Below are 193,692 nucleotides of genomic sequence, written 5' to 3' on the forward strand. Positions count from 1 at the left end.
CCCGCCCGCTCCGCGTCCCGAACGTGTTTGAGCAATCGCAGCCCGAAGTTGTAGAAGGACATGTTCCGCAGATGCGCCCCCGCGTCGGAGAACCCGATCTGCACCCCCGGGCAGCGCGCGAGCTTCCGCAACACCTCCGGCCGATGGTTGGAAATCGTTGTGCGCCAGCGTAATTTCTCGCCGTACTCGACGACCAGATCGAGGAACGCGTCCACCGGATGCAGCCCGCCCCGCTCGTCGGCGACCCGCCCGAACGACTTGCCGATCACCGACGTGTCGGGACATTCCACGATCTCGGCGTCGTAGAAGTCGCGATGCCAGACCCGCGGCCCGCGCCTGTCCTCGTAGTCGGCGCGGAAGCGGCGACGATAGTCGGGATCGGTCATCAGCGCGTTGCGCTCGATCTCGTCGGCGAGATGCAGCGCCGCCGCGCCCGAGCCGAACTCCTCGAACACCACCAGCGAGATGCCGTCGGCGTAGACCTCGAACGGCACCGGCAGATGCTGCCAGCGGAAGTCGCCGCCGAGCGCGTTGACCACACCCGCCAGCGGCGCCATCAGCGAGATCACGGCCGGATTGGACTTGATGTCGGCGGCCGAGAGCAGACTGGTCTTGAGCCGCCGCCGCCCGATGCCGAGCGACCCGAACACCTGCGAACCCACCGACAGTGGGTTGGAGATGTCCGGCCCGGTCTGCAACACCCGGCGCCGCCGCCGCAGAATCGCGTTGAGCCGCCGCTTCTCTCGCGCCGGGGCGTAGGTGGAGGGCAGCGTCCGCGAACGGCAGACCTCGCCGTCGATCTTGTCGAAGAGCAACTGCTGCGACGACATCCCCAGAAAGCCCGCGTCGAGCGCGTCCTCGAGCATGCGCTCCATCCGAAGTTGTTGCGCCCGAGTCGGTTTCACATCCGGCCGGGTGGCGCGCTCCAACCCGAGCACCGCGGCGCGCAGATCGGAATGCCCGATGAGGGCCGCGATATTGGGACCCAGCGGCCGATCCTCCAGCGCCCGCGCGTATTCGGCCGGGCCCGTCCAGGACCGGGCCGAATCCACCGCCGCCACGACGTGTTCGCGCGGAATCGCCTCCACCCGCCCGAACAGGTCGCCCGCGTCGGCCCCGTCGACGTACACCGTCGACAGCGAGCACGACCCGATGAGCACCGTGGTCACCCCGTGCCGCAACGACTCCGACAGCGACGGCCGCACCAGCGCCTCGATGTCGTAGTGGGTGTGGATGTCCACCATCCCCGGCAGCACCCACTGCCCGGCGGCGTCCACGACCTCCCGCGCGTCGGTCAGCGGCACCGCGCTCAGCGCCGCGACCCGCCCGTCCCGGATCCCGACGCTCCGCGCCACGGGCGGCGCACCCGTTCCGTCGTACAGCGTCCCGTTGTTGATGACGACATCGAACCCCGTGGCCATCTCGCCGCCCTTCCGTCCTACCGCACTTCGCACAGTAGGAAGAAACCGCCCGGGGCGGCGGGAATTCGGTGGATCCGCACCACTGACCGGAACAGACCCTGGCGCCCGGCGTCTCAGGCGTGTTCGGCGGCGGCGCGCAGGTCCGCGAGCCACGCCTCCAGTCCGGCCCCGAGGAACGCCGTGGAGGTCGGCACATCGGCCTCGACCTGCGCGCCGGTCCAGTTCTCCTCGGTCCGGACCAGGACGCCCTCGGCGGTCGGGGTGAAGGTCCAGACGTGGATGCCGCCGTCGATGTTCAGGCCGTCGCCGGTGGCGGGGCCGGACCAGCGCAGGCAGCGCCGCGGCTCGAGCTGCTGGACGGTGGAGGTGATGGACAGCGTGGTCGCCGGGGTGGTGGCGGTCGCCGGGGCCGGGGTGGTCCAGCGGAATCGCGAACCCGGTTGCAGCGCACCGGATTCCAGCCGCTGGGCGCTCGTGACGGGACGCTGCCAGGTCGGCCAGCGGTCGACGTCGGTTTGCAGATTCCAGATGACGTCGAGCGGGGCGTCGATCACGGCCTCGGTGCGGTAGTGGATGGGGGCGGCGGGGTCGATGCCTCGGCCCGCGCAGGTCACCGGTTGCGCCGCCGGGCCGCCCGCGGTGGCGGGGGCGGCGGTGAGAACCGTTGCGGCGAGGGCGATTCCGGCGAGGGCGAGGCGTTTCATCGGGACTCCTTGTTAGTGGCTGTTGCTTCAGTTAGAGGCTATAACTCTCGCTCGTTAGAGTCAATAGGAACAGTGATAACCTCTAACCAACAGGGAGAGGACAGGCCGATGACGACCGCGAGGACACCCCGCGAGCGCTACCGCGAGCAGATGCGCGCGGAGATCAAACAGCACGCACGGGATCAGATCGCGTCGTCGGGCGCGACGTCGTTGTCGCTCAACGCGATCGCCAAGCGGGTGGGCATGAGCGGGCCCGCCCTCTACCGCTACTTCGCCAGCCGGGACGAACTGATCACCGAGCTCGTGCGTGACGCGTATCGCGGCCTCGCGGACGCGGTGCGCGCGGCCTTCGATTCCGGCGCGGACGTGGCCGGTCTCGCCCACACCGTCCGCGATTGGGCGCTGCGCGACCCGCACCGCTACTTCCTGATCTACGGCACGCCCGTCCCCGGCTATCACGCTCCGCCGGACACCACCGCCATCTCCGACGAGATCATGACGGTTCTGCTCGCGGCCTACGAGCGGTTGCCCGTTCGGGCGGTCACCCCGTTCGCCGAACACCTCGGGGGCGCACCGGAATCGGCCGTCGTCCGGCACCGGGCCCTGTCGTTCTGGACGCGGGTCCACGGCGTCCTGTCCCTGGAGTTGGCGGGGCACTTCGCCGGGATGGACTTCGATCCGGCCCTGCTGTTCGACGCGGAGGTGCGGACGCTGATCGGCGAGGGGTGACCGTCAGCGCGCGGGGAAGCGGAGGACGCGGTCGTCGCCCGGCCGCGGGTCGCCGCGCCCGTCGATGTTGGATGTCGTCACCCAGAGCGCTCCGTCGGGTGCTACGGCGACCGTGCGGAGCCGACCACGGTCGCGCAGCCGCGCCTCGGGGGTGCCGAGCGTGCCGTCCCGCAGCGGGACGATCCACAGTCGTTCGCCGCGTAATGCGGCCATGTACAAGGTGTTTCCGGCGATGGCGATTCCGGACGGCGACGCCTCCCGCGTGGTCCAGGTCAGCAGCGGATCGCGGTAACCCATTCCCTGGCCGCCCGTACCCTCGACGGTAGGCCAGCCGTAGTTGCCGCCCGGCTCGATCAGGTTGATCTCGTCGAACCGGTTCTGTCCGAACTCGGCGGCGTACAGCCGACCGGCCGCGTCCCACGCCAGTCCCTGCACATTCCGGTGCCCGAGTGAGTACACCGGCGACCCCGGGGTCGGATTTCCGGGCGCGGGTTGGCCCTCGGGCGTCAATCGCAGAATCTTCCCGTTCGGACTCGCCGGATCCTGCGCCCGCGCCGACTCCCCCGCATCCCCCGTCCCCACGTACAACATCCCATCGGGCCCGAAGGCGATCCGGCCGCCATTGTGGTTGTCGCCCTTGGCGATTCCCGCGAACACGACCTCCGGCGACCCACCGTCGCGGAACCGCACGATCCGATTGTCCCCCTCGGCGGTGAGATACGCGTACACCCACCGATCCTCGGCATACGTCGGCGACACCGCCAACCCCAGCAACCCGCCCTCACCCCGCGCCACCACGCCCGGCACCTGGTAGAACCGCTCGCTCGGCGCGCCCGGCGAAAGACGAAGCACCACACCGGAATTCCGCTCTGCCACCAGCACCGGCCCGTCCGGCACGAACGCCAACCCCCACGGCACCCGAATATCGCGCGCCCGTTCCTCGACCGCCCCGAGATCCGAATCGCTTTGCGCCGTCGTCCCGACCGCCGACGGTCCGCCACCCCGCTCCCCGCCGCACGCCGCCGCCCCGATCAGCAGCAGCGCGACCGACAGCCGGATCCACCGGCTCCTCAACCCGAGGCGCATGCCCATGCCCACCATCCTGCGTCCCACGCCCCGCTCCCGTCCGGGAAACCACCCGCGTCTCGAGAGCCCCCTGGGAAACCTCGTCGTAGGAATGAGAGCCCCCTGCCCGGGAACCGCCCGCACCTTGAGAGTTCCCTGCCCGAGAGACCCCGCCGCAGGAATACGAGCCCCCTGCCCGGGAACCTCGCCGGAGGAATACGACCCCTTGCCCGGGAACCTCGCCGGAGGGATACGAGCCCCTGCCCGGGAACCTCGCCGGAGGGATACGAGCCCCTGCCCGGGAACCTCGCCGGAGGGATTCGCCCCCCTGCCCGGGAAACCCTCGCCGCAGGAATTGGGGGCGGTCTCGACTGGTCACAATCGGCGATTCGGCTGCGATGATCGGGGCATGATCATCAGGAATATCACCGCGGCCGGAATGCTCTGTGCCGCATCCCTTCTCGTCGCCGCACCGATGGCCCACGCCGACTCGGGCAGTTCCTCGCTCAGCGGCCCCTATTCACTGAGCGGGCAGATCAATGTGGGTTGCATCGTCGCACAGTTGGAGACGCTGTCGGGCGCCCCGTCGCCGGGTGCGGGCTGTATTCCGGCGACCATCCCGACGAACCGCGCTGACGACGGCGTGGGCGAGCTGGCGCTGCCCTGATCGGGCCGGTCAGGCGTTACCGCGTGCGGCGCTGATGTCGGCGAGCGCGGAGCCGGAGTCCTTCTCGATGGCCGCGTCACCGATCGAGAGGACCCCGACCGCGCGGCCGCCGTCCACGACCGGAATGCGTCGCACGGAGTTCTTCCGCATCCGCGCGACCACGCTGTCGACATCCTCATCGGGCGCGGCGGTGACCAGCTCCCCGCTGCACACGTCCCGCAACGACGTATCCGACAGATCGTCATGCTCGGCCAGACCACGCACCACGAGATCACGATCGGTCACGATCCCCCGCACCGCATGACCGTCCACAACGAGCACCGCCCCGATATCCCGCTCCCGCATCGCCCGCGCCGCCTGCCGCACGGGCGTATCCGACGCCAAGGTCACGGGGTCGGCCGCCATGAGATCACGCACGTACTGAACCATGGGAATCCTCCTGTTTCGAGTCGCTTACCCATGGCGGCTACCCGCGAGCGAGGGCGGTACTCGCGGCGAGATCGATCGACTCCAGCAGCTCCCCCAGCCCGTCCAGTTCTACCCCGGACCCACGCCCCAGAATCCGCTGCAACCCCGAATTCAGTGGGGCCGCAACACCATTCAGCCGAGCCAGGAGGGCGATCTCGCCGTTGAGGTAGTCGACCTCGTGTCCGGCGCCGCGGGCGAAGCTCTGCCAGGTCGAGGATTGGCCCGCGGTCACTCCTGCTCGGTCGCTCAGATGCTGTTGGGTGGGGTCGAGGATGAGGGACTTGCGGTCCAAATACGCGAGACCGGCGGCGTCGAGAACCGTGCGGGCCTCGGAGATCAAAGCGGCGCTCAGGGTTTGCTTGTCGGTCGTCGGTCCGGCGAGGACGGCTACGCCGTTGGTGACGCTGATGAGGAGTTTGGTCGCCTTGTAGGGGGCGATGTCGGGGACCTCTCGTACGAGGAGGTCGAGGGCGCGCAGGTCGGCGGCGACGGGTTCGGCCAGGGATGGCGCGCGGTCGCCGGAGGCGGGGCCGATGATGACGCTGCCGAGGTGGGGGTGGCCGCCTACCCGGACCTCGCCGAGATCGGTGTAGCGGGCCGAGATCAGGAAGACCGCGCCGAGGACCGTGGCGAACCAGCGGGCGGCGGAGCGTTCGGCGTCCAGGCCGTTCTGGACGGTGACGAGCGGGATCAGGTCGGCCGCCACGCCGGCCTCGGCGCCCCGCTCGTCCCGGACGGGCTGCCAGGCCAGTGCCGGGAGCACGCCGTGCAGGTCCTGGGTCTTGACCGTGACCACGAGGACGTCCCCGACCCGCAGACCGAGGTCCCCGGACAGCGCCGCCACGGGGACCCGGATCGCGCGCGAGGCGGTGTGCGTGTGATACCACAACGGTTGGCGCGCAAGGTGTTCCAGCGCCGCGCCGCGGGCCAGCAGCAGCGCGTCCTCGCCGCGTTCGGTGAGCTCCGCGGCCAGGGTCGCGCCGATCGCCCCGGCGCCCACGATCACGTACCGGGTCATCGATGCGACTCCGTCCCACGGCGCGGCCGGGTCTCGCCCGCCCGGATGGGCACGGTCAGGCGGTTGCCCGGCGGGGGCAGCGGGCACAGGTAGTGGTCGCTGAACGCGCACGGCGGCAGGTGGGCGCGATTGAAGTCGAGCTCGACATTGCCGTCCGCGTCGGGCGGGGCGACGGTCAGGAACCGGAAGCGGTCGGTCTCGACGCCGTTGGTGACGTCGGCGAAGGTGATCTGCGCCCCGCCGTCCGGGGTCCGCGCGCCCGCCAGCACGACCGTGTCCCCGCCGAGCGAAACCCGCACGCGCGCAGCCGAATTCTCGCTCACGAACCCGTCGATGTGCGTCAGCCGCAGCGTCTCCGGATCGGTCTCGAACGTCCCCGTCAGCACCCACGCCGGGTCGGGATCGAAGGCGTCGATGCCGAGCAGACCGGTCCGGGTCGGCGCCTGCGGATCGAACACCCGCACCGCCACCCGGCCGTCGCGAATCAGCGCCCGCAGCAACAACTCTCGGTGCGGATGCGCCTCCCCGGGCGCGAGTTCGACGTGGAATCCCGGCCCGTCGCCGACGGCCCGGCCCGCGCGGGCGACCCACGTCCCGGGAACGCCGTCGACGGCCACCGGGGTGTCGTCGAGCCAGTGCGTTCCGGTGAGTGCGGCCGTCCCGTGCCTGCCGGTCGCCAGTGCGACGCGCTCGGCGTGCCAGCGCTGCCAGTCGGTCAGCCAGGTTTCGACGGAGGCGGTCATGTCAGGGCCCTTTCGGTTCGGTGCGCGCGGGTGCGACGGCCGGGGACGGCCGCCAGCAGCCGCCGCGTGTGGTCGGCCGCGGGTGCGCGGAAAATGGTTGCGGTGGCGCCGGATTCGACGATTCTGCCGTGCTCGAAGACCGAGACGCTGTGCGCGATCCGGGCCACCACCGCCAGATCGTGCGAGACGAACAGATACGCCAGCCCGAGCCGCTGCTGGAGGTCGGTGAGCAGGTCCAGGATCTGGTCCTGCACCGACACGTCCAGCGCCGACACCGGTTCGTCGAGCAGCACCACCTCCGGTCGCGGGGCCAGCGCGCGGGCGATGGCCACCCGCTGCCGCTGCCCGCCGGACAGTTCGGCGGGCAACCGGTCCAGGAACGTGCGCGGCAACGCCACCTGGTCGAGCAGTTCCGCCGCGCGCGCCCGGCGCTCGGCGCGGTCGCCGATCCCGAACGACACCAGCGGCTCGATGACGCTCTCCCGCACCGTGAATCGCGGATCCAGCGCCGCGAACGGATTCTGGTGCACCAGCTGGAACCGCCGCCGCAACGGCCGCACCCGCCGCCAGGACAACCCGGTGATGTCGGTGCCGTCGAACCGCACGGTCCCACTGGTCGGCGGGGTGAGACCCATGGCGATCCGCAACGCGGTCGTCTTCCCCGAGCCGGACTCCCCGACCACGGCGTGGGTACGGCCCGGCGCGACCCGCAGGGACACCCGATCCACCGCCGTCACCCGTTCACCGCGCCGCCCCCGGGAGCGGAATTCCTTTGTCACGCAATCGAGTTCGAGGATCGGCCGGACCTCCTCCCCGGCATCGGGCGGTGGCTCGAAACGCGGCCGGAGCACGCCGCCGTGCGCGAGCGCGGGGGCGGCGGCGATCAGCCGCCGGGTGTAGGCGTTGTCCGAATCCGCGAGAATCTCGGTGGGCGTGCCGGATTCGACGACGCGCCCCTGCCGCATCACCACGACCCGGTCGGCGCGGTCGGCGGCGACGGCGAGATCGTGGGTGATGATGAGCAGCGCGGTCCCGGTCTCGCGCACCAGCGATTCGAGGTGATCGAGAATGCGGGCCTGCACGGTCACGTCCAGCGCGCTGGTGGGTTCGTCGGCGATGAGCAGATCCGGCTTCCCGGCCAGCGCGATCGCGATCAGCACCCGTTGGCGTTGCCCGCCCGACAGTTCGTGCGGGTACCGGTGCACGCGATGTTCCGGATCGTCGAGCCCGGCCGCGCGCAGGATGTCGAGCGTCTCCCGCGCCACGTCGGGCCCGCGCACCCCGCGCAGCCGCACCGCCTCGGCCACCTGCGCGCCGATCCGCTGCGTCGGATTCAACCCGACCATCGGATCCTGCGGGATCAATCCCACCCGCGAGCCGCGCAGCGAACGCACGAGTTTCTCGGGCGCGCCGACGATCTCGGTGCCGCCGACCCGGATCGAACCGCCCGTGACGCGCCCGCTCTCGGGCAGCAGCCCGATGATCGCGTGCGCGGTGGTGGACTTGCCCGACCCGGATTCGCCGACCAGCGCGACGATCTCGCCCGCCCGCACCCGCAGATCCACGTCGGTGATCGCCGGAACGACTTTGCCGTCGCGCAGGTAGCCGGCGGTCAGCCCGGTGATCTCCACGAGGGTCATCGCCGCACCTCCTGCACGGTCTTGGCGATGTGGTTGAGCGACAACACCGTCAGCACCACCACCGCGCCGGGCAGCAGCGACACCCACGGCGCGGTCACCAGATAGTTGCGCCCGCCCGCCACCAGCGACCCCCATTCCGCGCGCGGCGGCGCGGCCCCGAAGCCGAGGAAGCTGAGCGCGGCCACCGAGATGATCGCGGTCCCGAAGTCGAGCACCGCCAGACTCAGCACCGGCCCCCACGAATTCGGCAGGATGTGCCGCACGAGCACCCGCGGCCACGACGCGCCCCCGGCCCGCGCGGCCTCCACGTACGGCAGCGTCTTGATCCGCAGCACCTCCGCGCGGGTGGTGCGCGCGAACCCCGGGATCGTCGCGATACCGACGGCGATGGCGACCGGCACCGTGCCGAATCCGAGCGCGGTGACGATCGCCAGCGCCAGCAGCAGCCCCGGAATCGCCAGCTGCACATCGATGCCGCGCATGACGACGGCATCCACGCCGCCACCGAAGAATCCGGACACCACCCCGAACACCAGCCCCGCGCACAACGCGATGCCGATGGCCACGAGCGCGGCCTTCACCGTCAGATCCGAACCGTACAGGGTCCGCGCCCACAGATCGCGGCCCACCTCGTCGGTGCCGAAAAGGTGTGCGGCACTGGGCTTCCGGAGCCGTTCGGCGGGCGCGGTGGCATACGGGTCGCGCCCGGTGAACACCGTCGGCGCGAACGCCGCCACGATGACGAACGCCACGAACGCGCTCGCCAGCACGAAACCCGGCCGCCGCGCGAGCCGCGCCGCCCGCGTCCCGAACCGCCGTCGCCGCACCGGCGTGTCCTCCGGCACGGCCACCACGGTCTCGGCCGCGGTCACGGTCTGCACCATCTCAGTCCCCCTTCGCCGACGCGGTGTGGGTGATGCGCGGATCCAGCAGCGGATACAGCAGATCGATGACGAGATTGACCAGCACGAATCCGGCGGCGGCGAGGACCACGATCCCCTGCACCACCGGAACGTCCTTGGCCAGCACCGATTCCTGCGCCAATCGGCCGATCCCGTTGCGGTTGAACACCGTCTCCACCACGATCGCGCTGGTGACGGTGATCCCGACGAGCAGCCCGACAATGGTCAGCGCGGGCAGCGCGGCATTGCGGAACGCGTGCCGCAGCTGCACCTGCCCGCGGGAGAGCCCCTTGGCGCGGGCGGTCACGATGTACTGCTCCCCCAGCGTCTGCGCGAAACTGCGCCCGAGCACCTGGGCGAGCTGCGCGGCGGCGGGCAACGCCATCGTGATCACCGGCAGCACCAGGAACCGCCAGCCGCCCGCGCCCGCCGACGGCAGCCAACCCACCTCGAACGAGAAGTACTGGATCAACGCCAGTCCCACCAGGAAGCTCGGCACCGCGACCCCGAGCGCGGGCAGCCGGTCCAGCAGCAGCCGCAGCGGACGCACCCGGACGTAGGCCGCGAGATACGCCAGCCCCGTGCCCAGCACCACGGCCAGCAGTCCGGCGAGCGCGGACAGCGTCAGCGTGCCGCCGATCCGGTCCCCGATCAGCCGCGCGACCGGAACGTGCTTGGCGATGGAGGTGCCGAAGTCGCCGTGCAGCGCCCCGGTCAACGACGTCCAGTACTGGTCGAGTACGGGCCGGTCCAGCCCGTACTGCGCCTTGGCCGCCGCGAGCTGTTGCGGTGTGAGGGAATCGGTTTCGATACCCGCCGCGCCGAGCTGGATGGCGACCGGATCGCTGGGCAGCAGGTACAGCACCACGAAGGTGACGGTGAACGCCGCCCACAGCACCACCACCGCCTGCGCGATCCGGCCCGCGACATAGCCGATCACGGCTGGATCCAGACGCCGTGCAGATCGAGGAAGCTCTCGGAGGTGAACCGGAAACCGTTGACCTGATTGCGGATTCCCGCGTACTGCACCCGCTCGAACAGCGGAAAGGTGACACCCTCGTCGATCAGCGTGTTCTGCAAGCGGGCGTAGGCGTCCTGGCGCTGCGCCGGATCGGTGGCCCGCACCGCGCGGGTGAACAGCTCCGCCACCCGCGCCGCGGTCTCCGGCTGTTGCGCGTTGCGGGCCAGCGCCTTGGAGTTCGCGAGGGACTCCACCAGAATGTATTGCAGCGCACCGGGATCGGCGCGGGTGAAGTAGGTGCCGACGAGATCGTACTGGCCGCTGGCGATGACGCCCGCGCGCTCGGCCTGGGTGACGACCTTCAACCGCACCTCGACCCCGGCCTTGCGCAACTGATCCTGGAACAGTTCCGCGCCGACGCTGCTGGGCTCCACGATCAGGGTCAGCGTCAGCCGTTTGCCGTCCTTGGACCGGTACTGCTCGCCCGGCGCGAGCCGCCAGCCCGCCGTGTCCAGGATGCGCCCGGCCTCGGCCGGATCGTGGTTCAGCTTCGCCCGCTGCGACGCGTAGTACGGGGTGGTGCTGTCGAACGCGCCGCCGACGGTCGGATAGTCCGAGCCGAAAACCGTTGCGCCGAGCGAATTCACGTCCAGCGCGTGATACAGCGCCTGCCGCACCTGCCCGTCGGCGAGCGGCCTGCCGTCGGCGACGTTCGGGTAGAGGGTGTAGGAGACGCCGGGCAGCGACCGCGACCGCAGGTACGCGCCGGAGCGGGCGATCAGCGCGCGGTCCTCGACGGTGAACGGGTTACGTGGCCAGGCGATATCGATCTGCCCGCTGACCAGGTTGCCGGTCCGCACGCTGTCCTCGGCGACATAGCTGACCTGGATCTTGTCCAGGTAGGCGTCGCCGGTGTTCTTGTCCAGCGGCGACGGCCAGCGGTAGCCGGGGCGGCGGCTGAGCGTCACGCCCTGGCCCGGGGTGTAGTTGTCGAGGGTGAACGGGCCCGCCCCGGCGAGGCCGCCGAGGCAGCGCTGTTGCGGGGTGCGTTGCAGCGAGGCCGGTGAGAGCAGCGCCAGATTGGTGGTCGAGGTGGCTTGCAGGAACGACGAATTCGGTTGCGCGAAGCGGAATCTCACCGTCTTCGCGTCGATCACGTCGGCGCCTTGCAGACCCTGGATGTAGCTGGCGCCGTACGCGGTGCCGCCCGAGGCGCTCGCCAGGTCCAGGAACGCGTCGAAGTTCGCCTTGACCGCGGCGGCGTCCAGCGGCGCGCCGTCGGCGAAGGTGACGCCGTCGCGCAGGGTGAAGGTGTAGTCGCGGCCGTCGGGCCCGATCTGCCAGCCCGACGCCAGCCACGGCACGATCTCGCCGGTGTCCGGGTTCTGATCGGTGAGCGAGGCGGCGAAGTTGCGGATCAGCGTGCGGTGTTCGATCCAGTAGGTCTGGAACGGGTCGATGCAGGCGAAGGCCGCGTTGTCGGGGAAGAACGCCAGCCGCAGCGTACCGCCGGGGACCGGATCCTTACCCTCCCCGGTGGGGCCGCTGGCCTGATCGGATCCGCCGCAGGCCGCGGCCAGCAGGGTGAGCGCGGCAGCGAGGGCGGTGGCGGCGCGCCGCCGGAAACGGGTGGTGCTCGGCATGTTCGGGGTGATTCCTCTGTGGTGATGCGATGGGAGAGCCGGGTTATCCGAGGACCGCGCGGCCTGCGGCCAGCAGGGCGGAGTCCTCCTGCGGGGGATGCACCCGCACGCACAGCACGTCGCGCAGGTGTCGCTCCAGCGGGTGGTGCCGGGTCAGGGCGGCGTTGCCGAGGGCGGCCACGGCGGTCTCGACGGCGGCGATCACCGAGCGCGCGATGAGCGTCTTCACCAGCGAGAGCCGTTGCGCCCCGATGTCTTCGCCCGATTCCAGCCGGAGCAGGGTGCCGTGCAGGAGGGTTTCGGCCTGCACGATCTGCGCGTCGATCTCCCCGGCCACCGACCGGATGCGGTCGGTCTCGGCGATCGGGCGGCCCAGGGCGCTCGGCACGCGGGTGCGGGCGAACTCGGTGAAGGCGCGCCGGGCCGCCCGCGCCACGCCGACATAGAGGGCGACGTGCCCGAACGAGGTCGGTCCGCTGGCGGCGGCCGGGTCGCGGTAGACACCGTCCTGGAACGGGATCTCCAGGAAGTTCTCGTGCGGCACAACGACATTCGAGTACGTGACGTCGTGGGTGTTGGAGGCGCGCAGGCCGAGATGGTCCCAGGTGTCGTGCCAGGTGATGCCGTCGGCGTCGGCGGGCACGATGAGATGCCCGACCCGCGCGGGGGTCTCGTCGGTCATCGCCCACACCAGATGGAAGGCCAGGGCCGTGCCGCCGGTGGCGAAGCTCTTGCGGCCGTCGAGCACGAATCCGGTGGCGGTGCGGCGGGCCACGGTGGCGGGCAGGCCGCCGCGGGCGGGCGCGCCCAGTTCCGGTTCGGCGCGCACGACATTGAGCAGCGTCGGCCGTTCCGCCGAGCGGCGCAGCACCTCGGCGTACAGGTCCGCGGGCCAGTGCCCGGCGGCGGTCTGGGCCTGATGCGAGGCCAGGGTGTTGGCGGCGAGCAGCGCCACCGACGGATCGCCCTCGCCGAGCGCGGACAGGATCCGCGCCACCGCGCGGTGCGGCAGTTCGGGTCCGCCGTGGCGGGCGGCCACGGTCGCGGTCAGGTAGCCGCCGCGGTGCGCGGCCCACAGCCCGGCCTCCGGAATCGCCCCGCTGCGATCGTATTCCGCGGCGGTGGCGGCCACCTCGGCGGTGAGCCGGGTGAGGGCGTCGTCGGACAGGTCGGGGACGGTCGGCGGCCGCCCGGTCGTGGCGGTCACGCGCGGCCCGCCGCGACCAGGGCGCCGGGATGGTCGGCCTGGAGCGTGCCGCGGCGGCCGGTGGCCTTGCGGTGGGCCAGCTCCTGACGCACCAGCGGCAGCACGTACCGGCCGTAGTCGACGACGTCGTTGAGGGTGTCGTAGCCGCGGATCGAGACCAGGCTCGCGCCGAGGTCGATGTAGTCGACGATGGCCGCGGCCACCGTCTCGGGGCTGCCGACCAGCGCGGTCGACGCGCCCTGGGCGTTGGTGGCGGCGGCGGTGCGGGTCCACAGGGCACGGTCGTAAACCTCGCGGCGGCGAGCGAATTCCAGCGCGCGCTGGGAGCCGACGTTCTCGGGGACGTTCTTGTCGCGGCGGCGGTGCGCGCCGGATTCGAAGGTGCGGGCGATCCGCTCGACGTAGTCGCGGGCCTTCGCCCACGCCAGCTCGTCGGTGCGATCGATGATGGGGCGGAAGGTGACCCAGATGCGCGGCCGGTCCGCGCGCCCGGCCGCCGCCGCGATGCCGTGCACGCGGTCGATCTGAGATCTGATGTCCGCCAACGGTTCTCCCCAGAACGAGAAGATGTCGGCCCGCGCGCCGCCGATCTCGAAGGCCGCGTCGGACTGGCCGCCGATGGAGATGGGGATGGGTCCGGCGTGCGGCGGGAAGCCGGGACCGAAATCGTCGAAGCGGTAATGGGTTCCGGCGTGCGAGAACGGCGCGGTCTCGGTCCACGAGCGGCGCAGGATGTCGATGAATTCGCTGGTGCGCGAATATCTTTCGGCCTTGGTGAGGTAGTCGCCCTGGCGGGCCTGTTCGGCGTCGCTGCCGCCGGAGATCAGATGCACCACCGCGCGGCCCTCGGTCAGCTGATCCAGGGTGGCCAGCTGCTGGGCGGCGACGGTCGGGAACACCGTGTTCGGCCGGACGGCGACGATCGGCTTGAGCCGGTCGCTGAGCTGGCCGACGGCCGTGGCGAGCACGAACGAGTCGGGGGTGTTGGAGCCGTACGGGAGCAGCGTCAGATCGTAGCCGCCGTCCTCGAGGGCCCGCACGTAGCGGCGCAGGAACGGCAGATCGATGCCGCGGGTGGGGATCGGCTCGAGTTCGGTGGAGGCGTTGGTGTGAGTGAGGCTGATGAACTCGACATCCGCGGCGGCGGTCGTGGGCACCGTATCCGGTTCGGAATCGACGGCCATGGGGTTCCTCTCGGGCGGTGGGTCGCGGTTGGGTCGAATGGTAGGAAGACCACCGCACCTAAACCAGAGTTCGATTCAGCGTTTTCGATTCGTATCGCCGATAGCAACCGATCGCCGAATTGATCTGCACGCATTGCGATCTGGCAGATTCAAAGGGTATTTCGCGCGCGGGAAACATTGTTGACTCGCGTCATGGCGGATCCGCTGGACCTGACGCATCTCCGCACGCTGGTGGCGATCGCCGACACCGGCGGATTCCGGCGCGCCGCCGACGCGTTGCACGTGAGCCAGCCGACCATCAGTCAGCACATCCGGTTGCTCGAACGGCGGCTGAAACTGCCGCTGGTGGAAAAGGACGGGCGGAGTTCGCGTTTCACGGCCGATGGGGAACGGCTGGTGGTCGAGGCCCGGAAATTGCTCGCCGCGCACGATGAAATGCTCGCGCGATTCGCGCCGTCGGGGCCGCGGCGGATCACGGTGGGTTCCACCGAGCACGCGGCCGACGGGCTGCTGCCGGAACTGCTCGGCGTGCTGCGGGCGGCGTATCCGGACGCGTATCTGCATTTCCGGATCGACCGCTCCACCACATTGTCCGAGGCCGTCGGAAAGGGCGCCCTCGATCTCGCGGTCGTGCTGGGCGGCAACGGCGATCCCACGGGCGCGGAGGTCGGCGAACTCGACCTGCGCTGGGTGGCCGGGCCCGGCTGGCACCTCCCGCTGGTCCCCGGCCCCATCTCCCTGGTGGCCTTCGAGGAGCCCTGCGGCCTGCGCCGACGCGCCGTCCACCGCCTCACCGACCTCGGCTACGAGGTCGCGGTGACCGCCGAATCGGGCAACCTCGACGGCGTCCTCGCCGCCGCCAAGGCGGGCCTGGGCATCGCCCTGCTCCCCTTCCACACCGACATCCCCACGGGCATAACCGAAGTCCGCCCCCTCCCCACCATGGGCGCGATCGACGTCCGCCTCATCGCCCGCCGCGGCCTCACCCCCGCCATCGAATCCACCGCCGTCACCACCATCACGGCCTACTACCGCACCGTCACGGGCCGCCGGTTGCGCGGCGTGGCTTAGCCCCCGGCCCCGCGCGGCGTAACCGCCTACTGCCCCAAGGCTTTTCCGGGGTTGAACAATCCGGTGGGGTCCAGGGCGCGGCGGAGGGACAGTTGAACATCGAGGGCGTCGGGGCCGAGTTCGCGGGAGAGCCAGGCGCGCTTGAGGATTCCGATGCCGTGTTCGCCGGTGATGGTGCCGCCGAGGGCGAGGGCGGTGGCGAAGATCTCGTCGGCGGCGGTGGTGGCTCGGGTGTAGGCGGCGGGGTCGTCGGGGGGGACGACGATGATGGGGTGGAGGTTGCCGTCGCCCGCGTGGCCGAAGGTGTGGATGCGGGTGCTGTGGCGGGTGGCGATCTCGGTGATGCGGCGGACGGCCTCGGCGATGCGGGAGCGCGGGACCGCGATGTCCTCGATGAGGGTGCGGCCGTGTCGTTCCAGTGCGGGCAGGGCGGCGCGGCGCACGGCCAGCAGGGCGTCGGCGGCGGCCGGATCGGTGCCGACCTCGAGCCGGGAGGTCCAGTGCCGGAACGTGTCCGCGACAACCTCGGCCTCCGCGCGGGCGCCGTAACCGTCGGTCTGCGCGACAAGGAACGCGCCCGCCGCGCTCGCGGGCAGGCCGAGCAGATCCCGCGCCTCCCGCAGCGACGACTCGTCCAGGAGTTCCAGCATGGCCGGACGCACCCGCGCGGCGAGCACCCCGGCGGCTGCGGCGGCGGCCTGTTCGACATCGTCGAACCAGGCGGCCACCGTGACGGTATCGATCGGGATCGGCTGCAAACGGACGGTCGCCGCCACGATCACCCCGAGCGTGCCCTCGGACCCGGTGAACAGCCGCGTGATATCCAGCCCCGCAACGCCTTTCACGGTCCGGCGGCCGGTGTGCACCAGCCGCCCGTCCGCGAGCACGACACTCAACCCGAGCACCGCGTCCCCGGTCACCCCGTATTTCACGCATCGCAACCCGCCCGCGTTGGTCGCGATATTGCCGCCGATGGTGGAGATGGCGACGCTGGCGGGATCGGGGGTGTAGCGCAGGCCGTGCCGGGCGGCCTCGGCGTCGAGCACCGCGCCGCTGACCCCGGCCTCCACCACGGCCAGCTCGTCGGCGGGCGAGATCTCCAGAATCCGTTGCAGCCCGGACACATCCAGCACGAGCGTGCCCGCCCCCGCCGCAGCGCCCCCGGCGAGACCGCTGCCCGCGCCCCGCACCACCACCGACCAGCCCGCCCGCGCCGCCACCCGCACCGCGCGCCGCACATCCTCGACATCGGCCGCGCGCACCAACGCCTCCGGCGCGCCGACGGGCACGTACCCGGACCGGTCGATCCGCGCCGCCGCCGGAATGTCGCGGCCGAGCAGCACGGTCCCGGTGAACGCGCCGATCTCGGCCACCGACAGGGTCATCGGCCCATGGTCGCCCGAACCGGGCCGCCAGACCCGCATTGCGATCTCGGCGATTGCAACGATCCATTCCGGGCGGCGGATGTAGTTGCGTTCTTGCGGAGGAGAGGAGTCGCGAATGGCGTTCCGAGCAGACGCGTTCCGCGCGGACACCCTGATCACCGCCGAGGAGCTGGCCGCGCGGATCGCCGCCGCCGAACCGGTGACGATCGTGGACGTCCGCTGGCGGCTCGACCGGCCCGACGGCCGCGCCGATTACGCGGACGGGCACATCCCGGGCGCGGTCTACGCCGATCTGGACGGTGAGCTGTCCGACCACACGCGCGACGGCGAGGGCCGTCATCCGCTGCCGACCGGATCGGCGGTGCGGGCCGCCGCGCGCCGCTGGGGCGCGCGGACGGGCGTGCCGATCGTGGTGTACGACAACTGGAATCGCGCGGGTTCGGCCCGCGCCTGGTGGGTGCTGCGCGCCGCCGGAATCCGCGATGTGCGCATCCTCGACGGCGGCCTGACCGCCTGGACCGCCGCCGGATACGACCTGGCCACCGGCACGGAGACACCCGAACCCGGCGATATCGAGGTCACCGCCGAGGACCTGCACCACGGCGAACTGCCCACCCTGACCGCCGCCGAGGCGGCCGCGGTCCCCGAGCGCGGCGTCCTCGTCGACGCCCGCGCGCCGGAACGGTTCCGCGGCGAGGAAGAACCGGTCGACCCCGTCGCCGGGCACATTCCCGGCGCACGCAACGTCCCCAGCGGCGCGGTGCTCGACGACCACGGATTCTTCCGTCCCGCAACGGAATTGGAGGCGGTCTTCGCGCACGCCGGAATTCGCGACGCGCCGACCGTCGGCGTCTACTGCGGGTCCGGTGTCACCGCGGCCATCGATATCGCCGCGCTCACCGTGCTCGGCGTCGAGGCGGTCCTGTATCCGGGGTCGTGGTCGCAGTGGAGTTCGGATCCCGCCCGGCCGGTGGCGACGGGAGACGAGCGATGAGCGCCGAATTCCTCTGGTACATCCCGAATCAGGCCACCCCCGGCCATCGCGGCGACACCGTCACCGCCGATCACAACAGCCTCGACACGCTCACCGCGCAGGCGCGGGCGCTCGAGGAGTACGGCTGGAAGGGGGCGCTGCTCGGCACCGGATGGGGCCGCCCGGACACCTTCACCGTGGCGACGGCGCTGGCCGCGCGCACCACCACGTTCGAACCGTTGATCGCGATCCGCCCGGGCTACTGGCAGCCCGCCCAATTCGCCTCGGCGGCGGCCACTCTCGATCATCTCTCCGGCGGGCGGGTGCGGATCAATATCGTCTCCGGCAAGGACGACCTCGCCGCCTACGGCGCGGCCGAGGAGGACCAGGCCGACCGCTACGGGCGCACCGAGGAATTCCTACGGCTGGTGCGCAGGCTGTGGACCGAGCGGCACGTCACCCACCACGGAAATCATTACCGGATCGAGGATTCCACCGTGGTTCCCCGCGTCGTCGCCCGTCCGGGCCGTCCGCATCCCACGCTCTACTTCGGTGGGGCGTCCGCCGCCGCCGAACGGGTCGCGGCCGCGGTGGCGGATGTGCAGTTGTTCTGGGGTGAACCGCTCGCCGATGTCGCGGAGCGCATCTCGCGGCTGCGCGGACTGAGCGACCGGGTCGGGCGTGAGCTGCCCCCGCTGGAGTTCGGGCTGCGGGTCACCACGGTCGTGCGCGACACCGCCGACGAGGCGTGGGCGGTCGCCCGCGCCAAGGTCGCGGAGATGGCGAAAACCGCTGTGCGGCCGAGCGATCCGCATCATCGCGGCGCGGTCGGGCAACAGCGGCTCGAGGCGTTGAGCGAGCGCGGCGAGGTGCTCGACGACAATCTGTACACCGCGCCGGGCCGGTTCGGCGGGGGCGGGGCGGGGACGACGTGGCTGGTCGGGTCCGCCGAGGAGGTCGCGGCGTCGCTGCGCAAGTACGAGGATCTCGGGATCACGCATTTCGTATTGTCCGATACGCCGTATCTGGAGGAGCTGCGGCGGCAGGGCGAGCGGCTGCTGCCCTTGTTCGGGGTGGCGGTATGAGACTCGTCTTTGCTGGTATCGTCTGCGGCGCAACGCTTTTCGGGATGCCGATGGCGCACGCCGAACCGTTGACGCCCGATTACGCGCAGGCGCCGAACGGGACCGGCGCGGCCGCGGCGGTGACGCCCGCGTGGTCGCCGATCCAGCTCCCGCCCACCGAGGAGGAGACGCTGGACGGGACGACGACGATCGTCGCTCATCCGTATCTGTCGCCGTGGGTGCACGATCTCGTTCCGCTGCCCGCCGACGCGGGTGTGGAGGTCCTCGGCGCGGCACGGGTCTCGCTGCCGCTCGGGTCCGGTCGGACGTTGGTCGTGAATCCCAACGGCCACTGCGTCTTCGGTGCGCCCGCCACGCAAGCCCTGCCGCCGTTGCGGGTGGGCACCGGCGCGTTCGAACTCGTCATCGAGCCGAGTATCCGGCACTGACCCAGGAGTGGATATGACCGAAACACGACAGCTGGGCACGGATGTGCTCGTCGTCGGCGGCGGACCGGCCGCCTGCTGGGCGGCGCTGCACGCGCGCGAGGCCGGGGCCGATGTGGTGCTCGTGGACAAGGGGTACTGCGGGACCAGCGGCGCGACCGCCCCGGCGGGCACCGGGGTCTGGTACGTCGCGCCCGATCCGGCGGCGCGGGCCGCGGCCAAGGCGAGCCGCGAGGCGCTGGGCGGATATCTGGCCGACCACCACTGGATGGATCGGGTGCTCGAGCAGACCTACACGAATATGGATCGGCTCGCGGTGGAGGGGCGCTATCCCTTCCCGGTCGATCCCGCCACGGGACGTCCGTTGCGGACCGGGGTGCAGGGGCCGGAGTACATGCGGCGGATGCGGGCGTGGATCAGGCGGCTCGGGGTGCGGATCATCGATCACGCGCCGGTGCTGGAACTGCTGGTCGACGCCGACGGGGTGGTGCGCGGCGCGGTCGGGCACGAGGTGCGGTCCGGCGTGGACCTTCGGATCGCGGCGGGCGCGGTGGTGTTGGCGACAGGTGGGTGCGCGTTCCTGTCCGGCGCGCTCGGCACGAATGTCGACACCGGGGACGGCGCGCTGATGGCGGCCGAGGTCGGGGCGCGGTTCTCCGGGATGGAGTTCTCCAATGCCTACGGCATCGCGGCGAAGGGGTCGACCATCACCAAGACTGCCTACTACGCGTACGCGACGTTCTTCCACGAGGACGGGCGGGTGCTCGAGGGCGCGGGGTCGGCGACGGGGCGGTCGGTGATCGCGCGAACGTTGTTGCGGGAGAAGGTGTTCGCGCAGCTCGATCGCGCCGATGCGGGGGTGCGGGAGCAGATGCGGCTCGGGCAGCCGAACTTCTTCCTCCAGTTCGATCGGCGGGGGATCGATCCGTTCACCCAGCGGTTCGAGGTGGATCTGCTCGCGGAGGGGACGGTGCGCGGGACGGGTGGGATCGATGTGGTCGGGGATGATTGCGCCACAACGGTTCCCGGGCTGTACGCGGCGGGTGACGCCGCGACCCGGGAGCGGATCTGCGGCGGGTTCACCGGAGGCGGCAGCCACAATGCGGCCTGGGCCATGTCGTCGGGGACCTGGGCGGGTCGGGGCGCGGCCGCGTTCGCGCGCCGGTCGCCGCGTCCGGGGGTGGACGGGTTGCGCGGGGCGGGGCGGACCGGGTTGTGTCCCACCGGGTCCGCGCGGGTGACGGCCGAGGAGGTGCTGAGATCCGCTCGCGCGCAACTGCTTCCGATCGAGGTCAATTATCTGCGTGACGGCGACGGTTTGGGCGCGGCGCTCGGGGAACTGGACGGCGTGTGGTCCGAGGCCGCCCGTGGGCTGCGTGCCTCCGGGACCGAGCGGGTGCGTGCCCGGCAGGCCGCCGCCGTCACCGCGGTGGGGCGGCTCATGTATCGATCGGCCCTGTCGCGCACCGAGTCCCGGGGTATGAGCAAGCGCGCCGACCACCCCGAGCTCGATCCTGCGCAGCACCATCACATCGTCGGCGGCGGCCTCGACGAGATCTGGCTCGGCACGGCTCCCATCCGCACCCCGGCGGCGGTGGCGTCGTGATCGAACTCGTCCTCGCCGACGCGTGCATCGCCTGCGACAAATGCGTCGAGGTCTGCCCCACCGACGTCTTCGACCGCGGCCCCGACGGAATCCCCGTCCTGGCCCGCCGCTCCGACTGCCAAACCTGCTTCATGTGCGAGGCATACTGCCCCACCGACGCCCTCTACGTCGACCCCCAATCCACCCCCCGCGACACCACCCCACCCCCCGACCACATCGGCCACTACCGCCGCGCCCTCGGCTGGGGCCACGGCCGCCGCCCCGGCAGCCAACTCGCCATCGGCCCCACCCTCCCCACTACACCCCCACCCCGCCTCCCCTGAGGCGCCCTCAGGTCAGGAGCGGACGAGTTCGGTGGTGCAGAAGGCGCAGCGGCGGGCGTCGGCGGGGATGGAGCTCAGGCATTCGGGGCAGTCGCGTTTGGGGGTGGCGGGGTCGGCTTGGGGTTTGAAGCGGGCGGTGAGGGCGTTGACGGGGACTATGACGAAGTAGTAGACGGCCAGGGCGACCAGGACGAAGGTGACCACGGCGGTGAAGAAGACGCCGACGGGGAACTCCACCTTGCCGATTCGGAAGCCCTGGCCGCTGAAGTCGCCGGACGCGCCGACGGCGAGGCCGACGAGCGGGGTCAGGAACGCGCGGACGAAACCCTCGACGACGGCGGTGAACGCCGCGCCCACCACGATTCCGACGGCCAGGTCGACGACATTGCCGCGCAACAGGAATGTACGGAAGCCTTTCACATTTCTCTCCTTCGGCGGCGGCTCGGATCCGCCGATCCGCCCGTACCGGAACATCTCTGCGAGGCATTCCCCGCCGAGCGCCGCACAACCCTCGCGCGGTACGGTCGCGACACCCGAATCCGCCTGCGGGCGTGCGCGTCCTCTGCGTGAACCGAGGTGAGGGCGATGCGCGTGCGGCGAGGGAAGGCTTCGAAATGAAAGACTCGCTTTACCTACGGCACTCCGATTTCCTTGCCGCTCACTAATTTTCAGTACAAACCAGAAGGTACTGTACTTTCATTTGCATACGCAGATGCGATTGCACGAAGACGGTCACGGGCGTAGCGTGGGCATTCCGTACTCGACGAGGACTCGATTCACCGATGGAGCTTGTCAGCATCGCCGTCACCACGGCCGTCGCGGTGGCCTGTACGGCTGTGGGTAAAGCGGTGGTATGCATTTACGCATTGAAGGGCACGCCCGCGCGGGATCGGCCGGAAATCATTCGGGCGCTCGCTCGATTGTTCGGACGGCAGGAGCCGCCCGGCGAACCGCGGGAGCCGGACGGCGATCCTTGACCGATAACGCTATCGGAGCACCGGGCATTCGTCCGGAGCCGGTTCGCCGCGCAGGCGGGCGTCGATCCAATCGACCGCTCCCGCATTGCCGTTGAGCATGGCGGTGACGTGTTCGCCCGGAACGGTACGGAATTGCGCGGGAACGCCAAGGGCGCACTGGCGGGCGTAGAGGTCGCGCGGGCCCTGGATCGGAATCCAGAAGTCGTTGGCGCCGTGATAGATGTACAACGGGGTGGCCGCGCGGCGATCGGTGAGATCCATCAATCGCACGATCCGGTCGGCGATATCGCTTTCCAAGGGGTGATCCACGGTGGCGGCGACATCGATGGGGATGCCGACCGCGCCGAGCGGCCCGTCGGCGTCGCCGCAGATGTCACGCAGGGGTGAGGTGGCGGCCCACTGGGCGAGATTGTTCATGTAGCGCAACATCTCCGGATGTTCCCGCGACAGCGCCAGCGAGACCGACAGCAGGATGCCCGAGGCGCTGCGGCCGTTGAACACGTGCGCGACCGCGGCGTAATCGGTGACCAGACCGCCGATGGCCGCGCCCACCAGGACGCCGTCCAACTCGGGCGCGTATTCGGGCAGCAGCATGGTCGTCGCGTAGGCCGCGATCGAGCCGCCCGAGTAACCGGTGGCCGCGAATCGACTGTCCCCGAACTCGTCCGGGAACACCGCGCGGACCGCGCGGATCGAGTCGAGGGTCGTCCGCCCGGCGACGAGGGGTTCGGCGTAGGACATCCACGGGCCCTCGTGATCGGGCAGCAGCGCCGCGTGCCCCTTGTTCAGCGTCGCCGCGACGCCGGGCAGGAACACATTGATGTCGTGATTGGTGCGGACCTCGTGCGCGATCGTGTACCCGGGGGTGCAGTGCCGCCCGAGCGCGTTGATCGGCAGCGTGTCCACCTCCACCGGACGCGCGCCGGGACCGGTCCACGCGACGGCGGGAACGAGCAGCGTCGCCGTCCCGAACGACGGCGCGCCCGTCGCGGAGGTGGACCGGAACTTCAGCAACACCGCCCGCGCGAGGGGGGCGCCGATCAACGCGGCCGCCGCGGCCGTCACGTCCCGAGACTCGATCAGCTCGCCCGGTCGCCGCGCGGCGAGGCCGTCGGGCCACGCGTCGAACGCGGAATCGCCTGTCGGCGAGGGCAATACGGCCCGCCACAGCGCCGAACCCGCGCCGTCCTCCGGCTCGCCCGGGGCCTCGGGCACCGGCGGCGCGGGCAGCGTGTCATCGATCCAGGTCTGCAACGACGACGGCGCGGGGTCGTCGGCGCGGGCAGCGGGCACGGTCGCGAGAACACACCCCGCGACCACGGCGGCCGCGAGGGCAAGCAACGATTTCAAGACTCTTCTCCCGAGTGGAAGGGGCCGAATCAGCGTGGGGCGGGCGGACATTCGTTCGGCGGCGCCTCGTCGCGCAGCCGTCCGTCCAGCCACGCGTCCAGGCCCGGATAACCGGTGACGTAGCCGATCAGATGTTCGCCGGGCACGATCCGGAAGATCCCCGGCACACCTTTCCCGCACTGCTGGGCGTACATGCGCTGGGCGTCCTCGAGCGGTATCCAGGGATCGTGCAGACCGTGGTAGATGTACAGCGGCACAGCCGATTTCCGGGTGGTGAGGTCGAGCAGCCGGTACATCTGCTCGGCGATCGGGCTGTCCAGCGGATGGTCGATTCTCGCCGCGGCCTCCATCGGCAGCCCCACCGCGCCGAGCGGGCCGTCCGCGTCGCCGCAGATGTCGCGGAGCCCGGAGGTCGCCAGCCACTGCGCGACATGATTGGTGTAGGGCAGCAGCTCCGGATGCTCGCGCGCGATCGCGAGCGTCACCGACAGCATGATGCCCGAGGCGATATTGCCGTTGAACCGGTGCGCCACATCGCGATAGTCGGTGACCAGTCCGCCCGCCGCCGCCCCGGTCAGCACGCCCGCCAGCTCCGGGGCGTACTCGTCGAGCAGCATCGCCGCGGCGTAGGAGGCGATCGCGCCGCCGGAGTAGCCGATGGCCACGAAGCGACTGTCGGCGAACTCGCCGGACGGCTGATTCCGCACGGCGCGAACGGAATCCAGCATCACATGCCCGGCGATGTTCGGTTCCGCGTAGGCCATGAGCGGACCCTCGTGGTCGGGCACGAGGACCGCGTGCCCCTTACCGAGCGCCGACCAGATCGACGGCATGAACACGGCCAGCTGGGTGTTGGGCTGATCCAGGATGCCGTGCGAGAACTGGTATCCCGGCGTGCAGTGCAGCCCGAGGGAGTTGATCGGCAGCGCGTTGACCTCCACCGGCCGCGCGCCCGGCCCGCTCCACTCCCCCGCCGGGACGATCAGCGTCGCGGTGCCGAAGGTCGGTGTGCCCTCCGCCGAGGTGGAACGGAACTTCACCAGCGTCGCGCCGCGGAGCGGGGTCGGCATGATCGCGGCGGTCGTCGCGGTCACGTCGCGGACCTCGATGATCTGCCCGGGTCGTAAGGCGTCCAGGTCGGTGGGCCGGGCGTCGAAGATCGGATCCCCGGTGGGCGTGGACAGCACCTGCTGCCACAGCGGCGCGGTCAGCGTCGGGGCCGGAACCGTGTCGTCGATCCACTGCTGGAAGGGCGCGGGCGCGCCGTTCGAATCCGCCGGTTCGGCCCCGGCGGGCGGCCCGGTCACCAACGAACAGCCGAGCAGTCCGGTAACGGCAACCGCGAGAAGCGCTTTCACAAACCTCATCCCCAATTCGTCCCTGGATTCGAATATCTCACCACGGGAACAGGTTTCCGGGCGAACCGGCCGGAGCCGAACACAAAGAGCCCCAGTTCGATCTTGTGACAGTTACCAGCGAGCGATTGGAAGTGACAAAGAGAGAACAACAATCAAGTCTTTTCATCTGGTTGCGCCTCGGGATTCCGCGGCGGCAGCCAGGCGAAGGTGAGGCTGCCGCCGAGCAGGGCCGCGAGCGTGCCGATCAGCAGGCCGCCGAGATTGGAGTAGGCGAACGCGGCCAACGCCAGCAGCACGGTCGCGATCCCGAGCAGGCCGTGCCGGTCGGGCCGGAACCAGATCGCGGGGCCGAGCAGCGAAAGCAGCCCGCCCAGTAGGAGATTGGCGACCCCGCCGGTGCCGGGCAGCCGGGGTTCGGCCGCGACGAGGGTGGTGGGCAGGGCGAGCACGACCAGACCGCCGCACGAGGTCAGCACCCCGCCGAGGAACGGCCGCTCCCGCCGCCAGCGCGCGAAGTCGCCGCGCCGCATCAGAAGCATTCCGTCACATCGTGACCCATGTCCATATCGACCCCCGACTGGTCCACGCCCCGCAGCGACACCCATCGAATGGTGGCGTGGATACGCACCTTCAGATCGTGGACCTCGATCGGCAACCGGCCCGGCCGTTGGTCGAGCACCACGATTCCGTCGGGGGTGGTCGACAGCCCGTCTATCGCGAAGCTTCCGCTCAGCATCCGCACATCGGCGAAGGAGTCCATCGCCAGCGAGACCTCGGCGATCGCGAGCACATGGCCCGGCCTGCTCGTGATGCGCAGCACCTGCGTACCGAACACGCTGTCGACCGCCCCGGACACGCAGACCTCCTCGGCGCGGGTGTCGTGCAGGTCCACCGCGAGCACGATCTGCCGGTCGCCCGCCCGGGTCTGGGTGAGTTGCGGGAAGACGCCGCCCGTGGAGGTCGTCAATTGCCGGATCGAAACCTCCACGGTGACGTCTCCGACGAGTTCCGCCGAGACCGGAACGATTCCGAGCAACATGCCCGCGATCATCATCACCAGGGCGAGCAGACCCGAGAGGAATGCGGCGGCGAAACGGCCCTTGTGAATTCGCGAACCCCTATTCCACCGACGTGCGCGCGACACCGCTCCGGACCATCGTGACATCGGATCCTCTTTCGATCGAAAGAACATCGCGCCGCGCCGCGCGACGGGCGCGACGGCGGTTACAGAATATCCGAACCCTCTTCTCCCGGACGCCGATCCGTGCGATGATGGATATCTCATCCTCCCGTACGAGGACGACTTCTCGATTGCTGTACGCGCGTGCGACTGTTCGAGCGAATACGAGCTTGACGAGGTTGGCATGGAGTTGCCGGACGAGGAAGAATTGGTCATCGGGGACGATCCCGCGACCACCGCGAGCGGATCACCCCGCGATGTGGCGTTGTTACAGGATATAGCGGCGCGAATGCTGCTCGAGCGCGATCACATGCTCGGTTTCCCGGTGAATTTGGATTTCGATTACCGCGACTTCGCGCTATTTCTCGGAATTCACGCGAACAATGCGGGCAGCCCCTATGACGAAGGGCTGTATCACCTGCATACGAAACCCTTCGAGCGCGCGGTGGTGACATTCTTCGCGCGGCTGGCCGGACTCCCGGAGGCGTTCGGATACCTTACGAGCGGAGGCACGGAGAGCAATCTGTTCGGCTGTCTCGTTGCGCGCGAACATTTTCCGGACGCCGTGCTGTACCACTCCGAGTCGGCCCACTCCTCGATTCGCAAGATCGGGCGCATCCTGCGGATGGACGCCTGTCCCGTTCCCGTGCGCGCCGACGGGGTGATGGATCCCGACCGGCTGGCCGAGACCTACCGCCGCCGGGGTCCGGAGCGCGCGGCCCTGGTCGTGGCCACCGTCGGCACCACGACCGGCGGCGCCTACGACGATCTCGTCGCCCTCCGGCACGCCCTCGCCGAGGCCGGGGCCGACCGCGTGCACGTGCACTCCGACGCGGCGTTCGGCGGCCTGCTCGCCGCCCTCGCGCCGACGCCGCGCCCGTGGGCCTTCGAATCCGGCGCCGACAGCGTGGCGATCAGCGGGCACAAGATGATCGGCGGCCCGATCCCCTGCGGGATCGTGCTCGCCCGCGACGAGGACGCGGCCCGGCTGCGTTCGGGCGGCGCGGAGGTGGGCACCGACGACGACACCGTGACCGGCTCGCGCAACGCGCTGTCGACGGTGTTGCTGTGGTATGAGTTGCGGCGGCTCGGCGTGTCCGGGCTGCGTCGCCGGGTGCGGCGGTGCCTGGCGGTCGCCGACTACGCCGAACGGCGGCTGCGCGAGGAGGGTATGCGTCCCGAACGTCCCGCGGGCGGCAACACCGTTCTGTTCGACGCCCCGGAGAAGGACGTCTGCCGCCGCTGGAACCTGATCCCCCTCGACGATCGGGTCCATCTCATCACCATGCCGCATGTGACCGGCGAGCACATCGACCGACTGTGCGCGGATCTGCGCACCTGACGACGCGAGGGGGACGAGGATGTCGCACACCGTCACGGTGATCGCCGACAGGTGCTGGGACCCGAAGGCTTCCGCGCCGAGCGGTCCCACCGCGGTGACGGTGACCGACGGCACCATCACCGCCGTCGGCCCGCCGCGGGCCCGTGCCGACCGCGCCCGGACGATCCACCTGGGCGACCGGATGCTGCTGCCCGGGCTCATCGACTGCCACGTCCACCTCGTCGACGAGAATCTGGACCTGGAACCCGTTGCCTACCAAGCCCTCAGCGCCGCGCCCCACCTGCGCACCCTGTTGGCCCACGGCTTCACCACCGTGCGCGATCTGGGCTGCTCCCGCGACGCGGTGAACGTCGCCCTGCGCGACGCCGTCGCCTCCGGCGCGCTGGCCGGACCGCGAATGCTGGTGGCCCCCAACATCTTGTCGCCGCCCGGCGGCCACGGCGACAAGAAGCCCGCCCTGGCCCAGCGCTACGGGGTGGATGTCGGGGTCCTCGCCGCCGACGCGGACGAGCTGCGCCGCCAGGTCCGCGAACAGGCCCGGCTGGGCGCGGACTGGATCAAATTCGCCGCGAGCGGCGGTTTCAGCTCGACCACCGACCGCGCCGACCAGACCTGGTACACCCTCGAGGAGATGACCACCCTCGTCCGCACCGCCACCGACCTCGGATTGCCCTGCGCGGCACACGCTTTCAACGACGAATCGGTGCGGCGCGCGCTGCGGGCCGGGGTGCGCAGCATCGAACACGCCGGGCTGGTGTCCGCCGAGGTGCTCGCCGAGATCGTCGAGCGCGGCGCGTATCTCGTCCCGACGCTGTACGCCGAGCACTACTTCTTCGGCCGACTCGACGACGACGAATTCTGGGTCGATCGCCCGCCCGGTCTGCGCGATCACCTGCGCGCCCACGCCCCCCGCGCGCACGCCGCCGCCCACCGCCTCGCCGACAGCGAGGTGCGCCTCGTGTTCGGCACCGACGCGGGCATGTTCCCCTACGCCGACACCTGGCGCGAATTCCTCATCATGAACGACCTCGGCATCTCCCCCCTGCGCGCGCTCCGAGCCGCCACAACGGTCGCCGCCGACCTGCTCGCCCGCCCCGACCTGGGCCGCATCACCCCCGGCGCCACCGCGGATCTCATTGCCGTGGACGGCGATCCGTTCCACGACATCGAGGCGATGGGACGGGTGACGTTCGTCATGCGCGACGGCGTGATCCACCACGCCCCCGACCTCGCGGCGCGGACACCGCTGTCGGCTCGAGTGGTGTTCCGATGACTCAGTACGCCGCCACGGCCCCGTCGACCGCCGCCTGGAGTTCCTCGCGTACGACCCGGGTGATCTCGGCGGGCTTGGTCGGGAGGTCGGGGACCGGGACGCCGAAATAGAAACTGGCGGAACGGACTTCGGCCTTGGTGGGTTCGGCGGTGGGGTCGGGGCGGGGGCCGTAGCTCAGGCCGAGGCTGACCAGGGCGGGGGCGGCGCCGAGTTTCTTGGCGCGGAAGGCGATGTGGCCGATGCCGGTTCCGAGGGGTTGGAGCCGGGTGGGGTCGACGGTGTTGCAGGTGCCTTCGGGGAAGACCGCGACGCCGTCGCCGCGGGACATGCGCTCGGCGCAGATGTCGATCATGCGTTGGCCCGCGGCGTTGACGGCGCGCACGCCGTGGTCCTTGCCGCGGAAGACGGGGATGCCGCCCATCATCTCGATGCGGGAGCGCAGGTCGGGGTCGGTGAACAGTTCGTCCTTGGCGAGGACGCGGGTGCGGCCGATGACCGGGCGCAGGCTGCTGCGCCAGGCGGTGGCGGCGACGGTGTAGGGGTCGAGCTGGGAGAGGTGGTTGATGGCGATGAGCAGGGGACGGCCCTGGGCGATGAGTTCGCGCAGGCGCTTTCGCGCGCCGGGGGCGAAGGACACCCGGGGACGGTAGCGGCGGCCGAGCAGCCAGTACGCCGCCCACGCCTGCGCGCGATTCTGCTGGTGATCACGGTAGAAGTCGTAGACAGCGTCGCTGTTCTCGAGCAGCACCTCGGGACGTCGCATGGGCGTCACTGTAGTTCGGTGCCCGGACAGCGGAAAACCCGCACTCTTCGTGCGGGTTTCCGGGGGTGTCGGCTACCTAGATGGCGCGGACGTTCTGGGCCTGCGGGCCCTTCTGGCCCTGACCGATCTCGAACTCGACCCGCTGGCCCTCGTCGAGGGACTTGTAGCCGGTGCCGGAAATCTCGGAGTAATGGACGAAGACGTCGGGACCACCCGCGTCCTGGGCGATGAATCCGAAGCCCTTTTCGCCGTTAAACCACTTCACACTGCCTTGTGACATGTACTTTCTGTAACTTCCTGTAGTGAGCCGGGCGATCACTTACAACAACCCGTGCCCCCTCCACCATGCCACATCAGCCGCCGGGCCGTCGAACCGTGACCTCGGGTGCACCCGGGACGGGCCGCGAGGTCGGGTGTTCCGTGGGGTCGGTGCGGGATGGCTCCCGAGACGATTGCCATGGCATTGCCGAAGATCACAATCTCGAATACTCCGCACCTCTTCAGCGGGTTCTCACCGGCTTCGACTACCGCTGATGATCTACTCGCAGCCGCGTATGCCATCTGTTAGCTGAAGATCGGAGAGGGGATCAGATGTCGCTGGCGGTGCCCGGAGTCGCCGATCGCGTTCGCCGGCGTGTGCGCGAGTTCCACACCGAGCGGATCGCCGGTGCCTGGGGTGGCCGCCACCTGCTGCACGGCCGTACCCCGGGGCCGGGTGACGTCCTGGTCAACAGCAACGACTATCTGGCGCTGGCCCGGGATCCGCGCATCGTGGAGGCCATGTGCGCGGCGCTGTCCGGGTCGGGGGCGGGATGGCTGGCCTCGGGGGTGTTCCAGCACGGGGATCATCCGCAGCTCGCGCTCGAGCGGGCGCTCGCCGGGCAGATGGGGGCGGCGGCCGGGGTGCTGTGCCAGTCGGGGTGGAGCGCCAATGTCGGTGTGTTGCAGGCGATCACGGACGCGCGGACGCCCGTCTACATCGATCACCTCGCGCACATGTCGTTGTGGCACGGCGCGAAAGTGGCCGGGGCGCCGATCCATCCGTTCCGGCACAACGCCGTCGCGCATCTGCGGGAGCGGATCGCCGCGCACGGACCGGGCGTCATCGCGGTCGATTCGATCTACAGCACCAACGGCAGTCGCTGCCCGCTGCGCGAGATGTGCGCGCTGGCCGAGGAGACCGGCAGCCTGCTGCTGGTCGACGAGTCGCACGCGGTCGGCGTCGACGGGCCGGACGGCGCGGGCACGGTGGCGGCGCTCGGGCTCGTCGAGCGGGTGCCGTTCCGGGTCGCGAGCCTGTCCAAGGCGTTCGCCGGGCGCGCCGGATTCGTCGCCGTGCGCGATCCGGAGTTCGTCGACTACTTCAAGATGGAGTCCGAGCCCGCGGTGTTCTCCTCGGCGCTGCTGCCGCACGACATCGCCGGTCTGGCAACGGCGTCGGCGGTCGTGCGCGTGGAGGAGGGGCGGCGGCGCCGGTTGCGCGAGGTGTCGGCGCGGGTGCGGGCGGCCATGGCCGGTCTCGGTTTCGATCTCGAGGATTCCGCCAGTCAGATCGTCGCGCTCCAGACCGGCCCGGACCGGCGGGCGCTGGCGATCCGGGACTTCCTCGAGCAGCGGGGCGTGTTCGGGTCGATGTTCTGCCCGCCCGCCACCTCCGCGAACCGCACCCTCGTCCGCTTCTCGCTGCACGCCGCGCTCACCGATGCCGAGGTCGACCGGATCATCGACGCGTGCGCCGAGGTGTGCTCCTACTTCGGGGCGACACCCTCGGCGTGGCTGGAAACCGTAAGCACCGCAACCGATTCCGCACCGGCGGGCGAGACGATCCGGTGAGACGGCTCACCGCGGGCGCGGGCGCGGCCCGATCTGGTCGAGCAGGTCGTTGACCTCGTCGGGGAATCCGTTGGTGACCGGTTGGGCGGTCTTGTGCGGGAAGCGGCGGGTGACGTGCTCCTCGGCGGCCGAGCCGGACAGGACGTAGACCGGTTCGGACTTGTTCTGCAACGGGCGCACCACCTCGTCGAGATGCTCGCGGCGGTTGTCGAGGTAGGCGCCGATCACGTCCTCGCCCGCCGGGCACACCGCCATGCAATACCCGGCCTTGTAGTTCGGTTTGAACGACAGGCTCTGCCACATCGAGAACGATTCGCCCGTGCTCACCCGCTCGCGGTAGTCGGCGCGATCGGCGCTGTCGGCGACGGTTTCGGCCCAGTCGGTGAAGCCGCCCATGAACTCCCGGTAGTTGTGGGTGTAGCACGCCTGGAAGTCGAATCCGCCGTCGTCGGCGATCGCGCCGACCGGGCACGCCGACACGCACAGCTTGCACTCCAGGCACGGATTGAAATCCAGTGCGGCACTGGGCTCGTCGACCTCCGCGTCGGTGACCACGGTGCCGAGCAGGATGAAGTTGCCGAATTTCGGGTGGATCACATTGCGGTGGATGCCCATCACGCCCAGCCCGGCGGCCTCGGCCACCACCTTGTGCGCGATCACCCAGATGCGGTCGGGGAAGCGGTCGACCTCCATCGGGTAGCCCGGCGCGGGGTACACCGCGCGGTAGCCGGCGTCCTGCAATGCCCGGGTGATGCGGCGGGACACCTCGTTGGTCTCGTCGTCGGCGTGATTGAACTCGGTGTTGGCGAGGCTGCGCATCGGGCTGCGCAGATTGTCGCGATTCATCCGCACGCAGAACGAGACGAAAGTCCGTGCGGCGGGCAGGATTCCGCGCGCGTGCTCGAGTTCGGCGGCGACCCGCGGATCGTCCACGGGCACGAATCCGACATCGTCGGCGCCGGCGTCCAGGCAGATCTCCCGCAGCCGGGCGGCGGTCACCGGCGCCGGGCGCGACCGCTCCCGCTCGGCCATCCGCCGCACGGTCGGATGGTCGGCCAGCCGCCGCGATGTGGTGGGTTCGGATTCCATGATCGGGGCCCTCCTCGCATTTCCCCGAGACCGACACGGCCTCACCGATACAGACTCCGCGGCGGCCCGGAATTCATCGCTTCGGGACGCGCCGATCGACGTGCACCGGAGCCGGGGCACGGACGTGTCAGGCTGTGCGAGGCGCTCGACGCGCGGAAATCGGAAGCCGTCGCACGATGGGCGGCCGGGCATCTCGAGGAGTGATCGACGTGAAGACGCTCGTGCGGATGGGAACGGCGGCCGTCGTGGCGACGCTGGCGCTGGCCCCGGCCGCCGCGAACCCGCTCGACGAGACGCTCGATCCCCCGCACGAACTCGCGTCGGTGCTGCCGACGCCGCTGCCCGACCCGTTCTACGTGCCGCCTCCGGGATTCGAGACGCGTTCGCCCGGAACGGTTCTCGCATCCCGCGCGGTGGAGCTGCCCTCGCCCGTGCCGGTGCGCTCGATCGAGATGCTGATCCGTTCCACCGACGCCCGGGACGAGGCGGTTCCGGTGGTCGCCACGCTGATGGTGCCGGAGCACCCGTGGCGCGACGACGGGCCCCGGCCGCTGGTGTCGTACAACATTCCGGTCGATTCGCTCGGCAACACGTGCAGCCCGTCGCAGCAGTTGCGCAACGGGGTCAACGCCGATCAGCTGTCGATCGGGGTGCTGCTGACGCGCGGCTACGCGGTGATCGTGCCCGACCATCAGGGTCCGCGCCAGGCGTACGCGGCCGGGCGCATGGGCGGGCACGCCGTGCTCGACTCCGTGCGCGCCGCCGTGCACTCGGGCATCGCCGCGCTGCGGCCGGATTCGCCGATCGTCCTGAGCGGCTACTCCGGCGGCGCCATCGCCACCGGCTGGGCGGCGCAACTCGCCCCGGCCTACGCGCCGGAGTTGTCGCTGACCGGCGCCCTGCTCGGCGGGGTGCCCGCCGACTACGCCGCGCTGCGGCCCAGCATGGACGGGAAGTTCGGGGCGGCGGGCATCTTCCTCGCCGCCGCGCTCGGCCTGGCCCGCCAGTACCCCGAACTGCTGACCCTGCTCGACGACAACGGCTGGCGGGTGGCGCACGCGTTCCGGGACCTGTGCGTGCTCGGCGTGGCGGCGCTGGGCATCCTGGCCTCGCTCCGGGTCGAGGACCTCACCACCGTCCCCGACCCCACGGCGCTGCCGCTGGTGCGAAAGATCCTGGCGGACAACCGGCTCGGCGAAACCGCGCCCGCCGCACCGATATTCGTCTATCACGGCGTCGACGAGGTGTATGTCCCCTACGCCCAGGCCCGCGCCCTGTACACCGACTGGTGCGGGCACGGGGCGAACGTCGCGCTGCGGCCCCTGCCGGGCGAGCACATCGCCGTCGGCGCGCTGGCCATTCCCGCGTCCGCCGAATGGATCGACGCCATGTTTGCCGGAACCCTCGTGCCGCCGGGCTGTTCGATCGCCGATCATTGACGCGGCGGGATGCTTCAAATGCGGTGAACGATGGCCGATCACCGAGGCAGCGGGATGCCTCGAGCGCCGGTGAACGATCGCCGGTCACCGAGGCAGCGGGACGCTTCGAGCGCGGTGAACGATCGCCGATCGCTGAGGCGGCCGGATGCGTCAAGCGCGGTGAATCGGCGATGACCCGCGCCCGCCGAACGTGTCACAATCAGGGAGTTTCACAGGTGACGCCGCGGGTGCGGCCGGGTTTTCCGGGAACGGTGATCGATCGAAAAGGGCGAGGTCGCGTCGTGGAACCATCGCAGCCGGAGCGGCTTTTCCACGGGGTGGGCAAGGATGTGCTGCCGGTCCCGGTCGAATTCGCCTATCACGCCGATCGTTTGGTGCGACACCTGTTCGAGGCCGGGCTCGATCTGCACCGGCTGAAGGTCGAGCTGACCCACGACGGCGACGGCAACCCCGTCCCGCCGGCGGCGAGCGCGCGGCTCAGCGCGGTGCTGGACGGGCTGGACCGGGTGATCTACGACGCCGCCCTCACCATGCTCGCCCTCGTGGACGGCCCCGAGGACCGGGACGAGGACGACCGCTGATCAGTGCCGGTCCCGCACGCCGAGCAGCACCCGGATGTCCTGCTCGAAGCCCTCGATGTCGTCGAGGCCGAAGGCGGCGTGTTGCAGGACGAAGCCGTGCAGCAGCGCCATCACCACGCGGGCGCCGCGGTCCGGATCCAGTTCGGCCGGAACGGTTTTCGCGCGTTGTCCGGCGCGGAGGGCGGCGGCGACGCGGTCGCGGACGTGGTCGAAGCCCGCGAGGGCGTGCTGTCGCAGCCCGTCGTGGCGCAGGAGTTCGCCCCACGCCTGGACGGCGCAGCGGAGCAGTTCGCGGTCGCCGCGCACGGGTTCGATGGCGGCCGAGACCAATTCGGCCATGGTGACGTCGGCGGTGTCGGCGAGGCGCTCGACGGGGGCGAACATCGTGCGGAATGCCTCGCCCGCGATCTCGACGATGATCTCCTCCTTCCCGGCGAAGTACCGGTAGGGGGCGCCCACCGAGAGGCCGGCCTCGGCGGCGATATCGGGCATGGAGGTCCGGTGGAAGCCGTCGCGGGCGAAGCAGCGGCGGGCCGCCGCGACGATCTGCGCGCGGTTCGCCTCCCGATGTTCGGGGGTGATGCGGGGCACCGGCACCGTCCTCTCGAAAAATGAATGCTCGTTCGCCTTGACCAAGGATAGCCCGTCTCGGCATGCTGAAAAGTGAAAGGTCGTTCACGGATACGGCCGCCGCGGAGAGAGGGCCACCGTCATGTCCGATACCGAGCTGAGCCTGGGCGTCTACCGCTACGAGCACACCGAGCCGCTGTTCGACGGGCGGGTCACCATCGCGGGAGCCGATGTCGCCCTGCACACCTCGCCGCTGATCTCGGACGTGTTCGAGCGCATGGCGAAGGGGGAACTGGATGTCGCCGAGTTCGGGCTGACGTACTTCCTGCGCACGTTCGATCTGCCCGAGTCGCCGTTCCTGGCGCTGCCGATCTTCCCGAACCGCAACTTCCGGCATTCGGCGCTGTTCGTGAACGTGGACAGCGGAATCGAGCGGCCCGAGGACCTCGCGGGCAAGACCGTCGGCGAATTCGCCTTGTGGGGCAGCGATCCGGGCGTGTGGATGAAGGGCGTGCTGGCCGAGGAGTACGGGGTCACGCCGGAGGAGGTGCGCTGGGTGATCGGCGGGACCGACCATCCCATCCCGGAGTTCGACTGGATCCCGCGCCCGGTGCCGGAGGGGGTCGAGGTCCGCCACACCGAGGGAGCGCAGACCTTGGCCGCGATGTTGGAGGCGGGTGAGATCGACGCGCTGTTGTCGGTCGACGTGCCCGCCGCCCTGCTCGACGGGTCGACGCGGAAGATCCGCCGGTTGTTCGTCGACTACGAGTCGGTCGAGCGGGACTACTTCCGCCGCACCGGGATTCACCCGATGATGCACGTCGTCGCCATCCGCCGGGAGCTGGCCGCACGGCCGGGTCTGGCGCGCTCGATCTACCGCGCGTTCGACGAGGCGAAAACCCTTGTGCAGCAGCGCTATCGGGACGACGCCCGCAAACAGCACATGTCGGTGGTCACCCCGTGGTTCAGCGCGTTGTTCGCGGAGAACCGCGCGCTGCTCGGCGAGGACTGGTGGCCCTACGGCCTCGCGGCCAACCGCCGGGCGGTCGAGACGTTCCTGCGCTACCACCACGAGCAGGGATTGTCGGCGCGCCGCCTGACCTGCGCGGAGGTGTTCGTGCCGGAGCTGCTCGATACCTGACGCGGCCCGCGGCCGGTTCCGCCCGGGCGGCTACCGTGACAGCGGTGTCGGGCGAGAGGCGAAGTGGGTTGGTGGCGAGGGTGATTCGGGGTGTGGTCGGCGTGCTGGCCGCGGTGACCCTGCTGGCGGTGCCGGGGGCGGGGATCGGGGCGCGGATCCACGCGCCGGATTGGTACTACCACCAGCGGTTGTCGTGGGGAGCCTGCGGCAGTGCGGAACTCGACGCGACGGGGACGCGGTGCGCGAGCGTGCGGGTGCCGCTGGATTACGCGCGCCCGTTCGGGCGCACCCTCACGGTGGCCGTCTCGCGGGTTCCGGCGACCGATCCGGGCCGTCGCCGCGGCGTGCTGATGTCCAATCCCGGCGGTCCCGGTGCGGCCGGGCTGGATTCGGTGGGCCTGCTCGGCGACGTGCTCAGCGCGGAGGTACGGGCGCGGTACGACTTGATCGGCATGGATCCGCGCGGGGTGGGCCGTTCCGCGGGCGGGCGGCGCTGCGGGTGGCCCGTGGGCGAGATGGTCCATTCCGCCGGAACGGATCTGGCGGGGTTCCTGCGCGAGACCGGGCAGGCGGCCGCGATGGCCATGGGCTGTGTCAGCGGGGATCCCGATGCCGCGCGGCAGCTCACGACGCGCAACGCCGCGCGCGATATTGATGTGATCCGCGCGGCGCTGGGCGAGCCGTCGCTCAGCTACTTCGGCGTCTCCTACGGCACCTACCTCGGCGCGGTGTACACGCAGCTGTTCCCGGAGCGCGGCGATCGCATGGTGTTCGACAGCGCCGTCGACCCGGACCGGTATTGGACGGGGCTGGTTCAGGATTGGGGCCCGGCGGACGAGGCGGCGCTCGACGACTGGGCCGGGTGGGCCGCCGCGCACGACGCCGAGTACCGGCTCGGCGACACCGCACCGCGGGTGCGCGCGACCGTCGAGCACCTGATGGCGACCGCGGCCCGGACGCCGATCGTGCTCGACGGTTTCCGCCTCGACGACCACTGGCTGCCGTTCGTTCTGCACAACTCGCTCAACAACTTTCGCAACGACGAGGCCCTGGCCGCCACCGTGCGCGAGATCGCCGACGCCGCGGGCGGCCCGCCCACCGCGACCCGCACCCCGCGCCTGACGGCGGTGCTGTCCGCGCTGCGCGAGGAGGAGAATTCGGAACTGGCGTTCATCGCGTGCGGCGACACCGCCGCCCCGACCGACCCGGCCTGGTACTGGGACGCCATCGAAACCGCCCGCCCCACCCAGCCCGTCTTCGGTCCGATGGCCGCCGCGATCCAACCCTGCGCGTTCTGGCCCCGCCCGGCCGAACCCCCCACCTCGATCCGCAACAGTGTCCCGGCGCTGATCCTGCAAGCCACGGGCGACCCGCGCACCCCCTATCGCCACGGTGTCCGCCTCCACGAGGACCTCCCGGACTCCCGACTGGTCACCTTGCGAAATGTGCGCATACACATGACATTTCGCCCCGATCTGAGCACGTGCGTGAACGATGCGGTGAACCGTTACTACGTCACCGGGGAGCTTCCGCCCACGGACCTGATGTGCGAGGCCGACCACTTCGAGTAGTGCACTACGCATGCCATCCCCCGCCCGAATCCGGAGACTTCCACCTGAAAGCAATTCGGCAGGGTCTCGGCGGAGGGAAGTGGTCAGGCATGAGCAATATCAGCGGGGATTCCGCGGCCACGGGTGTTGCGGCGGTGGCCGGTACGCACAGCGGGACGGCGCGGGTGTGCTCGGGACGAGCGCGACCGGGTGGGGTGTGCGTGGGCAGAGCGGTGGCGCGAACGGGGCGGTGGTCGGCGTGAACGACGCGCCCGCGCCCGGCGGCAACGGGGGCTGGTTCGAGAGCGCCGAGGGTGAGGGCGTGCGGGGGTGGTCGAAGAACCCGAACCACGGCGGTGTCGTGGGGGTCAACAGCGCGAACGGGGATGCCGGATTCTTCGACGGGCATGTGCACGTGACGCGGAATCTGGTCGTGGACGGGGATGTCGTGCTCACCGGCGCGGACTACGCGGAGGCGTTGAGCACGGCCGATCCGGCGGTCGAACCCGGCACGGTGGTGGTGCTCGACGAGGAGGGGCGGGTCCGGCCGTGCGCGGGCGACTACGACAGCGCGGTCGCGGGGATCGTGTCCGGCGCGGGCGGGGTGAAACCGGCCCTCGTGCTGGATCGGCACGACGGCAGTGCCGAGATCGCGTTGATGGGCAAGGTGTGGTGCCTCGCCGACGCCGAGGACGCGCCCATCCGGCCCGGCGATCTGCTGACCACCTCGGCGACCGTCGGCCATTGCCGCCGCGTCACCGATCGGTCCCGTGCCTTCGGCGCTGTCGTCGGCAAGGCCCTCACACCGCTGCCGGCGGGGCGGGGACTCGTCCGCGTCCTCGTCAGCCCCCGGTGAGGTGAGGGCGATGATCGCGATCCGCGACGCGGCGAGGAAGTTCGTGCCCGTGGGCGCCCGGCTGTCGCTGCGCGAGCTCGCCGGGAGACTGGGCACCGGGCCATCGGCGGGGAGGCTCGCCCGGCAGCTGGAACCGCAAGCGCGACTGATCAATTCGGGGATGCTCGGCCCGTCGACCACGGACGGCTTCTTCGAGCTGGTGCTGTTCTCCGACGGGTACTGGACCTTCAAGGGCCACGCCCACGAGTCCGGATTGGTAGGCCACGACTACACCGCCGCGCTGGTGCTCACCTACGTCGATCCCGAGAACCACGTCTACGCGTGGAGCAACACCGGAACCATCCACGGCACCACCGATATCGGCTCCCGCGACGACGATTGGCAACAGGACGGCTGGGATCCGCGGATCTCCCGGCACTGGGACGAGCTGCGGACCTGCGAGTGGCGGGCCGAGTTGCACGTGTCGACGAATCCGTGGGCCGTCGTCGAGGCCATCGCGGCGGGGATCGGGGTGGCCGGTGCGGCGGTCGCGGCGACCCTGTTCGTGTCCGATCCCGAAACCCATTGCCAGTGGGCCACATTCCCGCACGACGACGGCACCATCGGGGTCGGGGTGCAGTGCGGGCGGGTGAATCAGGAATGAGGCGGCGGCGCGGCGGGCGCGGAGGGGACGCTCGCCGCGCCGGTCCGGGTCAGCGGGTCAGGGTGAAGCCCGCGTAGTGGTCGGCGGCGACCTGGTCGCACTTCGCGCGGTAGGCGCCCACGCCGCCGATGTAGGCGTACATCACCCGGGGCTTGCCGGGGACGTTCGATCCGACGTACCAGGAGTCGACCTTCGGGTAGAGGGTCATATCGCCGACCTCGCCGACGTGCCGGGTCCATTCCTGTTCCGCGTCCGGCTCGGCCTCGATGGTGGTGACGCCCTCGGCGCGCAGCGTGGCGATGGCGTCGGCGATCCAGTCGACGTGCTGTTCGATCGACACCATCATGTTCGACAGGACCGCGGGGCTGCCGGGGCCGGTGATGGTGAACAGGTTCGGGAAGCCCGCGACGGCGAGGCCGAGGTAGGTCACGGGTCCGGCGGCCCACTTCTCCCGCAGGGACACGTCGTCGCGGCCGCGGATGTCGATCGCGGTCAGCGCGCCGGTCATCGCGTCGAATCCGGTGGCGTAGATGATGTCGTCGAATTCGAAGCGCTCCGCCGTCGTGGTGAGTCCGGTCTCGGTGATCGCGGTGATCGGGGTGGCGCGCACGTCCACGAGCCGGACGTTGGGGCGGTTGAACGTCTCGTAGTAGCCGGTGCCCAGGACCGGGCGCTTGACCCCGAACAGTCCCTCGGGCTGGAGTAACCGGGCGACGGCCGGATCCGTCACGATCTCGGCGATGCGCTCGCGAATGAATTGCGCGGCGGTCTCGTTGGCGGCCTCGTCGGCGAGCAGGTCGGTGAAACCGACCAGCATGCTGACCAATTCGCTCTCCTCGTCCTCCCACACCTTGCGGTAGAAGGCGTTTCGCTCCTCCTCGCTCACCTCGAGCGCGCCCCGGGTGGCCTCGGGTTGCCAGATGCCGAAGGCCGATTCCCGATTCGCCTTGCGCACCTCGCGATAGCGCGCCTTGATGCCGCGCTGGTAGTCGGGGTCGATCGGGTGATTGCCCGCGGGCAGTACGTAATTCGCGGTCCGCTGGAAGACGGTGAGCGTCTCGGCCGCCTCGGCGACGAGCGGAATGACCTGCACCCCGGTGGAACCGGTGCCGATCACCGCGACCCGGCGGCCGGTGAAGTCGACCTCCGCCGCGGGCCATTCGATGGTGTGGAAGCTCCGGCCCCGGAACGTCTCGATGCCCGGGACCTCCACCAACTTCGGCGCCGACAGGCAGCCGGTCGCCATGATCGCGTACCGTGCCGCGACGACCTCGCCCCGATCGGTCGTGATCCGCCATCGCGCGGCGGCCTCGTCGTAGATCGCGGCGGTGACGCGGGTTTCGAGCCGCACGTCCTTACGCAGATCGAACCGGTCCGCGACGTGGTTGATGTAGCGGAGCAATTCCGGTTGCGGGGGCAGTTTCTCGGTCCACTCCCACTCCTGTTCGAGGTCCGGGTCGAAGGAGTAGTTGTAGTACATGCTCTTCACGTCGACGCGCGCGCCCGGATAGCGGTTGCGATACCACGTACCGCCGATTCCGTCGCTCGCCTCGTACACCCGCACCGAGAGTCCGAGGCCGCGCAGTTTGTGGAGCATGTGGAGACCGGCGAATCCGGCTCCGACGACGACCGCGTCGATCTCGCGAACTTCCGGCGTGGTCGAGATCGCGGAGTGCTCCGAGGTCATTGTCATCGTGGGACCTGTCTTTCGAGGAGTCGCAAGGGGTGCCCAACGAGTGTGCGGCCGCATGGCGTTGTCGCGCAACGAGTTCCGCGCACGCGGCCGCCTCGTTCAGGCCAGCCGCATCGGCGGGCACGGCGGGAACAGCACCGGCAGCGTCGCGAGGGCGCGGTGGAACTGTCCGGGCCGCCATTCCAGTTGCGGCGCGGGGCCTTCCGGATGGATGTCCGGCAGGGCGTCGAGCAGCAGATCGATCGCCTGGGAGGCGATGGTCAGGCCGAGGGACTGCGCCGGACAGGCGTGCGGCCCGGCGCCCCACGCCAGATGCGACCGGTTGCCCCGGCGGTCGCCGCCCACCGCGGGGTCGTTGTTGCACGCGGCGAGGCTGATGACCACGGGTTGATCGGCGGCCAGCCACATCTCGCCGACGAGTTGCGGCTGCCGGGGGTAACTCACCGACCAGTTCGCCAGCGGCGGATCCTCGAACAGCACGGCGTCGATGGCGTCCCGGGTGGCCATGGCGCCGCTGAGGACCTCGCCGCCGTACTGCTCGTCGGTCATCATCTTCAGCAGCGCGTTGAGGATGAGGTTGCAGGTCGGCTCGGTGCCCATCGAGAACAGCAGCGCCGCCTGGTTCACCATCTCCATGAGATCGAGCCCGTCGGGGTGCCGCAGCAGCGCCGAGGTCAGATCGTCACCGGGCTGGGCCTGCTTCTGCTGGACCACCCCGACGAGGGCGTCGACGAACCGTTGCTGCCCCTCCTCGGCGCCCACCCCCTCGAGCATCGCGGCCATGCCCTCGTACGCCTCGGCCGCGGCCTGCTCGGGGAAGCCCATCATCTCGCTGAGGACCCGGAAGGTCAGCGGATAGGCGTATTCCATCCGCAGATCGGCCGTGCCGCGTTCGCAGAAGGCGTTGATCAGCGACTCGGCGGCCCGCGCGACCGTGACGTGCACCCGGTGCAGATCGACGGTCTCCAGCGCGGCCATGATGGTCCGCCGATACCGCTCGTGTTCGGCCCCCGCGGTCCGCATCGCGTTCTGGCGATACCCCAGCATCGGGACCAGCGGACAGCCCGGCCCGACGTTCTTCTCCCAGCGGCGGGAATCGGCCGGAAAGTGCGTCTCGTCGTTGAGGATCTGCACGGCCACCTGATACCCGATCACGAGCGTCGCGGGCACCTCCGCGGCGAGCTCGACCGGCACCAGCGGACCGTGCCGCCGCATCTCCGCGTACACCCGGTGCGGATCGGCGGCGAACGACGGATCGTCCAGCCGGACACGGGAATCCGCGGCCACCGGAATCCCGAACGGAATGGCCGGTCCGTTCCACTCCCCGCTCACCGCGGATCTCCCCCGTTCGGTATCGCGTGGTCTCCCCTGCTGGCTGCTACGGGACGGGCTGGCGTTCGTAGTGTGCGCACGGGCGGGGACCTTACCGGAAAGTGTTGCGGTCCAACACTTTAACGAAACCCAGCGCGGTAGCTTGTTACCCGGGTATTACTCAGGCGTCCAGGAACAGGTCGAGTTGGAGGTCACCGTCGGGCGCGACTCGGTAGGGGTCGAAGTCGGTGGTGCCGACGGTTGTCAGGACCTGCTCGTCGAGGAAGAAGTTGCCGGTGGTGTCGGAGGCCGGGGAGGTGAGGATGGCGTAGGCGGCGTCGGCGCAGATCTCGGGAGTGCGGGAGCGGGTGAGGGTTTCGTGGCCGCCGAGGACGTTCTCGACGGCGGCGCTGGCGATGGTGGTGCGGGGCCAGAGGGAGTTGACGGCGATGCCGTCGGGGCGTAATTCGTGGGCGAGGCCCAGGGTGGTCAGGGACATGCCGTATTTGGCGATCGTGTAGCCGAGATGCGCTCCGGCCCAGCGCGGGTTCAGGTTGATCGGGGGTGAGAGGGTGAGGATGTGCGGATTGCGATGCGCGGCGGCGGATTTCCGCAGGGCGGGCAGGCAGGTTCGGGCGAGCAGGTAGGCGCCGCGGCAGTTGATGTCCTGCATCAGGTCGTACTTCTTCATGGTGAGTTCGGCGGTCGGGGACAGGTCGATCGCCGACGCGTTGTTGACCACGATGTCGATGCCGCCGAAGCGGTCCACCGTCTGTCGTACCGCCGCCTCGACCTGGTCGTCGAAACGGATATCGCCGACGAAGCTCAGCACCCGGCCCCCGGCGCGCTCCAGCTCGGCCGCGGCGGTGTGGATGGTGCCGGGCAACTTCGGGTGCGGGACGGCGGTTTTCGCGATGAGCGTGATGTTCGCGCCGTCGGCGGCGGCGCGCCGGGCGATGGCCAGGCCGATGCCCCGGCTGCCGCCGGACATGATCATGGTTCGACCGGCGAGCGGCTTGGTCTCGGTCACGGGATTCTCCTGGTCGTCGAGGTGATGTCGCGGCGCGCGAGCGGTCCGCCCAGGCGGCGCAGCGCCCGTTGCGCGGCATTGACCCCGCACATGCCGTGCGCGCCCGGGCCGGGCGGGGTGGCGGCCGAGCACAGATAGTGGCCGGGGACGCCGATGTCGTAGGGCCACAGGGTTTTTCGAGGGCCGAACAACAGTTGGGTAAGGTCTTTCGCGCCGGTCATGATGTTGCCGCCGACGAAATTGGGGTTGTCGACGGCGAATTCGGCGGGCGAGCGACACGACAGACCGATCACCCGCTCCCGGAAGCCCGGCGCGAACCGCTCGATCTGCGCGATCACCGCCTCGGTCACATCGCCGGAATAGCCGTGGGGCACATGGGCATAGGCCCACACCGGGTGCACCGAGCCCACCGAACGCCCCGGATCGGCCAGATACTGCTGACCCACCAGCACGAACGGCCGTCGGGGCAGTCGGCCCGCGTGGACCTCTCGTTCCCCGGCGGCGATCTCGGCGAACGAGCCGCCCAGGTGCACGGTGCCCGCGCGGCGGGCCGCCGGATTCGTCCACGGGACGCCGTCCGCCACCGCGAAGTCGACCTTGAACGCGCCCGGTCCGTAGCGAAAACGCCGGTAGGCGGCGGCGATTCGGGGCGGCAGGCGATCGCCGAGGATCTCCGCGAGCGCGGTCGGCGCCACATCCCACAGGGTGAGGTCCGCGGGCGGCAGCTCCGACACCGAGCGCACCCGCACCCCCGTCTCGATCGTGCCGCCGTGATCGACGAGCGCCGCCGCCAGGGCGTCGGCGATCCGCTGCGAGCCGCCGACCGCGACCGCCCAGCCGTACCGGTGTCCGGCGGTCAGGATGCCCAGCCCGATACTCGCGCTGAACGGCCGGTCCAGCGGATGGAACGCGTGCGCGGCGACACCGCCGAACAAGGCCCGTCCCCGCTCGGTGCGGAAGGCGCGCGCCAGCGCGGTGGCGGGCGCGGCCGCGGGAATCCCGAAGCGCGCCAAGCGGATCGGATGCCGCGGAATCCGCGCCAGGGGCCGCATGATGTCGGCGCTCAGTGCGTCGTAGCCGAGCACCGGCCCCTCGAACAGCCGACGCCACAATCGTTCGTCCTCGCCGAGTCCGACGGCGGTGTCGGCGACCGAGCGACGCAGCACCCCGGCGCCGCCGTCGTCGAGCGGGTGGACGCAGTCGAATTCGGGCCGCGCCCAGCGCAATCCGTAGCGTTCCAGGTCGACCTGGCGGAACAGCGGCGACCCCACGCCCATCGGGTGGATGGCCGAGCAGTGGTCGTGCAGCAGTCCGGGGACGATCGCCTCGTGCGAGCGGGTGCCGCCGCCGATCGTGGCGGCGCCCTCGAGCACCGTCACGTCGAGTCCGGCGCGGGCCAGGGTGAGGGCGGCGGCGAGTCCGTTGGGGCCGCTGCCGACCACGGTCGCCGTCGTCATCGGCTCGTCGCGGGCACGTCGTCGCGCCGCCAGGTCACCGTGTGCGGGATGGGTCCGTCGGGCAGCCAGGGCAGGGCGTCGACCGCGTCGCCGACCGCCCACGTGCCGCGTTCGATCACCCCGAGCGCCGCGTCGATCACCTGGTAGCACTGGACGTTTCGATGGATCGGCTGGGACTCCACCCACACCACGATCCACTCCCCCGGCGCGAATCCCACCCGGGCCTGCACGGCGGCGATGAGATCGAGATTGTGCAGGTGGCCGTCACCGAAGTTGAAGCCGATCAAGGAGTTGCAGGCGAACTCCGCCTCCCGCACGGTCCACGCGTCGAGATCGGGAATGTGCTTGTACAGCATCGAGAACAGCCCGCGGCCCTGGCTGTGCATGGATCGCCAGGCGATGGTCTGCTGCATCGTGATCTCGGCGATCTCCGGGGGGTAGCCCATGGCCAGCAGTTGATCGATCTGGTTGAGCGAGGGCCGGTGCGCGATCGTGTTCAGCTTCGCCTCCGCGCCGGGGGCGAAGGCCCACAGCGCCGAGGCCCAGTTCCCCGCGTACTGGCGCATCGAGGGCAGGAACGACACCAGATCGGGACGCAGATTCCCCAGCACCGGGAAGAAGGCGAGGGCGGCCACGATGGCCACGGTCAGCCACGGCGAGGACATGTCGAACACCCCGTACCTGGCCGAGTTGGGGAAACCGAGGAACAGGAACACCGTCAGATAGGCGAACAGGATGTTCCATTCCAGCGGCACCGCCAGCGGGAACGTGGAGGTGATGAACAGGTGGAAGATCACCATGATCGTCACCCCGGCCAGGGTCAGCCAGCGGTCGGTCGAGAACAGCAGCACGACGGGGGTGATCACCTCGACGGTGGTGCCGCCGACGTGGGCCATGAACGCGGCCAGGCCCGAGGGCCGGATATCGCGGGGGAAGTCGCGGTAGTGCGCGCGTTTGATCGATCGGAACGGCATGGTCGGGCTGTTGGAGATCATCGGCGGCACCACATTGGTGAAGTGCTTGCCGAATTTGGAGATGCCCGCCCCGAGCCACACCAGCACGATCAGCAGCTTGGCCGCGATGATCATGTCGGTGAACGGCAACACCGCGAAGAACACCAGCGCCGGTAGGTACTGTTCGCCGCGCGCGGCCAGGAAGATCGTCTTGTCGCGCAGCCCGCACAGCACGTACAGCACGATCGGCGCGACCAGCAGGGCGGGCCGCACCAGCCCGGAGGTGTTGTGCGGCAAGGCTTCCAGCAGCGACGCCGTGGTGTGACCGGGCGCGAGCAGCGCCACCGCCAGCGCGGCCAGGAAGCCGACGTAGAGGAGCACGTCGACGGGTGTGCGGGTGTCGCCGTCGGTCATCGGCACCCGGCGCCAGGGCCGCAGCCGGATGGTGCCCGGTCGCGCGAAATACCGTGCGCCACCGGTCATGGGCTTGAACTTGCCCGCCAGCGGACCCCACGACCCGGCGACGCCGACCGCCTCGAGCAGCACCGTCCACAGCACCAGTTTCTGGTAGACGATCGGCTGGTTCCACCACTGGTCGATGTGCCAGAACGGTCCCGCGCCCGAGGTGGCGGTGGCGACCACCACGCCGCCGATCATGTAGAGCACCAGCACCTTCAGCAGATAGATGGTGTGGATCATTTTCGGTGTGCCGAAACCGTATTCGGCCCAGTGCAGTGCCAGTGTCCGGACGCGTTCGCGCAGCGGTAGATCCAGAAACGTCTCCGTGTCCACCGGCGGGAAGTCTCCCGTCTTGAATCCCATGATTCGATCCCTTTCTTGGTGTCTCCGGGCGCGCGCGATCGCGACCGAAAGTCGTCTTTCGTTCGAATGGTGTGCGGGACAGCGCTTTTCAGCCCTGGACGGCCAGCGCCCGCAGTCGTTTCTTGTCGATCTTGCCGACCGGGTTGCGCGGCAGCTCCGCGGTGCGGACGATCGCGGCGGGCACCTTGAACGGCGCGAGCACCTCCCGGCAGTGCCGGATCAGCTCGTCCTCGGTGACCACGGCCTCCGGCGCGATCACCACGTGGGCCACGGGCACCTCGCCCAGCACCGGGTCGGGCACCCCGACCACCGCGGCCTCGTGGACCGCCGGGTGCCGGTAGAGGGCGTTCTCGATCTCCTTGGGGTAGAGGTTCTCGCCGCCGCGGATGATCATGTCCTTGATCCGGTCCACCAGGATCAGATAGCCGTCCTCGTCGAACCGGCCGACGTCGCCGGTGTGCAGCCAGCCGTCCACGATGGTCCGCGCGGTCGCCTCCGGGTTGCCGAGGTAGCCGCGCATGACGTTGGGGCCGCGGACCACGACCTCACCGGATTCGCCCGCGCCCAACAGGTTTCCGTCGGGATCCATGATCGCGACGGTCTGGCCGGGCAGCGGCGGACCGACGGTGCCCGGCTTGCGCGGTCCCGCCACGGGGTTGAGCGTGGACGCGCAGGTGCCCTCCGAGAGGCCGTAACCCTCCACGATCGGCACGCCGAAGCGGTCCTCGAACCGCCGGATGAGTTCGGCGGGCATCGGGGCCGCGCCGCAGATCACCCGGCGCAGCGAGGACAGGTCCGGTCGGCGCGTCTCGGGCTGGGCCACCAGCATGGCGTAGATGGCGGGCACCGCGGAGAAGTAGGTCGGGCGGATCCGCTCGACGGCGGCGAGGAACGTGGTCGCGGAGAACTTCGCCGCGATCGTGGTGCGCCCGCCCGCCAGCAGTGGCGAAAGGACGCTCACCACAATGCCGTTCACGTGGAACAGCGGCAGCACGAGCAGACTGTGATCGGTCTCGTCCAGGCCGAGCGCCTCGATGATCATGGCGCACATGGCGGTGAGGTTGGCGTGCTCGAGCACCACGCCCTTCGGGCGGCCGGTGGTGCCGCTGGTGTAGATGATCAGCGCCGGACCGTCGGCCGGGGCGGCGGCGACCGGTTCGGTCGGCCGCGCGAGGTCCGCGACGTCGAGGGTCACCCCGGTCCCACCCGGCTCGCCCACCACCACGGTCGCCCCGGAATCGGCGATCTGGTAACGGATTTCGTCGCCGACGAGGCCGGGGTTCACCGGGGTGACGGCCGCGCCGAGCCGCCAGGCGGCGAACAGCGCGACCACCAGCTCCACCCGATTGGGCAGCACGACGGCGACGACATCCCCGGCGCGCACCCCGGCCCGATGCAGCGCCCCGGCGGCGAGCCGCACCCGCGCCCGGAACTCCGCGGCCGTCAGGACGGTCGCGTCGTCGGCGAGGATCGGTGCCCCCGGCGCGAAATCCGCTCTGGCATCGGGCAATTCGGCGATGTGGCGCATGATTCCTCACCGGTTTCGACTGTGACATGGGTTACATATCAGAAGGTAGGCCGGGGAGCGGGGCGTGGACTACGGGCCCGTGGCCCAGCGTTGTCCGGCCGCCTTGTGCCCTCGGCACAATGGGCCACGACCACGGGTGCCGCCTTGTGTCGACGGACAATGGGGCCACTATCGCGGGTGCCGCCTTGCGTCGACGGACAATGGGGCCACTATCGCGGGTGCCGCCTTGCGTCGACGGACAATGGGCCACTACCACGGCAGGGGCGGGGGTACTGTCAGCGGCCATGGCCCATGACAGCGATCTTCTCGTGCGCGAGGTGGCGGGTCGGATCAAGGCCGACCTGGAGCGGCTCACGCCGACCATGACGTCGATGTTCGTCGAGGTCATCCCCGAGTTCCGGCACGATGACGAGATTCGCAGGCTGATGGTGGCCAGCACCGAGTCCAACCTCGCGGCCATGCTGGACATGCTCACCCTGGCCATCGGCCTCGACGACCTCGCGGTGCCGCCGGCCGCCGCCGAGTACGCCCGTCGCTTCGCCCAACACGACCTGTCGCTGGAGGCGTTGTTGCGCGCCTACCGGCTCGGCGAGCACATGTTCGGGCAGTGGGTCCTGACCGCGCTGGGCGAGGTGAACCCGCCGACCGACATCGCCCTCGCCACCGCCGCCCGCGTCGCGGAAACGGTCAACGGATACATCGATCGGGTGATCGAGGGTCTGATCGACATCTACGCGAGCGAACGCCAGCGGTGGGACGCGCGCACCGAGGCCACCCGCGCGGCGCAGGTGCGGGCGGTGCTCGAGACCGAGGATCTGGATCTGGCCTCGGCCGAGCAGATGCTGTCGGCCTCGCTGCGGGGGTGGCATCAGTTCGCCGTGTTGTGGGCCGCGCCCGGGACGCGCGATCCCGCCGCGCTACTCCGCACGGGGACCGCGCTGGTGGCCGCGGCGACCGGCAGGACGCCGATGACCGTCGAGGTCGACGACCACACCCGATGGGTGTGGATCGCCTCGGCGGGACGCCCGCCCTGGGACATCCCGCGCTTGGACCGGGAGCTGGCCGCGCACCCGAATCTGGCTGTGGCCGTGGGTGATCCGGCCCCCGGGCTGGAGGGCTTCCGGCGGACCTTCCGCGACGCCCAGGCCGCCCGATCCGTCGCGCTGGCCGCGCGCGGGGGCGGGGTGACGGTCTACTCGGACGTGGCGCTCGCCGCGTTGTTCGCCGACCATCTTCCCGAGGTGGAGGCGTGGGCCGGGCGCGTCCTGGGCGCGCTGATGGGCGGCGACGAATCCGTCGCCCGGCTGCGCGAGACCGTCCGGGCGTTCCTCGACACCCGGGGCAGCTACACCGACGCCGCCGCGCGCCTGCACGTACACAAGAACACCGTGCACTATCGGGTGCGCAAAGTCGAAGAGCTGCTTGGGCATTCGCTCAGCGAACGGCGGCTCGACCTCGAGGTGGCGTTGCTGGCCTGCGCGCGGTTGGGACTGCCCAGATCCCGACGGGAATGAACGGCGCGACGGTCGCGCGGAGCGGAATCGGCTAGAGCCGGGTCGCGGTGCGGACGAGGTCGGCGACGGCGTGGGATCTGCTGTGCGGCGGCCAGGCGATGACGGTGGTGACCGCGGGCGCGTCCGGCACCGGCACGACGGCGTGCTGGTCGCCCAGGTGGGTGCGGACGGACTCCGGCATGACCGCGCAGGTCCGCCCGAGTGCGATCAGCTGGGTCAGCTGGGTGTGATCGCGAACCTGCGGGCCGGGGCCGTCCGGATAGCCGCCGTCGGGTAGCGGCCAGCGCGGCAGCGGCAGGTCGGTCAGCTCGGCGATCTCGGCCGACGAGATGTGGGTGCGGGTCGCGAGGGGGTGGCCCGCGGGCAGGACCAGGACCTGCTGTTCGGTGTGCAGGTCCTCGCTGTCGAAGCCGACCGTCGAGTCGAAGGGCCGGTGCAGCAGGGCGACGTCGGCGCGACCGTCGCGCAGGAGTCGTTCCTGTTCGCCGGGGCCGCACAGCGTCACCTCGACCGGGACGGCGCCCGGTTCGGCGGCGTAGGCATCGAGCAGCTTCGACAGCAGTTCGCTGGACGCTCCGGCCTTGGTGGCCAGCACCACGCCGGGCCGATCGGCCGCGGCGCGGCGGGTGCGGCGCTCGGCGGCGTCGACCGCGTCGAGGGCGGCCCGCGCCTCGCGCAGCAACACCGCCCCCGCCTCGGTCAGGGCGATTCCGCGCGAATTCCGGTGCAGCAACACCACTCCGAGCCGCCGCTCGAGTTGCTGGATGGCCCGCGACAGGGGCGGTTGCGCCATCGCGAGTCGCCGCGCCGCCCGGCCGAAGTGCAACTCCTCGGCGACGGCGACGAAGTAGCGCAACTCCCGCGTCTCCACCATGACATCGTATCCGGCCCTGACCGCGACCGATACCCGCCCGGTATCGCCGCGCACCCAGTCGGTCTTGGACGCGCCGCCCGCGGCCGAACAGGATCGACGGTATGAGTACACAGACGATCGCGCTGGTGACCGGCGCCAACAAGGGAATCGGATACGAGATCGCCGCGGGCCTCGGCGCCCTCGGCTGGAAAGTCGGTGTGGGCGCGCGGGATTCGCGCCGCCGCGACACCGCGGTGGAGAAGCTGCGCGCGGCCGGAGTCGACGCGTTCGGCGTCCCGCTCGACGTCACCGACGACGCGAGCGTGGCCGCCGCGGCCGATCTGCTCGCCGACCGCGTCGGCGGCCTCGACGTTCTGGTCAACAACGCCGCCATCACCGGCGGTATGCCGCAGGAGCCCACCGCGGTCGATCCCGCGACCGTGCGAGATGTCGTGGAGACCAACGTGATCGGCGTCCTGCGCGTCACCAACGCCATGCTGCCCCTGCTGCGCGCCTCGGCCGCGCCGCGCATCGTGAACATGTCCAGCACCGTCGGCTCCCTCACCCGGCAAACCACGCCCGGCGCCGAGACCGGTCCCATCTCGGCCGCTTACTCGGCGTCGAAGACCTTCCTCAACGCCGTCACCATCCAGTACGCGAAGGAACTGCGCGACACCGGCATCCTGATCAACTGCGGCTGCCCCGGCTTCACGGCCACCGACCTCAACGGCTTCCGCGGCCACCGCACCCCCGAACAGGGTGCGGCCATCGCGATTCGCCTCGCGACGCTCCCGGACGACGGTCCGACCGGCGGCTTCTTCGACGACGCGGGAACCGTGCCCTGGTGAACGGTTTCCTCACCTCCCCTGATCGGCGCTCCGGCGGACCAGATACTGCCAGCCCGCGTCGAGTTGGGTCGGATTCCAGACCTGGTCTCGTTTGAATCGGGTCTCGGGTTCGTCGGACCAGATGCTCGGGCCGCCCGCTGCGGCGGCGAGAAGTTGTGTGCGGCAGGCTCTTTCGAGGAGTACCGCGTACATGACGGCGGTGCCGATATCGGGTCCCGCGGTGACGGCGCCGTGGTTGGGGATGAGGACGGCGTGGGCGTCGCCGAGCGTGTGGGCCAAGGAGCGGCCCAGTTCGGGGGTGGCGACGAGGGCGCCGGTCTCGGTGAATCGCGGGAGTTGGGGGTGGGTGAACGGGACCGCGTCGTGGGAGATCGGGAGCAGGTCGCGGTCGAGGCTCGCGAAGGCCGCCAGGGCGGGGGCGTGGGTGTGGACGACGGCGCCGACATCGTCGCGGCGGGCCATGATCTCGGTGTGGATCGGGTATTCGAGGTGTCGTCTGCCGGTGCCGTCCAGGACCGCACCGGCCGGGGAGACGAGCACGACGGTATCCGCCTCGACCTCCTCGAACCCCCAGCCGGACGCCTTCATCCACACGCCGCGGCCGTCGGGGTCGCGCACCGAGGCGTGGCCCCAGACCATGTCACCGAGACCGGCCGAGGCCAGCGCATGGCTGGCCCGCACCACCGATCGTCGGAGGGAATCCATGCGCGTCCTCTCAGAGTTCTTGCGGCACAGCGTGTTCGAGCACCTCGACCGTGGTGCCCGCCGGGGCCAGGGTGCGCAGCAGGTGGTGGTGCATCCCCTGGTGCACGGCGGCCAGACCGGCCTGGTGGATCGGCACGGCGACGCGGGGCGCGACGGTGCGCAGGTAGTCGATGCCCTCCCCGACCTTCATCCACGGACCGCCCGCCGGAACCAGCAGGACATCGGGCCGCACCGGCGGCACGTCGAAGGCGTCGCCGGGGTGGAAGACCTGCTCGCCCAGCAGGTATCCGTTGTTGTCGGAGGCGGGGAGGTCGGGGTGGATGCACGCGTGCGCGCCGCCGGTGACCCGGATCCCGACCCCGCCGATCGTCGTGTCGTCGCCGGGGCGGACCAGCCGGGCCCGGTCGCCGAACTCCCGCAACGGCTCCGCCGCGCCGGGACCGTGGACGACGGGCGCGTCCGGATTGGCGGCGAGCAGCTGCCGGAGCCGGTCGACGTCGAGATGGTCGGGATGCGCGTGGGTGATCAGCACCGCGTCCAGGTCGCGCAGCTCCTCGAAATCGCCGGAGTACGTGCCGGGGTCGAGCAGGAGCCGGACGTCCTTGTCGGCGCCGGGCAGTTCGGCCAGCACACAGGCGTGGCCGAAATGGGTGAGTCGCATTGCCGATTCCTTCCAGGGTGCCGGATCAGGGGTTGACGACGGTCATCCACATGGGCCGGTCGCGCTGTTGCATCGCGTGCACGGCCGCCACGGTGTCGGCGAGCGGAAACCGTTGGGTGACAAGCTCATCGGCTCGGAGCGCGCCGGTGCCCAGCAGGGTGAGCACATCCTTCGCGTCGTTGCGGGTGCAGGCCCGGGTGCCGATCAGACGCCAGCAGTTCACCATCATGGTGGCGGCCGAAATCCCCAGGGGCGCATAGTTTCCGCCCATGTGCGCGAGCGTGCCGCCGGTCGCCAGCGCGCCCATCGCCTGGGCGGTCGTCGGTCCGGTCGGCAGGTAGTCGATGACCGCGTCGGCGCCCTCCGGGACCAACTCGCGCAGCCGACGGGTGAGACCGTCGCCGGATTCCCAGTCGGCGGGAAGTTCCTCGAGCGCGACGGTCTCGACGGGGAGATCGCCCGCGAGCGGGACGACGCCCGCGAGGCGCTCGGCGCTGCGCCCGACCAGGATGAGCCGGGACGCGCCGAAGTGCTCGGCCAGCTTGATGGTCGCGGTGCCCATGGTGCCGGTCGCGGCCGTCACGATCAGGGTGGCGCCGATCCCCAGCTCGACCAGTTTGAGGATCCGCACCGCGTTGGCGAGGTCGTGGACCTTGGCCGCGATGTCGAAGCCGACGGTGTCGGGCAGGGTGTCGACGAGCCAGTGCGGCACGCGCACGTATTCGGCGAGGCCGCCGTCGTGATACCGCTCGTACAACGGCAGCGGCGCCTTGCTGAACGCGGCGTGGCCGATCATGGCCTGCTGGGCGCACATCATGTCGCGATCGCTGCGGCAGTGAACACAGTTGCGGCAGTTCAGGTTCGGGTGCACGCGCACCCTGTCGCCGACGGCGACGCCGGTGACATTGGGGCCGACCTCGACGATGGTTCCGGCGGCCTCGTGGCCCAGGGTGGTGGGGAGGTGTTTGAACGCGCCCTGCGCCAGCAGCGTCATCATCCCCGGGGCCAGCCCCGCCGAGGCCACCTTTACCAGCACCTCGTCCGGTCCCAGCTCGGGCACCGGAATCTGTTCCATGACAAGCGATTTCGCGGCGCTGTGGGCGCGGGCGGCGAGCATGGTCATCGGGCGTCTCCTACGGTGAGGTCGGCCAGCAGGCCGGGAGAATAGGGGTCGGCGGTGCGGGTGGTCTCCGCGATCCGCGGCAGCTCCCGGTGCGAGAGCAGGCTGATGTGGGTGGCCGGTTCGTCGACGACACCGGCGTGGGCGACGCCCAGGGGGATGCGCACGAAATCGCCGGGCCGCAGGGTGACGAGACCGCGCTGGGTGAGCAGGGTGCGGGTGCCGTTGATCTGGTACTGGATCTCGTCGGCGTCGAGCGTGCGCCGATAGCGGCGCGGCCCGGGGACCACGGTGGTGGTGCCGAGCCGCAGCTCGTCGGTGCCGTACAGCGGTGTGTCCCCGCCGGTTCCGGCGGCGAGCACGGTCATCCGTTCGGCCTCGGCGTGAATCCTGTTCAGCAGCAACGTCTCGTCGGCGGGGAACACCGCGATGTCGTGGCCCGGGGTGCCCATGCACTGGGTGACCGCCTCGTTGACCGCACCGGGTTGCCAGCCGGGGAACGGCGGCATCGTCGGCTGCGAAGTGCGGATCGGAGCGGACAGCTCGGCCACGGGGGCGGGCATGTAGAACAGCAGGTGGCTCTCGCCGCGGCCGTAGTTGTCGTGCGCCACGCCGCGGGGGATGCGGGAGAACTCTCCGGCCCGGTGCTCGATGACGCCCAGTTCGGTCATGAGCGTGCGTTCCCCGGCGATCTGATAGGAGATCTCGTCCACATCGCAGTTGCGGTGGTAGAACGGCTGCCGATTGTCCATGGTCTGCCACTCGACGCGGATCCGGTCGTTCTCGTACACCCCGCGCGGCGGCGCGAACGGCTGGGCCCGGTACTGCTGCGAATAGTGCACCACCTCGAGCGGCGGATGGTCGTGCCACAGTTTGATCGGCAGGTCGCTGGGGTGCGGCGGCGCGAGCAGCAGGTGCTCGTCGCGCTCGACGCTGCGCAGCGGGGTGTCCGATGCGAGGACCATGATGTCTTCGATGACGGTCACGGCGGACTCCTTGTCGTTTCGTCAGTCGGCCGGCAGCGCGGCGTAGTAGGCGGCGGCGCCCGGATGCAGCGGAATCGGTGCGCGCCCCATGGTCTTCGGGTCCAGCGGATAGGTGATCGGGCTGCGCTCGGGCGGGATGTGGGCGTACTGGGCCTCGATCAGGTGCCGGGTCTCCCCCAGAACCCAGGCAACCGCGTAGGCGACGTCATCGGAGAGGTCACTGCGGGTGAGCACCAGGAAATCGGAGAAGTCCAGGGTCCGGAAGCCATCGGCGCCCGGGAAGAAGCCCTCGGCGACGGTGGCGGCGGGCCACCCGAAATCGGTTTCCAGCCCGGCCAAGACCTCCGGTTCCACCGGCAGGAACCGGTAGTCGCCGCCGAACCGCTGCCAGTGCGGGAGCATCACGGCCTCGTGGACCACCGCGTTCGCCCGCCCGGCCAGTACGTGGTCGAAGGTTTCGAACGGCCGCTCGTCCTCGAGAAGGGTTCCGCCCCAACCGATCACGTCCACCCCGGACCGGGTGAGCAACTCGTGCGCCGCCAGCCCGACCCCGTTCACCCCGTCGTGCACCGACGTCGCGAGGGTCAATCGTGGCTTCAGATCCCGTAATTCGGCGAAACTGCTCACCCCCACGTCGCGGTGGATCGCGCAGACCAGCCGATCGCGCTGGGGAACCACGGCCAGCGCCCGCAACTGCGGGTAGGGCTCGTCGGCGAAAATGCCGCGCCCGTCGAGGGCGGCGGCGCTGAACGCCGCGGGCGTGGTCAGCGCGATGTCGACCTCGCCGCGGCCGACGGCGCGGACATTGTCGGAGAAGCCGCGCCCGTTCCAGATCGCGACCCGGGTGTGCGGTCCGGCGCGGTCGGTGAGCTCCTGGCAGATCCATCCGCAGACGCGGTGCAGGTTGACCATGCCCCAGTCGCCCTTGAGGTGCAGCGTCAGGGAGCGGTCGATATGTGGTTCGGTGGGACGCTCGCTCATGCCGTTGCCTCCTCGGTCCCGCGAATTCGATTGCGGATCGCGCCGATTCCGTCCACCTCGACGACGACCTCGTCCCCGTCGCGGAGTAGGCGCTGCGGGTCGCGTCGATAACCGACCCCACCGGGCGTGCCGGTCAGGATCACATCGCCCGGCGACAGGGCGGTGAACGTCGAGATCGTCGCGATCAGGGTGGGGATCGAGAAGATGAGCATCGACAGGTCCGATTCCTGCACCTTCTCCCCGTTCAGCAGGGTGCGGATGCCGCCCGGCTCGGCGTCGCCGGGCGGAATCAGGTACGGGCCCAGCGGCGTGCTGGCGTCCCATGCCTTGCCCTGCATCCATTGATGGGTCTCGTACTGGAAGTCGCGCATCGTGACGTCATTGGCGACGGCGTAGCCCAGAATGTGGTGTGCCGCATCGGTTTCGGCGATCCGACGCCCGGGACGGCCGATGATCACCGCGAGTTCGCCCTCGTAGTCGACCGCCGCCGATTCGGGCGGCAGGACGATGTCGTCGTGCGCGCCTAGCAGGCTGTCGGCGTATTTCGGGAACAGCACCGGATAGGTCGGCAGGTCACGCTTGGTCTCGGTGACGTGGTCGCGGTAGTTGAGCCCGACGCAGAAGATCTTCGCCGGGCGCGGCACCACCGGCAGCAGCCGGACCCGTTCCACCAGCACGGCCGCCGACTCGTCCCGCGCCGCGGCGGCCAGCACCTCCGGCGTGGTTGCAGCGCCCAGTTCGGTGATGCCTTGCAGCGGAACCACATTCGAGCCGTCCAGCACACCGGCGTGTCGTTCGCCCGCGTACTCGTAGGTCGCGTAAGCCATGAGGTCGTTCACTTTCCTTCGCTGGTGTGCCGCCAGGTGGGGAGCTGGCCGCCCCAGAGGTTGACGCTGTTGGGGATCGGCTGCCACCGCCGCGGGACGTAGGTGACCCGGTCGTCGTGGAACTTCTCCATCTCCGCCGACAGCTCGATGTGGTTACCGGCCGGATCGTCGAAGAACACGAACAGGTTGTTGCCGGGACCGTGCCGTCCGGGACCCCAGGTGACGTCGACGCCCTCGTCGGTGAGCCGGTCGCACCACGCCTTGAAGTCCGCCCACTCCGACAGGTCGTAGGAGTAGTGGTCGATATCGCCGCCGCGGCCGACGTTCACCACCGCCAGGGTGTGGTGATCGCGGTCGCTGCGCAGCCACGCGAACCGGCCGTCGGCGAGCTGGTCGGAGATCCGGAATCCCACGACATCGACGAAGAAGCCGGTCATCTTCTCGACATCGTCGGTGCCCAGGGTGATGTGCTGGTACTTGATCGGGCGGCGGCCGGGGTCGGCGGCGGACTCGCCCTGACGCCATACGGCGGTGTGGAAACGCACCTCGGTGCCGTGCGGATCGGCGACCGAAATACCTTGGGGCGCACCGACCGCCGCGTCGATATGAGCGGGGTCGAGCTCGGAGACGGTGTGCCCAGCCGCGGCCAGCCGTTCGGCGATGCCCTCGACACCGTCGGCGTCGCGGACCTCGAAACCGTAGTGCCGCAATCCCTTCTCGCCCGGAAGCAGGTCCAGCACGTGGTGTCCGGCGCCCCAGCCCAGGCTCAGGCCGCCGCCGGGCAGCTCGTCGTGCACCACCAGGCCGAGCACCCGACCGTAGAACCGCGCGGCGGCGGCCGGGTCCGGCATCGAGAAACCGATGTGCGACACCGCGGTTCGAGTGAGCGTTCCGGCGGCGTCGCGCTCCTGTAGCACGACGCGCTGTGGCTTATCCATGAACGTGCGCCCTTTCTTCTGATGACGGGATGGGGAGGGCCCGCTCGGCGCTCGCGGTCGCCGGACGCGGGAGCCAGGACCGGATGTGGTCGACCACGCGGGCCGTATGCTCCGGCCGCCACCCCGCGGCCACGAAACGATCGGGCCGCAGCAACACGAATCTGCCCGTGTACGAGGCGAATTCGCGGACCAGGCCACCGTCGACGTCGATCAGGACGCGGCGGGCCGTGCGGGGGAGCCGCTCGCCGGTGACCACCAGCGCCTCCGTGGCCGCCAGCGACTCGGTGAGCGAATCCACGGCGGCCCAGTCGGATTCGTCGACGTCGACGCCGAGCAGCGCCCAGCCGTTGCCGAGGATCGCGTCCAGGCGGCGGACGGCGTGGTCGGCGGTGTCGAAGGCCAGCGGCTGCCCGATCGGCACGCCCACCGCGTCGTCGCCGGGGACGACCAGCCCGGCGTCGTAGCGCTGGGTCGGCCGGTACCGCATCTCCTCCAGATAGGCGCGTCCGTGCGCGGTGGCCAGTGCGGCCCGGGCGAATTCGTCGCGCCGGGCGGCCACATACGGCGAGGTGGTCATCACGACCCGGCCCAGGCGCTCCGACATCCGCACGGTCGCGACGGCGTGCGGCTCGCGCTCGAGCTGGTAGCTGGTGAGCACGGCCGGATCCAGGCGCCCGGCGAGGACGTCGGCGATCTTCCAGGTGAGGTTGGCGGCGTCGCGAATGCCGGAGTTGAGGCCCTGACCGGCGAACGGGGGCATCATGTGCGCGGCGTCGCCGAGCAGGAACGAGCGCCCGATCATCCAGTCGTCGGCCACCACCGCGTTGAACCGGTAGTTGACCGCGCGCTCGATCTGCTCGGGGGTGATCTCGCGATACCGCGACACCAGCCCCCGGATCAGATCGAACGCCGGGGGTTCCCCGGCCGCGCCCTCGCCCGGGAAGAGCCGGAACTCGTAGCGGCAGCGGCCGTTCAGGCCGGGCACCACGACGTGCGGGCGGTCCGGGTCGGCGTGATGCATGGCGAAGCGTTCGGTGTGGTGGTCGTCGAGGGTGTCCACCACCAGCCACACGTCGGCGTGGCTGCGCCCGCTCATCTCCACCCCCTGCGACAGGCGGGTCGCCGAGCGCCCGCCGTCGCAGCCCAGGACGTAGGCGGCCTCGACGCTCCCCTCCACTCCCCCGCGCGTCACGCGCACCCGCACCCGATCCGGATGTTGTTCGAAACCGAGGACCTCGGTGCCGAAACACAGTTCCACCGTGGGCATTTCGGCCAGCGCGCCCGCCAGGGCGCGTTCCAGATCGGGCTGGGCGAACGGATTCTTGAACGGGAATCCGAGCCGGAACGGATGTGGCCCCCGCGCGTGGAACAGCGGCTCGCCGTGGCGGTCGTAGTATCGAGTTCCGGTGCCGGGCACCACGATCGGCAGAATCGCGTCGACGATGCCCGCCTGCTGATACACCCGCAGCGACTCGTCGTCGATGCTGATCGCCTTCGGTTCGTCGCTGGTGGACTCGTTCCGCTCCAACACCACGACATCGACGCCCCGGGCGGCCAGCAGCGCGGCCGCCGTGAGGCCCACCGGCCCCGCACCACACACAGCGACATCGAAGATGTTCCGCGACCGCGTCGTCGTCATTGACCCATCTCTCCGATCTCCTCGCTCGATGCCCGTCACACTATGCGCGTGTCCTGAATGGCGAAAGCGATGTCCTGCAAAGCAGGAATACGAGGAGCGGCGGCCTCGGAAGCCGGGCGATTGCCGGATAGGTCTAGACCTAGAGCTAATATGCGGTATGCCCTCCACCCCCGACGACGACCTGCCCGCGGCGGTGGCTCGCGCGACCTGGACGCTGCATCGCGCCCTGCGAGCCCGGCAGGGCTCGCCCACCGGGCAGGTCGCCCGTCCCCCCGCGCAGGTCGAGGTGCTGCGGCTGGTGGACGCCGAACCGGGGATCAGCGTCCGCGACCTCGCCGACAAGCTGCACATGCACGCGAACAACGTCAGCACGCTGGTCACCGGGCTCGTCCGGGACGGATTCCTCGAGCGTCGCCGACACCCCCACGACGCCCGGCAGGTGCAGCTGTTCCCGACCGACCAGATGCGGGCCGCCAGCCTGGAACTGTCGACGCGGGTGAACTCCGGACTCGCGGCCGCGCTCGGACAACTCGACTCCCCGGCCCGGGCCCGCATCGCCGCGGCCCTGCCCGACCTGCACGAACTGGCACGGCTACTCGGTCCCGAGGGGTAGCTTCCGGTCGCACACAGGAGAACGTGCCGCACGAAATACATCTACCACAATAGCTATATCGGTAGAGTGTTTTCGGTGATGTTCGTACCGGTCCCGTCAGGCGCTGCGCAGCTCCAGCTGCCGGGAGATCGCGGCGGCGGCGTCACGGACCGCGGTCTCGACCGCGGGCAACTCCGCGTAGGGAATCCGCACGGCCAGCGCGGCGATGCTGATCGCGGCGCAGACCGCACCCGTGGCGTCCCGAATCGGCGCGGCGACACCGAGGATGTGGTCGTCGAGTTCCCCTTGGGACACGGCCACACCGCGCTTGCGGATGTGCGCCAGCCGCGCCCGCAACGCCTCGGGATCGACGAGCGTCTTGGCGGTGAACCGTTCCAGCGGCGCCTGCCCGAGCACCCGCATCACCTCGGCCGGATCCGCCCAGGCCAACAGGACCTCCGCCGCCGCACCGGCATTGATGGGCAGCACATGACCCCGTTCGTAGGTCAACCGCACCACATGGGGCGCCTCCACCAGGTCCAGGCACACCACCGAGCGGCCCGACCGGCGGGTGAGCAGGACCGTCTCGCCCACCGCGGCGACCAGCGAGCGCATCACCGGCAGCGCCACCTCCGACAGCCCGATACCGGCCCGGGCCAGCCGGGCGAGCTCGAATATCCGGGGGCCGAGGCGGAAACCGCCCGAGGTCTCCTCGATGAACCCGGTGCCCACGAGGCTCTGCAGATAGCGATAGCCGGTCGAGCGCGCAACCCCCAGCTCCGCCGCGATTTCCCCGGCAGTCCACACCGGCTTGCCCGCCGAGAACAGCAGCAGGATGTCCAATGCCCGGTCGGCCGTGGAATTGCGTTCCTGGTACGCGCTCGCCGCGCTTTCGTGTGCCATCGCGTCACTTTCCTGGAGCCGGTCGAAGTCCTGCTATCGAGAACGAACGCCCTGATATACAGGACACCTTAGCGCGGAGTCAGGAGGCGGCTCGGTCGGCCGCCAAACCCCTGAGCAGGGCGCGCGCCAGCGCGGCGGCCTGGGCACGACCGGCCTCGGCGTCGTCGGCCTCGGCGATGGTCAGCGACATCTCCGTGAGCGCGCCGTAGAAGGCGCTGGCGAGCAGTTCGGGCGGATGTGGTTGCAGCGCACCGGATTCCAGCAGATTGCGCGCCTCCTCGACGACGAGTCCGCTCTGGATCTGACCACTCATCCCACCCACACCGCCGGTCGGCTGTTGTTACGGGGCCTTCGCCACACCGGGCACCCTCACCCGTTTCGGACACGCCCTACGCCCGGCCATCGGCCCCCTGCACTGGGCCGGAACCGAAACCGCCACGCGCTGGGCGGGTTACATCGACGGGGCCGCCGAATCGGGACACCGCGTCGCCCGGGAGATTCAAATCGCCAGCGGCACGGCGTGATTCACAGTCGGGCGACGGCGAAGTCCGCCGCCTCACCGGCCTTGGGGGTGTAGCTGGTGACGTGGACGTTCCAGTTCTTGCCGTTCGGGTCGCAGACCGGGTCGTCGGCGGAGCAGGTGTCGTAGGTGCGGTCCGCGTAGGGACCGGTGACGCTGCGGCCGATGCCGCGAATCGGGTTGCCGAACAACAGGATCGCGGCGATGCGCGGTTCCACCGAGGGCGGCAGGGTGGCGGCGATCGGGCCGCCGACCTTCGCGCCGACGCTGCTGACGCCGATCGAATTGTCGACGACGTTCGCGCCCTGCGAGTAGCCGACCAGGATGAAGCGCTGGTTCGGGCACGCTTTCGCCGCACCGGTCACATGGTCGACGAGGTCGCGATTGCCCTGCTGCACCGAGAACGGCTCGGCGAGGCTGGCCGGGTATTCGACGCGATAGGGGCTGTGCGAGACCGACAAGCGTTGGGCGAGCGCGTGATAGACCGGGTTGCCGACGACCGCGCCGAGTCCGGGATCGGCGCCGAGCAATTCGCCCGTGCCGCGCGCGACGACGACATCGACATCGGTACACGTCGCGGGCTGCGCCGCCGCCGGTGTGGCCGCCGCGATTCCGGCGGCGGCGAGGGCGGCTGTGATCGACGCGACCGCGGCCGTCTGGCGGAGGTGGTGCGGCGCTTTCCTATCGAACAGTGCCATGAAAGACTTCTCCTCTGTCGAAAACGCTTGTCTCAGTGTGTATTCGGTTGGAAGCTGTCGATGACGAGCGCGGACCGCAGGTACCACTGGTCCGGATAGCGGTGCGGGTGCAGGCCGGTGAGTTCGGCGATGCGCCGCAGCCGGTAGTCGACGGTGTTGGGATGCACGTGCAGGGCCTTGCCGGTGCGCAGCCGGTTGAGGTCGGCGGCGATGTGGCAGCGCAATGTCTCTCGCAGTTCGGGATGCCCGTCGAGCGGCACGAGCAGGCCCCTCAGGTGTGCCAGCGCCGGGCCGGGGCGGGTGAGCTGGTATTCGAGGGCGAGGTCGGCGAACCCGTACACTCCGGCGGGCAAACCCAGCCGCTGCGCGAGGTCGAGCAGTTCGTGGGCCCGCTCGATGGCGGCGGCGAGGTCGGGGGTGGCCGCGTCGACCACCGTGGCGGTCAAGGAAACCCGCGCCGCCCGCCCGACGTCGGCGACCAGGCGCTCGAGGTCGGCCGCCTCGGTCGTCGGGATCAGAACCGTGCCGCCGGACGCCGACACCTTCGCCAGGGTCGCGTCGCCGGTCCGCTCGCCCAGGGCGTGTCGCAGCCGTCGGGAGAGGAATTCCTCGTCGGAAGGCTCGTCCGGGTGGGCCATCAGCGCGAGCACCCGGTAGTGGTCGGCGATCACGACGCCGTAGCGGGCTCGCACCTCCGACGCGGGCACGCCGCGCCGCAACGCGAACAGCGCGCCCTCGTGGGTCTCGTGGCGGTGGTCGTCGGCGCGGTCCAGCTGCCGCAGACAGGCGCCGATGATCGCGGGGCTCATGGTCTCGATGAGATGGCGGACCAGTTCGACGGCGGCGACGACGACATCGTGGTCCTGGCGGACCGGCGCCGAATTCCCGTGGCCGATCCGGTTCAGCACCTCGCGCAGCGCGGCGTACAGGGCGTTCACCACGTCGAGCGAGACGCCCTCGTGGGCCCATTGCCGCGCGGCGGCGGCGAGGCGCGCGGCGCGGTCGCGGGCCGAGGACGTGTGCACGATCTCGATGGCGAGCCGCAGGCAGTCCCGGTCGGGGTCGCCGGGCCGCGACGTCTCCGCCGCGACGCGGGCGAGGAGTTCGCCGACCAGCGTCCGGGCCACATCCTGGGCGTCCCCGGACACGGCCGGAACCGGGCGCTCCGCGACGGCGACGGCGCCTCGCGGCGATCGGTCGAGGTGATCGGTGGTGGAGTCGAACATGGGCTGGCTCCCATCTGCCGGGGGTTGCCAGCGTGCACGGCGGGCGCGGGCCGCCGCATCGGTGAAACGACGTATATCCGCCTATCGGTGCGCGCGGGCGGCCATCCACGCCGCGATCTGCGCGCGTTTGCCGAAACCGAGCTTGGTCAGGATGTGCCGGACATGGGTGTCGGCGGTGCGCGGCGCGATGACCAGACGCACGGCGATCTCGCGATTGGTCAGGCCCTGCGCGACCAGTTCGGCGACCTCCAATTCCCGGGCCGAGAGCGGTGACCGGCGATCGCGCACCTCGTCGGCGTCCTCGCGCAGCGCGTAGCGACGCGCCCGCTCCCGGGACAGGGCGCGCCCGGCGGCATGGGCCTCGCCGAAGCCGTGGGCGCCCAGCGCGGTCGTGGCCAGCTCCCGGAATCTCCCGTGCGGGCGCGGCATGATCGCCGCCGGGTCGGCGCCCAACAGATCCCACGCCGTCGCCGCCGCGCCGAACAGAGTCGCCGCCCGCTCGGATTCGCCGCGCCGGGCCGCGCACCACGCCAGCGTCTCGAGATGGTAGGCGTCGCCGAACCGACTGTCCCGCAAGCGAGTCGAGGCCAGGGCGGTCCGGGCCGCGGCTTCGGCGGCGTCCAGACTGCCGGCCATCACCTCGATCATGGCGATCCCGAACAGGGCCATGTCCCGGTAGTAGGTGTCACCCAATTCGTCGCTGCGCGCGGTCATCTCCCGCAGCAGCCGCAGGCCCGTCGCGGGCGAATCGGCGGTGTTGGCGATCCCCTGATGCAACCGGGCGCGCAGCTCGTTGCGCCGATCGCCGTGGGCGTGGAAGATCCGCACCGCCGCACCGGCCAGTTCGGCCGAGAGACCGTCCTCGAGGCGGATCTTCGCCACCTGCGCGCGCACCACATCGGCGAAGGCGGCCGCCACCCGGTCGCCGCGGGCGGCGGCGAGCTTGTCGGCCTCGTCCAGCCGGGTGAGCGTGCCCGGGATGTCCGACAGCCAGATCGAGTACTGGGCGCTGGTCGCCAGCCCGTAGGCGCGGGCGGGGTGGTCGGGCGAGGTGGCCGCCAGGGCACGGTCCAGGCGGGTGCGCGCCTCGCGGTTCGCGCCCCGCAACGTCCAGTACTCGACGATCCGCTGCGCCATCGACAGCGCGGTATCGGCCTCGCCGGGCTCGGTGAGCGACCACTCCAGTGCCGCACGCAGATTCGCGTGGTCGGCCCGCAACCGCCACACCCACGACGATTGCGCGGGACCGATCCACTCGGCGTCCGCTCGCGCGGTCAGCCGGTCGAACCAGTCGCGGTGGCGGCGGGCGACGCGGGTATCGTCGGCGGCCGCGTGGAGTCGCTCCTGTCCGAACTCCCGGAGGGTCTCCAGCATCCGGTACCGCGCGTCCTCGGTGCCGTCGCGTTCCAGCACGGACTTGTCGACCAGCGCGTCGATCACGTCGATCACGTCGGCGGGGTCCACACCGCGCCCGCCGCAGACGAATTCGGCGGCCTCGAGATCGAACGATCCGGTGAACACCGACGCCCGCGACCACACGAGTCGCTCTGCGGGCGAACACAACTCGTAACTCCAGACGATGGTGGCGCGCAAGGTCTGCTGCCGTTCGGGGGAGATCGGCGAACCGGTCGTCAGCAATGCCAGCGCCCGGTCCAGCCGTCGGCAGATCTCCGGCAGGGGCAGCGAACGCATTCGCGCCGCGGCCAATTCGATCGCCAGCGGCACCCCGTCCAGGCGGCGGCACAGTCGCGCCACGTCCGCGGCGTTGCCCGAGGTGATGTCGAAGCCGGTGCGCGCCGCCGCGGCCCGGTCGGCGAACAGGCGGATGCTGTCGTAGCGCAGCAGCTCCGCCGGTTCGGTGGTGTCCGGCGGCACCGGCATCGGCGGCACCCGGAACGTCCGTTCCCCGGGGACGGCCAGCGACTGCCTGCTCGTCGTCAGGACCGTGACCCTCGCGCAATGGGTGAGCAGCGCGGCGACGAATTCCGCGCAGGCGCCGAGGACGTGCTCACAGTTGTCCAGGACCAGCAGGACCTCGCGCTCGCGCAGATACGCCAGCACCCGGTCGAGCGCGGACTGTTCCGACCGGAGCTGAAGGTCGAGCCGTTCGGCGACGAGATCGGCCAGCAGGACCTCGGCACGCAATTCGGCCAGTTCGACGAGGTACACGCCGTCGCCGTACGCGCGCGCGAGGTCCGCGGCGACCCGCGACGCCAGCCGCGTCTTGCCCACCCCGCCCGGACCGGTCAGCGACACCAGCCGCGCCGAACCGAGCAACCGGCGGACATCCGCGGATTCGCTGCGCCGGCCGACATAACTGGTCAGCTCCGCCACCAGCCCCGTGGGCATCATCCGGTCGTCCGCTCCGTCCGCACACCCGCGGGCACCGGCAGATCGGCCCACGGAATTGCCAGGTCTCGGCAATCCTACTGAGCACCTTTGTGATCGCGCCCAGATTCGCGGGCTCGCCTGGTATCCCGCACAACTCGATCCTTCGGCGGCCGGAACCGGCGCTCCCGGGCGCTCAGGTCTCGGCCGGGCGCGGATCGGACTCGGAAACCCGTTGTGGCTCAGCCGAACTCACCGTGAACCCGCGCGGGGTCAACAGCACGACGAGCACGGTCGCGACCACGGCCAGGCCCGCGCCGATGAACGCGGTGGTGGTGAGGGCGGAATCGAACGCGGTGCGGGCGTGCGCCATGAGCGCGGCCCCGGCGTCCCCGCCCAGCCGGGTCGCCACGGCCACCACGCCGCCGACCGAGCGGGCGGCGTCGGCGTCGGGTCCCGACACCGGCAGATCGGTCATGCGGGCGGCGAAGATCGCGCCGTGGATCGAGCCGAGCAGCGCCACCCCCAGACCCTGGCCGAGGTCGTAGCTGGTTTCGGAGACGGCACCGGCCTGTCCGGCGCGTTCGGCGGGGACGGCGGCCACGAGCATCGACGACGCGATGGTCGTCACCACACCCGCGCCCAGCCCCATCGTCACCTGCACCGCCGCGATCGAGCCGTAGGAGATGGGCTGCGGCGCCCACCCCAGATACAGCAGACCACCCGCCACCACCAGCAGGCTCACCCCCAGGGTGGTGCGCACCTCGACCCGATCGAGCAGCTGCGGCGCGATCAGCGAACCGACCAGCGACGCCACGGCGATCGGCAGGCTGCGCAGACCGGCCTGCGCGGGGTCGTAGCCGTGCATGCTCTGCAACCACAGCGTGATCAACAGCAGCATCGCCCCGAGCACGATCTGCGGCACGAACATCGCGACGGCCGCGGCGGTGAACGGCCCGCGCCGGAACAGCCGCACATCCAGCAACGGGTCGTCGCTGCGCAATTGGCGACGGGCGAACAGCGCCAGCAACACCGCCCCGACCAGCAGGATCGCCACATCCGCACCGGTCAGCCCGCCGGTCGCGGTGTGCTTGATCCCCCACGCCAACGCCATGATGCCGAACACCGACAGCGCCGCGCCGAACCAGTCCAGCCCGCCGCCACGGTGGGGCGCGCGGTATTCGGGCAGCAGGGGCACCGCGGCGACGATGACCACGACCGCGACGGGCACGTTGAGCCAGAACGCCGCCCGCCACCCGAAGCTCTGCACCAGCACCCCGCCGACCAGCGGCCCGGCCGCCGCGCCGAGTCCCGCGACCGCCGACCAGATCGCGATGGCCCGCATCCGTTCGCGGTCGTCGGTGAAGATCGATCGGATCATCGACAGCGTCGGCGGCATCAGCATGGCCGCGCCGATCGCGCACAACGCGCGGCCGATCACCACCTGCCACGAGTGCGCGGCGGTGGCCGCGACCACCGAGGCGACCGCGAACACCACGAACCCGGCGACGAACATCAGCTTGCGCCCGACCCGATCGCCGAGCGCGCCGCTGAGGATCAGCAGCCCGCCCAGCAGCAGACTGTAGATGTCGACGATCCACAGCTGGGTCAGCGGACTGGGCCGCACGTCGGCGATGAGCGCGGGCAGGGCGACATTGAGGACGGTCACGTCCATCATCACCACGAACACGCTCACGCACAGCACGGCGAGCATCGCCCAGCGGGCCCTCGGTCCGGGCATCGGATGTCCTCCTCGGGTCGGTCGGGCGGTCGTCAGTCGGCGCGCAGCAGCGGTTGGGTGGAGCAGCGGAACGCGCCACCGAACAGCCGCGACACCGCGAAGTCGAGATATTCGACGGTGACGCCGCGCGCCTCGAGTTCCTTGCCGACGCGCTCGAATTCGACGTCGATGACGTAGGTGTCGGGATCGATGGGCAGGCCGTTGGTCGCCATGGCCGCCGCCTCGTCCTCGCCGACCTCGATGCGATCCCAGTCGCGCAGGGGTTCGGGCAGGCCGCCGGGCAGGCGTTGCGGGCACGCGATGAGCAGCCCGTCGCGGACCAGACCGATCGCGCAGTCCAGGTGCAGCACATGCTCGGGCAGCGGGACCGGCGTCACGGTGAAGCCGAAGGGCCGCAGGTATTTCGCGAGCCAGCGCACGCCGAGGTCGTTGGTGGCCATGCCCGACGAACCGACGAACACGTGCTTCCCGAGCACCAGCACGTCACCGCCCTCGAGGAACGGACCGGACCCCGGGTGGCCCAGCGGGGAGACCTCCGGTTGCGGCAGCGAGACGTAGTGCGCCTCGGCCGGGAGCACGCGGTCGAGCAGCAGATCCCGGCTCGGCAGCACCTCCATGCGGCGGTGCGGGAATTGGAGCACGCCCTCGATGACGTGATCGCCGACGGTGAACCAGGGGTCGCGGACGAAGAAGTTCGCGCATCCCGTCTCCCCGGCCGCGTCCTTCTCCACCTCGGTGAACAGCCGCGGGCGCAACACCTCCACGCCGTGACGGCGCAACAGGTCGGCCAACTCCTCGCGTTCGGCCTCCCAGCGTTTCTGCCGATCGGGGAAGACGTCCCCGAAGTCCTTGCCCCACACCGCGTTCAGGATCTCCACGGCGCTGTCCTCCACGGGCATCGAGTGCCCGAGGATCTCCGCGCGCGCCGGGGCGTGGAATTCGCTGCGGGAGACCACGACCGTGCGCAGGGGCGCGAACTCGCTCTCTACCCGCACTGGCGAACTGTTGGCAATCATTCGGCGATGATAGGAAGGGTTATGCGAGCCGTCCAGCGCTGCTATTTCGCCGCGAAACCGCTCGCCACCTAGCCTTCTGCGGCCGGATCGACCGGGCGCGAGACGAGATCGCTATCAGCCCGCAACACGTTCGTGCGCCGGATCGTTACCCGCGCGCGCTCGACGTTGCGGGTCACGCCCTGCCGAGCAGTGCCGCGAGCACGCGCCGCAGCGCGTCCTCCGGCGCGGCGGGCAGGGTGGGTGAGCGCCACGCCACGATGTGGTCGGGACGCACGAGCAGCGCCCCGTCCGGTTCGATGCCCGCCATCTCGGTGAACGCCGCGCTGTCGCCGTCGAATTGGTCGGCGGTCAGCTGCCGCACCCACACCATCGAGTCGGCGGCCTTCTCCACCGCGTGCCAGGCGTCGCCGCGGGGGCCGGTCAGCAGCGTCCACCCGAACCCCACGAGATCGAGGGTGGACAGCCGTCGGCCCTCGACCGTGAGCCACCGGTGCGGGAGACGGCGACCCACCACGACACGATCGTCGAGGACGTCGGCATCGGGTTCGTCGTCCGCGACCACCGCGCCGCCGGTGTACCGGTAGCACAGCATGCCGCGCAGGTAGTCGGCGGCGAGGCGGGCGTAGAGCGCGGTGGTGTCCCGCCGCGCCTGATAGCCGTGGTGCAGCCGTTCGGACACGGCGAGGGACGCCTCGGCGGCGGCCCGGCGTTCGGGTTCGTAACTGTCCAGCAGCGTGTCGCGGGCCTGTCCGTGCAGGACCGCGGCGAGTTTCCAGGCGAGATTGTGGCCGTCCTGGATTCCGGTGTTCATGCCGAGTCCGCCCGCGGAGCTCTGGGTGTGCGCGGCGTCCCCGGCGAGGAACACCCGGCCCGCGCGGAAGGTGGACGCGAGGCCGAACGCGGCCTCCCACGCGTTGCATTCGATCAACTCGATGGGGACCGAGTCGTCGCCGATCGCCGCGTGCAGCAATCCGATCGTCCGCTCCGGCGTCAAGGTGGTGAGCTCGGCGGGTTTGCCCGGGTAGTCCAGGATGTGCGAGGACCAGCGGGTGCCGTCGGCGCCCTTGGCGAACAGCGTGCAGTACACCCGTTCGTTGCGGATGAAGCAGGAATGCGAGGCCGACTCCGGCAGCAGCCGCCCGAGGTCGGCGCGGAAGAAGGCGGTGTTCGGCCGGGCCGCGACCCGCCGGTCCGGCATCCCGACGCCGAGCAACCGCCGCACGAGACTCCGGGCGCCGTCGGCCCCGATCAGATAGGCACAGCTCAGCCGCTCCCGCGTGCCGGTCTCGGTATCGGACACCGTGGCCCGCACCCCGGTCTCGGTGACGTCCAGGGCTGTCAGTTCGACACCGAAGCGCACTCGGCCGCCGCCGCGGCGCAACGCGTCCATGACCACCCGCTGCACCTCGTACTGGGTGACCGCGCGGCGGATGCTCACCGGACTGCACGTCGCCAGCCGCCGCGCGTACCGGGCCGGGGGCGCGGCCGTGTACAGCACCGAGCCGACCGCGCTGTCCTTGAACACCGAACACAGCGGCGCGGGACCGTCCCAGCCCACCCGATCGAGCGCGGGTCCCAGCCCGATCGAACGGAACAACTCCAGGGTGCGCACCGAGGTGCTGGCCCGGGGCGGCGCGTTCATCGGATCGCGCTTGTCCACGACCGCGACCCGCACGCCCTGCTCCGCCAGGAACAAGGCGGTCGACAACCCCACCGGGCCCGCGCCCACCACCACTACCTCGTACCGCTGCCGCATGCCGTCCTCCTCGGTGCTTCCGTTCGGATTCACCGTGCACGCTCAAGTGCACTGGAGCGCAAGGCTGCGACGATGGTCCGATGGATCACACGATCAGCGAGGTCGCCCGCGCGTTCGGCATCCGGGTCTCGGCGCTGCGCTACTACGACGAACTCGGCCTGCTGCGCCCGGCGGGCCGGCGCGCGACCGTGCGCACCTACGGCCGCGACGAACTGCGCCGACTCGCGCTCATCCAACTGCTCCACCGCGACGGCCTGATGAGCTTGTCCGACACCGCCGCGGTGCTCGCCGATCCGCCCCCGCACGATCGAACGCTCGGTCGGCGGGTTCTCGCCGAATCCCTGCACGCCATGCGGGAGCAGATGAACCGGCTGGCCGAGGCGCAACGCGTCCTCGACCATGTCCTCACCTGCCCCCGCGACGACCCGGCCCGGGACTGCCCCGTTCTGCGCGAGAACCTGGAGAACGCGGTCGATGCCGCGCTCGGGTCCCGGGCGGAATCTCGCGTGTCGTCCGAGGCCCCCGAGAGCCGATGACGTCCGTGGCTCACCCGCGATGACGATCGACCAAGGGGAGGAAGATGTCGTCGACGAGTTGGTCCAGCGTGGGCGTCTGCTCATCGGCCGGGGCGTGGGCCAGCAGATCGACCGGCACCCGGATGACGTGCCGGCCGACGGTCGCCGCGTCGCATCCGTACGCGGTCACGGCATCGGTCAGCAGTGCGACCGCCTCGTCGCCCGCGGCCCGCCGAAGTCGTTGGGCCAGAACCGGATCGGCGTCATCCATCAGGCACAGCCCCCGGAGGGTGGCGGACAGTTGGTCCAGGACGGCGAGCGCGTCGCGGCGCAGTTCGCCGGTGATCTCCACCCGGCCCAGGCGGGGTACCCGGTCCCGCACGACCGCGTGCACGACGGCGGCCTTGTCGGGCCACCGGCGATACACCACCGACTTCGCGGCCCCGGCCCGTGCGGCGACACCGGCCATGGTCATGGCGTGAAAGCCGTTCTCGCGCAATTCCTCCCATGCCGCGTCCAGCAGTGCCCGCTTGAGCACCGCACCTCGTCTCCTCGTCTCGGCCACTCTCTTAAGCTACCTCGAGTTGCTTATCCCCGGGTGCGTTCCTATGCTCATAAGCAACTCTGAGTAGCTCGAGGAGTGTGCGGTGAGAACGCTCATGGTCGATGTCCCCGGCGGTAGCCTCTTCTGCGAGATTCGCGGTCGCGGACCGGTATTGCTCCTGCTCCCCGGCGGCGACGGCGACGCCGACACCTACGATCGCCTCGCCGACCACCTCGCCTCGACATTCATCGTGGTCACCTACGACCGCCGCGGCCTGTCCCGAAGCGGCACCGCCCCAACGGAAGTGACGGTCGCCACCCACGCCGACGACGCCGCGGCGGTCCTCGCCGCCACGACCGACACACCCGCCCTCGTCTTCGGCAGCAGCATCGGCGCGGTCATCGCCCTGCAACTGACCCTCGCCCACCCCGACCTCGTCCGCCACGCCATGCTCCACGAACCACCCCTCGCGGCCGTCCTCGACGAACCGGCACGCACCGAACTGCGCCAGGCCCAACACGACGTCGAAACCGCCTATGCCAGCACCGGTATCGAGGCGGCAATGGCCCGATTCCTCCGCCTGATCGATTTCGACCCCACCGACCGCGAACCCGACATCGAACTCACCCCACCGAACCCCCAACGCCTCGCCAACCTCACCGTCTTCCTCACCCACGACGCCCCCGCCGTCCGCCGCTACGAACCCGACTTGACCGCCCTGCACACCCACGCCCCCGCCCTCACCCCCGCCATCGGAGCCACCACCACGGGCCTACTCCACCAATGCACCACCACCCTCGCCGCCCTCCTCGGCACCGAAACCCACACGCTCCCAAGCGGTCACATCGCCCCGACCCTCCGCCCGCGCGCCATGGCCGATGCCCTGCGCGCCTTCTTCACCGAGGACACCCCGGGCGCTCAGCGGGAGGAATGAACCACGGCCGGTCCGTTCGGCGCCCGAGCGTGACCCCGTCAGGGTCGCAGCGGTTCAGCTCTCGATCGGCAGCCCGGCCTCCGTCCAATCCTGAATTCCCTCACGGTATTTGCGGACATTGGTGTAGCCGAGGGCCTCCAGTTTGGTGGCCACCTGTTGGCTGTTGCCGCAGGCCGCGTTCGAGCAGTAGGTGACGATCGGCGCCGATTTGTTCGGGAGGAGTTGGGGCGCCGCGGTTTCCACGTCGGATTCGACCAGGTTCAACGCGCCGGGCAGATGCGCCTTGGCGTAGTACTCGGCGCCGAGCGCGTCGATCACGGTGACCGAGCCGGCTTCGATCTCCCGGGCGAGTTCGTCGCGGGTGATGAGTGCGGTCATGGCGAGCCTTTCTCGAAATTTATGTGCGTGTGCACGCTACTATATATGTGCGGGCGCACGCAACCGGATAGGATCGGGCGATGCCCCAGTCCGCGAACCGAACTCGACCGGCGGCCGCCGCCTGGTCGGCGCTGTTGCGGGTCCACGCCCAATTGGTGCCCGAGTTGGACGCCGCGCTGCGCCGTGCCACCGGAATGCCCTTGAGCTGGTACGACGTCCTGCTGGAACTCGATGGGCCACAACGACTCCGGATGAGCGACCTGGGCGAACGCGTGGTCCTCAGCCGCACCCGGGTGAGCCGTTTGATCACCGAATTGGCCAGCGAGGGCCTGGTCCGCCGGGAAGCCAACCCCGACGACGGCCGCTCGGCGTTCGTGAGCATCACCGACGCGGGCCGCGAGCGCCTGCGCGAGGCCGCCCCGCACTACCTGTCGGGTATCGAAACACGTTTCGGCGCAGTGCCGATCGAGGATCTGAACGCCCTGACGGAGACGCTGCACAAGGTGCTGGGCCGGACCGACCTGCCCGATCCGGCCGGTTCCGCCTAGCGGCCGACGAAGCGCGCGCTACGGGGTCCAACTCGCCCGCCTCGGCGGCGCGCACGTCGTCGCGTCGACCGGCGCTCCCGACGCGCACGGTGCGAGTCTGCGCGCACTCGGCGCGACCGAGGTCGTCTCCGGTCCCGCCGACCTGCGCGAACCGGTCGACGGCGTGATCGATCTGGTGGGCGGCCCGCAACTGGTCGAGGCGTATCGGTGCCTGTCCGAGGGCGGCACGATCGGTCCATCGCGACGTTCTTCCTGCTCGCGTGCACCGGCCTCGGCCCGGACCTGACCTGGCTGGCGGCCCGGGTGGCCGACGGCACCCTGGATCCGAGCATCGCCTGGCGGGGCGATTGGACGCGGGTCGGGACGGCGGCCGACGCCCTGCTGTCCCGCCGCCTGCAGGGCAAGGCGGTGCTGGAGCTGTCCTGAACGGGCGCATAGGAATTCCCTATATCGCTCGCTGAGTATTCGTCTTTGCCTCGCGCGGTCGCCCGCCATACCGTGAAAACAGCTCGGCGAGCCGCACATCGCGAATTTCCGCACCCCCGCGGCACATCCGTCTTTTCGTCGAGCACAGGGAATTCGAGAGGACTGCGCGAAGCATGACTATGATCGAAACCGGTTCGGCCACAAGGGAACTCGCTGGGCAGCGTGCCGTGGTGACGGGTGGCACGCGCGGAATCGGCGCGGCCGTGGTACGCCGACTCCTCGCGGCGGGCGCCACGGTGCTCACCACCGCGCGGTCGGCGGAGAGCACCGCGCCGGAGGGAGCCGCCTTCGTCACCGCCGACGTGCGGACGCCGACGGGAGCGCAAACGCTCGCCGCGGCCGCGGGGGACGTGCTCGGCGGGGTGGACATCCTGATCCACAACGCGGGCGGGGCCAGCCCGTATCCCGGCGCCCTGGCCATTCCGGACGAGATATGGCGGGACGCCTTGGATTTGAACTTCTTGGCGGCGGTGCGGCTGGACGCGTTGCTGGCACCGGAGATGCGGGAACGGCGTTCGGGAACGATCGTGCACATCTCCTCGGCCGCGGTGCCCACGGCCGCCCCGCCGTTCCTGCACTACACGACGGCGAAGGCGGCGCTGGAGAACTACAGCCGCGGACTCGCCGCGGAGCTGGCCCCGTTCGGAATCCGGGTCAACACCGTCTCACCCGGCCGCACCGCCACCCCCGGCGGCGAGGCCACCCGGGAGCAGTGGGCGCGCCTGGACGCGGGCCCCGGGGCGGCCACCACCACTCCCCCACTGGGCCGCGACGGGCAACCCGACGACATCGCGGACGCCGTGCTGTTCCTGGTGTCCCCGCGCGCGAGCTGGCTCACCGGCAGCGCCCTCGTCGTCGACGGCGGCGAATTCCCCCGAGGCTGAACACCTTTCGAGAGAGGACGGCACTCGGCAAGGGACGCGCACACCGCCAGGAACGCCGTCATCACCGACGGGCCACCTACGCGGTGGACACCGAGTTGGTCGTGGACGGCGGTGTCACCCAGCTCTGAGCGGGTTGGTGCCAGCGTTGCTCACGCAGGAGTTCGAGCAGCGCGGACTCCCCCGGACCCGGCTGCGCCCGCAGCACGGCGACGACGGGCTGGGACACCGCCGGGACCACCGGGCGCGCCAGGTGCGCGTCACCGCGGGGCACGGCGGAGGCGGGGACGAGGGTGACGCCCAGGCCGTGGGCGGCCCAGCGGACGGCGGTGGCGGTCTGGGAGACGCGGGCGGCGGTGGTCGAGGTCAGGCCGTTGTCGCGGAGCACGCCGGTCAGCACGCCGTCGAGGGCGCTGTCGCGGTCGAAGCGCACCCACGATTCCCCGTCCAGATCGGCCAGTTCGACCCGGTCCGCGTCGAGGAGCCGGTGTCCGGCGCCCAGCACCACGACGAACTCCTCGTAGCCGAGGTGATGGGCGGCCGCCGGACCCCGCTCGCAGGCCGCCATGAGGGCGAGGTCCAGCACGCCCTGACGGCAGAGTCGTTCCAGCTCGGCCGAACTCGGCTCCTCGAAGACGGTGACCTCGAGCCCGGGAAAGCGGTGGCGCAGGGCGCCGAGCACGCCCGGGAGCTGCCGGGTGCCGAAACCCATCTGCGCCGCGACCACCAACTCACCCACGAGTTCCTCGGCCCCGGCCCGCGCCGTCGCCCGCGCCCGCCGCGACGCGCTCACCGCGACCTCCGCCTCCCGTAGGAACGCCCGCCCCACCACGGTCGGCGTCAGCCCGGTCGGCGTGCGGGCGAACAGTGTCACGCCCAGCTCCCGTTCCAGATTGCGGATCTGCTGCGACATCGACGGCTGCGCGACACGCATCAGCTCCGCCGCCGCCGTCACCGACCCCGCCTCGGCCACCGCCAGCGCGTACTCGAACTGACGCAGATTCATCGACTCCCGTCCCTTCCTGCGCGGACCGCCGCCGCGACACCTCGAGCGCGACAACGCACACGGCGGCGCGTTTACTCCGGACCGGCACGGCGACCCGCCGCGGTCACGGGCGCAAGGGGGCGATGAACCTGTCGATGGCGGTCCACATCCGCGGGTCGAGCTGGGTGTGGGAGCCGGTGCCGACCACGGTGTCGTAGGCGACTCCATGGGCGGCGAACTGCGCCGCCAGCGTCGCGTGCAACGGCGAGGGCACCACGAGGTCGGCGGTATTGAACAGCAACAGGATCGGCGCGTCGTAGCCGTCGGTGGGCACGGCCAGGTAGTCGGCGACCGTGCGGCGGAACCGCTCGTCGCTCAGCGGTTTCGACAGCAGGTCGCCGATCGCCATGCCGCGCAGCCGCGCGCCGATCTGCGGGAGGCATTGCGTCGCAATGGTTTCCAGTATGTCCCGGCCCAGCGGGGTGAGGTAGCCGTCGATGTCGAGTTCGGGGTGGGCGGCACGCAGGCCGACGAGCATCATGGCGACCAGGGCGGTTTCGCCGCCACCGGCCGCGGCCAGCGCGGGGATCCCCGGCCCGGCCAGCGGCAGCAGATCCTCGGCGTCGGATTCGGGGTCGACGGCGATGACGCCGCGGAAGTCGAGGTCCGGCGCGAGGATTCGCTGACGCTGCGCGGTGCCGAGCGCGGCCTGACCGCCCTGGGATCCGCCGATCACCGCCCAGGTACGGGACAGCTCCGGATGCGCGGCCCGAGCCGCCCGCACCAGGTCGATGGTGGCGCTCGCCTCCGTATCCACCTCGAGGTACGGGTGCGGTCCGGTCGCGAACCGGCCGAGGCCGAGGTAGTCCGGCGCGACCACCGCCATGCCCTGGTCCAGAAGGTGTTGCAGCAGAACGCTTTCGCTGAAACCCCCCGCCCTCGGCAGGGCGGTCCCCTCCGGTTGGCTCCCTGGTGTCACCGGGTCGGACTGATGCCCGCACCCCTGCCCGAGCCCGGAGGTGCCGTGATCGTAGGCCATGATCGGCCAGCCGCCCGGCGGCGGTGGACCGGACGGAAGGAACAGCGCGCCGCTCGCGGGCCGCGCAGCGCCGTCCGATCCGGTCATCCAGTACTCGACGATCGACCCGCCGGACAGGTGATGCCACCCGTCGTCCTGCGGCAGCACCGCGATCAGCGACCCCGGCCGCCCCGATGCCGCATCGTCCGGCGCGGCCGTCGCGACACCCGGCACGCACACCGCCAGCAGCGCGACGACCACGGCTCGGCACATCGTTCTCATAACGCCGTCCCCGCCTCGCTCCTGGCCATCCGTTCAGGATCGTACAAGGCCGGGGCCGCCCTCCTCGGCACTTCGAGAGGTGTTCGCCTCGTCGGCGGCCGAATCACGCGCAGCTGCAACGGTTTTCCGATATCAGCCCTCGGCGACCACCGCCACGTACATGCGGGCCGCGCCGTAGAGCCGCTCGCTGCCCTCCTCGGTGGTGATGATGTCGAAGGCGTAGATGTCGCCGGGGCGTTCGTTCTCGGCGGGGGCGACGGTGATGGTGAGCCACCGGCGTTCGCCCGGTTTCAGGAAGATGCCGACCTCGTGGCTGGGATCGCCGTTGTCGTCGATGCCGACATTGTCCAAGGGGTCGGTCGGGCAGTGGTGCCGCTCGAGTCCGACCGCGGCGGCCACCCGCCGCGCGTCTCCACCGTCCGTCTGCAAGGCGACCGGGCGCAGGGCTACCTCGGCCTCGAGCGGGCAGCGGTCGGTGGCGGGCACCTCGACGAGGACCTGACGAACCAGCGTGGCGTTCACCGACTTCGGGGTGATCATGATGTTGCGCTGGCCGTGATGGGTGTCGCCGACCACGTTCAACTGGGTGGTGATGGGCCGGGCCAGCATCTTCTTCCCGTCCGCCGGGTAGGTGGCGTCCGCCTGCGCCACATGGATCACCCCGCCCCCGCCGCCGATGACGTCACCGCCCGCGGAGAAGACGTTCACGCCGACGCACACGTGCCCGCCGTTGTAGTGGTTGATATCGCCCGCTTGCGGACGCCAGAAACCGTCGCTGGCCACCACGGTCTGCGCGTTCGGCTCCAGCACCACGTTCCGGATACCGCTGAACGCGGTGTCGCCGTTGATGTCCGGATTCGGCGGAGGGTCGATCTGGCTGGCCGGTCCGATGTAGCCCGCGGTGAAGTCGGACACCCAACCCTCCATCGAGATGCCGTGCAGCGGCATCGGGACGTCGTGGGGTTCGGTGGAGAAATCACCGCGATTGAAGACCCGGACGAGCAGATAGTATTTGGTGTCGACGAATACCTTGCCGTCCCAGGCGGCTTCCGGACGGTCCCAATAGGCGGGATCGAGGAGCGCGTCCTTCTCGCCCTCGGTGGCCAAGCGGATGTTCGGGCTGGCCCAGACGGCGGTGCCCTGCGGCAGCGGGCGGCCGGTGCCTTGGTCGCCGCCCACGTAGGAAACGACCAGGCGGCCGTTGGGATTGAGATTGGGCATGTGAATTTCCTTTTCTCTCAGTGGTTTTCCCCCGAGCGCGGCTCAACTGGTGACACAGACGATCTGGAAGCCGAACAGCCCCACCGCGTCCGCGGCCGCCGCGCCGGTCAGTCGCGCGGAGATGCAGTAGGAGTACTTCGGGTCGAGGCCCTCGGTGCCCGCGACGGGCGGCAGGGTGCGATCGAACGTCTCCCCGGGACCGGTCTTGGGCGCCGAGATCAGGGCGACCGAGGACTGGTCCGAGGTGAGGAACTCCTGGCGGAACAGTTCGAGCCGCAGATCGCCGTCGCCGGACTTCTGGCCCAGCGCGCGAAAGGATTTGATCGTCCCGGTCGGGGGCAGCACCACCGGTTGGATGCCGTACGCGGCCGTCGCGGTGCCCCCCTTGCTCGCGACGCCGAGGTCGTGAACCCAGCCGTTGGGGCCCACCTGGGTCAGGCTGGGTACGAGGTTGATCGTCACCTGCCGCGACAGACCCGACGCGACCGTATTGAACGCCGCGCTGATGTTGTCCAGATCGACCTCGAGGGCCTGGAATCGGACGTTGAAGCCGTTGTCACCGCCCGCGGTGACGCGGTCGACGGCGTCGACCCATTTCTTGTGGCTGAAGGTGCGGGTGAAAAGCGCCATGGCTCAGTCCTTTCGGAGGGGACGCGCGAGCCGCTGCCCGCGCAATCGGTAGGTGGGATAGGTGTAGGCGGGGAAGGCCGTGAGATCGCCGGACCGCAGTTCGGGGACGCGCGCGCGGATCCGGTCGGTCCGGAACTCCACTCCGATCGGATGTAATTCGTTGAGCACGTTCATGAGTCGCTCGTACTGGCCGCGCCGGATCCGGATCGTCGTCCCCGCCGCCTCGAGGTCGAGCAGCGGCTGGATCAGATCCACCCGCCCCACGTAGGACGCGTTGCCCGTCTCCGGTTCGCGGACCCGCACCTGCGCCGCGCCCGCGCTGGACGCGGTGAGCCGCGTCAGTTCCCCGGTCGATCCGTCCAGTGCGGCGGCGGCCTCGTCGGCGGTGACCAGCGACCACACCAGGCGGACGCCGCCCGCGGCGGCGAGCGGCCACTGCGCGGTCACCGGCAGGGTGGGGCCGGGTCCGGCCACGGTGACGACGGCATCGCCGCGCTCGTTCCCCAGATCACCGCTCACGACCGCGAGGATCGGCCCGCCGAACGGCAGCAGCGCCACGGGCGTGCCCGGCGTCGTGCAGGTGGCGAGTTCGAAACTGCCGCCGCCCAACGGTTTCAGACGGAAGACGCGATCGGTCTCCCAGCCGCCGACATACACACAGCCCGCGCGGTCGTCGGCCCACGCCCGCGACGGGAAGGCGTCGGGCACGGAGTAGGTCGCGATCGGCGCCCCCGTCTTCGCGTCGAAGGCCCACACCGTCCCGGTCCCGGTCACGTACACGGCCGTACCGCTCGCCGTGACGGCCAGCGGAACGCCGGGCAGTGTCACCGGGGATCGCCATGTGCCCGAGGCGATGTCGACGCCGCGCAGCGTCTTGTCGTCGCAGACGATCCAGGCCGTGCCGCCCACCGGATCGAGCGCCAGGGCCCGGCCCTGCACCGATCCGGGTATCGGCCACTGCCCGACGAGGGCGAGGCTGTCGGCGTCGACGGTCACCACCCAGCTCGACGCCAGCACCACCAGCAACGGCCGGGTCGGATGCCCCACGATCGCCACGGGCGCCGACGGGAGGAAGGTGCGCGGCGTGGTGGCGCGCACCGCGCGATCGGGCACGGAAATGGCGGTGAGGGACAGGTTGCCCGCGCTGGCGGTGTAGACGGTGCGGCCGTCCGGGCTCGCCGCGATCCCGACCGGCAGCGGGTCGACCGCGATATGGTCGCCCACCAGCGTGCCGGTCGTCGAATCCAGCAGCGCCACAGCGGCATTGCCCTGGTTCACCACGCACACCGTGCTCCCGGCGAGCACCGCGCCGACCGGATTGTCGTGGCGCAGCACGCCGAGGGACGCGGTCGTGCCCACCTCGACCTCGCTCGGACCGCTCACAGCGAGGTGCCGCCCGCCGCGGTGGGCGATGCGCACGGCCGTGCCGGTGTTGCGGACGTAGTCGAAGCCCACCCCCTGAGCGATCGCCGCCAGACTGACCGGGCTCAGCCCCCGGTCGCCGCCGTCGAGGGTGAATGCCCGTCCCACACCGTCGAGCCCGGCGCCGCCCGCGCTCCACCCGGAGACCAGGCGGATCGGGTCGAGCACATTCGGCGTGACCCGGCTCATCCGGCGAATGACGGTCAGCAGCCGCCCCAGGCGCACCGCGACCGACCCCTGGAACCGGTTGCTGCCCGGCACGGCGACGGTGAGCGCCGGATCCGACACGGCGACAAGGTGTTCCGGCGAATAGGCGCTGTCGTCGGGGCTGCCCGCGACGGATTCGGGGACACCGTAGGTTCCGTCGGAGCCGATCGACACCCCCTCCCCGACCGTGTCGGTGCCGACGGTGATCCGCCGGGTCGCGCTGTAGACCGAACCGCCCAGGCGGACTTCGGCTTTCACGGTGATCTCACCGGGAGCGAGCGTGGTGAGCTCGACGGTGTCCGCGGCCGGGTCGATGTCGAGCCAGGCGCGGCCGGGTCCCGCCTGGAGGACCGACCAGCGGACCTCGCTCTCCTTGGGCGGTGCGGGCGCCAGCGACAGCGGGTAGCTCCGGCCCGCCGCGGTGTCCTTGCCGTACCAGGCTCCGGCGGGCCCGAGGATCCGCACCGCCGACCGATCCGCCACCGACGCGTAGATCTCGCCGGTGTCGGCGCGATGCCACACCCAGGAGAATCCGGAGCGATGGGCCAAGGCGCCCAACCGGTTCCGATATCCGGGCGGGCACCGGAAGATCACCGCTCGCCCGACCGCGCGCAGGGTGTCGGCGCTCGGATCGAACGCGGCGAGGTGCACATCCGCGAACGCCACGCCGCCGTCGTCGAGCAGCAGCTGGATCAACGCGTCGAGGGGGCCGCGCAGCGATTCGCGCACACGCCCGTCCCCGTCGATGGTGATCGTCACCGAGGGCCGATACGGGACCAGCCATCGCGGGTCGAAGCGGTCGTCGGCGACGGTGCCGCACACCTGGGCCTCGGTGGTGGTGGCGCGGCCGCGGGCATCGACGGTCGCCCCGGGCGGCAGGGACACCGGCCGGATCGTGACCGAGTGCAGACCCGTCGCAACGCGATCGAAGCTGTCCGACACCGTGATCGGGTCCGGATACCCCTCGATCTCGCCGACCACCTCGTTCACCCGGGCGGTGATCTGCGCCGGGGTCGGCAGATTCCAGCGCTGGAACACCGCCAGCCGCCGCCGGTAGCTCTCGTCGTCCTCGCCGAGGACCGGCGCGAAGGCGGCGAGCGCCGCCCGCGAGATCCGGACCTCGTCGATCGTGCCGGAGAACGGCCCGCTCACCGCCGCGCCGCCCGCGTAACCGATCCGCAGCGGCGAGACATTGGTCAGCGCACCGAGTTTCGCGGCCGCCGACGCCCGCCGCACGCCGTCCACGTACAGCCGCGCCTCCGCGCGCTCGCGATCGAGGACCGCGGCCAGGTGATGGAACCGGTCGGTGTCGAGGGAGACATCGGCGTACAGCGACAGCGTTCCCGCGCTCGTGCCGTCCGAAAGGGTCAGCAGCACATTGCGTTCGATGCCCCGGAACGCGCCGACGTGCAGGCTCCAGCCGGGCGCGGCGGGATCGAGGTCGCCGTGTTTGGACAGCACGGACCCGGTGGGCGCGCCCGCCACCGGCCGCACGAAACATTCGGCGGTGAGGCTCGCCGTGTCGGGCAGCGCGAAATCGGTGTGGTCGTCGACGCGGATATCGCCCGAGCCGTCGAAGCGCATACCGGATCCGAACCGGCCGTCCACGCCGGTGACCACCGATGGCGCGCGCTGACCGGGGTGCGTGGCGTCTGTGTAGAGCGCGGTCGCGTCCGCCACCACCGTGGGCGCACCGCTGTCGTCGAGGTGATAGAGCGCGATCGTGTCCTCGGTGACGCCGTACGGCAGCGGCGGGAACCGCGGAATGCTCAGGTCGGAGCCGATCAGGTCCAGCGACAGCCCGGTCGCCGCGGCGACGGTGCGCTGCTGGCGGACCCGGCGCAGCTCCGCGGCGAGTTCGTCGCGCGCGCCGCCGAGCACCCACAGCAGGGCGGCGAGATCGCCGAGCAGGGCGGTGAACTCGAAGGTCCCCTTCACCGTGGGCGTCGTCTCCGCCGACGGACCGGTGACGGCCGCGGATCGCAGCACCGCCGTCGCGGCGTCGGCTCCCAATGGGACCAGCAGCGACGCGCCGATCGCGGTATCGGTTGGAATGTCCAGTGTGACAACGCTGTTCGCGGTGCCGCCCGTGGTGTAGGTGATCCGCAGCGACAGGTCGTCGGCGACCGGTCCGATGATCCGCACGAGATAGCGGACGCGCGGTTCGGTCCCGAAGCGCGCGCGATGTTCGGCGAAATCGTACGGGGCGAAGGTCGCACTGGTCGTGGCCTCGCCGCCGCGGTAGCGCAACGGCAGGCAGTCGGCGCCCGCCGCGAACGGCGTGGTGAGGGTGCCCGCCATCCGATCGACGGCGGCCGGATACAACTCCGCGGCGGTCATCGTCCCACCACCTGCATGTCGATGAGCCCGCTGTCCTGGCGGAACAGCGCGATCTCGGTGGGCGCGAGCGCGAGGTTCTCCCCCACGCCGGCCTCGATCGGGTCGGCGGCGAACAGCTCACCGCCGAAGGTGATCCGCCCCAGCGCGGGCGGGAACCGCCGCAGCCGTAGGTCGTTCACGTCCACCACGCCCGGCTGCTCGGCGAGTACGCACATCACCTGCGAATACAGCACGTCCGCGCCGAGCCGCAGCACGCCGAGGCTGCGCGAGAGGCGATCGAGCAGGGCGGCGCGCAGGGAGGCGGGATCCTGTCCGCGCTCGAGGACGACCGTGGCGCGCAGCCCGATCTCGATGTGGTCGGCCTCGATGATGTTGGGGTGGATGCCCACCGGGCGCACCCGGTCCACCTCGGCGCTCACCTGTTCGTAGATGCCGGTCACCGAACCCGTTGTGCGCCACGGACGCACGAATTCATGGGCGACGACCACATCGAAGAAGTACGGCTCCCCGAAGGCGCGCTCCGCGCTGAAGGCGCGATCGCCGAAGACGAACTGGTCGAAGAAGCTCTGCGTGACATCGACCCCGCCGAGCGAATCCGACAGCAGCACATCGAGCACGCCCCGCACCCCGAGCGCGGCCGAGCGCACGCTCTGCGGGGTCCACATGTCGCGGGGGAAGCCGAGCTGGCGGGCTCGGTAGGAGGTGTCGTCCTCCTGGTCCTCGCCGCCGGTGAAGGCGGCCGGGTTGTCCGCGGCGACCGTCACGGTGTCGGGGAAATTCAGTTGCGCCCGAAGGTGATCCGGATCGACCTGCGCCAGCGTGTGCGCCGGGATGTCGGCCTGCCAGCCCGGCTCGAAGGCGCGCACGAGGACGGTGGCCTTGGGCGCCTGCGCGGTCAAATCGATCGGCGCGGTGGTGTAGTAGGCGTTCACGGGGTCCGACCGGTCGAGCACCACCGTGCCCGCGGGCAGGGTGTAGGTGCGGCCCGCTTCGCCGCCACTGAGGGTCAGTTCCGCCGCGCCCGTGGCGAACAGGTAGTTCCGCTCGAGGCCGATGTCCTGGCCGAGCAGGTTCAGGTCGACGCCGGAGGCGGTGGAGGCGAACTGGCTGTAGTAGACGTCCTCGAGCCGCTGCCACAGCATGGCGTCCTCGTCGCACGTCGCCTGCAAGAGTTTGGCCAGCACGCTGGGGGTGGACAGATCGATGTCGGGGCCGAACGCGTCGAGGGCGCGCCGGCGTGCGGCGTCGAGTATCTCGGTGAAGCCCTTGGGGACGAAGCCGTCCTCGGTCACGCCGTATCGGGTCATGCCGGTGCTCCTACGGTGGTGGTCAGCACGGCCGGGACGCCGCCGCTGGTGATGATCGACACCAGGACCTGCCAGACGCGGTGATGCGGGTCGGTGTGCGCGTCGGTGACCTGGATGTCGCGGATCTCCTGGACCCGGGAGTCGCCGCCGAGGGTGCGGACGATATTGAGGCGCAACAGGTCTCGCATCTCGTGCGCGTTCGCCGGGGTGGTGAACACCGCCGCGTAATCCAGTCCGTACCGGGTGTCGTAGCGGTCGTCGCCGAGCGGGGTCAGCAGCCGCAGCCGCAGATCCTGGGCCAGGTTCGGCAGTCCGGTGAGGGTGGCGAGGCCGCGGTTCTCGAGGACGAGATCGCCCTCGTCCAAACGGATTCCGGTGTTGTTCGGTGTGGTCATGGGGTGCCTACTTCGCGACGAGGACGGTTTGGCCCGGGGCGGTGATGATCAGGGAGCCGTTGGGCAGGGTCTTGGCGGTGGTGGTGGTCAGCAGTACGCGCTGCCCGCGGACGGTCAGCACGGTCGACAGACCCTCGAAGGGCCCGAAGGCGGTGCACGGGGTGGACAGCGAGCATTTGAAGGCCGCCTGACTCCTGGCGTCGTCCGCGAGCAACACCGGTTGGCCCGCGACCGTCAGGATCGCGTTCGATTTCACCGTGATGGGACCGTGGCCGCAGCTCAGCACCGCGCCCACGACGAGAACCGGCGCCATCAGCCCACCTCCACGGCGGAGGCGGCGAGTTTCACCGTGTCGGCGGTCAGGGTGATGGTGCCCCCGCTCAGCGTGATCGAGGATCGGCCGTTGCCGAGGGTCACCTCCTTGCCGTCGGTGCGCACATCGACCGAGCCGTCCTCGGCGATGGTCACCGTGGTGCCCCGGGCGTGCCGGATGGTCAGCGTCTCCGTTGCCGGAGGCCGCGGGCGCGCGCCGACCTCGGGCAAGGTCGCGGCGCCGACCTCGATGTCGAGGCCCATCGCCTGGATCACCCGGTGGCCGGAGGCGTCGGTCAGATCGTTGACGCCCTTCCCGGTGGGCCGTCCGTCGGCGACGCCGGTGGGCAGGCACAGCCAGTAGTCGCCGGGCTCGTTGGCGGGCGGGCGGTGCCCGGCGGGGCGCGACCACAGGAAACCGCTGGCGACGGCGTCGTCGACCGCGCCGCCGTTGTGCAGCACCGTGGCCCGCATGCCCGGATACACCGGGACCACCAAACCCGTTCGGTCCCAGGCGAAGACGGAGGCGATCGGCTTGTCGTGCAGCACGAGCCGGTCGTCCACGGGATCGTCGACGGTCGAATCCGGGTGCGTCCGACCGTAGTTCAGCGTGGTCCGGTGGCCGCCGTTGTCGCCCGCGCCCGCCTTGGTGTAGGCGCTCACGTCGCCGACGTCCACGGCCGGGTGATCGGTGAGCAGGGAGCGGGTCAGGAAGCGGAGGTCGTCGGCGACCGCGTGCGCGCCGTCGACCGCGTCGGGCCGGTTCGCCCGGTCGACGTCGAGCAGGGTTATCTCGCTGGTGTATCCGCCGCGCAGGCTGAACCGGTGCGCCACCGACTCGACGCACAGATCGTGGGATTCGTAGTGCTCCAACAGGACTCGCGCGCCGAGCTGGAGGGCGGGGTCGCCCAGGACCGTCACCTCGTGGCGGGTCGTGGTGCCCGGTGCGGCTTGGAGATCCGGCGAACCGCTGTCCCAGCGGCGTCGGGTGACGATATTGTCCGCGGCGGTGAAGCGCGCGCCCGGTGGCTGATTCGCCAGTGTGCCCAGTCGCGCGGTCCCCGCGCGGACCGCCAGCGGCACCCGCGCCCGCGCGGCCAGTTCGCCCAGCGCGCCGAGCGCGGTGCCCGCGGCGATGGTGAGGTCGCGCGCGGATCCGGTCACACCCCGGCGGTCGATCGCGACACCGCTCGCGCGCTCCAGGTCGGCGAGGATCTCCTCGAAGGTCGACTCCCCGGGCTTGTGGTACCGGTAGTCGCGGCGGCGCAGGAGATAGCCCGCGCGTTCGAGGCCCGTGATCCGGGTGAGCAGGCTGCCGTCGGCGGCCACCTCGTTGCGGGTCTCGGTGACCGCGCCGAGCATCACCGTCGCGCTCCGCGTCGGGAGCCGATCGAAGTAGCCGAGCTCGATCTCCACCAGAACCGGTGTGTCCGAACCGGATCGGGTGCGGGTGCGTTCGGCGAGATCCTCGGCGGCGTCCAGCGGCAGATCCCACAGGGTGATGTCGAAGCGACCCGGATGCGGGCCGAGGGTCGCCGTCGTGTCGACCGCGGCGTCGATCAGCGCGCCGCCGTCGAGCACGTCGTTGGACGCCCGCAGGAACGGCGGCGCGCCGGGTGCGGTGCGGAACCGCAGCTGGTACCGGATCATGATGCCCATCGCAGCGCCACCCCTCCCACCACGGACGAGCCGTACGCGCCCGAGCCGTTGACATTGCGCGGATGCACCGACACCTCGGTGAACAGCAGGGCCAGCTCCCCCGCCGCGTATTCCAGGTCGGGAACGACCTTGCGGCGGAACAGGATCCGGGCTCCGTCGGTCTCCTCGGCCGAGATCTCCACCGCCAGGAACGCGCCCGGCCGCGGCAGCGGCAGCGGCGCCGTCGCCGACAGCAGGGTCTCGTCGGTCACGTTCACCCGGGCCGAGAGCACGTAGACGCGCTGTCCCAGCGACAGCCGCAGGGCCTGCGGGAAGCCGCGATCGGCGTCGATCGGGATGCGCAGATAGGGATAGGTCGTGGTCATGACGCCTGCCTCACAACGGGTTCGACGGGACGACGGGCACGGCGGACGGCGTGGCGGCACCGGCGAAGACGGCGGTGCCCGCGGCGAGCGCCAGATCGGCGATCTCGCCCACCCCGGCACTCACGGTTCCGCGCGGGACGTGCTCGAGGCTGACCGACACATCGATCGCGTCGCGCTTCTGCACGCTCTGGGTGAATCGCAGATCGGTGATCTGCATATCGAGGCTGATGGTCAGCCCGCACACCACCGGAATGCCGGTCGCGGCCGGGCCGCTCGCCGCGACCAGCAGCCGCGAGCTCAGCGCCAGCACCTCGAGCGCCTTCTTCAGCACGAGCCGCTCCGGCCCCAGCAGCATCGCCTCGATCGCGATCGCCTTGCGGGTCGGCGCGATCGCCTGGGAGAACTTGCTGTCGGCGATGCGCTGGATCTGATAACCCTCGGTCATCCCGATGCTCTGCACGTACAGCAGCGGAACGGGACCGATCAGTACTGGTTGCGCCGTCACTTGTCCGGCTCCTTCCGCAGGCGAAGCGGGGCGTGGGGCTCCTCGATCGGCCCCTCGACCGAGGGCGGGGGTGTCGTCTCGGTGTCGACACGGAATCGTGTTGCGGGCTCGCCGGTTTCGATGCGGAATCGGGTCGCGGGCTCGTCGGTGGCGACGCGGACTCGCGGCGCCTCGGTCGTCTCGGCGACCGAGGCGGCCACCGGCTCCTCGGAGACCGGCCGGTAGCGCACCCGGCGGGCGCGGTCGAACTCCAGGGGGTCGAGCTTTCCCATCGACACCCAGTCGACGGCGGTCTCGGGATCGACGGGGATGCCGCGGAATTCCAATGCCGTCTCGATGCTCATGAATCCGCCCCGGGACGGATGTTCGATGATGCTGCTGGCGAGCCGGTTTCGATAGGTCGACATCACCACCAACTGATCGCCGCCCGCGCCGCCCAGCGCTTTCGCACTGGTCAGATGCCCGGCCTCGGTGATGAGCGGGTTCTCCAGCCAATGCCGGAAACCGCCCGTCGCCGGGTACGGGGAACCGTGCTCGTTCAACAGGAATCGCAGGGGGTGGCTCGGGTCGTCGCGCAGGATCCGCACCCACGCACGACGGAAGCCCTCCTTGCTCGAGATCGTGCCGATCTCGCCCAGCGCCGATGCCGGAATCGTCGGCCGCGCGGTCGAACTCAGCCCTCTCTCGATCGACCCGGTGATCTCCGACAGCCAGTCGGAATCGTCGAACCCCTCGAACCGGCCCGCCGCCAGCCGTTCGGCCAGTTCGTGGAATTCCTGCGCGCCCATGCGTCGACGCGCCGCGCGCACGCGGGCCAGGAAGTGCTCGTAGCGGCTCTGATTGGTGCCGAACTCCCGGGCGGTCGAAGCGAGCGCGTCCGGACCCGCCTCGACCAGGAACTCCAGCGCGCCGCGCGCTCGGACCACCCGCGCGAAGTCGGCGGGCGCGAAGGCGGCGCACTGCTCGACGGTGAGCCGTCGCGCGACGCGCAGCAGATCCGGCAGTTCGGTGGCGGGGACATGCCGGAGCACGGCCTCGGCCTCGCCCGCCCAGCGGGGCGCGGACGCCATGGTTTCGACGATTCGGTGCGCCCCCTCCAGCAGGTCCTTGGTGAATCGGGTTGCCGGACCGAGGGTTTCCTCGAGGGTGCGGGCCAGCCGCAGCGCGGTGACCAGTCGCTCACCCGACTGTTCGGCGTCGGCGCTGACGCCCAGGTACCCCGCCAGGGTCCGGGCGCGCTTGGGGGCCTTCGCGAGCAGCCGCAGCACGTCGTCGGCCGCGGACTCGGGCAGCAGCAGCATCAGCCTGCCGACCTCGCCCGCCTCCTGCATTTTCATCGACGCCGCCAGCGCCTCGAACAAACGGGCCTGTGCCGCAACGCCTTCGGCGATCTCGGCCGCCTTCGTCGCGGGCGCGCCGGTTACGAACGCTGCCAGGACCTCGAGCAGCACCACGCGTGCGCAGCGGCGGGCCAGCGCGCTGCCGATCGCCCCCGCCTCACCCGCCAGGGCCTCGAGGAATTTCAGCCCGGCCAGCGCCGTGCGCCCGGTCGTGCCCGCGCTCGCCAGCAGCGCGCGCAGTTCGGCCATGGCCTCGGGATCGGCCGCTCCGGAGACCACGACGACACCGGGAACCACGATCGGCACGACTCCCGTTGCGCGGCAGACCAATTTGTAGAGTTCATAGAGTTTGGGCAGGCTGCCGCCGAGTTCCACCGGCAGCAGCGGCAGGTCGGCGAGCGCGCTCACCGACCCGCGCAGCCAGTCGTACGCGGTGCCCGCGAACTCGATGACATCCATCAGCGACATCGGATGTCGCAGCTGGTACACGAGCATGTCCATCAGCTCCGAGGCGTCCACCGGCGCCGGCTCGAGGTGCTGACCGATCGCGAGCAGCAGGCGGAAGGTGGGCTTGTCGAACTGGGTGAACACCTTCGCCAGCGAGCCGTCCGCGGCCAGCGGTTCCAGCAACGCCCGCAGCTCCGACACCGACCGGCACGAGGCGATCAGCTCGACCATGGCCGTCGCGAGCTGTTCGCCGTCGATCCCGCCCGCCAACCGCTCCGCCATTCGCACCAGCGCGAGTAGATAGCGCCTGCGATCGGCGAGCGCCATCGTCGCGAACAGCGAATGATCCAGCGCCACAAGCACCTGCGCGATACTCGCGTCGTCGGCGAACTCGGCGGTGACCGCTTCCAGCAGGGTCCGCACGTCCGCGGGATCCAGCGCACCCCGATGTCCCGGCCGGGTCAGGCCCCGTTCGATGTTCTCCCCGGACCAATCCTCCGGGGACTGCGCGGACGCGTGCCGGTACAGCCGAATCCGGTCGGCGGTCGCGACGAGCAGCGGTTGCAGACTCGGGTCGGTGAGGAGCGTCGCACCGCTGGCCGGTGTGCTGTCCGCGGCCCCCTCGCGACCGTGTTCGTGGCTCACCGCGGGGACGAATCCCCCGAAATCCTTGGCGCGCAGGGACGTCGTGAGCGCTCGCACCGACAGTCGCCCGGGTCGATCCGCGGAGGTCAGCACTGCGTACCCGCGCTCGCCGAACAGCAGCTCCCCCCACCGCGCGGCCCGCACGGGATCGCTCGTCTCGACCTCGAGATGGCCGCCCGCCCTCACCCACCGCGGAATGTCGCGCCCGAGACTCAGCACCGGGCTCTCGGCGACCGGTCCGATCCGCAGGATGTCGCCGCCCAGCACCGACATCTCGCGCTCGCGCGGCAGCGGGCTCTCGGCCGCGAGTTCCGCCAGGGTCGCGGGCGGGCGCACGCGCGACATCCCCTCGTCCTGGGAGGACACCACCTCCGCCCGCTGAATCGACTGACGCAGCGCGGTTTCCACCGCGCGCTGGTTCCCGAGCGTCGCGGCGCCGGAGATCGTGAGCGAGATCGACGCCATCACGCCCCGCCGATCTTCAGCATGATCGAGATGTCGAGATCGCTGACGGCGGGATCGAGGATTCGATCGAGATCGGGCGCGGTGAAGCCCTCGGGCGCGTCATCGACGGATTCGACGACCCACCGGGCGTCCGGGCTCTTGCGGTATCGCACGAGGACATCGATGGTGTGGTCGTCGGGCCGGGACCGGTCGCGGGTCTGCCAGGTGAAGGACAGCGTCTCGCCGATCTTCTTGGCGGCCGCCTGCCGCCGGACGTGCTCCCGCCAAACCGGGAGGTCGACGGAATCGGGTGAGCGCACACTCGATTCGAACCAGTCACCGCGGAAGAAGCCGCCGAGCCGTTCGTACCAGGGAGAATCCGCGAAGGCGGCCGAGCCGACCGGTGCGTACCCCTGTGTTTCGCGTTGGCGCTCGCGCCGCGACTCCCGCCCGATCGCGCCCGCCACGCCGAGCGCGAGCCCGGCGACGCCCGGCACCGCCGGCGACGGCGGCTCGGCCGCGTGGTAGGTGAACTCGATTCCATTGAGCGCGCACGTCTCTCGCACGGACTCCAGCTCGGCCGCCTGCGCGGGCGAGGGCACGCTGTCGAGTTCGACGTGCAGGATCCGGCGGTCGACGGCACCGCTGTGCTCGACGTGATAGACCGACTCGCCGCGCGCCTCGTTCAACGACGTCGCCCGGTCGAAGTTGACGATGTCCTCGACGGCCTTGCCGAGGGTGCGCGTGATGCTGCCGGGAGCCTGATAGCCCGCGGTGCTGTTCTCCAGGGTCTTGATCTGGACGACCGTGCCGCCCTCGACCCGGAAGCTGTCCGCGGTCATCGGCCACGACGAGCCCCGGAACCGCGTCGCACCGGTCAGCGGTGTCCGCGTGCCGCCCTCGACGAGATCGATGCCCTTGTAGTTCCGCGGCAGGGCGGTGGCCTCCGGGTAGTACCGGCCGTGGACCAGGCGCTCGCCGCTCAGCCCGCGTTCGGTGCTGCCCGCGAACCAGTTGATCGGCAGTTCCGGGGTCGGCCGCAGGCCCGCCGCCTGCTCGGCCAGCAGCTGCGCCGCGGCCAGTTCGCCGGAGATCCGGCGTTCGGCGGCGGCCAGCTCCGCCCACACCCGCTCCGAACGCACCCCGATACCGGTTTGCTGTTGCGCCCGAACGTCTTTCAACCGGTCCGTGAGGACGGTCGTGAGCGCGTCGAGCACCCGGCCGCGCTCGGCCTCGAGGTCGGCGAGGACGGCCGGGGCGCGCACCCCGATTCCCGTCGAGAGGGCGTCGTCGACCTCCGCGAGGCGGCGGCGGAGGTCCTGTTCGGTATCGGCTCGGCGCGTGGCCTCCCGCGCCGCGGCGGTGCGGAGACGCGTGGTGACCGCCCGGGACACCGTGGCCTCGAGTGTGGCGAGGTGCGCGGCGGTCGGTGTACCGGTGATGCGCACCTTGACGGGAATCACGGTGCGGCCCTTGGTCTCCGGGGGCATGGTCGTCCTCCTCTCGGTGTCGGAAGGGGTTCAGCCGCGGCCGCGCAGCGTGGTGTGCAGTTGCTCGAAGACGTACTTCGCGACCTGGCGGAGCTGGTCCTCGCCCAGTTCGCCGACGACCTCCACCTCGACCGGGAAGTGGTGGGCGGCGTCGGGGGCGGAAGTGCCGGTGTCCCAGCGGGATTCGTCGGGCATGGCTACTCCACTCCCGGTTGCAGGCACATGCAGGTGAAGGTGGCCTGGGGGACGCCGTCGATGACGACATTGCTGGGATTGGCGGAGGTGACGATGCAGCGGCTGAACTTCAGCGCCTTGAAAGACCAGTCGGTGCCGGTCTTCTCGGCGACGGCGATCTCGAACTCCTTGCCCTGCACGGCGAGTTGGGTGAGATCGGCGACGACCGAGGCGAACGCCTGCACGGTCATGGTGAAGGTGAAGGTCTGCGGCTGGCGGACGTAGCCGAGGTTGTCGTCCTCGACGCTGTGCACCACTGTGTGCGGCACGTTGAAGGTGGGCGTGAACTGCGAGATCGGGCTGACCACCGTGCTGCCGAGCCGAACCTCGAGCCGGGTGTTCCAGTTGGGCATGGTCGTGTCCTAATGTCGTGGGGCGGTGGTCAGTTGAATTTCAGGTTGATGTTGATGCGGTGCATGGCGCCCGCGTACTCGACGCTGACCAGGACCTGCGCGATGCGACTGGAGTGCGCGTCCTGCACCGCCCGCAGCTGCGTCTGCGACAGCGTCGCGGGGTCGGCGTCGAGCAGGTTCAGCACCGGGATGGTGACCTCGTACCCCTCGAGGACGCCCCCGGCGACGAGCGGCTCGAGCACCGCCTCCATCTGAACGATCAAGGCGCGCAAGCCCGATCGGCTGATCCGCAGATTGCCGATCGACCCGATCAGCCGGGCCTTCAGCCGGAAGCTGACATCGTCGATCGTGCGCTGCACGTCGATGAACTTCAGGCCGTCGACCTTCCCGGTGTAGCCCTCGCCGAGATAGACCCCGCCGCCGGGGATGAGGGCGGGCTTGGTCAGCCAGACCACGCCGCGACCCGCGATGCCCGGCGGGATCGGATTCTTCTCGTCCTCACCGCCGTTGAGCTTGTCGATCTGGGCGGCGGTGAACGGCGCGCTGGAGATCGCGACCTGTTTGAGCACCATCGAGGTGTAGGGCGGATAGCCCGCGATGGTGCCCGCGACCGCGGCGGCCGCGTCCTCGTCGCTCTGATGGGCGACGTAGACCATGCGGTCGACGGCGAGGGTGCCCGCGACGAGGGCGGGATCGTCGACGCCCTTGGCCAGCATGGCCACGCCCATGCGCTCCTTGCCGTCCACCGCCTCGGACACGGTGACGACGTGGTCGCGCAAGGCCGCGACCGCGCCGCCGGCCCCGGCCGACTCGGCGGTCAGCGGGGTCGCGGCGAGGACGACGAACTGCACGTCGAGCGCCTCGGCGGCCGCGAGCGCCTTGGTGATGTCGGTGTCTTGCCGGATGCCCCAGAACTGGGTCGCGCTCGGTGTCTGGCGCATCGCCGTGGCCAGCGACGCCGACAGCGGCGAGGCCGTCGGGGAATCCTTCGGGGTGAAGGTCGCGAGCGCCTCGGCGGGCGTGCTGACCTGGTGGGGAACGTTTACATCGGCGGCCGTGGCGGCGCCGATGACGACCATGTTGCCGGTCGGGCGGACCGAGGGCGCGACGTAGTCGAACGAGGGAAAGACACGCACATAGCGGAGTGTCATGAGGGTGTTCTCCTAGCTGGGAGGGAAGGGGACGGCGGGCGGCGGAGCCGTCACGGCTCGTGGTAGCGGGCCCGCAGCTTCGCGCGGTACGCCTCGATTTCGATGTCCGACAGGGCATTTCCCGATTCGGGTGGGGGCGTCGGCTGCGGGGGCGGTTCGCGGTCGGGATCCGGTGCCGCCTGCGGGGTTTTCGGCATGTGCTGCTCCTTCGGAGAGGTGTCGTGCGCTGATCAGACGAAGACGGCGAGAATCCGCTCGGCGGCGAAGAACGCGATGATCTGGTCCTGGGTGAATCCGCTGCCCGCCACCGCGGACGCCGGGAAGACCACGAGAAACGCTGTGCCCGAGACGGTTTCGGCGAAGTCGCCGTCGTGGTGCTCGTCCACGACGGCGGGCTGCGCGGCGAGCAGGTGTCGCACGTCGCGCAGCGCGGCGGTGAGGTCGAGGGACTCCCGGATGAGGATTCCGGTCCGCAGGGTGAGCCTGCGGCTGGCCGCCGGGTCGGCCGGATCGAAGGCCGGGGCGGGTTTGACCTTCACCTCGGCGAGCAGGTGACGGAACGCCCGCCGCAGATCCTCCACGGTGGTGAGCCCGTTCTCCCGCATGTACGCGTCGAGGTCGAGGTAGCGGAACTTCGCCCGGAATTCGTCGAGCGTGGCGAAGTCCCCGATCGGGCCGAGGCGCAGCGACTCGAGTTCGCCCGGGTCGACCTCGAGCACCACGGTCGCCGCGAGGTCGGCCACGACATCGATCCACGCCGGATCGGCGCCGTCGCTGCCGGCGAGATCGACATCGGTGCGGATGTGCCCCGGCATGGTTCGGGTCCAGTTGCCGGTGCGCCGGATCACCGGATACACCGGCCGCGCGCATTCGGTGGCGAGCACCTCGACGCCCGTCACGTCGTGCAGCACCGCGTCGGGCAGCTCGTACACGGCCGCGAGCAGGGTCCGCATCCGCGTGCGGCCGGTGTCCGAGTCCGGGAACACGAGGTCGCGAATCCCGGACGCGGTCGCCAGACGCAGCAGGACGGTATCGATGGCCTGGCCCACGGCTCCTCCTCAGCGTGTTCGGTGACTGAGAAGAAGTGTTGGGGCGGAGAGTTTCACCGACGTCTCACGGACGTCTCACGGGTGCGGACCGCGTCAGTGGTCCGCGGCCGCGGCGAAGCGCGCGGCGATGTCGGCGGCGGTGACCTTGGCGAGTTCGACCAGGAACGGGACGCGTTCGGGGATCATCAGGGTGGTGGGGCCGCGCAGGCCGAGGGCGAAGCGGCAGCGGCCGGCCGGGTCGAGGACGGGGACGCCGATGGTGCGGAAGCCGGGGTCGAGTTCCTCGTCGTTGTAGGCGTAGCCGCGCTCGCGGGTGACGGTGAGTTCCCGGCGCAGTTCGTCCGGGCCGGACACCGACCGCGCGGTGCCCTCGTCGTAGGGCAGCGCCCGCAGTTCGGTGTCGGTGACGTCGGACCACGCCAGCAGCGCCTTGCCGAGTGCGCTGGCGTGCAAGGGAAGTCGCACCCCCTGGAGGCGATGGCCGTCGGTCTCGCGCCAGCGGCTGGTGCCGAGCAGGACGGCGTGGATGCTGTGCCGGATGGCGACCGAGGCGCTGGCGCCGGTGGTGTTGGCCAGCTGTTCCAGACACGGTTCGGCGAGATAGATGCGGTGCTGCCGATAGGCGATCTGCCCGTATTCGGCCAGGGCTCCGCCCATCCGGTAGCGGCTGGACTCCTCGTTCTTCTCCAGGAATCCGGCGGATACCAGTGCGGTGAGCAGCCGGTGGGTGGTGCTGACGGCCAGGCCCTGTTGCCGGGCGATCTCCGAGACCCCGCGCTCCTCGCCGCCGCGGAAGCATTCGAGCACCGACAGGGCACGGGCGACGGTCTGCACACCGGAGGCTTCCACGCTGCGACGGTAACACAGCCGCGGCCCGGCGAACCGGGCCTCATTCCGATATTCGGAAACTGTCGGACAAGGCAATTCGCCTCACCCTGCGCGAAACCCTGTCTACCACCGGCTCTTTCGGCAGGCAGAACCGGAATACGAGCGGCATATCGGTTCTCACCGACTTTTGTCAAGCCTTCCAATCCTCGGAAAGGATTATCTCGCCGCCACGTCCCCGGATGCCTACTGTCCCAGAGCACCGATCGGCATCGCGATCGGTTCTCGACCCGGAAGAGGTGCCCCACGATGTTCCGCACGCGCCGACCACACCGGTGGCGTCTCGCCCTCGCGTTGGCCCCGATCATCGCTCTCGTCGCCGCGTGCGGTCCCGGGTCCGGCACCGGCGCGCCGCATTCGGAAGTGGTGCTGAAGGTGGTCGATCCGGGCAACTCCGGGCCGATCGCGGTCGGCAAGCGCGACGGCGACTTCGACAGGGCGCTCGCCCCGCTGGGCGCGCGCATCGAATGGGTCACCACCACACCGGGTTTCAGCTCCATGCTGAAACTGTTCAACACCGGCCAACTCGACGTCTCCGGCGCGGCGTTCAGCCCCGTGGTGGGCGCGCTGTCCAAGGACGTGCCGGTGCGCATCGTGGCCGTGCAGGATCCGGCGGGCAAGGACCAGAGCGGCATCATCGCGCACCCGGGCTCCGGGATCCGCTCGGTCGCCGATCTGGTCGGCCGGCGCGTGGCGGTCAATCCGGCGGGCAAGGGGGAATACATCCTGCTCGCGGCGCTCGCGCAGGCGGGGATACCGGCGGACAAGGTGACCCGGGTTCCGTTGCAGCAGAAGGAGGCCGCGTCCGCCTTCGCCACCGGCAAGGTCGACGCCTGGGCCTCGTTCCTGGTGCCGTACCAGGAGGCCAAGGCCAACGGGGGCATCGAGCTCGCCACCGAGGCGAGCATCGGCTCCAAGGACAACTCGGTCGTGGTGTTCCGCACCGAGATCCTCGACCGCCGACCGGATATCGCGGCGAAGTATCTGGAGGTGCTGCGGGATCTGACCGCGCGGCAACGCGCGAATCCGGCCGGATCCGAGAACGTCTTCGAGCAGACCGGTCCGCGCGCCCTCACCGGTCCGCGGCTGGCCGACGCGCTGCGGATCGACGCGGAGGCGACCGATCCCCGCCTGCCCCGCGACTCCGACGCCGCCGACCTCGCCGAGATCGTGAACCTGTTCGCCGACAACGGCGTCATCACCCGGCGGATCACCGCGGCGGACATCTTCTACGACCTGAGGTCCAAGCTGACCCCCGAGCAGCTGACCGCGCTGAAGGAGCGCTGACATGGCCGTCCTCGTCGCCGCGTCCCCGGCCGCCGGTCACCTCGCCCCGCCACCCACCCGGCTCCGGAAACGCAGGCCCGCATGGCTTTCGGTGCCGCTGCGGTTCCTGCTGCCCGCCCTGATCTTCGCGGCTTGGTGGATCGCCTCGGCGACGGGGGCGCTGGCACCGCAGGTACTGGCCGGGCCGCCGAAGGTGTGGACCGCGTTCACCGAACTGCTGGGCACCGGGCAGCTGATCGACTTCGCCCTGGCGTCCTTCACCCGCGCCGGACTGGGCGTGGCGCTGGGCGTCGGGCTGGGTCTGCTGCTCGGTCTGGCGGCCGGATTGTCCAGCCTCGGTGAGGAATTGGTGGATTCGACCATGCAGATCGTGCGCGCGGTGCCGTTCCTGGCGCTGGTGCCGCTGTTCATCGCCTGGTTCGGCATCGACGAACTGTACAAGGTGCTGCTCATCGCGGTGGCCACCGTCGCGCCCATGTACGCCTACACCTATCTCGGCGTCCGCAATGTGGACCGCAAGGTGGTGGAGGCGGCCCGCGGCTTCGGGCTGACCGGCGCGCGGCTGGTGCTCGAGGTGATCCTGCCCGCCGCCCTGCCCGGCGTGCTCATGGCCCTGCGGGTGTGCCTGTCCATCAGCATCACCGCCCTGATCGCCGCCGAGCAGGTGGGGACCACCGAGGGCGTCGGATACCTGGTGACCCTCGCCCAGGAGTACAACCGCACCGACTACATGGTGCTGTGCGTGGTGCTGTACGCCCTGCTCGGCCTGATCTTCGACGGGCTGGTGCGGATCGCCGAACGCTACGCCATGCCGTGGCGGCGTCAGGTGGCGATCCGATGACCACCGAGCGCCCGATCGCCGTCTCGATCACCGGACTGCGAAAGACGTTCGGCGACAAGGTGATCCTGGACGGCGTGGACCTCACCGTGCGGCGCGGCGAGTTCGTGGTGCTGCTCGGGCCCAGCGGCACCGGCAAGACCACCCTGCTGCGCCTGCTCACCGGTCTGGAACGGCCCGACGCCGGGCAGGTGCTGGTCCCCGCGGCCCGCACCACCGTCTATCAGGAACCCCGGCTGATCCCGTCCAAGCGGGTGCTGGCCAATGTGATTGTCGGGCAACGCCGTTCGCGCGCGACCCGCGCGGCGGGACTGCGCGCGCTGGCCGAGGTGCACCTGGACGGCAAGGACCGGCAGTGGCCGGCCACCCTGTCCGGCGGTGAGGCCCAGCGCGCCGCGTTGGCCCGCGCGCTGGTGCGCGAACCCGAACTGCTGCTGCTCGACGAGCCCTTCGCCGCGCTCGACGCGCTGACCCGGCTGCGGATGCAGGACCTGGTCGGCGAGCTGGTGGCGCGGCACCGGCCCGCGGTGCTCATGGTCACCCACGACGTGGACGAGGCGGTGCGGCTGGCCGATCGCGTCCTCGTCCTGGACCGCGGGCGGTTCGCCGTCGACACCGCCATCGACCTGCCGCATCCGCGCGACCGCACCGACCCCGCGGCACTGCGCTATCAGGCGGCCTTCCTCGCCCAGCTGGGCGTCGGCCGCGCCACCGAGAACCCCAGGAGCACTTCATGACCGACACCCTCTGGTACACCCGCTGCCCGGTGCCCACCGCCAGCGGCCTCGCCCACAGCCTGGGCTGGCTGGCCGAGGCGGCGGCGGGCCACGGGCTGAGGTTCGGGGTGTTGCAGGACGCCGGGCCGGAACTGGCGGGCTTCCACTTCTCCCACGAACTGGCCGGGCTGATCCGCGAGGGCGGCAATGTGCCCGCGCTGGCCGCCCGCGCCGAGGGTTCCCCGACCCGGCTGATCGGACTGACCTGGATCGACGAGGCGCAGGCGATTCTCGTGGGGCCGCGCTCGGAGGTGTCCGCGCCCGCCGACCTGGCCGGGTTGCGGATCGGCGTCCCGGCGTGGGCGCGGGATCGGGCGCGCAGTTTCCCGCGTGCCATGGCCCTGCACGGGTTCGCCGACGCGCTGCGGCTCGGCGGGCTGACGCTGGCGGACGTGCGGGTCGTCGAGCTGGGGGTGGAGCGGGATCCGCAGGTGCGCACCGAGATTCAGGATCGGCGCCGCAACGTCACCTGGGGTGTGGACGAGCTGCTGGACGGTTCGGTGGACGCCATCTACGTCAAGGGCGCGCGAGCGCGGGAGGTGGCGGCCGAGCACGGGCTGCGGGTCGCCGTCGACCTGGACGCGACCGAGACCAAGCGGCTGCGGGTGAACAACGGGACGCCGCGGCCGATCACCGTGCATCAGGAACTGCTGGACACCCATCCCGACGTGGTGATCGGCTTCCTCGCGCAGAGCCTGCGCGCCGCGGACTGGGCCGCCGGGGACCTCGACGGCGTGCGCACGGTGCTGCAACGCGAAACCCTTTCCGGCCCCGCGGGTGTCGTGGCCGCCTACGGCGCGGACTTCCACCGCGGGCTGCATCCGACGCTGTCGGCGGAACGCCTCGAACTGCTCGACGTCCAGAAGCGGTTCCTCTACACCCACGGATTCCTCGCCGCCGACTTCGACCTCGACTCCTGGGTCGCGCCCGAGCCCCTGGAACAGGCGCGTGCCCTCGTCGCCGCCGGGACGGTGACGGTATGACCGAGTATCTGTGGCGGCTGCCCGCGCGCGGCGACGGCCGCCGCGCGGATCCGCGGCGGCGCCATCGCGGCGGATTCGGCGGCCCCGCGCCGGCCAGCCCGGCCACCGATCCGCGGCTCGGCCGGTTCGGGCCGTTCGACGACCTGCACCAGATCGTCGACGCGGCCGAATTGGCCGGACTGGACGGCGTTCTCGCACCCTACGATCCGCTGGGCGAGGAATCCTGGATCGTCGCGGGCGGCGCGCTGCGCGCCACCCGGCACGCCCGGGTGATCGTCGAATTCCCCACGGACTTCGGCACTCCCGTGTACGCGGCCAAGATCTCGGCGACCCTGCAACGGCTTTCGGCGGGACGGCTCGGCTGGCGACTGGCCATGGACGCCGACACCGCCGACGACCGGTACGCGCGCGCCGCGGAGTTCCTCGACGTCGCCCGGGGCGTCTGGAACGCCGAACCCGTTGCGGCCGCGGGCTTCCGGGGCACCGGCTTCGACTACGCGGGCGAGTTCTACGAGGTGATCGACGGCGGATTCCGGGGCATCCTGTCCGGCCTGCCGTTCCCGGAGGTGCAGCTGACCGGGAATTCGCCTGCGGCGCTGGACCTTTCGGCGCGATACGCGGATCTGCACGTGTTCACCGACACCCCCGAGGGATTCGCCGGGGCGCTGGCGGACCTGCGCCGCCGCGCCGCGGAACACGGTCGCCGGGTGCGCGCCGGGCTGGAACTTCCCGTCATCGCCCGCGAGACCGAGCAGGAGGCGTGGGCGCGCGTCGAAAGGCAGTGGCGCGAACTGCGTCCCGACGGTCCGGACGCGGCCACGCTGGGCCCGGGTGACGGCCGCTGGGCCGGATTCGCCGAACTCGGCTACCCGCAGGCCATCGGACTGGTCGGCAGCTACGAGCAGGTCGCCGCGCGGCTGCGGGCGTACGCCGCGGCCGGTGTCGACTCCTTCGTGCTGTCGGGTCATCCGCACATCGAAGAGGTGCATCGCGCCGGTGAGCACCTGCTGCATCTCGCCGACCCGGCCGGACGCGTTCTCACGGAGGCCCACGCATGAGCATCGACATCTATTGGCGCATCGGCATGGAAGGCGACCACGCCTCGCTGCGCACGCCGCGCCGATACAACCGCGGGCACGCCGGAGGGTACGGGCCGGGCAATATCGCACCCGCCATCCGCGGCGGGGAACTCGACGGCTACGCCTACATCGATCACATCGCCGCGGTCGCGCGCGCCTCGGAGTCGGCCGGATTCCTGGGCGGGCTGCTGCCGTCGTTCCCGGTGACCGAGGATCCATGGGCGGTGGCGGCCGCGCTGGCGCGGGAGACCACCACCTACCGGTTCATGGTCGCCTTCCAGCCCGGCTTCCTGCATCCGGTGCAGGCGGCCCGCATGTCGGCCAGCCTGCAACGCGCCACGGGCGGGCGGCTGGTCTACAACATCATCAGCGGGGGCGGCGGTCCGGCCCAATTGTGGTGGGGCGACAAGGTTTCCCACGACGATCGGTACGCGCGCACCAGCGAGTTCCTGGATGTGCTGCGCGGCGTCTGGGACGGCACGCCGTTCACCCACGACGGGCGGTTCTACCGGGTGCGCGACGCCGCGCTGGCGCCGGGGCTGGCCGGGCAGCCGTTCCCGGAGGTCTACTTCTCCGGGTCCTCGGGTGCGGCGGTTCAGGCCGCCGGGCGGCACGCGGACTACTACCTGTCCTGGCTCGAGCCGTTCGCCGACCTGCGCGCCAAATTCGACGGCGTCCGCGCGCACGCCGAGAAGATCGGCCGCACACCGAGATTCGCGGTCCGCATCGACATCCTCGCGCGGCACACCGAGGAGGCAGCCTGGGCCGAACTCGAGAAGGGCTGGGCGTTCGTGGACCGCGATGCCGCGAACCGAGCCGCGCAGGGCGATTCGGTCGGCGCCGCCCGCATCCAGGGCTGGGTGCCGCCGACCATCACCGGGTACCGGGACCTGGAGGTGCAACCCAATGTCTGGTGCGGGTTCAGCCTCATCCGCGGCGGGCCGGCCTTCGGGCTGGTCGGCAGCTACGAACAGGTCGCCGAACGGCTCGACCAGCTCATCGACCTCGGCGTGGACGCGTTCATCCTGGCGGGCAATCCGCATCTGGAGGAGGCGTACCGCGTCGGCGAGGAGGTGCTGCCGCTGCTCGGCCGCTCCCGCCGCACCACATCCGCATCCGTCGCCGCCGCGTCGGCCGCGTCCTGATCCGATCCACCTCTCTCCGTCGAAGGAACTTCCCCATGCCTGTTCGTATCGGCTATTTCCCGCACAACAATTCGCTGTTCGTCCTGCGGCACCGCGGCATCGTCGAACGCGCCCTGCCCGACGTGGAATGGGTCGACCTGCGCGCCCTGCCCGCGCCCGCGCCGGTCGACGTGAAATCCGCGCTGCCGTCCCAGCATTCGGATTGGCTGTTCACCGAGGGCGGCTACGACGTCATCGGCACCGGCTTCACCCCGCCCGTGACCGCGCTGGCCAACGGCCGCGACATCGTGTATCTCGGCATCTCCGGCCCGCGGGTCGAGAACGGCCGCCTGATCACCAAGGCGGACAACGGGATCGAGTCCGTCGCCGATCTCGCGGGCAAGCGGGTCGGCATCGCGCACGGCTCCTGGCAGACCACCCTGCTGCTGTTCGCCCTCGACAAGGCGGGACTGACCTGGTCCGATATCGAGCCGGTCGATACCGACGTGAACGGCGGCGCCGCCCTGCTCGCCGGTGAGCTCGACGCGTGGGTGGGCGCCTATCCGGGTCTGGCCGCCATCGAGGCGGCCGCCGATCTGCGCACCCTCGTCGAGACCGAATCGGTGTTCAGCCATCCGTCGCTGTGGTTCACCCGCCGCGACTTCGCCGAGAACAATCGCGAGGCCCTCGAGGTGATCCTGCGCGCCCTGCAGGAATCCGACGCCTGGATCACCGAAAACCCCCGCGCCGCAGCGCAATACTTCGTCGACGACGTCCGCGCCCGAGGCGGCGTCGCCGACCTCGACGCGTGGGAGGCCGCGCTGCGCAACCGCCCCTTCGGCGTCCACCCCGTCTCCGACGCCTTCCTCGACGAGCAACAGCACGCCGCCGACCTCCTCGCCGCCAACGGCCTCATCCCCCGGTCCGTTCCGGTGCGCGCCGCGGTGCTGCCCTGGATCGGCGAATTCGTCGCCGCGACCCGATCCGCTTCCGTCGCGGGCTGATTCGAGGCGGCGTCATCCCTCGGGTGTAATTCCGGCGTCGCGGCGTTCAGTGCACAGTCGTACACTAAGTTGATGAGCGATCGGCGACAGGAGGAGATCAGGGCGCTCGCGCGGTTGGCGGGCGACGAACTCGCCGGGGCCGTCGACGGGATCGCCGCGGTGCATCGCGCGCTCTCCGATCACGTCTTCGCGGCCGTGCGGCTAGGGATCGGCCCGGCCGCGCGGCCCGTGCAGGCGGTCCACGACGCCATCACCGACGCCGTGTATCGGATCGTCAGCGATTCCGCGGCGTCGGCGGGCATGCTGGCCGAACAGGCCGCGCCGCGCACCGGGATACCCACCCCGTCGCGCACGGTCTACGGCTCCGGGCTCCTCGCGGCCGTGCAGGGTCTGATCGGCGACACTCTCGCGCAGCAGCGGCCGATTCTGGCCGAGCCCATGGCATTTCGGGTCGACGGCGAACCGGTGGCGCCGGAACAGTTGGGCGAGCGCGTCGCCGAACCGAGCGGCCGGGTCGTGATCTTCCTGCACGGCCTGGTGGAAACCGAACACGCCTGGCGGCTCGGCGGCAGACCGACCTACGCCGAACGACTCGAGGCCGACCTCGGCTACACCTGCGTCCAGGTGCGGTACAACAGCGGCCTGCACATCTCGGAGAACGCCCGGCAACTCAACGATCTGCTCCAGCGCCTCGTCGAGCACTGGCCGGTCGAGATCGAACAGCTGTCGCTGGTCGGCCACTCGATGGGTGGACTCATCGCTCGTGGCGCGTGTTTCGCCGCCACTCAGGAAGGGCGTTCGTGGGTGGGCCGGGTGCGCCAGGTGGTCTGCCTCGGGTCACCGCATCTCGGCGCGCCGCTCGAGCAGGTCGTCCACTACCTGTCCGCGGCGCTGGTCCGCGTGCCGGAGACCCGCCCCTTCGGACGACTGCTCCGCCGCCGCAGCGCGGGCATCCGCGATCTGCGGCACGGTTCACTGGTCGATGAGGACTGGGACGGGGTCGACGCGGACGCGTTGCGCCGCAGGGCGATTCGCGAGGTCCCGCTGCTCGAGGGCGCCGATCACTACTTCGTCACCGCGACCGTCACCCGCAGCCCGCGCCACCCCCTGGGCCGCGTCATCGGGGACGGTCTGGTCCTGGCCGCGAGCGGTTCGGGCCGAAATCGCGCCCGCCGCATCGGTTTCGACGACGACAACGGCCTGCACCTGCCCGGGGCGAATCACTTCACGCTGCTCAACCACGAAGCGGTCTACGCGGCGTTGTCCCGGTGGCTGCGCGGCGAGCGCGAACAGCGATCCCTCGTTCCGGCTGAATCAGGGGATATCGATGACACCCGAGCAGGTCACCGGCGGCACCGGGAACAGCCCGGTGTTGACGGCGGTGAGATCGAACCGGACAGGTCCCCCACCGATGTTCCAGGCGTCGAAGTTGGCCTGCCCGCCGGTCCCGAACACGCTGGACACCGGGTACTGACCGGTGGCCGTATCGCTCACTCCCGTAGCGAGATTGGTCCACGTGAGCGTCGGCCGGGACGTGTAACCGCCCCACACGCTGGCGCCGCTGTGCACCGCGATCCCCGTCCACCCCGGCCTGCCGCTGTACTGCCCCACCACGACCTGCGCCGAATACGGCACATCCACGACATTGGGACCGACACCGCTACAGTTCATCACCACCGCGGAGAAATCCGCTGCGGCCACACCCTGACTCGCCAGCATCCCGGCGGTGACCACGGCCGCCCCGACGGCGACCCTGCCGACCACGAAACGCTTCGTACCCCTCGAATTTCGCGACATACTGCGAACACTCCTCGTCAAGATCGTTCCGATGAGACCTCGACGGTAACAGCGGCAACCCTGTGGCGGTCTTCGGCACTGGCACTAGGGATTCCGCGGTGTCGCCGAGACACACCAGACCCTGCGGTCGTCACCGGACTCCGTCCCGGCGAACGGCGGCACCGGACGCCGGTGTGTCAGGGCGAGTTCGCGGATGTCGTGCACGCGGCCGGTCCACCCGAACCGGGCCAGCCACCGGGCCGGGTCGTCCAGCTCGGAGCGCCACGGCTCCCCGAGCGCCGCGACCCACTCGGCCACCGCACGGCCTGCCGCGGCGGTCTGGGCGGCACGATTGACGTGCTCGACCAGCACCATGCTGTGCGGGGCGCTGTGCGCGGTGAGAGTGGCGAGCAGCCGATCGCCCTGTCTCGCGGTCAAATACAGCAACAGGCCCTCCGCCAGCCAGGCGGTTCGCGCCCGGGGATCGAACCCCGCGCGGATCAGCGGGGTCGTCCAGTCCGTGGCGAGGTCGGCCCGCACCGGTATCCGTCGACACACCGGACGTTCGCTCCGGCCGAGCAGCACGCTGTCCTTGAACTCCAGCGTCGGGGGCAGGTCCAGCTCGTAAACGGTTGTCGTCGAGGGCAATCGCAACCGATAGGCTCGGGTGTCCAGGCCCGCACCGAGTAGGACACACTGCCTGCCGCCGGAGGCGGTGAAACGCGTCAGCTCGTCGTCGAAGTACCGGGTACGGAGGATGAACATGTCCCCCAGCAGGCGAGCCACCCTCTCCCCCATCGCCTTTCGAGACGGGTCGAGGACCGGCGGCGCCACGGCGTCGAGGAAGGACTCGGCGAGCGGATCGGTCACGAGCGGATCGGGTCGGCGGCTCTCCGCGGCGCGCCCGGCCGCGGCGAGGAGCGCCGTGTCACTGACGGCCGCGCGCGCGGCCGCCGGTTCCGCAACGTTCCTCGCAGGTCTCGGCCTCGCCACGCGGGTCATCGCGCCGCCCGTTCCGTCTTCGCCGTCTCTTCGGCGACGTGGGCGGCGATGGCCTCGACGGTGGGCCTGTCCCAGAACAGGGTCGGGGGCAGTTCGAGGCGGTAGCGGCGGTTGATGCGGGTGCGCAGCCGAACGGTGAACACCGAGTCGACGCCGAGGTCCGACAGCGGGCGCTCGGGCTCGAGCTCCTCGGCGGGCATCCGCAGTTCCGCGCTGATCTGCTCACGCACGTCCGACAGGATCGCCCCCGCCCGTTCGCCGTCCGGCACATCCTGCCATTCCGGTGTGTCCTCGTCGGAATCCGCACTGCCGCAGACCGATCCGTCGAGAAGGGGGACGGGATTGGCCGCGGCGGCCACGACCGGCGTGACGGCGAGGTAGTGCTGGGGGCAACGCGCGGCGAACTGCCACGCGCGGAACACGTCGGCGATGCCGAGGGAGCCGAAGCCGCGGGTTTCGGCCTCCTGGATCGCGGCGGTGTTGTCGACCGACATTCCGGTGTCCAGGACGGTGTTCCACGCCAGGCTGACCGTTCCCACGCACCCGGCGGCACGCCGTCGCGCGGCGAGCGCGTCGAGAAACGCGTTGGCCGCCGCATAGGCGCTCTGACCGGTGATGCGGGCGAGTTGGCCGCAGGAGGAGAACAGCACGAAGAAATCGACGGCGCCGGGTGGGAAGAGGCGATCCAGTACCGCCGCGCCTCGAATCTTGGGCCGCAGCACCCGGGTGAGGCTTTCTCGCGTGAGCTCGGTCAGCAGCGTGCCGTCCGAGACCCCCGCCGCGTGGACCACGCCCCGGATCGGGGGAATGTCCAGTTCCGCCAGGGCCGCCGCGGTCGCGTCCGCGTCCGCGCAATCGAACGCGAGAATGTGGACGGTGACGCCGAGTGCCTCGAGCGCCCGGACGTCCGCGATCCGGTCCGCGGCGTCGCCGGTGGCCGTGTCCCATTCACCCCGCGGCGGCAGCCCGTGGCGTCCGGTGAGCACCAGTCGGCGCGCGCCGCGCTCGGCGAGCCACAGGGCGGTCTTGCGACCCAGCGCGCCGAGGCCGCCGACGACCAGGTAACTGCTGTCGGCGCGGCATTCGAATTCGGTTCGCGCCGAGTCCTTGTCGGCGGGCCGCAACCGCGGCGCCAGCACGCCGCCGGCTCCGAGGGCGAGCACGTCCTCGCCCGAGTGGCGGCCGACGACATCGGCGACGGCCTCGAGGGGCGCGTCCGGATCCAGATCGATCAGGCCGCCCCAGAACTCCGGATGTTCGCCCGCCAGGACGCGGGCGACGCCCCACAGCGCTCCGTCGGCGGCGTTCTCCCCCGCGCGCACGCCCCGCGTGACGCACCACAGCCTCGGCCGGTGATCGCGTCGCGCCGCGGCGAGCGACTGCGCCGCGCGGACGAGCGCCCACGTGTTCCGCTCGGCCACCTCGTCCGCGGGCCCGCTGGCCGACGGGAGAACGACGACCGCGCCGCCCTCGACGGCGACATCGTCCGGGCCCGCGGCCACCGTGCAGCGAATCCCGTTCTCCGCGTGGCGTTTCCGCAGCGCCGCGAGCACGCTCGGATCCTCACCCAGGAGAACAACCTCCTCCGGCGCCGCTCCCCCATCGGCCGAACGCGCTTCCCACGACAGTCGGTGAACGAGTTCGCGCGGATGTGGGCGCTCGTCGAGCGCGCCCTCGACCGCTTCCAGACGCACGCCGAGCAGTTCGGCGCGCACCGACCCGTCGTTGCTCAGTACTCGGATGTCGAGCGTGCCGTCCTCGTGCCCGACGCCGTGCACGAGGAGCCGGGTATCGGGTATCCCGTGCAGCGCGACCGTGCCGATCCCCGCCAGCACGCGCGGACGATCGTCCTCGGGCGCGATCAGTTGCAGGGCGGTGAGCGCGGCGTCGAGCAACGGCGCCCAGCGGCTCAGCGGCGCGGCACCCGAATCGGAAACGGATGCGGCGGTGAGGAATTCGCCGGAACCGGTGCGCAGATCCTCGAGTTGCCAGTCGAAACCGTAACCGGTGACGCCGTTTCGGGTGAACCGGTCCTCGGCGTCGCGCCACGAGAGTCCCCGCCCGCACCGCCGCCGGATCGCGGCGATGTCGGCGCGGTCACCGGGGCCGGGCGGTTCGGACTCGACCGCGGCGGTGGCGTGGACGACGTTCGCCTCCGGATCGGCGGCGTCCCGCTCGTCCTCGGCGGTCCGGCCCGTCATGCTCAATTGTCCGGCGTGCGACACGATCTGCACGCGCTGGGGCCCGTCGAGCACCAGCGGGAACCGGAACTCCACCTGCCGCAACACCACCGGCCACCGCTCGGTCCGGGGTCCGGCGACCGCGGTGGCGAAGGTGGCGAGCAGCACCGCGGCGGGCAGGATCTCGACGCCGAGCAGCCGGTGTCGACCCGGATAGGGGCGGCTGTCGAAATCGACGGCGGTCTCCCAAACGTGCATCGCCGTGGGCGCGGTCGTATGGTGCGGCGCGCCGAGCAGGGTATGGCTGTCGGGATCGTGGCCCGCCGGACCGGTCGAGTCGCTCGCGGGCGAGATCCAGTAGGGCTGGTGCTGCCATGCCATGGTGGGCAGGTCCACCGGATCGCCGCCGGGAGTCGAGCGCGACCAGTCCACGGCCGCTCCGTGACAGTGCAGATGCGCGAGATTGGTCAGCAGCGTGGCGAGTTCGGGTCGATCGCGGCGCAGGCTGTGCGCGACCGCGGCGCGGGTGTGCCCGAACTCGTCGAGGATCTCGCTCACCGAGTGCGCCACGATCGGATGACTCGACACCTCGAGGAACATGCGGTGACCGTCCTCGGCCGCCGCGCCGATCGCCTCGACGAACCGGACGGGCTCGCGCACCGCCGTTCCCCAGTAGGTGGCGTCGCGCGGCGCGGTCGACCGCGGGTCCGCGGTCACGGTGCTGTACAACGGAATTCGCGGGTCGCGCGGTGTCAGGCAGCGCGCCGCGTCGATCACGTCGGCAACGAACGGGTCGAGCAGATGCGAGTGGAACGCGATCGAGGTGTCGACCGGGCGCACCACCACCCCCTCGTCCGACCATCGCCGCGTCGCGCGCCGCACGGCGTCGGCGTCCCCCGACACCACCGTCCATCCGGGTGCCGCCGAGATCGCCGCCTCCGCACCGGCGACGACACGCTGTCGAGCCTGGGCGAACGGCAGATTCACCATCGCCATCGCGCCCTTGCCCGCCGCATCCGCCAGCGCGACGGCGCGTCGGCAGTTGAACCGCGCGGCGGGCTCGAGGTCGAGGACACCGGCCACGACCGCCGCCGCGATCTCGCCCGTGGAGTGCCCGACGATCGCGCCCGGTCGCAGGCCGCGCTCGAACCACACGTGTGCGAGGGCGACCTGCATCGCGAACACCATCGCCTGTGTGCGGACCGGCGACGACCAGTCCCCCGCCTCGATCGCCGCGCGGGGGGTGAAACCGCACTCCTGCTCGAAGATCCGACCCAGCCGGTCGATCACCTCGGCGAAGCCGGGCTCCTCGCGCAGCAACTCGCGGCCCATGCCGCTCCACTGGGCGCCCTGCCCGGAGAACACCCATACCGGATCGCGGCGGTCGGTGGGAAGTACGCGGGCCCGTTCGGCTCCGATGTCGTTGCCCGCGGCCAGGTTTCGCAGCGCGTCGGCGAGTTCGTCACCGTTCGCGGCGGTGACCGCGGCCCGGACCTGGAGATGGGAGCGCCGCGTCGCCAGCGTGGCGGCCACGGCCGACAGCGGGACCTCGGGAGTCTTTTGCAACCAGTCCGCCAGCCGACCGGCGGCCGCGCGCACCCCGGCCTCGGATCGGGCGGACAACGGAAACACCCACGGCCCCGGCCGATTCGGCGAATGCGGTTCCGCGGTCCGCTCCGGCGCCTGCTCCAGGATCACGTGTCCGATCGCGCCGCCGACGCCGAAGCCCGAGACCCCGGCGCGTCTCGGCCCGTCCCGCCGCGGCCACGGCATCAGGGCGGGAACCACGCGGAGCCCGGAGGCCGCCCAGTCGACGGACGGTGTGAGTTCGGTGTGCAGGCTGGCCGGGAGCCGCCCGCGGTTCAGGGCGAGAACGGTCTTGATGACACCGGCGATCCCGGCTCCCGCCTCGAGATGTCCGATATTCGGCTTCACCGAGCCGATCAGGCACGGGTCGTCGGCAGTCCGGTGCGCGCCGAAGAACCGCGACAGCGTGGCGGCCTCGATGGGATCGCCCACGGGCGTCCCGGTTCCGTGCGCCTCGACGTAGTCGACGCTCGCGGGATCGATGCCGAAGCGGCGATAGACCGCGCGCAGCATCCGCTCCTGGGCCTCGCCGTTCGGCGTCATGAAACCGTCGCCGGTCCCGTCGTGGAACGCGCCCGTGCCGCGGATCAGCGCCAGCACCCGGTCACCGTCGGCGACCGCGTCCGAATACCGCTTCAAGACCACCACCGCGGCGCCTTCGCCGCGCCCGTACCCGTCCGCCGCCGCGTCGAACGCCTTGCAGCGCCCGTCCGCGGCGGTCGCCCCGGTGCCCTCGAGCGCGACCGTGGATCCCGGCCCGGCGATCACGTTCACGCCGCCCACCACCGCCAACGGAATCTCCCCGCGCCACAGATGCCCGCACGCCAGATGGATCGCGTTGAGCGACCCGGCGCACGCGGTGTCCACCGTCATGCTCGGACCGTGCAGATCCAGGGCGAAGGAGATACGGTTGGAGATTCCGAAGGCGTTGGCGCCGTTGACCGCCCACGCCTCGAGGGTCCGCAGATCGGCCCGCAATCGCTCCGAATAGTCGTGCGAGGTGGCCGCGACGAACACGCCCGCGTCGGTGCCTCGCAACCGCTCCACCGGAAGACCCGCGTGTTCCAAAGCCTCCCAAGCCAATTCGAGCACGATCCGATGCTGCGGATCGATCATCACCGCTTCCCGCGGCGAGATCCCGAAGAACGCGGCATCGAATCCCGCGACATCGTCGAGCACCGACGCCCGCCGCGTCGTCCTCCGCCACACCGCGGCCGCGCGCGCGTCCTCGGGTTGTTCCCACCGGTCCGCCGGGATCTCCGACACCGAATAGCGGCCCTCGACCAGCATCTCCCAGAACGTGTCCGGGCTGTCCACCCCACCCGCGAACCGGCAACTCGTTCCGATCACCGCGATCGGGTCCGATTCCGCGGCTTGCCCTTCGGTAGTTCCGGACATAATGATCCTCCTGCTCCGTTCCGTCGAAGTCGTGACGGTTCGCCGATCGGATCCGGTCCCCACACCCCTGCTCCCCCGACCCGGCGATCACGCGCTGAGGATCGGCCGCGGCGAACTTCGGTACTGCCGCCATACCCGGGTCTCCTGGATCGAAAAGCCCTCCGGCTCTGGAGTTTTCAAGATTTTGGAGATCGGCCTGCCGTCCCTCGTCAGCTTTGCCGAGTTCGGGGATCGGCGAGGGCCTGCCCGAGGTCGACCAGGAAGTTGGTCAGCACGTAGATCGCGCCGAGGGTCAGGGTGATTCCGGCGATGGTGGTGTAGTCGGCGATCTTGATGGCCTGGGCGGTGTAGAGGCCGAGGCCGGGCCAGGCGAAGATCAGTTCCAGCAGGATGTCGGCGCCGAACAGGGCGGCGACCTGCATGCCCGCGATGGACATGGTGGAGTTCAGGGAGTTTCGCAGCGCGTGTTTGGCGACGACGCGGAGTTCGGGCAGACCTTTGGCGCGGGCGGTGCGGACGTGATCGGCGCGGAGCGTGTGCTGCATACTGCTGCGCAGCGCCCGACCGATGGCGACCGCCGGGACCAGGGACAGGCACACGACGGGAAGTACCAGATGCGCCGCGGCGTCGAGGAATACGGTCGGCCGCCCGGCGAGCAGCGAGTCGATGAGCAGGAATCCGGAGGGCCCGTCGGGCGCGTCGGCGTAGGAGCTGCGCCCGCGCGCGGGTAGCAGACCGAATTCCTTGTAGCACAGCAGGATTCCGAACAGCGCGGCGAGGAAGACCGGCATCGATGAGCCGCCGATCAGCACGAGACGAACCACCTCCGATCCGCGCCACCGCAACGCGGTCGCCGTGCCGAGCAGGATGCCGAGCACCACCGCCAGCACGAATCCGCAGCCGACCAATTCGGCTGTGGCGGGCAGGAATTCGGCGATATCGGAGCCGACCGGCCGACGGGTCACCGCGGACTGCCCGAAATCCCCGGTGGCCGCCTTGCCGACGTAGTCGGCGTACTGCACCGGCAGCGGCCGATCGAGGCCGAGATCGTGCCGCGCCCGCTCGACCACCTCGGCGGAGGCCCGGTCGCCGACATACGCTCGGGCCGGATCGACCGGCGAGACCTGTCGGAGCACGAACACCGCGGCGACGAGCGCGAGCAGCACGAGGATCGTCGAGATGCCGCGCCGGGCAACGACTTCGAGCATTCGGATCACTCCCTTGCTGGGAACAGCGGGCGCGGTCAGCGATCGGTGAGGCGGTCGCGGAGCACGTCACCGGTGAGGTTCGCGATCGTGGCGAGGACGAACAGCCCGATCGCGGGCATGATCGGGATCCACCAGGAATCGAGGAGGTAGGCCAGCCCCCGCGCGCACATCGCGCCCAACTCCGGAGCCGGTGCGGGAGCGCCGAGTCCGACGAAGGACAGGCCCGACAGCATGAGGATCAGGGCACCGACATCGAGACTGGCGGCGACGATGGTCGGCGGCCACGCGCCGGGCAGCAGATGCAGCCGGCCCAGCCGGAGCGGGCCCGCGCCGGACATCCGCGCGGCGTCGATGTGCGGCAGCGCTCGGAGCCGGGTCACCTCGCCCCGCACGACGCGCGCGTACAGCGGCCACCAGACGAGCGCCACCGCCGCCAGGGTGTGCGCGTACGACGGACCGATCGCGGCCACGACCGCGATGGCGAGCAGGGGTGCGGGCAGGGCGATGAACAGATCGGTGATCCGCATGAGGATCCGGTCGACGATCCCGCCGACCGTTCCGGCGACGAGTCCCACCGCGCCGCCGACGACGACCCCGGACGCGATCACGCACAGCGCACCCCACCAACTGGACCGCATCCCGATCAGGACCCGGCTCAGGATGTCGCGCCCGATCTCGTCGGTGCCGAGCCAGTGGGCCGCGTCAGGTGGGGAGACCGGATGTCCCACGGGGAGCTGAGGGTCGTAGGGGGCGATCCAGGAGGCGGCGAGCATGACGAGGATCAGCGCCGCGAGCACACCCAGCGTGATCGCCTCGCCGGGTCTCGGGCGTCGTCGTAGCGCCGCGGGCGTGGGTGCGCCGCCCGGGCCATTGTCGGGCGCCGACGCGGCGACGATCGGTTCGCCGCGCGGTTGTTCGGGCGCGCACCCGAGCTTCGGCACCGCGGCCACCAGCGTCCTACTGTAGGGGTGCGAGGGTGCCTGTGCCACCTTTTCGGCGGTATCTATCTCGACGATCTCCCCGCGATACATCACCGCGACCCGGTCGGCGATGAAGCGGGCCGCGGCCAGATCGTGGGTCACGAAGACGACCGTGAGCCCGAACTCCCGCCGCAGCGCCTGAATCAAGTTCAGTGTCGTCGCCGCCAGCGGCGCGTCCAATGCCGAGGTCGGCTCGTCGCACAGCAAGACCGACGGGACGACGATGGTCGCCCGCGCGAACGCGACCCGCTGACGCTGCCCGGTGGACAAATTCTCGGCACGCAGGTCGGCGACGGCCGCCGGAAGTCCCACCCGTTCGAGGGCCGCGATCACCCGAGCCCGGCGGGCCGCCCGGCCGAGCGTCCGCGGCAGCCGCTCACCGACCTGTCGTTCGACGGTCAGCCACGGGGTCAGCGACGCGCTGACGTCCTGGAAGATCATCTGCGTCGACGCCCCGGACACCTCGACGACACCGCCGTCCGGCTCGGTCAGTCCCGCGATCACCCGCAACAGCGTCGATTTGCCCGACCCGGACTCACCCACCACGGCGACGGCCTCCCCCGCCGCCACCCGCAGGGTGACCCCGCGCAGCACCGTCAGCGTCTCGCGCCGGGCCGGACCGCCGCGCAGTCGGTACTCCTTGCCGACGTCGACGCAGCGCACCGCCGGTCGTGCGTCGACGCGCGGGGCCAGCGGCGGAAACGCGGGCGGCAGCCGACGCGCCCCGGCCCGGTCGACCGGCTCGGGAAGCACGCACGCCGCGGTCCCGGCATGGGTGGCCGCCGGTGTGAGCGGGATCGGCGACCGCTCGCAGTCGTCGATACGCAGCGCGCACCGCGGCGCGAACGGACACCCCGGCGGCGGATCGCTCGGATCCGGCGGCATACCGGTCAGCACCGGGATGGGGTGACCCAACGGCAGGGTGAGATCCAGCCGCGAACCCAGCAACCCGGCGGTGTACGGATGCGCGGGCGCGGCGAGAACATCGGCCACGGCACCGATCTCGACCAGGCGTCCCCCGTACATGACCGCGACCCGGTCGGCGATCTCGGCGGCGACACCGATGTCGTGGGTGATCAGCAACACCGAGCACTCGAGTTCGCCCCGCAGGTCGGACAGCAGTGCCAGGATCTGCGCCTGCACCGTGACATCCAGCGCCGATGTCGGTTCGTCGGCGATGATCAGATCGGGGTGCGCGGCGATCGCGATCGCGATCATGACCCGTTGCCGCATACCCGCGGACAGCTCGTGGGGATACGACCGCAACCTGCGCGCGGCGTGCGGAATTCCGACCAGGTCGAGCAGTCGGGCCGCCGCCGCGGTCGAGCCGACGACCTCACGCAGCTGGTCGCCGACGCGCATGGTCGGATTCAGCGACGTCATCGGGTTCTGGAACACCGCGCCCAGATGCGCGCGACGGATCCGGCGTCGCTCGGCGGGCGGGGCGGCGACCATGTCGACACCGCACACCTCGGCCCGCCCGGTGACGACGGCGGGCGGATCCCCCACCGGCAGGCCGAGCAGGCTCGACCCCAAGGCGCTCTTACCGGAACCGGACTCCCCCACGAGCGCGAGGATCTCCCCGGCCGCGATCTCGAGGTCCACTCCCCGCACGGCACGCACCGCGACGCCCCGGCGGCGAAACGTCACGCGCAGGTCCCGCACGGCCGCGCGGGCCGGTCCGATCGGCGGGCCCGTCACCTCGCCGCCGCCCGTCGAAGCTCGTTGATCGGCACCATTCCGGTACCGAGCAGGGTATGCACGATCCGGCCGATGCCCGAACCGGTCACGATGACGTCCGCGATATCGCAGAGGTTGATGATCCATGCCTGATTTGTCACGATCCGAGCGCCCTCGACCCAGTGCCGCTCGGCGTCGGCCTTGCCGACCGATCGCTTCCCGGCGTCCATGACGGCGTCGAACGCGGGATCGGAATAGTTGAACCAGTTGATCGGCGCGACGCCCGTGCGGAAGAAGATCCGCAATGTCGTATCGGCGTCGAGCGCGTCGCCGCCGTACCCGTGGACGAGCAGATGCGGTTGCTGCCCGACGGGCGCGGCGTGCAGCGCGAACACCTGCGAGGTGGGCAGCGCCCGCACGCGGGCGGTCAGCCCCAATGCCGCCAGCTGCGTCTGGAGCAGTTCGGCGACGCGGGCGTCGGTCGCCCCGCCCGCCTCGTCGTAGGCGAGATCGATCCGCTTGTCACCGTCGGGCAGCCTCGCGATCAGCGCCCTCAGCGGGGACACGTCGTGATCGGGCGCGTCCGGCGCGACGCCCTCCGGCAACACCCCGGCCGGGTAGAACTGGGTGGATCGGGACGCGGTCGAACCGTAGGCGGGCTCGACGAGCGCGGGAATGTCCACCGCCGCGCGCATCGCCCGGCGGAACTCCGGATCGGCGAACGCGCCTCGCTTCCAGTTCAGGAAGATCGTCGATTTGAACGCCGTGGGACGTTGGGTCACCGTCAGCCGCGGGTTCGTCCGCATCGCCTCGATCGCGGCGACCGGGGACCCCTTGGTGATCATGTCGAGTTGCCCCTGTTCCAGCAGCAGGCGTTGCGTCGTGATGTCGGGGATGATCTCGATACGCAGGGTGGTGAACTCCGGTCGCGTCCCCCAGTAGCCGTCGTAGGCGGTCAGCGTGTAGTGGCTGCCCCGCACGAATTCCGCGATCCGGTACGGCCCGGTTCCGGCGTCGTGCGTGCTCAACCAGTCCTGCGCCAGATCACCGTTCACGCTGTGGGTCCGCACGGCGGTGGGGCTCACGGCCTTCAGCCCCCACGGACAGGCGAGGTAGTGCAGGAACGGCTCGACGGGTTCCCGGAGCGCGATCACGAGCGTGGCGTCGTCGGGCGCCGACATCGACTCCACATCGGCGATCAGATAGGCGGGCGCCTGGTCGACGGCGGAACGCCGGTGGAAACTCTCGATGATCGCGGTGGCCGTCATCGGCGTGCCGTCGTGGAAGGTGACCCCCGCGCGGAGCCGGAATGTGTAGGTGCGCCCGTCGTCGACCACCGTCCACGACTCCGCGAGGGCGGGCCCGATCTCGGGCGAATCCGGTTGGTACGCAACGAGTCCCTCGTAGGCGCTCAGGGTGACCTGGAGGCCCTCGCCCTCGTAGAAGATGTCCGGATCGGGCACCTGCATATCGGCCAGGAAGCCGAACCGGATGGTGTCGCCGACCGTTCCGGTTCCGCCGAATCCGTTCGCACACGCCGATACTCCGAAAGCCTGCACGGCGACGAGCGCGGTGCCTCGGAGGAATGTTCGTCGATTCGCGGTCGAACTCATATCGCCACGCACCTTCCAGGGGGCGCCGACACCGGTTCCGAATCTCCAGTGTCACACAAGAATCCGGTTCCGGAAGCCGAATCGATATGTGGCACAACAGGACAGATGGGATCTTCGGAACCGGTCGGGTGTTGACAGCGCGGCCGGGTGCTGCGAACGTTGGAGACAGCACGATTCGCAGCGGCCGATCATCATCGGACTCATCCGACAGGGGTGCAGGCGTGAGCGAGAAGGCAACCGACCTCGGCGATCCCGGCCCCACGCTCATCGAAAGTCCCGCCGACCTCTTCGACGACGATTTCCAGCCACCGGTCTGCGATATGCGGGATCTGTGGGGTGGCCCGGCGGCGCGCGATCGTTTCATCGATATCCTGGGTTCGGCCATGGCGGATTCCGGATCGGCGATTCTGATCAACCACGGCATCGCCCCCGAAGAACTCCGGGCCGCCGAGGCCGACGCGCTGAGTATTTTCACGACGGTACCCGAGGCGCGGAAGATGCGTTTCGTCTCGCCGGACTGCGCCTACGGCGAACCCTACTATCTGGGGTACGTGCCACTCCAGGAGAGCATGCCGTCCCTCCCCCACGCGGTGGAGGCCTGGGAATTCGACCGATCCGCCTTCCGAATTACCGGACAGGACCCGGCGAGCGCACTCGACCGGTGGCCGGACGAGAAATTCGAACCGGCATTGCGCACCTTCTGGCAACGCTGCGAGGAACTGATCCCACCGCTCGGCAGGGCGCTGTTCGAATATCTGGGCGTCGATCCCGCGCGATACGACGCCGACATCGCCCCGACGAACGACGTCCTGCGCATCAATCACTACCCGCCCATCGCCACCGCCCCCGGAGCTCTCGCCTCACCGGCTCGCGTGCTCGCCCACGAGGATTACGGGCTCCTCAGCCTCATGCTCGGCAGCCCGGTGGAAGGGTTCCAGGTGTATCGCCCCCGGAGCGGGGCGTGGAGCCGGGTGCGCACACCCGCCGACGCGCTCGTCGTGATCAGCGGCGAATGGCTGCGGGTGATCGGTAACGACCATTTCCGCGCCTGCACCCATCGCGTCAGCGTGCCACGCGACCCCGCCCAGTGGGCCGTGCCCCGGGTCACTGTCCTCTATACGCTGCACCCCTATCCTGCGGCGGTCGTCCGGGTACTGCCGGAATTCGATCCGAAATTCGCGCCCGCGAGCGGTATGGATTTCATGACCGATGTGGCCCACAGACTGTCCGAGAAATGCCGAGCGCTGGAGTCGTGACATGTTGTTTCTGCCCCGATCCGAGCTGGCCTCGCTGTTCGGCCGGGCCACCTACCGCGCCTTCCAATTCGAGGTGGAGGACTTCCACGTCGTGAGCGACGAGCACGAACCGATGCGCCGCTATCGGGCGGGCCTGGTGCCGCTCGATCCCGACGATTATCCGGTGTTGTGGAAGGAATGGGAGGATCTGTGCGACGCGACCACCGCCCGCGGCGTCGCGATGCAACGCGTCCGGGTCGTCACCGAACCCCTGACCGAATACATCTCCTTCCTGCACGCGGTGACCGGACGCAATCAGGCGCACGGTGAGGATATTCGCTGGCTTCCCCGGCATCGGGTGCGGCCGGAGGATCACACCACCGACGAGTGGTGCCTGATCGACGACGACACCCTCGCCTGGACCTTGTTCGACGAGGAGGATTTCGTCGGCTACGGCCTCACCCGTGACCCGGTCGAGGTCGCGCGCGCGATCGCCGTCCGCGACGCGCTGTGGGCGAAAGCCGTTCCGCACGAGGAGTATTCGCCGGGCGCTCCCCGTTGAGCCGCACCCGCGAGCTCATTCGGCCGACTCCCACAACACCGGACAGATCGCCGGGTCGCGGTAGTCGACGTCCCCGTTCGGCAGCCGGCCGCACATCCGATCGTTGAAATGCGTGAGCAGCCTGCCGGTTTCGTCGTGCACGCGTTGATAGCGGTTCGCGTCGTCCTGCATGTGCACGATCAGTCCGACGCGCGGACGGTCGCTCAGATTCGACCCGCTGCCGTGAATCGTCATACAGCTGTGAAAACTCACCTGCCCCTTGCGCAGCAGGAGCGGCACCCGCCGGATCGGCATTCCGGTGCGCTGGAGCATGCGCTCCGCCTTCGCCGGGTCGTCGCCGCGAAAGAACGTGTCGTTGTGGCGAATCGCGTGGATCTCCGCGGTGTCCGGCCACCGATGGCTGCCGTCGATCATCACAACCGGTCCCATCGTCTCGTCACAGTCCTGGAGGGCGATCCACGCGCTCACCATCTTGGTGGAGGTGCAGGTGTGCCAGTGCACGCGGTCGGCATGCCATTCCAGGGTGACCCGCGTGCGTGGCGGTTTGTAGATCAAGCTGCTCAGCCAGAGCCTGATCCGCGGGGTCCCCACCAGCCGGGCCGCGATGGCCGCGATGAGCGGTTGCAGCATGAAGCCGCCGAGACGATCACTGGTCAGGGCGACGTGATCATTGAATCGGATCGCGTGGGCCGAACCCTCGACCCAGTCGTCCATCTCGTCGAGGGGGACGGGGAGGACCCGGTCGCGCTCGCCGCGGTGATGGTCCGCCAGCGCCGCCGCGGCGGCGTCCACGGCCTCGTCGGTGAACAGCCGCGGGGTGACGAACCAGCCGTGCTCCCGATAGAACTCGACATCGTCGTCGGACGGCAGCAACTCTCGTTCGTTCGGCGACAATTCGAACATGACACCTCTTCCCGCGAAAGTCGTTGTAGATCAATCGGATTCGGCATCCCACAGCACCGGGCAGATGACCGGATCGCTGTAGTCGAAGTCACCGTTCGGTAGCCGTCGGCACATCCGGTCATTGGCATAGGACTGCAATTCGCCCGCGTCGTCGTAGACCCGTTGATAGCGGTTCGAGCGGTCCTGCATATCGACCGCCGCCCCGATCCTGGCCTTCCCGCTCCGATTGGGTCCGCTGCCGTGGACGGTCAGACAGTTGTGAAAACTGACCTGGCCCTTGCGCAACAGCAACGGCACGTATCGCAGCGGCATCCCGGTGCGTTCGAGGCGGTCCTGCAACAACGCCGGATCGACGCCGAAGAAGGTTCGACCCCAGCGCAGCGCCCGCACCTCCGGTGTATCCGGCCAGCGGTGACTTCCGTCGACCATCACCACCGGACCCATATCCTCGTCGCAGTCCTGAAGCGCGATCCACGCGGTCAGCATCTTCGTCGAGGTGCAGCTGCGCCAGTAGGCACGGTCGGTGTGCCAGCCGATCGTGGTGTCGCCGTCCCCGGTCTGCGGCTGTTTGTGGACGATGCTGCTCTGCCACAGGCGAATTCGGCTCGTCTGCGCCAGCCGGGCGGCGGTGGCGGCGATCATGGGGCGCAGCATGAAATCGCGGAGGCGGCGATTCGTCAGCGCCACATAGTCGTTGAACCGGATCTGATGCGTCGCGCCCGGAACCCAGTCGTAGAGTTCGTCGATCGCGCCGGGCAGGGGGTCGTCCCGCTCGCCTCGCTGATGCGCCGCGACCGCGGCCAATGCCTCGTCGATCTCCGCGTCGGTGAACAAGCGCGGCGCGACGTACCAGCCGTGCCGCCGATAGAACTCGACGTCGTCATCGGACGGCAGCAATTCCCGTGCGGCCCTGGTCAACTGGAACACCGACCACTCCTCTCAGTCCCGCGCCGACCGGCGGTCGACGAGACGCAGACGCAGCCCTCCGGGTACCAACGAAACCGACAGCGGCGGCCGGACGCGGACACCGGGCACGGTCGCCAACCGCCAGCGACTCGCGATGATCGCCAGGGCCAGCACGACCTCGGTCATCCCGAAGGCTTCGCCGATGCACTTCCTGGCCCCGCCGCCGAAGGGCAGCAGGGCGTCGGGGGACGACACCGCGCGCTCCGGCAGCCACCGGTCGGGATCGAACCGGTCGGGTGCGTCGAACAGGTCGGGCCGCCGCTGAATGACGTAGGGGCTCAGGGCGATCGTGCTCCCGGCGGGCAGCTCGTACGGGCCGAGCCCGGCCGCGGTGGTGACCCTGCGGGTGAAGAACCAGGCGGGAGGGTAGAGCCGCAGGGTCTCGGTGACGATCCGGCTCGCCAGCGGCAGCCGTTCCAGATCGCCGTACTCGGGCAGTCGTCCCGCGAGCACCGCGTCGACCTCGGCATGCAACCGCGCCTCGATATCCGGTTGTCGCGCAAGGGAATACAGCACCCACGACAGCGCGGCGGAGGTGGTCTCCGCGCCCGCGACGAAGAACGTCACGACCGCGTCGCTCACGTCGCCGCGCGCGTCGCTGTCGCGGTCGTGGGCCGCGAGCAGCGCCGAGAGCAGATCCCCGTTGTCGACGCCGCTCGCGCGGCGCTCGGCGATGATGCCGTTCATCGTCGCCCGCAACCGGCGATTGGCGGTGTGGTACCGCCGCGTGCCGGGAATCGGCAAGCGGCCGACCGCGTCCGGGAGCAGCGTGCGATGGAAGGTGCCGTCGAAGGTGGTGGTGAGATCGCCGATCACCCGATGCAGCGCCGCGGCCGGGAGGGTGCTGGAGAACATGGCCGCGCCGAAGACCCGGGACGCGATGGTGAACATCTCGGGGCACACATCGAGGATTCGACCGGAATGCCAGCCGTCCACGACCGCGGCGATCTGCGTGGTCATCGTGTCCGCGTAGCCCGCGATCCGTCTCGGATGGAAGGCGGGCTGGGCCAGGCGCCGCTTGTGCCGATGCGTGCCATGGGTACAGGTGGCGACGCTGTCGCCCAGCCACTCCCGCTCGCGTTCCAGGAACAGCCCACCCTTGTCGAAGGTCCGGTCGTCCACCAGAACTCGGCGGGTCAATCCCGGATCACACACCACCACAGCGGTTTTCGGCCCGAGCCGGATCCGCACGACATCGCCGTGTTCGGGCAGCCGCGCCAGAAACGCGAAGGGCTGCTTCAGGAATGACGGCAGGTGGCCGACCAGCGGCCGCGCGCCCGGCGCGGTCGGTATCACTCGCGAACCCCTTCCGTCTCCCGCGCCGCGACCAAGAGCTTGTTGACGTATTCGAGTGCGAGACGCGGGGTTCGGAGAATCTCCACGGTCTCGTGGGGTAACAGCGTCGGAATCCGAACAGGCCATTCCCGTTGGATCCGTTCGGCCAATTCGATCGTGCCCAGCGAATCCAGCCCGAGATCGGTGAAGGGTTGGTCGAGGGCCTTCTCCGTGAGGTCCCGTTCGGCTCCTTCACACGCCCGGTACAGCCGGCTCAAATCGTCGAGGACGAACGCTCTCATCGGTACTCCTTGTCGCCGCTACCGGTTTCATGGCAGGTGCATCCCGTGGCGCGGTCGCGGTGGGCGAGATGCAGACCGTGGCGTACGGCCACCTGGGCCGCCCGCGCCGCGACATGTCCGTAGCCGCCGAAGAATCCGCTCAGCAGAATGCTCGCCGAGCGATTGCGGACCTCGTGCCACCAGCGATCGGGCACGTACAGGACGTCACCGGCGACGAGTTCGACCTCGTACAGCCTGTCCTCGGATCGCGTGGCCGCGGCGATCTCGGCCAAGGGCCGGGCCGACAGGCGCGCCAAGGGGTCGTATTTCGCCGACAGGGCATCGGCCGCTTCGACGAAACCGGGCGGCGCGACGCGAAAACGCTTGCCGCCGCGAATCACGACGGCGATATTGCCCAGGAGGTCGTAGTGGGCCCCGGTCCGCGCCCGCGCGGGACCGACCCAGACTCCCGGCGGCGGGGCGAACGCGCGCCGCGGAAGGAGTTCTCTACGCGGCGAGATGTCGGCGTGCAGGTGCGGAAAACGCCGCAGGAGATCGAATTCCTTGAGATACAGGAACTCCTCGCCGAACTCGTCGCGCGCGAGCAGCCGCATGTAGGCGCCCAGCGTCGACTCGACGAAACGCGTCGCACCGCTCTCCCGATCTCCCCGCACCAATCGAACCGACATCTCCGGCCGGAGTCGCCCGAGGAAGTCGAAATCCCACCGCCGGACGGCGGGCCACCCCGCGGCCAGGCCGGGGAAGAACGCCGGTTCTCGTCGTGCGATGTAGTCGCTCAACGGCGCGGTGGCAGGTGGCAGCTGCGGCACGGTACTCACCCTTCAGAGACTCCGGTGGATGACGACTCCGTAATTCAGCGACTGCGAGTGCGGAAAGTAGTTCGGCTTGACCGCGACGATCGTCGTGAAGCCGTGCATGTGGTAGTAGCGCAGTTGGCGGTCCAGGGGTGTGCCGTCCTCGTTCGTCGCCCGCGCGTACGCGTCGGGCGAACCCGCCGGATGGGCCGCGAGCCATTCCCGCAATCCGGGGACGGTCGACCCGCCGTACAGGTGGCGATAACCCATGTCGGCCAATCGCGGCAGGAAGGAGCGGAACAGCGCCTCGGCCGCGTCGGCGCTGGTACTGGTCAAACTGACGCCGAATACGCAATCGGTGCTCCCGGCCGGGGGCAGGGGTGCGTAGGCGCACCCGCGCCAACTGTCCGCGTCGCGAACCGTTTCCCTCGTGACAGGCCGGGCGAACATGGACGCGAGCAGTTTCTCCCCGTCCGCCGAGAACGCCCCGGCGGCATGGCCGGGCAGGCGATCGATCCGCTCGTACAATTCCGCCCGGGTCGCGGCCTGCGCACGATCCCATTTGGCGTGCTCCAATTCCACCACCCGGTCCAGGTCGGACGGTCGGAGATCGCGTACCTCTACATCTGTTGTCGGCATGAGCCTTCCTTCCGCGGGTCCACTCTCGCTACCGGAGTTGCTCATCGATGTGCAGGGCGAGCCGGGTCGGCGTGGGATGGTCCAGGATGCTCGCGACGGTGAGCCGCACGCCGGTGGCGCCGGTGAGGCGGGTGCGCAGTTCCACATTGGACAGCGAGTCGAATCCGGCGTCCCGGAAGGTCCGGTCCGCGGCGAGGGCGTCGGGGTCCTGGTGGCCGAGGACGAGGGCCGCATGGGCACGGATCAACGCGGTCAGCGCCTTCACGCGTTCGCCGCGCGGGAGGCCGATGAGCTCCGGTCGGGGCTCGGGTGCGGCGGCGTCGCCGTCCGGGGCGGGCGTCCGGGTCCGAGGCAGTTCGGCCAGGATCTCCGCCAGCGGCGTATCCGGGTCGACGCGCGACAGCGCGGTGGCGACGAGCAGCGGCTCGTTCTGTTCCAGGGCCGTATCGAACACGGCGAGCGCGTCGGCGGTGTCGAGGGCGGCGATGCCCTGCCGGGCGAGCCGGGCGCGGTCGGTGTCGTCGAGGCGGGAGGTGAGCCCGCTGGACTGCCGCCACAGCCCCCACGCGATCGAGGTGGCGGGCAGCCCCACGCTGTGCCGGTGGTAGGCCAGCGCGTCGAGAAAGGCGTTCGCCGCCGCGTAGTTCGCCTGCCCGGCCGTGCCGATCACCCCCGCGACCGACGAGAACATCACGAAGGCGCGCAGCTTCGTCCCCGCGGTCAGCTCGTGCAGATACCGGGCGGCGAACGCCTTGGGGGCCAACACCTTTCGCAGCCGATCGTCGGTCATCTCGGTGAACACGCAATCGTCCAGCACCCCCGCGGCGTGCACGACCGCGCCGAGCGGATGGCGGGCCGGGATACCGCCGATCAGCGACGCCAGGGCGGCGCGGTCGGACACATCGCAGGCCGCGAGCGTGATCTCCGCCCCCAGCTCACGCAGTTCGGCCGCCAGTTCCCGGGCCTCGGCCGCCCGATCGCCGCGGCGACTCACCAGAACGAGATGACGGCAACCGTGCGCGGTGACGAGATGACGCGCGAGCGATCGACCGAGACCTCCGGTGCCGCCGGTGATCAGCACGGTCTCCTCGGGTTCGAGCGCGACGGGCTGGGTCAGGACGAGCTTGCCCGTGCTGTAGCCCTGCCCGAGGTGCCGCAGCACCTCCCGCGCGTGGCCGATGTGCCAGGTTCGGACGGGCAGCGGGCCCGACCCGCCGTCGGCGAACAGCGCCCGGAGTCTGTCGAGGACGGCGGCCACCCGAGTCATCGGAAGTTCCGCGATATTCATTGCGGCGTAGGTGATTTCGGGATACTCGGCGGGATCCCGCAGGTCGGTCCGCCCCATTTCGATATAGGTTCCGCCGGGCCGCAGGAGCCGGAGCGACGCGTCCACCGTCTCGCCCGCCAGACTGCCGAGGACGACATCGACACCATCGCCGCCGGTGCTGTCGGCGATCCGCTGTTCGAATCCGAGCGTGCGCGAGTCGGCGATGCGTTCCGGCGGGATTCCCATCGCCTCGACCAGCCGTTGCTTGGAAGGGCTTGTGGTGGCGTAGATTTCGGCTCCGAGTAGGGTGGCGATCCGCACGGCCGCCATGCCGACCCCGCCCGCCGCCGAGTGGATCAGCACGCGCATATCCGGTTTGACCTCGGCGAGTTCGACGAGCGCGTGGTAGGCGGTGAGGAAGGCGATGGGCGCACCCGCGGCCTCGGCATCGCTCCACTGGTCGGGTACGGGCAGGAGCGCACGCCGGTCGACGACCGCCCAGGGCCCGAACGCCCCGGGCCGCGCGCCCGCGCGCAGCACGACCGCGGCGACGCGAGCGCCGAGTGCCACATCGCGGACCCGTTCGCCCACCTCCACGACATGACCGGCCACTTCGAATCCGAGCGCGGTTTCCGGGAGGACGCCGAGCGCGACGAGCGGATCGCGGAAGTTCACGCCGCCGGCCACGACGCGGATCCGCACCTGATCCGGCTCGAGCGGCTGCGTGAGGTCGGGTGCGGGCGCGGTCGCGACGCCGTCCAGGGTCTTGTCCGCGCCCGGCACGAGCCGCCACGGTTGGTCGACGGCAGGGGGCCGCAGCAGATCGTCGCCCGCGGGAGCCAGCCGCGGGACGAGGGCCCGTCCGCCGCGCACCGCCAATTGCGGACGGCCGCAGCCGATCGCGCCGATCAGCAGCCGGGGATCGATCGGGCCGGTGTCGAGATCGATCAGCCGCACGCGGCCCGGATTCTCGGTCAGGGCCGTGCGCAGCATTCCCGCGCAGGCCGCTCCGACCGCGTCCGACACGCATTCCGCGAAGCTCGCGCTGGCGGCGCCGCGCGTGAGGCAGACGATCGTCGTCCGGTCGAGCGTGTCGTCGGACAGTAGTGTCCGCATATCGGTCAGCGTGCGCGAAAGACGTTCCCACAGCGCGGTTTCCGTGGGCAGTCCGGGTTCCTGGCGACGGAGATCGAGCAGGACGACCTCCGGGACACGGCGACCGGCCCGCAGCGCGTGCGTCAGCGCGCGGGCATCGGGGTGCGCCTCGGCCCCCGGGAGGTCACGGTGCGCGCCGACAACCGCCCACCCCGACGTATCGCCGTCGCTGTCGAAATCAATTGGCCGCCAGGCGATCCGGAAGGCGTGTGCGGCGAGCACATCCCGCAGCCCACGTCGGGTCACCGGACGCAGGAGCAGATCCCGGAAGTCCGCGACGAGGTTCCCCTCGGTATCGGTGACCCGCACATGGTGACGGTCCGGTCCGGCCGGAATTATGGTGGCGCGCAGATGATCGGCCCGGCGCGGCAGTATGCGCGCGGAGCCGAGCGTGTACGGCACGAGGGTGTCCCGCTCGGATCCGGACAGCAGGAGCGCGTGCAGGATCGAGTCGATCAGCGCGGGATGAACGGCGAAGCCCTCGGCGGGTCCGTCCGGTTGCCGACCGAGCCGGACCTCCGCGTACAGCGTGTCGCCGACGCGCCAGGCGGCGGTGAGGTTCCGGAAGCCGGAACCGTAGTCGTAGCCTCGGTTTCGGAGCACCGCATAGCAGCCGTCCACCGGCAGGGGACGGCTGCCGGGCGGCGGCCACGCCTCGTCGCGGGCATCGCCTCCGTCGTTCGCCGGGGCGGGGTCGATGATCGTCGTCGCCTCGCCGTGACACCGCCACGGCCCGGTGTCCGCGCGCTCGCGGGAGTGCAGGGTCAGTCGGCGGCCGCCGTCGTTACCCGGGCGGCCACACACGACCTGGATGTCGACGGCCGAATCCCGCAGTGGCAGCGGGGAACTCAGCACCAGGTCCCGGATTCCGCCGCCGCCCGCCCGCGCGGCGCACCAGGTGAGAATGTCCACGGTCACCGTGGCGGGCACGATGACCCGGTCGAACACCTTGTGGTCGGCCAACCACGCGTGTTCCCCCGGATCGAGGCGGCCCAGGCACAACAGCCCGCCGTCGGACAGGTCGGTGGTGGCGGTGATCAGCGGATGGTCCGCGGTATCGAACGATCCGTCGCGCGCCGCCCGTGACCTGTCGGCGGGGAGCCAGTAGGACCGGCGTTGCAGCGCGTAGGTGGGCAGGTCGACCTCGCGCGCGTCGGGATACACTGCGTCCCAATCGATATCGGCGCCCTGTGCGTGCGCGTCGGCGACGGCGGCGAGGAAGTTCGCGCCGCCGCCGCACTCGCGCTGCAAGGTGGCGGTGATCCCGGCGTCGATGTCGACCGCGGCGGCGATGTCGTCGATGGCCCCAGTCAGCACGGGGTGCGGCGACACCTCGACGAATTGCCGATAGCCCGCGGTCAGCGCGCGCCGGATGGCCGCGTCGAAATCGACCGGGCGGCGGAGGTTTTCGAACCAGTACGAGCCGTCAAGACGGGTGGCGTCGCTGATCTCGCCGGTGGTCGAGGAGACGATGGGCAGCCGCGCCGGGTGGCATTCGAGGTCGGCGAGGTCGGTGTGGATACGGTCGCGCAGGGTCTCCATGTGTTGGCTGTGGGAGGCGTAGTCCACCGGCAGCAGCCGAGTGTCGACACCGGCGTGTTCGCAGTGGCGCAGCAGCTCCGTCATTGCCTCGGAGTCACCGGCGACGACCGTGGCCGACGGCCCGTTGACCACGGCCACCTCGAGCCGATCGTCCCACCGGAACAACAACTTTCGCGCGCGCTCGGCGGGCACCGCCAGCGCCGCCATGGCTCCTCGCCGGTCGACCGCTCGCAGCGCGGCGCTGCGCAGCGCCACCACGCGGGCGGCCTGGTCGAGGGTGAGCGCACCCGCCACATGCGCCGCGGCGATCTCGCCCTGGCTGTGCCCGATGACGGCCGCGGGCGTGACACCGAGGCTGCGCCACAATTCGGCCAGCGACACATACATCGCGAACAGCAGCGGCTGGATCACCTCGGCCCGCTCGATCGGCGCACTCCGCTCCCCCCGCAACACGCCGAGCACGTCGAAGGTCACATAGGGTTTCAGCGCGTCTGCGCAGCGTGCCACCGAGCGGGCGAATACGGGGGAATCGCGGAGCAGCCGGGCACCCATCCCCTCCCATTGCGAACCTTGTCCAGGAAAGACGAAAACCGGACCGGGTCCGTGCCGAACCTTCCCCACGGCGACCCCGGGCACGACCGGTGTCCCCGCGGCGACGGCGTCCAGCCGCGCCAGCAGTTCCGCGCGCCCGGTTCCGGTGACCACGGCGCGATGCGCCAGCGCGCTGCGCGTCGTACCGAGCGACCAGCCGAGATCCACCTCGGACAGCTCCGGTCGGGTGCGCATGTGCGCGGCGAGCGCCCGCGCCTGGGCGACGAGCGCGGACGGCGACGCCCCGGACAGCGGCAACATCGAAAACTCTTGCCGCGGTGAGGTATTCGAGCCTCGTCGCCGTCCTGTCCCGACGTCCGGAGGTGCGGGCGCCTCCTCGAGGATCACATGGGCATTGGTGCCGGTGATCCCGTACGACAGCACACCCGCCCGCCGCGGTTCGGTCGTTCGCGGCCAGGGCCGGGCCTCCCGCAGCAGGCGCATTCCGCCCGACCAGTCGACTCCCGCGAGGGGATGCTCCACGTGCAGCGTGGCGGGCAATCGCTCGTGTTGGAGCGCCAGCACCATTTTGACCAGGCCCGCGAGTCCGGCGGCGGCCAGGGTGTGGCCGATATTCGATTTGACCGAACCCACCCATAGCGGATCGTCCGCGCGGTGGTGCCGCGCGTAACCGTCTCGGAGCGTCTCGGCCTCGGTCGCGTCCCCGAGGGGCGTGCCCGGCCCGTGCGCCTCGATCGCCCCGATGTGCTCGGGACGCAGCCCGGCGTCGTCGAGCGCGGCGGCGATCACGGCCCGCTGGGCGCGCCCGTTGGGCGCCTGCAAGGTGGCGCTGGCCCCGTCCTCGTTGACCGCGCTGCCCCGAATCACCGCCAGCACAGGCTTTTTCAGCCGCCGCGCTCGTTCCAGCGACATCAGGACCAACGACGCGACCCCTTCCGCCGGAGCGAAACCATTGCCGTCGGCGGAGAATCCGCGCGAGTGGCCATCCACCGACAGCACCCGGTGCCGCGAGTATCGGGCCAGCATCGACGGATCGCAGATCGCGGTGGCGCTGCCCACGATCGCCACCTCGCACTCGCCGGACCGCACCGCCCGCGTCGCCAGGTGCACGGCCACCAGCGCCGACGAGCAGGCGGTGTCCACGGTGATGGCGGGCCCGCCGAGCCCGAGGGCGTAGGCGATTCGTCCGGAGGTCGCGCTCAGCATCGTGCCCATCAGCAGATGCCGCTCCAGGCCCGGAATCCGCGAGCCCGCCAGACCGTAATAGCTGTCGGTCGCGCCGACATAGACCCCCGCCCGGACCTCGCTCAGCGCTCGCGGGGTCAGCCGCGCGCGTTCCAGCGCCAGCCACGAGCTTTCCAGCAGCATGCGTTGTTGCGGATCCATTGTGGTGGCCTCGCGCGGGCCTATCCCGAACAGGCTGGCATCGAATGCGCCGATATCCGGCAGAAAGCCACCTCGCTGGATATACGTGGACCCCTCCACGGCCGGGTCCGCGTTGTAGACGCGCCGGAGATCCCAGCCGCGGTCGGCGGGGAGACCGGCGGAGACGTGTCGTCCCTCGGACAGAATCTCCCAGTAACCCGCCGGATCATCGGCGCCGGGAAACCGACAATCCATCCCTACGATCGCGACGAATTTCTCGGGGCCGGAGTCTGCGTGGTCCATCATCGCACCGTTCGTTCGTCGCGCCGTCAGGAGGCGTAGTCCACATATTTCCCGGCCAGCTTGGCCATGAAGTCCTTCGCGCCGATCGAACGGTATTTGGGAGTTCCGCCGGGCCACACGTCGAGCGTCGAGGTTTCCCGGGGAAGAACGAGATAGGGAACGGAGATCCGGGATATCGCCCGATGTCCGGGGTCCCGCGGCGCGCACACCCGGTGCGAACAGGAGCGGAAACGGTCGTTGCTGACCAGTTGAAGCCAGTCGCCGCTGTTCAGAATCATCGACCCGCGCGGCGCGGTGACCCGGCTCCAGGTTTTGCGCCGCGGGTGGAATACCTGCAAGCCCTCGATCGGATTGGCGGGCAGCAGGGTGATCAGGCCGTAGTCCTCATGGGTCATGAAACGCCCGGTCTTCGCGGGCCCGCTCACCCGGTCCGCGACGGCCGGATAGTGGTTGATCCGCAGCACGCCGTACGGCGGTGACAATTCCTCGTCGTAGATCGAGGCGTCGATGTCCAGATAGCGGAGGAGGGCTCGTACGAGCGGCAGCGTCATTTCCTCGCACGCCCGCCAATACGGTCGCAGCGCGGTTTCGAACTTCTCGTGCGGCCAGAATCTCAGCGCCTTGGCGTGATCCTCGCCGGGCAGACGGAAGGAATCGCGGAAGAACTCCCACGCCTCCACGGCGTTCGGCCGGTTCGGCGTCCACTCCTGGACCGCGAAGTACCCGCGGCGGAACGCTCCGCCGTATACGAAATCCGTCGCGGCGAATTTCAGCTTCTGTTCCTCGGGAATCGTAGTGAACAGCGCCAATGCGTGCGCGTCGGTGACGTCCAGCAGGTCGGCATCGATGCCGTGATTGATCAGAATCGCGAGCCCGGTGTCCGCCATCGCGCTGCCGAGCTTCTCGATGAAACGTTCCTGTGCCGCCGCGTCGCCGGTCAGCTCGGACATATCGCAGACCGGCGGCGCGAAACCGTCGTCGAACACGTCGTCGGGGCTTTCCTCGAGCGAGTAATCGAGATCCTTGTCCACCACGCCGTACGCGCCGAGCGCCTTCTTCGCGTTACTGATACCCACGTTTCCGCCTCCTGGCGATCGATCAGCGATCCGCGTACCTCGCGGCCAACCTCGTCATGAAATCCCGCCCGCTGATCGGCCGATATTTCGGATCGAAACCCGGCAACACCTCGACGGTCGACGTCTCGTGCGGATGGACCACATACGGAATGGTGAGGCGGGGCACGGCCCGCTGGGCGCGGTCACGCGGCACGCCGACGCGATGGGTGCAGGACGCGAAATGGTCGCTGGTGATCATCTTCAGCCAGTCGCCGCTGTTCATCACGAAGGATCCGGCGGGCGCGTACACCCTGCTCCACGTCTTGCGGCGCGGGTGGAAGACCTGCAATCCCTCGACCGGGGTGGCGGGCAGCAGGGTGATCAGACCGTAGTCCTCGTGGGCGAGAACGCGCCCGGTCCGCCCGGCCTCGGCCTCCTCGATCGGCGGATAATGGTTGAACCGCAACACGCTGTTCGGCGGCGACAGTTCTTCGTCGTACAACGAGGGCTCGACGCCCAGATATCGGAACATGGCGTGCACGAGGGGCAGGACAATGCGTTCGCACGCCTGCCAATACGGCCGCAACGCGATCTCGAATCGCTCCTCCGGCCAGAAGGTGAGGGCCTTTTTGGCATCCTCCCCCGGAATACGGAATGCCGATTTGTCGAGTTCCCAGGCTTCCACCGAATTCGGCAGCGACGGCGTACTCTCGTGGAGCGGAATGTACCCCATCAGCAGCGGCTCGCCGAATGTGCAGTCCGTCGCGATGTATCTCATCTTTCGTTCGAGAGGTACCGTCGTGAACATCTCCAGCGCCGCGTCGGTCGCCGCGGGCAGCACCCCCTCGGCCCCATGGTTGATCAGGATGACGAGACCGATATCCGCCATGGCCGTGCCGAGTCGATCGATGAACCGATTCCGCGCGACCGCATCGCCGTCGAGGTCGGCCATATCGCAGACCACGGGCTCGAAACCGTCGTCGAATACGTCGTCGGGGCCTTCCACAAGCGAATATTCCAGGTTGTCGAGATCGTTCTCCACCACCGCGAATTTCGTGTGCTCTGCATCTGTATTTACGCTCACACCAGCCCCACAGGTCAGGATCAGATGTTCGGGCGGGGATACACCCGACGGCCGAAAAAGCTCGAGAAAGATCGTACGAGACGGAACTACCGCGTGGTCCAAGGTTGCCCCACCTGCGGGTGCGCTGTCAACAGCTCGACTAAAGGGGGGAGAATTCGATGAAGACGACGCGACAATGGCAACGGGACGGCAATCAGACCCGGCAGTACGCCTCGCATTCATGAGAGTGATGCATTATCGGTGCACGCGTATTCGCGCGCCGAGGTACGCAACCGTTTGCGACGGTTGTCGCCGAAAGACGATGCGGTACCCGCGTATTCGCCGCCGGGAATCCTGTTCGAGAACGGTCGAGTCGGCCGCGACGTCGACAGTGGTCGCGCCCGGCGACCGCGCATCCGGCGCACGGCAGCCCGGTTCGGCCGCGAGTTCTCGAGACTGTCGCTGGCTCCCCCTCGACAAGGCGGCGATCTCGCGTGCGCGAGTGCGGGACCACAGCCCTATACCCCGCTGAGCAGAAGGTGTCGACCTTCGGCGCGGAGTCCGGGGTCGAACCATGCTGAGCTGTTGCGCACGAGGAGCCCACCCAAGATCGAAAGTGCGAATCTTGCTCCGCGAGTCTTCGTTCGGCGATCACCGGGAGAAGCCCGTCTCGCCGCGAATACAGTGCCCCCCGTCGAGCCGAAGGGAAACGCGGCCGATACGGGCACGACGGCTCACACTCAACCGACTCGTCTCGACAATCGAACCGTTGCGGAAACTCCAACGCGCGCCCGCAAATTCAGGGAAATATGACGATTGTCGGCCCGTACGCTGCCCGGCACGCGCACCGGTCCCCCGCCGGAGCAGTAGCGGTCGGTATGCCCTCTCGTCCAGCGCCAACGCGCCGCGCGATGCGATCGGTCGCCGAACGCCTCCTGCTCATCCGTCACATTGCTGCCCTCCCGCCTCAGCAGTCACACGACGTTCGTGTCGAATTCGTTATTACCGTTTTCTTCCATTCGGTAATAAGTGGGCATACTCGAAGATGTGACCCTGGCAAATAAACAGCTAATCACTGGCCCGCCCGCTCGACCCACGCCGCCGCCGACCACGCACGTCGTTCGCACCGAGCGGAGGACAGGTGATGACCCGTATCGATACCCCCGCTACCACCCGGCCCCGGCTGGGCCTGGCCGTGCTGATCCTGCCGGTCCTACCGGTGTCGATGGATGTCTCGATCCTGTATCTGGCCATGCCGACGGTGACCGAGGACCTGACCCCGTCGGCCACCCAACGGCTGTGGATTCTCGATATCTACGCGTTCGTCGTGGCGGGACTGCTGATCACGACGGGAAATCTGGGCGACCGAATCGGCCGGCGCGCGATCCTGCTGGGCGGCGCGACTGTCTTCGGGCTGGCCTCGGTGCTCGCCGCGTTCGCGCCGACTGCGGCCGCGCTCATCGCGGCCCGGGCGCTGATGGGCGTGGGTGGTGCGATGCTGCTGCCGTCGAGCCTCGCACTCATCTCGAGCCTGTTCCCCGAACCCCGCGCGCGCTCCACCGCCATCGCCGTGTGGACGGCGTTCGCGGCGGGCGGGTCGGCCGTCGGCCCGATCATCGGCGGGGTGCTGCTGCACGACTTCTGGTGGGGCTCGGTGTTTTTGATCAATATCCCGGCACTGCTGGTCCTGCTCGCATTGGGTCCGCTGCTGCTGCCGGAGCGTCGGGCGGGCGGGCGCGGGCCGCTGGATCTGCCGAGTGTGGTGCTGTCGATCGCCGGAATCCTGCCGCTGGTGTACGCGGTGAAGGAGGCCGCCGCGGCGACCATGAGCGCGGCGACAATCGGGGTGGGCGTCGTCGGCGCGATGGTGCTGACCGTATTCGTGTGGCGGCAGCGACGGCTCGCCGAACCGCTGGTGGATCCGCGGTTGTTCCGGGACGGGGGATTTCGCCTCGCCGTCACCTCCAGCGTGGTGGGCACCCTCTCCGGCGCCGGAATGGGCTCTCTCACCAGCATGTACCTGCAATCGGTGGCCGGGCGCGACGCCTTCGAGGCGGCCCTGCTCGGCATCCCCGGAGCGATGGCGGTGTTCGTGTTCTCGATGAGCGGGGCCCGGGTGGCGCGGCGGCTCGGGGTGCGCAACGCCTTCGGGGCCGGGCTCGGCGCGGCCGCCGTCGGCAACCTGCTGCTGCTCGGCATCGGCGTCGACGGCGGAATCGGTTGGTACATCACCGGTTCCACGATCGCGGGCATCGGCTACGGGATCGTGTTCATGCTGGTGCCCGATCTGGCCGTGGCCGCGGTGCCGCCGGAACGGGCGGGCTCGGCGCTCGGCGTCTCCGAGACCAGCCTCGAACTCGGTCACGCCCTGGGCCTTTCCCTCCTCGGCTCGCTCGCGACGCTGGTGTTCCGTGCCGGCGGCGACTTCGCCCCGACCCTCGGCGAGACACTCGCGCGGTCGGGCGACGACCCCGCCTCGGCCGACGCCGCCCGGAGCTCGTTCGTCACGGGCATCCACGTCGCCACCACGACCGGTGCGGCGCTGCTCGTCCTGGTCGCCGCCGCGGCGATGCTGGGATCTCGCGTCCGGCCGACCTGACGACGCGTGTGCAACAGGCCCTTTCGCATCGGAAACTGGCTGGTAGCCAGCCTCTCCGCGAAGCCCGCTGAGCGAGTTGATCATTCGTCGCGGGCAAACAGCGGGTGTACGGATTCTGATCGCCGCGTGACTCGCCCCACGGAACGAACGCACTTGGGCTACTGTGATGCTCGGCGTTAGCCAGAATGTAGATTCGCGTGGAAGGAACCTGTCGAATGGGATTCGAAATCAAGGGAACGATCGCCGATCACTACAACGAGGCCGGCGGCGCGTCGAGCCCCCTCGGTGAGCCGATCTCCGAGGAGCTGGACGCCCCCAACGGCGGCAAGTATCAGGAATTCACCGGCGGCGTCATCTATTTCAGCCTCCCGACGGGTACCTACACCGTGTACGGCGCCATCCGGGAGGCGTGGGAGGCCCAGGGCGGCGCGGGCGGCCCGCTGGGCTACCCGGTCTCCGACGAGGAGGACATCGAGGGCGGCAAGATCAGCCGTTTCGAGCACGGATCGATCAGCTACTCGTTTGCCGAGGGCAAGGCGACGGTTCACCAGGACTAGCGGACATGCTCCGGGCCGGGTGGCCGTCGACCCTCGCGCCGACGCCCACCCGGCTCGCCCGGGTTGGATCAGCCACTGTCGCCACTCATTAGCTGGGACTGACTGTCTCGCAAGGCGGCGAGGGCCTATCGGCTCTGGCCGGTGGTGGGGTCCCCCTCCTCAGCGCTCGGGTTGTACGCCAGCAGCTCCCAGCTGTGCCCGTCCGGATCGTCGATCGCCCTGTTGTACAGCCAGCCCATGTCCTGGGCCGCGCGCGGTTCGGTGGCGCCCGCGGCCAACGCCGCGTCGGCCAGACGATCCACTTCCTCGCGCGATTCGGCCGCCAGCGCGTTGATCACCTCGAGCGAGCCGCTCGCGATGTCGCGTTCGGTGAACGTCGCGAACGTCTCGCGGGTCATCAGCTGCACCACGATCGCGTCGGCGAGAACCACCTGCGCCGAGGTGTCGCCGGTGAAGTCCGGATTGATCGTTCCCCCCATCGCCGTGTACACCTTCGTGCTCGCCTCCAGGTCGGTGACCGGCAGGTTGACGTAGATCTGCGCGAATGCCATGACAGTGCCTCCAAAGATGTTCGGGTGCCGGGTCTTCCGGCGTCACCCCGAAATCTAGGGCCGCACCTCGACCTCGGTCTTGTACAGGAGCGACAGCATCTCCTCGTCGTCGGCGCGCCGCAGCTGCGAGGCCGTGCGACCGGTGAACCGGGTCAGCGACCGCGCCAGATGCGGCTGATCGTGATACCCCGCCCGCTGCGCGACCTCGACCGCCGCGACCCCCTCCCGCAACAGCTGCACCGCCAGCCGGGCTCGCTCGATCTGCCGGATCGCGCCCTGCGTCAACCCGGTCGCCGCCGCCACCCGCCGCTGCACCGACCGCGGCGTCACCAGTGTGGTCGTGTCCCCGCGCAGCACATCGGTGACCAGCGGATCCCGCCGCAACAGCCCGGCGCGGACGAGCCGGTCCACGAACACATCGGCGTTGTCGTAGCCCGGGATCTCCCACTCCTCACCGTCGAGCACGAACGAGCGAGCCGTGGTGAACGGGCTCGATATCGCGGTATCGACCAGCCCCGGCACCGGCAGCGACGCCAGAAACGCGCCGTGCCGGAAGATGATCCCGACCGTCTCGCCCACACCCGCACCGAGTTCCACCACCGTCGGACCGGTCTCCGGCCCGCGGACCGACACTTGCGTCTCCCCCCGATCGCGCCACACGACCAGCTCCCAGTTCGAATTCGCCACCGACCGCATCCGCGCCGGAACCGCCCCCGCGCCCGGCCCCGCGCGGTAGACCCGCTCGACATACGGGGAATCCGAGGAGCGCTGGTCGAGACCGTCGGCCGGTTCATCGGTCACGGGCATGAACCTAACACCCGGCGATGAACACGTCCGACTGTCGGTCTGCCCCGAGGATTGAGGGCTCGGGAATCCATAACGCCGTCCGCACGCGGGACGACAGACTGAGCATGAAACAGGTTCCCTTACAACAGTTCACACGACGCACCGCCGTGCTCGCGGCAGCGACGGCAGCCACCTGCTGCGCACTGGCTGGTCCCGCCACCGCCACCCCCACCGATCCGGTCGCCCAGTTCACCCCGACCCTCACCAGGGTCCCCGGCCCCAACTGCGCCGCGATCATCAACGCCGAAACCGCACCGCAACCACAGTCCGGCACCTTCGGCGTCCGAGTGAAGATCACGCAGACCGGGGAGTTCTGCGGGACCTACTACCTCATCGTGCACTGGCGCAACACCGACACCGGCCTGACCAGCGGACAATCCCAGCGCGTCGACGGCACCACGGTGGTCGGCCTGCCGGACAACGTGATCACCGGAATGGGCATGGCCCCGGGCGCGGGAAGGGTCGAGGCGTGGATCGACACGTACTCCGAGGTCTATCCGCAGAACGCGGACCTGGAGCACATCGCGGGGCGGGCGACGGTCGTCTTGACGTAATCCCTTGTCCGAGAGAGCGTTTCGACTGATTCACTCACGGGGTGCGCCGGCATCCGAGGTCAGGAAGTCGAGCACCAACGCGGTGACCTCGGCCGGACTGTCCACGTGCGCGAAGTGCGACGAGTGGTCCAGCCGGTGTAGCCGCGCATCCGGTATGAGCCCGGCCAGTTTCGGCCCGGTGGCGGGCGGCACCATCGGGTCGTGGCGGGAATAGATGAGCTGCAACGGCATCGGGAACGGTTGCCGTGCGCTCCGGCGCCTCCGGAGTTCGCCGGTGAACTCGGCGAACCCGCGGGGCGCCATCACATCCCGCAGATAGCCGACGAAGGTGCGAATGCCCTCGGCGGTCTCCAATGGTGTGCCGTACTCGCGGGCCTCCTCGAGTGATTTGAGCGTGTCGTCGTAGTAGTGCACGACCCGGTGCGCCCAACGCATGGTGTCGCGCCGGACCCACCACCCGAAAACCGTTGTCGCACAAGGAATCGACAGCGCCGCGTGCAACGCGTGCATCCGCGCGACCGGGAACGCCGGGGCATGGATGTTCACCAGGCGGGAGAACGCGCCGGGATCCGCGAGGGCGTGGCGCATGGCCAGATAACCGCCGAGGGAATTGCCGACCGCGGCACACCCCCGCAGTCCCAGCGTGTCCTGGAATTCGCCGATCCACGCCGCCATCGCCGGTGCCGAAAGTCGCACGGCCGGTTGGCCGCTGCGGCCGTTGCCCGGCAGATCGGGAACGATCAGACGGAAATGGGCGCCGAGCCCCTCCAGGACGTACCGCCACGAGTAGCTCGTGGTCATGAGGCCGTGAATCAGCAGAAGCGGTGCGCCACTGCCGAATTCGCGATAGTGCACCCGGACGGGCCCCAACGACGCCGAGTCCATCTCCAGCTCCCGCGGCGTCGACGCGAAGTAGGGGTGCGGCCGCGGCGGAAACTCGGGCAGCCGAGCGAAGCGCTGCTGCCGGAACGGTCGCGGTGCGGTCTGGTCGGTACGAACGGTCACGATTCCTCCCCGATCCGAGTTCTTGCAACGCTTGCATGAACTCTCGGACGGTACGCTACGCACCGACCGGACTTATTGCAACGATTACAAGAGACAGGCCGAGTGTGGACCCCCGCAAACAACGCACGATCGACGCACTCCTGCACGCCGCGGGCGAGATCTTCAGCGACCGCCCCGCCGACGAGGTGACCGTGGAGGAGATCGCCGAGCGGGCCGGCGTGGCGGTCGGCTCGATCTACAACCATTTCGGTTCCAAATCCGGCCTGCACGCCGCGGTCGTCGAGCGCGTGCTCGACCTCGACCGCCGCTTCATGGACCTGGCCTTCACGCCCGACCGGACCCCCGCAGAACAGATCTACGCGGTAGCCGAACAGTACCTACAGTTCTATCTCCAACACCCCGAGTACTTCCGCATGCTCGCCTTCCCCACCGATCCCGGCCGATACTCGGCCGGACGCGACCTGTCCGACCGCCTGGCCCGAAACATCAAGCGCCAGAACGACCGCCTGGTCGACGCCCTCACCGCCGCCATCGCCGCGGGCATCGCCCGCCCCGTCGATCCCGCGAAGGTCGCCACCGTCCTACTCGCCGCCTGGAACGGCATCATCAGCCTCAACTGGCGGCCGGACCAACTCCACCGCACCGAGGCGGAACTACGAGAGCTGTTGGAAACCGCCGCCGATGTCATCGCCAACGGGCTGTTGGCGAACCCGGGTTAGCGGCGGGTGACGCTGCGGAGCACCCCGGTCCGCGTACCGGATCGGTTCTACAGCATCGGCAGGTCGAGCCTGCCCGCCAGCGCTTCCAGCAGTTCGACCTGCTGTTCGGGGTGCACGGGTACGAGATTGAGCGCGATGTGCATCTCGTCGGCGCCGACCTCCAGCGCGTGGTCGAGTTCGTGGAGCACGGCGTCGGTGAAGGCGCGGGGAGAGAGTCGGCGACGGGCCGGGATCACGTTCACCACGACGGTGCCGGTGCCGCCGGCCGCTCGGTACCAGCCGACGTGTGCGCGGGTGTCGTCCCAGTCGACAGCGGTGGTGATGAAGCCGTCACCGATGCGGGCCGCCCGTTCGATGGTGTGGCGGGTGATCGCGCCGAGGAACAGGGGGATGGTGCCGCCGGACGGTTTCGGGCCGACCATGGACGGCGGAATCCGGTAGCGCTCACCATGGAACTCGACGGGATCGGGGCCCCAGCACGCCCGCATCGCGGCGATGTGCTCGACGAATCCGGCTCCTCGGCGACTGGCCGGTACACCCGCGGCGGTGAATTCCTCGGGGATGTAGAACGGCGGCATGCGGGTGCCGCCGCCTTGGCCGATCCCGACATCCAAGCGTCCGCCGGACAATCGGTCCAGCGTGGCGAGCCTGCGGGCCAGGACGATGGGCGGTTGGAAGATCGAGTTCAGAATGTCGGTGGTCACGCGGATCCGCCCCGTATGCGCGGCCGCCCAGGCCAGAACCTCCAGTGAGTCCCAGGCGTGGGACTCGGGCAGGCCCGCATCGTTGTTCCAGTGCGGTCCGGCGGGGATCAGGAGTCGGTCACTGGCGGACACGGCGTGGAATCCGAGTCGTTCGGTCGCCCGCGCCACCGTGACGACGGCGTCGGGACCGGCGTACGGGTCGATGTACGGCAGGCTGACGCCGATGCGGGGAAGAGTCATTCCTATACTCCACTGATAGCCGATGGATAACGAACACCCAGGTCAGGCGTTCTTCGACAGATAGTCGGAGAGATTCGGAGATTCTTGCGGTCCCAGCACCACAAGAACGCGTCACCGGCTCCGACTCACATCACGTACGGCACCTCGACCGAGTGCCGCCGACTGTCCGAGGAGACGACGTGAAGTTTTTGTTGATCATGCACAACAACCCGCAGATCTGGGACGCGCTGACCGAGCAGGAGCGCAATGAGGTGATGAGCGGGCACGGCGCGTTCATCGAGACCATCAAGAAGTCGGGAGAGATGATCGGCACAACAGCGCTGGCGGACCCGTCGCAGAGCGCCGTGGTCCGGGTGCGGGGCGGTGTCCCGGCCGTGACGGACGGGCCCTACCTCGAGGCCAAGGAATTCCTGGGCGGCTACTACCTGGTGGACTGCGCGAGCCGCGAACGCGCGTTGGAGCTGGCCGCGCTCATCCCGGACGCTCGGGTCGAGGGCCTCGGCATCGAGGTGCGGCCGGTCGTCTTCGCCGGCACAGCCGAGGACTGAGCACACGGTGAAGTTCCTGCTGAATCTCTATCTGGATGCCGCGGCCCTGCCGGGCGACGGCTTCGACCACGAGGGTTTCCTGGCCGCGGCCGAGCGGACAGGGGAATTGATCAGCGGGTACCTGTTCGCCGATCCGTCGCTCAGTGCCGTCGTCCGGGTCCGCGGTGGCGTCGTGACGGTGACCGAGGGGCCGTATCGGCACAGCCCGGATCATGTCGCCGGTCAGTATCTGGTCGACTGCGAAAACCCTGAGCGCGCAACGGAACTCGCCGCCCTGATATCGAGCGATCGGATCAGCAGCGTGGAGGTGCGACCGTTGATGGACTCGGCCGGAACGGACGTGTGAGCACGCACGCACGCCTCGAGGACCTGCTGCGCGAGTTGACGCCGCAGGTCCTCGGGGCGCTCCTGCGCCGCTACGGCGGGTTCGAGGAGTGCGAGGACGCGGTCCAGGAGGCGTTGCTCTCCGCGGCGACCCGGTGGCCCGTCGAGGGCGTCCCGGACAGTCCGCGGTCCTGGCTGATCACCGTCGCCGCCCGCCGGATGGTCGATCAGATACGCAGCGAACAGGCACGCCGCCACCGTGAGATCAGCGCAGCGGTACAGCAGACGCCCGACCCCCTGCCGCCCGCCGATCAGGACGACACCCTCGTCCTGCTGTTCCTGTGCTGCCACCCCGCGTTGACGCCCGCCTCCCAGGTCGCGCTCACCCTGCGTGCGGTCGGCGGACTCACCACCGCCGAGGTAGCACGGGCCTTCCTCGTACCGGAGGCGACCATGGGGCCGCGGATCAGCCGTGCCAAGCAACGGATAAAAGCGTCCGGAGCGTCGTTCACGATGCCGAACGCTCACCAGTGGCCCGAGCGACTGGACGCGGTCCTGCATGTGCTCTACCTGATCTTCAACGAGGGCTACACCGCCAGTTCCGGCCCCGATCTGCACCGCGAGGAGCTCACCGCGGAGGCGATCCGGATCATCCGCATGCTGCACCGATCCCTACCCGACGACGGTGAAGTCGCCGCGCTCCTGGCCCTCATGCTGCTGACCGACGCCCGCCGATCCGCCCGCACCGGCCCGGACGGAGCCCTCATCCCATTGGCCGAACAAGACCGAACCCAGTGGGACACCGCCATGATCGACGAAGGCGTCGCCCTGATCACCGCCGCCCTGTCCTCCTCCCCGCTCGGCCCCTACCAGCTGCAAGCCGCGATCGCCGCGCTGCACGTCCAAGCACCCCGAGCCGAGGACACCGACTGGGACCAGATCCGCATTCTGTACGGAATCCTCCGTCGAATCGCCCCGAACCCCATGGTCACCCTCAACCACGTCGTCGCGGTCGCGATGACCCGCGGCCCCCGAGCCGGACTCGAACTCCTCGAAACACTCGACAGCGACCCCCGGATCGCCGGCCACCACCGCCTCCACGCCGTCCGCGCCCACCTCCAAGAGCAGGCAGGCGAACACACCGCGGCTCGAGCGAACTACACACTGGCGGCCCGTCGCACCACAAGCCTCCCCGAACAGCGCTACCTGCTCGAGCGGGCGAACAGGTTGGATCGACCCCGCTAACCGACAACATCGTCAATCCCGGCTCCCGCTACTTCGAAATCACCCGCCACCAGAACCTGCCCGCCGATAAGGCCATCGTCCTTTGGACGATCGGCGAGCCGAACCGGTGGGTCGACGAATTGCGCATCGCCACAGGCGAGAGCCGTCCCGTACTTTGACCCTCGGGCCACCTCCGACACTACGAAAGTGCTGATGCTGCTGCAGGATCCCTCCGGCGCCGCCGCGGGTCAGTCCGGCTTCATCAGCATGCACAACAACGACCACACCGCGCACAACGTGTACGAAGTACATTCACGTGGACTGATGCGGCTTCCGTCAAGACCCACCGACTATCTCAGGCAACGGTGAACTTCCTCCGAAGCGAGAAGCTGCCAGATCGAAAAATACCAGAATGAGCATTGCTCACTTTTAATGCAAGGTGGACAATCTGCTACCGCCTTTATCTATTTCCCTTCGGCGAGCGGTCGTGCGCCATGTAATACTGACATTCATATTAGTGACTATGAATGCCGCAACCCAGAGAAGGCCGAACCAGACCTTGGCTGGTACGCCCAGCCCAGAGGTTTTCAAGAAGACCGCTGGAAACGTCCAGATCAGTGCGATCATTCCTGGACCGAGAAAGGTCACGAACTGCGGGCTGACCCAACCGACGAAACCGATCGGGCGGGGTTGCCGTTCTTGCCAGGCCTCCCACAGGAGGCCGCCGGGAACCCGAGGACTCAAGACGTCTCGAATGTAACGCCCGATGGCAAGCGTGCCAAAATGTGCCGAGCTGTATCGCGCACACAAAGCGTACGAGGTGAAAGGCAAGATCAGCAGTAATCGGGTCCGCGAGGGACTTGCCAATGCGAAGGTGTATACAGCGCCAGCTGAAGTCAACTGCAAGGCAAAGATTGTTTGCTGGACGGCCAGGGCATGCACCACCTCATTGCGAAGGGCCGCGAATTCGGCCAACGCGCCCTCCTGGTTCTCTCGAGTGTCATCGAGATTTTGAGAAGGCGCCAATCGGAAGAAGACATCTCGGATGCGGCTCACAAGTGCCGATGATAACCGCTCAGCGTTCCGGGAAAGTCCCTTTCTTTTGACCCGAGTAGATGAGTTGGAGCGCTGCGGGTTCCTCGAGACCAGCATCCAGGAGCTGACAATCCTAGATCTTGGCCGAGGGACCCGTCGAGCGGCGGGCACGGCTTTCACTGCCTGGCGAGGTCAGCTGGAGATGAGTTTGGCCATTCCAGCCTTGACCAGCTGGGCTTGGTGCTCGATCAGATAGTCGGTGATCTCGCTAGGGGTCTCTTGTGGCCCATACTTCGCATAGAAGTCGATGCCCAGATCGACTGCGATTATGTCGCCGGAATCCGTACCTCCCGTTCCTGGCAGGTGCGCCTGGTGCCCGTTATGCAAAGTCTTCGCCCTCCATCCTATCCGACCCGCCGTTTCGGTATCCACCGCCCCCGGCGAGAAATACCGCTACCAATACAGCGGACTGCTGCTACTCACCCGCACGAACAGCGGATACTTCCTCATCCCCTACGACTGGAGCACAAACAACAACGACCGCGTGTTCATCCTTAAGCCCTCCGACAATACTCGAATCGACATCGCACCCCACCCAGTCCAGTGATAACGATCGGCGGCTCGGCGCCGACGTGAAACTACCGACGGCGGTGCTGTTTCCAGTCGGCGAGTCCGATGTTCAGATAGGAACGGTAGTCCACGCCGCGCGCGGGTAGGCCCCCTACGGCCGCTCAGATGCCTATCGCCCAACCACTTTCAACATCGGAGTTCCGGCGGCTCGTGGGGGGCTGGCGACTTTGTCGCCGTGTGAACCTCGATGACCAGACGCAACCACTGACGGGCTCCGCACGGTCGCCGCGCTGGCCACGTCACCCCGACGTACGCCCCTCCCGACAAGGTGCCGCTTGTCGGTGCTTGGCCGCGTGTCCTCGTGACCTGACCTCAACTTCTCAGCCCCTACGTCTTCGCGTAGGAGCTTTCTCGTTTCTGGTGACGCCGTAACGGAGTTCGTCTCCGTTACGGCCCTTTTTCGTTCACCCCTCTTCCTTGATTGAAGGTGATTTGCCGTGTCTTCTCCGTGTCCGGAACCGCGGTCGTGCACCATGTGCGGTTCATTGAAGTTTCCGTGGCCGGGCCGGCAGCTTCGACGATCGCGATAGTCATGTCCGCGATCTCGACAGCGCACTGCCAGAACTGCTTCGCCTCGGCACGCTTCGACGCGGGCAGGTCGTCTCGATCACGTTGCCGGCGAGCCCATTCGGGGCACAGTCACAGCCGAACGATGCGGGCGGCGACGTGGATCCGCTTCATACAGAAGGCAATTCGTGGCGCAGAAGTAAGGGAGGGGCAAGTCCGGTTCCTTGTCGGTCACCCTCCATGGTGACGGACGGCAGCGGTCCGTGGCTGCTGATGATGACGGCACCACCTCTACGGGCCCATCGTCTGGATCCGTGAGCTGGTCGTACCAGAGCGAAGCCCAGCGCTGACCAATCGGAATCGGTGTGGTGGGGGTCAATCTGGGGATCACGGCGGTGCAGCGCCGAGCCGGACGCGAACCTCGGCTCGAGTCGGCGGTCGCGGACTCGGGACCCGGAAATCCCGCCCCGTTGAGAACTCGACGGCAGTGGCGAACCGCAATCGTGCATCGCATCAGATGACGGATGCTCGACGATGCCCGGACCGCGCGGGTCAGTCGACGCCTTCGACGATGCGGAAGTCGCGCTCGAAGCCGTCGGGGAGGACCGCCAGCGCCGTCCGATATCGGCATATGCGCAGGCTAGGGCCTGATGCGCGGTCGAGGGAAAGACCGGTGCGCGATAGACTCGGAGCCGATCGTTATCAATCGGCACGGGAGGGCGCGTGGCGCCGGATACGGTAAGCCTGCGGTACTTCCTGATACTGGCGCAGGAGTTGAACTTCACCCGCGCCGCGGCACGGATCGGTATCGCACAGCCCGCCCTCAGCGCCCGGATACGCCGACTGGAGGCCGAACTCGGAACGAGCCTCCTGGTCCGCAATACGCGTAGCGTCGAATTGACCACGGCCGGTGCGGCTTTGGCCGAATCCGCGCCGCCCGCGCTGGCGGCGCTGGACCGAGCATGGGACACCGCCCGAAGAGCGGGGACCGGCGCACTGGGCACGCTCCGGCGTCAACGCGTCGGAGTCCAACTGGCACAACACCATCCGCTGGCCGCACACCCGGAGATCGAGATCGCCGACACGGCCGCGTTCCCGCTGCGACTCCCCCACCGCGCGGCCAACCCCGTCATCCACGATGAACTGTCCGACCTGTTCCGCGACACACCCAGCCAGCTCCCTGATTCCACACGCCCACAATCTCTTTCGACATGTCACAGCACGACCTACGCGACGGGATCACCCTCGCCCCGGCCGGAGAAGCCGCGGCCACGGCAACACCAGCCGATCTCACCTGGCGACCGCTGCAGGGCGCGCCCGCCATGACGATCCACCTGGTCCTCCCGCGCGAGCAATCGCCGGTCCACCGCCACGTCCGTGCTGTCGCCAAAGGCGTTGCGCACGAACTGTATTGGCTGGCGGACTGACACCCGGCAGGTCGAGTTGCGGTCGAACCGTTATCACCCCAGGTTCGTCCCCAACGCGCAAGGTGGGGCGTCTAGCAAAATGTGTCTTTGCATCAGCCGACCGCGGCGAGCATCCGTCGCAACTCGCGCCGATCGTGATCGTTGAGTTCTGCCAGTCGCGCGACCCTCTCGCGTCGATATCGCGGGCAACGACCGCCCGCGACCACCTGCGGTCACGCCATAACCGTTGGCTTTTCGGCGATAAGTACCGGAAACCCCGGCCGCGCCGGAAGTATTCGGCGATGCCGACTATCGCGATCGGGTGCCGTTCGGTGAACGCCACCATATCGGAAGTCGCCCGCCTAATGGACCTGATCGGCGGCGCGGCGGGCACGCATCGCCCGGACCCGTCCCCGGCTCGCGCATGCCGGGGAGGGGCACCAGCGGCGGCGACCTGCGCTGTCGATGAACACGCCCCGGCAATCGTGTTCCGGACAGACCTTCAGCGCGGCGCGTTCGATGCCGGTCAAGTAATCGACGGCTTGGCGTGCGATGCGAACGAGCGCGTCGACCGCGGTCGCGGGGGGTTCGCGCCGCAACCGATCGGCGACGACGAAGTGCACCGAGTCATCGTGCCCGGCAAGAAATGCGCTCAAGTCGGTGATCGCGTCGATCGGGGGTGCTGTGCCGTCGATGGTGGCCAGCACCAGGACACGGAGTGTCTCCCGCAGTCGGATAGCCCGGGCAAGGTCGTCGGCGGTGGGCTGTCGAGCGGGCAGCAGCTCACTGCGGTCGAGCCACTCGGCGAACCGCGCGGGTGAGTCCAGCCGCTCGACTGGATCCGCACTGAAACTGCGGCCCTTCGTGGCGAGCAGATTCAGCCAAGTGGAACCGCAGTCGAACCGGAACGCGCGCTTGTCTTCCGTCACTCGAACAGGGTAACGCTTCAGGCGTTACACGTGTTAGCGTTGTAACGCTTGATCCGTTACGGATGTGTGAGGTTGCCCGACCATGAAGAACACCGCTGATCTGTCCCAGCAGCTGACCCCGGCCCGGTTCGACCGCGAGGAGGGCTACCGAATGTTGGACCTGCTGCAGGACCGAGCCACCCAGCATGCCGCACTGCCCGGCTTGGAGAGGTGGGTGCCCGGATTCGCCGACTGGATCGTCACCGCACTGTTCGGCGGCACCTATCAACGCGGAAATCTGCCGCTGCGGGATCGTCAGCTGGTCAACCTGGCTGCTCTGACCGCACTCGGCGGGGTGGATCCGCAATTGAACGGACATGTGAAAACCTCTCTGCGGGTAGGACTGTCCCGCGAGGAGATCCTCGAGGTCTTCGCGCATCTGGCTCCCTACATCGGAGTGCCCAAGACGCTGGCCGGTCTGCGGGTGGCCATCGCAGCGCTCACCGAGGCCGAGGAACCCACCCGGTGACCGGCATGATCCGCACCGTGCTCGGCGATATCGAGCCCGAGAGCCTGGGCGTTTGCAACGCACACGATCACCTGTTCATGCGTTCACCCCAGCTGCCGGGCCAAGAACTCGACGACGCCGATGCCGCGCTGACCGAATTGAATTCGTTCGCGACGCTGGGCGGGCAGGCAGTGGTGCAGTGGACACCGTGGGGCATGGGGCCTCGCCTGGCGGACCTACCCGAGCTGTCCCGGCGATCCGGTGTGCATCTGGTCGCCGCCACCGGACTGCATCAGGCCAAGCATTACGATCCCGCCGAATTGGCTGCCGTCCGCGACGATCTCGTCGAGCTGTTCGTACACCAGCTCACCGCGGCACCGGTACGTGCGGGACTCATCAAGGTGGCCGGCGCCTTTCACCACATCGACGAACACGCCCGACACGTATTGGCCGCCGCAGCGACCGCCCACCACGCAACCGGGGCACCGATCGGTGTCCACCTCGAGGGCGGCACCGCCGCTTTGGCCGTACTCGATGAACTCAGCGGAACCCACAACGTGGCGCCGCAGCGCGTCATCCTCGGCCATCTGCACCGGTTCCCGGACCGCGCGATTCACCGGCAGATCGCCGCCGCCGGCGCATTCGTCGGGTTCGAAGGACCTTCACGGGCCCACCACGCCGTCGACTGGCACCTGCTCGACAACATCGCAGCCCTGGCCGACGGCGGGCATGCCGACCGGATCCTGCTCGGCGCAGACACCGTCACCGCCTCGGCGCGCTCGACCGCCGACGGCCCCGGAATGGCCTTCCTGCTCAATACACTGCGGTCTCGCATCGTGAACGAACTCGGGCCGGAGATCGCCACCGCTGCTTTCGTCACCAACCCCGCCGACGCCTTCAGCACGCACTGGAGATCACCCGGCCGCGAACAGCGAGACCACGTTCCTGGTCTGCGTCCTGCGCCTCGCTGCGAATGTCGGGCGCAGGAAGAGCGCCAGTCGGCGTGACCGGCGATCTACTGGAGCCGATGCAACGGAACTCCCGCATCGGCGAACCACGTCAGACCCGTGTGCCGCAAGGTATGCCGCACCAGATGCTGATAGCCGAGGTTGCATCACACAGCGCGAGCAGGGCCTCCCAATCCGGAATCGCCAGTGCCCGAGTATCTTTCAGCTCGTCCTCGACCTGCTTGTACAACTCCTGCCAGCCCCGCACCCGGGCCGGCTCAGCATCACGCAATCCCTCCTGCTCGGCCTGCTCCATGACCCGAACCAGCACCGCGAGACTGTTCTTCACCATGGACTTGCCGCCACCACGGGGGTTCGACGTGACTACGCCAATCAGCGGGAGCGCTGTTGCGCCCGCCCTACGACACCATCCATGCAGCAGCGGTCGCGCCAAGATCACCGCCACCTCCCACCGATAGCGCGAACACCGACCGCAGGTTCTCGAATCAACCTATCCGGAGGTGATTCCCAACACAAGCAGACCAGTCCGTTTCGCTGGCACCAGAAGGTCCTCAATGTACATCCGTTATATTCCGCATCAATCGGACGTAATCCGAGTCTCGGATTGATACGGCGGGCGGGGTAGTTCTTCTCCGCCTGGGCTGGACGTGATGAACGGAAGTCGTAGATGCGTGCCGAAGTCATCGGCTAGTCTTTGTCCCGTAACCGATCTCGCGGGTACCTGCGAGATCGGTTACGGGACTCATCTCCTCTTCGGGGGGCGCAGTAGTTCGTACTGTTCCCCTCGGGAGAGGAGGTGAATGCCGGTGCGAAAGTCGCATTGGCACCCCTCGATGTGGACCTCGACCTTGACGGTCAGGGTCCACATCGAGGTACCCGGTCAGCTGTTGTTCGCCTTGGTCCTGGCCTGGGCCTGGCTGCATTACTGACCCTGCAAAGGCGAGCCGACCAACGTTAGAGGCGGGGGTCGGCTTCGTCCTTTGGTCTCAGCTAACTTGACGTGTGCCAAGTATAGCGCCATATGCCAAATAGCATGGCTCGTGTGAGCAGATTCGGCTCCATATGGAGCATTCAGCTTTGTATGGAAACGGATGAACAGTCTCGTGGACGGCTCTCCACCGTGTTCCCTGATGTGCGTATTGCCGTACGCCCCGACAGCCTATTGATACGGCCAGAATTCTCGAGCGCGAAAATTCGAGTAACTTCCATGACAGTTCAAGAGTTGTGCGATACCGGGAGGCTTCTCAACCTCCCGACCCGCAACTATCTAGTCGGGCTGACAGGATTTGAACCTGCGACCCCTTGACCCCCAGTCAAGTGCGCTACCAAGCTGCGCCACAGCCCGTTGCCCCCGCTCAGCGGGTGCTCGATGAGCCTACCCACCACCCCCGCTCACCACCAAATCGCCTGGCCGTAACAGCTCAGAGCCGGCGAACCTGGGCGACCGCGCGGACGTCGGAGGACACCGTGAACCAGAGGGTGAGTGCGTCGGCGGAGGACGAGGATCGGAGGTGCAGGGGTTCGCCGAAGCGGATCGGCTTGTTGTACTCCAGCACGTAGCGGTGCGGACCGGCCGTGAGATCCGTTGCGGGAGAGGCGAACTCGTGGACGCCGTGCCAGTAGGCCGTGTTCGTCATGTGCGAGAAGTGATCGATGTCCGTGCGGCGCAACGGAAACGGGACGCCGGGCGAGTCCGGGGCGGGGCCGGTCAGCCACTGCTTCCAGCGCAAGCGGTGGTCCACCGCCGTCGTGGCCATCAGCTCCGAGAACCGGTCCGACACCCGGGAGGGACTCATCGTCTCCTTGTTCATGTGAATCCAGAATCCCTCGCTCTCGATCAGGCCGCCGTTGTCGGCGTCGATCCGGACCCGCATGGCGAGCCAGCGCGAGGACATGGCGCCGCACCAGCGTCGGATGCGCAATGTGGCGGGCCATTCGACGGGGCGGACGACGTCGATCACGGTGCGGCGCACGATCCAGTGCGGGTGGGTGTCCATGGCGCCGGTGTGGACGAGGTGGTCGACGCCCGCCTCCTGGAGGTGGCGGGCGATGCCGTCGATGCGCAGGTATTGATGTTCGTCCATGTCGACGGTGCCGAACCTGCGTTCGACGTCGAAGATGTGCCCGGACTCGGGGAGGGGCGTGAGGGGGTGGGTCGCCGGATCGAGCGTCGGCGGGCTCGCGAGCTGCGTCATGCACGTCCTCCGGAAGACTCGGGAAGTTCGTGGATCGCGATCGAGCCTAGTCCACGCGAGCGCGGCGCCCGCGGTGCGCGACCGCGGGCGCCGGGGAAACTAGCGCACGACCTCGAACTGGTCGCCCGGTTCGATGTAGTCGTAGAACGCCTTCGCGCCCTCGGGGACCATGCGGATGCAGCCGTGGGACTGCTCGTCGACCGGGCCGATGTGGGTGGCGATATCGCCGTTGAAGAAGATGGCCCAGCGCATTTCCGCGTTGTGCATCGTGCTCCAGTGGTACTCCTTCTTGAACGCCGCCTTGAACACGCCCGGCGGCGTCTCGTACCCGGCACGGCCGTGCGAAATGGGGGTCGGCCCGTACACGACCCGGCCGTGGTCCATGAGCCAGCCCTCGTTGGTCGACAGCTGCAGGCACGCGCGCGTCTCCGGGGAGGTGCACGGCGCCTGGATCGGGGCCGGTTGGACCAGCGCGCCGGCGCCGGGGACGTCGGGCCCGCCGGGCCACAGCGGGTCGGCCTGGGCGGGCGCGGCGACCGTCGCGGCGGCCAGGCCGCCGAGCATGACATGCCCGAGCAAACGCATCGTTCTCATCGAGACCTCTCTATCCCGTAGGAAACTGCTGACGAACTGGGCGTGAATCGTGATCATTGTGTCTCGTGCCCGTCCCGGCCACCGGCATTTTCGCGACAGCGAGGCGTGACGTGCCATATCGACTCCGCGCCCGGCAAGCGGAGCCCTCTCCTCCGTGCCAGACTGTCGTGGGTTTTCGACACGGTAGAGGTGGGCACAGTTCGATGACGGCAACGGTTTCGCAAGCGGCACAGCGTGTTTCGGCGTCCCAGGCCCGGCTGAAGGCGACCGAGGCGGTGGCGATGCCGTTCATGGTGTCCGCCCCGATCCAGACGGCGTGGTGGCTGCGCGAGCCGCTGGACCGGGAGCGGCTCGCGGCATTGCGGCAGGGACTGATCGACGGACCGCTGACCCGGCGGCTGGTGGCGGCGCGGGTGCCGGGCGCCCGCCCGTACTGGTCGCGCAGCGCGCACGACTATCCGATCGCCGTCGAGTCCGCGCCGCGACCCGCCGCCGACGCGGTGCGCTGGCTCGAGGAGCGGGCCGCGGTCGCGCTGGATCTGGCCTCGGGCCGCGGCTGGGACTTGTCGGCGACCGAGCTCGACAATGGGGAATCGCTTGTGTCGCTGCTGGTTTCGCACGCGATCACCGACGGTCAGGGCCTCTTCGCGGCAATCGATCTCGCCGCGCGCGGCGACGCCTCGCAGACCGCGCCCGAGGCGACCCCGCCGGGACTCGCCCGCGAACTCGCCGACGCCGCGAAATACGCAGCCCTGCTGCTGCCCGGCGGGGCGCTGCTGCGGCGCATGGCCCGGCGCGCGGCCCGCAATACCGACGGCGGACCGCTGGCGGCCCGGCTGCCCGCGATCGTGGCGCTCGACGCCGCGACGTTGCGGGCGAGCGCGCAGGAGTACGGCGGCACCGCGACCGGCCTGGTGACCACCGTCGTCACCAACCTCGCGCACGCCTTGCGCGGGCGGCCTACGGGAGAGCTACGGGTCGCGTCCTGGGTGAGCAGCCGCGCGGGCGCAGAGGTCGGGACCGGCAATATGGTCGACCTGGCCGAGTTCACCCTGCCGCTCGCGGCGGGCGCCCGCTACACCGATCTCGCCGAGGTCCGCACCCGCAGCAAGGCCGCCTACGCCAAGGCCGGGCCGCCGAACGTGCTCGCGGTGGGTCCGGACGCGATCGTGTCCAATATCGGCCCGATGCCCGAGGCGATGCCCGGCGCGCTCGGCCCGGCCCGCGCGTTCGCGACCCGCGCGTGGATCCCCTCGACCGCCCTGCTGCACAAGCCCTACAACCACAGCGTGCGGGTCTTCGTCCAGACCACCCCCGACACGACCTACCTCACCTTCCAGCCCCCGCTGCCCGCCACCACACCCCTCGCGCCGCTGGTCGTCGAGGAGTTCGAACAGTGGGGGCTGACACCCGAATTCGTCTGGTAGTCAAGACTTTTCGACCAGCAGCGGAGCGGGCAGCGCCGGGGTGCGGGTGACCGTCGCGCCCGCCTCCGCGGCGAGGCGGGCGAACACGACCGCGTCGTGCACCGCCGCGCCGCCCGGATCGTTGTTGAAGTAGACGAACACGTCGTGCCGGTCGTCCCATTCCGCGGCGAGCCGCTCGACCCACGTCGCCAGCACCTGTTTCCGATATCGCGGCGGATGCTGTTCGCGCCCCGAGTGCAGCCGCAGATACCCCCATTCGGCGGTCCGCCACAGCGGGGCAACCGGTTTCGCGCGCACATCGGCCCAGCACAGCGTGGCCCGCCGCCGCTCGAGCACCTCCCGCACGGCGGGCGTCCACCAGGATTCGTGCCGCGGCTCGACCGCCACCCGCACCGCGCTCGGGAAACACGCCAGGCACTCGTCGAGCAACCCCGCGTCGACCTGCAAGGTCGGCGGCAGCTGCAACAGCACCGGCCCGAGCCGATCCCCCAGTCCCGCGGCATGATCCAGCAACCGCCGCACCGGCTCCTCCGGCTCCCGCAACCGCTTGATGTGCGTCAGGAACCGGCTCGCCTTCACCGCGACCACGAAATCCCCCGGCGTCCGCTCCCGCCACGCCGCGAACACCTCCCGACTCGGCAGCCGATAGAACGCGTTATTGCTCTCCACCGTCGCGAACCCGGCCGCGTACTGCTCGAGCCACAGCCGCTGCGGCAGCCCCGCCGGATACAGCACATCCCGCCAGTCCCGGTACTGCCACCCAGAGGTGCCCACGAACAAGGTCACCCCTCCATGGAAGCACCCCGGCGAAGAGCATGCCGGGGTACAGGGAAAGCTCGGCGCGCCGCGGTACAGGGAAAGCTCGGCGCGCCGGGGTCAGGAAAGCTCGGCGCGCCGCGGTCCCTACTCCCGCCCCTCCACCACGAACCGCATCCCCTTCGGGAAATACGTCATCCCCGCCTCCGGCGTGACCACGGCCCCCGGCGCCACCCGAATCCGCCACCGCCGCAACACCTCCGACAGCACTACCGTGATCTCGGTGACCGCGAAGGTGTCGCCGATGCATTTGCGCGGGCCGCCCCCGAACGGCAGCGCGGCTTGGCGCAGGGAGTTGCCGACCCGCTCCCAGCGATCGGGATCGAAGGCGTCCGGATCATCGATGAGTTCCGGGTCGTGCCCGGTCAGGTACGGGCTCAACAGGACAGAGGCGCCCTCGGGAACGAGATGGCCGCCCAGCGTGACATCCTCGACCGCCCGGCGTGTGATCAACCAGATGGGCGGGCTGTGCCGCAGCGCCTCATCGATGACACGGGTCGTGTACGGCAGCCGCACCAGATCCGCGGGCTCGATCGGCCGCTCCCCCAGCACCTCCCGTAGCTCACCCACCACCCGATCCGCCACCTCGGGATGCTCGCTCAGCAGGACGAACAACCACGTCAGCCCCGTCGCCGTCGTCTCCGTCCCGGCCAGCAGGAACGTCACGATCTGATCGTGAATCACGCTGTCGGACAAGGCGTTCGAGCCCTCCCGCGCCGCCAGCATCATGCTCAACAGGTCACCCCGACGGGTGTCATCGCGCCGATAGTCCGCGATCACCCGATCGACCAGCGGATGCAGCCGCGCGACCAGTTCCCGCCACTCCCGATTGCGCGGCAGCGGAAGGCGATTCAGCACCGGCAGCGGGCTCATGGCCCGCCGGTAGGACAGCTCCAGCATGCGCGGCAATCGCTGCTGCACCTCGGCGGCCAACTCGTCGGCGACGGGCGCGGAGGTGATGGCCCGCGCGACGACGCCGAGCGTGATGGCCGTCATCGCGATGCGCGCGTCGAGGATCTGCCCGGCGCGCCACGACCGCGTGTGCTCGGCGACCTGCTCGCGCATGATCGTCAGGTACTCCGCGAGCCGCTCCCGATGGAACGCCGGTTGCAGCAACAGCCGATGCAGCCGATGCGTTTCGCCGTCGGAGCTGAGCAGCCCCTGACCGAAGACGTCGCGGAAATGCTCCACCGCCACGCCCTTGTCGAACGACCGGTACTTGGCGACGAACAGCTCGTGCGCCACCGCGGTCGAGGTGATCACATACGCCCGCTGCGGCCCGATCCGGATCCGCACCACATCGCCCACCGCGCGCAGGGATTCGAACCAACCGATCGGATCGTCGCGCAGCCGCAGCGCGTGCCCCAGCAGCGGCAACCCACCGGGCGCCTCGGGTGAATCCGTTGCGGGCGCGGACATTTCACGATTGTCCCCCGAAAGCCCCCCACCCGCAGCCGTTTCGACTCCGAGCCCCGAACGTCCCGAAACCAACCGAACCCCCCACCCGAAGACAGGCGAGGGGTCCGGCCGACACGAACGAGATCAGCGCACGGTCACATTCAACGAGAACTGCTGCGCCGGAGCCGCACCCTGCTCCCACGGCCGCACCGACACCAACGTCAACTTCGTCGCACCAGGGGAAGCGGCCGTGAAGGTCCACACCACGGTGCCGGGCGAGCCGGGCATCGGGTTCGCGCCGGGACGGAACTGCGGGTCACCCTCCTGCGCCAGCACGTTCTGGTCGACCTCGCGCAGCTGCCACTGGTAGCCGGTGGACGGGTTGTCCGGCAGCGCGACCGCGAGCTCCTGCCCGACGGTCAGCGCCTGGGACTGACCGTCCCCATCGGTGCCGACGAGGATCGGCTCCGAGATCGGCGACGCGAGGGTCGGCACGGGTCCCGCCGCGGCGGCGGTCGTCGCACCGGCGGCCAGGGCGGCGCCGAAGGCGATCATCAGTAGAGGTGTACGCACCACAATCCTTTCAAGAGTTACGGGCGCCCACACCTTACCGGCGTCGCCGTGCCGCGCAGCGGGATTCACGGCTTCCGGGCCACCCCGCCGTACGCGCCGGAGGCTTCGGGCCGCTCGCCGACGTCGCCGGGATTCTCCGGGCGCCACAACGGCAACGGCACCAAGCCGGGTTCGATCAGCGGCCAGTCGTGGAAGTAGGCGGCGATCTCGTCCTTGCTCCGCAACACGATCTCGGTCGAGGTGCGCCCCGACAGCTTCTGCGCCTCGAGCACCTCGGCGGGCTGCCCGTCGGAGGTGGCATGCGTGATCGCCAGATAGCTGCCCGACACCACCCGCTCCTGCAACCGCCGCACCCCCGCGCCCGGATCCGCCTCGTCGGGAACGAAATGCAGGACGCCCAGCAACAAAACAGCGACCGGTCGGTTCAAATCCAGCAACCCCGTCACCGCGGGATCGGCCAGAATCGCCTCGGGCGCAGCCACATCCGCCTGCACCACGATCGCGTTGTCGTTTCCGTCCAGAATCGCCCGACTGTGCGCGACGGCCACCGGATCGATATCCACATACACCACTTTGGATTCCGGGTTGCGCGACTGCGCCACCTCGTGCACATTCCCGACGGTCGGTATGCCCGAACCGAGATCGAGGAACTGATCGATACCCGCGTCGACCAGGAACCGCACGCAGCGCCGCAACAGATCCCGGTTGGCGCGCATGGTCTCGGCCACATCGGGGGTGAACTGCTCGATCTGACGGGCGAGCATCCGATCGATCTCGAAATTGTGCATCCCGCCGACGAAATAGTCGTAAACCCGGGAGGCGCTGGGACGGTCCAGGTCGATGCCCTCCGGCGCCCAACTCGGTCTGGTCATGAGAACCTCTCTGCGCGATTCGCCCGCCCGGAAGGCGAAGCATCGCAATCGTATTCGAGGAACTTTCGAAATGTTTGCCGTTCACACATCCGCGATCATCGGGCTACGATGCATCGTCATGGCGTGGGATGGGTCCGAAATCGACGGCCCGCACGCCGAACTGGCCGAGCGGTGGGCGGCCGCGCTCGGCGGCGGGACACGCGATCACGTGGTTCCGCTCAGCGCGGCCGAGGTGCGACACCTGCTGACGGGGCTGGCCGCCGATCTGCTCGTGGCCGCGGCCACCGGCGGCACCGCCCGGGTGGCCGAGGTCGGCGCGGCACTCGCGGCGGCGCACTTCGTGGGCGACGAGGTGCTCGGCCGCAGCGTCACCGTGCTCAGCGACTGGTTCGCCGAAACCGGTGTGCCCCGGACACATTCGGCCGAACTGCTCGGTTCGTTCGCGGCGGGCTACCTGCGCGCGTTCCGGGCCTGGCTGCTGGCCGAACAGGAGAGCGTGCGCCGCGCCGACATCACCGCGCGCCGCCTCGTGGAGGATCGGCTGCGCGCCAGCGAGGCCCGGCTGCGAGCGGTGTTCGCGCAGGCCGGAATCGGCACCGGCCTGTCCGATATGACCGGACGCATCATCGAGGTGAACGCCGCCTTCGCGCGCATGCTCGGCTACACCCCCGAGCAGATGTGCGCCCTCGCCGTCACCGACCTCACCCACCCCGACGACCCGCCCGACATGTGGAACCGCTACGGCGGCCTGATCGGCGGCGAGCAGGACAACGTCCAACTGGAGAAGGCGTACCTGCACCGCGACGGCCACACCGTGTGGACCAACATCAACGTCTCGCTCATCCGCGACGAACACGGCGCCCCGCAGTACACCCTCATCCTCGTCGAGGACATCTCCGAACAGCGCGCCCTGCGCGAACGCCTGAACTACCGCGCCCACCACGACCCGCTGACCGGACTGGCCAACCGCTCCCGCTTCTTCGACGCGCTGCACAGCGCCTTCGCCGACCCGGCGGGCCGAATCGGCCTGTGCTACATCGACCTCGACCATTTCAAGACCGTCAACGACACCTTCGGCCACGCCCTCGGCGACGAACTGCTCGTGCGGGCCGCGAACCGGCTGCGCGACTGCGTGCGCGAACCGGACCGCCTGGTGGCCCGCATGGGCGGCGACGAATTCGTCATCCTGGTGCCCGCGACCACCGGCACCGCGGAACTGGCCGCCCTGGCCCGCACGGTGCTCGCCGCCTTCGCCGAACCGTTCGAGATCCGCGGCCACCGCCTCACCGTGACCGCGAGCATCGGCGTGATGACCGAACAACCCGGCTACGACACCACCGACACCCTGCTCCAGGCCGCCGACACGACCATGTACTGGGCCAAGACCGGCGGCCGCGGCCGCTTCGCGGTGTTCGATCCGGACCGCCGCCGCCGCGAGCACACCCGCGCCGAACTGACCGCCGCCCTGCCCGCCGCGGTCACCCGGGGCGAGTTCTTCCTCGACTACCAGCCCATCGTCAACCTCGCCGACGAACTGCCCGTCGCGGTGGAAGCCCTGGTGCGGTGGCGACATCCGGAACTGGGCGTGCTGACCCCTACTCGGTTCATCGATCTGGCCGAGGACGCCGGACACATCGCCGCGCTCGGCACCATGGTGCTCGAACAGGCGTGCCGCGACGGCCGCGGCTGGTACGACAAGTTCGGCGACCGGACACCGGTCGTCAGCGTCAACGTCTCCGCCGCCGAGGTCGCCGATCCCGCCTGGCTCGGCCGGGTGCAGACGATCATGTGCGACACCGGAATCGCGCCCGAACAACTGCAACTCGAACTCACCGAGAGCGCGTTCATGCACACCAGCGGACGCCCGTTACAGGCGTTGCGGGATCTCGCCGACGCCGGGGTGCGCATCGCCATCGACGACTTCGGCACCGGCTATTCGAACCTCGCCTACCTCGGCCAGCTACCGCTGCACGTGGTGAAACTGGCCGGACAGTTCATTCACCGCATCCGCGCCTCGTCGAGCGCGGACCGCGGGGACCTGCTGGTGCTCGAGACCATCGTCGACCTCAGCCACGCCCTGGGCCTGACCGTCACCGCCGAATGCGTGGAGACCCCCCATCAGGCCGATCGCCTGCTCGGCCTCGGCTGCGACACCGCCCAGGGCTGGCACTTCCATCACCCCATGGCCGCCGATCGGCTCACCGATCTGCTCGCCGACATCGGTCCCGCGACAAATCCGGGCCGGGAGTAGGACACTTGATCACTATGCTCACGGTTTACTACGACCTGTTCCTACTCCTGCTCGAGGGGGAACGCCTGTTCGAGCGGCTGTTCGGCGCGTGAGCCGCCGCCGGACGCACGGTCACCGGGCGCCGCTGTCGTCGGGAACGGTCACCGCGATCTCCCCGCCGAGGCCGTACCCCTCGGCCAGCCGCAGATGGTCGCCGCTCCAAAAGCTGCCCGGGTCATAGCGATTCGGGCGCTCGCTCGGCAGCAGACCCATCGACTGATACGTCATCGCCACGATCTCCGCGCAATACGCGTTCTCCAGTCCGAGATCGCCCCGCCGCGGCCGCCGCGGCACCGGCACCCGGCCCAGGAACCAGCGACCCGCCAGCGCGCTCGTCGACGGGAACGGCATCCCGTCCAACCGTGCGACCGTCCGCAGCGCCGCGTCCTCCATCGCCCGCGTCACCGGCCGATCCAGCTGCCGCAACCACGCCTGCTGCCCGTACTCGCGCGTCCAGCGCAGCACCGCCGCCCGCAGATCGTGCAGTTGCGCGCCACGATGATTGGTGCCCGACCACAGGTCCGGCAGGGTGCGCCCGAGTTCGGCGTGCCACATGAGCGCGGGCAGATCGTCGACGACGACCGCCATCCCGACGTGATTGACCGGACTGTTGGTCAGGCCGCGAATCGCGCGATCGGCGGTGGAATGTCCGCGGAACAACCACAGATCCCCCGTCCGCGTCAACTCCACCGCGTCGTCCAGACCGATACTCGAGGGCGCTTCCCGTGGCACCCGTCTAGCCTAGGGGCATGCGCTGGTGGAAGATATTGGGCCTGGCCGGGGCGGCGGGCGTCGCGGCGACCGGGGTCGTCATCGTGTGGGACCAACGCAAACGCCAGGCGTACACCCCCGAACAGGTCCGCGAACGGTTACGCGCCCGGCTCGACGAACCGAGCGAACCGTCCGCCTGAGATGTTCGAGGACTTCGCCACCGAACGGGTGCGCCTCGCCGAATCCGACATCTTCGTCCGCCACGGCGGCGACGGCCCCGCGATCCTGCTGCTGCACGGGCACCCGCGCACCTCGGCCACCTGGCATCGCGTTGCGCCGCAACTGGTTTCGCGCGGATACACCGTCGTCTGCCCCGACCTGCGCGGCTACGGGCAGTCCCGCGGCCCCGCGTTCACCGCCGACCACGCCGGATATACGAAACGGGCGATGGCCGCGGACATGGCGGCTGTCATGCACACCCTCGGACACACCCGCTTCGCGCTCGCCGGACACGACCGCGGCAGTTATGTCGCCCTGCGGCTCACGCTCGACCACCCCGATCTCGTGTCTCGGGTCGCGCTGATGGACTGCCTGCCCATCAGCGAACATCTCGCCCGCATCAGCACCGATTTCGCCACCCGCTGGTGGCACTGGTTCTTCTTCGCCCAGCCCGAGACTCCGGAACGGGTCATCAACGCCGATCCGGACGCCTGGTATCGCGGCGATCCCGACACCATGGGCGCCGAGAACTACGCCGAATTCCGCTCCGCCACAAGGAATCCCGACGTGGTCCGCGCCATGCTCGAGGACTACCGCGCCGGAATCCTCCTCGACGCCGACCACGAACGCGCCGACCATCGCGCCGGACGCCGATTGCGGTGCCCCACTTTGATTCTCTGGTCGCTGCGTGACGATCTGGAACAGCTCTACGGCGACCCGCTGCGCATCTGGCGGGGCTGGGCCGACGACGTGCGCGGGCACGGCATCGACTCCGGACATCACATGGCCGAGGAGGCGCCCGAGGCGCTCGCGGACGCGCTGCTCACGTTCCTGCGCTGACCGGCGTACCGGTCAAGACGGCTGGATCACCTTCCCGCCGCCCTACCGGCGTCGATACCCTTATCGCACCCGCATCGCCCACCGAGCTCCGGGAGGAACCATGGCATTCGTCGGGTCGTCGCCTTCCGCCCGGAACGGCGCCGCGACGCCGTGAGCCGCCGACCCGTTCGACTCCCCTTGCCGGACGCCACGGCCCTCCGGTTGCTCGCCAGCACCGGACTGGGCCGAATCGTGTTCTCCCGCTACGCCTTACCCGCCATCAGCCCCGCCGACCACATCGTCGACGGCGACCGTCTCATCGTCCGCGGCGGCGACGGCGCCCTGCCCACCCGGGACACCCAGGTCCTCACCTACGAGGCCGACCTCATCGACCCCGGCACCGGCCTCGGCTGGTACGTGACCGTCACCGGCACCGCCGACGCGGTCACCTCCCCGCACGACACCGCCCGCTACCGAAACCTGTTCCCGCCCGGCATCTCCGGACCCGACGACCGCGTCTTCCGTATCCGCCCGCAGATCATCACCGGCATCGAATACCGCGCTCCGGACGACTCGCGCACGGACTGAGGCCCCTTCCCTCTCTGCCTTTTTTCGGGGCGACGTTCTCGCTCACGACACGTCGGCTTCCAATGTTTGGATGCGCATATGAAAGTAGGGCACTGAAAATAGACGAGAGCGACGCCCCCGACTCGAATCACACTGTGCGCCAGGGATGTTCGAGCACGGCCCGCCAGACCTCCGCCCACGGGAACAAATGCCGATGCCCGCCGGCGCGCGGTTCGGGCTGCGGATACACCTCCTCCCCCAGCACCGTCACACCCCACTCCCCCAGATTCCGCGCGGCCGCCCGCAGCGGCGGAAATCCGATCTGCGCCCGATTGGACGCGGGCACCGCCACGATCGGCACCCGCATCCCCACCCCCTCCACGAGCAACCCCAACGGCAAGGTGTCCGAGATCCCGACGGCCCACTTGGCCAACGAATTACACGTCAGCGGCGCCGCCGCCATGGCATCCGGCGGCGGCAGCACATCCGGCGTCCCCGGCATCTTGTACTCGCTGCGCACCGGATGCCCGGTCCGCGCCTCGAGCGCGGCCACATCGATGAACCGCCGCCCGTACGGCGACGCCACCACGCACACGTCCCACCCGTCGCCCCGCGCGAGATCGACCAGCGTCCCCACATCCCCGGCGATCGGCGATCCGGTGACGATGGCGTACAGCACCGGCGCTCCGTGCTCGTTCATCCGCCCATGATCGCAGACCGCCGGGGCCGTCGGCCTACTTCCGTTCGCGTTTCTCCCTGACCCGCACCGAGATTCGGATGGGGGAACCCTCGAATCCGAACTCCTCGCGCAACCGGCGTTCCAGGAATCGCCGATACCCGGCCTCCAGGAAGCCCGTCGTGAACAGCACGAACGTCGGCGGCCGGGTCGCCGCCTGGGTGGCGAACAGGACCCGGGGCAGCCGACCGCCGCGCATGGGCGGCGGGGTGGCGGCCACCACTTCCTTGAGCCAGGTGTTCAACCGGCCGGTGGGGATGCGCTTGTCCCACGAGTCGAGCGCGGTTTCCATTGCGGGAACGAGCTTTTGGACCGCCCGGCCGGTGTGCGCGGAGATGTTGACGCGCTGCGCCCAGCGGACCTGGACCAGTTCGCGGTCGATCTCGCGCTCGAGTTGTTCGCGGCGGTCCTCGTCGACCAGATCCCATTTGTTGAACGCGAGGACCAGGGCGCGGCCGGTGTCGGCGACCATGCTGATGACGCGCAGGTCCTGCTCGGTGATGGGCTGGGACGCGTCGATGAGCATGACCGCGACCTCGGCGGCCTCGATGGCGGATTTGGTGCGCAGCGAGGCGTAGAACTCGGTGCCGCTGGCATTGGCGACCTTGCGGCGCAATCCGGCGGTGTCGACGAAACGCCATGGGCGCCCGCCCAATTCGACCAGCGAGTCGACCGGGTCGACGGTGGTACCCGCGACGTCGTGCACCACCGAGCGCTCATCGCCCGACAGCTTGTTGAGCAGGCTCGACTTGCCGACGTTCGGCTTGCCGACCAGCGCGACCCGGCGCGGACCGCCGCCCACGCCGCCGCCCTCGCGCGGGGTCTCGGGCAGCACCTTGAGCACGTCGTCGAGCAGATCGCCGGTGCCGCGGCCGTGCGCGGCGCTGACCAGGCGCGGCTCGCCCAGCCCCAGCGACCACAGCGTGGCCGCCTCCGCCTCGAGCTTCTCCCCGTCGACCTTGTTGGCGACCAGGATGACCGGGGTCTTGGAGCGGCGCAACGTCTTCGCGGCCGCCTCGTCGGTGGCGGTCGCGCCGACGGTGACGTCCACGACCAGCAGGATCGCGTCCGCGGTGCGCATGGCCAGCTCGGCCTGCCGCGCGACGGCCTGTTGCAGCCCCTTGGCGTCGGGTTCCCAGCCGCCGGTGTCCTGCACCAGGAACCGCCGCCCGGCCCAGCTCGCCTCGTAGGAGACGCGGTCGCGGGTGACGCCGGGAATGTCCTCGACCACGGCCTCCCGGCGGCCCAGAATGCGGTTCACCAGCGTGGATTTACCGACGTTCGGGCGGCCGACGACGGCCAGCGTCGGCATGGCGACGTGGTCGTCGGCGTCCGCGTCGTCGGCGAGATCGGCGATCTCCCAATCGGTTTCGTCGCTCCAGATACCGTCCCCGGCGAAGGTGTCCTGGGTCATCGGCCGCCTCCCGTCGAAATCGCTTCGCGCACAACGCGATACAGCTCGTCGATGACCTCGTCCATGGTCAGTTCGCTGGTGTCGACCAGCACGGCGTCCGCGGCGGGCCGCAGCGGGGACACCACGCGGGTGGAGTCCAGCGTGTCGCGGCGCTGCACATCGGCCAGCACGGCCGCGTAGTCGTCGCCGCGGCCCTCGGCGATGTTCTGCTGATTGCGCCGGTGCGCGCGGGCCTCGGCCGAGGCGGTCAGATAGATCTTGGCGTCGGCGTCGGGCAGCACGACCGTGCCGATGTCGCGGCCCTCGACCACGATCCGGCCCGCGCCCGCGGTGATCTCGCGCTGGGTCGCGACGAGCTGCTCGCGCACCTCGGGGACCGCAGACACCGCCGACACCGCCTTGGTGACGGCATTGCCGCGGATCTCGGCGGAGACGTCCTCGCCGTCGAGCTCGATCAGCTCGCGGCTGGGATCGGTGCCGATGGTCAGCGGCAGATCCTTGACCGCCACCGCGATCGCGGCCGGATCGGTCAGGTCCGCGCCGACCCGCAGCACGCGCAGCGTCGCCACCCGGTACATCGCGCCGGTGTCGAGGTAGCGGGCCGCGAGCCGGGTCGCCAGGCGACGCGAGACGCTCGACTTGCCGGTACCCGACGGGCCGTCCATGGCGACGACCAACGGCGTCGACCCGGACATCTGCGCAGCGTCCACGCCGCCTCCTCGAACGTTCCGTACCGGCATCCCCACACCGTTCACCGCGCCACCGCCTCGTCGAAGTCTCCGATAACCCTGTCCAGCCGCTCTGTCACAACGACACCGCCTCGTAAAGCTTCCCGATCTCGTCCCGGCCCAGCACCCGCATGCTGCCCGGTCGCTGATCGCCGAGCGCCACCGGGCCGATATTGGTGCGCACCAGCCCGATCACCGGATGGCCGACCGCGGCCAGCAACCGGCGCACGATGTGCTTGCGGCCCTCGTGCAGCACGAGTTTCACCAGGGAGCGGCCCTCGCCGAGGTCGAGCACCTGGAACCGGTCCACCTTCGCGGGGCCGTCGTCGAGTTCCACGCCGTCGCGCAGCCGCTTGCCGATCTCGCGCTTGACCTCGCCGTGCACGGTCGCCAGATAGGTCTTGGACACCTCGAAGGAGGGGTGCATGAGCCGGTGGGCCAGATCGCCGTCGTTGGTGATGAGCAGCAGGCCCTCGGTCTCGGCGTCGAGGCGGCCGACGTGGAACAGGCGCTGCCCGGCCATCACTCGTTCGGCCACGATATCGCCGACGCACGGGCGGCCGAGTTCGTCGGACATGGTCGACTGGTAGCCCTTGGGCTTGTTCAGCGCCAGGTAGACCTGTTCGTCGCGGACCACCACGCGCACGCCGTCCACGCGCACGACCGCGGTGTTCGGGTCGATGCGCAGGCCCTGTTCGCGCACCACGACGCCGTCGACCTCCACGCGGCCCTGCTCGATGAGTTCCTCGGCGGCGCGGCGCGAGGCGACCCCGGCCTTGGCGAGCACCTTCTGCAAGCGCTCGCCCTCGCCCCAGGGCAGCTTCTTCGGGCCGGTCTCCTCGGGTTCGACGTTCTGGTGCCGCGCCGGTTTCGCGAAGCTGAGCACGGTCTGTTCGCGCCGCTGCCGCTGCGGTTTGCGGCTCGGCGCGGGCTTCGAGGTCGGCGGCCGCCCGCCACCGCTCGACCGGCCGTCCCCACGCCCGCCGGCACGGTCCGGCGCGGAACCCCCACGCGCCGAACCGAATCCGCGCTCCTGCCCCGCCCGGCCGCCACCCGACCGCTCGAAACCCCCACGGCCACGGTCGAATCCGCCCCGATCGTCCCGATCGAACCCACCGCGCCCACGCTCGGCGCCGCCCCGGCCGTAACCCGCCCGCTCGTCGCGGTCGAACCCGCCCCGGCCGTAACTCGTCCGCTCGTCACGGTCGAATCCGCCGCGGCCGGAGTTGGCCCGGTCATCGCGATCGAATCGGCCCCGGCCGCCGCGCGCGTCGCGGTCGAATCCGCCGCGTCCTCGCTCGTCACGGCCGTAGCCCCCGCGCCCGGTGCCGCCGCGATCCGCTCGATCGAAGCCGCCGCGGTCGCCGCGCGCGTCGCGGCCGTATCCGCCGCGCTCCTCGCGCTCGAATCCGCCTCGGCCGCCGCGGGATCCGCGGTCGGAACCCCCGTGTCCCCCTCGATCCCCCCGGCCGCGGTCCCCGCCGCGCCCACTGGCCGATCCGCCCTGCGGCGAATCGATCCGACGTTTTCTACGATCCGGTGTGCCATCTCGGCGAGCGGGTGTATTCACGTGGTCCTGTCAATCCTCGGCGCCGAGGTCGATATCCGACTCGGCGGGTTTTTTCAGCCTGGTGTACCGGGGATCGGTGTCCAGGCTCTCGTTGATCTCGTCGATCAGGTCGACGCCCGGAAGCAGGGGCGCCAGCGGCGGGAGGTCCGCCAGTGACGCGAGCCCGATGCGTTCCAGGAACAGCTCGGTGGTGACGTACTGGGTGCCGTTGGTCTCCGGATCGGTTCCGGACTCGGCGATGAGGCCGCGGGCCACCAGGGTCCGGATGACGCCGTCGACGTTCACCCCGCGCACGGCACTCACCCGTGCTCGCGTAACCGGTTGACGATAGGCGATCACCGCCAGAGTCTCCAAAGCGGCCCGGGTCAGTTTGGACCGCGAACCGTCCAGCAGCATGCGCTCGACATACGGCGCGTACGCGGTCCGGGTATAGAAACGCCACCCGTCGCCCACGAATCTGAGATCTACACCACTGTCGCGCGCGGACAACTCCGCCGACATCTCCCGCAACGTCCGTTCCACCCGTTCCACGCTGTCGTCGAGCGCCGCCGCCAGCTGCCCGGCGGGCGCGGGCGCGTCGACCACGAGCAGCATGGCCTCGAGCGCCGACCGCAACCGCGCGTCGTCGAGCCGCTCGGCGACCTCGGCCGCCTCGTCCGCGCCCTCCACTCCGGTCCCCACCGTCATCAGCCGTAGTCCTCTTCGATAGTGATTGTGGGCGTTGGGTTTTCACCCGCCGCGTCGCCGAGCCAGCTGACCGCCAGTGGCCCGAGCGGGTCGGGCTGGTCGAACTCGATCGTCTTACCCCGATACAGCTCCAGCAACGCCAGGAAGCGGGCCACGATCTCGATCGGCACCGCGCAGTCGGCGCAGATCTCGCGGAAGGTGGTCCAGCCGCCCGCGCCGCGGCTCTTGAGCATCTCCAGCACGAGCGCGGCCTGCTCGGCCACCGAGATGGCGTGTGAGTGCAGGTGGTCCAGCCCCACTTTCGGCGCCGGGCGGGGCCGGAACGCCGCCGCGGCCACCTCGGCGAACCCGGCGGCGTCGACCCCCAGGGTAACCTCCGGCAGCAGGTCCAGGTAGCGCTCCTCCAGCGACACCGCGCGCGGATAGCGCCGCAGCGCGGCCTGCTCGAGTTCCCCCAGCAACTCGGCCACCTGCTTGAACGCCCGATATTGCAGCAGCCGGGCGAACAGCAGGTCGCGCGCCTCGAGCAGCGCCAGATCCTCCTCGTCGGTGACCTCGCCCGCGGGCAGCAACCGCGCGGCCTTGAGGTCGAGCAGGGTGGCGGCGACCACGAGGAATTCGGTGGTCTGATCCAGGATCTTGTCCGCGCGCAGCCCGGTGTCGTGGTCCAGGCTCGCGGTCAGCGCCTTGGTGTAGGCGATGAATTCGTCGGTGACCTGATGCAGGGCCACCTCGGTGACGTCCAGGCGGCGCTGGCTGATCAGTTGGAGCAGCAGATCGAACGGGCCCTCGAAATTGGCCAGTCGCAGATGAAAGGTGTTCGAAGCCGGTGAATCCGCGTCCGCTGAGGTGGTTCTGTCGCTCACCGGCCCGACCGGTGAATGACTTCCCGTGCCATCGCGCGATAGGCTTCGGCGCCACTGGATTTCGGCGCCCAGGTGGTGATCGGCTCACCCGCGACGCTGGCGTCGGGGAACCGGACCGTGCGGGCGATCACGGTGTCGTAGACCAGGTCTCCGAACACCTCGACCACCCGTGCCATCACCTGCCGCGAGTGCAGTAACCGCGCATCGAACATGGTGCCCACGATGCCGTACAGGGTCAGGCGCTGGTTCAGCCGGTCCCGCACCTTGTCCACGGTGTCGGTGAGCAGGGCCAGTCCGCGCAGCGAGAAGTACTCGCACTCCATCGGAATGATGACGCCGTCGGCGCAGGCCAGCGCGTTGACGGTGAGCAGGCCCAGCGACGGCTGGCAGTCGATGAGGACGTAGTCGTACTGCCCGAGCAGCGGGCGCAGGGCGCGGCCCAGGGTCTGCTCGCGCCCGACCTCGTTGACGAGCTGGATCTCCGCGGCGGACAGATCGATATTGCTGGGCAGCAGATCGAGACCCTCGACCTTGGTGTGCAGCAGCACGTCCGCCGCGGTGGCGCGATTGCCGATGAGCAGGCTGTGCACGGTCAGTTCGAGATCGTGGTGCGCGACGCCGAGCCCGGCCGACAGCGCGCCCTGCGGGTCGAGATCGACCAGCAGCACGCGCCGCCCGTATTCGGCGAGGGCGGCGCCGAGGTTGATGGTGGAGGTGGTCTTGCCCACGCCGCCCTTCTGATTGCACATGGCGATGACGACGGCGTCGCCGGTGTGCGAGACGGGCGGGGGCTCGGGGATGACACGCAGAGGCCGACCGGTCGGTCCGATCTCGGTGCCGTCGGCCACGATGTCCTTCGCCTCCCATAGTGTCTGGGCCGCCTGCTCGATGCGGGGGGCCGACCTTCCCGAAAGCGGTTCTGTCGCAGCGCTTCTCGGCTCCTCGGCCGCACCGGCTGTCGTCATATCCGCTGCTCCTTCAGTGTTCTGCGCCCAATTGCCCCGCCGAGCGCAGCGAGGCAGCTCCCAACCAGATGACACCGTACGGTGCCACCTGGACCCCCATAGACGCTACCGCTTCCGAGCGCAAGACCTCGGCTCGGACACGCAATGTGAGCGTGGCATCAGTGCGCCGCAGCGGTGAGCGGAACGCAAAACCTCGGCCAGCATACCGGCGAACATCGAGAAATAGCGAAACCGCACCGCGTCGGCGCGTCGTGTCCTAGCGGGCCCGCGGATGCGCCGTGGCCCAGACCTCGTGCAGGGTAGTGACGGTGACGAGGGTGTAGATCTGGGTCGTGGTGACCGACGCGTGGCCCAGCAGCTCCTGCACGACACGGACATCCGCGCCGCCGTCGAGCAAATGTGTGGCGAAGGAGTGTCGCAGCGTGTGCGGCGACACCGCGGCCCCGATGCCCGCGCGCTCGGCGGCGTCCTGGAGCACCTGCCACGCGCTCTGCCGGGAGAGCCTGCCGCCGCGATGATTGAGGAACAGCGCCGCGTTTCCCCGCCCGCGCGTGGCCAATTCGGGCCGCCCGCGCACGAGGTAGGCGTCCACGGCGGCGAGCGCGGGCCGTCCGATGGGAACCATGCGCTGCTTACCGCCCTTGCCGTGCAACACGACCGAGCGGGCGTCGGTGTCGATGTCGTCGACGTCGAGGCCGACGACCTCGGAGATGCGCGCCCCTGTCGAATAGAGCAGTTCCAGCAGCGCGCGGTCGCGCAGGCCGCGCGGCCCGCCGTCGGCCCCGCCCGCGGCGTCGAGCAGCCGCGAGATCTGGTCGTAGGGCAGCGCTTTGGGCAGCCGCCGCGCCGGGGTGGGCGGTTTCACCGGATGCGCGACATCGCCCGCGGTGTATCCCTCGGCGGTGGCGAACCGGTGCAGGCCGCGCACCGCGACCAGTCCCCGCGCCGCCGAACTCGCCGCCAACGGCGGATAGCCGTCGCCGCCCGCCCGCAGCGCGATCACGAAATCTGCGATATCGCTCTCGCTCACCCCCGCCAGCGCGTCGATTCCGCGCCGCGCCAGGAACTCTCGATACCGGCCGAGATCGCGCCGGTAGGCGCTGAGCGTATTGCGCGCCGCACCCCGTTCCACCGTGAGGTGATCGAGGTAGGCGGCGATCTCCCGCTCCAGCATGACGCTCGCGGAATCCCGGTGCGATCCTGCGGCATCCACGGTCACATCATGTCAGTTGGGTGCGACACGACTGCTGCCGAAACGCGGGATTTCGGACACAACGGATGTCGTGGCGTCCCGGCACAATTCGTCGATCAGCTCCGGGCGCACATGCGACACGGTGACGATATGGGCGCGGGCGCCGACCGTGGCGAGGTGGTACTTGCGGCAGACCCAGGCGGCGGGCCGGTCGAAGGTGACGGTGAGCGACCACGGCTGGCGGGCGGGCCGCAGTCCGGCGGCGGCGAGCCGACGCTCGGCGTACTCGGCCGTGGCGAGGGCGGCGCGGGCGCGGCGTTCCAGACCGGCGCGCCCCTGGGCCGCCAGGGCGTGCCAGGCCAGCGCGATCGCGGCCCCGGCGCGGCAGCCGGTGAGGGTGGCGTCGGCCGCGCCGACGTATTCCCCGGTCATCTCGGGCCGTACCAGGTCGGCGCGGCACAGCGCGACGGCGGCGGGCATCGGCAGGCCGAGGGCCTTGTGCAGGCACACGGTGAGACTGCCGATCTCGGGCCGGACGAAGCCCCACGCGTCGCGCAGCGGCGTGAACGGCAGCACGAGCCCGCTCAGCGCGGCGTCGAGATGCACGTACACCCGGCCCGCCGCCGCGGCCGCGCCGACGATCGCCGCCACGTCGTCGATCGCGCCGGTCATGGTGGTCCCGATGTTCGCCACCACGACCGCCCCGCGTCCGGCGTCGGCCGCGCAGGCGCGCCCCAGCGCCTCGGTGTCGACGCGGCCCGCCGCGTCACAGTCCACGACGACCAGTTCCCGGCGCATGAGCCGGGCGCTCTTGCGGACCGAATAATGGGTCGCCGCACCGCAATACACGCGGGCGGCGGGCAGCAGCGCACAGCCGCGGTCGAGCCCGAACAGATTGGCCTCGGTCCCGCCGCCGGTGACGTATCCGTAGCTACCGCCCGGATCGGCATTGGCCAGCCGCGCCACGAACTCGACCACCGCCAGCTCCAGATCCTTCACCCCCACCCCGGACTTGTCCGTGCTGTCGGGATCACCGACATCGGTGGCGAACACGTCGAGCAGCCCCGCGAACCGGCTGTAGGAGAAGTCGAGATTCCCCGGGAATCCCGCGATATACGGTGTCTCCCCGCGCATTTCACCGAGGAACTCGTCCAGCACCTCCGCCGTGGGCCGAGGCTCCACCCCGATCCGATACGGCGCACCCCGAGTGAAGTCCATAGCGCCCACCCAACCCCACCCGCCCGCCCGGACGTGGGAGCCGCGCGCGGACCCCGCGTACCTTCGGGCGGCCTCCCGGTCCAGGAACGCGCTCGGCTCACCGGCCACGGGGCATCGGAGCCGCGCGAATCCCTACCTACCCCTGGGCGGCCTTCCGGTCCAAAAACGCGGTCGGCTTACCCGGCCACGGAGCGTCGGCCGGGCGCAGCGGGACGGCGCGGGCGCGGGCGGTGGACAGGGCCAGCACGCCCGCGACGGCGGTCGCGTTGACGATCTCGCCGGAGAGGGCGGCCTCGACGGCGGCGTCGAGCGGCATCCGCACGAGTTCGATGTCGGCCTCCTCCAATTCGGGCTCGGGCCGGTCGGTTTCGTGCAGGCCGGTGGCGAGATAGATGCGCAGCGCCTCGTCGGTGAACCCCGGCGAGAGCGCGACGTCGACCAGGACCGACCAGTCGCGGGCGGCCAGCCCGGTCTCCTCGGCGAGTTCGCGGCGAGCGGCGTCGAGCGGATCCTCGCCCTGCTGATCGAGCAGGCCCGCGGGCAGTTCGAGCAGGCGGCGGCCGATCGGGTGGCGGTACTGGTTGATCAGCACGATATTGCCGTCGTCGTCGAGCGCGGCCACCGCGACCGCGCCGTGGTGTTCGATGACCTCGCGTTCGACGACCCGCCCGCCGGGCATCCGCACCTGGTCCAGCCGCAACGCGAGGATCGCGCCCGAGTACACGGTGCGGCTGGCGACGGTCTCGAAATCGTGTGTGCCCGGGGCGTTCTCGGGGGCGCTCACCGCGCGACCCGCTCCGCCTCGTCGAGTTCGACCTCGGGGATCTCCACCGGAAGCCGTTCGGCCGCCTTGTAGTTCAGGGCGGCGGTGATGAGCCCGGCGAACAGCGGGTGCGGGCGGGTGGGGCGGCTCTTGAGCTCCGGATGTGCCTGCGTGGCAACGAAATACGGGTGCTTGTCCGCGGGCAGCTCCACGAATTCGACCAGATGCCCGTCCGGGGAGGTGCCGCTGAACCGCAGCCCGCTCGCGGCGATCCGGTCGCGGTAGGCGTTGTTGACCTCGTATCGGTGCCGGTGCCGCTCGGAGACCTCGGTGACGCCGTACGCGGTGGCGACCACCGAACCCGGCTCCAGCACCGCCGGATACGCGCCGAGCCGCATGGTGCCGCCCAGGTCGGCCTCCCCGGCCACGACCTGTTCCTGATCGGCCATGGTGGAGATCACCGGATGCGTTGTGTCCGGCTCGAATTCGGCGGAGTTGGCGTCGGTGAGCCCGACCGAGCGCGCGGCCTCGATGACCATGCACTGTAAGCCCAGGCACAGCCCCAGCAGCGGGATGCCGCGGGTGCGGGCGTAGCGGATCGCGCCGACCTTGCCCTCGATGCCGCGGATGCCGAAGCCGCCCGGGATCAGCACGGCGTCCACATCGCGCAGGTGATGCTGTGCGCCCGCGGGGGTCTCGCACTCGTCGGACTGCACCCAGCGGATGTGCACCTTGGCGCGCGCGGCGAATCCGCCCGCGCGCAGCGCCTCGGTGACCGACAGGTAGGCGTCGGGCAGGTCGACGTACTTGCCGACCAGCGCGACGGTCACGTGCTCGCGCGGATTGTGCACCCGGTCCAGCAGATCGCCCCACACCGTCCAGTCGACGTCGCGGAAGGGCAGGCCCAGCTTGCGGACCACGTAGGCGTCGAGGCCCTCGCGGTGCAGCACCCGGGGGATGTCGTAGATCGAGGGCGCGTCGGGGGTGGAGATGCAGGCGTCCACGTCGACGTCACACATGAGCGCGATCTTGTTCTTCAGCGGCTGCGGCACCTCGCGGTCACAGCGCAGGATGAGCGCGTCGGGCTGGATGCCGATATTGCGCAGCGCGGCCACCGAATGCTGGGTGGGCTTGGTCTTGAGCTCACCGGAGGGCGCGAGATAGGGCACGAGCGTGACGTGCAGGAAGAAGACGTTCTCCCGGCCGACCTCGTGCCGGATCTGGCGGGCCGCCTCGAGGAACGGCTGGGATTCGATATCGCCCACGGTGCCGCCGATCTCGGTGATCACCACGTCCGGCGTCTGCCCGTCCGCGTCCGGGTTGGCCATCGCGAGCACTCTGCTCTTGATCTCGTCGGTGATGTGCGGGATCACCTGGACGGTGTCGCCGAGGTACTCCCCGCGCCGCTCCTTGGCGATCACCGACGAATACACCTGTCCGGTGGTCACATTCGCGTCCCGCGTCAGGTCGCGATCGAGGAAGCGCTCGTAGTGGCCGACGTCGAGATCGGTCTCGGCGCCGTCGTCGGTCACGAACACCTCACCGTGCTGGAACGGATTCATGGTGCCGGGATCGACATTGAGGTACGGATCGAGCTTCTGCATCGTCACGCGCAGTCCGCGCGCGGTGAGCAGTTGGCCGAGGCTGGAGGCGGTAAGTCCCTTGCCGAGGGACGAGGCGACGCCGCCGGAGACGAAGATGTGTTTGGTGGCCGTGCGCGCCGGAATCCGTGATTGACCCACGGGACTCCACGCTAACACGAGAAACGCCACCCGAACGAACGCCACGCGGACCGCCCGACGCTGGCCGGAGACGATTTCGTCACACGCGCCCCACCGGGCCATTGCCACCTCACCCGTCGCCGGTTACCGCACAGCAGCCATCAGGCACACCGACGGAAACTCGCGCGGTGCGGGTGCCCCGGGGCCTCGGCGAACCGGCCCTGGCACCCAGGGAGTCCGGGCGCGATCGAATGTGGCTAGCGCGGCAACGCGATCACGCTGAGCGAACTGGCGTCGGGCCCGGTGCCGTACCGCCCGGATCCCCCGTTCAATTGCTCACTCAACCCGAGAGCCGTTGTCACCCGGCCGATTTCGCGATCCACATTGTCGACCGTGGTCACCGCGTGCGCCGCGGGCCCGTCCGCGCGGACCGCCGCGATGGCCCCCGCCCCGGTGGCCGACCCCGCGCGCCCGGCCAGTACCACTCCCGCACCGCGCCCGCGCAACGCGTCGGCGAACCGGGCCACGATCGACCCCTGATCCCCGTCGCCCGCCCCGTCGCCGGTCACCACGACCGCGAGCTGCGCGGGCTGCACGTCCCCCGCGGTCACGAAACCCCCCGCGCGCAACGTGTCGAGGATGAGCGCGCGTTCCTCCGGCGTGGACCGCTGTTGCCCGCTGCCCGGATCGACGAGGAAGGCCAGGCCCAGCAGGTCACCGGCGAGCCCACCCTGATCGATGGTGTCACCGCGCAGCTGCCCGCCCGCGGGGATCAGATTGGTGGCCGCGGTCCGCAGCCGATCGCCCTGCCCCGAGTCCACGAAAGCGCCGGTGAGCCCGACCGTTCCGCCGATGGACGCGCCCGCGGTGGTCAGCGCCTTCGCGACCGCGTCGACATCGCCGCGGTCGGCATCGGGGGTGGTGAACAGCAGCACACCACGACCGGACAGCGTGCCGCCCAGAACGCGTCCGCTCGATCCGGCGATGAACGCGTCCGCGGCGTTCGCCTCGGCGGTCAGCCGGTCGACGCGCGCGGCGAGCGCCTCGGCCCGGTTCCGCTCGCCCCACCCCGACCAGGGCGCGGGCCCGTCGAGCCAGTGCGAGCCCAGGACCAGCCCGGCCGCGAGCGCGAGGATCACCGCCGCGATCGAGAAGACGTTGCGCCGCAAGAACATTCGAACCCCCTAGCGCAAGCCGTGCAACAGGTCGTGCACCGAGATCCGCGCGTGCTGCCAGGTGACGGTCGCCCAGTCCAGCACCCCGGCGCCCAGATGTGAGGCGAGCACGGCCACGATCAGCGCGGCCAGGGCGGCCAGCACGATCAGCGCGGCCGCCCAGCCGGAGGTGCGATGCTGATACAGCGTCGCCACGGCCTTGGCGTCCATGAGTTTCGCGCCGGTCTTGAGCCGGGTCAGGAACGTCGCCGGGGTCGACTCGCGCCGCCCGCGATCGAAGAAGTCGTCCAGTGACGCCGCCGCGCCGCAGGTCACGATGAGCGCGGCCCCGTGATGATCGGCCAGCAGCAACGCCAGATCGGCGGCCGAACCCGAGGACGGGAACGTGGTCGCGCCGATGCCGAGGTCCTGGATGCGCTCGAGGCCCCGCGCGTGCCCGTCGGTGTCGGCGGGCAGGATGACCTCCGCGCCGCATTTCAGCGTCGAGGCGGTGATCTCGTCCGGATCGCCGACGATCAGATCGGGCCGATATCCCATGCGCCGCAACGTATCCGCGCCGCGGCCCACCCCGATCAGGATCGGCACGTACTCCTTGACGAACGGTTTGAGCGATTTCAGATCGCCGTCGTGGCCCGGCCCGTCGGCCACCACCACGACGTGCCGCCCGCGCATCGCCAGCTCCAGCCGCGGCACACCCAGACCGTCGATGAGCAGGGCGCTCTCGGTGCGGAAGAATTCGATGGTGTTGCCCGCGAACGCCTCGAGGTGATCGGCCAGCCCGGTGCGGGCCTCGATCATGCGCTCGGCGATGGTGGCCTCGGTCAGCTCGATCGCCTCGACCAGCGCCTCCGGGTCCTTCCTGGTGAGCCGGTCGGCGTAGATCACCCCGTTGTCGACGCGAATCCGGCTGCCGTCCTTGATCTTTCCGAACACATCGGCCGTGACCGCGTCCAGCAACTGGATTCCATTGGCCACCAGCACTTCCGGACCCAGATTGGGGTAGCGGCCCGACATCGACGGCGAGGCGTTGACCACCGCCGCCACCCCCGCCTCGACGAGCCGGTCGGCGGTCAGCCGGTCCAGGTCCATCTCGTCGAGCACCACGATGTCCCCGGGGCCGACGCGTTGCAGCAACCTTCTGGTGTTGCGGTCCGCGCGGGCGATCCCCACCAAACCGGGCAGCGTCGCGGTATTTCTCGACAACAGCGCCAGCACCTTCATGACTTCAGATAATGATCCGCAACCCTCGACCCGTGGTGGAGGCGCGCCGACCGCGCGACACACCGGATAAGCTCCGGCACACAGATTCGAAGGAGATTCGCATGGCCAGTACGACCGTCGACGCCGTCATTCCCGCACCTCGCGAGCGGGTCTACCGGATGTTCACCGAGCGCGACAGCCTCAACCCGCATCTGCCGATCACCATCAGCCTGAAACAGCCCGGCTCCCCCGAGCCCAGCGGCGTGGGCGCGCGCTACGTGGTCGGCGCGGCGGGCATCGGGATCACCGAGGAGACCATCGAACTGGTCCCCAACGAGCTCATGCGCTACAAAATCATCGCCGGTGTCCCGGTCAAGAGCCACATCGGCACGGTCACCTTCGCCGACACCCCCGACGGCGGCACCAAGGTCTCCTACACCATGGAGTCCTACCCCAAGATCCCGCTGCCCGCCCGCGTCACCGAACTGGTGCTCAAGGGGCTGATCTCCCCGTTCCTGAGCGCGGCGCGCAAGGCCGCGACGCAGTAGGTCAGCTCGCGGCCGCGCGCGCGGCGTCCTTCTCCGCGCGGGCGGTGTCGAGCAGTTCCTCCGCGTGCGCGCGGCCGGTCTCGGTGTCGTCGAGACCGGCCAGCATGCGGGCCAGTTCCTTGACGCGTTCGTCGTTGGTGAGCGCGTGCACGCCGCTGTTGACGCCCTTGCCGTCGTCGACCTTGTCGACCACGAGGTGGGTGTCGGCGAACGCGGCGACCTGCGGCAGGTGGGTCACGACGATGACCTGATGGGTGCGGGCCAGGCGCGCGAGGCGGCGGCCGATCTCGACCGCGGCCCGGCCGCCGACCCCGGCGTCGACCTCGTCGAAGACCATGGTGGTGCCGTGCTCGGAGCTGGCGAGCACGACCTCGAGCGCCAGCATCACCCGCGACAGCTCACCGCCGGAGGCGCTCTTGCTCAGCGGCAGCGACTGCGCGCCGGAGTGCGCGGCCAGCCGGAACTCCACCTCGTCGACGCCGGTCGATCCGGCGTGAAAGTCCTTGTCGCCCATGGTGATCGGCGCGGAGTCCTGCGCGCTCGCGGGCACCGGCCGGACGTCGACCTCCAATTTGGCGCGGCCCATGGCCAATCCGGCCAGCTCCGCGCTGACGGCAGCGGCCAGTTTCTTCGCGGCCTTGGTGCGGGCGGCGGTCAGCTTCCTGGCGGTCTCGCGCACCTGCTCGGCGGCGGCGTCCACCTCCCGGGCGAGCCCGGCGAGGGCCTCCTCGGACACGTCGAGCGAATCCAGCCGTCGCCGTGCGTCGTCCGCCCACGCGAGGACGCCGTCGATGTCGGGGGCGTACTTGCGGGTCAGCGTCTTCAGCTCGGCCTGGCGGTTGAGCAGCGAGTCCAGCGCGCCCGGATCCGACGGCAGATCCGACAGGTACGCGCTCAGCTCGGTGGTCAGATCCACCACGACCGAGATCGCGTCGCCCAGTCGCGGGGCGAGGTCGCGCAGCGCGGTGTCCTCGGCCGCGTCGAGCCGGGCCCGCGCGGTGCCGAGCAGGTCCAGCGCGCCCGTGCCCTCGCCGGGCGCGTCGGCCGGACCGGCCAGCGCGTCGTGCGCGGCGGTGGCGGCCGCGCGCAGCGAGTCCAGGTCCGACAGCCGCCGCACCTCGGCGACGATGCGTCCGTCCTCGCCGGGTTCCGGTGCGAGCGCGTCGATCTCGTCGAGCGAGTACTTCAGCCGGTCGGCCTCCAGCGCCAATTCCCGGCTGCGCGCGGTGCGTTCGAGCAGTTCCTCGCGCGCCTGCAACCAGGTGCGCCGGGCCAGTTGGTATTTGCGCAGCAGGGTGGCGATGGACTCGCCCGCGAACTGGTCGAGCGCGCGCAACTGCTGATCGGGCCGTTGCAGGCGCAGTTGATCGTTCTGGCCGTGCACGGTCAGCAGCGGCGCGGTGAAATCGCCCAGCACCGCGGCGGGCACGCTGCGCCCGCCCAGATGCGCGCGCGAGCGCCCGTCGCCGGACACCGTGCGCAGCGCGATCACGCTGCCGTCGTCGTCGCGTTGCGCCCCAGCCGATTCCAGGACCTTGTCGACCTCGTCGCGGGCGCCCGCGTGCACCTCGTCGAGGGTGAACCGTCCCTCCACCACCGCGCGCGCCGCCCCGCGCCGCACCCGCCCCGCGTCGGCGCGGGCCCCGCTCAGCAGGTGCAGGCTCGTCACCACCATCGTCTTGCCCGCGCCGGTCTCACCGGTCAGGCACGTCAGCCCCGCGTGGAATTGCGCTGTGGCGGTGGATATGACGCCAAGACCGTCAATCCTGATCTCTGTCAGCACTCGTGCTCTCCATTCGGCCCGCTCCCGGCCGCCCGGGCCGCCGGCCCCGCCAGCCTGTCACGGGCAACTGGAACTTGCGCACCATCCGGTCGGCGAACGGCGCGGAGTCCAGCCGCACCCACCGCACCGGTTCGGACCCCCGGACCGCCTCGAACCGGCCGCCCTTCGGCAGGGCGAGGGTCCGGCGGCCGTCCAGGAAAACTATCGCGTCGTGGCCCGTCGCCACGGTCTCCACCGCGATCAGCGACTCGGGGCTGGTCACCAGGGGCCGCGCGAACAGGGCGTGGGCATTGCTCGGAATCACCAGCAGCGCCTCGAGTTCGGGCCACACCACCGGGCCGCCCGCCGAGAACGCGTAGGCGGTGGATCCGGTGGGCGTGGCGATCAGCACACCGTCGCAACCGAATTGCGACACCGGCCGGCCGTCGACCTCGAGCACCACCTCGAGCACGCCCATGCGCGCGGCGTTCTCGATGCTGGCCTCGTTGAGCGCCCATCCGCGTTCTACGACCACATCATCGACCCGGACACTGACATCGATCGTCATCCGCTGTTCGATGCGGTAGTCCCCGCGCACCACCTGCGCCAGCGCCTCGTCGAGGTGTTCGGCCTCCGCCTCGGTCAGAAATCCGATGCGCCCCAGGTTGATTCCCAGGACGGGCACCCGCGCGGGCCGCGCCATCTCCGCCGCGCGCAGGAACGTGCCGTCCCCGCCGAGGGCCAGGACCATCTCGCACCCGGACGCGGCCTGCGGGCCGTGGTCGACCTTCTCCACCGGATGCCCGTCGGGCACGACGGTGGCGGCACAGTCGAGCCGCGTGCTGTACGCCTCGTCCTCGAGCACCCGCAGGCAGATCCCCGCGTCGGCGAAGATCTTGGCGACCCGCTGCGCGGTCTCGGTCAACTCGGCCCGCCCGGGATGGGCAACCAGCAGGATCTCGCGCCTCATCGCGGCCCCTCCTCGACCGCGCGCCGCACCATCTCCTCGAGGTCGGCGCCGGTAACGGGGGCCGCGCGCCGCGCCGAGTCCTCGCTATCCCCGCCAGGCGCGAGGGCCGCGCGCCGCGCCGAGTCCTCGCCGTCCCCACCCGGCGCGGGGGCCGCGCGCAACCAGAGGAAGTATTCGACATTGCCCGAGGGCCCGGGCAGCGGACTGGCCACCACCCCGTGCGTGCTCAGGCCGTGTTCGGCCGCCGCGGCCGCCACATCCCGCACGGCCTCGGCACGCAGAGCCGGATCCCGCACCACACCGCCGGAGCCTACTCGGTCCTTGCCGACCTCGAATTGCGGTTTCACCATCGGCAACAGGTCGGCGTCGGGCCCGCAACACGCGGCCAGCGCGGGGAGCACCAGCCCGAGCGAGATGAACGACAGATCGGCGACCACGAATTCGACCGGGCCGCCGATGTTTTCGGCGGTCAGAGTGCGGACGTTGGTGCGGTCGTGCACCCGCACCCGCTCGTCGGTGCGCAGCCGCCACACCAGCTGCCCGTAGCCCACGTCCACGGCGACCACCTCGCGCGCGTCCCGCGACAGCAGCACATCGGTGAATCCGCCCGTCGACGCGCCCGCGTCCAGGCAGCGCTTGCCCGCGACGCGCAGCCCCCGCGGTTCGAACGCCTCGAGCGCGCCCAGCAGTTTGTGCGCCCCGCGCGAGGCCCAGCGGACCTCGTCGGCCTCCTCGCGCACGACCAGCGGCGTCCCCGCCTCCACGGCCGTCGCCGGTTTCGCCGCGACCGTCCCGTTGATCAGCACCCGTCCCGCCCCGATCAATTCGACCGCGTGCTCCCGCGAGCGCGCCAGTCCGCGGCGAACCAGTTCGGCGTCCACCCGAGCCCGCCTGGCCACCTCAGATCTTGTCCACCGTCGCCAGCGCCTGGACCAGCACCTCGTGCGCCTGTTCCAGGATGCGGGCCCGCCGCGTGATGTCCACGCCCGCCTGCTCGGGATCCGAATCCCGCGCCCCCGCAGCCAGTTCCGCGAGCAGGGTGTCCACCTCGGCGCGCACCGCGACGGGGTCGGCGAACTCGGCGGGATTGCCCCCGGCCAGATGCTGTCCGGGCAGCGGAACACCGGGCGTCGGCCCGGGCGTGTGCGGACGAGGATGCGGCGTAGTCATGGTGCCGACAACGCTACCGGAGTTCGCATTCGAACACACGTTCCTCCGGCGTGGTTTCGCGGCGGGTCACCGATTGCCAAGAGCCGGTAGGGGTTCGGTGGACCCGTCGCGCAGCCGGGCGGCCGAGCGGCGGGCGAGCAGGATGACCGCGTGATCACGCCGGATGAACAGCTGGGCCGCGCGGCGATCGGCCCGGGTCAGCAGGTCGGGATCGGCCACCCCGCCGGGCTCGCTGAGCAGTTCGTCCAGTTCCATCCCCGCCACGGCCTGATCGCGCGTGACGAGCCGGTCGGGCAGCCAGCTCAGCCGCCAGGAGTGCAGCGCGACCCGATCCACCCGCACGGCCCATTCGGGGGTGACGTCGCTGGTGATCGACCACTCCGTGCGATAGAGGCTCATCGCCGCTCCCCCTTCGCGGCGCAGTCGCCGAACGGATAGCAGGCCGGGTGAATCCCCGCGGGGGCGGGTATCTCGTATTTCCCGCCCGGATACCCGGCCACCACGGCGACCATCACGAGGACGGCGCAGAGCAGCAACACCGCGAATGCGACCACCCCGCGCGAAATCACTGCGAAAAACATACCGAGCCCACCCTTTTCATATTCGAAGATTGCATTTCTCACCTCGCACATCTCCCGTGCGCGAGAAATTCTGGATACCGAAAGAATGGCGCGCGAAACGCCCGGACGGGAGTCCGGACCATTCGATTCGCCGCCCGTGGCACCGTTGTGCACGCGCCGCGTGCAGAACCGGCGGCGACATCGACATCGCGTCGAATCCGGCGATAGACTGAATTCCCGGTTTCACCCGACGGGGTCGCTCCCCGGGAGCACGAGTGGTTCGCATGACGGACGTCCCACACAGCATCAGGTGCGCGCGCCGAGTCGCGCGCGAGGTCAAAACCGCCCACGGTTCCGACTACGAGGCGGCCCGCGCCGTGCACCGGCACTGTGGGGTCTCCCTGCTGCGCGCGCACCGGATCGCCCGGGGCTACACCCTGGTCGAGGCGGTCGAGGCGTTGAAGGAGGCGCTCGCCGCCCGCGGCACGCCCGCCACGGGACTGAGCCATCAGCGCATGTCGCAGTGGGAGCAGGGGCAGGACATCCCCTCACCCCGCTACCTCGACGGCCTGTGCCTGCTGTACCGCACCCGCCCGGACCGCCTCGGCTTCGGGCACGACTACTCCGATACCGCCTCCGATCCGCGAAACGAGTTGCAGGACAACATGGATCGTCGTCACTTCGTGAGCCTGGCCGCCGCCGGGGCGGTGTTCATGTCCGCGCCCTTCGGCCCGGGCTCGCACGCGGAGGACCTCGACCCGCCCGGCGGCCCGCGCGCCACCGCCGCCTACGTCACCCTGCTCGAGGACCTCACCGAGCAGAGCGGGTATCGGCTCTATTCCTCACCCGCCGAGTACATTCCGGCGCGCATGATCGACCTGGCCCGCACCCAGGCGTGCCTGCTGACCACCACGGCCACCGACATCCGCCGCCGCCTGCACCGGATCTACGCCAAGAACGCGGGTTTCATCGCCATCCGGCTCAACGACGTCGCGGGCGCGAGCGACACCTTCGAATGGTTCGGCATCGCGCGCCGCGCGGCCCGCCAGGCCGAGGATCCGGCCGTGCTCGCGTGGCTGGCCGGGCGGGTCGGTGACGCCTTCGCCTGCCACGGGCGGCTCGACAACAGCCTGGCCGCGGCGCGTTCCGCGCAGACGCTCGGCGGGTCCCGCGCCAATCCCGCCGCGGTGCTGGGCCATCTCATCGAGGCCGGGGCGCAGGCCCGATCCGGTTGCCGCCGAGGGACTCTGCACGCGGTCCGCGAGGCCGACCGGCTGTACGCGCGGCTCCCGGCGGAACAGAACGTGCCCGACGGCTTCCACGTCAGCGAGTATCTGCTGCGCTGGCATCAGTGCAACGCCCTGGCCCTGGTCGGCGCGCACGCCGAGGCGGCGCCGCTGCGGGCGCGGGTGCTGGAACTGCCGCTGGCCCGCCACGACCAGGTCGGCACCGCGCTGCTGCACCTCGACGCGGCGGCCGCGCAGGCGGACGGCGGCGACGTGGAGGCGGCCTGCGACACCATCACCGCCGCCTGGCTGGAGCTGCCGGAGGAGTTGCGCGTGGGGCAGATTCCGCAGCGCGCCCACGAGATCCTGCGCTCGCTCGACACCCGCCGCGCCACCCACCGCCGGGCGGCCGAGGTGCGCGAGCTCCTCGAATCCGCCACCCGGCGAGACAGTTCCGCATGACCGATGCCGCACTCACCGGGCCAGGGGTCGGCCGCGACGCAGATCGAGTGTGACACAATGGAATCCGCCGCCCATCGCCCGCGCGTGCCGCAGCGTGTGCGGCACCACGTCGATGCCGCGGCGTTCCAATGCCGCGATCAGCTCCCGCTGCGCGGCGTCCACGATGGCCAGATCCGGCCGCACCATCAGCAGGTTCATCCCGATCCAGCGCGACGACAACGGATACGGTGTCGCGCACGGCGTCTCGACCATGGGCGGGCACCACAGGTGATCCCACGCGCGCAGCGGTTCGGGCAACAGGTCGAGGTCGCAAATCCGCTCCGGATTCAACAGCACCAGGCCCTCGCGCAGCAGGCTGATCGTCGAATCGATGTGGGTGTAGGGGTAGACGCCGCGAATGGGATGGACCCGGTAGTCGCCCAGCGCGGCGAGGGTGGTGCGCAGCCAGCGGTGGCCGAGTTCGTTGCCGCTGGCCGAGACCAGGTAGAACAGGTCGGGTCCACAGCGCAGCACGTTCGCGGCGTCGAAGGCCGGTTCGGCCTCGCCCAGCGCGACCCGGCCCGTGCCGTCGTCGGGGAACAGGTCCTCCCGCAGCTGCGGCGGCGGCGCGGCGATCCACGCCGAACCGCCGATCATGCAGCGCTGGAACAACTCTCGCAGTCCCGCGAGTTCGTGCGCCCGCGCCCGCATGGGGCTCGGCGCGGCGATGACGGTCCGCCCCACCACCAGCGCGAGATCGCGCGGGCAGTAGGAGTAGAAGCCGCTGCTGCGCCAGTGCGGCGTGGCGAATTCGACGTCGTGGGCGATCGGGGCCGGCCGGTGCACCCGGACCCCGAGCCCGCTCAGCACGCTCGCCAGGCCGTCGAGATCCTCGGCGGCCTCCTCGAGCACGCGTCGTGGGAAGGCTCCGACCGCGACCCGGGCCAGGGTCGCGGCGTCGAGGTCGGGATAGAGGTTCAGCCAGGCCGACCGGTCCAGCGGCGGGATCCTGGCCCCGGCCGCGGTGCCGACGACGACGTCGAGCAGCGGGCTGAACTCGTCGTGCGAATCCGCCCGCAGGGCAACCGGATCCGTGGGTTCGACCGCGAATGCGGTGGTGAGCGTCTCGGTCATGACATGCCGCCTTCCGGATCAGCCGAGCGCCCGGACGGCCCCGCGACGGCGGTGGGCCCGGATCGAGGAACAGGTCATCGCGCGCAACAGCCAGCGGTCGCTGCCGTCGTAGCGCGCCCGAAAGACGCTGCGGCCGTGCACGGTTCGCCGGTTGTCGGCGATGAGCAGGTCGCCCGGCAGCAGCTCGACACCGAGGGCGGCCCGGTCCAGCGCCGCGGTCAACGCCCGCAGCGCCGCCGCGGCCTCGTGGTCGTCCGGATCGGCGGGCCGCGCGTCCGCCTCGCCGAAGCAGATCTCGGGATCGGTCGCGGGTCCGCTCAACACCGCCACCCGGTCCGCGTCGACCGCGCCGGACAGCTCGTGCGCGGTGTCGGGTTCGATCACGAACCGCGGTTCGCGCAGCACCGCGACGACCTCCGCGGCGAGATCGAGCCGCCGGACCGGGGCCAGATAGGTGACCGCCCCCGGATGCCCGCGCAGGCACAGCAGGCCGAAGTAGTCGCAGCGGTCGGCGCTGAACCCGTCCTCGACGTGCCACTGCAACGGAACCGCGCTGCTCGCACCGGTTTGCGTCTCCTCGCGTCCGGGCACCGGGGTCACGTGCTGCACGAGGCGGCCCTCGTGCAGCGTCCGGAAGGTGAACGGCTCCCCCAGCGGCAGCGACGCGGCCAGCAACAGCAGCGCCGCCGCCTCCACGACGGGCATGGACCAGTCCGGGGTGACCGTGGCCGGGGTGGCGGGCAGATCCGTCAGATCCCCGCAGACCCCGCGCAGCAGCAGCGCGTTGTGTTGCGAACCGACGGCCCGGAATCGGTGCAGCGCCACGATCATTCGCGGCGGCAGGCTCGCGATGAGGCCCGCGGCGATCTCCACCGGATCCTCGCCCGCGCACAGTTCGCAGGCCGCCCGCAGCGCCTCCGCCCACGCCACCGCGGTCTCCCGCCGGGTCAGCGTGACCACCTCGCCGGGTCCGAGCCGATCGAACGACGCGCCGCGCGCTTCGCCGCCGACGCGCCCCGCCCTCCCGGCCGGGAAATTCCGGTGAAAGGTGTGACGGCCGAAATTGTCGTTCATGGGGCTGTCCTTTCCGTCCGACCGCGACATCCGTCGCTGAGGACAGCTCACCGCGACCCGTGCGGCGTCCGACATCCCACCGGACAAAACGGGGGAATCGCGCCGTCTTTTCCGACTGTCCGCCGGACACCCGGACGGCGGTGCCGCACAATTGTCGTCACCCGGCGACAGGATTGCCGACGAGCGGGGAGGCACCCGACGACCATGATTCCGAACCGAGCGGTCAGTCGCGAATATCTCGCGAAGCTGACGACCCCGGCCGAATTCGGCGGCGCGCTGCGCCGAGCCCGGGAGGCCGTCGGACTTTCCATTCGCCGACTGGAGCGAAAGGCGACCGATCACGACAAGGGCGGCCCACGCCGTTTCGTCGAACTGACGAAAAACCTCATCGAGGACATGGAGAAGGGAAAACGCCTCGAGGGCAATCGCGGCGTGGCCGGGAGCGACAATCGGCTCGAGATCTACCTGTGGTGCTGCGGCGTCCCCCGCGACGATCTCCCGGCGTGGCTCGAGACCCGCCGCCGCCTGCTCGCGGCGCCCGTCCCGCCCGCGGTCGAACGCGACACCGCGCCCGACGAGGCGGCGCCGCTGCGGCCCGCGGTCAAGACCGCGCTGCGCCGCGACGTGCACACCTTCATCGGCCGCGACACCGAGCTGCGCCGCCTGCTCGCCGCGGCCGACCCGGAGAACGGCACGCTGATCTACACCATCGACGGGATGCCCGGAATCGGCAAGACCGCCTTGGCGACCCGCGCCGCGCACCTGCTCGCCGACCGCTTCCCCGACGGCCGCTACTTCATCGAACTGCACGCCCACACCCCCGGCCGCACCGCCGCCGACCCCTCGGACGTGTTGGCGGGCATGCTGATCGGGCTCGGCGTCGACATGCGCTACATCCCCGACACCCTCGAGGGCCGCCGCGACCTGTGGCGCGACCGGCTCACCGGCAAACGCGTCCTGCTCGTCCTCGACGACGCCCGCGACGTCGCCCAGATCGAACCCCTGCTGCCCGCGGCGCCGGAATGTCTCACCCTGGTCACCAGCCGCAGCCGCCTCATCACCCTCGACAACGCCATGCCGCTGGCCCTCGACATCCTCCAACCCGGGCCTGCCACAACGCTTTTCACCACCCTGGCCCGCCGCGCCGCCAGCGCCGACGCCGACCGCGCCGCCGCGGCCCGCATCGTGCGCCTGTGCGGCTACCTGCCGTTGGCGATCACCCTGCTGGCCGGTCGCCTGGCCCATCACCCGTCCTGGACCATCGCCGAACTCGCGGACGAGTTCGGCGCGGCGTCGGATCTGCTCGGCGAACTCGACGCCGGGTCCCGCGCCGTGCGCGCCGCGTTCGATCTGTCCTATCGGGACCTGCCGCCGCGGCGGAAGCTGTTCTTCCGGCGGCTGGGCCTGCACCCCGGCGCCGATCTCGACGCGCACGCCGCGGCGGCGCTGGCCGACACCGATGTGGCCACGGCCCGTTGGGAATTGGAGTCGCTCTACACCGATCACCTGCTCGACGAACCGGCCCGCGGCCGGTACCGGCTGCACGATCTGCTGCGCGAGTACAGCCGGGCGCTGGCCGCCGAGGAGGCGGCCGCCGATCGCGCCGGGGCGCAGCGGCGGCTGCTGGACTACTACCAGCACACCGCGACCGCGGCCGATCGCTGGCTGGCGCGCTGGACCCATCCCACCGCCGACCCGTACGGCGACCCGCCCGACCGAATCCCGTTGCGCGCGTTCGCGAACGAGATCGAGGCGCTGGAGTGGATGCGACTGGAACGGGAGAACCTGCTCGCCTGCCTGGACGAGACCGCCGCCCGCGATCCGGCCCGGATGATCTGTCTCACCGGCCTGCTGGCGAGTCTGCTCGACAGCGACGGCCCGTGGCCGCTGGCCCGTCAGCTGCATCGCCGCGCGGTCGAGGCCGCCCGCCGCGTCGGCGACCGCCTCGGGGAGGCCGACGCGCTCAACAACCTGGGCGCCGCGCATTGGCGGGCCGGGGACTACAACCCGGCCATCGAACGGTTCGAGGTCGCCCTCGGGCTCTACCGCGGCCTCGACAACCCGCTGGGAGAGGCCAACGCGCTCAACAACCTCGGCAATGTCCACGAGGACACCGGCGACTACTCCGGGGCGGCACAACTGCACCAGCAGGCACTGACCCTGTACCACCGGCTGGGCAACCGGCTCGGGGAGGCCAACGCGCTCAACAACCTCGGCAACGTGCGCGAGGAGACCGGCGACTATCACGAGGCCGCCGACCTGCACCGGCAGGCGCTGACCCTGTACCACCAGCTGGGTCACCGGCTCGGAAAGGCCAACGCGCTCAACAACCTCGGCATCGTCCGCACCCGCACCGGACTGCACGCCGAGGCCGTGGACCTGCATCGGCAGGCGCTGGCGCTGTATCAACGGCTCGGCAACCGCCTGGGCGCCGCGAACGCGCTCACCAATCTGGGGATCGTGCGCACCCACACCGGCCTGCACGCCGAGGCCGTCGACCTGTACCGCCAGGCGCTGGCGCTGTATCACCAGCTCGGCAACCGCCTCGGGGAGGCGAGCGTGCTCAACAATCTCGGCATCGTCCGCACCCGCACCGGACTACACGACGAGGCGATCGAATTGCACCGCAAGGCGTTGACGATCTATCACCAGCTCGGCAACCGGCTGGGCGAGGCGTACGCGCTCAACAACCTCGGAACCGTCTACACGCGAAGCGGATCGCGGCTGGAGGCCATCGTCTTCCTGCGCCGCGCGCTGCTGATGTTCCGCCGGCTCGGCAACCGCCGCGGCGCCGCGGAGGTGTGCGTGGACATCGGCAAACTCCTGCTCGCCACCGGCGCGCCCGATCAGGCGCTACGCATGTTCACCGAGGCGGTCGACACCGCCCGCGAGATCGAGAGCCAGCTCGAACAGGCCCGCGCCCTCGAGGGCATCGCCCGCTCGCACGCCGCCCTGGGCGACCGCACCCACACCCGCGAGTTGCGCGAGGCGATCGAGATCTACCAGCGCCTCGGCGCGCCCGAAGCCACCTCGGCCGCAAGCTATCTCAGGTCGCTGGAATCGGATCCGCCGTCGGGGTGATCCGGCCCGACGATCTCGTCGAACAGATACCGATCCACGGCCACCCGGATCGCGCGCGCCTTGCTCAACCGCACCGCGCGACAGAACTCGTCGAGCCGTTCCCGCGTCGAGGAGTCGATGTAGACGTCCTCGACCTGCACGCACCGCGGTCGGCTCCGCCGAAATCCCTTGTCCGGCACCGTGATATCCGCGTCCCCGCGCGGCGCCCGCGCATCCCCCACGCCGTCGAAGGCGTCGAGCATCGTGATCACCGCGACCCGGATCAACTCCCCCGCCCCGACCGCGCGTTCCGCCGCCAACACCTCGATCAACGCACCGATCGCGGGCGCGAAACCCACGGTGAGCCGCGTTTCGACATCATTGTGTTTCATGGACCGCGTACCTCCCGGCGTGGGACGCAGAAGCCCCCAGGGGAGCACGGCGAATGCCTCCGAAAATCGTAGCACGCACGCCCGCGTCAGGCGGAGTGCACGGGCGTGGGCCGTCCGAGATGGGCCTCCATATCCAGGGTCGGCCGGCGAATGGCCAACCCGTCCGCCACGAACGCGGGAACGATCGTGAATCCGCAACCCCCGAGTCCCCCCAGATGCAGCACCCCGATATCCCCCGTCCTGCTGCGCGGCATCCATTCGGCTATCGTCCGCTCCGCGGCGGGCCGCAGCCCGTACCAATAGCGGTATTCCCCCTCGGCCAGCGCCGCCCCGAACATCGGAAACCGTTCGAGCACACGCTCTTTGATCTCCTCCACGGTATCGGTCACATAGCGCGGCGCCCGCGCCGGATCGGCCAATTCCGCGTACACCTCCGGTTCGGTCACCAACCGCCCCGACGCCCCGCCGAGACAGATGTGCCCGCACGCCCGATGCGGAATGCTGTAGGTGAGTTCGTGTTCCCGATCCTCGTCCATCAGCACGATCCGATCGAACGGCTCGGGCACCTTCGCCGGATCCACCAACAGCAACACCCCCAGATCCCCCTCGATCCGCTTGTCCTCCAACAGGAACTGCGCCCGATCCCCCGCCGCCACACACGCCACCTCGGCCCCGAACGCGGCCGTGATCCGCAACAGATCGTCCACATCCTCGACGTGCCGAACCTCCGGAACCACCCCGTCCAACCCACTCACCGCGCGATACAACAACGGCATCAACGCACACGTGGAAATAATGGACCCGTCATCCACCCGCATCCCCCGCCGATAGAACGGCAACTCGAAATCCACCGGATCCACCGCCACCGCCGCCCCCGGATGCCCCTCCGGCAACGGCTGATCCGCCGCCCGGGTCAAAAACACACTTTCGGTCCGTATGAGAAATTCGTCCAACCCCAACTCGGACAACATCCGCCACCGCCGAAACGACCTACGAGCCCAGTCGGCAACCCTCGGGTCACCGTTGAGGAACGGCATGTGCCAGCCACAGGAGCCGAAGCTGGCGATGCGGGTGTCGTGGTGGTCGGCTATCCAGAGAATCTCGATCGGCTCGCGCGCGGGACGAGGGGCCGTCGCAAGACGGTGGACAACTTGATGCCCCGTAATACCATGACCTACGACCACCGCCCGCCCGGTGCGCAGTGCGGTCTCGACGAAGGTCTCCGGCTCGCTGGAGGTGAGGTCGTACACGGAAGCACCTCTTCCAGGATCAGGGGCCTCGCGGTACCAGGCCCTGACAATTCGAGAGTGCCGCCGCTCCCGTGCGCTGTCAAGCGAGACTGGACAAGTTTTTCCCAAGTGGTAAGCTCCGCTTGATTTCTATCCTGGACGAATTCACCTGATCGACGCCGCTCGACGCGGGGACCTGGAAAGGGAAAGGGCATGCGCGAGGTCAAGCTCCCCGCGATGCTTAAGCGCCTCGTCGACGAGGGTGAGTACCGGGGAAATCGCAGGCAGGTCTGCAACGAGCTGGGCATCACCCCCGCGGCTTTGTCGCAATACATCAACGGTCAGACCACACCGAGCCTCGAAAAACTCATCGCGATGACCGATCTGTTCAAGGTGTCCCTGGACTTCTTGATCTTCGGCGAGGACACGGTCGCCGGACCGAGCGGAATGCTGGAATATGGCCCGGTTGTCCGCTATGTGGAAGCCAGTCTCTCCTCGGTCCGTGCGGACATCGCCGAGCAGTCGGCCTTCGTCGCCAAGATCGGCGGCATCCTCGCCGAGCAGATCGGCGCTGCCGCACAGGCCGCGGCGAAGAGTTCGAGGACGCTGTACGGGATGCTCGACAAGGAGCAAGCCCTCGAACTCGAACGGCACAGCGTGTCGAGCATCAACGTGACGATGGACATGGACGATATCGTCGAGGTCCGCAGCTTCGTCGAAGAGGGCGTCACCGGCGGCAACTTCCTCGAGGTGGTCGCCGACAACCTGTCGAAGAATCGTTCCTATCATTTCGTGCTTTCGCCGGATATGCCCGATCCCGACGTCATCATGGATCAGTATCGCACTCTGCTGCTTCGGAAGGGCTTGAATCGCAAGCATCTTCGGCGGTGCCGGTTCAGCGTGGCATCGGAAACCTTCTACGCCGGGTTCAATATATTCGTGCTGGACGTGCCGAGCCTCCGCCAGCAGAGTCCGATCCTGTACCAGTACGTCAAGCCGTACATCGGGACCGACAACAGAATCGGCTACATCGAATCGCCGTCGTCCGCGCTGGAAGCCAGATTCTTGATGGATACGGATCGCCAGCTTCTCGCGATCCGCGTGCTCGAGCGGCTCACACCCGAGACTTGATTCGAATCAGCTTCACTTTCATCGGCCGTATCTTCCTCGACCACCCATACACAAAGGACCCCTGCCCAACATGAGCCTTTTCCGCTGGACAACCTACGATGTACGGTCCCTGCTGCCACACGACTGGCAGGCCCAGATCATGCGCGTTGTCCAAGAAGAGACCATCGACCGTACGCTCATCAGTGCCCACTCCACCTCACGAGAGGCCACGCACTGGGAAATGATTCAGTGCGGAGGTGTCGGCGGGCGAATTGTCCGGACGCGGCTGCCATGGCTGTACAAACTCTACGAGGGCCCCTTCTTCGACCTGGCGCAGATGATGTCGCCCGAACGGGTCTCGCTGATGGCCGATGAACGCTTCGCCGTCGTCCTCAATGTTCAACGCGGCCACGAACGCTATGAATGTCACGTCGATACCAATCCGATCGAGGCCCTGCTCTACTGCACGAGCCACTTCAGCGGAGAGGGAGGCGAGCTCGTCGTTTCGAATCTCGGCGACGTCCACTCCATCGAGGAGGTCGAGAAGGATTGTGCCGTAATCGAACCACGCGCCGGCCAACTCGTCTTCTTCGACGCGCGCGAACACAGCCACTATGTACGGCCTCTCACGGACTCCGGAGCGGTCCGGGTCGTGGCCGCCATGAACTACTACACGGAATCGCATCCCGAACAGGTCCGCCCGATCGACCTCAACCGGCACCTGACCGGCCAGGATTGAGAATCCTCGCCCTGTCGACGTGATGTCCGGCCACATTCCCGCGATCGGTTGGCAGAATGTGGCGGTGCGCGCTCGAGGAAGCTGGACCCGGACGACGTTCACGGCCGTCGTGATCGGTAGCGGAACAGTCGCGAGCATCGCTGCTGCGGAGTTGCTGCACTGGCTGGCGTCGCGGCGTCTGGTCCGGGCCGAGGTTCCGGACGCCCGGAGCGAGGTCGTCGTCGTCCTCGGATATCCCGTCCGCCGCAACGGCCGTATGCACCCACTCCAACGCTGGCGGTGCCGGATCGCGGTGCGGTCGTTGGATTCCCGAGTCGACGGGACGCTGGTGTTCACCGGAGGAGCGGTGCGGCGGGAGCCCGCGGAGGCCGAGGTCATGGCTCGGTACGCGCGCGAGGTGCTCGGGGTGCCGGAGGGGCGGGTCGTGACCGAGACCAAGGCCGAGAGCACTTGGCAGAACATCGAGTTCACCGTGCCGATGATGGAGGGGGTGGATCGGGTGAAGATCGCGTCCGATCCTATGCACGCGGCGCGGGCACGGCGTTATCTGCGGATGCAGCGGCCGGATCTGGCGGAGCGGGTGGTGGGCGCCGCGGACTATCGGTTGCTCGAGCGGTGGTGGTTGAAGGTCCCTACCGCTGGGCACGAGGTGGCGGCGATCGTTCGGCGGCAGCTGGGGCGGTTGGTGCGGTAGTCACTCGGCCGAGGCCGAGGGTGGTTCCTCGGTGGGCGGTTGGTCGGTTCCCAGGCGGGTGGCGATGTGCTGACGGAGGCGGTCGACCTCGCGGCGCAGCAGGCGGTTCTCGCGGGAGAGGGAGGCGATGACCGCTCCGGTGGGGTCGTTCTCGTCGGGAGCGTCGGTCTCCGCGCCCGGACGGGCGCCGATCCGATTGCGCAGATCCTCGATCTGCGCGCCGTAGCCGAGCAGTACCTGGGCCGCGATTCCCTCGTTCTCGTGCAGGAGCCCGAGCAGTATGTGTTCCGTACCGATGTAGTTGTGGCCCAACTGAAGCGCCTCGCGCAGCGACAGTTCGAGCACCTTCTTGGCACGCGGGGTGAACGGGATGTGCGAGGCCGACTCGCCGGCCGTCGCGCGCCCGATGATCGCGATGATATCGCTCCGCAACCGCGGCAGCGTCACCCCGATATCCTGCAAGACCTGCGCCCCGATCCCGTCCCTCTCGTGGATCAGCCCGAGCAGCAGATGCTCGGTCCCGATGTAGTCGTGTTGCAGCGTCCGGGCCTCCTCCTGCGCCAGGACGACCACGCGGCGGGCACGGTCGGTGAATCTTTCGAACATTTCGCCATTCTCCTCGCGGAGCGGGCGGTGCGGGCGAGATCGCCGGGGCCGCAACGAGTCCGGGACACAATCGCGCCGACCGCGCGAACGTGCGACGGATCAGGCTCCGATCGGAATGGCTCGCCCGGGATGACGCCGCAGGAGATCACTCAGCCGGTCGGCGAGATCGTCGTCGTCGGCCGCGAGCGGATCCACTTGCGCGACAGGGTGATTCAGCGCGTCGAGCTGATCGGAGACGAAGGTGGGCAAGCGGTCGGCGGGCTGTTTGCGGAGATCGGCCAGCGTGCTGACGCCGGTGAGAACCAGCAGGGACGGGAGGCCGACGCGATGGGCGCCGTCGATATCGGTGTCCAACCGGTCACCCACGACCAGCGCGTCCCGGGTGCCGGCGCGGGTGAGCGCGTCCTCGAGCAGCGGAGCGTACGGCTTACCCGCCACGATCGGCTCGAGGTCGGTGGCGGTGCGCAGCGCGGCGACCATCGAACCGTTGCCGGGGGCGAGCCCGCGCTCGTTCGGCAATGTCGCATCGGTATTCGCCGCGACCCATAGCGCTCCCGCACGCAAGGCGTACGCCGCCTCCGCCAGATCCGGCCACGCTGTCGTCGGCGAATGCCCCTGAACGACCGCGTCCGGCCCCGCCCCCTCGAACCGCCGAGTGACCCGCAGCCCCACCCCCTCCACCTCGGCCGCCAGATCATCGGTCCCGACAACCAACACCGTAGCCCCCGGCGCGAGCCGATCGGCCAACACATGAGCCGCCGCCTGCGCACTGGTCACCACCTCCTCGGCAGTGGCCCCGTACCCGAGATCGGCAAGATGATCGGCCACCGCCCCCGCCGACCGACTGGCGTTGTTGGTGACATACATCAGCGCCTGCCCACCCGCCCCCACCGAAAGCGCTTCCGGCGCACCGGAAATCACCTCATGCCCCCGATAGAGCGTCCCATCCAGATCCAACAGCAGCGCCCCGAACCGCTCCCGCAACCGTCCCACTCGTCCCACCCGCTTCCGCTCACTACTCATCGCCAGTAGCTGAAGGCTACTTCCCCCGCAGGCCCCCATCATCGCCCCCGTACCCAACACCCTCCGGCCCGACCGTCCGCCCCTACAGGATCCCCTAGGTGGACGGCCTTCGCCTCCGCGTGAGCCGTGCCCGCTCAGCGCGCTCCGAACTTCGTCGCCCGCCAACCCGGTCGACGGATACCAGCGCCACTCGTCACCGCCTCGCTCGGCCGCGAGTTCCTCTTCGTCGCCCGTGACCCGGCTGACTGCCACCCGCGCTACTCGTTATCCGCCAACTCGATCGGCGGGCACAGGCACTACGCGTCGCCCCTTGCTCGGCCGCGAGTTCCTCTTCGTCGCCCGTGACCCGATTGGCGGCCACCGGCGCTACTCGTTGTCCGCGGCGCGGCCGAGTGCGGCGCGGGCCGCCGCGACGCCACAACTCGATCGGCGGGCACAGGCGCTACTCGTCACCGCCTTACTCGGCCGCGACTTCGTCTCTTCGTCGCCCGCCAACCTGATTGACGGCCACCGCGCTATTCGTCGTCCGCCAACTCGATCGACGGGCACAGGCGCTACTCATCGCCGCCTTGCTCGGCCGCGAGTTCCTCTCTTCGTCACCCGTGACCCGATTAGCGGCCACCGGTGCTACTCGTCACCCGCCGACTCGGCCGGGAGACACCGGCGCTACTCGTCGCCCGCCTGCTCCGCAGCGAGTTCCTCGGCGCGTTCCTCGGCGTCGGTGTCGCCGTCGAGGTCGGCGGCCGCGGCGTTGAGGAACCATTCGAGGGCTTCGGGGTGCCGGTCGGCGGCGAGGAGGGCCTCGGCGTAGGCGTAGAACAGGCGGGCCGCGGCCGGGCCGGAGCGGGAGGGGTCGAGTTCCGGGGTTTGGAGGGTCACCACGGCCTGGTCGTACTGGCCGAGGTCCATTCGGGCGCCGGCCACCACGATCCGGAGTTCGGTCGCCTCGTCGCCGGTGAGGGCGCGGGCCTCGTCGCTGCGGCCGAGCTCGATCGCGCGTTCCGGGCGGCCGAGGCCGCGCTCGCAATCGGCCATGACGGCCAGCAGACCCGAGCCGCCCGACATGCGACGGGCCGTCCGCAGTTCCGACAGCGCCTCGGCCCATTCGCCCGCGTGATACGCCGTCACGCCGGCGGTTTCGCGAACCACGGCGATCCGGCCCGCGCGCTGTCGCGCCGCGCGGGCGTGCTCGAGCGCCGCTTCCGGATCCTCGTCGAGGAGACGGGCCGCCATCACCAGGTGACGGGCGACGGTCTCACCGTTCTTCTTGTCCAGGCTCAGCAGATCACGCCGGACGGCCGAATCGAGTTCGCTCGCCTCCACATCGTCCGGGATCGGCGGCTCGTCACGTCGGTCACGGCCGGAGCGGCGATCCGCGCCGCGCTGATGATCCTGGGCGTCGGCCGCTCCCGCGTCATCGAATCGCGTTGGGCGATCGGCGTTTTCGAGGTCGTCCTGATCCTCACGGTCGGAGGAAGCGGTCGATTCGTCGTCGCGGCGCTGGCGCCGGAAACCGCGAGGCTCCGCTTCGCCCGCCGGTCCGTAGGGCTCGTTCATGTCCGCTTCCGAATCCACGGTGTCGTCGGCCGCGGTCGCCTCCGGGGCCTTCGCATCATCCCGGTCGGAACGAGCGGGCGCGTCGAACTCCAAGTCGTCGTCGAAGTCATCGGTCTCCCGCTCGTCACGGCGCTCGTCGTTACGCCGGAACCCGTCCCGCTCATCGCGCCGACGGAAGCCGCCCCGATTCGAGTCGCGGTCGAAACCGCCTCGGCCGGAACCGGATTCACCACGGTTCTGCCGGTTGTACCCACCCCTGCTGTCCTCGCCACGGAAGCCACCACGGTCGTCGTCCCGCCGAAAGCCACCGCGCCCCGAACCACCACGGTCATCATCCCGACGGAACCCACCACGACCGGAACCACCGCGGTCATCATCCCGACGGAACCCACCACGACCCGAGCCACCTCGGTCGTCCTCACGCCGGAACCCGCCACGACCGGAACCACCACGCTCGTCATCCCGACGGAAGCCACCACGCCCCGAGCCGCCGCGGTCATCATCCCGACGGAATCCCCCACGACCGGACCCACCGGCGTCGTCACGGCGGAATCCGGAACCACCCCGGTTCTCGTCGCGCTGGAAGCCACCGCGGCCCGAGCCGCCGCGGTCGTCATCGCGCCGGAAACCGCCCCGGCCGCCGCGCTCATCATCGCGGCGGAAGCCACCACGGGATTCGTCGCGACCATTGCTGCGCCGGAAGCCGAAGTTCTCGTTGTCGTCATTGCGCCGGAAATCGCCGCGCGGAGATCGGCGATCGTCGCCGCCGCGGAAGTTGCCACGATCATCGTCGCGCCGGAAGCCACCGCGCCCGGAACCCCCGCGCTCGTCGTTCCGACGGAAGCCGCCGCGGTCGTCGTCCCGACGGGACCCACCCCGATTACGGTCGTCATCGCGCCGGAAACCACCGCCCGAACTGCCGCGATTGTCGTCGCGCCGGAATCCACCTCGGCCCGAACCACCGCGTTCATCATCGCGACGGAAACCACCACGCCCCTGGCCTTCATCGCGCCGATAGTCGCCGCGGCCGGAGTTCGGACGGTCGGCATCGCGGCGGTAGCCGCCGCGGTCGTCGTCACGACGGAAGCCACCACGGCCGGAACCGCCGCGCTCGTCATCGCGCCGGAAGCCGCCTCGGGAGGAGCCGCCGTTGTCGTCGCGGCGGAAGGTGCCGCGGCGGGAGTCGTCGCGGTCGGAGTCGCGGCGGGGGGATCCGGACGAGGGGCGGTTGGGGCCGCCGGAATTCTGGCCGGATCCGCTGCGGCGGAACGGCTTTCGATCGTCGTTCTGCTCCGACACGGTGATCCCTTTCTCTGCTTCTCCTCGATGCCCGGCCGCTGGGCTGCTCGCCCGCGTAGGCCGGGCCGGGGGCCCGCCTACTGAAATTCAATCACGCGGGCGGGAGCGGTCTGCTCGCCGCACCGGCAACCGGGTACAACAGGGCCCGGAACGTGGAAAAGGGGGCCCGGTGACGGGCCCCCTTCTCGGGAATATTGTTCCGGCGGTGTCCTACTCTCCCACACCCTGTCGAGTGCAGTACCATCGGCGCTGGCAGGCTTAGCTTCCGGGTTC

At 70.0% G+C, this 193,692-nt stretch carries 181 protein-coding genes, 1 tRNA gene and 2 pseudogenes (1 of these 184 running past the window's edge); 61 read left to right on the plus strand and 123 right to left on the minus strand.

What is annotated here, in order from left to right:
- Together ACFYTQ_RS23830 and ACFYTQ_RS23835 are read right to left on the minus strand one after the other, a co-directional pair.
- Positions 1 to 1,421: the 5' portion of an amidohydrolase family protein gene (locus ACFYTQ_RS23830; RefSeq protein ID WP_387364891.1), read on the minus strand. Its footprint begins 325 nt before the window's first position; only the first 1,421 of its 1,746 coding nucleotides appear in the window; its start codon is at positions 1,419 to 1,421; its stop codon lies off the left edge, out of view.
- Between the two features lie 113 nt (positions 1,422 to 1,534).
- Positions 1,535 to 2,125, minus strand: coding sequence for an SRPBCC family protein (locus ACFYTQ_RS23835; protein WP_387364894.1), 591 nt, complete (start codon positions 2,123 to 2,125; stop codon positions 1,535 to 1,537).
- A gap of 108 nt (positions 2,126 to 2,233) precedes the next feature.
- Here ACFYTQ_RS23835 and ACFYTQ_RS23840 point away from each other — a divergent pair, with 108 nt between their 5' ends.
- A complete protein-coding gene (locus tag ACFYTQ_RS23840; protein ID WP_387364897.1) occupies positions 2,234 to 2,854 on the plus strand; it encodes a TetR/AcrR family transcriptional regulator in 621 nt (206 codons plus the stop codon).
- Between the two features lie 3 nt (positions 2,855 to 2,857).
- Here ACFYTQ_RS23840 and ACFYTQ_RS23845 read toward each other — a convergent pair whose 3' ends face one another.
- Positions 2,858 to 3,940: a PQQ-dependent sugar dehydrogenase gene (locus ACFYTQ_RS23845; RefSeq protein WP_387365419.1), complete on the minus strand. Its 1,083-nt coding sequence runs from the start codon at positions 3,938 to 3,940 to the stop codon at positions 2,858 to 2,860.
- Positions 3,941 to 4,328: 388 nt separating this feature from the next.
- On the opposite strand from ACFYTQ_RS23845, the gene ACFYTQ_RS23850 reads away from it, so the two are divergent.
- Positions 4,329 to 4,586 carry a hypothetical protein gene (locus ACFYTQ_RS23850; RefSeq protein ID WP_387364899.1) on the plus strand — a complete coding sequence of 86 codons (258 nt, stop codon included), beginning with the start codon at positions 4,329 to 4,331 and terminating at the stop codon, positions 4,584 to 4,586.
- A 9-nt stretch (positions 4,587 to 4,595) separates the two neighbouring features.
- On the opposite strand, the gene ACFYTQ_RS23855 is transcribed toward ACFYTQ_RS23850, so the two are convergent.
- From ACFYTQ_RS23855 to ACFYTQ_RS23895, 9 genes are read right to left on the minus strand one after another with little or no spacing between them, the layout of a single operon-like run.
- Entirely contained in the window at positions 4,596 to 5,015 is a 420-nt protein-coding gene (locus tag ACFYTQ_RS23855) for a CBS domain-containing protein (protein ID WP_387364902.1), read from the minus strand.
- A 37-nt stretch (positions 5,016 to 5,052) separates the two neighbouring features.
- Positions 5,053 to 6,072 carry a ketopantoate reductase family protein gene (locus tag ACFYTQ_RS23860; protein ID WP_387364905.1) on the minus strand — a complete coding sequence of 340 codons (1,020 nt, stop codon included), beginning with the start codon at positions 6,070 to 6,072 and terminating at the stop codon, positions 5,053 to 5,055.
- Positions 6,069 to 6,815, minus strand: coding sequence for a DUF1684 domain-containing protein (locus tag ACFYTQ_RS23865; protein WP_387364908.1), 747 nt, complete (start codon positions 6,813 to 6,815; stop codon positions 6,069 to 6,071). Before ACFYTQ_RS23865 ends, ACFYTQ_RS23860 begins: the two co-directional genes overlap by 4 nt.
- Positions 6,812 to 8,455, minus strand: a complete 1,644-nt coding sequence (locus tag ACFYTQ_RS23870; RefSeq protein WP_387364911.1) for a dipeptide ABC transporter ATP-binding protein — start codon at positions 8,453 to 8,455, stop codon at positions 6,812 to 6,814. Before ACFYTQ_RS23870 ends, ACFYTQ_RS23865 begins: the two co-directional genes overlap by 4 nt.
- Positions 8,452 to 9,339 carry an ABC transporter permease gene (locus ACFYTQ_RS23875; protein WP_387364914.1) on the minus strand — a complete coding sequence of 296 codons (888 nt, stop codon included), beginning with the start codon at positions 9,337 to 9,339 and terminating at the stop codon, positions 8,452 to 8,454. The genes ACFYTQ_RS23870 and ACFYTQ_RS23875 overlap by 4 nt, the downstream gene beginning before the upstream one ends.
- Position 9,340: 1 nt before the next feature.
- Positions 9,341 to 10,297 carry an ABC transporter permease gene (locus ACFYTQ_RS23880; RefSeq protein ID WP_387364917.1) on the minus strand — a complete coding sequence of 319 codons (957 nt, stop codon included), beginning with the start codon at positions 10,295 to 10,297 and terminating at the stop codon, positions 9,341 to 9,343.
- Positions 10,294 to 11,961 (minus strand): ABC transporter substrate-binding protein, encoded by a 1,668-nt coding sequence (locus tag ACFYTQ_RS23885; protein ID WP_387364920.1) that lies wholly within the window; start codon positions 11,959 to 11,961, stop codon positions 10,294 to 10,296. The genes ACFYTQ_RS23880 and ACFYTQ_RS23885 overlap by 4 nt, the downstream gene beginning before the upstream one ends.
- Positions 11,962 to 12,004: 43 nt before the next feature.
- A complete protein-coding gene (locus tag ACFYTQ_RS23890) occupies positions 12,005 to 13,168 on the minus strand; it encodes an acyl-CoA dehydrogenase family protein (RefSeq protein WP_387364923.1) in 1,164 nt (387 codons plus the stop codon).
- Positions 13,165 to 14,352, minus strand: a complete 1,188-nt coding sequence (locus tag ACFYTQ_RS23895) for an LLM class flavin-dependent oxidoreductase (RefSeq protein ID WP_387364926.1) — start codon at positions 14,350 to 14,352, stop codon at positions 13,165 to 13,167. Before ACFYTQ_RS23895 ends, ACFYTQ_RS23890 begins: the two co-directional genes overlap by 4 nt.
- Before the next feature lie 192 nt (positions 14,353 to 14,544).
- Between ACFYTQ_RS23895 and ACFYTQ_RS23900 the strand changes: the two genes are divergently transcribed.
- A complete protein-coding gene (locus ACFYTQ_RS23900; protein ID WP_387364929.1) occupies positions 14,545 to 15,423 on the plus strand; it encodes a LysR family transcriptional regulator in 879 nt (292 codons plus the stop codon).
- Between the two features lie 26 nt (positions 15,424 to 15,449).
- Here the strand turns inward: ACFYTQ_RS23900 and ACFYTQ_RS23905 are convergent, their stop codons facing one another.
- The gene (locus ACFYTQ_RS23905; protein WP_387364932.1) at positions 15,450 to 16,808 is read right to left on the minus strand and encodes an FAD-binding oxidoreductase; all 1,359 of its coding nucleotides are present in this window, start codon (positions 16,806 to 16,808) and stop codon (positions 15,450 to 15,452) included.
- Positions 16,809 to 16,923: 115 nt separating this feature from the next.
- On the opposite strand from ACFYTQ_RS23905, the gene ACFYTQ_RS23910 reads away from it, so the two are divergent.
- Genes ACFYTQ_RS23910 through ACFYTQ_RS23930 form a run of 5 tightly spaced genes read left to right on the plus strand, consistent with a single transcriptional unit; the run spans position 16,924 to position 21,220 of the window.
- Positions 16,924 to 17,802 carry a sulfurtransferase gene (locus tag ACFYTQ_RS23910; protein ID WP_387364935.1) on the plus strand — a complete coding sequence of 293 codons (879 nt, stop codon included), beginning with the start codon at positions 16,924 to 16,926 and terminating at the stop codon, positions 17,800 to 17,802.
- A complete protein-coding gene (locus ACFYTQ_RS23915) occupies positions 17,799 to 18,866 on the plus strand; it encodes an LLM class flavin-dependent oxidoreductase (protein WP_387364938.1) in 1,068 nt (355 codons plus the stop codon). The genes ACFYTQ_RS23910 and ACFYTQ_RS23915 overlap by 4 nt, the downstream gene beginning before the upstream one ends.
- Positions 18,863 to 19,294, plus strand: a complete 432-nt coding sequence (locus ACFYTQ_RS23920) for a hypothetical protein (protein WP_387364941.1) — start codon at positions 18,863 to 18,865, stop codon at positions 19,292 to 19,294. The genes ACFYTQ_RS23915 and ACFYTQ_RS23920 overlap by 4 nt, the downstream gene beginning before the upstream one ends.
- A gap of 13 nt (positions 19,295 to 19,307) precedes the next feature.
- Complete coding sequence (locus tag ACFYTQ_RS23925) at positions 19,308 to 20,897, plus strand: FAD-dependent oxidoreductase (RefSeq protein ID WP_387364944.1); 1,590 nt, start codon at positions 19,308 to 19,310, stop codon at positions 20,895 to 20,897.
- Positions 20,894 to 21,220: a 4Fe-4S dicluster domain-containing protein gene (locus ACFYTQ_RS23930; RefSeq protein WP_387364947.1), complete on the plus strand. Its 327-nt coding sequence runs from the start codon at positions 20,894 to 20,896 to the stop codon at positions 21,218 to 21,220. The genes ACFYTQ_RS23925 and ACFYTQ_RS23930 overlap by 4 nt, the downstream gene beginning before the upstream one ends.
- Positions 21,221 to 21,232: 12 nt before the next feature.
- On the opposite strand, the gene mscL is transcribed toward ACFYTQ_RS23930, so the two are convergent.
- On the minus strand, positions 21,233 to 21,640 hold the full coding sequence (mscL, locus tag ACFYTQ_RS23935) for a large conductance mechanosensitive channel protein MscL (RefSeq protein ID WP_387364950.1): 408 nt from the start codon (positions 21,638 to 21,640) through the stop codon (positions 21,233 to 21,235).
- Between the two features lie 362 nt (positions 21,641 to 22,002).
- Here mscL and ACFYTQ_RS23940 point away from each other — a divergent pair, with 362 nt between their 5' ends.
- Positions 22,003 to 22,197, plus strand: coding sequence for a hypothetical protein (locus ACFYTQ_RS23940; RefSeq protein ID WP_387364953.1), 195 nt, complete (start codon positions 22,003 to 22,005; stop codon positions 22,195 to 22,197).
- 9 nt (positions 22,198 to 22,206) lie between these two features.
- On the opposite strand, the gene ACFYTQ_RS23945 is transcribed toward ACFYTQ_RS23940, so the two are convergent.
- The 4 genes from ACFYTQ_RS23945 to ACFYTQ_RS23960 all read right to left on the minus strand — a co-directional run bounded on the left by ACFYTQ_RS23945 (position 22,207) and on the right by ACFYTQ_RS23960 (position 26,070).
- Positions 22,207 to 23,547 (minus strand): lipase family protein, encoded by a 1,341-nt coding sequence (locus ACFYTQ_RS23945; RefSeq protein ID WP_387364956.1) that lies wholly within the window; start codon positions 23,545 to 23,547, stop codon positions 22,207 to 22,209.
- A gap of 29 nt (positions 23,548 to 23,576) precedes the next feature.
- On the minus strand, positions 23,577 to 24,914 hold the full coding sequence (locus ACFYTQ_RS23950) for a lipase family protein (protein ID WP_387364959.1): 1,338 nt from the start codon (positions 24,912 to 24,914) through the stop codon (positions 23,577 to 23,579).
- Between the two features lie 143 nt (positions 24,915 to 25,057).
- Entirely contained in the window at positions 25,058 to 25,444 is a 387-nt protein-coding gene (locus ACFYTQ_RS23955) for a DUF6114 domain-containing protein (RefSeq protein WP_387364962.1), read from the minus strand.
- Positions 25,435 to 26,070 carry a hypothetical protein gene (locus tag ACFYTQ_RS23960; RefSeq protein WP_387364965.1) on the minus strand — a complete coding sequence of 212 codons (636 nt, stop codon included), beginning with the start codon at positions 26,068 to 26,070 and terminating at the stop codon, positions 25,435 to 25,437. Before ACFYTQ_RS23960 ends, ACFYTQ_RS23955 begins: the two co-directional genes overlap by 10 nt.
- Positions 26,071 to 26,269: 199 nt before the next feature.
- Here ACFYTQ_RS23960 and ACFYTQ_RS23965 point away from each other — a divergent pair, with 199 nt between their 5' ends.
- A complete protein-coding gene (locus ACFYTQ_RS23965; RefSeq protein ID WP_387364967.1) occupies positions 26,270 to 27,427 on the plus strand; it encodes a histidine decarboxylase in 1,158 nt (385 codons plus the stop codon).
- A 19-nt stretch (positions 27,428 to 27,446) separates the two neighbouring features.
- On the plus strand, positions 27,447 to 28,700 hold the full coding sequence (locus ACFYTQ_RS23970) for an amidohydrolase family protein (protein ID WP_387364970.1): 1,254 nt from the start codon (positions 27,447 to 27,449) through the stop codon (positions 28,698 to 28,700).
- Position 28,701: 1 nt separating this feature from the next.
- Here the strand turns inward: ACFYTQ_RS23970 and ACFYTQ_RS23975 are convergent, their stop codons facing one another.
- Entirely contained in the window at positions 28,702 to 29,463 is a 762-nt protein-coding gene (locus ACFYTQ_RS23975; protein ID WP_387364973.1) for a lysophospholipid acyltransferase family protein, read from the minus strand.
- Between the two features lie 76 nt (positions 29,464 to 29,539).
- The gene (locus ACFYTQ_RS23980) at positions 29,540 to 29,743 is read right to left on the minus strand and encodes a cold-shock protein (RefSeq protein WP_387364976.1); all 204 of its coding nucleotides are present in this window, start codon (positions 29,741 to 29,743) and stop codon (positions 29,540 to 29,542) included.
- Positions 29,744 to 30,054: 311 nt separating this feature from the next.
- Between ACFYTQ_RS23980 and cqsA the strand changes: the two genes are divergently transcribed.
- On the plus strand, positions 30,055 to 31,296 hold the full coding sequence (gene cqsA / locus ACFYTQ_RS23985; protein WP_387364979.1) for an alpha-hydroxyketone-type quorum-sensing autoinducer synthase: 1,242 nt from the start codon (positions 30,055 to 30,057) through the stop codon (positions 31,294 to 31,296).
- 6 nt (positions 31,297 to 31,302) lie between these two features.
- On the opposite strand, the gene ACFYTQ_RS23990 is transcribed toward cqsA, so the two are convergent.
- Positions 31,303 to 32,385 (minus strand): 4Fe-4S binding protein, encoded by a 1,083-nt coding sequence (locus ACFYTQ_RS23990; RefSeq protein ID WP_387364982.1) that lies wholly within the window; start codon positions 32,383 to 32,385, stop codon positions 31,303 to 31,305.
- Positions 32,386 to 32,594: 209 nt separating this feature from the next.
- Here ACFYTQ_RS23990 and ACFYTQ_RS23995 point away from each other — a divergent pair, with 209 nt between their 5' ends.
- Both ACFYTQ_RS23995 and ACFYTQ_RS24000 read left to right on the plus strand, forming a co-directional pair.
- Positions 32,595 to 33,824, plus strand: coding sequence for a lipase family protein (locus ACFYTQ_RS23995; RefSeq protein WP_387364985.1), 1,230 nt, complete (start codon positions 32,595 to 32,597; stop codon positions 33,822 to 33,824).
- A 281-nt stretch (positions 33,825 to 34,105) separates the two neighbouring features.
- On the plus strand, positions 34,106 to 34,405 hold the full coding sequence (locus tag ACFYTQ_RS24000) for a hypothetical protein (protein ID WP_387364988.1): 300 nt from the start codon (positions 34,106 to 34,108) through the stop codon (positions 34,403 to 34,405).
- Here ACFYTQ_RS24000 and ACFYTQ_RS24005 read toward each other — a convergent pair whose 3' ends face one another.
- Positions 34,406 to 34,996, minus strand: coding sequence for a TetR/AcrR family transcriptional regulator (locus ACFYTQ_RS24005; RefSeq protein ID WP_387364991.1), 591 nt, complete (start codon positions 34,994 to 34,996; stop codon positions 34,406 to 34,408).
- A gap of 121 nt (positions 34,997 to 35,117) precedes the next feature.
- Here ACFYTQ_RS24005 and ACFYTQ_RS24010 point away from each other — a divergent pair, with 121 nt between their 5' ends.
- The 4 genes from ACFYTQ_RS24010 to ACFYTQ_RS24025 all read left to right on the plus strand — a co-directional run bounded on the left by ACFYTQ_RS24010 (position 35,118) and on the right by ACFYTQ_RS24025 (position 39,165).
- Positions 35,118 to 36,116, plus strand: coding sequence for an ABC transporter substrate-binding protein (locus ACFYTQ_RS24010; protein WP_387364994.1), 999 nt, complete (start codon positions 35,118 to 35,120; stop codon positions 36,114 to 36,116).
- Positions 36,117 to 36,187: 71 nt separating this feature from the next.
- Positions 36,188 to 37,687: an alpha/beta hydrolase gene (locus ACFYTQ_RS24015; protein ID WP_387364997.1), complete on the plus strand. Its 1,500-nt coding sequence runs from the start codon at positions 36,188 to 36,190 to the stop codon at positions 37,685 to 37,687.
- A 166-nt stretch (positions 37,688 to 37,853) separates the two neighbouring features.
- Positions 37,854 to 38,522: a hypothetical protein gene (locus ACFYTQ_RS24020; protein ID WP_387365000.1), complete on the plus strand. Its 669-nt coding sequence runs from the start codon at positions 37,854 to 37,856 to the stop codon at positions 38,520 to 38,522.
- 10 nt (positions 38,523 to 38,532) lie between these two features.
- On the plus strand, positions 38,533 to 39,165 hold the full coding sequence (locus tag ACFYTQ_RS24025; protein ID WP_387365003.1) for a hypothetical protein: 633 nt from the start codon (positions 38,533 to 38,535) through the stop codon (positions 39,163 to 39,165).
- A 49-nt stretch (positions 39,166 to 39,214) separates the two neighbouring features.
- Here ACFYTQ_RS24025 and ACFYTQ_RS24030 read toward each other — a convergent pair whose 3' ends face one another.
- From ACFYTQ_RS24030 to ACFYTQ_RS24055, 6 genes are all read right to left on the minus strand, one after another.
- On the minus strand, positions 39,215 to 40,852 hold the full coding sequence (locus ACFYTQ_RS24030; protein WP_387365422.1) for a flavin-containing monooxygenase: 1,638 nt from the start codon (positions 40,850 to 40,852) through the stop codon (positions 39,215 to 39,217).
- A gap of 105 nt (positions 40,853 to 40,957) precedes the next feature.
- Positions 40,958 to 42,190: a cytochrome P450 gene (locus ACFYTQ_RS24035; protein ID WP_387365006.1), complete on the minus strand. Its 1,233-nt coding sequence runs from the start codon at positions 42,188 to 42,190 to the stop codon at positions 40,958 to 40,960.
- 160 nt (positions 42,191 to 42,350) lie between these two features.
- Positions 42,351 to 43,199, minus strand: coding sequence for an SDR family oxidoreductase (locus ACFYTQ_RS24040; RefSeq protein ID WP_387365009.1), 849 nt, complete (start codon positions 43,197 to 43,199; stop codon positions 42,351 to 42,353).
- The gene (locus ACFYTQ_RS24045) at positions 43,196 to 44,656 is read right to left on the minus strand and encodes a phytoene desaturase family protein (RefSeq protein ID WP_387365012.1); all 1,461 of its coding nucleotides are present in this window, start codon (positions 44,654 to 44,656) and stop codon (positions 43,196 to 43,198) included. Before ACFYTQ_RS24045 ends, ACFYTQ_RS24040 begins: the two co-directional genes overlap by 4 nt.
- Positions 44,653 to 46,431 carry a DUF3556 domain-containing protein gene (locus tag ACFYTQ_RS24050; protein ID WP_387365015.1) on the minus strand — a complete coding sequence of 593 codons (1,779 nt, stop codon included), beginning with the start codon at positions 46,429 to 46,431 and terminating at the stop codon, positions 44,653 to 44,655. The genes ACFYTQ_RS24045 and ACFYTQ_RS24050 overlap by 4 nt, the downstream gene beginning before the upstream one ends.
- An 88-nt stretch (positions 46,432 to 46,519) precedes the next feature.
- Entirely contained in the window at positions 46,520 to 47,959 is a 1,440-nt protein-coding gene (locus ACFYTQ_RS24055; protein WP_387365018.1) for a class I adenylate-forming enzyme family protein, read from the minus strand.
- A gap of 284 nt (positions 47,960 to 48,243) precedes the next feature.
- Between ACFYTQ_RS24055 and ACFYTQ_RS24060 the strand changes: the two genes are divergently transcribed.
- On the plus strand, positions 48,244 to 49,473 hold the full coding sequence (locus ACFYTQ_RS24060; protein WP_387365021.1) for a PucR family transcriptional regulator: 1,230 nt from the start codon (positions 48,244 to 48,246) through the stop codon (positions 49,471 to 49,473).
- A 31-nt stretch (positions 49,474 to 49,504) separates the two neighbouring features.
- On the opposite strand, the gene ACFYTQ_RS24065 is transcribed toward ACFYTQ_RS24060, so the two are convergent.
- Entirely contained in the window at positions 49,505 to 50,347 is an 843-nt protein-coding gene (locus ACFYTQ_RS24065) for a LysR family transcriptional regulator (RefSeq protein ID WP_387365024.1), read from the minus strand.
- Positions 50,348 to 50,448: 101 nt separating this feature from the next.
- Here ACFYTQ_RS24065 and ACFYTQ_RS24070 point away from each other — a divergent pair, with 101 nt between their 5' ends.
- Positions 50,449 to 51,174, plus strand: coding sequence for an SDR family NAD(P)-dependent oxidoreductase (locus ACFYTQ_RS24070; RefSeq protein ID WP_387365027.1), 726 nt, complete (start codon positions 50,449 to 50,451; stop codon positions 51,172 to 51,174).
- A gap of 9 nt (positions 51,175 to 51,183) precedes the next feature.
- On the opposite strand, the gene ACFYTQ_RS24075 is transcribed toward ACFYTQ_RS24070, so the two are convergent.
- The 8 genes from ACFYTQ_RS24075 to ACFYTQ_RS24110 are packed head-to-tail and all read right to left on the minus strand — an operon-like array spanning position 51,184 to position 59,031.
- On the minus strand, positions 51,184 to 51,879 hold the full coding sequence (locus ACFYTQ_RS24075) for a class II aldolase/adducin family protein (RefSeq protein WP_387365030.1): 696 nt from the start codon (positions 51,877 to 51,879) through the stop codon (positions 51,184 to 51,186).
- A 10-nt stretch (positions 51,880 to 51,889) separates the two neighbouring features.
- Positions 51,890 to 52,540 carry an MBL fold metallo-hydrolase gene (locus tag ACFYTQ_RS24080; protein WP_387365033.1) on the minus strand — a complete coding sequence of 217 codons (651 nt, stop codon included), beginning with the start codon at positions 52,538 to 52,540 and terminating at the stop codon, positions 51,890 to 51,892.
- Positions 52,541 to 52,565: 25 nt separating this feature from the next.
- On the minus strand, positions 52,566 to 53,663 hold the full coding sequence (locus tag ACFYTQ_RS24085) for an alcohol dehydrogenase catalytic domain-containing protein (protein WP_387365036.1): 1,098 nt from the start codon (positions 53,661 to 53,663) through the stop codon (positions 52,566 to 52,568).
- Entirely contained in the window at positions 53,660 to 54,646 is a 987-nt protein-coding gene (locus tag ACFYTQ_RS24090; protein ID WP_387365039.1) for a hypothetical protein, read from the minus strand. Before ACFYTQ_RS24090 ends, ACFYTQ_RS24085 begins: the two co-directional genes overlap by 4 nt.
- A gap of 21 nt (positions 54,647 to 54,667) precedes the next feature.
- Positions 54,668 to 55,627, minus strand: coding sequence for a TAXI family TRAP transporter solute-binding subunit (locus ACFYTQ_RS24095; RefSeq protein ID WP_387365042.1), 960 nt, complete (start codon positions 55,625 to 55,627; stop codon positions 54,668 to 54,670).
- Complete coding sequence (locus ACFYTQ_RS24100) at positions 55,624 to 56,454, minus strand: fumarylacetoacetate hydrolase family protein (RefSeq protein ID WP_387365045.1); 831 nt, start codon at positions 56,452 to 56,454, stop codon at positions 55,624 to 55,626. Before ACFYTQ_RS24100 ends, ACFYTQ_RS24095 begins: the two co-directional genes overlap by 4 nt.
- 8 nt (positions 56,455 to 56,462) lie before the next feature.
- Complete coding sequence (locus ACFYTQ_RS24105; protein WP_387365048.1) at positions 56,463 to 57,392, minus strand: VOC family protein; 930 nt, start codon at positions 57,390 to 57,392, stop codon at positions 56,463 to 56,465.
- Positions 57,385 to 59,031, minus strand: a complete 1,647-nt coding sequence (locus tag ACFYTQ_RS24110) for a bifunctional 3-(3-hydroxy-phenyl)propionate/3-hydroxycinnamic acid hydroxylase (protein WP_387365051.1) — start codon at positions 59,029 to 59,031, stop codon at positions 57,385 to 57,387. The genes ACFYTQ_RS24105 and ACFYTQ_RS24110 overlap by 8 nt, the downstream gene beginning before the upstream one ends.
- A gap of 157 nt (positions 59,032 to 59,188) precedes the next feature.
- On the opposite strand from ACFYTQ_RS24110, the gene ACFYTQ_RS24115 reads away from it, so the two are divergent.
- Positions 59,189 to 59,644 carry a MarR family winged helix-turn-helix transcriptional regulator gene (locus ACFYTQ_RS24115; protein ID WP_387365054.1) on the plus strand — a complete coding sequence of 152 codons (456 nt, stop codon included), beginning with the start codon at positions 59,189 to 59,191 and terminating at the stop codon, positions 59,642 to 59,644.
- 96 nt (positions 59,645 to 59,740) lie between these two features.
- Here the strand turns inward: ACFYTQ_RS24115 and ACFYTQ_RS24120 are convergent, their stop codons facing one another.
- Together ACFYTQ_RS24120 and ACFYTQ_RS24125 are read right to left on the minus strand one after the other, a co-directional pair.
- Complete coding sequence (locus ACFYTQ_RS24120; protein ID WP_387365057.1) at positions 59,741 to 60,526, minus strand: IclR family transcriptional regulator; 786 nt, start codon at positions 60,524 to 60,526, stop codon at positions 59,741 to 59,743.
- Between the two features lie 79 nt (positions 60,527 to 60,605).
- Entirely contained in the window at positions 60,606 to 60,839 is a 234-nt protein-coding gene (locus ACFYTQ_RS24125) for a hypothetical protein (protein ID WP_387365060.1), read from the minus strand.
- Here ACFYTQ_RS24125 and ACFYTQ_RS24130 point away from each other — a divergent pair.
- Complete coding sequence (locus ACFYTQ_RS24130) at positions 60,838 to 61,050, plus strand: FAD-dependent oxidoreductase (RefSeq protein WP_387365425.1); 213 nt, start codon at positions 60,838 to 60,840, stop codon at positions 61,048 to 61,050. The genes ACFYTQ_RS24125 and ACFYTQ_RS24130 overlap by 2 nt on opposite strands.
- A gap of 1 nt (position 61,051) precedes the next feature.
- Here the strand turns inward: ACFYTQ_RS24130 and ACFYTQ_RS24135 are convergent, their stop codons facing one another.
- From ACFYTQ_RS24135 to ACFYTQ_RS24160, 6 genes are all read right to left on the minus strand, one after another.
- Positions 61,052 to 61,744 carry a cutinase family protein gene (locus ACFYTQ_RS24135; protein ID WP_387365063.1) on the minus strand — a complete coding sequence of 231 codons (693 nt, stop codon included), beginning with the start codon at positions 61,742 to 61,744 and terminating at the stop codon, positions 61,052 to 61,054.
- Between the two features lie 32 nt (positions 61,745 to 61,776).
- Positions 61,777 to 62,970: a PucR family transcriptional regulator gene (locus tag ACFYTQ_RS24140; RefSeq protein WP_387365066.1), complete on the minus strand. Its 1,194-nt coding sequence runs from the start codon at positions 62,968 to 62,970 to the stop codon at positions 61,777 to 61,779.
- Positions 62,971 to 63,051: 81 nt separating this feature from the next.
- Positions 63,052 to 65,322 carry an ATP-binding protein gene (locus ACFYTQ_RS24145; RefSeq protein ID WP_387365069.1) on the minus strand — a complete coding sequence of 757 codons (2,271 nt, stop codon included), beginning with the start codon at positions 65,320 to 65,322 and terminating at the stop codon, positions 63,052 to 63,054.
- A 172-nt stretch (positions 65,323 to 65,494) separates the two neighbouring features.
- Complete coding sequence (locus ACFYTQ_RS24150) at positions 65,495 to 67,039, minus strand: MFS transporter (protein WP_387365072.1); 1,545 nt, start codon at positions 67,037 to 67,039, stop codon at positions 65,495 to 65,497.
- Between the two features lie 32 nt (positions 67,040 to 67,071).
- On the minus strand, positions 67,072 to 68,034 hold the full coding sequence (locus ACFYTQ_RS24155; protein WP_387365075.1) for a dimethylarginine dimethylaminohydrolase family protein: 963 nt from the start codon (positions 68,032 to 68,034) through the stop codon (positions 67,072 to 67,074).
- Positions 68,035 to 68,227: 193 nt separating this feature from the next.
- A complete protein-coding gene (locus tag ACFYTQ_RS24160; RefSeq protein ID WP_387365078.1) occupies positions 68,228 to 69,811 on the minus strand; it encodes an FAD-dependent oxidoreductase in 1,584 nt (527 codons plus the stop codon).
- Positions 69,812 to 69,891: 80 nt separating this feature from the next.
- Between ACFYTQ_RS24160 and ACFYTQ_RS24165 the strand changes: the two genes are divergently transcribed.
- Positions 69,892 to 70,347: a MerR family transcriptional regulator gene (locus ACFYTQ_RS24165; protein ID WP_387365081.1), complete on the plus strand. Its 456-nt coding sequence runs from the start codon at positions 69,892 to 69,894 to the stop codon at positions 70,345 to 70,347.
- Between the two features lie 10 nt (positions 70,348 to 70,357).
- Here ACFYTQ_RS24165 and ACFYTQ_RS24170 read toward each other — a convergent pair whose 3' ends face one another.
- Positions 70,358 to 70,864, minus strand: coding sequence for a TetR/AcrR family transcriptional regulator (locus ACFYTQ_RS24170; protein ID WP_387365084.1), 507 nt, complete (start codon positions 70,862 to 70,864; stop codon positions 70,358 to 70,360).
- Between the two features lie 109 nt (positions 70,865 to 70,973).
- Here ACFYTQ_RS24170 and ACFYTQ_RS24175 point away from each other — a divergent pair, with 109 nt between their 5' ends.
- On the plus strand, positions 70,974 to 71,804 hold the full coding sequence (locus tag ACFYTQ_RS24175) for an alpha/beta fold hydrolase (RefSeq protein WP_387365087.1): 831 nt from the start codon (positions 70,974 to 70,976) through the stop codon (positions 71,802 to 71,804).
- A 54-nt stretch (positions 71,805 to 71,858) separates the two neighbouring features.
- Here ACFYTQ_RS24175 and ACFYTQ_RS24180 read toward each other — a convergent pair whose 3' ends face one another.
- Positions 71,859 to 72,182, minus strand: coding sequence for a rhodanese-like domain-containing protein (locus ACFYTQ_RS24180; protein WP_387365090.1), 324 nt, complete (start codon positions 72,180 to 72,182; stop codon positions 71,859 to 71,861).
- Positions 72,183 to 72,262: 80 nt separating this feature from the next.
- Between ACFYTQ_RS24180 and ACFYTQ_RS24185 the strand changes: the two genes are divergently transcribed.
- The 3 genes from ACFYTQ_RS24185 to ACFYTQ_RS24195 all read left to right on the plus strand — a co-directional run bounded on the left by ACFYTQ_RS24185 (position 72,263) and on the right by ACFYTQ_RS24195 (position 74,100).
- Complete coding sequence (locus tag ACFYTQ_RS24185; protein WP_387365093.1) at positions 72,263 to 72,730, plus strand: MarR family winged helix-turn-helix transcriptional regulator; 468 nt, start codon at positions 72,263 to 72,265, stop codon at positions 72,728 to 72,730.
- A 207-nt stretch (positions 72,731 to 72,937) separates the two neighbouring features.
- Positions 72,938 to 73,156, plus strand: coding sequence for a hypothetical protein (locus ACFYTQ_RS24190; RefSeq protein WP_387365096.1), 219 nt, complete (start codon positions 72,938 to 72,940; stop codon positions 73,154 to 73,156).
- A 173-nt stretch (positions 73,157 to 73,329) separates the two neighbouring features.
- Entirely contained in the window at positions 73,330 to 74,100 is a 771-nt protein-coding gene (locus tag ACFYTQ_RS24195; protein ID WP_387365098.1) for an oxidoreductase, read from the plus strand.
- Between the two features lie 76 nt (positions 74,101 to 74,176).
- On the opposite strand, the gene ACFYTQ_RS24200 is transcribed toward ACFYTQ_RS24195, so the two are convergent.
- From ACFYTQ_RS24200 to ACFYTQ_RS24290, 19 genes are all read right to left on the minus strand, one after another.
- Positions 74,177 to 75,103: a LysR family transcriptional regulator gene (locus ACFYTQ_RS24200; RefSeq protein ID WP_387365101.1), complete on the minus strand. Its 927-nt coding sequence runs from the start codon at positions 75,101 to 75,103 to the stop codon at positions 74,177 to 74,179.
- A 103-nt stretch (positions 75,104 to 75,206) separates the two neighbouring features.
- Positions 75,207 to 76,382, minus strand: a complete 1,176-nt coding sequence (locus tag ACFYTQ_RS24205; RefSeq protein WP_387365104.1) for a lipase family protein — start codon at positions 76,380 to 76,382, stop codon at positions 75,207 to 75,209.
- A 132-nt stretch (positions 76,383 to 76,514) separates the two neighbouring features.
- Positions 76,515 to 77,603 carry a hypothetical protein gene (locus ACFYTQ_RS24210; protein ID WP_387365106.1) on the minus strand — a complete coding sequence of 363 codons (1,089 nt, stop codon included), beginning with the start codon at positions 77,601 to 77,603 and terminating at the stop codon, positions 76,515 to 76,517.
- 42 nt (positions 77,604 to 77,645) lie between these two features.
- Positions 77,646 to 78,233 (minus strand): hypothetical protein, encoded by a 588-nt coding sequence (locus ACFYTQ_RS24215; RefSeq protein WP_387365108.1) that lies wholly within the window; start codon positions 78,231 to 78,233, stop codon positions 77,646 to 77,648.
- A 3-nt stretch (positions 78,234 to 78,236) separates the two neighbouring features.
- Positions 78,237 to 82,202 carry a LamG-like jellyroll fold domain-containing protein gene (locus ACFYTQ_RS24220; RefSeq protein WP_387365111.1) on the minus strand — a complete coding sequence of 1,322 codons (3,966 nt, stop codon included), beginning with the start codon at positions 82,200 to 82,202 and terminating at the stop codon, positions 78,237 to 78,239.
- A complete protein-coding gene (locus tag ACFYTQ_RS24225; RefSeq protein ID WP_387365114.1) occupies positions 82,199 to 83,509 on the minus strand; it encodes a baseplate J/gp47 family protein in 1,311 nt (436 codons plus the stop codon). The genes ACFYTQ_RS24220 and ACFYTQ_RS24225 overlap by 4 nt, the downstream gene beginning before the upstream one ends.
- A complete protein-coding gene (locus ACFYTQ_RS24230; RefSeq protein WP_387365117.1) occupies positions 83,506 to 83,904 on the minus strand; it encodes a hypothetical protein in 399 nt (132 codons plus the stop codon). The genes ACFYTQ_RS24225 and ACFYTQ_RS24230 overlap by 4 nt, the downstream gene beginning before the upstream one ends.
- 7 nt (positions 83,905 to 83,911) lie before the next feature.
- A complete protein-coding gene (locus tag ACFYTQ_RS24235) occupies positions 83,912 to 84,217 on the minus strand; it encodes a hypothetical protein (protein WP_387365120.1) in 306 nt (101 codons plus the stop codon).
- Positions 84,217 to 85,875 carry a hypothetical protein gene (locus tag ACFYTQ_RS24240; protein ID WP_387365123.1) on the minus strand — a complete coding sequence of 553 codons (1,659 nt, stop codon included), beginning with the start codon at positions 85,873 to 85,875 and terminating at the stop codon, positions 84,217 to 84,219. Before ACFYTQ_RS24240 ends, ACFYTQ_RS24235 begins: the two co-directional genes overlap by 1 nt.
- Entirely contained in the window at positions 85,863 to 86,240 is a 378-nt protein-coding gene (locus tag ACFYTQ_RS24245; RefSeq protein ID WP_387365126.1) for a hypothetical protein, read from the minus strand. Before ACFYTQ_RS24245 ends, ACFYTQ_RS24240 begins: the two co-directional genes overlap by 13 nt.
- A gap of 10 nt (positions 86,241 to 86,250) precedes the next feature.
- On the minus strand, positions 86,251 to 86,745 hold the full coding sequence (locus ACFYTQ_RS24250) for a hypothetical protein (RefSeq protein WP_387365129.1): 495 nt from the start codon (positions 86,743 to 86,745) through the stop codon (positions 86,251 to 86,253).
- Complete coding sequence (locus ACFYTQ_RS24255; RefSeq protein WP_387365131.1) at positions 86,742 to 89,642, minus strand: hypothetical protein; 2,901 nt, start codon at positions 89,640 to 89,642, stop codon at positions 86,742 to 86,744. Before ACFYTQ_RS24255 ends, ACFYTQ_RS24250 begins: the two co-directional genes overlap by 4 nt.
- Entirely contained in the window at positions 89,642 to 91,111 is a 1,470-nt protein-coding gene (locus tag ACFYTQ_RS24260; protein ID WP_387365134.1) for a hypothetical protein, read from the minus strand. The genes ACFYTQ_RS24255 and ACFYTQ_RS24260 overlap by 1 nt, the downstream gene beginning before the upstream one ends.
- A gap of 30 nt (positions 91,112 to 91,141) precedes the next feature.
- Positions 91,142 to 91,306 carry a hypothetical protein gene (locus tag ACFYTQ_RS24265; RefSeq protein WP_387365137.1) on the minus strand — a complete coding sequence of 55 codons (165 nt, stop codon included), beginning with the start codon at positions 91,304 to 91,306 and terminating at the stop codon, positions 91,142 to 91,144.
- A gap of 2 nt (positions 91,307 to 91,308) precedes the next feature.
- On the minus strand, positions 91,309 to 91,698 hold the full coding sequence (locus tag ACFYTQ_RS24270) for a hypothetical protein (RefSeq protein WP_387365140.1): 390 nt from the start codon (positions 91,696 to 91,698) through the stop codon (positions 91,309 to 91,311).
- A gap of 29 nt (positions 91,699 to 91,727) precedes the next feature.
- Positions 91,728 to 92,834, minus strand: coding sequence for a hypothetical protein (locus ACFYTQ_RS24275; RefSeq protein WP_387365143.1), 1,107 nt, complete (start codon positions 92,832 to 92,834; stop codon positions 91,728 to 91,730).
- A 65-nt stretch (positions 92,835 to 92,899) separates the two neighbouring features.
- Positions 92,900 to 93,046: a hypothetical protein gene (locus ACFYTQ_RS24280; protein WP_387365145.1), complete on the minus strand. Its 147-nt coding sequence runs from the start codon at positions 93,044 to 93,046 to the stop codon at positions 92,900 to 92,902.
- Positions 93,047 to 93,079: 33 nt separating this feature from the next.
- Positions 93,080 to 93,898 carry a hypothetical protein gene (locus ACFYTQ_RS24285; RefSeq protein WP_387365148.1) on the minus strand — a complete coding sequence of 273 codons (819 nt, stop codon included), beginning with the start codon at positions 93,896 to 93,898 and terminating at the stop codon, positions 93,080 to 93,082.
- Positions 93,899 to 93,991: 93 nt separating this feature from the next.
- Positions 93,992 to 94,747 carry an IclR family transcriptional regulator gene (locus ACFYTQ_RS24290; protein ID WP_387365151.1) on the minus strand — a complete coding sequence of 252 codons (756 nt, stop codon included), beginning with the start codon at positions 94,745 to 94,747 and terminating at the stop codon, positions 93,992 to 93,994.
- A 285-nt stretch (positions 94,748 to 95,032) separates the two neighbouring features.
- Here ACFYTQ_RS24290 and ACFYTQ_RS24295 point away from each other — a divergent pair, with 285 nt between their 5' ends.
- The 8 genes and pseudogenes from ACFYTQ_RS24295 to ACFYTQ_RS24330 form a co-directional block, all read left to right on the plus strand.
- Positions 95,033 to 96,070: an NrtA/SsuA/CpmA family ABC transporter substrate-binding protein gene (locus ACFYTQ_RS24295; RefSeq protein ID WP_387365153.1), complete on the plus strand. Its 1,038-nt coding sequence runs from the start codon at positions 95,033 to 95,035 to the stop codon at positions 96,068 to 96,070.
- A 1-nt stretch (position 96,071) separates the two neighbouring features.
- A complete protein-coding gene (locus ACFYTQ_RS24300) occupies positions 96,072 to 96,911 on the plus strand; it encodes an ABC transporter permease (RefSeq protein ID WP_387365156.1) in 840 nt (279 codons plus the stop codon).
- Positions 96,908 to 97,645, plus strand: coding sequence for an ABC transporter ATP-binding protein (locus ACFYTQ_RS24305; RefSeq protein ID WP_387365159.1), 738 nt, complete (start codon positions 96,908 to 96,910; stop codon positions 97,643 to 97,645). The genes ACFYTQ_RS24300 and ACFYTQ_RS24305 overlap by 4 nt, the downstream gene beginning before the upstream one ends.
- A complete protein-coding gene (locus tag ACFYTQ_RS24310) occupies positions 97,642 to 98,667 on the plus strand; it encodes an ABC transporter substrate-binding protein (protein WP_387365162.1) in 1,026 nt (341 codons plus the stop codon). The genes ACFYTQ_RS24305 and ACFYTQ_RS24310 overlap by 4 nt, the downstream gene beginning before the upstream one ends.
- Positions 98,664 to 99,725, plus strand: coding sequence for an LLM class flavin-dependent oxidoreductase (locus ACFYTQ_RS24315; RefSeq protein WP_387365165.1), 1,062 nt, complete (start codon positions 98,664 to 98,666; stop codon positions 99,723 to 99,725). The genes ACFYTQ_RS24310 and ACFYTQ_RS24315 overlap by 4 nt, the downstream gene beginning before the upstream one ends.
- The gene (locus ACFYTQ_RS24320) at positions 99,722 to 100,891 is read left to right on the plus strand and encodes an LLM class flavin-dependent oxidoreductase (protein WP_387365168.1); all 1,170 of its coding nucleotides are present in this window, start codon (positions 99,722 to 99,724) and stop codon (positions 100,889 to 100,891) included. Before ACFYTQ_RS24315 ends, ACFYTQ_RS24320 begins: the two co-directional genes overlap by 4 nt.
- A gap of 35 nt (positions 100,892 to 100,926) precedes the next feature.
- A complete protein-coding gene (locus tag ACFYTQ_RS24325) occupies positions 100,927 to 101,874 on the plus strand; it encodes an ABC transporter substrate-binding protein (RefSeq protein ID WP_387365171.1) in 948 nt (315 codons plus the stop codon).
- Positions 101,875 to 102,312: 438 nt separating this feature from the next.
- Positions 102,313 to 102,717 (plus strand): annotated as a pseudogene (locus ACFYTQ_RS24330) (esterase/lipase family protein); the annotation flags it as partial.
- Between the two features lie 129 nt (positions 102,718 to 102,846).
- On the opposite strand, the gene ACFYTQ_RS24335 reads toward ACFYTQ_RS24330, so the two are convergent.
- The 7 genes from ACFYTQ_RS24335 to ACFYTQ_RS24365 all read right to left on the minus strand — a co-directional run bounded on the left by ACFYTQ_RS24335 (position 102,847) and on the right by ACFYTQ_RS24365 (position 115,298).
- Positions 102,847 to 103,116 carry a hypothetical protein gene (locus ACFYTQ_RS24335; RefSeq protein ID WP_387365174.1) on the minus strand — a complete coding sequence of 90 codons (270 nt, stop codon included), beginning with the start codon at positions 103,114 to 103,116 and terminating at the stop codon, positions 102,847 to 102,849.
- A 72-nt stretch (positions 103,117 to 103,188) separates the two neighbouring features.
- Entirely contained in the window at positions 103,189 to 103,638 is a 450-nt protein-coding gene (locus ACFYTQ_RS24340; protein ID WP_387365177.1) for a hypothetical protein, read from the minus strand.
- Positions 103,639 to 103,755: 117 nt separating this feature from the next.
- The gene (locus ACFYTQ_RS24345) at positions 103,756 to 104,652 is read right to left on the minus strand and encodes an SAM-dependent methyltransferase (RefSeq protein ID WP_387365180.1); all 897 of its coding nucleotides are present in this window, start codon (positions 104,650 to 104,652) and stop codon (positions 103,756 to 103,758) included.
- A complete protein-coding gene (locus ACFYTQ_RS24350; protein WP_387365183.1) occupies positions 104,649 to 109,817 on the minus strand; it encodes a beta-ketoacyl synthase N-terminal-like domain-containing protein in 5,169 nt (1,722 codons plus the stop codon). Before ACFYTQ_RS24350 ends, ACFYTQ_RS24345 begins: the two co-directional genes overlap by 4 nt.
- Before the next feature lie 209 nt (positions 109,818 to 110,026).
- Positions 110,027 to 111,025 (minus strand): ABC transporter permease, encoded by a 999-nt coding sequence (locus tag ACFYTQ_RS24355; RefSeq protein WP_387365186.1) that lies wholly within the window; start codon positions 111,023 to 111,025, stop codon positions 110,027 to 110,029.
- A gap of 35 nt (positions 111,026 to 111,060) precedes the next feature.
- On the minus strand, positions 111,061 to 113,706 hold the full coding sequence (locus ACFYTQ_RS24360; RefSeq protein WP_387365189.1) for an oligopeptide/dipeptide ABC transporter ATP-binding protein: 2,646 nt from the start codon (positions 113,704 to 113,706) through the stop codon (positions 111,061 to 111,063).
- A complete protein-coding gene (locus tag ACFYTQ_RS24365; RefSeq protein WP_387365191.1) occupies positions 113,703 to 115,298 on the minus strand; it encodes an ABC transporter substrate-binding protein in 1,596 nt (531 codons plus the stop codon). The genes ACFYTQ_RS24360 and ACFYTQ_RS24365 overlap by 4 nt, the downstream gene beginning before the upstream one ends.
- Before the next feature lie 221 nt (positions 115,299 to 115,519).
- Between ACFYTQ_RS24365 and ACFYTQ_RS24370 the strand changes: the two genes are divergently transcribed.
- Together ACFYTQ_RS24370 and ACFYTQ_RS24375 are read left to right on the plus strand one after the other, a co-directional pair.
- Complete coding sequence (locus tag ACFYTQ_RS24370; protein WP_387365194.1) at positions 115,520 to 116,554, plus strand: 2OG-Fe(II) oxygenase family protein; 1,035 nt, start codon at positions 115,520 to 115,522, stop codon at positions 116,552 to 116,554.
- A gap of 1 nt (position 116,555) precedes the next feature.
- Positions 116,556 to 117,095: a DUF6879 family protein gene (locus ACFYTQ_RS24375; protein WP_387365196.1), complete on the plus strand. Its 540-nt coding sequence runs from the start codon at positions 116,556 to 116,558 to the stop codon at positions 117,093 to 117,095.
- Positions 117,096 to 117,110: 15 nt separating this feature from the next.
- Here the strand turns inward: ACFYTQ_RS24375 and ACFYTQ_RS24380 are convergent, their stop codons facing one another.
- The 9 genes from ACFYTQ_RS24380 to ACFYTQ_RS24420 are packed head-to-tail and all read right to left on the minus strand — an operon-like array spanning position 117,111 to position 130,258.
- On the minus strand, positions 117,111 to 117,998 hold the full coding sequence (locus ACFYTQ_RS24380; protein ID WP_387365199.1) for a phytanoyl-CoA dioxygenase family protein: 888 nt from the start codon (positions 117,996 to 117,998) through the stop codon (positions 117,111 to 117,113).
- 30 nt (positions 117,999 to 118,028) lie between these two features.
- Positions 118,029 to 118,925, minus strand: a complete 897-nt coding sequence (locus tag ACFYTQ_RS24385; RefSeq protein WP_387365202.1) for a phytanoyl-CoA dioxygenase family protein — start codon at positions 118,923 to 118,925, stop codon at positions 118,029 to 118,031.
- A gap of 12 nt (positions 118,926 to 118,937) precedes the next feature.
- Complete coding sequence (locus tag ACFYTQ_RS24390; protein WP_387365205.1) at positions 118,938 to 120,260, minus strand: cytochrome P450; 1,323 nt, start codon at positions 120,258 to 120,260, stop codon at positions 118,938 to 118,940.
- Positions 120,257 to 120,541: an acyl carrier protein gene (locus tag ACFYTQ_RS24395; RefSeq protein ID WP_387365208.1), complete on the minus strand. Its 285-nt coding sequence runs from the start codon at positions 120,539 to 120,541 to the stop codon at positions 120,257 to 120,259. Before ACFYTQ_RS24395 ends, ACFYTQ_RS24390 begins: the two co-directional genes overlap by 4 nt.
- Positions 120,538 to 121,359 carry a cupin-like domain-containing protein gene (locus tag ACFYTQ_RS24400; RefSeq protein ID WP_387365211.1) on the minus strand — a complete coding sequence of 274 codons (822 nt, stop codon included), beginning with the start codon at positions 121,357 to 121,359 and terminating at the stop codon, positions 120,538 to 120,540. The genes ACFYTQ_RS24395 and ACFYTQ_RS24400 overlap by 4 nt, the downstream gene beginning before the upstream one ends.
- A 3-nt stretch (positions 121,360 to 121,362) precedes the next feature.
- Entirely contained in the window at positions 121,363 to 121,974 is a 612-nt protein-coding gene (locus ACFYTQ_RS24405; protein ID WP_387365214.1) for a hypothetical protein, read from the minus strand.
- Positions 121,975 to 122,002: 28 nt separating this feature from the next.
- Positions 122,003 to 128,161 carry a type I polyketide synthase gene (locus ACFYTQ_RS24410; protein ID WP_387365217.1) on the minus strand — a complete coding sequence of 2,053 codons (6,159 nt, stop codon included), beginning with the start codon at positions 128,159 to 128,161 and terminating at the stop codon, positions 122,003 to 122,005.
- A gap of 23 nt (positions 128,162 to 128,184) precedes the next feature.
- Positions 128,185 to 129,234, minus strand: a complete 1,050-nt coding sequence (locus ACFYTQ_RS24415; protein WP_387365220.1) for a 2OG-Fe(II) oxygenase family protein — start codon at positions 129,232 to 129,234, stop codon at positions 128,185 to 128,187.
- A 22-nt stretch (positions 129,235 to 129,256) separates the two neighbouring features.
- Complete coding sequence (locus tag ACFYTQ_RS24420; protein WP_387365223.1) at positions 129,257 to 130,258, minus strand: 2OG-Fe(II) oxygenase family protein; 1,002 nt, start codon at positions 130,256 to 130,258, stop codon at positions 129,257 to 129,259.
- A gap of 1,162 nt (positions 130,259 to 131,420) precedes the next feature.
- Between ACFYTQ_RS24420 and ACFYTQ_RS24425 the strand changes: the two genes are divergently transcribed.
- Positions 131,421 to 132,875, plus strand: coding sequence for an MFS transporter (locus ACFYTQ_RS24425; protein WP_387365226.1), 1,455 nt, complete (start codon positions 131,421 to 131,423; stop codon positions 132,873 to 132,875).
- Between the two features lie 215 nt (positions 132,876 to 133,090).
- Positions 133,091 to 133,432, plus strand: a complete 342-nt coding sequence (locus tag ACFYTQ_RS24430; RefSeq protein WP_387365228.1) for an LGFP repeat-containing protein — start codon at positions 133,091 to 133,093, stop codon at positions 133,430 to 133,432.
- Positions 133,433 to 133,557: 125 nt separating this feature from the next.
- Here ACFYTQ_RS24430 and ACFYTQ_RS24435 read toward each other — a convergent pair whose 3' ends face one another.
- The gene (locus ACFYTQ_RS24435; RefSeq protein ID WP_387365231.1) at positions 133,558 to 133,983 is read right to left on the minus strand and encodes a VOC family protein; all 426 of its coding nucleotides are present in this window, start codon (positions 133,981 to 133,983) and stop codon (positions 133,558 to 133,560) included.
- Positions 133,984 to 134,037: 54 nt separating this feature from the next.
- Positions 134,038 to 134,784, minus strand: a complete 747-nt coding sequence (locus tag ACFYTQ_RS24440; protein WP_387365234.1) for a helix-turn-helix domain-containing protein — start codon at positions 134,782 to 134,784, stop codon at positions 134,038 to 134,040.
- A gap of 110 nt (positions 134,785 to 134,894) precedes the next feature.
- Here ACFYTQ_RS24440 and ACFYTQ_RS24445 point away from each other — a divergent pair, with 110 nt between their 5' ends.
- Complete coding sequence (locus ACFYTQ_RS24445) at positions 134,895 to 135,383, plus strand: hypothetical protein (protein ID WP_387365237.1); 489 nt, start codon at positions 134,895 to 134,897, stop codon at positions 135,381 to 135,383.
- A gap of 30 nt (positions 135,384 to 135,413) precedes the next feature.
- Here the strand turns inward: ACFYTQ_RS24445 and ACFYTQ_RS24450 are convergent, their stop codons facing one another.
- Entirely contained in the window at positions 135,414 to 136,388 is a 975-nt protein-coding gene (locus ACFYTQ_RS24450; RefSeq protein WP_387365240.1) for an alpha/beta fold hydrolase, read from the minus strand.
- A 104-nt stretch (positions 136,389 to 136,492) separates the two neighbouring features.
- Between ACFYTQ_RS24450 and ACFYTQ_RS24455 the strand changes: the two genes are divergently transcribed.
- Complete coding sequence (locus ACFYTQ_RS24455) at positions 136,493 to 137,107, plus strand: TetR/AcrR family transcriptional regulator (protein WP_387365243.1); 615 nt, start codon at positions 136,493 to 136,495, stop codon at positions 137,105 to 137,107.
- A 47-nt stretch (positions 137,108 to 137,154) separates the two neighbouring features.
- On the opposite strand, the gene ACFYTQ_RS24460 is transcribed toward ACFYTQ_RS24455, so the two are convergent.
- On the minus strand, positions 137,155 to 138,051 hold the full coding sequence (locus ACFYTQ_RS24460; protein ID WP_387365246.1) for a TIGR03619 family F420-dependent LLM class oxidoreductase: 897 nt from the start codon (positions 138,049 to 138,051) through the stop codon (positions 137,155 to 137,157).
- Between the two features lie 179 nt (positions 138,052 to 138,230).
- Between ACFYTQ_RS24460 and ACFYTQ_RS24465 the strand changes: the two genes are divergently transcribed.
- The 4 genes from ACFYTQ_RS24465 to ACFYTQ_RS24480 all read left to right on the plus strand — a co-directional run bounded on the left by ACFYTQ_RS24465 (position 138,231) and on the right by ACFYTQ_RS24480 (position 140,516).
- The gene (locus ACFYTQ_RS24465; protein WP_387365249.1) at positions 138,231 to 138,599 is read left to right on the plus strand and encodes a YciI family protein; all 369 of its coding nucleotides are present in this window, start codon (positions 138,231 to 138,233) and stop codon (positions 138,597 to 138,599) included.
- A 7-nt stretch (positions 138,600 to 138,606) separates the two neighbouring features.
- The gene (locus tag ACFYTQ_RS24470) at positions 138,607 to 138,945 is read left to right on the plus strand and encodes a YciI family protein (RefSeq protein ID WP_387365252.1); all 339 of its coding nucleotides are present in this window, start codon (positions 138,607 to 138,609) and stop codon (positions 138,943 to 138,945) included.
- Positions 138,942 to 140,168, plus strand: coding sequence for an RNA polymerase sigma factor (locus ACFYTQ_RS24475; protein ID WP_387365255.1), 1,227 nt, complete (start codon positions 138,942 to 138,944; stop codon positions 140,166 to 140,168). The genes ACFYTQ_RS24470 and ACFYTQ_RS24475 overlap by 4 nt, the downstream gene beginning before the upstream one ends.
- Before the next feature lie 186 nt (positions 140,169 to 140,354).
- Positions 140,355 to 140,516 carry a hypothetical protein gene (locus ACFYTQ_RS24480; RefSeq protein WP_387365258.1) on the plus strand — a complete coding sequence of 54 codons (162 nt, stop codon included), beginning with the start codon at positions 140,355 to 140,357 and terminating at the stop codon, positions 140,514 to 140,516.
- A gap of 60 nt (positions 140,517 to 140,576) precedes the next feature.
- Here the strand turns inward: ACFYTQ_RS24480 and ACFYTQ_RS24485 are convergent, their stop codons facing one another.
- A complete protein-coding gene (locus tag ACFYTQ_RS24485) occupies positions 140,577 to 141,203 on the minus strand; it encodes a hypothetical protein (protein WP_387365261.1) in 627 nt (208 codons plus the stop codon).
- Between the two features lie 1,839 nt (positions 141,204 to 143,042).
- Between ACFYTQ_RS24485 and ACFYTQ_RS24490 the strand changes: the two are divergent.
- Both ACFYTQ_RS24490 and ACFYTQ_RS24495 read left to right on the plus strand, forming a co-directional pair.
- Positions 143,043 to 143,171, plus strand: a pseudogene (locus tag ACFYTQ_RS24490) (LysR family transcriptional regulator); the annotation flags it as partial.
- Positions 143,172 to 143,530: 359 nt separating this feature from the next.
- A complete protein-coding gene (locus ACFYTQ_RS24495; protein WP_387365437.1) occupies positions 143,531 to 143,746 on the plus strand; it encodes a hypothetical protein in 216 nt (71 codons plus the stop codon).
- 341 nt (positions 143,747 to 144,087) lie between these two features.
- Here ACFYTQ_RS24495 and ACFYTQ_RS24500 read toward each other — a convergent pair whose 3' ends face one another.
- Positions 144,088 to 144,654, minus strand: coding sequence for a CGNR zinc finger domain-containing protein (locus ACFYTQ_RS24500; protein ID WP_387365264.1), 567 nt, complete (start codon positions 144,652 to 144,654; stop codon positions 144,088 to 144,090).
- A gap of 82 nt (positions 144,655 to 144,736) precedes the next feature.
- Here ACFYTQ_RS24500 and ACFYTQ_RS24505 point away from each other — a divergent pair, with 82 nt between their 5' ends.
- Together ACFYTQ_RS24505 and ACFYTQ_RS24510 are read left to right on the plus strand one after the other, a co-directional pair.
- Complete coding sequence (locus ACFYTQ_RS24505; protein ID WP_387365267.1) at positions 144,737 to 145,162, plus strand: carboxymuconolactone decarboxylase family protein; 426 nt, start codon at positions 144,737 to 144,739, stop codon at positions 145,160 to 145,162.
- A 5-nt stretch (positions 145,163 to 145,167) separates the two neighbouring features.
- Complete coding sequence (locus tag ACFYTQ_RS24510; RefSeq protein ID WP_387365428.1) at positions 145,168 to 146,148, plus strand: phosphotriesterase; 981 nt, start codon at positions 145,168 to 145,170, stop codon at positions 146,146 to 146,148.
- A gap of 52 nt (positions 146,149 to 146,200) precedes the next feature.
- Here the strand turns inward: ACFYTQ_RS24510 and ACFYTQ_RS24515 are convergent, their stop codons facing one another.
- The gene (locus ACFYTQ_RS24515; protein WP_387365270.1) at positions 146,201 to 146,440 is read right to left on the minus strand and encodes a hypothetical protein; all 240 of its coding nucleotides are present in this window, start codon (positions 146,438 to 146,440) and stop codon (positions 146,201 to 146,203) included.
- Between the two features lie 469 nt (positions 146,441 to 146,909).
- Between ACFYTQ_RS24515 and ACFYTQ_RS24520 the strand changes: the two genes are divergently transcribed.
- The gene (locus ACFYTQ_RS24520) at positions 146,910 to 147,038 is read left to right on the plus strand and encodes a hypothetical protein (protein WP_387365273.1); all 129 of its coding nucleotides are present in this window, start codon (positions 146,910 to 146,912) and stop codon (positions 147,036 to 147,038) included.
- A 342-nt stretch (positions 147,039 to 147,380) separates the two neighbouring features.
- Here the strand turns inward: ACFYTQ_RS24520 and ACFYTQ_RS24525 are convergent.
- From ACFYTQ_RS24525 to ACFYTQ_RS24535, 3 genes are all read right to left on the minus strand, one after another.
- Positions 147,381 to 147,454: transfer RNA gene (locus ACFYTQ_RS24525), tRNA-Pro, on the minus strand.
- A gap of 76 nt (positions 147,455 to 147,530) precedes the next feature.
- Positions 147,531 to 148,304: an acyl-[acyl-carrier-protein] thioesterase gene (locus ACFYTQ_RS24530; protein WP_387365276.1), complete on the minus strand. Its 774-nt coding sequence runs from the start codon at positions 148,302 to 148,304 to the stop codon at positions 147,531 to 147,533.
- Between the two features lie 99 nt (positions 148,305 to 148,403).
- Positions 148,404 to 148,898, minus strand: coding sequence for a L,D-transpeptidase (locus ACFYTQ_RS24535; protein ID WP_387365279.1), 495 nt, complete (start codon positions 148,896 to 148,898; stop codon positions 148,404 to 148,406).
- 203 nt (positions 148,899 to 149,101) lie between these two features.
- Here ACFYTQ_RS24535 and ACFYTQ_RS24540 point away from each other — a divergent pair, with 203 nt between their 5' ends.
- Positions 149,102 to 150,325, plus strand: a complete 1,224-nt coding sequence (locus ACFYTQ_RS24540; RefSeq protein ID WP_387365282.1) for a hypothetical protein — start codon at positions 149,102 to 149,104, stop codon at positions 150,323 to 150,325.
- Here ACFYTQ_RS24540 and ACFYTQ_RS24545 read toward each other — a convergent pair whose 3' ends face one another.
- The 4 genes from ACFYTQ_RS24545 to ACFYTQ_RS24560 form a co-directional block, all read right to left on the minus strand.
- On the minus strand, positions 150,326 to 151,111 hold the full coding sequence (locus tag ACFYTQ_RS24545; protein ID WP_387365285.1) for a DUF72 domain-containing protein: 786 nt from the start codon (positions 151,109 to 151,111) through the stop codon (positions 150,326 to 150,328).
- A gap of 117 nt (positions 151,112 to 151,228) precedes the next feature.
- On the minus strand, positions 151,229 to 152,560 hold the full coding sequence (locus ACFYTQ_RS24550) for a cytochrome P450 (protein WP_387365288.1): 1,332 nt from the start codon (positions 152,558 to 152,560) through the stop codon (positions 151,229 to 151,231).
- Between the two features lie 123 nt (positions 152,561 to 152,683).
- The gene (locus ACFYTQ_RS24555) at positions 152,684 to 153,112 is read right to left on the minus strand and encodes a protease inhibitor I42 family protein (RefSeq protein WP_387365291.1); all 429 of its coding nucleotides are present in this window, start codon (positions 153,110 to 153,112) and stop codon (positions 152,684 to 152,686) included.
- A gap of 65 nt (positions 153,113 to 153,177) precedes the next feature.
- Positions 153,178 to 153,984, minus strand: a complete 807-nt coding sequence (locus tag ACFYTQ_RS24560; protein WP_387365294.1) for an SAM-dependent methyltransferase — start codon at positions 153,982 to 153,984, stop codon at positions 153,178 to 153,180.
- 118 nt (positions 153,985 to 154,102) lie between these two features.
- On the opposite strand from ACFYTQ_RS24560, the gene ACFYTQ_RS24565 reads away from it, so the two are divergent.
- Positions 154,103 to 156,235 carry a putative bifunctional diguanylate cyclase/phosphodiesterase gene (locus tag ACFYTQ_RS24565; RefSeq protein WP_387365297.1) on the plus strand — a complete coding sequence of 711 codons (2,133 nt, stop codon included), beginning with the start codon at positions 154,103 to 154,105 and terminating at the stop codon, positions 156,233 to 156,235.
- Between the two features lie 111 nt (positions 156,236 to 156,346).
- Here ACFYTQ_RS24565 and ACFYTQ_RS24570 read toward each other — a convergent pair whose 3' ends face one another.
- Complete coding sequence (locus tag ACFYTQ_RS24570; RefSeq protein ID WP_387365300.1) at positions 156,347 to 157,006, minus strand: hypothetical protein; 660 nt, start codon at positions 157,004 to 157,006, stop codon at positions 156,347 to 156,349.
- Between the two features lie 17 nt (positions 157,007 to 157,023).
- Here ACFYTQ_RS24570 and ACFYTQ_RS24575 point away from each other — a divergent pair, with 17 nt between their 5' ends.
- From ACFYTQ_RS24575 to ACFYTQ_RS24585, 3 genes are all read left to right on the plus strand, one after another.
- A complete protein-coding gene (locus ACFYTQ_RS24575) occupies positions 157,024 to 157,185 on the plus strand; it encodes a hypothetical protein (RefSeq protein WP_387365303.1) in 162 nt (53 codons plus the stop codon).
- Between the two features lies 1 nt (position 157,186).
- Complete coding sequence (locus ACFYTQ_RS24580) at positions 157,187 to 158,044, plus strand: alpha/beta fold hydrolase (protein WP_387365305.1); 858 nt, start codon at positions 157,187 to 157,189, stop codon at positions 158,042 to 158,044.
- A gap of 150 nt (positions 158,045 to 158,194) precedes the next feature.
- Positions 158,195 to 158,611, plus strand: a complete 417-nt coding sequence (locus tag ACFYTQ_RS24585; protein ID WP_387365308.1) for a pyridoxamine 5'-phosphate oxidase family protein — start codon at positions 158,195 to 158,197, stop codon at positions 158,609 to 158,611.
- 127 nt (positions 158,612 to 158,738) lie between these two features.
- Here the strand turns inward: ACFYTQ_RS24585 and ACFYTQ_RS24590 are convergent, their stop codons facing one another.
- From ACFYTQ_RS24590 to steA, 13 genes are all read right to left on the minus strand, one after another.
- Positions 158,739 to 159,290, minus strand: coding sequence for a flavoprotein (locus tag ACFYTQ_RS24590; protein WP_387365311.1), 552 nt, complete (start codon positions 159,288 to 159,290; stop codon positions 158,739 to 158,741).
- Positions 159,291 to 159,324: 34 nt separating this feature from the next.
- Complete coding sequence (gene der / locus ACFYTQ_RS24595) at positions 159,325 to 160,740, minus strand: ribosome biogenesis GTPase Der (protein WP_387365314.1); 1,416 nt, start codon at positions 160,738 to 160,740, stop codon at positions 159,325 to 159,327.
- Positions 160,737 to 161,435, minus strand: a complete 699-nt coding sequence (cmk, locus tag ACFYTQ_RS24600; protein ID WP_387365431.1) for a (d)CMP kinase — start codon at positions 161,433 to 161,435, stop codon at positions 160,737 to 160,739. Before cmk ends, der begins: the two co-directional genes overlap by 4 nt.
- A 109-nt stretch (positions 161,436 to 161,544) precedes the next feature.
- Positions 161,545 to 163,038 (minus strand): pseudouridine synthase, encoded by a 1,494-nt coding sequence (locus ACFYTQ_RS24605; protein WP_387365317.1) that lies wholly within the window; start codon positions 163,036 to 163,038, stop codon positions 161,545 to 161,547.
- 9 nt (positions 163,039 to 163,047) lie between these two features.
- On the minus strand, positions 163,048 to 163,725 hold the full coding sequence (scpB, locus tag ACFYTQ_RS24610; protein WP_387365320.1) for an SMC-Scp complex subunit ScpB: 678 nt from the start codon (positions 163,723 to 163,725) through the stop codon (positions 163,048 to 163,050).
- Positions 163,725 to 164,591, minus strand: coding sequence for a segregation and condensation protein A (locus ACFYTQ_RS24615; protein ID WP_387365322.1), 867 nt, complete (start codon positions 164,589 to 164,591; stop codon positions 163,725 to 163,727). The genes scpB and ACFYTQ_RS24615 overlap by 1 nt, the downstream gene beginning before the upstream one ends.
- Positions 164,588 to 165,556 (minus strand): ParA family protein, encoded by a 969-nt coding sequence (locus tag ACFYTQ_RS24620; protein WP_387365324.1) that lies wholly within the window; start codon positions 165,554 to 165,556, stop codon positions 164,588 to 164,590. The genes ACFYTQ_RS24615 and ACFYTQ_RS24620 overlap by 4 nt, the downstream gene beginning before the upstream one ends.
- 256 nt (positions 165,557 to 165,812) lie before the next feature.
- Entirely contained in the window at positions 165,813 to 166,730 is a 918-nt protein-coding gene (gene xerD, locus ACFYTQ_RS24625) for a site-specific tyrosine recombinase XerD (RefSeq protein WP_387365434.1), read from the minus strand.
- Positions 166,731 to 166,781: 51 nt separating this feature from the next.
- On the minus strand, positions 166,782 to 167,966 hold the full coding sequence (locus ACFYTQ_RS24630; RefSeq protein ID WP_387365327.1) for an aminotransferase class I/II-fold pyridoxal phosphate-dependent enzyme: 1,185 nt from the start codon (positions 167,964 to 167,966) through the stop codon (positions 166,782 to 166,784).
- Between the two features lie 136 nt (positions 167,967 to 168,102).
- A complete protein-coding gene (locus ACFYTQ_RS24635; RefSeq protein WP_387365330.1) occupies positions 168,103 to 168,750 on the minus strand; it encodes an NUDIX domain-containing protein in 648 nt (215 codons plus the stop codon).
- Positions 168,747 to 170,471: a CTP synthase gene (locus ACFYTQ_RS24640; protein WP_387365333.1), complete on the minus strand. Its 1,725-nt coding sequence runs from the start codon at positions 170,469 to 170,471 to the stop codon at positions 168,747 to 168,749. Before ACFYTQ_RS24640 ends, ACFYTQ_RS24635 begins: the two co-directional genes overlap by 4 nt.
- A 236-nt stretch (positions 170,472 to 170,707) precedes the next feature.
- Positions 170,708 to 171,625, minus strand: a complete 918-nt coding sequence (locus ACFYTQ_RS24645) for a copper transporter (RefSeq protein ID WP_387365336.1) — start codon at positions 171,623 to 171,625, stop codon at positions 170,708 to 170,710.
- Between the two features lie 9 nt (positions 171,626 to 171,634).
- Positions 171,635 to 172,846: a putative cytokinetic ring protein SteA gene (gene steA, locus ACFYTQ_RS24650; protein WP_387365339.1), complete on the minus strand. Its 1,212-nt coding sequence runs from the start codon at positions 172,844 to 172,846 to the stop codon at positions 171,635 to 171,637.
- A 101-nt stretch (positions 172,847 to 172,947) separates the two neighbouring features.
- On the opposite strand from steA, the gene ACFYTQ_RS24655 reads away from it, so the two are divergent.
- Positions 172,948 to 173,373 carry an SRPBCC family protein gene (locus ACFYTQ_RS24655; RefSeq protein WP_387365342.1) on the plus strand — a complete coding sequence of 142 codons (426 nt, stop codon included), beginning with the start codon at positions 172,948 to 172,950 and terminating at the stop codon, positions 173,371 to 173,373.
- A gap of 1 nt (position 173,374) precedes the next feature.
- On the opposite strand, the gene recN is transcribed toward ACFYTQ_RS24655, so the two are convergent.
- From recN to ACFYTQ_RS24685, 6 genes are all read right to left on the minus strand, one after another.
- Positions 173,375 to 175,156 carry a DNA repair protein RecN gene (gene recN / locus ACFYTQ_RS24660; RefSeq protein WP_387365345.1) on the minus strand — a complete coding sequence of 594 codons (1,782 nt, stop codon included), beginning with the start codon at positions 175,154 to 175,156 and terminating at the stop codon, positions 173,375 to 173,377.
- Positions 175,134 to 176,105 carry an NAD kinase gene (locus ACFYTQ_RS24665; RefSeq protein WP_387365347.1) on the minus strand — a complete coding sequence of 324 codons (972 nt, stop codon included), beginning with the start codon at positions 176,103 to 176,105 and terminating at the stop codon, positions 175,134 to 175,136. Before ACFYTQ_RS24665 ends, recN begins: the two co-directional genes overlap by 23 nt.
- Entirely contained in the window at positions 176,102 to 177,004 is a 903-nt protein-coding gene (locus tag ACFYTQ_RS24670) for a TlyA family RNA methyltransferase (protein WP_387365350.1), read from the minus strand. Before ACFYTQ_RS24670 ends, ACFYTQ_RS24665 begins: the two co-directional genes overlap by 4 nt.
- 1 nt (position 177,005) lies before the next feature.
- Positions 177,006 to 177,275 carry a hypothetical protein gene (locus ACFYTQ_RS24675; RefSeq protein WP_387365353.1) on the minus strand — a complete coding sequence of 90 codons (270 nt, stop codon included), beginning with the start codon at positions 177,273 to 177,275 and terminating at the stop codon, positions 177,006 to 177,008.
- Between the two features lie 66 nt (positions 177,276 to 177,341).
- Positions 177,342 to 177,674, minus strand: a complete 333-nt coding sequence (locus ACFYTQ_RS24680) for a hypothetical protein (RefSeq protein WP_387365356.1) — start codon at positions 177,672 to 177,674, stop codon at positions 177,342 to 177,344.
- Positions 177,671 to 177,856, minus strand: coding sequence for a hypothetical protein (locus ACFYTQ_RS24685; RefSeq protein ID WP_387365359.1), 186 nt, complete (start codon positions 177,854 to 177,856; stop codon positions 177,671 to 177,673). The genes ACFYTQ_RS24680 and ACFYTQ_RS24685 overlap by 4 nt, the downstream gene beginning before the upstream one ends.
- A gap of 263 nt (positions 177,857 to 178,119) precedes the next feature.
- Between ACFYTQ_RS24685 and ACFYTQ_RS24690 the strand changes: the two genes are divergently transcribed.
- Complete coding sequence (locus ACFYTQ_RS24690; protein WP_387365362.1) at positions 178,120 to 179,523, plus strand: helix-turn-helix domain-containing protein; 1,404 nt, start codon at positions 178,120 to 178,122, stop codon at positions 179,521 to 179,523.
- Between the two features lie 12 nt (positions 179,524 to 179,535).
- Here ACFYTQ_RS24690 and ACFYTQ_RS24695 read toward each other — a convergent pair whose 3' ends face one another.
- Both ACFYTQ_RS24695 and ACFYTQ_RS24700 read right to left on the minus strand, forming a co-directional pair.
- Positions 179,536 to 180,636: a scyllo-inosamine-4-phosphate amidinotransferase gene (locus ACFYTQ_RS24695; RefSeq protein ID WP_387365365.1), complete on the minus strand. Its 1,101-nt coding sequence runs from the start codon at positions 180,634 to 180,636 to the stop codon at positions 179,536 to 179,538.
- Positions 180,637 to 180,654: 18 nt separating this feature from the next.
- Complete coding sequence (locus ACFYTQ_RS24700; protein WP_387365368.1) at positions 180,655 to 181,710, minus strand: TauD/TfdA family dioxygenase; 1,056 nt, start codon at positions 181,708 to 181,710, stop codon at positions 180,655 to 180,657.
- A gap of 204 nt (positions 181,711 to 181,914) precedes the next feature.
- Here ACFYTQ_RS24700 and ACFYTQ_RS24705 point away from each other — a divergent pair, with 204 nt between their 5' ends.
- The gene (locus tag ACFYTQ_RS24705) at positions 181,915 to 184,791 is read left to right on the plus strand and encodes an ATP-binding protein (protein ID WP_387365371.1); all 2,877 of its coding nucleotides are present in this window, start codon (positions 181,915 to 181,917) and stop codon (positions 184,789 to 184,791) included.
- Here the strand turns inward: ACFYTQ_RS24705 and ACFYTQ_RS24710 are convergent.
- Positions 184,752 to 185,162, minus strand: a complete 411-nt coding sequence (locus ACFYTQ_RS24710) for a hypothetical protein (protein WP_387365374.1) — start codon at positions 185,160 to 185,162, stop codon at positions 184,752 to 184,754. The two genes, ACFYTQ_RS24705 and ACFYTQ_RS24710, sit on opposite strands and share 40 nt — an antisense overlap.
- An 86-nt stretch (positions 185,163 to 185,248) precedes the next feature.
- Positions 185,249 to 186,085 (minus strand): FAD-dependent oxidoreductase, encoded by an 837-nt coding sequence (locus tag ACFYTQ_RS24715; RefSeq protein WP_387365377.1) that lies wholly within the window; start codon positions 186,083 to 186,085, stop codon positions 185,249 to 185,251.
- Positions 186,086 to 186,604: 519 nt separating this feature from the next.
- Here ACFYTQ_RS24715 and ACFYTQ_RS24720 point away from each other — a divergent pair.
- The 3 genes from ACFYTQ_RS24720 (at position 186,605) to ACFYTQ_RS24730 (ending at position 188,934) form a co-directional block, all read left to right on the plus strand.
- Positions 186,605 to 187,522, plus strand: coding sequence for a helix-turn-helix domain-containing protein (locus ACFYTQ_RS24720; protein ID WP_387365380.1), 918 nt, complete (start codon positions 186,605 to 186,607; stop codon positions 187,520 to 187,522).
- A gap of 70 nt (positions 187,523 to 187,592) precedes the next feature.
- Entirely contained in the window at positions 187,593 to 188,240 is a 648-nt protein-coding gene (locus ACFYTQ_RS24725) for a 2OG-Fe(II) oxygenase (protein ID WP_387365383.1), read from the plus strand.
- 64 nt (positions 188,241 to 188,304) lie between these two features.
- Positions 188,305 to 188,934, plus strand: coding sequence for a YdcF family protein (locus tag ACFYTQ_RS24730; protein WP_387365386.1), 630 nt, complete (start codon positions 188,305 to 188,307; stop codon positions 188,932 to 188,934).
- Here ACFYTQ_RS24730 and ACFYTQ_RS24735 read toward each other — a convergent pair whose 3' ends face one another.
- The 3 genes from ACFYTQ_RS24735 to ACFYTQ_RS24745 all read right to left on the minus strand — a co-directional run bounded on the left by ACFYTQ_RS24735 (position 188,935) and on the right by ACFYTQ_RS24745 (position 192,120).
- Positions 188,935 to 189,540: a Clp protease N-terminal domain-containing protein gene (locus ACFYTQ_RS24735; protein WP_387365389.1), complete on the minus strand. Its 606-nt coding sequence runs from the start codon at positions 189,538 to 189,540 to the stop codon at positions 188,935 to 188,937.
- Between the two features lie 99 nt (positions 189,541 to 189,639).
- Positions 189,640 to 190,563, minus strand: a complete 924-nt coding sequence (locus ACFYTQ_RS24740) for an HAD-IIA family hydrolase (RefSeq protein ID WP_387365392.1) — start codon at positions 190,561 to 190,563, stop codon at positions 189,640 to 189,642.
- 666 nt (positions 190,564 to 191,229) lie between these two features.
- A complete protein-coding gene (locus ACFYTQ_RS24745) occupies positions 191,230 to 192,120 on the minus strand; it encodes a hypothetical protein (RefSeq protein WP_387365395.1) in 891 nt (296 codons plus the stop codon).
- Positions 192,121 to 193,692 lie beyond the last annotated feature (1,572 nt).

This window comes from Nocardia sp. NPDC004068 (assembly GCF_042874315.1).
Taxonomy (GTDB): Bacteria; Actinomycetota; Actinomycetes; order Mycobacteriales; family Mycobacteriaceae; genus Nocardia.

Bases quoted from the DNA above. Each gene is read 5' to 3' on its own strand.
- ACFYTQ_RS24320 (WP_387365168.1), top strand. From the start codon at position 99,722: ATGAGCATCGACATCTATTGGCGCATCGGCATGGAAGGCGACCACGCC.
- ACFYTQ_RS24700 (WP_387365368.1), bottom strand. From the start codon at position 181,710: ATGAACGACAATTTCGGCCGTCACACCTTTCACCGGAATTTCCCGGCC.
- ACFYTQ_RS24010 (WP_387364994.1), top strand. From the start codon at position 35,118: ATGTCCGATACCGAGCTGAGCCTGGGCGTCTACCGCTACGAGCACACC.
- ACFYTQ_RS24185 (WP_387365093.1), top strand. From the start codon at position 72,263: ATGCCCCAGTCCGCGAACCGAACTCGACCGGCGGCCGCCGCCTGGTCG.
- ACFYTQ_RS24270 (WP_387365140.1), bottom strand. From the start codon at position 91,698: ATGCCCAACTGGAACACCCGGCTCGAGGTTCGGCTCGGCAGCACGGTG.
- ACFYTQ_RS24105 (WP_387365048.1), bottom strand. From the start codon at position 57,392: ATGGATAAGCCACAGCGCGTCGTGCTACAGGAGCGCGACGCCGCCGGA.
- ACFYTQ_RS24620 (WP_387365324.1), bottom strand. From the start codon at position 165,556: ATGACGACAGCCGGTGCGGCCGAGGAGCCGAGAAGCGCTGCGACAGAA.
- ACFYTQ_RS24685 (WP_387365359.1), bottom strand. From the start codon at position 177,856: ATGTTTTTCGCAGTGATTTCGCGCGGGGTGGTCGCATTCGCGGTGTTG.
- ACFYTQ_RS24710 (WP_387365374.1), bottom strand. From the start codon at position 185,162: ATGAAACACAATGATGTCGAAACGCGGCTCACCGTGGGTTTCGCGCCC.
- ACFYTQ_RS23960 (WP_387364965.1), bottom strand. From the start codon at position 26,070: ATGTCACGATGGTCCGGAGCGGTGTCGCGCGCACGTCGGTGGAATAGG.
- cqsA (WP_387364979.1), top strand. From the start codon at position 30,055: ATGTCGCTGGCGGTGCCCGGAGTCGCCGATCGCGTTCGCCGGCGTGTG.
- ACFYTQ_RS24665 (WP_387365347.1), bottom strand. From the start codon at position 176,105: ATGAGGCGCGAGATCCTGCTGGTTGCCCATCCCGGGCGGGCCGAGTTG.
- ACFYTQ_RS24115 (WP_387365054.1), top strand. From the start codon at position 59,189: ATGCCCTCCACCCCCGACGACGACCTGCCCGCGGCGGTGGCTCGCGCG.
- ACFYTQ_RS24590 (WP_387365311.1), bottom strand. From the start codon at position 159,290: ATGAACGAGCACGGAGCGCCGGTGCTGTACGCCATCGTCACCGGATCG.
- ACFYTQ_RS24215 (WP_387365108.1), bottom strand. From the start codon at position 78,233: ATGGCGCTTTTCACCCGCACCTTCAGCCACAAGAAATGGGTCGACGCC.
- ACFYTQ_RS23870 (WP_387364911.1), bottom strand. From the start codon at position 8,455: ATGACCCTCGTGGAGATCACCGGGCTGACCGCCGGCTACCTGCGCGAC.
- ACFYTQ_RS23950 (WP_387364959.1), bottom strand. From the start codon at position 24,914: ATGAGGTTTGTGAAAGCGCTTCTCGCGGTTGCCGTTACCGGACTGCTC.
- ACFYTQ_RS24180 (WP_387365090.1), bottom strand. From the start codon at position 72,182: ATGACCGCACTCATCACCCGCGACGAACTCGCCCGGGAGATCGAAGCC.
- ACFYTQ_RS24560 (WP_387365294.1), bottom strand. From the start codon at position 153,984: ATGACCAGACCGAGTTGGGCGCCGGAGGGCATCGACCTGGACCGTCCC.
- ACFYTQ_RS23975 (WP_387364973.1), bottom strand. From the start codon at position 29,463: ATGCGACGTCCCGAGGTGCTGCTCGAGAACAGCGACGCTGTCTACGAC.
- ACFYTQ_RS24575 (WP_387365303.1), top strand. From the start codon at position 157,024: ATGCGCTGGTGGAAGATATTGGGCCTGGCCGGGGCGGCGGGCGTCGCG.
- ACFYTQ_RS24435 (WP_387365231.1), bottom strand. From the start codon at position 133,983: ATGGCATTCGCGCAGATCTACGTCAACCTGCCGGTCACCGACCTGGAG.
- ACFYTQ_RS24315 (WP_387365165.1), top strand. From the start codon at position 98,664: ATGACCGAGTATCTGTGGCGGCTGCCCGCGCGCGGCGACGGCCGCCGC.
- ACFYTQ_RS24230 (WP_387365117.1), bottom strand. From the start codon at position 83,904: ATGACCACACCGAACAACACCGGAATCCGTTTGGACGAGGGCGATCTC.
- ACFYTQ_RS23910 (WP_387364935.1), top strand. From the start codon at position 16,924: ATGGCGTTCCGAGCAGACGCGTTCCGCGCGGACACCCTGATCACCGCC.
- ACFYTQ_RS24705 (WP_387365371.1), top strand. From the start codon at position 181,915: ATGATTCCGAACCGAGCGGTCAGTCGCGAATATCTCGCGAAGCTGACG.
- ACFYTQ_RS24725 (WP_387365383.1), top strand. From the start codon at position 187,593: ATGAGCCTTTTCCGCTGGACAACCTACGATGTACGGTCCCTGCTGCCA.
- ACFYTQ_RS24265 (WP_387365137.1), bottom strand. From the start codon at position 91,306: ATGCCCGACGAATCCCGCTGGGACACCGGCACTTCCGCCCCCGACGCC.
- ACFYTQ_RS24395 (WP_387365208.1), bottom strand. From the start codon at position 120,541: ATGAGAGCGTTCGTCCTCGACGATTTGAGCCGGCTGTACCGGGCGTGT.
- ACFYTQ_RS24345 (WP_387365180.1), bottom strand. From the start codon at position 104,652: ATGACCCGCGTGGCGAGGCCGAGACCTGCGAGGAACGTTGCGGAACCG.
- ACFYTQ_RS24030 (WP_387365422.1), bottom strand. From the start codon at position 40,852: ATGACCTCGGAGCACTCCGCGATCTCGACCACGCCGGAAGTTCGCGAG.
- ACFYTQ_RS24080 (WP_387365033.1), bottom strand. From the start codon at position 52,540: ATGCGACTCACCCATTTCGGCCACGCCTGTGTGCTGGCCGAACTGCCC.
- ACFYTQ_RS23875 (WP_387364914.1), bottom strand. From the start codon at position 9,339: ATGGTGCAGACCGTGACCGCGGCCGAGACCGTGGTGGCCGTGCCGGAG.
- ACFYTQ_RS24580 (WP_387365305.1), top strand. From the start codon at position 157,187: ATGTTCGAGGACTTCGCCACCGAACGGGTGCGCCTCGCCGAATCCGAC.
- ACFYTQ_RS24745 (WP_387365395.1), bottom strand. From the start codon at position 192,120: ATGAACGAGCCCTACGGACCGGCGGGCGAAGCGGAGCCTCGCGGTTTC.
- ACFYTQ_RS24055 (WP_387365018.1), bottom strand. From the start codon at position 47,959: ATGCGCCACATCGCCGAATTGCCCGATGCCAGAGCGGATTTCGCGCCG.
- ACFYTQ_RS24260 (WP_387365134.1), bottom strand. From the start codon at position 91,111: ATGCCCCCGGAGACCAAGGGCCGCACCGTGATTCCCGTCAAGGTGCGC.
- ACFYTQ_RS23965 (WP_387364967.1), top strand. From the start codon at position 26,270: ATGGAGTTGCCGGACGAGGAAGAATTGGTCATCGGGGACGATCCCGCG.
- ACFYTQ_RS24540 (WP_387365282.1), top strand. From the start codon at position 149,102: ATGACGGCAACGGTTTCGCAAGCGGCACAGCGTGTTTCGGCGTCCCAG.
- ACFYTQ_RS24220 (WP_387365111.1), bottom strand. From the start codon at position 82,202: ATGACCGCCGCGGAGTTGTATCCGGCCGCCGTCGATCGGATGGCGGGC.
- ACFYTQ_RS24740 (WP_387365392.1), bottom strand. From the start codon at position 190,563: ATGAGTAGTGAGCGGAAGCGGGTGGGACGAGTGGGACGGTTGCGGGAG.
- ACFYTQ_RS23835 (WP_387364894.1), bottom strand. From the start codon at position 2,125: ATGAAACGCCTCGCCCTCGCCGGAATCGCCCTCGCCGCAACGGTTCTC.
- ACFYTQ_RS23980 (WP_387364976.1), bottom strand. From the start codon at position 29,743: ATGTCACAAGGCAGTGTGAAGTGGTTTAACGGCGAAAAGGGCTTCGGA.
- ACFYTQ_RS24075 (WP_387365030.1), bottom strand. From the start codon at position 51,879: ATGGATTCCCTCCGACGATCGGTGGTGCGGGCCAGCCATGCGCTGGCC.
- ACFYTQ_RS24430 (WP_387365228.1), top strand. From the start codon at position 133,091: ATGGGATTCGAAATCAAGGGAACGATCGCCGATCACTACAACGAGGCC.
- ACFYTQ_RS23990 (WP_387364982.1), bottom strand. From the start codon at position 32,385: ATGGAATCCGAACCCACCACATCGCGGCGGCTGGCCGACCATCCGACC.
- der (WP_387365314.1), bottom strand. From the start codon at position 160,740: ATGACCCAGGACACCTTCGCCGGGGACGGTATCTGGAGCGACGAAACC.
- ACFYTQ_RS24060 (WP_387365021.1), top strand. From the start codon at position 48,244: ATGGCCCATGACAGCGATCTTCTCGTGCGCGAGGTGGCGGGTCGGATC.
- ACFYTQ_RS23905 (WP_387364932.1), bottom strand. From the start codon at position 16,808: ATGACCCTGTCGGTGGCCGAGATCGGCGCGTTCACCGGGACCGTGCTG.
- ACFYTQ_RS24355 (WP_387365186.1), bottom strand. From the start codon at position 111,025: ATGCTCGAAGTCGTTGCCCGGCGCGGCATCTCGACGATCCTCGTGCTG.
- ACFYTQ_RS24690 (WP_387365362.1), top strand. From the start codon at position 178,120: ATGACGGACGTCCCACACAGCATCAGGTGCGCGCGCCGAGTCGCGCGC.
- ACFYTQ_RS24365 (WP_387365191.1), bottom strand. From the start codon at position 115,298: ATGAGTTCGACCGCGAATCGACGAACATTCCTCCGAGGCACCGCGCTC.
- ACFYTQ_RS24150 (WP_387365072.1), bottom strand. From the start codon at position 67,039: ATGCCCGGACCGAGGGCCCGCTGGGCGATGCTCGCCGTGCTGTGCGTG.
- ACFYTQ_RS24205 (WP_387365104.1), bottom strand. From the start codon at position 76,382: ATGAGAACGATGTGCCGAGCCGTGGTCGTCGCGCTGCTGGCGGTGTGC.
- ACFYTQ_RS24195 (WP_387365098.1), top strand. From the start codon at position 73,330: ATGACTATGATCGAAACCGGTTCGGCCACAAGGGAACTCGCTGGGCAG.
- ACFYTQ_RS24305 (WP_387365159.1), top strand. From the start codon at position 96,908: ATGACCACCGAGCGCCCGATCGCCGTCTCGATCACCGGACTGCGAAAG.
- ACFYTQ_RS24530 (WP_387365276.1), bottom strand. From the start codon at position 148,304: ATGACGCAGCTCGCGAGCCCGCCGACGCTCGATCCGGCGACCCACCCC.
- ACFYTQ_RS24735 (WP_387365389.1), bottom strand. From the start codon at position 189,540: ATGTTCGAAAGATTCACCGACCGTGCCCGCCGCGTGGTCGTCCTGGCG.
- ACFYTQ_RS24225 (WP_387365114.1), bottom strand. From the start codon at position 83,509: ATGACCCGATACGGCGTGACCGAGGACGGCTTCGTCCCCAAGGGCTTC.
- ACFYTQ_RS24165 (WP_387365081.1), top strand. From the start codon at position 69,892: ATGGATCACACGATCAGCGAGGTCGCCCGCGCGTTCGGCATCCGGGTC.
- ACFYTQ_RS24245 (WP_387365126.1), bottom strand. From the start codon at position 86,240: ATGACCACGACCTATCCCTATCTGCGCATCCCGATCGACGCCGATCGC.
- ACFYTQ_RS24125 (WP_387365060.1), bottom strand. From the start codon at position 60,839: ATGAGTGGTCAGATCCAGAGCGGACTCGTCGTCGAGGAGGCGCGCAAT.
- ACFYTQ_RS24145 (WP_387365069.1), bottom strand. From the start codon at position 65,322: ATGATGCCCACGGGGCTGGTGGCGGAGCTGACCAGTTATGTCGGCCGG.
- ACFYTQ_RS24380 (WP_387365199.1), bottom strand. From the start codon at position 117,998: ATGTTCGAATTGTCGCCGAACGAACGAGAGTTGCTGCCGTCCGACGAC.
- ACFYTQ_RS24655 (WP_387365342.1), top strand. From the start codon at position 172,948: ATGGCCAGTACGACCGTCGACGCCGTCATTCCCGCACCTCGCGAGCGG.
- ACFYTQ_RS23865 (WP_387364908.1), bottom strand. From the start codon at position 6,815: ATGACCGCCTCCGTCGAAACCTGGCTGACCGACTGGCAGCGCTGGCAC.
- ACFYTQ_RS24045 (WP_387365012.1), bottom strand. From the start codon at position 44,656: ATGACGACGGCGACCGTGGTCGGCAGCGGCCCCAACGGACTCGCCGCC.
- ACFYTQ_RS24515 (WP_387365270.1), bottom strand. From the start codon at position 146,440: ATGGTGAAGAACAGTCTCGCGGTGCTGGTTCGGGTCATGGAGCAGGCC.
- ACFYTQ_RS24200 (WP_387365101.1), bottom strand. From the start codon at position 75,103: ATGAATCTGCGTCAGTTCGAGTACGCGCTGGCGGTGGCCGAGGCGGGG.
- ACFYTQ_RS24445 (WP_387365237.1), top strand. From the start codon at position 134,895: ATGAAACAGGTTCCCTTACAACAGTTCACACGACGCACCGCCGTGCTC.
- ACFYTQ_RS23895 (WP_387364926.1), bottom strand. From the start codon at position 14,352: ATGGCCGTCGATTCCGAACCGGATACGGTGCCCACGACCGCCGCCGCG.
- ACFYTQ_RS24405 (WP_387365214.1), bottom strand. From the start codon at position 121,974: ATGCCGACAACAGATGTAGAGGTACGCGATCTCCGACCGTCCGACCTG.
- ACFYTQ_RS24350 (WP_387365183.1), bottom strand. From the start codon at position 109,817: ATGTCCGGAACTACCGAAGGGCAAGCCGCGGAATCGGACCCGATCGCG.
- ACFYTQ_RS24025 (WP_387365003.1), top strand. From the start codon at position 38,533: ATGATCGCGATCCGCGACGCGGCGAGGAAGTTCGTGCCCGTGGGCGCC.
- ACFYTQ_RS24325 (WP_387365171.1), top strand. From the start codon at position 100,927: ATGCCTGTTCGTATCGGCTATTTCCCGCACAACAATTCGCTGTTCGTC.
- ACFYTQ_RS23860 (WP_387364905.1), bottom strand. From the start codon at position 6,072: ATGACCCGGTACGTGATCGTGGGCGCCGGGGCGATCGGCGCGACCCTG.
- ACFYTQ_RS23940 (WP_387364953.1), top strand. From the start codon at position 22,003: ATGGAGCTTGTCAGCATCGCCGTCACCACGGCCGTCGCGGTGGCCTGT.
- ACFYTQ_RS24410 (WP_387365217.1), bottom strand. From the start codon at position 128,161: ATGATGGACCACGCAGACTCCGGCCCCGAGAAATTCGTCGCGATCGTA.
- ACFYTQ_RS23850 (WP_387364899.1), top strand. From the start codon at position 4,329: ATGATCATCAGGAATATCACCGCGGCCGGAATGCTCTGTGCCGCATCC.
- ACFYTQ_RS24505 (WP_387365267.1), top strand. From the start codon at position 144,737: ATGAAGAACACCGCTGATCTGTCCCAGCAGCTGACCCCGGCCCGGTTC.
- ACFYTQ_RS24295 (WP_387365153.1), top strand. From the start codon at position 95,033: ATGTTCCGCACGCGCCGACCACACCGGTGGCGTCTCGCCCTCGCGTTG.
- ACFYTQ_RS24065 (WP_387365024.1), bottom strand. From the start codon at position 50,347: ATGGTGGAGACGCGGGAGTTGCGCTACTTCGTCGCCGTCGCCGAGGAG.
- ACFYTQ_RS24495 (WP_387365437.1), top strand. From the start codon at position 143,531: ATGTCACAGCACGACCTACGCGACGGGATCACCCTCGCCCCGGCCGGA.
- ACFYTQ_RS24720 (WP_387365380.1), top strand. From the start codon at position 186,605: ATGCGCGAGGTCAAGCTCCCCGCGATGCTTAAGCGCCTCGTCGACGAG.
- ACFYTQ_RS23925 (WP_387364944.1), top strand. From the start codon at position 19,308: ATGACCGAAACACGACAGCTGGGCACGGATGTGCTCGTCGTCGGCGGC.
- ACFYTQ_RS24160 (WP_387365078.1), bottom strand. From the start codon at position 69,811: ATGCGGCAGCGGTACGAGGTAGTGGTGGTGGGCGCGGGCCCGGTGGGG.
- ACFYTQ_RS24085 (WP_387365036.1), bottom strand. From the start codon at position 53,663: ATGACCATGCTCGCCGCCCGCGCCCACAGCGCCGCGAAATCGCTTGTC.
- ACFYTQ_RS24310 (WP_387365162.1), top strand. From the start codon at position 97,642: ATGACCGACACCCTCTGGTACACCCGCTGCCCGGTGCCCACCGCCAGC.
- cmk (WP_387365431.1), bottom strand. From the start codon at position 161,435: ATGTCCGGGTCGACGCCGTTGGTCGTCGCCATGGACGGCCCGTCGGGT.
- ACFYTQ_RS24680 (WP_387365356.1), bottom strand. From the start codon at position 177,674: ATGAGCCTCTATCGCACGGAGTGGTCGATCACCAGCGACGTCACCCCC.
- ACFYTQ_RS23920 (WP_387364941.1), top strand. From the start codon at position 18,863: ATGAGACTCGTCTTTGCTGGTATCGTCTGCGGCGCAACGCTTTTCGGG.
- ACFYTQ_RS23840 (WP_387364897.1), top strand. From the start codon at position 2,234: ATGACGACCGCGAGGACACCCCGCGAGCGCTACCGCGAGCAGATGCGC.
- ACFYTQ_RS24695 (WP_387365365.1), bottom strand. From the start codon at position 180,636: ATGACCGAGACGCTCACCACCGCATTCGCGGTCGAACCCACGGATCCG.
- ACFYTQ_RS23845 (WP_387365419.1), bottom strand. From the start codon at position 3,940: ATGCGCCTCGGGTTGAGGAGCCGGTGGATCCGGCTGTCGGTCGCGCTG.
- ACFYTQ_RS24120 (WP_387365057.1), bottom strand. From the start codon at position 60,526: ATGGCACACGAAAGCGCGGCGAGCGCGTACCAGGAACGCAATTCCACG.
- ACFYTQ_RS24235 (WP_387365120.1), bottom strand. From the start codon at position 84,217: ATGGCGCCGGTTCTCGTCGTGGGCGCGGTGCTGAGCTGCGGCCACGGT.
- ACFYTQ_RS23885 (WP_387364920.1), bottom strand. From the start codon at position 11,961: ATGCCGAGCACCACCCGTTTCCGGCGGCGCGCCGCCACCGCCCTCGCT.
- ACFYTQ_RS24110 (WP_387365051.1), bottom strand. From the start codon at position 59,031: ATGACGACGACGCGGTCGCGGAACATCTTCGATGTCGCTGTGTGTGGT.
- ACFYTQ_RS24100 (WP_387365045.1), bottom strand. From the start codon at position 56,454: ATGGCTTACGCGACCTACGAGTACGCGGGCGAACGACACGCCGGTGTG.
- ACFYTQ_RS24240 (WP_387365123.1), bottom strand. From the start codon at position 85,875: ATGGGCATCATGATCCGGTACCAGCTGCGGTTCCGCACCGCACCCGGC.
- steA (WP_387365339.1), bottom strand. From the start codon at position 172,846: ATGAAGGTGCTGGCGCTGTTGTCGAGAAATACCGCGACGCTGCCCGGT.
- ACFYTQ_RS24375 (WP_387365196.1), top strand. From the start codon at position 116,556: ATGTTGTTTCTGCCCCGATCCGAGCTGGCCTCGCTGTTCGGCCGGGCC.
- scpB (WP_387365320.1), bottom strand. From the start codon at position 163,725: ATGACGGTGGGGACCGGAGTGGAGGGCGCGGACGAGGCGGCCGAGGTC.
- ACFYTQ_RS24630 (WP_387365327.1), bottom strand. From the start codon at position 167,966: ATGGACTTCACTCGGGGTGCGCCGTATCGGATCGGGGTGGAGCCTCGG.
- ACFYTQ_RS24300 (WP_387365156.1), top strand. From the start codon at position 96,072: ATGGCCGTCCTCGTCGCCGCGTCCCCGGCCGCCGGTCACCTCGCCCCG.
- ACFYTQ_RS24095 (WP_387365042.1), bottom strand. From the start codon at position 55,627: ATGAGCGAGCGTCCCACCGAACCACATATCGACCGCTCCCTGACGCTG.
- ACFYTQ_RS24675 (WP_387365353.1), bottom strand. From the start codon at position 177,275: ATGACTACGCCGCATCCTCGTCCGCACACGCCCGGGCCGACGCCCGGT.
- ACFYTQ_RS24550 (WP_387365288.1), bottom strand. From the start codon at position 152,560: ATGTCCGCGCCCGCAACGGATTCACCCGAGGCGCCCGGTGGGTTGCCG.
- ACFYTQ_RS23915 (WP_387364938.1), top strand. From the start codon at position 17,799: ATGAGCGCCGAATTCCTCTGGTACATCCCGAATCAGGCCACCCCCGGC.
- ACFYTQ_RS24645 (WP_387365336.1), bottom strand. From the start codon at position 171,625: ATGTTCTTGCGGCGCAACGTCTTCTCGATCGCGGCGGTGATCCTCGCG.
- ACFYTQ_RS23855 (WP_387364902.1), bottom strand. From the start codon at position 5,015: ATGGTTCAGTACGTGCGTGATCTCATGGCGGCCGACCCCGTGACCTTG.
- ACFYTQ_RS24280 (WP_387365145.1), bottom strand. From the start codon at position 93,046: ATGCCGAAAACCCCGCAGGCGGCACCGGATCCCGACCGCGAACCGCCC.
- ACFYTQ_RS24070 (WP_387365027.1), top strand. From the start codon at position 50,449: ATGAGTACACAGACGATCGCGCTGGTGACCGGCGCCAACAAGGGAATC.
- ACFYTQ_RS23970 (WP_387364970.1), top strand. From the start codon at position 27,447: ATGTCGCACACCGTCACGGTGATCGCCGACAGGTGCTGGGACCCGAAG.
- ACFYTQ_RS24510 (WP_387365428.1), top strand. From the start codon at position 145,168: ATGATCCGCACCGTGCTCGGCGATATCGAGCCCGAGAGCCTGGGCGTT.
- ACFYTQ_RS24210 (WP_387365106.1), bottom strand. From the start codon at position 77,603: ATGCCCAATCTCAATCCCAACGGCCGCCTGGTCGTTTCCTACGTGGGC.
- ACFYTQ_RS24565 (WP_387365297.1), top strand. From the start codon at position 154,103: ATGGCGTGGGATGGGTCCGAAATCGACGGCCCGCACGCCGAACTGGCC.
- ACFYTQ_RS24425 (WP_387365226.1), top strand. From the start codon at position 131,421: ATGACCCGTATCGATACCCCCGCTACCACCCGGCCCCGGCTGGGCCTG.
- ACFYTQ_RS24135 (WP_387365063.1), bottom strand. From the start codon at position 61,744: ATGGCACTGTTCGATAGGAAAGCGCCGCACCACCTCCGCCAGACGGCC.
- ACFYTQ_RS24460 (WP_387365246.1), bottom strand. From the start codon at position 138,051: ATGACTCTTCCCCGCATCGGCGTCAGCCTGCCGTACATCGACCCGTAC.
- ACFYTQ_RS24255 (WP_387365131.1), bottom strand. From the start codon at position 89,642: ATGGCGTCGATCTCGCTCACGATCTCCGGCGCCGCGACGCTCGGGAAC.
- ACFYTQ_RS23900 (WP_387364929.1), top strand. From the start codon at position 14,545: ATGGCGGATCCGCTGGACCTGACGCATCTCCGCACGCTGGTGGCGATC.
- ACFYTQ_RS24535 (WP_387365279.1), bottom strand. From the start codon at position 148,898: ATGAGAACGATGCGTTTGCTCGGGCATGTCATGCTCGGCGGCCTGGCC.
- xerD (WP_387365434.1), bottom strand. From the start codon at position 166,730: ATGCTGGAGCGGGAGATCGCCGCCTACCTCGATCACCTCACGGTGGAA.
- ACFYTQ_RS24050 (WP_387365015.1), bottom strand. From the start codon at position 46,431: ATGGGATTCAAGACGGGAGACTTCCCGCCGGTGGACACGGAGACGTTT.
- ACFYTQ_RS24140 (WP_387365066.1), bottom strand. From the start codon at position 62,970: ATGTTCGACTCCACCACCGATCACCTCGACCGATCGCCGCGAGGCGCC.
- ACFYTQ_RS23955 (WP_387364962.1), bottom strand. From the start codon at position 25,444: ATGCTTCTGATGCGGCGCGGCGACTTCGCGCGCTGGCGGCGGGAGCGG.
- ACFYTQ_RS24520 (WP_387365273.1), top strand. From the start codon at position 146,910: ATGCCGGTGCGAAAGTCGCATTGGCACCCCTCGATGTGGACCTCGACC.